The sequence below is a fragment of the Occultella aeris genome (assembly GCF_902703175.1).
Lineage (GTDB): Bacteria > Actinomycetota > Actinomycetes > Actinomycetales > Beutenbergiaceae > Occultella > Occultella aeris.
This window is the reverse complement of the sequence record NZ_CACRYJ010000059.1, coordinates 1-185,677: the sequence shown is the minus strand read 5'-3', so window position 1 is coordinate 185,677 and position 185,677 is coordinate 1. Positions and strand designations below refer to the sequence as shown.

166 protein-coding genes, 5 tRNA genes, 1 other RNA gene and 1 pseudogene are annotated in these 185,677 nt (G+C 69.0%); 93 read left to right on the top strand and 80 right to left on the bottom strand.

The window, feature by feature from the left end:
• The first annotated feature begins 200 nt into the window (after positions 1-200).
• On the top strand, positions 201-884 hold the full coding sequence (locus tag HALOF300_RS20965) for a hypothetical protein (RefSeq protein ID WP_156742828.1): 684 nt from the start codon (positions 201-203) through the stop codon (positions 882-884).
• Between the two features lie 25 nt (positions 885-909).
• Here HALOF300_RS20965 and HALOF300_RS20960 read toward each other — a convergent pair whose 3' ends face one another.
• On the bottom strand, positions 910-1,620 hold the full coding sequence (locus HALOF300_RS20960) for an ASCH domain-containing protein (RefSeq protein WP_156742827.1): 711 nt from the start codon (positions 1,618-1,620) through the stop codon (positions 910-912).
• A gap of 132 nt (positions 1,621-1,752) precedes the next feature.
• Positions 1,753-4,497 carry a pyruvate dehydrogenase (acetyl-transferring), homodimeric type gene (gene aceE / locus HALOF300_RS20955; protein WP_156742826.1) on the bottom strand — a complete coding sequence of 915 codons (2,745 nt, stop codon included), beginning with the start codon at positions 4,495-4,497 and terminating at the stop codon, positions 1,753-1,755.
• A 269-nt stretch (positions 4,498-4,766) separates the two neighbouring features.
• On the opposite strand from aceE, the gene HALOF300_RS20950 reads away from it, so the two are divergent.
• The 7 genes from HALOF300_RS20950 to HALOF300_RS20920 all read left to right on the top strand — a co-directional run bounded on the left by HALOF300_RS20950 (position 4,767) and on the right by HALOF300_RS20920 (position 8,662).
• Positions 4,767-5,210: a DUF3052 domain-containing protein gene (locus tag HALOF300_RS20950; protein WP_231955660.1), complete on the top strand. Its 444-nt coding sequence runs from the start codon at positions 4,767-4,769 to the stop codon at positions 5,208-5,210.
• Positions 5,207-5,674 carry a peroxiredoxin gene (locus tag HALOF300_RS20945; RefSeq protein WP_408636986.1) on the top strand — a complete coding sequence of 156 codons (468 nt, stop codon included), beginning with the start codon at positions 5,207-5,209 and terminating at the stop codon, positions 5,672-5,674. Before HALOF300_RS20950 ends, HALOF300_RS20945 begins: the two co-directional genes overlap by 4 nt.
• The gene (locus tag HALOF300_RS20940) at positions 5,671-6,477 is read left to right on the top strand and encodes a glycerophosphodiester phosphodiesterase family protein (protein ID WP_197522725.1); all 807 of its coding nucleotides are present in this window, start codon (positions 5,671-5,673) and stop codon (positions 6,475-6,477) included. The genes HALOF300_RS20945 and HALOF300_RS20940 overlap by 4 nt, the downstream gene beginning before the upstream one ends.
• A gap of 41 nt (positions 6,478-6,518) precedes the next feature.
• Positions 6,519-6,592 (top strand) — tRNA-Val (locus tag HALOF300_RS20935).
• Between the two features lie 120 nt (positions 6,593-6,712).
• Positions 6,713-7,234, top strand: coding sequence for a suppressor of fused domain protein (locus HALOF300_RS20930; RefSeq protein ID WP_197522724.1), 522 nt, complete (start codon positions 6,713-6,715; stop codon positions 7,232-7,234).
• A gap of 10 nt (positions 7,235-7,244) precedes the next feature.
• A complete protein-coding gene (locus HALOF300_RS20925; protein WP_156742824.1) occupies positions 7,245-8,054 on the top strand; it encodes an NAD-dependent epimerase/dehydratase family protein in 810 nt (269 codons plus the stop codon).
• Between the two features lie 77 nt (positions 8,055-8,131).
• Complete coding sequence (locus HALOF300_RS20920) at positions 8,132-8,662, top strand: GNAT family N-acetyltransferase (protein WP_156742823.1); 531 nt, start codon at positions 8,132-8,134, stop codon at positions 8,660-8,662.
• A gap of 23 nt (positions 8,663-8,685) precedes the next feature.
• Here HALOF300_RS20920 and HALOF300_RS20915 read toward each other — a convergent pair whose 3' ends face one another.
• The gene (locus HALOF300_RS20915) at positions 8,686-9,285 is read right to left on the bottom strand and encodes a dihydrofolate reductase family protein (protein WP_156742822.1); all 600 of its coding nucleotides are present in this window, start codon (positions 9,283-9,285) and stop codon (positions 8,686-8,688) included.
• Positions 9,286-9,482: 197 nt separating this feature from the next.
• Between HALOF300_RS20915 and trpD the strand changes: the two genes are divergently transcribed.
• Both trpD and HALOF300_RS20905 read left to right on the top strand, forming a co-directional pair.
• Positions 9,483-10,538, top strand: a complete 1,056-nt coding sequence (trpD, locus tag HALOF300_RS20910; protein ID WP_156742821.1) for an anthranilate phosphoribosyltransferase — start codon at positions 9,483-9,485, stop codon at positions 10,536-10,538.
• A 341-nt stretch (positions 10,539-10,879) separates the two neighbouring features.
• A complete protein-coding gene (locus tag HALOF300_RS20905) occupies positions 10,880-11,305 on the top strand; it encodes a VOC family protein (RefSeq protein ID WP_156742820.1) in 426 nt (141 codons plus the stop codon).
• Positions 11,306-11,312: 7 nt separating this feature from the next.
• Here HALOF300_RS20905 and HALOF300_RS20900 read toward each other — a convergent pair whose 3' ends face one another.
• Entirely contained in the window at positions 11,313-13,355 is a 2,043-nt protein-coding gene (locus HALOF300_RS20900) for a glycoside hydrolase family 13 protein (protein WP_156742819.1), read from the bottom strand.
• Positions 13,342-14,805 carry a glycoside-pentoside-hexuronide (GPH):cation symporter gene (locus HALOF300_RS20895; RefSeq protein ID WP_197522723.1) on the bottom strand — a complete coding sequence of 488 codons (1,464 nt, stop codon included), beginning with the start codon at positions 14,803-14,805 and terminating at the stop codon, positions 13,342-13,344. The genes HALOF300_RS20900 and HALOF300_RS20895 overlap by 14 nt, the downstream gene beginning before the upstream one ends.
• Positions 14,806-14,939: 134 nt before the next feature.
• Here HALOF300_RS20895 and HALOF300_RS20890 point away from each other — a divergent pair, with 134 nt between their 5' ends.
• A complete protein-coding gene (locus HALOF300_RS20890; protein ID WP_231955659.1) occupies positions 14,940-15,890 on the top strand; it encodes a DUF1214 domain-containing protein in 951 nt (316 codons plus the stop codon).
• 78 nt (positions 15,891-15,968) lie between these two features.
• Positions 15,969-16,499 (top strand): DinB family protein, encoded by a 531-nt coding sequence (locus HALOF300_RS20885; protein ID WP_197522722.1) that lies wholly within the window; start codon positions 15,969-15,971, stop codon positions 16,497-16,499.
• Positions 16,500-16,502: 3 nt separating this feature from the next.
• On the opposite strand, the gene HALOF300_RS20880 is transcribed toward HALOF300_RS20885, so the two are convergent.
• From HALOF300_RS20880 to HALOF300_RS20870, 3 genes are read right to left on the bottom strand one after another with little or no spacing between them, the layout of a single operon-like run.
• Positions 16,503-17,783 (bottom strand): RNA polymerase sigma factor, encoded by a 1,281-nt coding sequence (locus tag HALOF300_RS20880; protein ID WP_156742817.1) that lies wholly within the window; start codon positions 17,781-17,783, stop codon positions 16,503-16,505.
• Positions 17,780-18,151 (bottom strand): YciI family protein, encoded by a 372-nt coding sequence (locus tag HALOF300_RS20875; RefSeq protein WP_156742816.1) that lies wholly within the window; start codon positions 18,149-18,151, stop codon positions 17,780-17,782. The genes HALOF300_RS20880 and HALOF300_RS20875 overlap by 4 nt, the downstream gene beginning before the upstream one ends.
• A gap of 48 nt (positions 18,152-18,199) precedes the next feature.
• Positions 18,200-18,868, bottom strand: coding sequence for a DUF998 domain-containing protein (locus HALOF300_RS20870; RefSeq protein WP_156742815.1), 669 nt, complete (start codon positions 18,866-18,868; stop codon positions 18,200-18,202).
• 200 nt (positions 18,869-19,068) lie between these two features.
• On the opposite strand from HALOF300_RS20870, the gene HALOF300_RS20865 reads away from it, so the two are divergent.
• Both HALOF300_RS20865 and HALOF300_RS20860 read left to right on the top strand, forming a co-directional pair.
• Positions 19,069-19,542: a hypothetical protein gene (locus HALOF300_RS20865; RefSeq protein ID WP_197522721.1), complete on the top strand. Its 474-nt coding sequence runs from the start codon at positions 19,069-19,071 to the stop codon at positions 19,540-19,542.
• 125 nt (positions 19,543-19,667) lie between these two features.
• Complete coding sequence (locus tag HALOF300_RS20860) at positions 19,668-20,288, top strand: GyrI-like domain-containing protein (protein ID WP_156742814.1); 621 nt, start codon at positions 19,668-19,670, stop codon at positions 20,286-20,288.
• A gap of 6 nt (positions 20,289-20,294) precedes the next feature.
• Here HALOF300_RS20860 and HALOF300_RS20855 read toward each other — a convergent pair whose 3' ends face one another.
• On the bottom strand, positions 20,295-20,972 hold the full coding sequence (locus tag HALOF300_RS20855) for a TetR/AcrR family transcriptional regulator (protein ID WP_156742813.1): 678 nt from the start codon (positions 20,970-20,972) through the stop codon (positions 20,295-20,297).
• 102 nt (positions 20,973-21,074) lie between these two features.
• On the opposite strand from HALOF300_RS20855, the gene HALOF300_RS20850 reads away from it, so the two are divergent.
• Positions 21,075-21,533, top strand: coding sequence for a nitroreductase/quinone reductase family protein (locus HALOF300_RS20850; protein ID WP_156742812.1), 459 nt, complete (start codon positions 21,075-21,077; stop codon positions 21,531-21,533).
• 4 nt (positions 21,534-21,537) lie between these two features.
• On the opposite strand, the gene HALOF300_RS20845 is transcribed toward HALOF300_RS20850, so the two are convergent.
• The 5 genes from HALOF300_RS20845 to HALOF300_RS20825 form a co-directional block, all read right to left on the bottom strand.
• A complete protein-coding gene (locus HALOF300_RS20845) occupies positions 21,538-21,837 on the bottom strand; it encodes a transcriptional regulator (RefSeq protein WP_156742811.1) in 300 nt (99 codons plus the stop codon).
• A gap of 4 nt (positions 21,838-21,841) precedes the next feature.
• A complete protein-coding gene (locus HALOF300_RS20840) occupies positions 21,842-22,297 on the bottom strand; it encodes a hypothetical protein (protein ID WP_156742810.1) in 456 nt (151 codons plus the stop codon).
• Between the two features lie 79 nt (positions 22,298-22,376).
• Positions 22,377-23,432 carry a Fic family protein gene (locus HALOF300_RS20835; protein WP_156742809.1) on the bottom strand — a complete coding sequence of 352 codons (1,056 nt, stop codon included), beginning with the start codon at positions 23,430-23,432 and terminating at the stop codon, positions 22,377-22,379.
• A 95-nt stretch (positions 23,433-23,527) separates the two neighbouring features.
• Positions 23,528-24,199, bottom strand: a complete 672-nt coding sequence (locus HALOF300_RS20830; RefSeq protein ID WP_156742808.1) for a response regulator — start codon at positions 24,197-24,199, stop codon at positions 23,528-23,530.
• Positions 24,196-25,068, bottom strand: coding sequence for a sensor histidine kinase (locus HALOF300_RS20825; RefSeq protein ID WP_197522720.1), 873 nt, complete (start codon positions 25,066-25,068; stop codon positions 24,196-24,198). The genes HALOF300_RS20830 and HALOF300_RS20825 overlap by 4 nt, the downstream gene beginning before the upstream one ends.
• A gap of 133 nt (positions 25,069-25,201) precedes the next feature.
• On the opposite strand from HALOF300_RS20825, the gene HALOF300_RS20820 reads away from it, so the two are divergent.
• From HALOF300_RS20820 to HALOF300_RS20795, 6 genes are all read left to right on the top strand, one after another.
• Positions 25,202-25,915 (top strand): ABC transporter ATP-binding protein, encoded by a 714-nt coding sequence (locus HALOF300_RS20820; protein WP_156742807.1) that lies wholly within the window; start codon positions 25,202-25,204, stop codon positions 25,913-25,915.
• Complete coding sequence (locus tag HALOF300_RS20815) at positions 25,912-26,700, top strand: ABC transporter permease (RefSeq protein WP_156742806.1); 789 nt, start codon at positions 25,912-25,914, stop codon at positions 26,698-26,700. The genes HALOF300_RS20820 and HALOF300_RS20815 overlap by 4 nt, the downstream gene beginning before the upstream one ends.
• The gene (locus HALOF300_RS20810) at positions 26,700-27,419 is read left to right on the top strand and encodes an ABC transporter permease (protein WP_156742805.1); all 720 of its coding nucleotides are present in this window, start codon (positions 26,700-26,702) and stop codon (positions 27,417-27,419) included. Before HALOF300_RS20815 ends, HALOF300_RS20810 begins: the two co-directional genes overlap by 1 nt.
• A gap of 88 nt (positions 27,420-27,507) precedes the next feature.
• Positions 27,508-28,392, top strand: coding sequence for an MOSC domain-containing protein (locus HALOF300_RS20805; RefSeq protein ID WP_156742804.1), 885 nt, complete (start codon positions 27,508-27,510; stop codon positions 28,390-28,392).
• The gene (locus HALOF300_RS20800) at positions 28,389-28,688 is read left to right on the top strand and encodes a hypothetical protein (RefSeq protein WP_156742803.1); all 300 of its coding nucleotides are present in this window, start codon (positions 28,389-28,391) and stop codon (positions 28,686-28,688) included. Before HALOF300_RS20805 ends, HALOF300_RS20800 begins: the two co-directional genes overlap by 4 nt.
• Entirely contained in the window at positions 28,685-29,020 is a 336-nt protein-coding gene (locus HALOF300_RS20795; RefSeq protein ID WP_231955658.1) for a TfoX/Sxy family protein, read from the top strand. The genes HALOF300_RS20800 and HALOF300_RS20795 overlap by 4 nt, the downstream gene beginning before the upstream one ends.
• Before the next feature lie 57 nt (positions 29,021-29,077).
• Here HALOF300_RS20795 and HALOF300_RS20790 read toward each other — a convergent pair whose 3' ends face one another.
• The 7 genes from HALOF300_RS20790 to HALOF300_RS20760 form a co-directional block, all read right to left on the bottom strand.
• The gene (locus tag HALOF300_RS20790; protein WP_156742802.1) at positions 29,078-29,542 is read right to left on the bottom strand and encodes a hypothetical protein; all 465 of its coding nucleotides are present in this window, start codon (positions 29,540-29,542) and stop codon (positions 29,078-29,080) included.
• Between the two features lies 1 nt (position 29,543).
• Positions 29,544-30,245: a hypothetical protein gene (locus HALOF300_RS20785; protein ID WP_156742801.1), complete on the bottom strand. Its 702-nt coding sequence runs from the start codon at positions 30,243-30,245 to the stop codon at positions 29,544-29,546.
• A 48-nt stretch (positions 30,246-30,293) separates the two neighbouring features.
• Positions 30,294-30,605: a hypothetical protein gene (locus HALOF300_RS20780; protein WP_156742800.1), complete on the bottom strand. Its 312-nt coding sequence runs from the start codon at positions 30,603-30,605 to the stop codon at positions 30,294-30,296.
• A 13-nt stretch (positions 30,606-30,618) separates the two neighbouring features.
• Complete coding sequence (locus tag HALOF300_RS20775) at positions 30,619-31,377, bottom strand: YbaB/EbfC family nucleoid-associated protein (RefSeq protein ID WP_156742799.1); 759 nt, start codon at positions 31,375-31,377, stop codon at positions 30,619-30,621.
• A gap of 100 nt (positions 31,378-31,477) precedes the next feature.
• Entirely contained in the window at positions 31,478-32,335 is an 858-nt protein-coding gene (locus HALOF300_RS20770) for an amino acid ABC transporter permease (RefSeq protein WP_156742798.1), read from the bottom strand.
• A complete protein-coding gene (locus HALOF300_RS20765) occupies positions 32,332-32,979 on the bottom strand; it encodes an amino acid ABC transporter permease (protein ID WP_156742797.1) in 648 nt (215 codons plus the stop codon). The genes HALOF300_RS20770 and HALOF300_RS20765 overlap by 4 nt, the downstream gene beginning before the upstream one ends.
• A gap of 69 nt (positions 32,980-33,048) precedes the next feature.
• A complete protein-coding gene (locus HALOF300_RS20760; protein WP_156742796.1) occupies positions 33,049-33,993 on the bottom strand; it encodes a transporter substrate-binding domain-containing protein in 945 nt (314 codons plus the stop codon).
• 147 nt (positions 33,994-34,140) lie between these two features.
• Here HALOF300_RS20760 and HALOF300_RS20755 point away from each other — a divergent pair, with 147 nt between their 5' ends.
• The 4 genes from HALOF300_RS20755 to HALOF300_RS20740 are packed head-to-tail and all read left to right on the top strand — an operon-like array spanning position 34,141 to position 37,309.
• Positions 34,141-35,304, top strand: coding sequence for a Nif3-like dinuclear metal center hexameric protein (locus tag HALOF300_RS20755; protein ID WP_156742795.1), 1,164 nt, complete (start codon positions 34,141-34,143; stop codon positions 35,302-35,304).
• A gap of 32 nt (positions 35,305-35,336) precedes the next feature.
• Entirely contained in the window at positions 35,337-35,855 is a 519-nt protein-coding gene (locus HALOF300_RS20750; protein WP_156742794.1) for a SixA phosphatase family protein, read from the top strand.
• Between the two features lie 33 nt (positions 35,856-35,888).
• A complete protein-coding gene (locus HALOF300_RS20745; protein ID WP_156742793.1) occupies positions 35,889-36,632 on the top strand; it encodes a zinc ribbon domain-containing protein in 744 nt (247 codons plus the stop codon).
• The gene (locus HALOF300_RS20740; protein ID WP_156742792.1) at positions 36,629-37,309 is read left to right on the top strand and encodes a histidine phosphatase family protein; all 681 of its coding nucleotides are present in this window, start codon (positions 36,629-36,631) and stop codon (positions 37,307-37,309) included. The genes HALOF300_RS20745 and HALOF300_RS20740 overlap by 4 nt, the downstream gene beginning before the upstream one ends.
• 41 nt (positions 37,310-37,350) lie before the next feature.
• Here the strand turns inward: HALOF300_RS20740 and HALOF300_RS20735 are convergent, their stop codons facing one another.
• Genes HALOF300_RS20735 through HALOF300_RS20725 form a run of 3 tightly spaced genes read right to left on the bottom strand, consistent with a single transcriptional unit; the run spans position 37,351 to position 42,820 of the window.
• Complete coding sequence (locus HALOF300_RS20735; RefSeq protein WP_156742791.1) at positions 37,351-38,805, bottom strand: basic amino acid/polyamine antiporter; 1,455 nt, start codon at positions 38,803-38,805, stop codon at positions 37,351-37,353.
• Positions 38,802-42,179 carry a bifunctional lysylphosphatidylglycerol synthetase/lysine--tRNA ligase LysX gene (gene lysX, locus HALOF300_RS20730; protein WP_156742790.1) on the bottom strand — a complete coding sequence of 1,126 codons (3,378 nt, stop codon included), beginning with the start codon at positions 42,177-42,179 and terminating at the stop codon, positions 38,802-38,804. The genes HALOF300_RS20735 and lysX overlap by 4 nt, the downstream gene beginning before the upstream one ends.
• Positions 42,173-42,820 (bottom strand): DUF998 domain-containing protein, encoded by a 648-nt coding sequence (locus HALOF300_RS20725; protein ID WP_197522719.1) that lies wholly within the window; start codon positions 42,818-42,820, stop codon positions 42,173-42,175. The genes lysX and HALOF300_RS20725 overlap by 7 nt, the downstream gene beginning before the upstream one ends.
• A gap of 163 nt (positions 42,821-42,983) precedes the next feature.
• Between HALOF300_RS20725 and HALOF300_RS20720 the strand changes: the two genes are divergently transcribed.
• Positions 42,984-43,814 (top strand): hypothetical protein, encoded by an 831-nt coding sequence (locus HALOF300_RS20720; RefSeq protein WP_156742788.1) that lies wholly within the window; start codon positions 42,984-42,986, stop codon positions 43,812-43,814.
• 82 nt (positions 43,815-43,896) lie between these two features.
• On the opposite strand, the gene HALOF300_RS20715 is transcribed toward HALOF300_RS20720, so the two are convergent.
• Both HALOF300_RS20715 and HALOF300_RS20710 read right to left on the bottom strand, forming a co-directional pair.
• Positions 43,897-44,424 (bottom strand): RDD family protein, encoded by a 528-nt coding sequence (locus tag HALOF300_RS20715; protein WP_197522718.1) that lies wholly within the window; start codon positions 44,422-44,424, stop codon positions 43,897-43,899.
• A gap of 89 nt (positions 44,425-44,513) precedes the next feature.
• Positions 44,514-45,146 carry a TetR/AcrR family transcriptional regulator gene (locus HALOF300_RS20710; protein ID WP_156742786.1) on the bottom strand — a complete coding sequence of 211 codons (633 nt, stop codon included), beginning with the start codon at positions 45,144-45,146 and terminating at the stop codon, positions 44,514-44,516.
• A 108-nt stretch (positions 45,147-45,254) separates the two neighbouring features.
• Between HALOF300_RS20710 and HALOF300_RS20705 the strand changes: the two genes are divergently transcribed.
• Positions 45,255-45,812: a dihydrofolate reductase family protein gene (locus tag HALOF300_RS20705; RefSeq protein WP_156742785.1), complete on the top strand. Its 558-nt coding sequence runs from the start codon at positions 45,255-45,257 to the stop codon at positions 45,810-45,812.
• A gap of 26 nt (positions 45,813-45,838) precedes the next feature.
• On the opposite strand, the gene HALOF300_RS20700 is transcribed toward HALOF300_RS20705, so the two are convergent.
• Complete coding sequence (locus tag HALOF300_RS20700; RefSeq protein WP_156742784.1) at positions 45,839-46,615, bottom strand: YaaA family protein; 777 nt, start codon at positions 46,613-46,615, stop codon at positions 45,839-45,841.
• A gap of 42 nt (positions 46,616-46,657) precedes the next feature.
• On the opposite strand from HALOF300_RS20700, the gene rnpB reads away from it, so the two are divergent.
• Positions 46,658-47,030: RNase P RNA component class A (gene rnpB, locus HALOF300_RS20695), an RNA gene on the top strand.
• A 45-nt stretch (positions 47,031-47,075) separates the two neighbouring features.
• On the opposite strand, the gene HALOF300_RS20690 is transcribed toward rnpB, so the two are convergent.
• The 3 genes from HALOF300_RS20690 to HALOF300_RS20680 are packed head-to-tail and all read right to left on the bottom strand — an operon-like array spanning position 47,076 to position 49,508.
• Complete coding sequence (locus HALOF300_RS20690) at positions 47,076-47,861, bottom strand: amino acid ABC transporter ATP-binding protein (protein ID WP_156742783.1); 786 nt, start codon at positions 47,859-47,861, stop codon at positions 47,076-47,078.
• A complete protein-coding gene (locus tag HALOF300_RS20685) occupies positions 47,858-48,643 on the bottom strand; it encodes an amino acid ABC transporter permease (protein WP_197522727.1) in 786 nt (261 codons plus the stop codon). Before HALOF300_RS20685 ends, HALOF300_RS20690 begins: the two co-directional genes overlap by 4 nt.
• 31 nt (positions 48,644-48,674) lie before the next feature.
• Positions 48,675-49,508: a transporter substrate-binding domain-containing protein gene (locus tag HALOF300_RS20680; RefSeq protein ID WP_156742781.1), complete on the bottom strand. Its 834-nt coding sequence runs from the start codon at positions 49,506-49,508 to the stop codon at positions 48,675-48,677.
• An 887-nt stretch (positions 49,509-50,395) separates the two neighbouring features.
• Between HALOF300_RS20680 and HALOF300_RS20675 the strand changes: the two genes are divergently transcribed.
• From HALOF300_RS20675 to HALOF300_RS20660, 4 genes are all read left to right on the top strand, one after another.
• A tRNA-Arg gene (locus HALOF300_RS20675) sits at positions 50,396-50,468 on the top strand.
• 14 nt (positions 50,469-50,482) lie between these two features.
• Positions 50,483-50,558: transfer RNA gene (locus HALOF300_RS20670), tRNA-Pro, on the top strand.
• Positions 50,559-50,607: 49 nt separating this feature from the next.
• A tRNA-Leu gene (locus tag HALOF300_RS20665) sits at positions 50,608-50,691 on the top strand.
• 109 nt (positions 50,692-50,800) lie between these two features.
• A tRNA-Arg gene (locus HALOF300_RS20660) sits at positions 50,801-50,876 on the top strand.
• Between the two features lie 46 nt (positions 50,877-50,922).
• Here the strand turns inward: HALOF300_RS20660 and HALOF300_RS20655 are convergent.
• Entirely contained in the window at positions 50,923-51,261 is a 339-nt protein-coding gene (locus HALOF300_RS20655) for a TraR/DksA family transcriptional regulator (RefSeq protein ID WP_156742780.1), read from the bottom strand.
• Positions 51,262-51,358: 97 nt separating this feature from the next.
• Between HALOF300_RS20655 and HALOF300_RS20650 the strand changes: the two genes are divergently transcribed.
• The gene (locus HALOF300_RS20650) at positions 51,359-52,582 is read left to right on the top strand and encodes an RtcB family protein (protein WP_156742779.1); all 1,224 of its coding nucleotides are present in this window, start codon (positions 51,359-51,361) and stop codon (positions 52,580-52,582) included.
• 89 nt (positions 52,583-52,671) lie between these two features.
• Positions 52,672-53,007, top strand: coding sequence for a hypothetical protein (locus HALOF300_RS20645; protein ID WP_156742778.1), 336 nt, complete (start codon positions 52,672-52,674; stop codon positions 53,005-53,007).
• A 138-nt stretch (positions 53,008-53,145) separates the two neighbouring features.
• Here HALOF300_RS20645 and HALOF300_RS27110 read toward each other — a convergent pair whose 3' ends face one another.
• The 5 genes from HALOF300_RS27110 to HALOF300_RS20615 all read right to left on the bottom strand — a co-directional run bounded on the left by HALOF300_RS27110 (position 53,146) and on the right by HALOF300_RS20615 (position 58,264).
• Entirely contained in the window at positions 53,146-55,044 is a 1,899-nt protein-coding gene (locus HALOF300_RS27110; RefSeq protein WP_197522717.1) for a DUF6357 family protein, read from the bottom strand.
• 165 nt (positions 55,045-55,209) lie between these two features.
• Positions 55,210-55,905 carry a GOLPH3/VPS74 family protein gene (locus tag HALOF300_RS20630; protein ID WP_156742777.1) on the bottom strand — a complete coding sequence of 232 codons (696 nt, stop codon included), beginning with the start codon at positions 55,903-55,905 and terminating at the stop codon, positions 55,210-55,212.
• Complete coding sequence (locus HALOF300_RS20625; protein ID WP_156742776.1) at positions 55,902-56,423, bottom strand: small multidrug efflux protein; 522 nt, start codon at positions 56,421-56,423, stop codon at positions 55,902-55,904. Before HALOF300_RS20625 ends, HALOF300_RS20630 begins: the two co-directional genes overlap by 4 nt.
• A gap of 101 nt (positions 56,424-56,524) precedes the next feature.
• Positions 56,525-57,277 carry a MerR family transcriptional regulator gene (locus HALOF300_RS20620; protein WP_156742775.1) on the bottom strand — a complete coding sequence of 251 codons (753 nt, stop codon included), beginning with the start codon at positions 57,275-57,277 and terminating at the stop codon, positions 56,525-56,527.
• A 150-nt stretch (positions 57,278-57,427) separates the two neighbouring features.
• Positions 57,428-58,264: a phosphatidylinositol-specific phospholipase C/glycerophosphodiester phosphodiesterase family protein gene (locus HALOF300_RS20615; protein WP_156742774.1), complete on the bottom strand. Its 837-nt coding sequence runs from the start codon at positions 58,262-58,264 to the stop codon at positions 57,428-57,430.
• Positions 58,265-58,418: 154 nt separating this feature from the next.
• Between HALOF300_RS20615 and HALOF300_RS20610 the strand changes: the two genes are divergently transcribed.
• The 8 genes from HALOF300_RS20610 to HALOF300_RS20575 all read left to right on the top strand — a co-directional run bounded on the left by HALOF300_RS20610 (position 58,419) and on the right by HALOF300_RS20575 (position 68,415).
• A complete protein-coding gene (locus tag HALOF300_RS20610) occupies positions 58,419-58,766 on the top strand; it encodes an ArsR/SmtB family transcription factor (protein ID WP_156742773.1) in 348 nt (115 codons plus the stop codon).
• 14 nt (positions 58,767-58,780) lie between these two features.
• The gene (locus tag HALOF300_RS20605) at positions 58,781-60,487 is read left to right on the top strand and encodes a SulP family inorganic anion transporter (RefSeq protein WP_156742772.1); all 1,707 of its coding nucleotides are present in this window, start codon (positions 58,781-58,783) and stop codon (positions 60,485-60,487) included.
• A gap of 268 nt (positions 60,488-60,755) precedes the next feature.
• The gene (kdpF, locus tag HALOF300_RS20600; RefSeq protein ID WP_156742771.1) at positions 60,756-60,845 is read left to right on the top strand and encodes a K(+)-transporting ATPase subunit F; all 90 of its coding nucleotides are present in this window, start codon (positions 60,756-60,758) and stop codon (positions 60,843-60,845) included.
• Complete coding sequence (gene kdpA, locus HALOF300_RS20595; protein ID WP_156742770.1) at positions 60,845-62,509, top strand: potassium-transporting ATPase subunit KdpA; 1,665 nt, start codon at positions 60,845-60,847, stop codon at positions 62,507-62,509. The genes kdpF and kdpA overlap by 1 nt, the downstream gene beginning before the upstream one ends.
• A gap of 5 nt (positions 62,510-62,514) precedes the next feature.
• Positions 62,515-64,599, top strand: coding sequence for a potassium-transporting ATPase subunit KdpB (gene kdpB, locus HALOF300_RS20590; protein WP_156742841.1), 2,085 nt, complete (start codon positions 62,515-62,517; stop codon positions 64,597-64,599).
• Positions 64,600-64,624: 25 nt separating this feature from the next.
• Positions 64,625-65,203, top strand: coding sequence for a potassium-transporting ATPase subunit KdpC (gene kdpC, locus HALOF300_RS20585; RefSeq protein ID WP_156742769.1), 579 nt, complete (start codon positions 64,625-64,627; stop codon positions 65,201-65,203).
• Between the two features lie 12 nt (positions 65,204-65,215).
• Complete coding sequence (locus HALOF300_RS20580; RefSeq protein WP_231955657.1) at positions 65,216-67,741, top strand: ATP-binding protein; 2,526 nt, start codon at positions 65,216-65,218, stop codon at positions 67,739-67,741.
• A complete protein-coding gene (locus HALOF300_RS20575) occupies positions 67,738-68,415 on the top strand; it encodes a response regulator (protein ID WP_156742768.1) in 678 nt (225 codons plus the stop codon). Before HALOF300_RS20580 ends, HALOF300_RS20575 begins: the two co-directional genes overlap by 4 nt.
• Positions 68,416-68,439: 24 nt before the next feature.
• On the opposite strand, the gene HALOF300_RS20570 is transcribed toward HALOF300_RS20575, so the two are convergent.
• The 4 genes and pseudogenes from HALOF300_RS20570 to HALOF300_RS20560 all read right to left on the bottom strand — a co-directional run bounded on the left by HALOF300_RS20570 (position 68,440) and on the right by HALOF300_RS20560 (position 70,446).
• Positions 68,440-69,192: an ABC transporter permease gene (locus tag HALOF300_RS20570; protein ID WP_156742767.1), complete on the bottom strand. Its 753-nt coding sequence runs from the start codon at positions 69,190-69,192 to the stop codon at positions 68,440-68,442.
• The gene (locus tag HALOF300_RS27775; protein ID WP_408636988.1) at positions 69,189-69,683 is read right to left on the bottom strand and encodes an ATP-binding cassette domain-containing protein; all 495 of its coding nucleotides are present in this window, start codon (positions 69,681-69,683) and stop codon (positions 69,189-69,191) included. The genes HALOF300_RS20570 and HALOF300_RS27775 overlap by 4 nt, the downstream gene beginning before the upstream one ends.
• Positions 69,653-69,901, bottom strand: a pseudogene (locus HALOF300_RS27770) (ATP-binding cassette domain-containing protein); the annotation flags it as partial. The gene HALOF300_RS27775 and the pseudogene HALOF300_RS27770, both read right to left, overlap by 31 nt.
• Positions 69,901-70,446, bottom strand: coding sequence for a TetR/AcrR family transcriptional regulator (locus HALOF300_RS20560; protein WP_231955656.1), 546 nt, complete (start codon positions 70,444-70,446; stop codon positions 69,901-69,903). The gene HALOF300_RS20560 and the pseudogene HALOF300_RS27770, both read right to left, overlap by 1 nt.
• A gap of 170 nt (positions 70,447-70,616) precedes the next feature.
• Between HALOF300_RS20560 and HALOF300_RS20555 the strand changes: the two genes are divergently transcribed.
• Complete coding sequence (locus HALOF300_RS20555; RefSeq protein WP_156742766.1) at positions 70,617-71,246, top strand: hypothetical protein; 630 nt, start codon at positions 70,617-70,619, stop codon at positions 71,244-71,246.
• Here HALOF300_RS20555 and ppgK read toward each other — a convergent pair.
• The gene (gene ppgK, locus HALOF300_RS20550) at positions 71,243-72,037 is read right to left on the bottom strand and encodes a polyphosphate--glucose phosphotransferase (RefSeq protein WP_154794566.1); all 795 of its coding nucleotides are present in this window, start codon (positions 72,035-72,037) and stop codon (positions 71,243-71,245) included. The two genes, HALOF300_RS20555 and ppgK, sit on opposite strands and share 4 nt — an antisense overlap.
• Before the next feature lie 140 nt (positions 72,038-72,177).
• Here ppgK and HALOF300_RS20545 point away from each other — a divergent pair, with 140 nt between their 5' ends.
• The 5 genes from HALOF300_RS20545 (at position 72,178) to HALOF300_RS20525 (ending at position 75,524) form a co-directional block, all read left to right on the top strand.
• Positions 72,178-72,405: an SPOR domain-containing protein gene (locus tag HALOF300_RS20545; protein WP_156742765.1), complete on the top strand. Its 228-nt coding sequence runs from the start codon at positions 72,178-72,180 to the stop codon at positions 72,403-72,405.
• Positions 72,406-72,516: 111 nt separating this feature from the next.
• Positions 72,517-73,362, top strand: coding sequence for an N-acetylmuramoyl-L-alanine amidase (locus HALOF300_RS20540; protein ID WP_156742764.1), 846 nt, complete (start codon positions 72,517-72,519; stop codon positions 73,360-73,362).
• 30 nt (positions 73,363-73,392) lie between these two features.
• Positions 73,393-73,977, top strand: a complete 585-nt coding sequence (locus tag HALOF300_RS20535) for a VanZ family protein (RefSeq protein ID WP_156742763.1) — start codon at positions 73,393-73,395, stop codon at positions 73,975-73,977.
• Between the two features lie 279 nt (positions 73,978-74,256).
• The gene (locus HALOF300_RS20530) at positions 74,257-74,841 is read left to right on the top strand and encodes a hypothetical protein (RefSeq protein WP_156742762.1); all 585 of its coding nucleotides are present in this window, start codon (positions 74,257-74,259) and stop codon (positions 74,839-74,841) included.
• The gene (locus tag HALOF300_RS20525; protein ID WP_156742761.1) at positions 74,838-75,524 is read left to right on the top strand and encodes a DUF4386 domain-containing protein; all 687 of its coding nucleotides are present in this window, start codon (positions 74,838-74,840) and stop codon (positions 75,522-75,524) included. Before HALOF300_RS20530 ends, HALOF300_RS20525 begins: the two co-directional genes overlap by 4 nt.
• A 70-nt stretch (positions 75,525-75,594) precedes the next feature.
• On the opposite strand, the gene HALOF300_RS20520 is transcribed toward HALOF300_RS20525, so the two are convergent.
• Entirely contained in the window at positions 75,595-76,566 is a 972-nt protein-coding gene (locus HALOF300_RS20520; RefSeq protein WP_156742760.1) for a helix-turn-helix transcriptional regulator, read from the bottom strand.
• Positions 76,567-76,668: 102 nt separating this feature from the next.
• Between HALOF300_RS20520 and HALOF300_RS20515 the strand changes: the two genes are divergently transcribed.
• The 4 genes from HALOF300_RS20515 to HALOF300_RS20500 all read left to right on the top strand — a co-directional run bounded on the left by HALOF300_RS20515 (position 76,669) and on the right by HALOF300_RS20500 (position 78,791).
• Positions 76,669-77,064 carry a RidA family protein gene (locus HALOF300_RS20515; RefSeq protein ID WP_156742838.1) on the top strand — a complete coding sequence of 132 codons (396 nt, stop codon included), beginning with the start codon at positions 76,669-76,671 and terminating at the stop codon, positions 77,062-77,064.
• 167 nt (positions 77,065-77,231) lie between these two features.
• Positions 77,232-78,119, top strand: a complete 888-nt coding sequence (locus HALOF300_RS20510) for a TolB family protein (RefSeq protein ID WP_156742759.1) — start codon at positions 77,232-77,234, stop codon at positions 78,117-78,119.
• A 55-nt stretch (positions 78,120-78,174) separates the two neighbouring features.
• Positions 78,175-78,378, top strand: a complete 204-nt coding sequence (locus HALOF300_RS20505) for a type II toxin-antitoxin system VapB family antitoxin (protein WP_156742758.1) — start codon at positions 78,175-78,177, stop codon at positions 78,376-78,378.
• Positions 78,378-78,791 (top strand): PIN domain-containing protein, encoded by a 414-nt coding sequence (locus HALOF300_RS20500; protein ID WP_156742757.1) that lies wholly within the window; start codon positions 78,378-78,380, stop codon positions 78,789-78,791. Before HALOF300_RS20505 ends, HALOF300_RS20500 begins: the two co-directional genes overlap by 1 nt.
• Before the next feature lie 47 nt (positions 78,792-78,838).
• On the opposite strand, the gene HALOF300_RS20495 is transcribed toward HALOF300_RS20500, so the two are convergent.
• The 8 genes from HALOF300_RS20495 to HALOF300_RS20460 all read right to left on the bottom strand — a co-directional run bounded on the left by HALOF300_RS20495 (position 78,839) and on the right by HALOF300_RS20460 (position 88,837).
• Positions 78,839-80,575: a glycoside hydrolase family 13 protein gene (locus tag HALOF300_RS20495; RefSeq protein WP_156742756.1), complete on the bottom strand. Its 1,737-nt coding sequence runs from the start codon at positions 80,573-80,575 to the stop codon at positions 78,839-78,841.
• Positions 80,572-82,860, bottom strand: coding sequence for a glycoside hydrolase family 31 protein (locus HALOF300_RS20490; protein WP_197522714.1), 2,289 nt, complete (start codon positions 82,858-82,860; stop codon positions 80,572-80,574). The genes HALOF300_RS20495 and HALOF300_RS20490 overlap by 4 nt, the downstream gene beginning before the upstream one ends.
• Before the next feature lie 30 nt (positions 82,861-82,890).
• The gene (locus HALOF300_RS20485) at positions 82,891-84,165 is read right to left on the bottom strand and encodes an ABC transporter substrate-binding protein (RefSeq protein ID WP_156742755.1); all 1,275 of its coding nucleotides are present in this window, start codon (positions 84,163-84,165) and stop codon (positions 82,891-82,893) included.
• A gap of 44 nt (positions 84,166-84,209) precedes the next feature.
• Positions 84,210-85,070 carry a carbohydrate ABC transporter permease gene (locus HALOF300_RS20480; RefSeq protein ID WP_156742754.1) on the bottom strand — a complete coding sequence of 287 codons (861 nt, stop codon included), beginning with the start codon at positions 85,068-85,070 and terminating at the stop codon, positions 84,210-84,212.
• On the bottom strand, positions 85,063-86,016 hold the full coding sequence (locus HALOF300_RS20475; RefSeq protein ID WP_156742753.1) for a carbohydrate ABC transporter permease: 954 nt from the start codon (positions 86,014-86,016) through the stop codon (positions 85,063-85,065). The genes HALOF300_RS20480 and HALOF300_RS20475 overlap by 8 nt, the downstream gene beginning before the upstream one ends.
• On the bottom strand, positions 86,013-87,236 hold the full coding sequence (locus HALOF300_RS20470) for an ROK family transcriptional regulator (protein WP_156742752.1): 1,224 nt from the start codon (positions 87,234-87,236) through the stop codon (positions 86,013-86,015). The genes HALOF300_RS20475 and HALOF300_RS20470 overlap by 4 nt, the downstream gene beginning before the upstream one ends.
• A gap of 93 nt (positions 87,237-87,329) precedes the next feature.
• Positions 87,330-88,280 (bottom strand): nucleotidyl transferase AbiEii/AbiGii toxin family protein, encoded by a 951-nt coding sequence (locus HALOF300_RS20465; RefSeq protein ID WP_231955655.1) that lies wholly within the window; start codon positions 88,278-88,280, stop codon positions 87,330-87,332.
• Entirely contained in the window at positions 88,277-88,837 is a 561-nt protein-coding gene (locus tag HALOF300_RS20460) for a type IV toxin-antitoxin system AbiEi family antitoxin domain-containing protein (protein WP_156742751.1), read from the bottom strand. The genes HALOF300_RS20465 and HALOF300_RS20460 overlap by 4 nt, the downstream gene beginning before the upstream one ends.
• 502 nt (positions 88,838-89,339) lie before the next feature.
• On the opposite strand from HALOF300_RS20460, the gene HALOF300_RS20455 reads away from it, so the two are divergent.
• The 4 genes from HALOF300_RS20455 to HALOF300_RS20440 all read left to right on the top strand — a co-directional run bounded on the left by HALOF300_RS20455 (position 89,340) and on the right by HALOF300_RS20440 (position 92,575).
• Positions 89,340-89,669 carry a type II toxin-antitoxin system Phd/YefM family antitoxin gene (locus tag HALOF300_RS20455; RefSeq protein WP_156742750.1) on the top strand — a complete coding sequence of 110 codons (330 nt, stop codon included), beginning with the start codon at positions 89,340-89,342 and terminating at the stop codon, positions 89,667-89,669.
• Between the two features lie 130 nt (positions 89,670-89,799).
• On the top strand, positions 89,800-90,873 hold the full coding sequence (locus HALOF300_RS20450; protein ID WP_197522726.1) for a phosphotransferase: 1,074 nt from the start codon (positions 89,800-89,802) through the stop codon (positions 90,871-90,873).
• 119 nt (positions 90,874-90,992) lie between these two features.
• The gene (ku, locus tag HALOF300_RS20445) at positions 90,993-91,988 is read left to right on the top strand and encodes a non-homologous end joining protein Ku (RefSeq protein WP_156742749.1); all 996 of its coding nucleotides are present in this window, start codon (positions 90,993-90,995) and stop codon (positions 91,986-91,988) included.
• 344 nt (positions 91,989-92,332) lie between these two features.
• Positions 92,333-92,575, top strand: a complete 243-nt coding sequence (locus tag HALOF300_RS20440) for a DUF2188 domain-containing protein (protein WP_156742748.1) — start codon at positions 92,333-92,335, stop codon at positions 92,573-92,575.
• A gap of 116 nt (positions 92,576-92,691) precedes the next feature.
• Here HALOF300_RS20440 and HALOF300_RS20435 read toward each other — a convergent pair whose 3' ends face one another.
• On the bottom strand, positions 92,692-93,330 hold the full coding sequence (locus tag HALOF300_RS20435; RefSeq protein WP_156742747.1) for a TetR/AcrR family transcriptional regulator: 639 nt from the start codon (positions 93,328-93,330) through the stop codon (positions 92,692-92,694).
• A gap of 194 nt (positions 93,331-93,524) precedes the next feature.
• On the opposite strand from HALOF300_RS20435, the gene HALOF300_RS20430 reads away from it, so the two are divergent.
• Together HALOF300_RS20430 and HALOF300_RS20425 are read left to right on the top strand one after the other, a co-directional pair.
• On the top strand, positions 93,525-94,259 hold the full coding sequence (locus tag HALOF300_RS20430) for an SDR family NAD(P)-dependent oxidoreductase (protein ID WP_156742746.1): 735 nt from the start codon (positions 93,525-93,527) through the stop codon (positions 94,257-94,259).
• A gap of 82 nt (positions 94,260-94,341) precedes the next feature.
• On the top strand, positions 94,342-94,965 hold the full coding sequence (locus tag HALOF300_RS20425; protein ID WP_156742745.1) for an NADPH-dependent F420 reductase: 624 nt from the start codon (positions 94,342-94,344) through the stop codon (positions 94,963-94,965).
• Positions 94,966-95,039: 74 nt separating this feature from the next.
• Here the strand turns inward: HALOF300_RS20425 and panB are convergent, their stop codons facing one another.
• Positions 95,040-95,900, bottom strand: a complete 861-nt coding sequence (gene panB, locus HALOF300_RS20420; RefSeq protein ID WP_156742744.1) for a 3-methyl-2-oxobutanoate hydroxymethyltransferase — start codon at positions 95,898-95,900, stop codon at positions 95,040-95,042.
• Between the two features lie 10 nt (positions 95,901-95,910).
• A complete protein-coding gene (locus tag HALOF300_RS20415; protein WP_156742743.1) occupies positions 95,911-97,560 on the bottom strand; it encodes an NAD+ synthase in 1,650 nt (549 codons plus the stop codon).
• A gap of 77 nt (positions 97,561-97,637) precedes the next feature.
• Here HALOF300_RS20415 and glnA point away from each other — a divergent pair, with 77 nt between their 5' ends.
• The 3 genes from glnA to HALOF300_RS20400 all read left to right on the top strand — a co-directional run bounded on the left by glnA (position 97,638) and on the right by HALOF300_RS20400 (position 103,225).
• The gene (gene glnA / locus HALOF300_RS20410) at positions 97,638-98,972 is read left to right on the top strand and encodes a type I glutamate--ammonia ligase (protein WP_156742742.1); all 1,335 of its coding nucleotides are present in this window, start codon (positions 97,638-97,640) and stop codon (positions 98,970-98,972) included.
• Between the two features lie 22 nt (positions 98,973-98,994).
• Positions 98,995-102,117, top strand: a complete 3,123-nt coding sequence (locus HALOF300_RS20405; protein ID WP_156742741.1) for a bifunctional [glutamine synthetase] adenylyltransferase/[glutamine synthetase]-adenylyl-L-tyrosine phosphorylase — start codon at positions 98,995-98,997, stop codon at positions 102,115-102,117.
• 97 nt (positions 102,118-102,214) lie between these two features.
• A complete protein-coding gene (locus HALOF300_RS20400) occupies positions 102,215-103,225 on the top strand; it encodes a hypothetical protein (RefSeq protein ID WP_156742740.1) in 1,011 nt (336 codons plus the stop codon).
• A gap of 205 nt (positions 103,226-103,430) precedes the next feature.
• On the opposite strand, the gene HALOF300_RS27765 is transcribed toward HALOF300_RS20400, so the two are convergent.
• Positions 103,431-103,871 carry an NYN domain-containing protein gene (locus HALOF300_RS27765; protein WP_197522713.1) on the bottom strand — a complete coding sequence of 147 codons (441 nt, stop codon included), beginning with the start codon at positions 103,869-103,871 and terminating at the stop codon, positions 103,431-103,433.
• A 383-nt stretch (positions 103,872-104,254) separates the two neighbouring features.
• Between HALOF300_RS27765 and HALOF300_RS20390 the strand changes: the two genes are divergently transcribed.
• Positions 104,255-106,012, top strand: coding sequence for an ATP-dependent nuclease (locus tag HALOF300_RS20390; protein ID WP_156742739.1), 1,758 nt, complete (start codon positions 104,255-104,257; stop codon positions 106,010-106,012).
• A gap of 538 nt (positions 106,013-106,550) precedes the next feature.
• Here the strand turns inward: HALOF300_RS20390 and HALOF300_RS20385 are convergent.
• The 4 genes from HALOF300_RS20385 to HALOF300_RS20370 are packed head-to-tail and all read right to left on the bottom strand — an operon-like array spanning position 106,551 to position 122,717.
• Entirely contained in the window at positions 106,551-108,746 is a 2,196-nt protein-coding gene (locus HALOF300_RS20385; RefSeq protein ID WP_156742738.1) for a UvrD-helicase domain-containing protein, read from the bottom strand.
• Entirely contained in the window at positions 108,746-115,111 is a 6,366-nt protein-coding gene (locus tag HALOF300_RS20380; RefSeq protein WP_156742737.1) for a DEAD/DEAH box helicase, read from the bottom strand. The genes HALOF300_RS20385 and HALOF300_RS20380 overlap by 1 nt, the downstream gene beginning before the upstream one ends.
• Positions 115,108-119,844, bottom strand: a complete 4,737-nt coding sequence (locus tag HALOF300_RS20375) for a DNA methyltransferase family protein (RefSeq protein WP_156742736.1) — start codon at positions 119,842-119,844, stop codon at positions 115,108-115,110. The genes HALOF300_RS20380 and HALOF300_RS20375 overlap by 4 nt, the downstream gene beginning before the upstream one ends.
• Positions 119,841-122,717, bottom strand: coding sequence for a helicase-related protein (locus HALOF300_RS20370; RefSeq protein ID WP_156742735.1), 2,877 nt, complete (start codon positions 122,715-122,717; stop codon positions 119,841-119,843). The genes HALOF300_RS20375 and HALOF300_RS20370 overlap by 4 nt, the downstream gene beginning before the upstream one ends.
• Positions 122,718-123,144: 427 nt before the next feature.
• On the opposite strand from HALOF300_RS20370, the gene HALOF300_RS20365 reads away from it, so the two are divergent.
• From HALOF300_RS20365 to HALOF300_RS20340, 6 genes are all read left to right on the top strand, one after another.
• Positions 123,145-124,644 (top strand): ATP-binding protein, encoded by a 1,500-nt coding sequence (locus HALOF300_RS20365; protein ID WP_156742734.1) that lies wholly within the window; start codon positions 123,145-123,147, stop codon positions 124,642-124,644.
• Between the two features lie 26 nt (positions 124,645-124,670).
• The gene (locus HALOF300_RS20360) at positions 124,671-124,958 is read left to right on the top strand and encodes a hypothetical protein (protein ID WP_156742733.1); all 288 of its coding nucleotides are present in this window, start codon (positions 124,671-124,673) and stop codon (positions 124,956-124,958) included.
• Between the two features lie 212 nt (positions 124,959-125,170).
• Positions 125,171-125,422 (top strand): nuclear transport factor 2 family protein, encoded by a 252-nt coding sequence (locus HALOF300_RS20355; RefSeq protein WP_197522712.1) that lies wholly within the window; start codon positions 125,171-125,173, stop codon positions 125,420-125,422.
• Positions 125,422-126,195, top strand: coding sequence for an ABC transporter permease (locus HALOF300_RS20350; protein ID WP_156742731.1), 774 nt, complete (start codon positions 125,422-125,424; stop codon positions 126,193-126,195). The genes HALOF300_RS20355 and HALOF300_RS20350 overlap by 1 nt, the downstream gene beginning before the upstream one ends.
• On the top strand, positions 126,192-126,674 hold the full coding sequence (locus HALOF300_RS20345) for a hypothetical protein (protein ID WP_156742730.1): 483 nt from the start codon (positions 126,192-126,194) through the stop codon (positions 126,672-126,674). The genes HALOF300_RS20350 and HALOF300_RS20345 overlap by 4 nt, the downstream gene beginning before the upstream one ends.
• Positions 126,675-127,070: 396 nt before the next feature.
• Positions 127,071-127,775, top strand: coding sequence for a hypothetical protein (locus HALOF300_RS20340; RefSeq protein WP_156742729.1), 705 nt, complete (start codon positions 127,071-127,073; stop codon positions 127,773-127,775).
• A 392-nt stretch (positions 127,776-128,167) separates the two neighbouring features.
• Here the strand turns inward: HALOF300_RS20340 and HALOF300_RS20335 are convergent, their stop codons facing one another.
• Positions 128,168-129,016 (bottom strand): hypothetical protein, encoded by an 849-nt coding sequence (locus HALOF300_RS20335; RefSeq protein WP_156742728.1) that lies wholly within the window; start codon positions 129,014-129,016, stop codon positions 128,168-128,170.
• 293 nt (positions 129,017-129,309) lie between these two features.
• On the opposite strand from HALOF300_RS20335, the gene HALOF300_RS20330 reads away from it, so the two are divergent.
• A complete protein-coding gene (locus HALOF300_RS20330) occupies positions 129,310-131,325 on the top strand; it encodes a hypothetical protein (RefSeq protein ID WP_156742727.1) in 2,016 nt (671 codons plus the stop codon).
• A gap of 412 nt (positions 131,326-131,737) precedes the next feature.
• On the opposite strand, the gene HALOF300_RS20325 is transcribed toward HALOF300_RS20330, so the two are convergent.
• The gene (locus tag HALOF300_RS20325) at positions 131,738-133,057 is read right to left on the bottom strand and encodes a hypothetical protein (protein ID WP_231955653.1); all 1,320 of its coding nucleotides are present in this window, start codon (positions 133,055-133,057) and stop codon (positions 131,738-131,740) included.
• 381 nt (positions 133,058-133,438) lie between these two features.
• Between HALOF300_RS20325 and HALOF300_RS20320 the strand changes: the two genes are divergently transcribed.
• Positions 133,439-134,233 (top strand): DUF6994 family protein, encoded by a 795-nt coding sequence (locus HALOF300_RS20320; RefSeq protein ID WP_197522711.1) that lies wholly within the window; start codon positions 133,439-133,441, stop codon positions 134,231-134,233.
• 170 nt (positions 134,234-134,403) lie between these two features.
• On the opposite strand, the gene HALOF300_RS20315 is transcribed toward HALOF300_RS20320, so the two are convergent.
• Together HALOF300_RS20315 and HALOF300_RS20310 are read right to left on the bottom strand one after the other, a co-directional pair.
• Positions 134,404-138,069 (bottom strand): heparinase II/III domain-containing protein, encoded by a 3,666-nt coding sequence (locus tag HALOF300_RS20315; protein ID WP_156742725.1) that lies wholly within the window; start codon positions 138,067-138,069, stop codon positions 134,404-134,406.
• A 219-nt stretch (positions 138,070-138,288) separates the two neighbouring features.
• Complete coding sequence (locus tag HALOF300_RS20310; RefSeq protein ID WP_197522710.1) at positions 138,289-139,296, bottom strand: LacI family DNA-binding transcriptional regulator; 1,008 nt, start codon at positions 139,294-139,296, stop codon at positions 138,289-138,291.
• Between the two features lie 243 nt (positions 139,297-139,539).
• On the opposite strand from HALOF300_RS20310, the gene HALOF300_RS20305 reads away from it, so the two are divergent.
• The 18 genes from HALOF300_RS20305 (at position 139,540) to HALOF300_RS20220 (ending at position 157,107) form a co-directional block, all read left to right on the top strand.
• Positions 139,540-140,502, top strand: coding sequence for a sugar phosphate isomerase/epimerase family protein (locus HALOF300_RS20305; RefSeq protein WP_156742723.1), 963 nt, complete (start codon positions 139,540-139,542; stop codon positions 140,500-140,502).
• 1 nt (position 140,503) lies between these two features.
• On the top strand, positions 140,504-141,328 hold the full coding sequence (locus HALOF300_RS20300; RefSeq protein WP_156742722.1) for a sugar phosphate isomerase/epimerase family protein: 825 nt from the start codon (positions 140,504-140,506) through the stop codon (positions 141,326-141,328).
• Complete coding sequence (locus HALOF300_RS20295) at positions 141,262-142,032, top strand: GntR family transcriptional regulator (RefSeq protein WP_197522709.1); 771 nt, start codon at positions 141,262-141,264, stop codon at positions 142,030-142,032. Before HALOF300_RS20300 ends, HALOF300_RS20295 begins: the two co-directional genes overlap by 67 nt.
• Positions 142,033-142,065: 33 nt before the next feature.
• Positions 142,066-143,667: an apiosidase-like domain-containing protein gene (locus HALOF300_RS20290; protein ID WP_156742720.1), complete on the top strand. Its 1,602-nt coding sequence runs from the start codon at positions 142,066-142,068 to the stop codon at positions 143,665-143,667.
• Between the two features lie 30 nt (positions 143,668-143,697).
• On the top strand, positions 143,698-145,008 hold the full coding sequence (locus tag HALOF300_RS20285; protein ID WP_156742719.1) for an ABC transporter substrate-binding protein: 1,311 nt from the start codon (positions 143,698-143,700) through the stop codon (positions 145,006-145,008).
• Positions 145,005-145,964: a carbohydrate ABC transporter permease gene (locus HALOF300_RS20280; protein WP_408636979.1), complete on the top strand. Its 960-nt coding sequence runs from the start codon at positions 145,005-145,007 to the stop codon at positions 145,962-145,964. Before HALOF300_RS20285 ends, HALOF300_RS20280 begins: the two co-directional genes overlap by 4 nt.
• On the top strand, positions 145,961-146,863 hold the full coding sequence (locus tag HALOF300_RS20275) for a carbohydrate ABC transporter permease (RefSeq protein WP_408636978.1): 903 nt from the start codon (positions 145,961-145,963) through the stop codon (positions 146,861-146,863). Before HALOF300_RS20280 ends, HALOF300_RS20275 begins: the two co-directional genes overlap by 4 nt.
• A gap of 4 nt (positions 146,864-146,867) precedes the next feature.
• Positions 146,868-147,488, top strand: a complete 621-nt coding sequence (locus HALOF300_RS20270; protein WP_156742718.1) for a DUF624 domain-containing protein — start codon at positions 146,868-146,870, stop codon at positions 147,486-147,488.
• Positions 147,489-147,727: 239 nt separating this feature from the next.
• On the top strand, positions 147,728-148,261 hold the full coding sequence (locus tag HALOF300_RS20265) for an NADPH-dependent FMN reductase (protein ID WP_197522708.1): 534 nt from the start codon (positions 147,728-147,730) through the stop codon (positions 148,259-148,261).
• Between the two features lie 21 nt (positions 148,262-148,282).
• Positions 148,283-148,807 carry a flavin reductase family protein gene (locus HALOF300_RS20260; protein WP_231955650.1) on the top strand — a complete coding sequence of 175 codons (525 nt, stop codon included), beginning with the start codon at positions 148,283-148,285 and terminating at the stop codon, positions 148,805-148,807.
• Positions 148,808-149,050: 243 nt separating this feature from the next.
• On the top strand, positions 149,051-150,364 hold the full coding sequence (locus tag HALOF300_RS20255; protein WP_197522707.1) for an NtaA/DmoA family FMN-dependent monooxygenase: 1,314 nt from the start codon (positions 149,051-149,053) through the stop codon (positions 150,362-150,364).
• Positions 150,365-150,366: 2 nt separating this feature from the next.
• Complete coding sequence (locus HALOF300_RS20250; protein WP_156742716.1) at positions 150,367-151,218, top strand: ABC transporter ATP-binding protein; 852 nt, start codon at positions 150,367-150,369, stop codon at positions 151,216-151,218.
• Entirely contained in the window at positions 151,215-151,997 is a 783-nt protein-coding gene (locus HALOF300_RS20245) for an ABC transporter ATP-binding protein (protein ID WP_197522706.1), read from the top strand. The genes HALOF300_RS20250 and HALOF300_RS20245 overlap by 4 nt, the downstream gene beginning before the upstream one ends.
• Entirely contained in the window at positions 151,994-153,046 is a 1,053-nt protein-coding gene (locus HALOF300_RS20240) for an ABC transporter permease (protein WP_156742715.1), read from the top strand. The genes HALOF300_RS20245 and HALOF300_RS20240 overlap by 4 nt, the downstream gene beginning before the upstream one ends.
• Complete coding sequence (locus tag HALOF300_RS20235; protein WP_156742714.1) at positions 153,043-153,903, top strand: ABC transporter permease; 861 nt, start codon at positions 153,043-153,045, stop codon at positions 153,901-153,903. The genes HALOF300_RS20240 and HALOF300_RS20235 overlap by 4 nt, the downstream gene beginning before the upstream one ends.
• Before the next feature lie 83 nt (positions 153,904-153,986).
• Positions 153,987-155,633 carry an ABC transporter substrate-binding protein gene (locus tag HALOF300_RS20230; protein WP_156742713.1) on the top strand — a complete coding sequence of 549 codons (1,647 nt, stop codon included), beginning with the start codon at positions 153,987-153,989 and terminating at the stop codon, positions 155,631-155,633.
• A 66-nt stretch (positions 155,634-155,699) separates the two neighbouring features.
• Entirely contained in the window at positions 155,700-156,422 is a 723-nt protein-coding gene (locus HALOF300_RS20225; protein ID WP_156742712.1) for a DUF1028 domain-containing protein, read from the top strand.
• A gap of 76 nt (positions 156,423-156,498) precedes the next feature.
• A complete protein-coding gene (locus HALOF300_RS20220) occupies positions 156,499-157,107 on the top strand; it encodes a helix-turn-helix domain-containing protein (RefSeq protein WP_156742711.1) in 609 nt (202 codons plus the stop codon).
• A gap of 15 nt (positions 157,108-157,122) precedes the next feature.
• On the opposite strand, the gene HALOF300_RS20215 is transcribed toward HALOF300_RS20220, so the two are convergent.
• The 6 genes from HALOF300_RS20215 to HALOF300_RS20190 all read right to left on the bottom strand — a co-directional run bounded on the left by HALOF300_RS20215 (position 157,123) and on the right by HALOF300_RS20190 (position 163,629).
• Positions 157,123-158,043 carry a ketose-bisphosphate aldolase gene (locus HALOF300_RS20215; protein ID WP_156742710.1) on the bottom strand — a complete coding sequence of 307 codons (921 nt, stop codon included), beginning with the start codon at positions 158,041-158,043 and terminating at the stop codon, positions 157,123-157,125.
• A gap of 29 nt (positions 158,044-158,072) precedes the next feature.
• Positions 158,073-158,924, bottom strand: coding sequence for a carbohydrate ABC transporter permease (locus tag HALOF300_RS20210; protein ID WP_156742709.1), 852 nt, complete (start codon positions 158,922-158,924; stop codon positions 158,073-158,075).
• Between the two features lie 7 nt (positions 158,925-158,931).
• Positions 158,932-159,771 carry a carbohydrate ABC transporter permease gene (locus tag HALOF300_RS20205; RefSeq protein ID WP_197522705.1) on the bottom strand — a complete coding sequence of 280 codons (840 nt, stop codon included), beginning with the start codon at positions 159,769-159,771 and terminating at the stop codon, positions 158,932-158,934.
• 194 nt (positions 159,772-159,965) lie between these two features.
• Positions 159,966-161,222: an ABC transporter substrate-binding protein gene (locus tag HALOF300_RS20200; RefSeq protein ID WP_156742708.1), complete on the bottom strand. Its 1,257-nt coding sequence runs from the start codon at positions 161,220-161,222 to the stop codon at positions 159,966-159,968.
• A gap of 194 nt (positions 161,223-161,416) precedes the next feature.
• On the bottom strand, positions 161,417-162,172 hold the full coding sequence (locus HALOF300_RS20195) for a DeoR/GlpR family DNA-binding transcription regulator (protein ID WP_156742707.1): 756 nt from the start codon (positions 162,170-162,172) through the stop codon (positions 161,417-161,419).
• Between the two features lie 68 nt (positions 162,173-162,240).
• Positions 162,241-163,629: an FGGY family carbohydrate kinase gene (locus HALOF300_RS20190; RefSeq protein ID WP_156742706.1), complete on the bottom strand. Its 1,389-nt coding sequence runs from the start codon at positions 163,627-163,629 to the stop codon at positions 162,241-162,243.
• 126 nt (positions 163,630-163,755) lie between these two features.
• On the opposite strand from HALOF300_RS20190, the gene HALOF300_RS20185 reads away from it, so the two are divergent.
• The gene (locus HALOF300_RS20185) at positions 163,756-164,760 is read left to right on the top strand and encodes a ketose-bisphosphate aldolase (protein WP_156742705.1); all 1,005 of its coding nucleotides are present in this window, start codon (positions 163,756-163,758) and stop codon (positions 164,758-164,760) included.
• Positions 164,761-164,786: 26 nt separating this feature from the next.
• Here HALOF300_RS20185 and HALOF300_RS20180 read toward each other — a convergent pair whose 3' ends face one another.
• The 3 genes from HALOF300_RS20180 to HALOF300_RS20170 form a co-directional block, all read right to left on the bottom strand.
• Positions 164,787-167,000 carry an alpha-L-rhamnosidase gene (locus HALOF300_RS20180; protein ID WP_156742704.1) on the bottom strand — a complete coding sequence of 738 codons (2,214 nt, stop codon included), beginning with the start codon at positions 166,998-167,000 and terminating at the stop codon, positions 164,787-164,789.
• 86 nt (positions 167,001-167,086) lie between these two features.
• Complete coding sequence (locus HALOF300_RS20175; RefSeq protein ID WP_197522704.1) at positions 167,087-168,082, bottom strand: LacI family DNA-binding transcriptional regulator; 996 nt, start codon at positions 168,080-168,082, stop codon at positions 167,087-167,089.
• Positions 168,083-168,091: 9 nt separating this feature from the next.
• Positions 168,092-170,410, bottom strand: coding sequence for a DUF4838 domain-containing protein (locus HALOF300_RS20170; RefSeq protein WP_231955649.1), 2,319 nt, complete (start codon positions 170,408-170,410; stop codon positions 168,092-168,094).
• Positions 170,411-170,703: 293 nt separating this feature from the next.
• On the opposite strand from HALOF300_RS20170, the gene HALOF300_RS20165 reads away from it, so the two are divergent.
• The 3 genes from HALOF300_RS20165 to HALOF300_RS20155 are packed head-to-tail and all read left to right on the top strand — an operon-like array spanning position 170,704 to position 174,040.
• Positions 170,704-172,110 carry a rhamnulokinase gene (locus HALOF300_RS20165; protein ID WP_156742701.1) on the top strand — a complete coding sequence of 469 codons (1,407 nt, stop codon included), beginning with the start codon at positions 170,704-170,706 and terminating at the stop codon, positions 172,108-172,110.
• Positions 172,107-173,285 carry an L-rhamnose isomerase gene (gene rhaI, locus HALOF300_RS20160; RefSeq protein WP_156742700.1) on the top strand — a complete coding sequence of 393 codons (1,179 nt, stop codon included), beginning with the start codon at positions 172,107-172,109 and terminating at the stop codon, positions 173,283-173,285. Before HALOF300_RS20165 ends, rhaI begins: the two co-directional genes overlap by 4 nt.
• Positions 173,282-174,040: a class II aldolase/adducin family protein gene (locus HALOF300_RS20155; RefSeq protein WP_197522703.1), complete on the top strand. Its 759-nt coding sequence runs from the start codon at positions 173,282-173,284 to the stop codon at positions 174,038-174,040. Before rhaI ends, HALOF300_RS20155 begins: the two co-directional genes overlap by 4 nt.
• Before the next feature lie 75 nt (positions 174,041-174,115).
• On the opposite strand, the gene HALOF300_RS20150 is transcribed toward HALOF300_RS20155, so the two are convergent.
• Entirely contained in the window at positions 174,116-175,000 is an 885-nt protein-coding gene (locus HALOF300_RS20150; protein WP_156742698.1) for an aldo/keto reductase, read from the bottom strand.
• Between the two features lie 84 nt (positions 175,001-175,084).
• On the bottom strand, positions 175,085-176,716 hold the full coding sequence (locus tag HALOF300_RS20145; RefSeq protein ID WP_156742830.1) for a type 2 periplasmic-binding domain-containing protein: 1,632 nt from the start codon (positions 176,714-176,716) through the stop codon (positions 175,085-175,087).
• A 103-nt stretch (positions 176,717-176,819) separates the two neighbouring features.
• Here HALOF300_RS20145 and HALOF300_RS20140 point away from each other — a divergent pair, with 103 nt between their 5' ends.
• Positions 176,820-177,833, top strand: coding sequence for a LacI family DNA-binding transcriptional regulator (locus HALOF300_RS20140; RefSeq protein WP_197522702.1), 1,014 nt, complete (start codon positions 176,820-176,822; stop codon positions 177,831-177,833).
• Positions 177,834-177,839: 6 nt separating this feature from the next.
• Here the strand turns inward: HALOF300_RS20140 and HALOF300_RS20135 are convergent, their stop codons facing one another.
• The 7 genes from HALOF300_RS20135 to HALOF300_RS20105 all read right to left on the bottom strand — a co-directional run bounded on the left by HALOF300_RS20135 (position 177,840) and on the right by HALOF300_RS20105 (position 185,659).
• Positions 177,840-179,468, bottom strand: coding sequence for an arylsulfatase (locus tag HALOF300_RS20135; RefSeq protein WP_156742697.1), 1,629 nt, complete (start codon positions 179,466-179,468; stop codon positions 177,840-177,842).
• A gap of 213 nt (positions 179,469-179,681) precedes the next feature.
• Positions 179,682-180,704, bottom strand: coding sequence for a Gfo/Idh/MocA family protein (locus tag HALOF300_RS20130; RefSeq protein ID WP_156742696.1), 1,023 nt, complete (start codon positions 180,702-180,704; stop codon positions 179,682-179,684).
• Positions 180,701-181,579 (bottom strand): NAD(P)-dependent oxidoreductase, encoded by an 879-nt coding sequence (locus HALOF300_RS20125; protein WP_156742695.1) that lies wholly within the window; start codon positions 181,577-181,579, stop codon positions 180,701-180,703. Before HALOF300_RS20125 ends, HALOF300_RS20130 begins: the two co-directional genes overlap by 4 nt.
• On the bottom strand, positions 181,576-182,370 hold the full coding sequence (locus tag HALOF300_RS20120; protein WP_156742694.1) for an SDR family NAD(P)-dependent oxidoreductase: 795 nt from the start codon (positions 182,368-182,370) through the stop codon (positions 181,576-181,578). The genes HALOF300_RS20125 and HALOF300_RS20120 overlap by 4 nt, the downstream gene beginning before the upstream one ends.
• Positions 182,367-183,239 carry a carbohydrate ABC transporter permease gene (locus HALOF300_RS20115; protein WP_156742693.1) on the bottom strand — a complete coding sequence of 291 codons (873 nt, stop codon included), beginning with the start codon at positions 183,237-183,239 and terminating at the stop codon, positions 182,367-182,369. The genes HALOF300_RS20120 and HALOF300_RS20115 overlap by 4 nt, the downstream gene beginning before the upstream one ends.
• Positions 183,236-184,237, bottom strand: coding sequence for a carbohydrate ABC transporter permease (locus HALOF300_RS20110; RefSeq protein ID WP_156742692.1), 1,002 nt, complete (start codon positions 184,235-184,237; stop codon positions 183,236-183,238). The genes HALOF300_RS20115 and HALOF300_RS20110 overlap by 4 nt, the downstream gene beginning before the upstream one ends.
• A 66-nt stretch (positions 184,238-184,303) precedes the next feature.
• Complete coding sequence (locus tag HALOF300_RS20105; protein ID WP_156742691.1) at positions 184,304-185,659, bottom strand: ABC transporter substrate-binding protein; 1,356 nt, start codon at positions 185,657-185,659, stop codon at positions 184,304-184,306.
• Positions 185,660-185,677 lie beyond the last annotated feature (18 nt).

The following is a 185,677-nucleotide window of genomic DNA, read 5'->3' as shown; positions in this document are numbered from 1 at the left end:
CGGCCCAGAGTCTGCCCGCGTCGATGGGTGGGTGGGTCGGTGGGGTCGCGTTCTGCTGGGTCATGGCAGGTTCCTCCCGATCGATGCTGGTGCTGCGTTCCGCCGCCGGCGTCCCGCCGGATCGTTCAGCCCGGGTGGGCATCCGGGCCGTCGTAGCGTCTCGCCGGGTCAGTGGAGCGCCCGGACGATATCCTCGCGGTATGTCATTCCTCACGCGACTCAGGGAGCTCTTCGCCCGGCCGGCTCCGGCTCCGACGCCGGGGGCGCGGCGTCCCAGCCACGCGCCACTGCCTGCCGACGCCGGCCAGGAGGACCGCCTGCGTGAGCAGCTCGCCGCGGATCCCAACGACGTCGTCGCGTTCAACGAACTGGCTGAACTCGTGCGGCTCCGGGCCAGCGAAGTTGAGCAGCCGGACCCCCTCAGCGCGGACACCGGGCCGATCGAAGCCTCCTCGGCGGACACCGCACACTGGGCCCTCGCCGAGGAGTTGGCCGGCCGGCCGCGCGCCTGGTATCCGCTCATCGAACTCGCCCGGCTGTCCCTGCTCGATGACAAGGAGGGGGCGATGCGCCGCCTCGGTGCCGCCTGCGAGCGTGACCCCAGTGGGAAGGCGCTCGCGTCCGGGATCAGCATGCTCCGGGCGGCGCACATGCCCGCGGACGCGCTCGGCCTCGGCGTGGGCCACTGGTCCCCGGCCGATCAGGACGCCGAGGCCGGCCGCCAGGTGATCGGGGCCGCGCTGGACGCCGGCCGGCCGGCCGAGGCCCGCCAGCACCTGCGCGCCCTCGCCGAGTACGGGGCCGACCGGCCGGGCACGGCGGGCGTGGTCGCCGAGCTCGAACCGTTCGTCGCCGCGGCCGAGGCGCGTCCGAAGACCTCCTGAGCGGCCGCCGTCGGCGGCTTCGAACTCAGCCGGCCCGGACGCCGAACCGGACCACCTCGACCGTCGCGGTCGGCGTCAGGTCGGGGTAGTGCCCACGGAGCCCGTCCCGCAGGCGCTCCAGCGCCTCGGGGGAGTCGAGCCCGGCCTGCTCCGGCCGGATGAGATCGAGTCGGTAGGACGCTACCGAGTGCACCTCGCCCGGCAATGTCCGTGGCGGGTCGTCCTCGAAGACGAGGAGCGCCGGCCCGACGGCGATCGGGTCGTCGTGTCGGACGGTGACGGTCTTGCGGCCGGTCACCACGTCGTCGTAGTAGCGCTTGTTGAAGCGCACCAGGCGGGCGGGGCGGGCGTCCCGATGGTTGTAGGTCTCCGGCAACAGCGCGTGGAGGGTGCGTAACGGCGGCCCGTCTGCGCCGGGCACAGCCACCAGGATGTCCGGGTGCAGCTCGACGAGGACCTGCCGGCAGCGACCGCACGGCTCGATCACGCCCCGACCGCCGTCACCCGCCGCGGCGATGGTCAGCAGCGGCCCGGCGTCCGCCGCGGCCGCCACCCCGAGCGCGACCAGTTCGGCGCACGGGCCACCGGTGAAGTGATAGACGTTCACACCGGTGTGGATTCGCCCCTTGGTGTCCATCACGGCGGCCGCGACGGTGTGGTTCGGATCGGCGCCGAGCCGCCCGGCCAGGGCCACGGCCGCATCCACCACTCGGCGCTCGGTGTCGAGGAGGTCCATGCGACCATCCTGCCGCACCGAGCCTGCTGCCCCCGTTCGGCGGAGCACCGTAGACCGACGTGCCGCCGACGACGAACGCCGACCCCCGCCGTCGTGCGGCAGGAATCGGCGTTCGGACGGACGGTCAGGCGATCAGGAGTCGCCCCCGGCGGTGCCGGTGGTGCCGGCGTTGACATCCAGGAGCCGGTAGCGCTCCACGGCCTGGGCCGGCGCGGAGGCGTCGATCTCGCCGCGCTTGGCCAGGGCCTGCAAGGCCCGGGCCACGATCGAGTGCGTGTCGATCAGGAAGTGACGACGCACCGCGGGCCGGGTGTCGGAGAAGCCGAAGCCGTCCGCACCGAGCGTCCAGTAGTCGCCCGGCACCCAAGCCCGGATCTGGTCCGGGAGCTGGAAGTCGTAGTCCGTCGAGGCGATGTACGGGCCCCCGGCGTCCTTCAGTTTCGCGGTCACGTAGGGCTCGCGCTGCTCCCCGGTCGGGTCGATGAACGCCTGCCGGTCCGCGGCGAGACCGTCGCGGCGCAGTTCGGTCCAGCTGGTCACCGACCAGACGTCCGCCTGCACGCCCCACTCGTTCGCGAGGATCTCCTTGGCCTCCAGCGCCCACGGCACCGAGACCCCGGAGGCGAGCAACTGGGCCCGGGGGCCCTCGCCGTCGGCCGTGGCGATCTTGTGGATCCCGCGCAGGATGCCCTCGACGTCCACGTCCTCCGGCTCGGCCGGCTGGATCATCGGCTCGTTGTACACCGTGAGGTAGTACATGACGTTCGGGTCGCGGTGATCGCCCTCGCCGTACATCCGCTGCAGACCGTCCTTGACGATGTGCCGGATCTCGTACCCGTAGGCCGGGTCGTAGGAGACCACCGCGGTGTTCGTCGAGGCGAGGATCGGGGAGTGCCCGTCCGCGTGCTGCAGGCCCTCACCGGTCAGCGTGGTCCGGCCGGCGGTGGCGGCGATCAGGAAGCCACGGGTGAGCTGGTCCCCGGCGGCCCAGAACTGGTCGCCGGTGCGCTGGAACCCGAACATCGAGTAGTAGAAGTAGAACGGCACCAGCACCTCGCCGTGGGTGGCGTAGGACGTCCCCACGGACTGGAACGCGGACGCCGAACCGGCCTCGTTGATCCCGGTGTGCAGCAGGCCGCCGGCCTCGGACTCCTTGTAGGACAGGAGCAGGTCGCGGTCGACGGACAGGTAGTGCTGACCGTTGGTGTTGAAGATCTTCAGCGAGGGGAAGATCGCGTCGAGGCCGAACGTGCGGGCCTCATCGGGGATGATCGGCACGATCCGCTTGCCGAAGTCCTTGTCCCGCAGCAGGTCCTTGAACAGCTGGACGAGCGCCATCGTGGTGGCGACCTCCTGCTGCCCGGAGCCCTTCGCGAGCCTCTCGTAGGACTTGTCCGCGGGCAGCGTCACCGCGGTGTACTTGCTGCGCCGCTCGGGCAGGAACCCGCCGAGCTGACGGCGCCGGTCGATCATGTACTCGATCTCCGGAGCGTCCGCGCCCGGGTGGTAGTACGGCGGCAGGTAGGGGTCTTCCTCGATCTGGGCGTCCGTGATCGGGATCCGCAGCGAGTCGCGCAGGAGCTTGAGGTCGTTCTCCTTGAGCTTCTTCATCTGGTGCGTGGCGTTGCGCGCCGCGAACGAGGAGCCCAGGCCGTAGCCCTTGATGGTGTGCGCCAGGATGACGGTCGGTTGACCGGTGTGGTTCACCGCCGCGTTGTAGGCCGCGTAGAGCTTGCGGTAGTCGTGACCGCCACGCTTGAGCGCCCAGATGTCGTCGTCCGTCATCTTGGACACCAGGGCCTTGGTGCGCGGGTCGCGCCCGAAGAAGTGCTCCCGGATGAACGCGCCGTTCTCGGCGCGGTAGGTCTGGTAGTCGCCGTCGGGGGTGTTGTTCATCAGGTTCACCAGAGCGCGGTCCTTGTCCGCCTCCAGCAGCGGGTCCCACTCCCGGCCCCAGATGGTCTTGATGACGTTCCAGCCGGCGCCCCGGAAGAAGCCCTCGAGCTCCTGGATGATCTTGCCGTTGCCGCGCACCGGGCCGTCGAGGCGCTGCAGGTTGCAGTTGATGACGAAGGTGAGGTTGTCCAGGTTCTGCTGCGCGGCGAGCTGCAACATGCCGCGGGACTCCGGCTCGTCCATCTCGCCGTCGCCGAGGAACGCCCAGACGTGCTGCTGCGAGGTGTCCTTGATGCCGCGGTACTGCATGAACCGGTTGACCCACGCCTGGTAGATCGCCGACGCCGGGCCGAGGCCCATCGAGACGGTCGGGAACTCCCAGAAGTCGGGCATGTTCCGCGGGTGCGGGTAGGAGGAGAGGCCGCCACCGTCGTGCGAGAGCTCCTGGCGGAACCCGTCGAGCTGGTGCTCGGACAGGCGCCCCTCGAGGAACGCGCGGGCGTACATGCCGGGGGCCGCGTGGCCCTGGAAGTAGATCTGGTCGCCGCCGCCGGGGTGGTCCTTGCCGCGGAAGAAGTGGTTCAGGCCGACCTCGTACAGGGTGGCCACGGAGGCGTAGGAGGAGATGTGACCGCCGACGGCGATGCCCGGCCGCTGCGCCCGCGTCACCATCACCGCGGAGTTCCACCGCAGGTAGGAGCGGTAACGGCGCTCGACGGCCTCGTCACCGGGGAAGTAGGGCTCGTCGTGCACGCCGATCGTGTTCACGTACGGGGTGGTGATCGAGGACGGGACGGTCACGTCCCGCTCCCGCGCCCGCTTGAGCATGTTCAGCAGCACGTAGCGCGCCCGCGGGCCACCGCGCTCGTCGATGAGTCCGTCGAGGGACTCCAACCACTCGTCGGTCTCCTCGGGGTCGATGTCGGGGACCTGGCTGAGTAGGCCGTTGATCAGCGGTCCGGCCTCGTTGCGTGACGTCACGACTCTCTTCTCTCCGGCGCCTGGGTCGGCGCCACAGTTACATCTGCCCGGTCTCAGGCGCGGGCACGTGTGGTGCGGTACTGACGATCCTATGGGCCGCACTTGGCTAAGTGGAGTCTGAACCAACAGATGTGACGCGACCGACAGTGATCCCGCCATAGGATCGGGTCACCGCCCGGCCTTGCGCCGAGACCTACTGTGCGGTGGGGTAGGACATCAACCCCGCAGCGGCGGGACAGACCAGCAGTCGATAGCAAGGAGTAACAGACGTGGAAGCGACCGCGGGTTCCGTGGCCAGTCCGTCCGGCGACCAGCCCACATCGCGGTTCGGGGTGGGCAGTGGGCAGGTCATCCAGGAGTTCGGCTACGACGACGACGTCGACGAGGAACTCCGGGCAGAACTCGAGAAGGCCGCCGGGCAGGAACTGGTGGACGAGTACTACGACGACGTGACCGACGCGGCCATCCTGTGGTGGCGCGAGGACGACGGCGACGTCCAGGACCTCACCGACGTCATGGTCGACGCCCAGGAGATGCTCGAAGACGGTGGCCTGATCTGGGTGTTCACGCCGAAGTCCGGTCGCGACGGGCACGTGCGGCCCGCCGATTTCGAGGAGGCCGCCAGCACCGCGGGCCTGCACGCCACCAGCGCCATCTCGGCGGCGCAGCACTGGTCCGGGATCCGCCTGACCGCACGCGGTCGCGGCAAGTGAGCGTGCTGCCGGCGCCGGGGGAACCCGCGCCGGACTTCACCGCCGAGGACACCCACGGCACCCCGGTGACGCTCTCCGCGCTACGCGGCACGCCCGTGGCGCTGGTGTTCTTCCCGTTCGCGTTCTCCGGGATCTGCACGGGCGAGTTCTGCGAGCTCCGGGACAACCTGGGTGCGTTCGAGCGCGCCGGGGTGCGCCTGCTCGGCATCAGCTGCGACTCGAAGTTCGCCCTGCGGGTCTGGGGTGAGCAGGAGCAGCTCGGCTTCGACCTGCTCAGCGACTTCTGGCCGCACGGGCAGGTCGCCCGCTCCTACGGCGTGTTCGACTCCGAGTCCGGCCTCGCCCTGCGCGGCAGCCTGCTGCTCGACGCGGACGGCGTGGTGCGCTGGTCGGTGCTGAACCCCCGCGGGCAGGCGAGGCCGCTGGACGGCTATCTGCGCGCCCTCGACGCCCTGGTCGTGTGAGCACCCGGCGGCAGCGACAGGTCGCCGCCGGTGCGGGTGGGGCGTACCTGCACCCCGGGCCGCTGGCGTTGGCGCACCGGGGCGGCGCGGGATACGCGCTGAACGAGGGGATCGAGAACTCCCTGCGCGCGGTGCGAAACGCCGTCGACCTGGGCTTCACGTACGTCGAGACCGACGTACGCGCAAGCGCCGACGGCGTCCCTTTCGTCTTCCACGACCCCGACCTGTCCCGGGTGGTGGGTTCCGCCGTCGACGTGCATGCGCTGACGGCCGCCGACCTGCGGGCGGCCACTCTCGCCGGTGGCGAGTCCATCCCGACGCTCGCGGAGCTGCTCGAGGAGTTCGGCGGCACCCGGTTCAACATCGACGTGAAGTCGGACGACGTGGTCGCGCCCGCGCTCGCCGTGATCGAGGCGCAGCGCGCGTTCGACCGGGTCCTGATCGCCGCGTTCGACCACCGCCGGCTGCAGCGCGTCCGGCGCGCGCACCCGGAGGCTGCCACCTCCGGCTCGCCGCTGGAGACGGCGTCCCTGCGGTGGGGCGTGGGCGCCGCCCGGTCGCTGGCCGCTCGCAACGGCGTGGTGTGCCTGCAGGTGCCGACGACGTTCCGGGGCCGGGCGCTGGTGACCGGGCCGTTCGTGGCGACCGCGCACCGGTACGGTCTCCAGGTGCACGTGTGGACCATCGACGACGCGGACACGATGAACGCTCTGTTCGACCTCGGTGTGGACGGCATCGTCGCCGACCGCATCGACGTGCTCCGGGACGTGCTGATCGCCCGGGGCGCCTGGCCGCAGCCGTGACCGGCGCAGCCGGGTGCGCTTGCTAGTCTTGGTACCCGCCAGGGCCTATAGCTCAGTTGGTTAGAGCGTCGCGTTTACACCGCGGATGTCGGGGGTTCGAGTCCCTCTGGGCCCACTGTTCAGACGTAGGAGAACTGCACATCAGCGGAAGTGATCCCGGGACGAGATGATTGATTCCTACGAGGTAGTGTCACGAGTCGCTGCCGGGCTGGGCGTGACCGGGGTGCCCACGCCCATGACGCGTGCGACCGGGGACGGCGCCAAGAAGGTCGGCATGGTCGAGGTACCCGACTGCCCACAGCCAGGGGTGACCTCCTGGGCGACCGTCGCCGCGAGTTTCTTCCCGTCCGGGTACCGGACGCGCGATGGACGACCGATCGGTGTCGAGTTCGTCGCCGGCATCGATTCACGATGGACGCTCATCGGCGACGCCGTGGCCGCGTGTGCGTTCCAGATCGGCGAACCGAACGAAGTGCGGCCTGGGACCGTGTACCGGAGCGCGATCGGCAACTGCTACCCCCAGGCGAGCACCCCGCACCTGATGTCGGTGCCGCCGTTCCTCTGGAACTCGTTCGAGTCCTACAGCGACGCCGACGTCCACGTCACCTGGCTGCAGCTCGTGCCGGTCACGGAGGACGAGGCAGCGTACTGCCTGGCGTACGGGTTCGACGCGCTCGGCGACGCGTTCGCACGGGAACAGCCGGACCTCTACTCCATCGAGCGGCAGAGCGTCCGACTTACCACCAGACCTCATTGAAGGGCTCCCAGTGCGCATCTTCCTCGCCGGCGGCACCGGCGTCGTCGGAAGCAGACTGATACCGGCCCTGCAGGCTGCGGGTCATGACGTCACCGCAACGACCCGACGCGCGGAGGGTCTCGACCTCGTGCGTGACCGCGGTGCGCGGGGCGTCGTCGTCGACGTCTTCGACGCCCCGCGTCTGGCGGAGGCCGTGGCGGCAGCCGAACCGGAACTCGTCATGCACCAGCTGACCGACCTGGGCGAGTACGACACCGCCGCCAACGCCCGTCTGCGCCGGGACGGGACGGCGAACCTCGTGGCCGCCGCCGAGAACGCCGGAGTCGACCGCATGATCTTCGCGTACGCCCCGGGCGACACCACGGCAACGGAGGACGACCCCCTCGAGCCGGGCTCCGCCGTCGGGATCCTCGAAGCCGTGGTCCACCGGCTACCCCGCGCCACGGTCCTGCGCTATGGGATGTTCTACGGCGACGGCACCTGGTACGCGCCCGGCGGTCGGATCGGCGGCACGGTGGTCGCCGGGCAGCTGCCGGCCACGCCTGCGATCACGCCGTTCGTCCATATCGACGACGTGGTCTCGGCCACCGTGCAGGCGCTCAGCTGGCCCGACGGGACGTACAACATCGTCGACGACGAGCCGGCAGCCGGAACCGTGTGGCTCCCGGTGTACGCGGCCGGGCTCGGTGCGCCGGTGCCGAGGGTCGCCGGGCTGCCCGACGGCACGCCGCGGCGCCGGGCCGTCTCCAACGCCAGGGCGCGGGCAGCCGGCTGGCGGCCTCGATACCCGTCCTGGCGGGACGGATTCCCGACGCTTTGAGACGGACCCGAGACATCGCTGTCTTCCTCGGTTGATAATCTTCCCGTCACGGTAGGAGATGGCGGAGAGGCCAGACGATGACGGCGCCACGACAGGGTGAGCCGGGAAGCGAGCGATCACGCGGGCCGCTGGATGTCGACATGCGGCCGGCGGTGCCCGCCGATGTAGGAGACATCACCCGCATCTGGCGCCAGGGGTGGGCCGACGCCCACCTCGGTCATGTCCCCGCCGCGCTGGTCGCGGCCCGGACCGCGGCCTCGTTCGCGGAACGTGCGCGCGAACAGGTTGCCGACACGATCGTCGCGGCGCGGGGCGAGGAGGTCCTCGGATTCGCCATGATCGACGGCGACCAGGTGGATCAGCTGTACCTGGACCGCGCTGCGCGCGGCGGCGGCATCGGGGCGGCGCTGCTCAAGGCAGCAGCGGAAGCCGTGATGGCGGCGGGCCACCAGCGGGCCTGGCTGGTGGTCGCGACGGGGAACGTGGCCGCCCGTCGGTTCTACGAACGCCAAGGATGGGTCGACGGCGGCCCGATCGTCCACCGGGCGCCCGTCCCTGGCGGGTCGGTCGCCGTCGACGGTCACCGGTTCGTCAGCCCTGGCAGGTAGCCGGCGACCCGCAAGCCTCGTGTTCAGTGCGAACGGCCGACCGCGTAGCGCAGGTGCAGTGCGACGCCCTGCCGTACCTGGACGAGGTCCAGGTCGATCGGTGCGCCCCCGGGCAGGTCGAAGAGCCGGCGGCCGTCGCGCAGGAGCAGCGGGACCACGTGCAGCTGGATCTCGTCCAGGAGCCCGGCCGTGAGGGCGGCCTGGCCGGTCCCGGCTCCCTGGACGACCACGTCGGCGTCGCCGGCGGCCTCCTTCGCCGCACCGATCGCCTCCTCGATGGTCTGGATGTAGGTGAACTTCGGCCAGCGCAGCTCGCCGGGCGCCGGCGGTCGGCGCGCATAGATGAACACCGGAGGTCCGCCGTAGGCCTCGCCGCCCCAGCCGCCGGCCGGGTCGACGGTGCCGCGGCCGCAGACCGATGCGCCCACCGACTCGTAGGCGGCCATCATCTCGGCGTCGACGTCGCCGAGTCCGCCCTCCAGGTAGGCGCCGGTGGCGTCCCGAGGCATCCCCCAGTCGTGGAGGCGCTGGCCGCCGTCCCCGAGGCCGTGGTCGACCGTCTCATGCGGTCCGGCGATGAATCCGTCGAGGGAGATGGACATGTCGAGGATCGTCCTGGACATCGGTGCTCCTTTGCGGTTGCGGGTGGGCGTCCGGCCTCAATCCTGAACAGAATCGTACGGAGTGCTGCTGGACGCGCCCGGCGAGGGAACATCCGGCTTCGGGTGGGGGTCGAGGTGCTCCTGAGCGAGGAGGTCCACGAGGGCACACCATGACGGCGTCCCGGCCCGGCCGCGGGACCGTTCGATAGGATCCGGCAATGCCCGAGACCCCCACGTGGCCCTACCTGCTCGAGACCCTCGTCGAGGGCTCCGACCTCTCGGTGGGCGAGGCCACCTGGGCGATGCGTGAGGTGGTGACGGGTCAGGCCGCGCCCACGCAGATCGCGGCGTTGCTGACCGCGCTGCGGATCAAGGGGGAGTCGGTCGACGAGATCGTCGGCTTCCGGGATGCGGCGCTGGAGGCGGCCCTCCCGCTCGAGGTCGATCCGATGGCGCTCGACATCGTCGGCACCGGCGGCGACCCGTACGGCGCGGTGTTCAACATCTCCTCGGTCGCGTCGATCATCTGCGCCGCAACCGGGGTGCCTGTGATCAAGCACGGCAACCGCGGCGCGTCCTCGAGGTCGGGTGCCTCGGACGTGCTGACGAGCCTTGGCGTCGACATCACCATCGCCCCCGAGCGCGTGGCCGAGGTACTCAACGAGGTCGGCATCAGTTTCGCGTTCGCGGGCCTGTTCCACCCAGGCTTCCGTCATGCGGGCCCGGTGCGCGCCGAGCTCGGCATCTCGACGCTCTTCAACATCCTCGGCCCGCTCTGCAACCCCGCCCGCCCGGAGGCGTCCGCGGTCGGGGTCTCGTCGCTGCCGCGCGTGCCGCTGCTGGTCGGCGTGTTCCGCACCCGCGGTGCGACGGCGCTCGTCTACCGCGGCGACGACGGCATCGACAAGCTGACGACGACCGGGCACAGCCACATCTGGGAGGTCTCACGCGGCGCTGTGACCGAACATGACCTCGACCCGCGCGACCTCGGTATCCCGCGGGCGCGCATCGAGGACCTGCTGGGCGGCGAGCCCGACGAGAACGCCGCCGTGATCCGGGGGGTGCTCGCGGGCGACGCTGGTCCGCTTCGCGACATCGTGCTTCTCAATGCGGCAGCCGGCCTCGTGTCCTTCGAGCTCGCGGGTGACTCCGCCCGGATCTCGACGCCGATCGTGGAGCGGCTGGGCGACAAGCTCGACGTCGCCGCCGGTGCCGTGGACTCGGGTGCGGCGGCCGCGAAGCTCGAGCAGTGGGCGGCCGCGACCCACGCGTGAGTGCCCGGTGCCCGATGGGTCCGCCTGCACGCCGTCGCGCCCACCTCTGCTCGGTTCCGCTGACGCAAGGTGTCGATGGGTGCGCCCGTCACCCTCAGTTCGGGTCAGTGGAGCGGACGCCCGCTCAGTTCCGCTGACGCGAAGTGTTGATAGGCGCGGGTGTGACTCGCGTTTCGGGTCAGTGGAGCATGCGCGCGGCTCCGCTGGCGCGAAGTGTCGATGGTTGCGGGTGTGACCCGCGTTTCGGGTCAGTGGAGCGGGCGCCCGGTTCCGGTTGTGGAACCGGCTCGGGACGAGGAACATGTGCCTCCTCTGATCGGAACCGCAGGAAGAGGTGTGCCATGGCCCGGCTGAACCCGTACCTCAACTTCTCCGACAACGCCCGTGCGGCGCTGGAGTTCTACCACTCGGTGTTCGGCGGTGAACTGACGACGAACACGTTCGCCGAGTTCGGCGCGGCCGAGGATCCGGCCGACGCCGAGAAGATCATGCACGGTCAGCTCGAGGGGGAGGGCGGCATCCTGCTGATGGCCGCGGACACCCCGAGTTCGCTCGAGTTCCCCGGCACGAACAGCAACATCTCGGTCTCCCTGTCCGGCGGACCCGAGGACGACGCGACCCTGCGTGACTACTGGGACAAGATCTCCGGGAGCGGGACGGTCACGGAGCCGCTCGCAGTGGCGCCGTGGGGTGACGCGTTCGGGATGTGCGTGGACGGGTTCGGCATCAGGTGGCTGTTCAACATCTCCGGCAACCAGCAGGCTTGAGGCTGCCTCACGGCCCGGGTGACACCCGCGAGATGACGCACTCGTAGGGCGCCATCGTCGCACTCCGCTCCATCCCCGTGGAGCCCAGCACCACCTGCGCACGCGGCAGGGCGCGCGGGCGCCTGATGGTGCGGTCGGTGAGATTGACCTCGATGAGCCAGTCCGATCCGCTGCCGGGTGCCGTCCGCAGCCACCCGAAGTACGTGCGGGAGCGGGAGGCCAGGGCGCGGAACCCGCCGTCCGTGAGCGCCGGCTCGGCGCGTCGTAGCCCGATCAGGTCCCGGTGGAAGTTCAGCACCGAGCCCGGGTCCGCGGCCTGTTCGGCGACCGTGAAGCCGGTCGAGTCCTCCCGGCCGGCCTGCCAGGGGGTGCCGGTGCTGAACCCCGTGCTCGGACCCGGTTCCCAGCGCATCGGCACCCTGGCGTGATCGCGCGCCCCGGGCAGTATCCGGGCCAGCGCGTCGGCCTCGGTCGAGCCTTCCGCACGCAATTCGGCGAACCGGTTCAGGGACTCGACGTCGCGCAGGTCGGCCACCGAGGTGAAGTCCTGGTCGACTGCGGCGATCTCCTGGCCCTGGAACAGGAACGGGGTGCCGGGCAGCGTCAGTTGGATCGTCGCCAGCGCCTTGGCCAGCGCGGTTCGCAGGACCGGGTCGCCGGCGCGTGCGCCGAGGACCTTGGAGAGCATCCGGGGGTTGTCGTGGTTGTCGAAGAACAGCGCGAGGGCGTCGTCCGGTCCCACCCGGGCCAGATAGCCCAGATAGAACCGCTTGAGGTAGCTGAGGTCGTACCGGTAGTCGTCCCAGCGGACCTTCCCGGGGCCCTCGAGCACGTCGAAGTTGAACACCAGGTCGAGTTCGCCGCGGCGGCTCCCGCTGAGCAGCCGGGACATCTCCACGCCGACGCCGGGTGTCTCGCCGACCATGATTGCGACCGGGTCCGGGGGAGCGGGGTCGCCGAGAGTGCCGTCCGGGCGACGGGTGCGGACCGTCGAGGGCGGCGCCGGCTCGCCGGGGGACCGGGTGAAACCTGCCGTGCGCAGCTCACGCAGGTAGGAGTGCAGCCGTGGCCCGAAGAAGTAGTGCTCGATTCCGGGGAAGCCCATCAGGGCTCCGATGGCCTCGTTGCCGTCGGGCAGGCCGCCGCGCTTGGAGATGTAGTTGATGACGTCGAGCCGGAACCCGTCGACGCCACGTGCGCGCCACCAGCGCACGATCTCGGCGACCTCTGCCCGCACGCGCGGGTTGTCCCAGTTGAGGTCCATCTGCCCGGGCGCGAACAGGTGCAGTGCCCAGCGCTGCGCCTGCGGGATCCAGCGCCAGGCGCTGCCCCCGAAGAACGAGGCCCAGTTGTTCGGGGGTGGCCCGCTGCCGTCCTCGCCCGGGGCGCCGGGGCGCAGGTGGTAGTAGTCGCCGTAGGGTCCGTCCGGGTCCGCGATGGCAGCCCGGAACCATGGGTGCTCCGCCGAGGTGTGATTGACGACGAGGTCCAGGATGATCCGCATCCCGCGCTCGTGGGCGCCGGCGATGAGCGCGTCGAGGTCGGCCAGGGTGCCCATCTCGGCCATGATCGCCCGGTAGTCGCGCACGTCGTAGCCCATGTCCTCGTTCGGGGAGTCGAAGATCGGGGACAGCCACACGCAGTCGACGCCGAGGTCGGCGAGGTGATCGAGGCGGGAGGTGACGCCGCGCAGATCACCGATGCCGTCGCCGTCGGAGTCCGCGAACGAGCGCGGGTAGACCTGGTAGAACACCGCGCGGCGCCACCAGGGCGGCTGCGCGGCTCCATGACCCGACGGCGCAGGGTCGGGTGTGGGGTCGTCGTCCGGTCCGTGGTCGGCCAGCACCGTGACGAGCGACTGCGCGAACGCCTCGCCCAGGACGGGCCGGGCGAGCCGCGCGACGGTGTCGAGGCGCAGGTTCGCCACGACCGGGTTGCGGACCCACCGGCTCGAGCGGCCCAGCTGCAGCAGCACCTTGTCGATGGCGTCCCGCCCGACCGGGTGGCCGTAGATCTCCTTCAGCCGGGTGCGCGCCTCAACGTGCGTCATCGGTGCCTCCGGCGGCTGCGATGGGCCCGGTGGACGGGTCGATGCCGGCGTCGGAAACCAGCGCCTCCTCACGGTCCGAGAGGTCGGTCACGATCCCGGCGTAGGTCGCCTCGTCGAGGCGGTAGCGGCGGGAGAGCACCAGCCAGCTGACGGTCACGAGCAGCATCGGCAGGCCCATCATCGCGATCTTGAACAGGGCCGTGCCGCCCGCGGTGACGTCGGCCGGCGTGTCGGCCTCGTTCACCCCGGAGAGGATGAGGGTGAGCCCCACGGCACCGGCCCCGAGTGCGCTGGAGGCCTTGTAGATGAACGGCTGCAGGGAGAATGTGACCGACTCGTTGCGCCGTCCCAGCTTCCACTGCCCGTACTCCACGGAATCCGCGATGAACATCATCATGAGCAGCTGGATGAACGCCTGCCCACCGAACAGCAGCACCCCGGCGATGCCGATCCCCGCCATCGTGGAGTCCGCGAGCAGGAACACGGCATAGCCCGAAACGCAGAGCGCGGTGGCCAACAGATGTACCCGGCGCCGCGACAGTCGCGCCGAGACCAGCGGGAAGACGAGGAGCCCGACGATCTGCGTGACGCCGAGGATCGCCGCGAACACCGAGTACATCCCCGCGTCGCCGAAGATGTAGGTGAAGTAATACAGCCCCAGGCTCGTGGTGACCGTGTACCCGGTCATGAAGATCACCATCGCCAGCGTGACCCAGAGGAGCTGGTCGTTGCGGACGATCACCCCGAGCAGGTCGCGCAGCGGGGTGGGGGCGGCCGTCTCGACGGCGACCCGCTGGCGGGTCACGAGGAGCGTGATCGCCTGGAACGCGAGCATGATGACGACCAGGACCACGGCGAGGGTGAACCAGGCGCGCTGCGCCGAGCCGAGCGCATCTTCGAGGGCGTCGGTCACCGGCACCAGCGCCACCACGAGGGCGAACAGGCCGATGTTCGCGCAGACCCGGGCCACGACGCCGATCCGCTCACGTTCGCCCTGGTCCCGGGACAGGGACGGCAACATGCCGTAGTAGGAGATGTCGTTGACGGTGTAGGCGACCTCCCAGACGAGGTAGACGCCCACGAACACGATGACGAATGCGGCACCGTCGACGCCCCAGTCGGAGAACATCAGCACGGTTGCCGCCGCCCAGGCCAGCGCCCCGACGCCGATCCACGGCTTGAACTTGCCCCACCGGGACCGCGTGTTGTCGACGACGAACCCCATCACCGGGTCGTTGACGGCGTCGAACAGGCGCATCAGCACGAGCACCACGGTGATGGCGCCCAAGGTCTGGTTCGAGACTTCGACGACCTCGGTGAGGTAGACGAGCAGGAACAGCGTCACCATCGCGGCGACCATGTCCCGCCCGAGGGTGCCAAGGCCGAAGCCCCAGACGTTGCGCCGGCTCAGGGGCTCCGGTGCGGCCGCCTCGCCGGGGGAGTTGCTCACGCGAGAAGTGTGCCAGCACCGCCGGTCAGTCGTTGCTCAGGTCACCCCCGGATCGTGCGACCGTCGGTTCTGAGCCGAACGTCGGAGCCCGCCCGGCTCTGGCGCCACCGCTGCTCGCGTGCCACCATCAGCGCGTGACGATACGTGTGAACTCCGACAACTTCGCCCGTGCCGAGACGGACCGCATGTTCCATGACCTGCAGGAGAGCGCGGGTGGGATCGGCCGATTCGTGCACAACCGGGTGCCGGCGGCGATCGACCACCAGACCGTGATCCGGCTCAACCGTGACACGCTCTACAGTTTCGCCGTCGTCGACGCCGCAGCCGGAGCGTCGCTCACCCTGCCCGAGGCCGGAGGCCGGTATCTCTCCGCCATGGTCGTGAACGAGGACCACTACGTCGACGCGATCTTCCACGACCCGGGTGAGTACGAGATCACGGCAGAGCGGTTCGGCACGCCGTATGTCGTGGTTGCGGTGCGGACGCTCGTGGACCCGGCCGACCCAGCCGACCTCGTGGCGGTCGCGGCGATCCAGGATCAGATCACCCTGACCAACAGCGCCGCGACCACCTTCGAGTACCCGGACTACGACCCGACATCGTTCGACGAGACCCGCGACGCGCTGCTGTCGTTGGCCCGCAAGCTCACCGGGTTCGACCGGATGTTCGGCGCCAAGGGCGAGGTCGACCCGGTGCGGCACCTGATCGGTAGCGCAGCCGGTTGGGGCGGCCTTCCGAGCAGCGAAGCCTCCTACATCGGCGTCGAACCCCGCCTTCCGGTCGGCAACTACGAACTCACCGTGGCGGATGTCCCGGTGGACGGGTTCTGGTCGATCTCGGTGTACAACGCGAAGGGCTACTTCGAACCGAACGAGCGTGGCGCCTACACCGTGAACGACATCACCGGCGTACGCAATCCCGACGGCACCACGACCGTCAGGTTCGGCGACTACCCACCCGATGTGCCCAACGCGATCCCGATCACCGAAGGCTGGAACTACCTCGTGCGGCTCTACCGACCCCGCACCGAAATCCTCGACGGCACCTGGATCTTCCCCGCCCTGACCCACGGGAAGCCCGACTAGGCTCGCGCGCCGGCACTGCCGGCGCTCGGAGCACGGGTCGGCATGTCGAAAGCCTCAACTCTGCTCCGACCTATGGTCATGACACACGAACAGCTCCCAGACCCCGTCACCATCGAACTGCTCGACTGGATCCAGCACACCACCGAGCACATCCGCGGCTCCGCGCAGGGGCTCACGGAAACCCAGGTGCGCATACCGGTGGCCCCGTCCGGCTGGAGCGTCGCCGGCCTGGTCGGACACGTGCGCGACTCGACCAGCTTCTGGCTCCACAACGTCGTCGCCGGGCATCCCATGGACTTCCAGGAGGACACTGCGTGGGACAACGACCCGGACGTACCCTTCGCGACGCTGCTGGAGGACCTGCGCCGGACCACCGGCGCCGAGGCGCGTGCCGCCGTCGAGCACATCGCCAGCGAGTCCGCGCCGCTCTGGTGGCCGGAGGGCGCCTGGGGCGGTTACCGGCAGAGCACCGTCAGGGGCGTGCTCCTGCATCTGTTCAACGACAACGCGGCCCACACCGGACAGCTCGACATCGCCCGTGAGCACATCGACGGCGGTGTCTGGGACTTCGGACTCAACGGCGTTCGCGTAGCCGGGAGCCAGACCTGAGCGTCACGGCTCGGCTCCGTCTGCGCGGCGCAGGAGGTAGCGGCGTTCGATGTCGTTCGTGGTCAGGTTCGCTGCGGCACGGAACTCCGCCCGGGCGCGCTGGACCTCGCCGAGCTGTTCGAGCAGGTGCGCCCGTACTGCGTGGACCCGGTGGGTCACGAGCGGGTCGTCGCTGAGCGCTTGCTCCCGGTCGAGTTCGTCGAGCAGTGCGAGGCCGCGGCGCGGCCCGAACGCCTGCCCGACGGCGACCGCTCGACTCAGGCGCACGGGTGCGGTGGGTTGGAGGTGCTCGAGCCAGAGGTAGAGCGCGGCGATCTGGGGCCAGTCGGTCTCGGTGGCCCTGGGTGACTGCACGTGCACGGCCGCGATCGCAGCCTGCAACTGGTACGGACCGATCTGACGCCGCGCCCAGGCGCCCTCGATCAGGTCCCGTCCTTCGGCGATCTGCCCGTTGTTCCACCGGGAGCGGTCCTGGTCGGAGAGCACGACGAGTTCGGCCTCGGGGCCGGTCCGCGCCTCCCGGCGGGCCTCGGTCAGGAGCATCAGCGCGAGGAGCCCGGTCGCCTCGGGATCGGCGGGCAGGAGGGTGCACAGCATCCGGGCCAGCCGGATCGCCTCCGAGCTCAGATCGGTGCGGGTCAGGCTCTCACCGGACGTCGCCGTGTAGCCCTCGTTGTAGATCAGGTAGAGCACCCGCATCACGGCCGTGATCCGGGCCGCAGCGTCGTCGCCGTCGCGGATCTCGAAGCGGGCACCGGCCCGCCGTAGGCTCTGCTTCGCGCGGCTGATCCGGGTGCCCATCGTGGTCTCGGTGGTGCCGTAGGCACGCGCGATCTCGGCGGTCGTCAGGCCGCCGACGGCGCGGAGGGTGAGGGCGACCTGGGAGGCCTCGCTGAGGGTGGGGTGGCAGCACAGCAGCAGCAGGTCGAGGCTGTCGTCGTGCTCGACCACGGCGGGCCCGGGCTGGGTGGGGTCGACCAGCACCGGGTCGGCACGGGCCGAATCGGCCTCCCGGCGCCGCGCGGCCTGCTCGGAGCGGAGCTGGTCGATCATCCTGCGGTAGCCGACCCGGATGAGCCAGCTGCGGGGCTCGTCCGGGATCCGGTCCTGCGCCCAGCGTCGGTGCGCGACCAGGAGCGCCTCCTGGACGGCGTCCTCGGCGAGCTCGAAACGGCCGAACCGTCGCACCAACGCACCGAGCACGTGCGGCGTCTCGGTGCGCAGCACGTGCTCGATGCTCGGGCGCTCGGAGCCCCGGTCGGCAGGGTCGGCGTCGTCGATCATCGGGCGAAGTCGTCACCCATGATCGGCCGGATCTCGATCGGCTCGCCGAGGACGCTGACGATGCGGGCAGCGATGTCGCGGGCACGTTCAAGACTGGAGCACTCGATGACCGCGAAGCTGGCGAGGACCTCCTTCAGCTCGGCGAACGGTCCGTCGGTCGCGATCACGCCGGCGTCGGTCTTGCGGACGGTGGTGGTGACGGCGGGATGGCCAAGACCCTCGGTGTGCAGGAGCTCTCCGGACTCGCGCAGCTCCGCCTCGAACGAGGTGTAGGCGGCGAACGCGTCGAGCGCCTCCTCGCTCGGGGTGTCGGCGGTCTCGGCGTCCCACGACTCGGCGGGCGTGTAGCCCAGCAGCAGGAACTTCATCGTCGTCCTCCCGGAACGCTCGGCAGATCTGGCAGATCTGGCATCGTGTCACACGCCCTTGCGCAGGCGCAGGGCGGTCAGGCTCACCCAGGTGAACGCGATCATGCTCGTGATGACAAGTTGCACGGTCCACCAGGTCGGGTCCGCGGGCAGGAGCAGCGTGAGCGCGACGAGACCGTGACCGATCGAGGCCAGGGAGCGGCGGTGCCGGATGGATCGGACGAGCGCGGCGATGCAGGCACCGGCGAGGGCCGTGAAGGACACCGCGGCCGCCGTCGAGTGCACGATCGAGTGCCACGACATCGTCACCGGGCCGTCCGGCGCCCCGATCGGGAAGGCGTTCTGGGGATCCATCGGGAACAGACCCGCCGCCACGAACGCGCCGGCGAACACGGCGAGGAACACCGGGATGATCCGTGACCCGGCCCCCGTTGTGACCAACCGCCGGTGGGCGACGGCCAGGCCTCCGGCGGCCAGGCCGGTCAGGACGAACGTGGCCAGCTGGATCCACCCGAGATCGCCGGTGGCGAGCTGGCTGAGCGGGTGGACCCGGATGTCGAAGCCGTCCCGCGCCAGTGCCTGAAGGGCCGATGACGCGAAGAAGAAGGGGCCGGCGAGAGCCGCCGTGGTGGTCAGGGCGTGAGTCGATACGTGAACGGCCGCCCGAGGCCTGCCGTCCCGCCCGGACCGGGCCGGCGCTGCGGTGTTGGTGCTCATGATGTCCTCCAGTTTCGGATCGTGGCCGCCCGGTCGGGCGACCCACACCGCAACCACGGAGCCGGACACGCGGTCTCGACATCCGCCGTCGGAAATCGCGGCACGGATTTTCTCGCAGACGTGTCGAGAAGCGCGCCGCCGCTCCGAGGTACCGGACGAGGGCGGCCACCGAGGACGCTCCGGACGCGAAGGAACACATCATGAACACCGACATGAACGACCAGGTGACGGGCACCGAGGCGTACGAGCAGGAGGCGCCGCCACAGCCGAGCGAGGCCGTCCGCGCGCTCGACCGGCTCGTCGGCACGTGGGCTGTGACCGGTGGGGCCGAGGGCACCGTCCGCTACGAGTGGATGCTCGGCGGACACTTCCTCATCCAGCACGTCGAACTGGAGCAGTACGGGCAGTCGGTCACCGGCTACGAGGTGATCGGACATCTGCACCCGTTCGGGGAGCCGGTCGGCGAGAACGTGTCCTCCCGGTTCTACGACTCGATGGGGAACACCTTCGACTATGTGTACGACCTGACCAGCGACACCCTGACCATCTGGGCGGGCGCCAAGGGCAGCCCTGCCTACTTCCGGGGCACGTTCACGGCGGGCGACTCGGTGATGGTCGGCGACTGGGTCTACCCCGGGGGCGGCGGCTACCAGAGCACCATGACGCGGAAGTAGTCCACGGACTCGTCGGCGTGGCGCCGGTCCGGCGGACTGGCGCCACACGGCGAGCCGGCCATCTCCTACAATCGCGGACAGCCGAGGAGGAAGGTCCAGGCCCACCCCTGGGCCGTGGTGCGCCGATGACGGAGAAGACCGACTTCAAGAAGACCCTCGACGCCTACCGGGCCAAGCGCGGGCAGTTCCGGATCCTCGACGTGCCGGACCTGCAGTACCTGATGATCGACGGTCACGGGGACCCGAACACCTCACCGCAGTTCGCCGGCGCACTGGAGGCGTTGTACCCGGTGGCCTACAAGCTCAAGTTCGCGAGCAAGACCGGCCTCGGCCGGGACTACGTCGTGATGCCGCTGGAAGGGCTCTGGTGGGCACGTGACATGGACGCGTTCACGGCCGCCCGGGACAAGTCACAGTGGGACTGGACGCTCATGATCATGGTCCCGGACTGGATCGACGCGGACATGTTCGCGGCCGCCGTCGAGCAGGCGGGCAGGAAGGGGCCGCCGGCGCGGCTCGGGGAGGTGCGGCTGGAGGCGCTCGCCGAGGGCCGGTGCGTGCAGACCCTGCATCTCGGCCCCTTCGACGACGAGGCCGCCGTGCTACGGCAGCTGCACCACGAGTTCATCCCCGCGAGCGGGCTGCGCATGGCCGGCACCCACCACGAGATCTACCTCACCGACAGCCGCCGGACACCGCCGCAGAAGCAGCGCACGATACTGCGCCAGCCGGTCGCCGACGCGTAGGCGGCCTCAGGCGAGACCCTGCCGCCGGCGCTCCAGGCCGGCGAGCATCAGGTCGATCGAGAACGCGAACTCCTCGTCGTCGTCGCAGCCGCCGAGACCACCCTCGTGCGTGGCCGCGACGGCCAGCTCAGCGAGCCGCGGCAGGTCCCGCGTGAAGAACGCCAGCTGCGCCGCGACGGCCTCCGGTGCCGGTTGCTCTGCCGCGGCGTCGTCGAACAGATCGTCGCTGAAGCCCAGCACCCGGCTGCCCAGGACGTGCAGCGCGTGGTGGGTCAGGGCCAGATCCAGGCCACCGGTGCGCAGGATCTCGAGCAGCGCGTTCAGGTGGCGCAGGGTCGCGGGGGTGGGTTCGCGCCGGTCCTTGATCGCGGCGGCGGTCCACGGGTGGGCGAGCATGGTGCCTCGCGCGGAGAGCATCAGTTCGCGCGCGTCCGCGACCCAGTCGCCAGACGGCGTCGCCACGGGTTCGATGTCGCTCACCACGGCGTCGGTCATCAGGTCGAGGAGCCCGTCCTTGGTGCCGACGTGCCGGTAGAGCGACATCGGGTCCACCCCGAGTTCCTGCGCGACCCGGCGCATGCTCACGGCTGCCAGTCCGCCGGCGTCCGCGACGGCGATGGCCACGGTGACGATGCCCTCCGGGGTGAGTCCGGCCGGGGTGGTCCGGGGCTGGTGAGTGGTCATTGCGGGACAGTCTAGGTCAGGAGCGTTGACGCCACTACACCGTAGGTCTACGCTGTAGACCTACGGTGTAGATGGTACGAATTACAGTGAGAAGGCGATGACATGTCGATCCAGAACCCGGCACCTCCGCTGCCGCCACGATGGTTCATCCGGTCCGCGTGGGCCGGGCACAGGTTCCTGTACCGGACCACGCGCCTCGGCCTGGCCCGCCCCGTGCCGGGACGCAAGGCCGGCATCCTACGACTGCGCACCGTCGGTCGCCGCACCGGTGAGCCGCGCGCCGTCATGCTCTGCTACTTCCTCGACGGCGAGGACCTCGTCAGCCTCGCGATGAACGGCTGGGCCCCGAGCCACCCGGCGTGGTGGCTGAACCTGCAGGCACGGCCCGACGTCGAGGTGGACACCGCGGACGGCGCCGTGAGCTTGCGGGGCCGGGAGGCCACCGGGGGCGAGCGGGACCGGCTCCTGGCCCGGTTCGACGACTACCGCGGTTGGGGCGACGTCCGCACCTACGCCGCGGCGCGACCGCACACTCCCGTCGTCGTCCTCACGCGCACCTGACGTCTCAGTCGGGGTCGCCGGCGTGGCTCGCCAGGGCGGTCAGAGCGGCGACGTGATTGCGGAACGCCCGCCTGCCGGTCGGCGTGAGTTGCACCCAGACGCGGCTCCGCCCGCCCCGGGCAGCCCGGCGCTGGGAGGCGTAGCCGGCCTCCGTGAGGGCTGAGAGCTGCTTGCTGAGAGCCGAGTCGCTCGTCTCGAGCAGATCGCGGAGCGCGGCGAACTCCTCCTCCGTGACCGGGTCGAGCAGCGCGCAGATCCGCAGTCGCTGGATCGGGTGGATCACCGGGTCGAGGGCAGGCGGCACGGCGTCATTCCTCGCCGTGGCTCGCTCGGCGCGCCCAGGAGCGATCCAGGCGTGGCCCCGCTGTGGCGACGAAGGCGAACAGGAGTGCCGCCGCGACCAGCGGTGCCCACCACCACCCCTGCTCGAGGTAGACCCCTCGGCTGATCGCGACCGCGACGCCCGCGAGGATCGCGAACCCGAGGAGCTGGAGCACCATCCGCCCGGACATCCGGAGCTTGCGCACCGCCGTCGGCTGCTTCCGCCCGAGGGCGACCGCGATGAGCGCGATGAGTGCCGGCGGAACGAGGATCTGCAGCAGTGGGGGCCAGCCGGCCGTGTACGGCAGGAGCGCGAACACGGAGAGCATCAGCCCCAGCATGATCCAGTACCGCTTCGGGCGCCGGAGCCGCTCCGCGTTGAGCTCTCTCGTCGCGCTCACGGCATCGAGCGCTTCGCGTGTGGCGGCGGCGTCACTTTCCATGGAGGAAACTCTAGCGTCGACTTTCCTCATGGGAAAGTCGCTTAGCGCCGGTGTCTCTGGCGGCGTGGTGCGTCCGTGGCTACAACCCGACGAGGCGGCGCCACCTCGCGCCGCGCCCCGTTCCCTCGGACCTGATCCTGCCCTCGGTCCTGAGTGAGTCGAGGGAGAGTCGGATGGTCGGGTCACTGATCCCGGGAAGTGCGCTGCGGACGTCGGCGATCGTGAAGAACTCCGGGGCGTGGGCAAGCACATACTCGCGGACCCGATCCTGCTTGGTTCCCGCCGACCGGTCGGAGGCAGCGCCTTGTTCGAAGCGGTCGTACGCGGCGGCCAGCCGGGCGACGAAGTACCTCAGCCACGGCCACGGATCGTGCTCGTTCGTGTGCCACCCGTGGGTCGAGGCGAGCAGGCTGTCGTAGTAGCCATCCGCGGACTCGGCGATGAGTTGCTCCAGCGAGACGTAGCGTGCGACGCCGTACCCGGCGTCAGTCAGGAGGGCGTTGGTCAGGACTCGCACCACACGCCCGTTGCCGTCGTCGAACGGGTGGATGGTCAGTAGGTCGAGTACGAACAGCCCGACCAGGAGGACCGGGTGGGACGTGCCGTCACGGACGGCGGTGTTGTAGCGCTCGATGAGCTCGGCGGTGAAGTGTTCGGTCTGTGCGGCCGCAACCGGCTTGAAGCGGACTGTGCGGGTGCCGTCCGGTGACCTGTCGACGACCAGGTTGTCGCTGCTCTTGAAGGCGCCGTCGTGCCCGGGGGTCTCGTGGAACAGCAGGCGGTGCAGGTGGAGGAGGAGGCCGAGGTTCAGCGGACGCCAGTCCCCGGTGAACAGGTAGTCCAGGGCGCCCCGGTACCCGGCCAGCTCCTGCTCGCTCCTGGTGCGCAGCCCTCTCGCGGAGCCGGCGATGATCTTCGCTGCCCGGCCCCGGTCGGACACCACGACGCCTTCGAGGGCGGAGGATGCCGTGATGGACTCCACCCGTGCGCGGGCGGCAAGCTCGGTCAGCAGCTCAGGGAGTTGGTTGGCGTAGAGTTCTTCGCGCCCTCGGCCGATGTCGATCCGGCTGAGCTGCCGGACCAGGGATCCGGGCACAGTTCCCAGGGTCCGCTCAAGCGGCATGAACGACTGCATCGGAACCTCCCAACCAATCCCCTAAACATGCTAACAACGGACCATACTATGTCGTTTAGGGGATGGAAACACGCTGCCAGGGGCACTCGTCGCAGTCAGCGCGGCGATCGCGCGCCGGCGCCGACCAGGCCGTGCTCGTACGCAGCGATGACGAGTTGGGCGCGGTCTCGGGCGTGCAGCTTGGACAGCAGGCTGCCGATGTGGGTCTTCACCGTGCCCATCGAGATCGTGAGGGCCTGGGTGATCTCGTCGTTGGACAGCCCGCGGCCGACGAGGGTGAGCACCTGCGCCTCCCGGTCGGTGAGTGATGCCGGCGCGCTCGCGGGTGCGGACCGGCTCAGGTAGTTCTCGACGAGCCGGGCCAGGACGCTCGGAGCGAAGAGTGACTCGCCGGCGTGGGTGCGCCGGATCGCGTCGGTGAGCCGGGCCGGTTCGGCGTCCTTGAGGAGGAACCCGCTCGCCCCGGCGCCCAGGGCCGCGTGGACGTACTCGTCGAGCTCGAACATGGTCAGCACCAGCACCCGGGTGCGGGCGAGCGCGGGGTCGGCGGCGATGCGGCGGGTCGCCTCGATGCCGTCGCCGCCGGGCATCCGGAGGTCCATGAGCACGATGTCCGGCCGCAACTCGCGAGCCCGCTCGAGCGCACTCCCGCCGGTGTCCGCCTCGCCGACGACGGCCAGGTCCGGCGCGCCGTCCACGATGAGCCGCAGGCTGTGCCGGATCAAAGGCTGGTCGTCGACGACGAGAACCCGCACCGACCCGGTCACGGCGTGCCCGCCGGTCCGACGGGCTCGGGCAGCCGGGCGGTGAGCCGGTAGCCGCCACCAACGCGCTCACCGAGCAGCGTGCCACCGAGGGCGTCGACGCGCTCGCGCAGCCCCGCGATCCCCGCACCCGCGCCGGGGTGCGGCGCCCACCCGGGGGCCGGGCCGTCATCGGTGACCGTGGCGAGCACCGTCTCGCCCGCGCGCGAGACCAGGACGCGGGCCGCCGTCGGGCCGGCGTGCCGCGCGGTGTTCGTCAGGCCCTCGCGCACGATCGCGCACAAGGCCAGCTGGGTTCCGGCGGAGACCTCGCCGAGGTCGGCGATCTCGAGCGCGGCCTCGACCCCGCCGGCACGGGCGTCGGCCACGATCCGCGGCAGGTCGGCGAGCGTCTCCGCGGGCCGCAGCGGTGCTCCCTCTCCGGGCGTGCGCAGCACCGAGAGCATCCGGCGTAGCTCGGTCGTGGCACCCCGGGCGGTCCGTTCGATGTCCGCCAGGGCGGTGGCCCGTTCGGTCGCCGCGGCCGGACCGGCGACCGTGCGGGCCGCGGCAGCGCGGACGGTGATCAGGCCGAGCCCATGCGAGGCCAGGTCGTGCAGGTCACGGGCGATCCGCAGGCGCTCGGCCTGGGCCGCGCGCTCGGCGGCCCATGCGGTCAGTTCGTCCTCGAAGGCGCGTCGCTCCTGCCGGGCTCGCCACAGAGCCCAGGCGAGCACGGCGGTGGCGAACACGGCGGCGCCCAGCAGGACCGCCATCGCACCGAACGGCGGATCGACGCCGACCGTCGAGAGCACGAGCACCAGCGCCACGATCACGCCACCGGCCACCAGCCAGACGCGCGAGTGCAGCACGGGACGGTCGGTCTGGGGCACCTGCCCGAGTGTAGATACCCCGGCCCGGCCGCACATCGGACCTGGGTCTGACGGACCCGGGTCCGAGGCCCGCCGGTCACGTCCGGACCCCGGGCCGATGCCGGCCGGGCGCGCCCGCGATCGGATGGTGGGCATGCTCCTCATCGATCAACTCGTCAAACGTCACGGCACCAGGACCGTGCTCGATCACGTCGGCTTCGAGGCCCGCCCGGGCCGCGTGACCGCGTTCCTCGGCGCCAACGGCGCCGGCAAGTCCTCCACGCTGCGGATCCTGCTCGGGCTCGACCGGCCCGACGGCGGAACCGCCCTGGTCGGCGGCCGTCCGTACCGGACCCTGCGCGACCCGCTCCGCACGGTCGGGTCGATGCTCGACGGCTCCGGCGCGCACCGCGCCCGGACGGCGCGTGACCATCTGGCCTGGCTGGCTCGCAGCAATGGCATCGCCCGAAGCCGCGTCGGCGAGGCGCTGGACCAGGTCGGGCTCGCGTCCTCCGCCGGGGTCCGGGTCGGGCGGTTCTCGCTGGGCATGGGACAGCGACTCGGGCTCGCGGCGGCGCTGCTCGGCGAACCGCAGGCACTCGTCCTGGACGAACCGGTCAACGGGCTGGACCCGGAGGGCATCCGTTGGATGCGCGGCCTCCTGCGTGACCAGGCCGCCGCGGGCGGGACCGTGCTGCTGTCCAGCCACCTGATGGCCGAGGTCGCCGACGTCGCGGACGACCTCGTGGTTATCGCGGGCGGGCGGATCGTGGCGACCGGGACCCTCGCCGAGCTCACCACCGGGTACGACCGGCTCGAGGACGCGTTCTTCGCCCTCACCGGCGGCGACGCGGGAGCGCACCGATGAGGGTAGCCGGCCCGCTCGTGGCGGAACTGCGCAAGACCCTGACCCTGCCCGCAGCCTGGGCAGGCATCGCGGTCGTGGTGCTCGGCTCGATCGCGATCACGGTGCTCAACGCCGTGACGACCCGCTCCGCGATCGACGCCGGCACGCCCGAGCGGGTTGCGAACACGTCGGCGTTCGAGGCTGCGTTCGCCGCGATGCCGCTCGGCACCGTCGGTGCGGTCGTCCTCGGCGTCGTCATGATCAGCAGCGAGTACGCCGCGAACAGCACGGACGCCGGCGGCGGGCGGCAGATCACGGCCACCCTGACCGCGATGCCACGCCGGGTGAGCCTGCTCGCCGCGAAGGCGACCGTTCTCGTCGTGCTCGTGATCGCCGTCGCCGCCATCACCCTGCCCATCACCGCGGGGATCGCGACGGCGGTCATCGGCGGCGCCGGCACGGAGACGGTGACGCCGGCGCAGGCGCTGATGCGCGGCCTCGGCGGTGCCCTCTACTGGACGCTCACCGGGCTCATCGCCACCGCGGTCACCCTGCTGACCCGCAGCGGGCTGATCGCGCCGATCGTGCTGATCGCGAACAGTTCGGTGGTGTCGGTCTCCTTGCTGCTGACCAACCTCACCCCACTGGCGCACTGGTTGCCCGACCTCGCCGGCCGCCGGCTGTTCACCGGTGTGGACACAGTCGACGGTGGGTTGGCCGCCGGCCCCGGTGCCCTCGTCATGGCCGGGTGGACCGTGCTGCTCCTGGCCGTGGCCGCGGTGGTCTTCCGCCGCCGGGACGCGTGATGGGCACGCGGGTCCTGGCCGCGGAGCTGGACAAGCTCCGGACGCTGCCGGTCATCGGGTTCACGATGGTCGGCACCGTCCTGACCGGGGTCGTCATCGCCGCCGCGCTCGCCGCGTCCGCGGCGGCCCAGGGGACGCCGTCGACAGTCGTCGAGCTCGTCCTGGCCGCGGTCCCGTTCGTGCAGGTCGGGATCATCCTGCTCGGTGTGCTGCCGGCCGGCCACGAGTACGACGGGCGCCAGATCGCCACGACGCTCGTCGCGGTACCCGACCGGGCGCGCGCCCTGGCGGGCAAGACCATGGCCACTGTCGCCGTCGTGGGCGCCGGCGCCGCGCTGAGCATCGGCGCGGCGCACGCGAGCGCCGCGATCGCGGCAGGCGTCACCGAGGTGACGCTGACGGCGGATCGCGCCCCGTGGCGCCTGGCCGGTGCGATCGCCTATCTCGCCGTGATCGGCCTGCTCGCCCACGCCGTCGCCGTGGCGGTGCGGCACCTCGTGCCCGCGCTGGTCGCGATGCTCGGCCTGATGGTGATCATCTCGCCCGTGGCGGCCGGCCTCACCGAGCACGCACGCTGGCTCCCGGACCGGGCCGCGTCACAGCTGTACGCCGACACCGATGCGCTGCTGACGGGGGCGAGCGGCGCCCTCGTGGCCGTCGCCTGGCTCGCCGCGATCGGGACGCTCGCGGCCTTCAGGTTCATCCGTCTGGACCCCTGACCCGCCGGACGGGTCAGCGGCGCAGCGCTGCGTGGGACAACCGGCGCGACCGTGGCCATCGGTGCGATGGATGGGGGAGGATCGGCGCATGCAGGTCACCCAGTTGCGCGTCTATCCGGTGAAGTCCCTCGGCGGCCAGAAGGTGTCCGAGGCCCGGGTCGAGCCGTGGGGTCTGGCGGGGGACCGGCGCTGGGGCATCGTCGACGAGGCCGGGAAGAAGGTCACGGCCCGCGAGGTGCGCGCCCTGCTCGGACTGCGCGCCGAGGTGATCGGGGTGGACGCGATCCGGCTGCACGCGGACTCCGGGAGCATCGTCGTCCAGAGCCCACGCGGCGTCGCTCCGGTGCCGGTCAGCCACGCCAGGCAGGGACTCGCCGTACCGGCGCAGGCCTGCGCGAGCGACTGGATCAGTGCCCGGGTGGGCCGGCCGGTGCGACTCGTCTGGCAGGACGACCCGACGGTGCGCTCGATCGACGACGAACACGGCGGGCGCCCCGGGGACTCGCTCACCCTGGCCGATGCCGGCCCGCTGCTGCTGACGTCGGAGGCCTCGCTGGCCCAGCTGCAGGACTGGATCGATGCCGAGGCCGGGGAGCCGGATCCCGCCGGACTCGATCCGAACGACCTCAGCGGTCCGGGGGTCGCCGGTCAGGCCATGCGTTCGGTCGTCGCGCCGCTGAGCATGCTGCGGTTCCGGCCGAACGTCGTCATCGACGGCGAGGAGCCGTTCGCCGAGGACAACTGGCCGACCGTGCGTATCGGTGACGTCGAGTTCCGGACCTCCGAGATCTGCGACCGGTGCGTGATGACGACGATCGACCCGGTGACCCTCGCCGGTGGCAAGGAGCCGATCCGGACCCTGGCCCGGCACCGCCGGTGGGACCGTGCGACCTGGTTCGGCACCCGGCTGGTCCCGCTCGGCGGCGGGCAGTTGCGCGTGGGGGACACCGTGGTGGGGGAGCCGGCCCGATGACCAGGGTGGAACTCACGGAGGGCGCGGCCACGCCTGGGCAGCGGCGCCTGGTCGCGATCGGCACCGCACTGCTGCACCGGGTGTGGCCCGGGATCGCGTTGCGGACGTTCACGTTGACCGATGATGACGCCGTGCTGCTGGTCCAGCCCGTGCGCGGTGGGGTCTCGCTGTTCGTAGCCGCCGACGAATCGGTCATGTTCTATGCGTCGTCGGTCGAGCCGGGTGCCGCCCTGGAACTGTTCCGCTCCGGTGAGCGCACCGACCCGGCGAGGTTCGACCCGGAGGAGGAAGCGTGAGCACTTCGCCCCAGTCAGAGCTGATCGACCGCCTCCGCGACCTGCTCGCGGGCGAGCCGTCGACCCGGGAGGTCTCGATGTTCGGGGGCCGGTCGTTCATGGTGAACGACAAGATGGTCGTCAGCGCCCGCAAGCCCGGTGACCTGCTGGTCCGCGTCCCCGCGGAGCGGCACGACGAGCTGCTCGCCAGGCCGGGCGCCGAGGAGGCCGAGATGGGCGCCGGACGCACGATGGGACCGGGCTGGATCTCGGTCTCCGCGGCGCACCTCGACACCGAGGCCGCGCTCTCCGAGTGGCTCGACGTCGCCCTCGCACACAACCGGGCCCGGTGACGGCGAGGCGTGCGTCCCGACGGCGGGTTCGATGCCCGACGGCGAGGCGTGGGTTGGTCAGCCGCGTGGGCCGGGCGGTGGCTGCTGCCGGGGCGGTCCGGGCTGCTGGGTGAGGGCCATCGCCCGACGGTTGCGACCCATCTGCCCACGTGTCGCGAGCACGGTCGCCAGGATGCTGCCGGCGTTCATGACGATCGCGATCACGCCGATCCCGGTCGCCGTGGCGCCCTGCATGAAGGCGAACACGAGCAGGATCACGCAGACCAGCGTCACCGCCCCGTGGGTTCCGGCCACCAGGATGACGACGCCGCTGTTGCTCGGCTTGGCCCCGGCACCGAGGACCAGCAACAGCACCACCGCGGCCACCGCCGCCGAGACGGCGATGACCGCGATGATGATGCTGATGAGCAGGTCCGCGTCGCTGCTTCGCGGGGTGGGGAAGGTGCGCAGCCAGAGTGACGCGGCCGCGAGCGCCAGCGCGAGGACGGCGTAGGCGATCCCGGCCGCACGGAGCGAGATCACGTCAGACCACGAACTCCGGCCAACTGGTCACCTTGGCGCTCGTGATCGCCGAGCGCATCTCGCTGGCCCGCTGATCGGCGGTGCCGCTGAAGACCATGCCGGCCACGACGATCGCACCGATCGCGATGGCACCGGCCCCGATGATGATCACGATCCCGGCGGGGATACCGACGATCGTCGCCGACGAGGCGAGGCCGCCGATGATCGCACCGATCAGTGCGAGGATCGCCGCGATCAGGGCGCCGTAGAACACGAACATCGCGAGCTTCATGCCGTCCAGCGCGGCGACCACCTTCGTCGCCACCTCGTCACGGATCGCGGAGATCGTGGCCTGCTGCTCTCCGGCCCGGGTGCGGTACTTGGTGGCGGCGTCGCCCGACCAGGCGTCGTCATCCGCGGAGAGCTGTCCGGTGGTCACCGTTGCGGCGACCTCGCCGGCCGGCTGCGAGACCATGCTGGTCCAGCTCGCGCTGGCCGTGGCGACCGCACCCGGGTCACCGAACCGGCTCAGGAAGTCGCTCACGCCCTCCCAGAAGTCGTTCCACATCTGCACGACCTGCTCCCACAACCGGTTGACGCTGTCGATCACCCATTGGAGGAACACCGGCACGGAGGAGAGGGCGCCGTTGACCAGGTTGACGAAGCGTTGCCAGGTGTTCTGGATCTCCTGGACCAGCCGCAGGATTTCATCGATGAGATTCATGGGGAGTGCCTTTCTGAAGTGTGCGGAGTCACTGCGGGTGCGGTCGGGTCAGCCGTCGTAGGTCCACATGCCGTTGTACCTTGCGGTTGCGGCCGCCTCGTTGTCCGCGTAGTCGGCGTGGATCTTGCGCAACGTGCTCACCGTGTCGTTCAGTTCGGTCCCGCCGGTGGAGGTGAGGCTCTCCATGTGTGCCCGAACCTCCTCGTACGCCACCCCCGCCGCGTAGCCCCTGCCGGTGAAGACGAACTCACCGAGGGTGAGGCCAGCCAGCGAGGAGGACATCGTGGTGATCGTGTCCGCTGCCGACGCCCACGTGTCCGTGTCCGCGGCGAGGTTCTCCAGTGCGACCTCGAGAGTCATGGTTCGTGCTCCTTCAGCTGTAGGTGTCGGGCTTGAGGATGGCTGCCATGCCCCGCGGGTCGTTGAGCTTGGCGACCATGGCGTTGAGATCGTCGACCGGCGCCAGGGCCACGGCCGACTGCGCGGCGGACGCGGCGAGGGCGTTCTTGATCGCCTCCGTGACCGCTCGGGAGATGTTGAAGGCGTGCGAGTCCTCCGCGAAGTCCGGATCGATGTTCACCTCGGCGATGCCGCCGGCGCCATCGACGACGACCTCGACCCGGCGTTGGCCGTCGTGGCCGACGATCCGCTCCTGGTTCCGCGCCTCGATCGCGTTCACCGCGGAGTCCAGGATGCCCTGGAACTCCTGGAGGTGGGCGATCAGACCCCGGGTGGCCGCGGTGGCGTCGATGTCGGACTCGCCGCCGACGAGCTCGTCGAGCTGGGCGGCGAGTTCCTCGTGCCGCGGCCGCATCGGCCGGGTCCGTGGCTCCGGTTGTTCGTCCTGTTCGTCGATCCCGGTGGACCACTGCTCGATCCGTGCCAGCGTGGCGGCCACATAGGCGGAGACGACCGCGGCACCCAGCTGGTCGGCCTCGTACTCGTCCGACCAGGCCTCGAGCACGGCCACGTCGACGAACATTCCGTCGTCGTTCAGGCGGACCGTGACGACACCGGCCTGGTCCTGACCCCGAGAGGCTCCGAGGTCACCCTGCGTCGCCTCGATCCGTTGACTCATCCGATCCATCGAGTCGCGCAGATCCGCGAGTCGATCCAGGTCCTCATTGGGCATTCGGTTGGCTCCCCTGTTCCAGCGGCGGCGGGCGTGACGTCATAGAGGCTACGAGAATGCCCGACCCGGCGCTATGGGGCGACCTCCCCATCGGCACCCGCTACTGGATCGCGGACCGCCCGGGGATCAGCGCGGTGAACCGGCGCCCGCCACTGGCGCGCTTGCGGGCCAGCACGCTGTCGAGTCGCTGGGCGAGCCGGGAGATGATGATGTTCACGATGACGTAGATGACCGTGATCACCAGGTACGTCTGGATCAGGTCACCGGTGTTCGCGACCAGCACCCGCCCGCTCTGCATCAGCTCGCTGTAGCTGACCACGTACCCGAAAGCGGTGTCCTTGACGACGATCACAGCCTGGGCCACCAGGGCCGGGATGACCACCCGCAGCGCCTGCGGGAAGATCACCAGCCGGAACGCCTGCGGCCCGGTCATCCCGACGGCGGCCGCGGCCTCGCCCTGCCCCCTCGGCAGCGCGAGCACGCCGGCCCGGAACACCTCGGCGAGGGTGGCCGCCGCGCACAGCCCGATCGGGATCACGAGCTTCCAGTACACGTCCGGGTTGATGCCGTACTGCGGCAGGGCGAACATGAAGATGTAGATGATGAGCAGCACGGGCACGGCCCGGAACGCCTCGATCACCGCGGTCGCCGGCCAGCGGAACCACGCTCGGTGGGAGAGCCGCCCGACGGCGAGGAGCAGCCCGAGCGGCAGCCCGATGGCGGCCGCACCCAGGGCGGCCAGGCCGGTGTTGCCCAGGGCCCGGGCGAGGTAGCGCATCGTGGACGGCTGCGTGAGCTCACGCCACTTCGACGGCGCCAGCTGGCCGCTGGCATAGAACTGGTAGTAGGCGAGGCCGAGCAGGCCCGCGATGGCGATCAGGGAGATCACTGTGACGATGGCGACCCGGCGGCGCGCCCTCGGCCCGACCGTGTCGAACAGGGCGTGTTGCATGCTCATCGCAGCACCCGCAACCGCGTCTCCATGCGGGCACCGAACGCCGCCGCGCCCAGGGAGATGGCCGCGTACAGCACGGCCGCCACGAGGAACGTGGTGATCCCCAGCGCCTCCCTGTTGTTGATGTAGGAGACGGTGCCGGTCAGGTCACGCACGCCCACCACGGTGGCGAGCGACGAGCTGAGCATGATCCCGATGAACAGGGTGACGGTCGGCCCGATCACGGTGCGGGTGGCCTGCGGCAGGATCAGCTCGCGGACGATGCCGCCGAACGTCAGCCCGATCGAGCGAGCCGCCTCGATCTGCCCGGCGCCGATCGCGTTGATGCCGGTGCGGAACGTCTCGCACGCGAACGCGGTGCCGACCAGCGTCATCGCAATGATCACCCCGGGCACGAAACCGGGGTTCAGGTTGATCTCCGGCAGCCCGTAGACGACCACGATCAGCAGGCTGACGAGCGGCACATTGCGGAAGATCTCCACGTACACCGCGCCCGCCACCCGCAGCGGCGGGATCGGGCTGATCCGGAACGTCGCCATGAGCAGCCCGAGTACCACGGAGGCGACGAACGCGACCACGGTGAGCACCGCCGTCGTCCCCAGACCACGCAACAGCGTGCCCAGGTACTCGGTCAGGATGATCTGCACCCGCGCCTCCTCGCTGAAAACCCGGCCGGCGCCCGCTCGCCGGGCGCCGGCCGAGCCAGTTGTGGGTGGTCAGGAACCCTCGACGGAACCGATCACCGGGGGCTCGGGAGCGGTGTCGATGTCGGCGCGGTCACCGATGGTGATCTGCCACAGCTCGGCCCAGGTGCCGTCGTCGATCACCTGCTGCAGCCATTCGTTGACGAACTCCTGCGCGTCGGAGTCCTTCGGCAGGCCGATGCCGTAGTTGTCGCCCGGACCGAACGGCTCTCCGACGATCTGCACGTCGTCGTTGGTGACGACCGCGTTGAGCAGCAGGCTCTGGTCGATCACGTAGGCGTCGGCGTTGCCCTGCTGGACGGCGGCGAGCGCCTGGGCGTGGTCGGGCAGTTCCAGGATGGTCGCGCCGGGCGCGAACTCCTCGAGCACGGTCACGCCGGTGGAGGCTGCCTGCGTGGCGACAGTGGCGCCGTCGAGGTCGTCCAGGCCGGTGATGTCGGAGTCGATCGGGACCAGGATGCCGCTCTGCGAGGAGTAGTACGGGCCGGCGAACGCGACCCGTTCGGCGCGCTCGGGGGTGATCGAGTACGTCGCGATGACGGTGTCCACCGCGCCGGTCTCGAGCAGGTCCTCGCGCGTGTCCACGGTGACCTGCTGCAGGTCGGTGTTCACCTCGCCGAGGATGTACCGGGACAGCAGCTGGGACAGGGCGGCGTCGAAGCCCCGGGCCACGCCGGTGGTCGGGTCGAGCAGCGAGAACAGTTCCGAGGTCTCGGTGCCGCCCACGGTCAGCACGCCGGCCTCGCGCACACCGCTGGCCCACTCGTTGGCCTCGACGGTCGCGTCGTCGGCGACGATGCCGCCATCCAGCAGGTCCTGGTAGGCGGACGACTCGTCGCCGGAGCCCTCGCCGTCGGTGCCTTCGTCCTCCGGGCTGCAGGCGACGAGGGCGACGGCGGCCAGGGAGAGTGCGGCGACGGCGGTCAGGCCCCGTCGGGTGGTCGTGCGGGTTCTCATGATGCCTCCGGAGAAGGGGTACGCCACGGATCTGCGTAGGAAGGCTACACAGGGCGCCCGCGCCAGCATCCCACCGGTCCGGGCCCCGGGCGAGCGGCAGAACGATGCCGCCCAACCGGTGAGACGTCGCCCGGGTAGGTTCGGGGCATGGATCTCGCACTTGTCGACGTGGTCGCGACCCTGGAGCGGCGCTACCCACCGGGGACCGCGGAGGACTGGGACGCCGTCGGTCTGGTTGTCGGCGAGCCCGATGCCCGGGTGGCGCAGGTGCTGTTCGCGATTGACCCGGTCGAGGCAGTGGTGGACGAGGCGATCGAGCGCGGCGTGGACCTGCTCGTCACCCACCACCCGCTGTACCTGCGCGGCGTCACCTCCGTGGCCGCGACCGGCGCCAAGGGTCGCCTGGTACATCGGCTGATCCGGGCCGGGATCGCCCTGTACGTGGCGCACACGAATGCCGACATCGCCGCCGGTGGGGTCAACGACGCGCTCGCCGCGGCCCTCGGGCTGACCGGCACCCGCCCGCTCGTGCCGGCCCCCGCTCCCGCCCTTGACCTGCTCGTCACGTACACGCCGGAGGCCTCGGCGGAGCAGGTCCGGCGCGCGCTCGCAGCCGCCGGCGCAGGCGCGATCGGCGATTATGAGGGCTGCGCCTGGACGGTGACCGGCACGGGTGAGTTCACGCCGAAGCCCGGGGCGAGCCCCGCCGTCGGGCAGGTCGGCGCCCACGAACGACTGGCCGAGACCCGCCTCGAGATAGTGGTGCCAACCGGCGTGCGCGAGCACGTGCTGGCCGCGCTACGGGCGGCGCACCCCTACGAGGAGCCGGCGTTCTCCTTCGTGCCCACGCGTGCGCCGTCGGGCCCCACCGGCAGCGGCCGGATCGGTGACCTCGCCGAGCCGATCACGCTCGCGGACTTCGCGCAGGCGGTCGCCCGGGCACTGCCGGCGACGGCCCACGGCGTCCGGGTGGCCGGCGCACCTGGGGCGGTGGTGCGGACGGTCGCCGTCAGCGGCGGCAGCGGCGACGCCTACCTCGATGCGGCCGCCGCAGCCGGGGCCGACGTGTACGTGACCGCGGACCTGCGCCACCATCGCGCGAGCGAGGCGCTCGCCGAGCCGGGCGCGCTCGCCCTGATCGACGTGGCGCACTGGGCCAGCGAGTGGCCGTGGCTGCCGGTCGCGGCCGCGGACCTGGCCGCCGACACCGGCCTGTCGACGCAGGTCAGCACGCGCGTCACCGACCCTTGGACCGACCGGCTCGCCTCCGCTGGCGACACTGATGGACGCACGGGCGCCACGGGTGTTTGATGGCCCCACCTGTCGATGAGGAGAGGTGAGCGATGACCGAGCGGACCCTGATCGTCCTGCGGCACGCGAAGTCCGCGTGGGACACCGGCGAGCCGGACCACCTGCGCCCGCTGGCGCCGCGGGGCCTGCGTGACGGCGTCGCCGCCGGCCGGGTGCTGGCAGGTCACAACCTCGACGTGGTGCTCTGCTCGACGGCCACGCGCGCCCGGATGACCTGGCTGCGGGCCGAACGCGGCGGTGCCCGGTGCACTGACGTGCGCTTCGACGGCGCCCTGTACGCCGCGGACCCCGCCGACGTGATCCGGCTCGTGCGCGAGCTGCCGGCCACCGCGCGCACCGCCCTGGTGATCGGGCACGAGCCCACCCTCGCCGAGTTCATCCTCGATGTCGCGCAGCCGTCCGAGGTCACCGAACACATCGCCGAGAAGTTCCCGACGGCGGCCCTTGCGGTGCTGCGGTTCGGCGGCGGTTGGGGGCAGGTCACCTCCCGCGACGTCCGGCTGGAGAAATTCGAGGTTCCCCGTGGTCACGCCGGCACGGACGACGATTAGGCTGAGCGTCACTCGATACACCGGAGGACATCTGTGAGCACTGCCCCCGTCGCCGATCAGCAACGCCTGCTGGACGTGCAGGCCATCGACACCCGCCTGGCCCAGCTGGCCCACCAGCGCCGGTCCCACCCGAGCCTGGCGACGCTCGCCGAGTTCTCCAAGCGCGCCCAGGACCTGGAACGGGTCCGGGCGGAGACGGCCGTGCTGGTCAGCGACACCCGCCGTGAGCTGGCCAAGGCCGAGACCGACGTGGAGCAGGTCGCCAACCGGGCCGCCCGCGACCAGCAGCGCCTCGACAGCGGCGCCGGGTCGGCGAAGGACCTGCAGGCCATGACGCACGAACTCGAGTCCCTCGGCCGCCGCAAGGCGGCGCTGGAGGAGGTCGAGCTGGAGGTGATGGAGCGGCTCGAGGCCGCCGAGGGCGAGGTCACGGCGGTCACCGCGCAGGCGGAGGCGCTGCGGGCTGACACCGAGCGGCTCGAGGCCGAGCGCGACGCCGCGTTCGCCCAGCTCGACGAGGCCATCGCGAAGGCGCAGGCGGAACGGGCCGCCACCGTCGAGGGGATCGACGAGAAGCTGGTCGCGCTCTACGAGCGGGTCCGGACCCAGACCGGCGGGCTCGCGGCCGTGGCGCTGCGCGGCGAGAGCACCGAGAGCGTGAACCTCAGCCTCACCGAGCGCGCGGCCATCCGGGACGCGCAGCCGGAGGAGGTCATCCAGTCCGAGGAGTACGGCTACATCCTGGTGCGGGTTCCGGCGACGGAGGGTCGACCATGAGTCTGCACGCGGATGTCGCCGGCCGGGGCGTCACGGGGGTGGGGGAGCCTGTCACGGTGGCGCTGGTCCGCCACGGCGAGACACCGATGACGCCCACCGGCGCCTACTCCGGGTCCGGGGTACCCGGCCCGCCGCTGAGCGAGGCGGGCCGCGTGGAGGCGCAACGGGCCGCCACGATCCTGGGCCGGCTCGGGTCCGACCTGTTCGATGACGTTCCCCCGCCGACCACGCTGATCACGTCACCGATGGTGCGCACCCGGGAGACCGCGGACGTCATCGCGGCCCACTTCGGGCTCTCCGCGCTCGTGGACGACCGCGCGAAGGAGTGTAATTTCGGCGAGTGGGAGGGCCTCAAGGAGGACGAGATCGACGAGCGCTGGCCCGGGGAGCTGGACGCCTGGCACACCACCGGTACCACCGTTCCGCCCGGCGGGGAGTCGATCGCCCAGGTCGGCGAGCGCACCCACGCGTTGCTGCTGGACCTCGTGGCCGAGCACGCCGGATCAACCGTGGTGGTGGTCGCACACGCCGTGTCGATCCGCAGCGTGATCGGACAGTGCCTGCTCGCGCCGCCCGGCGGCTGGTGGCGGCTGCGGCTGCAGTCGGGCTCGGTGAGCGTGATCCAGGTGTATCCGGACGGGATGGCGAAGGTCCTGGTTGCGGGTCTGCTGGACTGAGACGGCCCCCGGACGACATCGCGCCGGGAGGTACTGCCGGATCAGGCGGTGATGTCGATACCGCCGGTGACCAGGAGGAACACGCCGAGGCCGGCTGCGGCGACGAGGACGACTGCGGCGACCGCTTCCGCCGGCGTGAAGACACGTTGCCGGCGCTCACGTCGCGAAAGCACGTACAGTCCGATGCCCGGGGCGTAGATCAGGCACCCGAGCAGAAGGAACTCGGGTCCGGCCGCGTAGATCAGGAACAGTGAGTAGAGCACGGCGATGACGCCGATCGTCAGGTGCTTGCGGCGTTCACCCTCGGCACCGGGCGGGTATGTCTCCCGGGTGAGGCAGAGCTTGACCGCGAAGCCTGCAGCGAGCAGGTACGGCACCAGCGTCAGTGCCACGTCGAGCGACAGCATGAAGTCCAGCGCGTCATTGACGACGAGGACGAGCAGGAGGAACACCTGGACCGCGACGTTCGTCGTGACCAGGGCCGCAACGGGCACCCCCCGGGAGTTCTCAACCTTGAGGAACCGCGGCATGATCTCGGTCCGGGCCGGCATGAACATGACCTCCGCGTTCAGCAGGGTCCAGGCCAGGTAGGCGCCGAACACGGAGACCACGAGACCAACGTCGATCAGGGTGGCTCCCCAGGGACCGACGGCCGCCTCGAGTACGGCACCCATCGACGGCGCTTCGGCCGAGGCCAGGTCCTTCTGCGGCAGGACGCCGTAGGAGACGAGCGTGACGGAGGAGAAGAGAGCCAAGGTGCTGAGCAGGCCGAGTACGGTCGCTCGGCCGATGTCCTCGCGTCGCGCCGCCAGTCGTGAGTAGACCGACGCACCCTCGATGCCCAGGAAGACGAACGCCGTGATCACCATCGTGTCGGAGACCTGGGTGAACAGGCTCGGGCCGGAGCCATCCGTGGTGCCGGAGATGTTCTCGGCGAACACACCGGCGTCGAAGGACACCGCGCACAACACGATGAACATCAGGATCGGGATGAGCTTGGCGGCGGTGACGATCCGGTTGATGCCGGTCGCCGTCCGGATGCCGCGCAGGATCAGCACATGGAAGACCCAGATCAGCGCGGAGGAGCAGACCACCGCGAGCACGGTGGTGCCACGGCTCAGACCGGGCACGAACGCGCCGATTCCTGCCATCGCAAAGGTGAGGTAGAAGACGTTTCCGACGACATTGCTGGCCCAGTAGCCCCACGCGGCGTTGAACCCGGCGAAGTTGCCGAATCCGGCCTGGGCGTAGATGTAGATGCCGCTGTCGAGGTCGGGTCGACGTATTGCCAGCGACTGGAAGACGAGCGCGAGAGTGAGCATGCCCGCTCCAGCGATCGTCCAGGCCACGAGGGAGCCGAGCACCCCGCTCGCACTGCCGAATTCGCCCGGCAGCGTGAACACGCCGCCGCCCACCATCGAGCCGACGACCATCGCCGCCAGCGTGAGAAGTGTGACCTTCTGGGTGGTCCCCACCGCGCGGGTGGTGTCACTCATCGTGGCTGTCGCCGGTTCGGCTTCACGAGAGGGAACAGGATCGTGTCGCGGATGTTCAGCCCGGTCAGGTTCATCACTAGCCTGTCGATGCCCAGACCCATGCCTCCAGTCGGAGGCATCCCGAACTCGAGCGCCTCCAGGAAGTCCTCGTCGACCTGCATCGCCTCCGGATCGCCTGCCGCCGCCAGCAGCGACTGCGAGACAAGCCGTTCACGTTGGTCGACGGGGTCGATCAACTCGCTGTAGGCCGTGCCCTGCTCGGCGCCGAAGATCACGAGGTCCCACTTCTCGGCCAGCCGAGGATCGTCGCGGTGGGTGCGCGTCAGCGGCGAGTTCTCCTTCGGGAAGTCGGTGTAGAACACGGGCGTCGTGGTCTGCCCCTCGCACAACTCCTCGTAGATCTCCTCGAGTACGTAGCCCCAGGAGCGGTCGGGTTCGATCTCCAGGCCGATGCGTTCGCCGTGACGGCGAAGCTCGGCCAACGGGGTGTCCGCGCTGATCTCCTCGCCGAGCGCCTCCGACACCGCTTGGCAGATCGTCTTCACCGGCCATTGGCCGGCCAGATCGTACTCGACGATCCTTCCGTCCGGGCCGGACCGCCGGGCGACCGGCTCGCCGTAGATCGCGATGGCGGCCTCCTGGATGATCTCCTGGGTCAGCCGGCGCATCGTGCTGTAGTCGCCGTACGTCTCATAGACCTCCAAGGAGGTGAACTCCGGGTTGTGTTTGAAGTCGACGCCCTCGTTGCGGAACTGCCGGCCGATCTCGAAGACCTTCTCCATGCCGCCCACGAGCAGCCGTTTGAGGTGCAACTCGGTGGCGATGCGTAGATACAGGTCGAGGTCGTAGGCGTTGATATGGGTCTCGAACGGGCGCGCGTTCGCCCCACCGTGAATGGTCTGCAGGATCGGCGTCTCCACCTCGATGAAGCCGCGTGCCTGCAACGAGTCGCGGACGCTCCGGACGACGGCGGAGCGCTGGTAGGCAACGGTGCGTGCCTCGGGTCGGACGATCAGGTCGACGTAGCGCTGGCGCACGCGAGTGTCGGGGTCGGTCATGCCGGCATGCTTGTCCGGCAGCGGACGCAGTGACTTGCTCGTGAGCATTACCGAAGTGGCGCGGATGCTCAGCTCGCCCTTCTTCGTCGTCACGACTGCGCCGCTGACGCTGACCTGGTCCCCGAGGTCGATCTGGTGCTCCCAGAAGGACAACTGGGCCTCGCCGAGGTGCCCGACGTCCACCATGACCTGCAGGTCGCCCGTGCCGTCACGCAAGGTGGCGAAGCCGAGCCGCCCCATGTCCCGCTTGAGCAGGACCCGGCCCGCAACCGAGACGACCATGCTCGTCTCGGTGTCGGCCGGGAGATCGCCGGCCTGCTCGCGGACCTGGGCCAGCGTGTGGGTGCGGGGCGCGACGGCGGGGTAGGGATCGATGCCCTGCTCACGCAACCGATCGAGCTTGCGCCGGCGGACGCGAACCTGCTCAGGCAGATGGTCGACGGCGAGGGCCTCGGCCACGACGTCGGGGGCCGCCGGGACCAGCGCAAGGACAGCCGCGGCACGCGCCTGCCCGCCCGTCTCCAGCGGCTCACCGGCCCCGCCTCGGCCGTGGAACAGGGACACGGACGGCGCCTTGAGGAAGCCCTCGGCACTGCCTGCCGCCAGGCCGACCCGCGGCAGATCGGACGTGAACTCGAAACCCACATAGCGCGGCTGCCACTGCGGCAGGTACTTCGCGTTGGACCGGTAGAGCGACTCGAGCTGCCAGTTCTTGCTCGCGACCAGCAACGCATGTCGCCAGAGGCGGGCCACCGGGCCCGCGCCGACCTCGGAACCACGCTCGAAGGCCTCGCGGAACATCGCGAAGTTCAACGAGACCTGGCCGATCCCGACCGTCGCGGACCGTCCGGACAGCGCCGTGACCATGAGTTCCACCAGGCCGTTGTCTGCCGACGGATCACGGCGCATCAGGTCGAGCGAGAGACCCGCTCGTCCCCACGGGACGAAGCTGAGGAACCCGCGAAGGATTCCCTCGGCGTCATGGGCCTCGACCAGGACGCAGTCGCCGTCCAGCGGGTCGCCGAGCCGGCCCAGGGCCATCGAGAAGCCTCGCTCGTCCCCGCCGTCGCCGCGCCACTTGCTCGCGGCGTCGGCGAGCCGGGCGAAGTCGTCTTCGTCCAGCCGGGAGTGCCGGACCACCCGAGTCGTGTAGCCGCGCCTTTCGAGGGCGTGCACCGAGTGGCGGACCGACTTCATGCCAGGACCGGTGAGTGAGAACGCACCCATGTCGACGACCGCCTCGTCGCCGAGCTCCAGCATCCTCAATCCCGCCTCGGTGTACGCGCGGGCGCCCTCGTGCCCGGCACCGATCACGGCCAATGACAGACCGGTCTCCCGCGCGTGTTCCTTCCACCTGGCGATGGCGACCTGCCAGCGCCGCGGGTCGCCGACCGGGTTGCCGCTCGCGAGCGCCACCGAGCCGATCACGCCATAGGAGACCCCGGCCCGAGCGATCGTGGCGTCCCCGGTGTCCCAGACCACGGTCTTGTCGCGTCTCGTCGCGAAATAGCCGAGCGAGTCGTGGTCGCCGAAGTCCCGCAGCAGCCCGCGAACTCTCGCCTCGTCGGCCACGCCGAGCGTGCGATCGCCTTGGTTCGGCCGGAACAACACGGTGGCGGCACCGAGCACCACGCCGGCTCCGGCCAGCCCGACGAGCGACCGCACCCACAACGGTGCGGTCGCGTCGGACTCGTATCCGACCCGACCCACATCGGCGAGCATCGCGTCGAATACGTACCACGCGGCATCGGCGAAGTTCTGGGCGGTCCCGAACCAGAGCACCAACGCACTCCCGGCGAGCAGGATGACTGCACCACCCAGGAGGAACAGCGCCATCGCCAGGGTCACGCTCCCCGGCACCCTGCGGGCCCGGAACTGCGCGCGGCCGCGCAACGCCAGCAGCAACAGTGCCGCCGAGACGAGCAATCCCAGCACGCTCAACACGTCGAACTGGCCATCGGCAATCGCGACGACCCGACCCACCGTGGGCAGGGCCAGCACCCAGATGACCATGATCCACCAGGCCGCCCGGAGACGACGGCGTAGTCCGACTCCGAGGGTGAGCAGCAACGCCGCGTAGATGAGGCTGGGCACGACCGGCACGAGAACCAAGGACACGACGTCGTCCGGCCGCGCGAAGTAGCGGAACCACGGCGGCACGACGGCGACGATCGCGATGAAGAGTGCGTAGCAGACGAAGCCGTTCGCGAAGACGTCCGGCCAGCGGTCGTCCATCGGCTGCGCGGTCCGCCGTCGGCCGCCCTCGTCGATAGGTGTGTTCGGGTCGAGCTCGTGCTCGCGCTGGTCAGTCACCATGGCTCCTCCTCTGCGCACAGTGGCGCGGCTCGACTCGCGTGGATCCCTATGCACAGGATCCAGGCGCTGACGCTGAGAATGTGAAGGCGCTGGACGTAGCCGGCGAGCCCTTCCGCCGTCGGCGAGTCCGAGACCTCGAGGTACCACCCGAACAGCAGGTTGAGGGCCACCCCGCCCACCCAGAATGTCCCCCAGGCGGCGCGGCGGAACCAGTTCGGACCGGTCGATCGCATCGCGAACCACGTGGCCGCAGCGGACACGAACAGGCTGACCTCGGAGAGAATACTGGCCGCGTCGTGAATGGGTTCGTCGAGGCGATCGGACGTGGAGGCACACAGGTGCTCGGGGCCGCACGGAGCTGGAACGATCACCGCCGCGACCACCCCGAGCGCGAAGGCGACCATCGTCCAGGCGACGACCTTGCGCGTGGGCCCGGGTGGCAGCGCGGCGAAGAAGGCCGGCAGGAGCAGTAGGACGAGCACGGCGCACACGACATCGGTGACCCGTAGGACGGCCGCGTTCGGCTGGCCCGGCGATGCCAGGAGGCTGACGACGATGTCCAGGCCGTGGAATCCGCGCAGTACCCAGTCGATGAGGAAGTTGGAGTACAGGAACGCCGCCGCTACGGCGACTGGAACCAACGCTCGACGGGGCAGGACACCGATACGAGCGGTCGCTTGTCGCTCGCGGCCTTCGCTCACATCAGTTCCCCCTGCTCAGGCCAGCGGTAGCACCGACGCTATCGTGAAGCCACCGTGCGTCACCACTTCGCCGCGCCGACTGCTGGCCCGTAGGGTTCAGGCTGTGATCCTCGGTCTCGCCACCGCCTTCGGCGCAGCCCTCTGCTATGGAGTCGGGGCGGTCCTGCAGGCGATCGCCGCACGGTCCACGGCGACCGTGGAGGGCCTGGACCCTCGCCTGATCGTGCGCCTGTTGAAGTCGTGGCGCTACCTGCTCGGGCTGGGTCTCGACGGGCTCGGCTTCCTGCTCAGCCTCGTCGCGGTGCGCACGCTTCCGCTGTTCGTCGTGCAGGCGGTGGTGGCGAGCTTCCTGGCGATCACTGCCATCCTCGGCGCCCTGTTCCTCGCGATGCCGCTCACCCGCCGCGATCGGGTTGGGCTGGCGGTGGTGGTGGCCGGCCTGGTGCTGGTGGGACTGTCCGCGGCAGAGGACTCCGCCGTGGACGTCACTGCGGTCGAGAGGTGGGTGGTGCTCGGTTGTGCGGTGGTCCTCGCGGTCGTGGCGGTGCCGCTCGGACGCCTGAAGGGCGCCGCCGGTGCAGCGGCGCTGGGCGCGGTCGCCGGCCTGGCGTACGCGGTCACTGCCGTCGCCGCGAGGATGCTGCCCGATGGCATAGGCCCGACGTTGTCCAGTCCGGCGCTGTGGGCGCTGCTGCTCGGTGGAGGGCTCGCGATCTTCACGTACTCGCTGGCACTCCAACGGGGGAGCGTGACGCAGGCGACGGCCCCGCTGGTGGTCGCAGAGACGGTTGTGCCGGCCGTCGTGGGTCTCGCGTTGCTGGGTGATCACGCCCGCCCCGGTTGGGGCCTCGTGGCCGTGGTGGGCTTTCTTCTAGCGGTGGCTGGGGCGGTCAGCCTCGCTCGCCACGGCGAGGTCAAGGCGGAGTCGGCCTGAACGTCGACGCCGAGGATTGAGACCGGTGGAGGCGTCGACCCGTGGGACGTCTCAGCCGGCAGTCATCAGCGTCTGCTCCCGCCTAGCGGGCCGGTTCGAGGCGTTCGGCAGGAGCGGCCTCAACGGCCGTGCCGGCCACACGGTCGTACACCGTCCGCCCCCTGCCGATCAGCACACCGGCCACCATGACACCGATCAGCGGATAGGTCAGGAACGTCGCGGCGAGCGTCACCGGATCACCGTCGGAGTAGCCGCCGAACGCCGCGCCGATCGCGACGGCGTGCCCGAGCTGCCAGGGGATCGCGATCTTGAGCGTGTTGCGCAGCAGCGCCCGGCCGAACTGGAGGTCTGCGCCGCCCGTGTCCTGGACGCGCAGGCCGAAGCGGCGCTTTCCCCAGGTCGCGCCGTTGGGTCCGGACTCCCGGCGGGCTGCGAGCAGCGTCGCCAGGACCGGCGGCACGGCGCTCGCGACGAAGACGAACGCACGGTGCTCACCCCAGCCGGCGTTCCGGGCGATCAGGCCGACCGGCACGGTGGCGGCGGCGATGCCCAGGTAGCCCACGCAGTCCAGGATGTAGGCCTTGCCGCGTCTGCCCGCCAGTGGGTTCATGACAGCCCACGGTAACAAGGGCGCGTCGTGGGTCCGGCTCATCCGGAAGGACGATTCCCGCCGCCGGGGGGTCCTACACCGGTGGCGACCTACAGACTCACCCGCGCGCCGTAGCGGGCCACCATCGTCCGAGCCGCTTCGTCCACCACGTGGAGGGTCTCCTCGTCGGTGCGCGACCAGTTGCCGTGGACCAGGCGGGGCCAGAAGACGACGGTCGAGATCATCCCGAGGAACTGCGGTGCCGCCACCTCCGGGTCATCGACGTGGGCGTCTCCCGCCTCGGTCTCCGCTCGTAGGTAGCGCTTGAGTGCCGCGAGTACGGGCAGCGTGCCGAAGTCGAAGGTCCGCGCGCGCAGGTCCGGGAACCTCGGTGCCTCGGCGATCAAGGTCCGCATCAAGTCCTCCACCCGAGGGCGGGACAGCAGTTCCGCGTATGCGAGGCCCAGGGCGACCAGACCCGCGTGGAAGTCTCCGGGCGGCGGGTCCGCGAGTTCGTGCTCGGGCGTGCCGCCCGCCGCGAGCACCGTCGCTTCGAAGAGTTCAGCCTTGGTCGGGAACTGTTTGAACAGTGTCGCCTTGGAGACCCCGGCACTCTCGGCGACGCGCGCCAGCGGAGTCCGGTCGTAGCCGAGTTCGAGGAACAGGTCTGCGGCCGCGTCAAGGATCGCGACACGGTTGGTTGCCGCGACCTGTCGATGGTAGGCGGAGAGCTCACGGGGCATGCTCCCAGTATGCCAGGAAGGTGAGTTGCTTGACTCACCTCTGCGTGAGAAGGTACTTTCGCCTGTGGTGGTGAGTCACTCGACTCACCACAACCTTAGGGAGTGGACATGGCCAAGCTCATCTACTCGATGATCACCTCGCTCGACGGCTATGCCGAGGCGGCGGAGGGCACCCTCGGCACCGGGGCCGAGGACGAGGAGGTGCACACCTTCATCGGCGACACCTTCCGCAACGTGGGTACGTTCCTCTACGGCCGGCGGATGTACGAGACGATGGTCTTCTGGGAGACGGCGCACGACCTGCCCGAGGTGCCGCCGCACATCCTGCAGTACGCCCGCGACTGGCAGGCCGCGGAGAAGGTCGTGTACTCCACGACCCTGGAGTCGGTGTCCAGCGAGAAGACCAGGATCGAGCGGAACTTCGATGCGGACGCGGTGCGCACGCTCAAGGCCGAGTCCGATCACGACCTCAGCGTCGACGGTCCGAACCTCGCGGCCCAGGCGATCGCGGCGGGCCTGGTGGATGAGTACCACCTGTTCATCACCACGAGCGTGGTCGGCGGCGGCAAGCGGTTCTTCCCCGACGGCGTGCGACTTGATCTCGACCTGGTCGAGCAGCGTGCCTTCGCCAGCGGGCTGATCTACGCGCACTACCGGACCCGCTGACCTGCCTGTCCACGATCGACGGCGGGTCAGGCCAGGACGAGCTCGAGCGTGTCCGGGCCGGTCCGGCCGGCGCGGGGGAGCAGGCTCGCGTCGCGCAGCACGGTCGGGATCAGTTCCTGCGCCGCGGCGAGCACCTGCGCCGGGGTGCGCGGCGGGGCGCCGGGCCGGGTGAGCAGGTGGTGGGTGAGCACGCCGCGGGTGTGCTTGGCGAAGTGGGAGACGACGGACGGCTTGCCGTCGCGGATCTGCACCACCCGCACCGTGAGCCACGGCAGGCCCGACGGCGGGCGCCAGGTGGGCAGGTAGCTGGAGGACCGGGCGTCGATCACCACGCCCCAGTCCTCGCCGAGGGTCTGCTTGAGTGCCGGCGCCCAGTACTGCGTCAGCTCGCCGATGCCGGGCAGCTTCGCGCAGATGGAGGTGCGGTAGGCCGGGATCCGGTCCGTCGGCGCCAGCACCCCCCACAGTCCGGACACGATCCGTACGGAACGGTTCGCCCGCCGTCGGGCGGTCCCGGTGAGGGCGTCCAGACCGGCGGCCGCATAGAGAACGCCCGTGTAGACCTTCGCCGCGGGCGCCGCCGGCGCCGACCGCAGGGTCGTGTTGTGCTCGATCTCCGCGGTCAGGGTCGGCGGGATGTCGAGGACCCGGGCCGCGTCCGGGCGCGCGCTGGCATCGATCACCAGGTCGAGCAGCCGCTCGCGGTGGTCGGACAGCTCGGGGTGGCTGAGGGACTCGAGATCCACGGGAGCGCCGCGTGCGGGTGAGGTCTTGCCCTCGGACGGGGGAAGCAGGATGAGCACGAACCCAGGGTAGGCGCGTCGCGGGCTACACTCGGCCACGGATGAGTCGGCCAGGCGGTCGCGTCACGGAGCGATCCGTGCCGAGGAACGTCCGGGCTCCACAGGGCAGGGTGGTGGGTAACGCCCACCCGGGGTGACCCGCGGGACAGTGCCACAGAAAGTAGACCGCCGCCCCGGTTCGCCGGAGCGGTAAGGGTGAAACGGTGGTGTAAGAGACCACCAGCGCATCGGGTGACCGAAGCGGCTAGGTAAACCCCACCCGGAGCAAGACCAGACAGGAAGCGTTCGAGGGCTGCTCGCCCGAGCTTCCGGGTAGGTCGCTGGAGGCGTGCGGCAACGTACGTCGTAGATGGATGGCCGCCCCCGGATCGCACGCGGTCCGGGACAGAACCCGGCGTATCGGCCGGCTCATCCACCACCCGGGCCGGTGCCGACCTGACGCTCCACGGGTATCGGGCCGTCAGAGGACCTTCGACAGGAAGGCCTGGGTACGCGGCTCGCGCGGGTTGGTGAGCACCTCGCGGGGGTCGCCCTCCTCGACGATCATGCCGTCGTCCATGAAGATCAGTCGGTTGCCGACCTCGCGGGCGAAGCCCATCTCGTGGGTAACGACCATCATCGTCATGCCCTCGTCCGCCAGCGTCCGCATCACCGCGAGCACGTCACCGACCAGTTCGGGGTCCAGCGCCGAGGTCGGCTCGTCGAAGAGCATCATGTCCGGGTTCATCGACAGCGATCGCGCGATCGCGACCCGCTGCTGCTGACCGCCGGACAGGTGCGCCGGGTAGGCATCCTCGCGGTCGGCGAGGCCGACCTTCGCGAGGTTCTCACGCGCAACCGATTCGGCCTCGGCCCGCTTGCGACCGAGCACCCGCTGCTGGGCCAGGCACAGGTTGCCGAGCACCGTCATGTGCGGGAACAGGTTGAACTGCTGGAACACCATCCCGATCCGGGTGCGGACCCTGTCGACGTCGACCTCGGGATCGAGGATGGCGATGCCCTCGATGAGGATCTGCCCGCCCGTGGGCGTCTCGAGCAGGTTGACCGACCGCAGCAGCGTGGACTTCCCGGACCCCGATGGTCCGATCACGCAGACGACCTCGCCCGGTCGGACCGTCAGCGAGATGCCCTTGAGCACCTCGTGGTCGCCGAAGGACTTGTGCAGGTCGATGATCTCGATCGCCGGTGCGTCGAACCGCACCGGCAGGTCCGGTTCGCTGCCCGACGGCGTGACTGGGCCGGTCATCGTGCCCTCGCCATCCGTCGCTCGAGGTAGGCGACGACCCGGGTCAGCGGGATCGTCACCAGCAGGTAGAGCATGGCTGCCATCACCAGCACCGTGCCGTTGCTGTTGGTCGTGGTGGCATCGCGCGCGAACGTGGTCAACTCCTTCGTGAAGATCGTGGAGCCCGCGATGAACAACAGCGACGTGTCCTTCAGCAGCAGCACGAACTCGTTGGTCAGCGGCGGGATGATGATCCGCAACCCTTGCGGCAGGATCACGAAGAATGTCGTCTTCAGCGGGGACATGCCCAGCGAGCGCGACGCCTCGGTCTGCCCCTTCGGCACCGCCTGGATGCCCGCCCGGATCACCTCGGCCATGTAGGCACCCGCCACGACGATCAGACCGAGCAGGCCGGCGCCGACCGGTGCGAACGGCAGTTTGACACCGAACGCGATCGGCAGCATGTACGCGAACGCGAAGATCGTCAACAGTGCCGGCAGCCCACGGAACAACTCGATGTAGGCCGTCGCGAACCAGCGGTAGGGGCGGATGCTCGACAGTTTCATCAGCGCCATCAGGGTGCCCACGAGCAGCCCCCCGACGAACGACACGACCGTGAACACGAGCGTGTTCTTGAGGGCGATCGTGATGATTTCGGGAAACTGTTCCCGCGCGATGTCCCACTGGAGGAAGTACTGCGCGAACCGTTGCCAGTCCGCCGCGAGAACGACCACGATGACGGCGGCGACGAACGCTGCGTACAGGACGCCGCGCACCAACGTGCGGCGGGTGGTGCGACGCATCGTCACGGGAGGCCTCCTGCCGGGCCTCGGCTCAGCCCTCGGTGGAGAAGTAGCGGTCGTAGATCGTGTCGTAGGTGCCGTCGTCGCGCATGGCCTGCAGTTGCTCGTTGACGGCGGCCAGCAGGTTCGGCCGCTCGCCCTTGGCGAACGCGAAGCCGTAGCTCTCGTCGGTCTGGAACTCCTCGACGACGACGTAGCTGGAGTCGGTCCGGACGTGTTCGACGTTGACCGGGAGGTCCTGCAGGATGCCCTGGATCGTGTCGCCCTGCAGTGCCGGCCACAGTTCGCCGTCGGAGGGGAACTCGACGAGTTGGACACCGTCGGGGGCGTTCTCCTCGGCGAACGCCTGCCCGGTTGTGCCCTGCTGCACGCCCAGGGCGCCGGTGAAGGTCGCGAGGCTGGTGACGCCGCTGTCGCCAGGCACCAGCAGGGACTGCAGCGAGTCGTAGTAGGGGTCTGAGAAGTCGAGGTTCTCGGCTCGCTCCGGGGTGATCGTCATCGCCGACGCGCCGAGGTCGCACTGACCGGCCCCGAGCACCGCACCGGACTGCAGCGCGTCGAACGAGACGTCCTGGACGCTCAGGGTGAGCTCGAGCCGGTTGGCGATCTCCTGCATGATGTCCATGTCGAAGCCGCTGTAGCCGCTCTCGGCCGAGGCGTCCTCGACCTCGAACGGGGGATAGGGGATGTCGGAGCACACGGTCAGCGTGCCCTCGGTGACGAGTTCGAGACCGGCCGCCTCGCCGCCCGTCTCCTCCTCCCCTCCGGAGCCGCCGCAGGCTGCGAGCAGGGCTGTCGTCGCCGCCAGTGCAACGATCGAGGCAAGCCTGCCGGACCAGGGGGTGCGGGTCGTCCTGCGGTTCATGGCGTTCCTCCTGGTGCAGGTGGTGCGCGCCCGGACGACGTGTGCCGGGACGAGGAAATCGTATGGCGATTCGTCGGCGCGCACCCCTCGGATCGGCCGACCGAGACCGGGTTGTGACCTGCGACCAGGCACCCGGTCCGGGACAGGACGTGGCGTATCGGCCGACGCATGCACTCATCGCGGCCGCACCCGCCGTGCCCTGCTCGGAGGCTGACCGCGACACGCCGTCGAAGCCGCGCCGCGCCGCCGTTCGCGTAAAGTCCTTGGCCCTGGGAGGAACCGACCCGTAGCGTTCGTAGGACAGAACGACTTCCACCCCGCCAAGGAGCATCATGTCTGCGCGCCTCACCACGACCACGAGGGCCATCGCCTTCGACGTCGTCGTGCTGCCCGGACTCGGCTCGGCGAGTGTGCCGGCGGCGGAACGACTGCGACCGACCCGATCCATGCGGGCTCGGTCGAAGCAGTCTGACTCCGAGCCCAACGGCCACCACTACCTGTGGCCAAGCCCCGTGGGGACAGCGAGCCTGGCTCGCGCCACCCGATGAGGACGCCGGCCCACCCGAGCAGCGGATAACCGCGGCAGGGTCGGGCAAGGGGTCCGAACCTCCACGGGGTCACCAGTCAGGTGGCCCCGTTTCCGTTGTGCGGTGAGACGACCTGCGGATCGCTGCGCACGGGCCGGCGAGCAATGGGCACACCCACGGGTGGCGCCCTCGAGCCCTCAGGGGCACCTTGAAACCTCAACAGTGGACAGCAACACCGGGCGGGCACCATCCCCGCCCGAGTTCGGGCGACCCCTCGCCGAGACGTCGCACCCATCGGTCAGAGACAGGACCAGCGGTGGAGGAGGCGGCAAGGCGAGGGGTGGCTGCCGGACTTCATCCGCCCTCGTAGCTCAATGGACAGAGCACCTGACTACGAATCAGGAGGTTGCAGGTTCGAGTCCTGCCGAAGGCACGGGAGTATCCCCACGGTGTGTGGCGCAGGTGGTAGCGCGCCGCGTTCGGGACGCGGAGGCCGCAGGTTCGAGTCCTGCCACACCGACCAACCGTGCCGGTCGCGCACGGTGAGCACCCTCGGGTGCAGCGACCACCTCGGCCTCCTGGCGGAACTGGTAGACGCGCACGGCTCAGACCCGTGTGTCCGCAAGGACGTAAGGGTTCAACTCCCTTGGAGGCCACGACGGCGGCCCGTCCGGTCCGCCCGTCCGAAGGGCCCGTAACTCAGGTGGCCGGAGCATCTGCCGCTTGAGCGGAACGTGGCCGGGCCGAGACCGGCCGTGGTCGCAAGCCTTCGTAGCGCAGTGGACAGCGCGTCCGCCTCCGAAGCGGAAGGTCGCCGGTTCGAGTCCGGCCGAAGGCACCACCGCGCCGCGGCCGAGCGATCTGCGGGCCGGCAGTCGGCCAGACACTCAGGAGTGCTCCAGGCACCGGGACGCGATCGGACGTGCTGCGAGACGCTCCGCACCGATGGGCTCCCGGCACACCTCGCAGGTCCCGTAGCTGCCGGCGGCGAGGCGGTGCAGGGCCGCGTCGGCATCGGCGATCCGTGCTCGCGCGCTTGCTGCCAGCGCCTCCAGCAGCGCACGTTCGTAGGCGATGGTCGAACCCTCGGGGTCGTGCTCGTCGTCGATGTTGGCGCCCTGTGAGGCCTGGACGACGTCGTCGCGGCTGATGCCGAGGTCCGCCAGCCGCGTCAGCGCCTCCTCGCGCACCGCCAGAAGTGCTTCTCGCGCGGCGTGCTCATCCATCCCCGAAGTCGACCACGCCGAAGCGCGGTACACAACGCCGGCCCGTCCCGGTGCCCCGTTACCCGTACCCCACAACACCTCCCGGAAGGAGGCCAGCATGAACACCCAGTACCCCGTTCCGCTCAGCGGTGCCATGGCACCCACCCTCATGTGGGCGCATGAGGACGAGATCGAGGCGCAGGCGCTCCAGCAGCTCCGCAACATCGCCGCCCTGCCCTGGGTCGCCGGGGTTCGCGTGATGCCGGACGTCCACCTCGGCAAGGGCGCGACCGTCGGATCGGTCATCGCGATGCGGGACGCGGTCTCCCCGAACGCCGTGGGCGTGGACATCGGCTGCGGGATGATCGGCGTCAAGACGTCGCTGACCGCGTCCGACCTGCCGGACGACCTGTCCGGCCTGCGCGCGGCGATCGAGGCGACCATTCCGGTCGGGTTCCACTCCCACGACGAGCAGGTGGACCTGCGCCGGATCCGGCCGATCACCGGCACCGGGGGAGCGGACCGGTTGCGCGGCGAAGGGGCGTTCTGGGACCGCTTCGGCGGGCTGCACGACGACGTCCAGCGGCTTGAGGGTCGAGCGCGCAAGCAGCTCGGCACTCTCGGCGGTGGGAACCACTTCCTCGAGCTGTGCGTCGACACCGACGGTGCCGTCTGGCTCCAACTGCACTCCGGCTCCCGGAACATCGGCAAGGAGCTGGCGGAGCGTCACGTCTCGATCGCCAAGGACCTGGACCACAACCAGGGTCTGGTGGACCGTGACCTCGCGGTGTTCCTCATGGGCACCCCGCAGATGGACGCCTACCTGCGCGACCTGCACTGGGCACAGGAGTACGCCGCCCGGTCCCGTGCGGTGATGATGACCCTGATGGTCGACGTCGTGCGCAGGCACTTCACCGACCGGGACGTCAGTTTCACCGAGGTCGCGAACGTGCACCACAACTACGTGGCACACGAGCAGATCGACGGCGAGGACCTGGTCGTGACCCGCAAGGGGGCGATCCGGGCCGGATCCGGTGAACTCGGCCTGATCCCGGGATCGATGGGCACCGGGTCGTACATCGTGCGCGGCCTGGGCAACCCGGAGTCGTTCTACTCCGCATCCCACGGGGCAGGGCGACGCATGTCCCGGAACCAGGCGAGGAAGACGTTCACCGTCGACGATCTGGCCGTCCAGACCGCCGGCGTCGAGTGCCGCAAGGACGCCGGTGTGGTCGACGAGATCCCCGGCGCCTACAAGGACCTCGAGTCCGTGATCGCGGCGCAGTCGGACCTGGTCGAGGTGGTTGCCCGCCTTCGCACGGTCCTGTGCGTGAAGGGCTGACCGCCCCAGATGGCCCGGCCGGCGAGCATCTGCTCGTTGGCCGGGCCCCAACCTGCCTCAACCAACCATGCTCGAGAAGGGAGCACACGATGTCGAACACCAACATGACCCGAGAGATCGCTGTGGCCGTGCTGCCTGGCCAGCTCGCCACGACGAACTCGGCCCGCCTGCTCGTCGCGGCCACGCTGCGCCGAGCCGGAGCGCGGCGCCCGGACACCCTCGTGCTGCACGGGGGACCGGAGTCGAACGCCACGCCGGCCGCCGTCTCGGCTCTGGTGACCTCCGCCGGCAACGCCGGGGTGACCCGGCTTGTCGCGGTGAACGTCACGGACCGGCTGCACCGGACCCTTGGCGCCATCACCCGGGACGCCGACCTGGCCTACGAGCGGCGCGAGGTGCCCGAGGACGCCCTGCTCCGCGCGTGAGTTCGTGTTGCTGTCCACTGCTGAGCCAGGTCCACCGCCCCTAGGCACCCCGCTGATGGTCCGACGAATGAGGTGTCTTCGCCCTCCGCACGGAGGAACGGGCAAGACTCGTTGCGAAGCTCGCGCTGCGAACGAGCGTCACGCCCACTTCTCGAACTCGACGTCGAGGCGCGGGTCCGTACGCACCCAGACCTCACCGTCAGCGGCTTCGGCTGGGGCGTGGACGCGTTCGAGGCCGAGGAGCTCGATTAACGTGAGCAGTTCGGCTCGTTCCGCCTGGTCGTCGTCGAGGCTGTGCGAGTCGAAGAAGACGTAGTACTGATCGGTCGGGTCCACGATGCCCGAATCGCCCCAGATCCGAGCGACCTCGTGGATGGCCATGGACTCGGTCGTGATGGTCTCGGCTCGGGCGGCTCCGCGCTCCTCGGGCGTCGCGTCGACGTCGCCGAGGCTGGGCAGCCACTGGCCGTAGTGGCTGAGCCCGGAGAATCCGTTCTCGAAGAACAGCATCGCTGCAGGCAGGTACGCGTTGGCGTGACCGACCTTGAGGAACTCGGTCCGAGGTCTCTCCGCTCCCGCCGCGCGGGAGATCACTCCCTTCCTGGGCATGAGCACCACGCTCTGACCCGACTCCTGGTCCTCGATGGTGAAGACGCCCGCGTCTCGACCCTTGAAGAACGAGGAGAACGCGACGTACGCCTCCTGTGGGCGGTGGACCAACACCACTTGCTCGCTGCCGGCATCGTCGCGGAACACGTATCCCTTGGCGGGCGAGGCGTGCTCGCCGGGGGAGTCGCGCCGCCGACGCGCTTCCTCGAACTCGGAGTGGTCAGACATCCAGACCGCCAGCCCATCCAGGGCGTCGAACCCCCCGGAGACGTAGCCGCGCACGATGGCCCGATAGTGGGCGAGGTCGTCGATGAGGCCGTACTCGACCCGGTACTTCGTCTCCGCTTCGCCACCGTCATCCGAGACCGTCGCGATCCGGGCGAGGGACGACGCGTAGAAATGAAGTTGGATCCCTTCGCCCAACGCCTCGTCCTCGAGCGTGAACACCTCGTTGCGGGAGCCGATCCGGTCAGCCACGAACTCCCAGAACGCCTCGACAGCACGTCGGTCGTCGCCCGGATTCCACTTCTCCTCGACTTCCCTGTCGTCGGTGAAGGTCAGCGTGCGCACGCGTGGCTGCGTCTGTGCCTCGTCGTCTGCTGCGTCGACGTCGAACGGCTGCGTTCGAGCGCGACGAGCTGCCTCGGAGCACATCAAGAAGCTCACCGTCGTCACCGCATCGGCGGCGAGCTCCGGATACGCACCTCGTACAGCCGCCTCGACCGCTGCCTCCATCAACTTCCAGTCCTGCTTGTCCGTGCCAGTCTTCCCGCGGCGGGCATCGCGGTCGATCCTCAAGCCGGTACACGCGCGCTCCGCGGTATCGATCACCCGCAGCACCTCAGGCAGCAGCGCGGGATCGACGGCCTCGGGGTCGCGACGCGGAATTGTCGAGCCGTGAAGGTACTGCCCGGTGAACCTGAGGATCGCGGCGTCGAGCGGGGAGAGCGTCACACCGCGCTGTGCACGGTGCCGGTCCGCGTCGTACTCCTGTGCCCTCTGCCAGTCCGGCCGCTCCGTCGCCGCGCTCATGGACTCGACGACGCGACCGCTCTCGAGCAGGTCTACGTCGGCACCGTAGGCGACGAGCTGAGTCCGATCCCAGTCCGTGTGCTTGAGGAGTGCATCCACCTCCTCGGGGCGCCCGAGAAGAATCGGAGCCAACAGCCCGACGGCCGCATCGTCGTCCAGCGGGTCGCTGATACCGGCAGCGAAGCACAGCGGCCCCAGTGCGCTCCACAGGATCACATGTCGCGCCAGGTCCTCGCGGAGCACGACGAGGTGCTCTTCCTCGATCGGAACACTGAACGTCCGCGGATCATGCTGAGCATCAGCTCCGCCGGCGAACTCGAGCCGCAGCGCCTCGCCCGCGCTGACCACCTTCGGCAACCAGTAGTTCTTGCGGTCGAACACGACCACACGGCTCATGGGATCTCCTCTGTCGATGCGCTCACGCTAGCTGGTCGCGCTCCGGTACCCAGCCACCCAGCCGGCCAGACGCTGACGCATGGCGTTGGCCCAGGTAGGCCCTGTTCCAGGTGATCATCGCCGGTGACCTCGACGCCGTCGGGGAGCGGCTCGCGAGGACCATGACTAGGGCTTGGGCAGCACGGCCGCCGCGATGACCACGTTGTTGACGATCACTGCGGTGACGGTGCGGGCCACGGCCTCCGCGGCTGCTTCGGCTCCCCAGTTGCCCTGCTCGAGCTCCTTGGCCCTGGTGATCACGGGGGAGGTCCAGGGGATGTCCCGGTGGAACTGCGGAAGCGTCCCGCTGCCCGAGATCAGTGCGGCGAGCGCGGCGACCCGGGGCTGCGGCTGCACGCCGTCGACGAGGACCGCACGCACGTCCGCGAGGAGGGCGGCCCGGCGCTCGCCGCCGGTGCCCTCCAGGACCTTCGTGTCGAACAGGCCGAGCGTCCTGCGGGTGCCCCGCTGGATGTCGCCGCGCTCGATCAGGCGGTCCAGCACCGGTTCGCGCAGTCTCGGCCCGACCGCCGCGAGGACCGTCTGGATGCCGCGGGGCTTATCGGCGACGTAGTCCCACACCGAGCGCAGGATCTCGTCGGCGGGCGGGTTGTTCTCGACCGCCTCCACGAGCGTCCCCCCGAACCGGCCGGTGGCGGTGCGCACGTGCTCGCCGAGGCCGAGATCGGCGAGCACGGCGCCGGCGAGGACGTAGAACAGGGTGTTCTCCCCGGCGATGGAGCCGGTGCGCTGGAAGCCGGAGTTCGGCTGGAACAACAGGAGCAGGAGGTCCTCGGCGAGGTTGGGTCGCGCGGTGGTCACATGATCACCGTGTTCAGCCCGACCCAGATCAGCGTCGTGGTCAGGGTGGTCCACAGCACGATCGCCACGGCCTGCCAGAGCAGGACCCAGCCGCGCGGCGCCCCCGAGGCGACGAACATGGCCGCGGTGAAGTGCGTCGGGATCGCGACCGGCGCGAGCAGGCTCGCCCCGGGAACACCGAACCGGACCAGCCACCTCTGGACGCGTTGGCGTCCCTTCGACTGGGGCTTGGGTTCCTCGAGGGTCTGGACCCCTCCGCCCGAGCGGCTGGCGACGACCGCAGTGCGGGCTCGCGAACTGACGAACACGACGGCGGTGACGGCCAGGAAGTTCCCGGTCGCCGCGGCCACTCCGGCCACGATCGGGTTGATGCCGCCCAGCACGCCGATGATGCCGCCGGCGTCCCCCTCGATGAACGGGACCATGCCGCCGAGCAGGACGATGAACGGTTGCAGGAACTCCGGGACCTGGGCGACCAGTTCCTGGAAGGTGCGGATCAGATCCGCGATGGGATTCACGGTAGGACTCCTCGTGTCAGGGATTCCGAGCCCGCTCTGGGCCAGGACCGCCAGTAGAGTCCGTGTTCTAGGAACAGGGTCAAGCCGGTGTGACGCGACTCTCAGTCCGCGTCGCCGCCCGCCTCCCGCTCGGCGCTCAGCAGTTCCTGCGCGAGGAGGCCTGCGCGGCCGAGGACGTCGCGCTGCGCGGGGTTGTAGAGCTCGACGATCGCCTCGATGAACGTCTGCTGCGTGACCCGCGTGCTCTTCGACAGGTGGCCCACCGGATCGCTCAGCCAGGGGTAGTCCCGCAGGTTCTGCGCGAGGGTCTGTGCGAGCGAGGTCGCTAGCCGCTGCCGGGTCGCCTCGTCCGCGTCCGCAGGCAGCGAGTTGATCTCGTCGCCGAGGTCCTCGGGGTCGGCCTCGACCATGCGGCGCAGGTCCGCCATCGCGCCCGCGTCGAAGAGCTTGCCGTAGATGTGCAGGATCGAGCTGTCGGCCTCGGACAGCCGGGCCGCGACGGACTCGAAACCCGGGGGAACGTCGGCCGGTGCCTGGTCGCGCAGGATGGCCGCGATGTCCGCCCGGGCCTGATGCAGCCGTTCGATCTGCGCCGCGAGCTGGGTGTCGACCTCGCGCAATGCCTCCGGGGTGGCGTCGCCGGCGGCCGCGACGTCGCCGATCTGCGACAGCGGCACGCCGAGCTCGGTGAGGCGCCGGATCCGCAGCAGGCGGACCAGGTCGGGCACCGTGTACTGCTTGTACCCGTTGTAGCCGCGCTCGGGCTCGTCGATCAGGCCGAGCCGGTGGTAGTGCCGCACCGTGTTCACGGTCGTCCCCGCGAGGTCGGCCAGCTCACGCGTACTCCACGCCATGGCGCGCTCCCTAGGTGCGGTGGTGGGTCGGCTCACTCACGTGCCGAACATACCCCGGCACTGAGGTCGGACCTCGGCCGCGGGGTTGCGCCCGCCGCACGCCGCGCAGAGGCGGACCCGGCAGACCGGGCCCGCCTCCGCCGTCGGGCGCTATTCGGAGAGGAACGCCTCCAGGGCGCTGAGATCGTCGGTGTTGATGTGATCGACCCCCGCGGCGACCAGTTCGGCCCAGACGGCGTCGCGCTCGGGACCCGCCACGTCCGGCGTGGCCCAGAACCGGACCCGGTAGCCGGCCGCGTGCGCGGTCTCGACGTACGCGTGCAGTTCGGCCCGCTCGTCCGCCGGCATCTCGCCGACCCCGCCCCAGGAGAACAACTGGGTCCAGTTGTGGCTGACCAACGGCATCAGGGCTGCAGGCAGGCCCGACGTGAGGTCGGTGGCCCGGCCGTCGTAGAAGCTGAACCGGTGCTCGGCCGCGGCCATCGTCTCCAGCGGCCGGTTCCCGCTGATCACCGCGGTGACCGGGCCGGGCAGGACCCGACCGCGCACGTACCGGGTCACGAGCTGTCGGTGCTCGGCGAGTTCGGCCTCGATGGCGGCCCAGGTGGACTCCGACTCGGACTTGATGTCGATCAGCAGCTGCAGGCTGCCGTCCCAGCCCGGGTAGACCGACCGGCCCTGGCCGCTGCGGATCAGGTCCGTGAGCGGGTCGAGGTAGAGGCTCTCCAGCGTGCGGTCGGAGTCGACGTCCGCCAGGTCGTGGGCGACGAGCAGCTCACCGTCGACCAACCACACGTCCGCCTCGACGCTGGTGAAGCCGTGGGAGAGTGCGTCGAACAGCGGCCGCTCGTGCTCGTAGTCGTTGTGCGCGTGGGCGGCGTCCAGCGGGTCGCCCAGGTCCACCTGCGCGGGCGGCGCGGCGGCGGCGGTAGTTGCGCCGATGAGGCTGATCGTTGCGAGCAGGACGGTGGCGATCGTGCGCTTCACGGTTCCTCCAGGGTGGGTGGGCACTAGCCAACGGCGATGGTGCAGCGCCGGCAACCGGAGGCAGGCGAACAGCGCGTCAACGGCCAGTGAACGAGTCCACCGGATGATTTGATAGATTCATCAAGTCATCATCCCGTCCCGTTGAAGGGTGGCCATGCCCACCACCACGCAGACCCCCATCTATGTCGCGAAGGCAGACCTGTTCAAGGCCCTGGCGCATCCCGTGCGGATCCGGGTCCTGGAGCTCCTGGTCGATGGTGACAAGCAGGTCAGCGAGCTTCTTGCCGAACTCGAGATCGAGGCCTCGCACCTTTCCCAGCACCTCGGCGTGCTGCGGCGCAAGGGTGTGGTCAGTGCGACCCGGGCGGGCAACGCCGTGCAGTACACGCTCGCCACGCCCGTGGTCGCGGAGCTGCTGCTGGCGGCGCGCACCTTCCTGGTGCAGACGCTCGCGCCGAGCCGGGACCTGCTCGACGACCTGGAGAGCGAAGGCGCCGAGTGAGCCACGCGCCGACCATGACCGTGAAGGGAGTGGCGGGTTGGCTCGGCCACCTGATGATCCCGCGCCGCGCTGACTACGCGGGGCTGCGCACGAGCTGGCGCCGGGACCTCCTCGCCGGCCTCACGGTCGGCATCGTCGCCCTCCCGCTGGCCCTCGGCTTCGGCGTCGCCTCCGGCGTCGGCGCCGGCGCGGGCCTGGTGACGGCGATCGTGGCCGGCGCCGTCGCGGCGGTGTTCGGCGGCTCCCACCTGCAGGTGTCCGGACCGACCGGCGCGATGACGGTGGTGCTGGTGCCGGTCGTGGCCCGGTTCGGGGTGGACGCGGTGGGCCTGATCGCGGTGCTGGCCGGCGTGATCATCGTGATCATGGGTGTCCTGGGCATGGGCCGCCTGGTGTCGTTGATCCCGTGGCCGGTGGTCGAGGGGTTCACGATCGGGATCGGCATCGTGATCGCGCTGCAGCAGGTGCCGCTCGCCCTGGACCTGCCCAAGCCCGACGGCGAGAACTCGCTTCTCGTCGCGATCGACGCCGTGCGCGTGGTCGACTGGGCGGCCGCGGCGCAGCCGCTCGCCCTGGTCGCTCTGGTGATCGCGATCATGGTCGTCACGACCCGGTTGCGCAGGAGCCTGCCGGCATCGCTGATCGCCGTGGCCGCCGCCACCGTTGCTTCGCTCGTGTTCTCGATGGACGTGGACCGGATCGGCGCGCTGCCGTCCATCTTCGCGACACCCTCGCTGCCGGCGGTGGAACTGGCGGACCTGCGCACCCTGCTCTCGGCCGCGCTCGCGGTCGCGGCTCTCGGTGCCCTGGAGAGCCTGCTCTCGGCGCGGGTGGCGGACGGCATGGCCGATGACATCGGCCGGACCCAGGGCAGCCGGGAACTGGTGGGGCAAGGGCTGGCGAACGTCGCGTCCGGGCTGCTCGGCGGGATGCCCGCCACCGGCGCGATCGCCCGGACCGCGGTGGCCGTGCGGGCCGGTGCCCGCACCCGGGTCTCCGCGCTGACGCACGCGGTACTGCTCGCCGTCGTCGTGCTCGTTGCCGCGCCGCTGGTGGCGCACATCCCGCTCAGCGCCCTCGCCGGGGTGCTCATCGTCACCGCCGCCCGGATGGTGAACATCCGCACCGCCCGGTCGATCCTGCGCAGCACCCGGCGCGACGGAGCTGCCCTGCTCGTCACCGTGTTGGTGACGGTCGCGTTCGACCTGATCCTCGCCGTCGAGGTCGGGGTGGCGGTCGCCGCCGTTCTCGCGCTGCGCTCGGTGTCCAAGGTGAGCGGGCTGCGACGCGAGGAGCTGCCCGCCGAGATCGGCGCGGAGCAGGAGCACGAGCTGCTGCACGAGCACATCGCGGTCTACCGGTTCGACGGCGCCCTGTTCTTCGGTGTCACCCGCCGGTTCCTCGAGGAGCTCGCGGCCGCGGTGGATGTGCGGGTGATCATCCTGCGGCTGTCGAGCGTCCGGCTGATGGACGCCAGCGGAGCGAACGCCCTCGCCGAGTTCATCGTCGACAAGCAGGCGCACGGCGTCACGGTCCTGCTCAAGGGGATCCCGGCGGACCAGAGACGTCTGCTGGAGTCCGTCGGGGTGTTCGACACCCTCCGGACCCGCAAGCACGTCTTCACGACGATGCCCGAGGCGATCGAGCATGCCCGCTCGCACGTGCGCCGTGAGCTGGGCGGAGAGCCACCGATCCTGCCCCTCGGCCGCAGGTCCCACTGAGAGGTCCCGGCCGCGACACCTGATCCGAGCATCGGCGTCAGGGAGGTGTCCGGATCCGCGTGCTGGGCGTCCGGGTTCCGTCAGGAAAAGCCCGCCGGGCCGATTTCCGGGTGCTGAATGGATGACGGCGGTCGTCCGGACCGCTCGACGTGCCTGCCGGTATGTCGCATTCCGACCTGGAGTTCGCTGTGGCTGATCTCGCCTTCGTGGCCCTGACCTGTGCGGGGTTCCTCCTGCTGGCGTTGCTGGCGCGGGGGGTGTCGAAGCCGTGAGCGTGGAGTCTGCCGTCGCACTGGTGCTTGCACTCGCGCTCGCCGGCTACCTGGTGTGGGCCCTGCTGCACCCGGAGAAGTTCTGATGCCCGTCGCACTGGCCGCCGTGCTGCAGGTCGGGTTCCTCGTCCTGCTCCTCGCCGCGGTCCACGTGCCGCTCGGCAACTACATGGCGGGCGTCTACTCGGGAAAGCGTCACCTGCGGGCCGAGCGGGCCGTCTACCGGATCGGCGGGATCGACCCTGACTCCGACCAGCACTGGTCGGTCTACGCCCGGTCGCTGCTCGCGTTCTCCGCCGTCAGCATCCTCGTGCTCTACCTGCTCCTGCGCCTGCAGGCGTACCTGCCGCTCTCGCTCGGCATGACCGGCCTCGCCCCGGACGGAGCCTGGAACACCGCCGTCTCGTTCGTCACGAACACCAACTGGCAGTGGTATTCCGGCGAGTCCACCATGGGCCACCTCGCCCAGATGGGTGGCCTGGCCGTGCAGAACTTCCTCTCCGCCGCAGTCGGGATCGCCGTCGCCATTGCGCTGGTCCGTGGCTTCGCCCGGCAGGGCACCGACCGCATCGGGAACTTCTGGGTCGATCTGGTCCGGGGCACCGTGCGGATCCTGTTGCCGATCGCCTTCCTCGCCGCGATCGTGCTCGTCATCGGCGGCGCCGTCCAGAACTTCGACGGCGCCCGCGAGGTCACCACGATCACCGGAGAGCCGCAGAGCATCGTCGGCGGCCCGATCGCGTCCCAGGAGGCGATCAAGAACCTCGGCACCAACGGTGGCGGGTTCTTCAACGCCAACAGTGCGCACCCGTTCGAGAACCCGACGGCGTGGACCAACCTGGTCGAGATCTTCCTGCTGCTGGTCATCCCGTTCAGCCTTCCGCGCACCTTCGGGCGGATGGTCGGCAACCACCGGCAGGGCACGGCGATCGTCTCCGTGATGGCCACGCTCTGGCTCGCCGCCGTCACCATCACCACGTGGGCGGAGATGCGCGGGTTCGGCACCGTGCCCGGCGCCGCCGGCGGCGCCATGGAGGGCAAGGAACTCCGGTTCGGGCCTGCGGCGTCCGCGCTGTTCGGCGCTTCGACGACCGGGACCTCGACCGGATCGGTGAACAGCTTCCACGACTCCTACACCGGCCTCGGCGGCGGCGTCACGCTGCTGAACATGATGCTCGGCGAGGTGGCGCCCGGCGGGGTCGGCGCCGGCCTGTACGGGATGCTCGTGATGGCCGTGCTCGCGGTGTTCCTGGCCGGACTGATGGTCGGCCGCACGCCCGAGTACCTCGGCAAGAAGATCGGGCGGAAGCAGGTCACCCTGGTGGCCCTCTACATCCTCACGATGCCGACGCTGCTGCTCGCCGGCGCCGCCATCACCGCCGCCAGCCCTGCTCTCGTCGACGCCTCCGTGCAGGAGAGCGGACCGCACGGGCTCACCGAGATCCTCTACGCCTACGCCTCGACCGTGAACAACAACGGCTCGGCGTTCGCCGGCTTCGGTGCCAACACGCCGTACCAGAACACCGCACTCGGACTGGCCATGCTGTTCGGCCGGTTCGTCCCGATCGCCCTGGTGCTCGCCCTGGCCGGATCGCTCGCCAGCCAGCGGAAAGTCTCCGAGACCACCGGCACCCTGCCCACCCACGGGCCCGTCTTCGTCGGTCTGCTCGGTTTCGTGGTGCTGATCGTCGCCGGACTGACCTTCTTCCCCGCTCTCGCTCTCGCTCCTCTTTCGGAGGCCCTGCTGTGACCACCATGACCAACGCCACCCCCGAGACCGATCACGCCCCCGCCGCACGGGTCCGGGCCGGTGCGTTCCGCCCGCGGCAGCTGCTGCGGTCCCTTCCGGACGCCCTGCGCAAGCTCGATCCGCGGCACCAGATCCGCTATCCGGTGATGTTCGTCGTCTGGGTCGGCGCGCTGGCCACGACCGTCCTGGCCATCGCGCACCCGTCCCTGTTCGCCTGGTCGATCACCGTGTGGCTCTGGGCCACGGTCGTGTTCGCCAACCTCGCCGAGTCCGTCGCCGAGGGCCGCGGCAAGGCCCAGGCCGACTCGCTGCGCAAGGCGCGCACAACCGCGATGGCCCGCCGCCTGCACGGTGACGACACCGAGGAGTCCGTGCCGGGCACGGCACTCGAGGTCGGGGACCTCGTCGTCGTCGAGGCCGGCGAGGTGATCCCCAGCGACGGAGACGTGGTCGACGGCGTCGCTTCCGTCGACGAGTCGGCCGTCACCGGGGAGTCGGCGCCCGTCATCCGGGAGTCGGGCGGTGACCGCTCGTCGGTCACCGGCGGCACCCGGATCCTCTCGGACCGCATCGTGGTTCGCATCACCGCGAAGGCCGGCGAGACCTTCCTGGACCGGATGATCTCGCTGGTCGAGGGCTCGGCCCGGCAGAAGACACCCAACGAGATCGCGCTGAACCTGCTGCTGGCCAGCCTCACGCTGATCTTCCTGCTCGCCGTGGTGACCCTGCAGCCGTTCGCCGTCTACTCCGGGCAGGCCCAGCCCCTGATCGTGCTGGTCGCCCTGCTCGTCTGCCTGATCCCGACCACGATCGGAGCGCTGCTGTCCGCGATCGGCATCGCGGGCATGGACCGGCTCATCCAGCGCAACGTGATGGCGCTGTCCGGCCGCGCCGTCGAGGCCGCCGGCGACGTCGACGTGCTGCTGCTGGACAAGACCGGCACCATCACCCTAGGCAACCGGCAGGCCGTGGAGGTCGTCCCCGCCGGGCAGGTGACCGAGGTCGAGCTCGCCGAGGCCGCGCAGATGTCCAGCCTCGCGGACGAGACCCCCGAGGGGCGCTCCGTCGTGGTGCTCGCCAAGGAGCGCTACGGCATGCGGCTGCTGTTCCACGATCAGCTCCCCACCGCGACGTTCGTCCCGTTCACGGCCCAGACCCGGATGAGCGGGGTGGACGTGCAGACCCACTCAGGGCTCCGGCAGATCCGCAAGGGCGCCGCGTCGGCCGTGATGGCCTGGGTGCGCGAGAACGGCGGTCACCCGACCGCCGACGTCGGCGAGGCCGTCGACTCGATCAGCGCATCGGGCGGGACCCCGCTGGTGGTGGCCGAGCAGCGCGGTGACGGCCCGGCCAGGGCGCTCGGTGTGATCCACCTGAAGGACGTCGTCAAGTCCGGCCTGCGGGAGCGGTTCGACGAACTCCGCAGGATGGGGATCCGCACGGTGATGATCACCGGGGACAACGCGCTCACCGCGCGCGCCATCGCGGCCGAGGCCGGCGTCGACGACTACCTCGCCGAGGCCAAACCCGAGGACAAGATGGCGCTGATCAAGGCCGAGCAGGCCGCCGGGCGGATGGTCGCGATGACCGGCGACGGCACCAACGACGCCCCGGCCCTGGCCCAGGCGGACGTCGGCGTCGCGATGAACACCGGAACCTCGGCCGCGAAGGAGGCCGGGAACATGGTCGACCTGGACTCCAACCCCACGAAACTCATCGAGGTCGTGGCGATCGGCAAGCAGCTGCTGATCACCCGCGGCGCGCTCACCACGTTCTCGATCGCGAACGACGTCGCGAAGTACTTCGCCATCATTCCGGCCATGTTCGCCGGCCTGTACCCGCAGCTCGACCGCCTCAACCTGATGGGGCTGTCCTCACCGGAGTCGGCGATGCTCTCCGCGGTCATCTTCAACGCCCTCATCATCGTCGCCCTCATCCCGGTCGCGCTGCGCGGCGTGCGGTACCGGCCCCGCGGCGCCTCCGCGATGCTGCGCGGCAACCTGCTCGTCTACGGCGTCGGGGGACTGATCGCCCCGTTCGTCGGCATCAAGCTCATCGACCTCGTCGTCTCCCTGCTACCGGGCTTCTGAGCCCCTCCGACTGGAGCACTGCACCATGTCCGCATTCCTCAAGCAGTCCCTCGCCGGCCTGCGGGTCCTGCTCGTCATGACCGTCATCCTCGGACTCGGCTACCCCCTCGCCGTCTACGGCGTCGGCGCCCTGATGCCCGCCCGGGCGAACGGCTCACCGGTCGTCGTCGACGGCGAGACCGTCGGGTCGAGCCTCATCGGCCAGACCTTCGACGGCGACGAGTGGTTCCGGACCCGGCCGTCGGTCGCCGGGGACGGGTACGACCCGCTCGCCTCCGGGGCCTCGAACCTCGGCCCGGAGAACCCCGACCTGCTCGCCACCGTGCAGGCGCGCCGCGCCGAGGTCGCCGAGCGCGAGGACGTCGACCCCGATCGGGTCCCCGTCGACGCCGTCACCGCCTCGGGCTCCGGCCTGGACCCGCACATCTCACCCGAGTACGCCGACCTTCAGGTCGAAAGGGTGGCCCGGGTACGCGGCCTGAGTGACGCCGTCGTCGCCGATCTGGTCGCGCAGGCGACCACCTCGCCTGAGCTCGGCTTCCTCGGCGCCCCACGCGTGAACGTCGTCGAGCTGAACGCGGCGCTCCTTGCGCTGGAGGAGTGACAGGCTGAGCGCATGACGGAGCACGAGATGCCCGACGGCGCCGGTCACCGTGGGCGCCTGCGGGTCTACCTCGGCGCCTCGGCGGGTGTCGGGAAGACCTACGCGATGCTCGACGAGGGACGCCGCCGGATCGGCCGCGGCGTCGACGTCGTCGTCGGGCTCGTCGAGACGCACGGCCGGGCCCACACGGCAGCGCTCCTGGAAGGTCTCGAGATCGTCCCGCGGCGCGAGCTGGGGCACCGCGGCGCCGGCTTCACCGAGATGGACCTGGACGCCGTGCTGGCCCGGGCGCCGCAGGTCGCGCTGGTCGACGAGCTCGCCCACACCAATGTCCCGGGCAGCCGCAACGCCAAGCGCTGGCAGGACGTCGAGGAACTGCTCGACGCCGGCATCGACGTCGTCACGACCGTCAACATCCAGCACCTGGAGAGCCTGAACGACGTCGTCGCGTCAATCACCGGGGTCAGGCAGCAGGAGACCATCCCGGACGAGATCGTCCGGCGAGCCGACCAGATCGAACTCGTCGACATGAGCCCGGAGTCGCTGCGCCGCCGGCTCTCCCACGGCAACGTCTACCCGGCCGAGAAGATCGACGCCGCCATGTCGAACTACTTCCGGGTCGGGAACCTGACCGCGCTGCGTGAGCTCGCGCTGCTGTGGACCGCGGACCGCGTGGACGAGGCGCTGGAGGCCTACCGCAAGGACCACGATATCGCCGAGCCGTGGCCGGCCCGGGAGCGGCTGGTCGTGGCCGTCACCGGCGGAACCGAGACCGAGACCCTCGTGCGGCGGGCCGCCCGGATCGCCCAGCGCGGCAGCCGCGCCGAGTTCCTCGCCATCCACGTGCTCCGCAGCGACGGGCTCACCGGGGTGGCGCCGGACTCGCTCGGCAAGCACCGCACCCTGGTCGAGTCGCTCGGCGGCAGCTGGCACACCGTGCTCAGCGACGACGTCCCCGGCGCCGTCCTGGACTTCGCCCGCGGCGTCAACGCCAACCAGATCCTGCTCGGCGTCACCCGCAGGGGTCGCGTCGCCGGCGCCCTCGCCCCCGGGGTGGCCGCGCGGGTGATCGATGGATCCGGTGACATCGACGTGCTCGTGGTTCCGCACGAGGGGGCCAGGGGTGGCACCCGTCGGCGTCCGCCACGGGGTGTGCTGACCCGGCGGCGCACCGTCCTGGCCTGGTCCATGGCGCTGGCCGGCCCACCGGTGCTGTCCTGGATCTGCACCGTGGCGGGTGATCTGGACTCCCTCCCGACGGCCCTGATGCTGTTCCTCAGCCTCACCGTGGGGGTTGCGCTGGTCGGCGGCCTGCTCCCGGCGCTGTTCAGCGCGGTGCTCGGCGGCCTGCTCAGCAACTTCCTGTTCGCGCCACCGGTGCGGACCTTGACGATCGCGCAGCCCCAGCACGCGCTCGCCATCGGGATCCTGCTGGCGGTGGCGGTGGGCGTCTCGGCGGTCGTCGACCTCGCCGCCCGCCGCACCCTCGAGGCCGCGAGGGCCCGGGCCGAGGCGGATGCGTTGACCTCGATCGCCGGTGCCGTGGTCCGGGCCACCGACGCCGTGCCCGCCGTGCTCGAGCAGCTGCGGGAGACTCTTGGCGTTGGCGGGGTGGCGCTGGTCCGCAAGGGCGTCGGGGCGGTGTGGCAGATCCTGGACACCTCGTCCGGCGAGCCGCCGAGCACGCCGGAGCAGGCGTCCTCGACCATCCAGATCGACGAGGACCTCTCACTCGCAATGCGGGGCGGCACCCTCTCGCCCGGTCAGGTCCGGTTCGTGGGCGCCGTCGGGCAGTACCTGAACTCGCTGCTGGAGCGCGAGCACCTGCGGGCCCAGGCGCGTGCGGCCCGCGTCGCGCGCGAACGCGACGCGACCCGCACCGCGCTGCTCGCCGCCGTCTCGCACGACCTGCGCACGCCACTGACCTCGATCAAGGCGGCGATCACCGCGCTGCGCTCGTCGGCGCAGATCGCGCCCGAGGACCGGCGGACGCTCCTGGCCGACGTCGAGGAACAGACCGACCGGCTGCAGTCCCTGATCGACAACCTCCTCGACATGAGCCGCATCGACGCCGGCGTGGTGACACCTCACCTGGACCCCGTGGCACTCGATGAGGTCGTGCCCCTCGCGGCCGGCGCGGTCGGAGTCTCAGCGATCGAGATCGATGTACCGGAGGACCTGCCGCTGCTCCGCGCGGACGCAGGCCTGCTCGAGCGTGCGCTCGCGAACGTCATCGAGAACGCGGTCCGTCACACCGCGGCGGGCACGCGGGTCCGGGTGGTCGCGGAGCAGGTCGGCGGCTCGCTGATGGTTCGCGTGGTCGACCGCGGTCCAGGAGTGCCGGACGAGCGCAAGGAGCAGATGTTCGCGGCGTTCCAACGCCTCGGCGACGTGCCGCAGGGACACGGCCTCGGGCTCGGTCTCGCCGTCGCGCGGGGTTTCATCGAGGCCAACGGCGGCACCCTGGAGGCCGAGGACACCCCGGGCGGCGGCCTTACGATGATCGCGACCCTGCCCCTGCCAGCGGATGCACAATGACGCGCGTACTGATCGTCGACGACGAGCCCGCCCTGGCCCGGGCGCTCGCCGTCGTGTTCCGGGCGAACCGGTACGAGGCCCAGGTCGCCACCACCGGCGCGGCGGCCGTCCAGGCGGTCACCGACTGGCACCCGGACGCCGTCGTCCTCGACCTGGGCCTGCCGGACCTGGACGGCATGGACGTGCTGCGCGCGATCCGCAGCTGGTCGAGCCTTCCGATCGTGGTGCTCTCCGCGCGCCAGACCAGCGACGACAAGGTCGAGGCACTGGACGCCGGTGCGGACGACTACGTGACGAAGCCGTTCGGGACGGACGAGCTGCTCGCCCGGATCAGGGCCGCCGTCCGGCGCCGCCCCGCGGAGGAGGACCCGCCCGTGGTGCGCGCCGAGGCGTTCACGGTCGACCTGGCCCTTCGGCGTGTGACGCTCGCGTCGGGGGAGACCGTGCGGCTGACACCGACCGAATGGCACCTGCTCGAGCTGCTCACCCGCAACGTCGGCAAGATCGTCGGGCGGCGCGAGCTGCTGCAGGAGCTGCGCGGCCCGAACCTGGACGCCGAGACGCACTACCTGAGGGTGTACATGGCGCAGTTGCGTCGGAAGCTCGAGCCCGATCCCGCGCGGCCCCGCCACCTGATCACCGAGGCGGGCGTCGGTTACCGCCTGCAACCGTGAGCCCGCGGCTCGGAGCATGCCGGTTCACCGGTTCAGTTGCAGCCGGGCCCAGCTCGCCCAGGTGAGCGCGACGAACGCTGCGGCGCAGACGAGGGCGACGGCGAGCTGGCCGACGCTGACCTCGGTGCCGCGGCTCATCGCCCAGAGGGCGGGCGCGGCCGGCGGCATCGCGCCGCCGGCGCCGGCGAGGACGGCGACCTGGGTGAGGACGACGACTCCGATCACGGCGCCGACGCCCGCCAGCAGGGAGCGGGTGAGGGTCACGACCCAGGCGACCGGCATCGCGATCGCCCCCGTGAGGGCGCCCAGTGCCCATTGCCGGCCGAGCCCGGCCCAGACCTCGGCGTCGGGCCGGCCGTAGCCGAACGCGCCGCCCAGGACTAGCAGCGCCAGGCCCAGCAGCAGGCTGACGGCGACCACCCAGATCAGGTACACGGCGATCTTGGCGAGGGCGATCCGGCCCCGGCCCACGGGCAACGCGAAGAGGGCGCTGACGGTGCGGTCCGCGAACTCCCGGCCGAACATCCAGGCCAGGACCGTCCCGAATCCGAGCAGCCCGCCGGCCGAGGTGATCTGCGCCGCGGCGGAGAGCAGACCGGCCCAGTCGCGGGTGGCGGCCGGCCCCATCTTGGCGACGAGGTCGGATTGACCGTTGGTCAGTGCCACGGTGATACCGCAGAGCAGGGCCACGGTGCCGAGCAACAGGGCGAGCGTCCCGATCACGCCGACCGGGGAACGTGAGAGTTTCAGCGCCTCGACGCGGATCGGTGCGTTCATGGCGTCCGCCGACGAGTCTCGTCGTCCGCAAGGAGGCGTGCGAAGAAGGCGCGCTCGAGGTCCGGCGTCGAAGGGTCGAGGCCGCCGATCAGCCGGCCGGCGTTCATCACCAGGATGCGGTCGGCGATCCTCGCCACCTCGTCGAGGTGATGACTGCTGACCAGGATCGCAGCGCCGTCATGCGCACGTTCGGAGAGGTGTTCACGCAGCACGATCACCGATGCCGGGTCGAGCGCGTTGCTGGGCTCGTCGAGCACGACCAGTCGTGGTTCGTGCTGCAGTGCGGCGGCCAGGCCGACCCGCTGCTGGTTGCCGAGGGACAGGTGCCGGAAGCGGCGGTCCAGGACGGGGGTGAGCTGCCATCGGGCGATGGCCGCGTCGACAGCCGTGGGTCGGTGCCGCGCAGCAGCCGCGCGACGGAGAGATTCTGCCGGACGGTGAGCTCCGGGTAGGCCAGCGGCGCATCGACCAGCGCACCAACCTCGCGCCATCGCGGCGCGGGCAGGTCGGCCAGGTGCGATCCGTGCACCGTCACCGTGCCGTCCTGGGCCCTCAGCATCCCCAGGGCGAGGCGCATCAGGGTCGTCTTGCCGGCGCCGTTCAGGCCCACCAGCGCCACGATCTCGCCCGCGGCGACGGCGAAGGTGAGGCCCTGGACCCCCGCGCCGCCTCGGAACCGCAGACCGACGTTCTCGAACTCGAGCACCATCAGCCGCCGCCAAGGGTGTCCAGCGCCCGTCCGAGGGCAGCACCGAGGTCGTCCCGGTCGGACCGGGCCCAGTCCAGTAGCGCCGTGCTCAGGCCGGCGATGACGGCGGTCGCCGCCACCCGCGCCGCCGAGGCGGTGGCGCCACGGGTGATGAGCGCATCGGTCAGGGCCGCGACCGTGGCTTCGCTGTTGCGTTCCAGTGCCCCGCGCAAAGTGGTCGCCTCGGCGACGATTCGTAGCCGGGCGCGCAGTTGCGCGGCGTCACCCGGGTCGACGGCGCGCCACGCCGACCGGATCCCCTCCACCACCGCACGCATCGGCCGCTCATCGACTGGGCGCCCCGCCACCTCCTGCGCGATCTGCGGGTCGTAGGGGTCGTGCAGCAGCAGCGTTTCCTTCGAGGAGAAGTGCCGGAACAGGGTCATCTCGCTGACGCCCGCGGCGCGCGCCACCGCCGCGGTCGGCGTCGCGTCGTAGCCGCGGGCCAGGAACAGGTCGAGCGCGGCCCGCTGCAACGCTTCCCTCGTGTCGGCTCTGGTTCTCACCCAGGCGATGTTAGTCACTAACAGGCCCACGTGGGTAGGCTTGGCCTCCCTCGTCCGGGGGAGTTCGTAGGCTCGTGCGGGGGAGGAGCCGTCGCTGCGGCCGCGGCACCATGGGTGCAGGCCTCGTCCCTCGGCGGGCCATTGCCCTGATCGGCAGGAGACCGGTGACGATGCAGACCCCGCCCATCCTCGACACGGCCGCAGACGTCGCCGGCCCGGCTGCCTCGCAGGCCCGGCTCGCCGGCCCGGCGATGATGGCCGGCGCGGTCGTGTTCGCCGCCGCCGGGTACTTCGCCGGTGAGCCGTCCGGCACGGCCGCCTACACGGTTTCGAACGTGGCGGGCCTGATCGCCGTCGCATTCGTCCTGGTCGGGTTCGGCGTGTTCAACCGCCGTTACCGGGCGGCCCTGGGCCGGCTGGGCGGCTGGGGCATCGGCCTGGTGCGCTTCGGCCTCCTGGCCACCGTGCTCGGCTACCTGGTGAACTTGGTCGGCCCGCTGCTGCCCGGCCAGGCTGCGGCGGCGGTGGCCGTGGTCGGCATCCCGGCATGGTCGCTGGCGCACCTGATGTATGTGGGTGCGACGGTGCTCGGCATCGCCTGCCTGCGGTCCGGCGCGGTGCCGCGCCTGGTCGCGGTGCCGCTGGTCTGCGGCCTGCCGCTGCTACTGGCCGGGGTCGGGCTCGGCTTGGCTGTGGGCGGGACGGCCGCGACCGTCATCACCTGGATCGCCACCGAGGGCCAGGCCGGGCTCGCCTGGTTCCTGGTCGGCCTGCACCTGCGCGGCCGGACCGCGAGCTAACGGTCCCGCGCCGCCAGTGCTGCGGCGCCCACGATGCCCGCAGTGTTGCGCAGCTTCGCGGGCACGATCGGGGCCCGCAACTCCAGCAGCGGCAGGAACTTCTCGTGGTCCTTGGACACCCCGCCGCCGACGATGAACAGGTCGGGGGAGAACAGGAACTCCACGTGCGCGAAGTAGCGCTGCAGCCGCTCGGCCCACTTGGCGTAGCTCAGGCCCTCCTTGTCCTTGACGGAGGACGCGGCGCGGGTCTCGGCGTCGTGGCCGTCCAGCTCGAGGTGACCGAGCTCGAGGTTGGGCACCAGGACGCCGTCGTGGATGAGGGCGCTGCCGATGCCGGTGCCGAGCGTCATCACTAGCACCGTGCCGTCCTGACCGAGCCCGGCGCCGTAGCGGGCCTCGGCGTAGCCGGCGGCGTCGGCGTCGTTGACCACGTGCGCGTCGTGACCGGTGAACCGGCGGGCCACCTCGCCGACGTCGGTGCCGATCCAGCGCTTGTCCATGTTCGCCGAGGTGATGGTCACGTCGTTGAGGATCACGCCCGGGAAGGTCAGCCCCACCGGGGTCGAGTCCGGCAGGTCCCCGAAGTGCGCGACCACCTTGCCGAGCACCTCGCCGACGGCCTCCGGGCTGGACTCCTCGGGGGTGTCCAGCCGGAACCGTTTGCCCAGGAGCTCGCCGGTGCGCAGGTGCACCGGGGCCGCCTTGATGCCGGAGCCGCCGATGTCGATGCCGAACCCGACGTCGTTCTCGTGCACGTCGGCGAGGGTCAGATCACTCACGTTCTTGGCCATGGCTGTCGGAATCTCCGCTTCGAGGTGGTTCGGCGCCTGGCCCCGCGCGTGCGGAGCGACGGCATCGGGAAGAGTCTAGAGGCCGACACCGCGCCCGGTGCGACGTGCCACAATCGAGGAGTCAGCGAAAGGAACCGACAATGTCCGAGACCTCCCCGCAGCCAAAGTCCTTCTACTACAATCTCGAAACCGGAGCGGTCGAGGAAGGTCTCGTCAGCGACTGGACGTCCCGGATGGGCCCCTACGCCACCCGCGAGGAAGCTGCGAAGGCGTTGGAGACGGCGCGGAACCGGAACGCGAAGTGGGAGGACGAGGATCGGGCCTGGAACGAGAGCGACGATCCCGGCACCCGCAACGACGAGGACTGAGTAGGCACCACAGCAGAACAGACGAAACGAGTAGGACTGGTTGGGCAGGCCGGTCCGCGACGTCGGCCGCGCGCAAGCGCGGCGGCAACACCACACATCGGAAGAGGCGAGATGGCCAAGCGATCACCCCGACGACGGGGGACCCTGGTCGGTGCCGCCCTGGTGACGGCCCTCGCCCTGGTGATCCCCGCCGTCGGCCCCGCGGCCGCAGGCCCCTCCCCAACATCCGCCGTCCCTCGCGACGACGAGGACGACGTCCCCGCCAAGGTCAAGGCGCACACCACGAGCCAGCCACTGGTCGGTTGGACGATCGGCCTCGATCCCGGTCACAACGGCGGCAACGCCGCCAACGTGAGCGTTATCAACGAGCAGGTCGCGGACGGCCGTGGGGGCTGGAAGCAGTGCAACACCACCGGCACCACGGCGCTCAACGGCTACCCGGAGCACGAGTTCACCCTGGACGTCTCGCTGCGCACCCGGGAGGCCCTCGAGGCCCTCGGTGCCACCGTGGTGATGACCCGCGAGGACAACGAGGGCGTCGGCCCGTGCGTGGACGAGCGCGGCACGTTCGCCGAGGACAGCGACGTGGACCTGATGCTCTCCATCCACGCGAACGGCTCCACCGACCCCGCGATCGCCGGCTTCTTCGCGATCATCGCGGACCCGCCGCTCTCGGAGTCCCAGGGGCTGCCGAGCCTCGAGCTCGCCGAGACGATGATCACCGCGCTCACCGACGGCGGGTTCACGCCGAGCACGATCTACGAGGAGGCGCTGTCCCAGCGCGCCGACCTCGCCACCCTGAACTTCTCCCGCCGGCCCACGGTGATGCTGGAGCTGGGGGAGATGCGCAACCCGGCCGAGTCCGAACTGATGAGCAGTGAGGCGGGCCGCCAGCAGTACGCTGACGCGCTCGTCGACGGCGTGCTCGACTGGTCCGGGCCGCACAGCCCGCGGTAGGTCGCGATCACCGGGACCGGGCGGCCCGCCGTGGGGGAGCACTCGCCTCAAGGGGGCGGGCGCGCCCTGACGGCTCTGTTGTTCGCCGTCTACCTGCTCCTGCTCGTCTGGCTCGTGCTGTGGAAGTTCGAGGTCCCGTGGGTCGGCGGAGGTGTGCTGCGGCAGGTCAAGCTCGTCCCGTTCCTGCCCAGCGGCGACGCCGATGCCAACACGGCTCGCGAGATCGTCGCGAACGCCGCCTTCTTCGTCCCGTTCGGTATCTATGTCGCCCTGCTCGCGCCGGCGTGGCGCTGGTGGAAGGGCGTCGCAGTCGCCGCCGGGGCGAGCCTGGCACTGGAGGTCGCCCAGTACGTCCTGGCCGTCGGGAGTTCGGACGTCACCGACCTGATCGCCAACTCCGCCGGAGCACTGGCCGGAATCGGCGTGGTCGCCCTGGCGCGGCGCAGGCTCCAGGCGCGGACCGAGGTGGTGATGGCCCGGGTCTGCCTGATCGGGACCGTCCTCGCCGTGCTCGCGACCGCGCTGTTCGTCGTGTCTCCGCTGCGCTACGCCCCACCGCAGGACGGCGCAGCCACGCCGGGGTATTCCGCGACGGTGGAACGCGGCCCGTTGTAAGGCGACAAGGCCTGACGGCGGGTGTGCTTCGGCCGTCGCTGGCTCGTGCTCCCGCGGAAGCGTTGAGTAACGATGTGCGGCGCACGAACCGATCAACGCTCAGGAGGAGAGTCCGTGTAGCGCGTGGCAACGCCCGCGGTGCGTTGTGGTCGGGGTCCGTTGACGGCAGGCGTCTGCCGGAGGATCGTGAGCCGAGTCGGCGTATGCGCCTGCCGCCGGACGATGCGCTCAGGTCCCGGGGGCTGGGCTGCATGCCGGCACTACGGGAGGCGCGCGATCGTGGAACCTCAGGGTGTCTGGCCCACTGTGCGCCGGATCTGGCTGTGGCCGGTGGCGATTCTGGTCGGCTTCCCGATCGGCGGGTTCGTCGCCGACCTGGTCGTGGGCGGAGTCGACTCCGTGGGAGCGGCACTCGCCGAGGGCGTCGTCGCGGGCGCGATCATCGGCGCGGCACAGTGGTTCGCCCTGCGGAAATGGGTCTCGTGGCTCTGGATCCCGGCAACCTGTGTGGGACTGGCGCTCGGCTTGACGGCCGGGGCAGCCCTGGCCGATTACGGACTCGAGCGAGGCGACATCGTGCTCATGGCAGCCGTCACCGGCATTGGTGTAGGAGCGCTGCAGGCGCTGGTCCTCGCGCGACACGCGATCCCCGGCGCGCTGTGGTGGGCGATCGCGAACCCGCTTGCCTGGGCGCTCGGCTGGTTCATCACCTCCTACGTGATCACGAGGAACATCGATGAGCGGTACCCGGTCTTCGGCGCGTCCGGAGCACTCGCCTTCGGCCTGCTCACCTGGCTGCTCCTTGCGGCCTTGCTCCGTCGGGCGGTCAAAATTCCGGGCGTGGCGGGCGCGGACGTCCCGTGAGTACGGCACGCGTTGCGGGCGCCCTCCTCATAGTTCTGCCCCTGCCGTTCAACCTCTGCGTCTTCTTGCTCGCGCGGAGCTTCGACTACCCGGACATCCTGCGACGCCCCACGTCGGAGGTGCTCGCCCGCTTCCGTGCCGGCGGTCCCCGGCTCCTGCTGCTCTGGTGGGCCTTCGCGCTGACCGCGGTGCTGCTTGTGCCGTTGGCTGTCCTGCTTGCGGACGCCCTCGTCGGCGCCAACCGGGCCGTCGTGGCGGTCGCTGCCACGACGGGCGTGCTGGCTGGGGTGGTGCAGTTCCTCGGACTGGTCCGCTGGCCGTTCCTGGTGCCCTATCTCGCGCGTGCGGATGCTGAGGCCGGACCGGCGCGCCGCGAAGCCATCGACATCGTGTTCCAGTCGTTCAACCGCTATCTCGGAGTCGCCGTCGGTGAGCATCTCGGCTACCTGTTCACGGGCGGCTGGAGCGTCCTGTCCGGAATCGCTCTGATTCAAGCCACGAACACGCCGTGGTGGCTCGGCGTGGCCGGGATCGTGGTCGGCGCCCTACTGATGATGTGTTCGCTGGAGTTCGTCGGGACGTTCGAGCAGGAAGGCTGGAAGCTGGCCGCGACGTTGACCCCGATCGCCTATGTCGCCTGGTCCGTCTGGCTGATCGCCGTTGGAGTCGCCCTGATCCTGTAGCTGTCGTGAACGGGCTGAAAGCGGCCGCTGCCGGAGCGCTTCCGCGGAAGCGCCTGAGGCCTCCCAACGATCAGGAGGACTCGGCGTAGCGCGAGGCAACGGCTGCGGCGCGCTCGCGCAGTGACGTGCGCAACGACTGCGGGGCAAGGGCTTCCGCGTCCGTGCCGAGCTGCCACAGCGCCCATTCCGCGTGCCACGGGTCCTGGTAGGTGACCTCCAGCCGCAGCCAGCCGTCCGGCTCGGGTTCCTCGGCGCGGACGGCGACGGCGGTGTTCAGCAGTTCCTCCCGCCGGGCCGGGCTCACCCGTACCTGCACGCTGAGGTGGCCGTCGGAGAGGAAGTGCGCGCAGCGCTCGCGCCAGATCTGGTCGAGATCGACCTCAGTCTGTCGCTGTGCCGGCTCGGGGAGTGCTTCCGCACCCAGCATCCGTGACAGCCGGTAGGTGCGTTCCGCGCCCGATCTGGTGGCCAGCAGGTAGGCCCGGTCGCGCACCGTGACCAGACCGACCGGGTCCACCGTGCGCCACGTGGGGGCCTGGCGCGTGGCCGCGTAGTGGATGCGGAGCTTGTGCCCGGCGAGCACGGCCCGCCGGACCTCGCTCATCGTGGTGTGGGGCACGTCCTCGGTGACCTGCCGCCGGGAGAGCAGGTCCGTCTCCGGCTCGACGAGGAATCGCTGGGTCGCGTCGCTCACGGTGGCCCGATGGCCCTCGGGCAGCGCGTCGACCACCTTGCGCATGGCCGAGGCGAGCGCCGAGCCGAGGCCGAAGACCTGCTCGCCGTGACCCGTCCCGGCGGTCAGCAACGCCAGTGCCTCGTCGTGGTTCAGCCCGGTGAGCTCGGTGCGGAACCCGGGCAGCAGCGCGAACCCGCCGTGCCGGCCGCGTTCGGCGTAGACCGGGACGCCGGCCGCGGACAGTGCCTCGATGTCCCGCAGCACGGTGCGGGTGGAGACTTCCAGCTCGCGGGCGAGCGTCTGCGCCGTCAGCCGCCCGCGCTGGCGCAGCAGCAGCACCAGCGAGACCAACCGGTCGGCGCGCATGCGTGAACCGTATCCGAATACATGACCAAGGATGTCGTGATTTGTCGCCAGGCTCGTCATGCGAACGCACGCACCCCAACAATCGATGGAGCAGACATGGCAATGGAACGAACGGCAGTCAACCCGGTGACCTGGTCGCTGGAGCTGGGATTCAACCAGGGCGAGGTCGTCTCCGGGCAGACCCGGACCCTGTACATCTCGGGGCAGACGGCGATGAGTGCCGACGGCCGACCGCAGCACGAGGGTGACGTCGCGGCGCAACTGGCGCTGAGCCTCGACAACCTCGAGGCCGTGCTCGGCGAGGCCGGCATGACCCTCGCGAACCTCGTCCGGCTCAACGTCTACACCACCGACGTCGACGCGCTGTTCCCGCACTACGGCGTGCTGGCGGCACGGCTGGGTGCCGCCCGGGTGGCGCCCACCACGACCATGCTGGGCGTCAGCCGGCTGGCGATCCCCGGCCAGCTGGTCGAGCTCGAGGGGACCGCCGTCGGCTAGCGAACCGGCCGCCTGGTACTCGTGCCATGGTCCGGGACGAGTGCCAGGTCCTCGGGTACGTTCTAGGGGCGGGAGGTCTTCGTTGGCGCCTCGCAAGCACATGCCCGACGGCGGGGCTGCTTCGGGCGGGCACCGTCGCCCCTCAGTGACCAGGAGTGATCACCCAGATGCCAAGTCCCACCCGAGGTCTCACGCCGGGGCAGCGTGCCGAGCTGTACATCGCGGATGTCGACACCGGCGAGCTGACGCTCGTGCACGCGAGTTCCACGCAGCTGTTCGAGGCACCGAACTGGACCCCCGACGGCGAGTACCTGCTCGTCAACGCAGACGGTCTCCTGTACCGGATCCCGGTTGGCGGCGGCGACCTCGTGGAGGTCCCGCTCGGCGGCATCCCGGCGATCAACAACGACCACGTCCTCAGCCCCGATGGCGAGACCGTGTACGTCTCGGCCAACGACGGCCACCTCTATGCGATCCCGTTCGCGACCGCTCGGCCCCGCCGGGTCTCCAACGACCACGGCGCCGACTTCCGGCACTACCTGCACGGGGTGTCCCCGGACGGCTCGACCCTCGCCTACATCGGCATGCTCATCGGAGAAGACGGCGCCGTCACCACGAACGTGTTCACGCTGCCGGCCGCGGGCGGCGAGGACACCCAGCTCACCGACGACCCGTTCCCCAACGACGGGTCCGAGTACAGCCCGGACGGTCAGTGGATCTACTTCAACTCCGAGCGTGCCTCGGCCACGCCGGGGCACGCGCAGCTGTTCCGGATGGCGACCGACGGCACCGGCGTCGAGCAGCTGAGCCACGATGAACGGGTCAACTGGTTCCCGCATGTATCTCCGGACGGCGCGCGGGTCGTGTACGTCAGCTTCCCGGCCGGCACGATCGGTCATCCGGCCGATCGTGACGTCATCATTCGTGTCATCGAGCCGGATGGCGCCGTGCGAGACCTCGTGTCGCTGTTCGGCGGCCAAGGGACGATGAATGTCTCGAGCTGGGCACCCGACAGCAAGCGGGTCGCATTCGTCGCCTACCCTCTGCAGTCCTGACGCCATTCAGGCTCGACCGCGTATATAATCAGTTGTATAGCGGGAGGAGTTCACCATGGCAGTCACAAGTGTCGACCTTGACCCACAGTTGATCGAACGTGCCAAAGCGCTCACCGGCGAGAGGTCGAACCGCGCCGTCCTCGATCTCGCACTACGACGGCTCATCGCCTCGAAACAGAAGGGCGCGATGGTCGACGGCATCGCCGCGTTGACGGACCTCGAGGCGGAACTCGGCGCCCCGGTCGTGCCTTCGCCCTGATGACCGACTATCTCGTCGACAACTCCGTCTGGGCCAGATTGGCGTCCGGCGACGCCAGCATCACCGCGCGACTGCGACGGATCGAACGTGGGCCGTCGGACCTCTTCGTGACCTGCCCGCCGCAGGTGCTGGAGTTCTGCCACAGCGCTCGGACACCTCAGGAGCACACGCGCTACCGGGAACGGATTGGGCTCGGATTCCCTCTGGAGCGCGCACCCGACGAATCACTGGTGCTCGATATCCAGAGCGCGATGTGGGGCGCGGGCCTCGTCCGCGCGGCGGGGTCGCTCGACATTCTCATCGCGGCGTACGCCATCGTGAACGACGCAACCGTGCTGGCCGCGGACCATGACTTCGGACACATCGCCGCGGTCACCGACCTGAGCCACGAGTTCATCGCGCCGACCGTTTGACTTCGGGGAGGTGCTCGCGTCAGCGGCTGCTGCACGCCAACGAGGAATCAGGCCGACAGGATGACCCGAGATTCCCAGGGGCGCAGCACCACGTCCGCCGACTCGTCGGGGAGCGGCGGGTGGGTCGCCAGCAGCACCGGCGCGTCGGCGATCCCGAGGCCGGCCACAGCCAAAGACACGGGCGCACTCGACATGTTCGCGACCACCGTCAGCACCTGCGTGCCGAGGGTGCGGCGGTAGGCCATCAGTTGCTCGTGCTCGGGCAGGAGGAGGTCGAAGTCCCCGTCGACCACCACGGGGAGGGTGTGACGCAGCTCGATGAGACGTCGGTAGTGGTGCAGCACCGAGCCGGGGTCGGCCCACGCGGCGGCGGCGTTCAGTTCCGGGTAGGCGGGGTTGGCGGGGAGCCAGGGCGTACCGGCGGTGAAGCCGCCGTGCGGGGCGTCCGCCCACGGCATCGGGGTGCGGGCGTTGTCCCGGCCCATCGCGGACACCGCGGCGAGGACGTCGGCCGGGTCCGCCCCGGCCCGGACCGCCTCCCGGTAGTGGTTCAGGGTCTCGACGTCCCGGTAGTCCTCGATGCTGGACCACGAGACGTTCGTGAGTCCGAGCTCCTCGCCCTGGTAGACGAACGGCGTGCCGCGCATCAGGTGCAGCACGGTGCCGAGGGTCTTCGCGGACGTGACCCGGTGCTCCGGTGAGTCGTCGCCCCACCGGGAGACGATCCGCGGCTGGTCGTGGTTGTTCCAGTACAGCGCGTTCCACCCGTCACCGAGGCCCCTCTGCCAGGCGGCCAGGTTCGCCTTGAGCGCGGGCAGGGCCAGCGGGCGTGGATCCCACTTGCCGCCGGGTCCGTGGTCGAGCGAGACGTGCTCGAACGTGAACACCATGTCGAGCTCGGGTGTGGCCGGGTCCGTGATCGAGCGTGCCAGCGGGAGCGTGACGCCGGGCATCTCCCCGACCGTGACCAGCACGTCGCCACGTTTCGCACGGCCCGCGAACACCTCGCGGTGCAGCTCGCCGAGGAACTCCTCCAGCCGCGGACCGTTCGTGTAGTGCGCGGAGCCGTCCGCGAGCCCGGTGCCCGCGAGGGCGGGGGAGTCCGCGCCGTCGGGCAGGGACCCGTCGGGGCGCACCGCCTTCGAGATCAGGTTGATCACGTCGAGCCGGAAGCCGTCCACGCCCCGGTCGACCCACCAGCGCAGCATCTCGTAGACGGCGGCCCGCACCTGCGGGTTCTCCCAGTTCAGGTCCGGCTGCTTGGCCGAGAACAGGTGCAGGTAGTACTCGCCGGACGCCTCGTCCCACTCCCACACCGGCCCCGAGAAGAAGCCGTGCCAGTCCGTCGGCTCCGCGCCGGGCTCCCCGCCGACGTGCCCGGGGCGCGGTGGCCGCCACCAGTACCAGTCCCGTTTCGCCGACTCGCGCGAGGCCCGCGACTGCGCGAACCAGGGGTGCTCGTCGGAGGTGTGGTTGACCACGACGTCGAGCATCAGCCGCATCCCGCGCGCGTGGACTGCCTCGATCAGTTCGTCGAGGTCGGCGAGGGTGCCGAACACCGGATCCACGTCCCGGTAGTCCGAGATGTCATAGCCGTTGTCGTCCTGGGGCGAGGGATAGACCGGCGAGAGCCACAGCACGTCGACGCCGAGCCGTTCGAGGTGGTCCAGGCGGCCGATGAGACCGCGCAGGTCCCCGACGCCGTCGCCGTCGGAGTCCGCGAACGACCGCGGATACACCTGGTACACCACGGCCGAGCGCCACCACGGCGCCGGCGCGGTCACGGCGCCGCCCTGTCGAACACGGGCGCGAGGCCGGGCCACGCGTTCGCGCGCACGTAGACCGGCACGACGGCGGGGGGAACCTCGCGCGTGATGGTCGCCCTGCCGTGGTGTGCTTCGCCCGTCCACGCGTCGACCCAGTCGCCCGCAGGCAGGTACGTCTGCCACGTGGTGGCGCCCGGTTCGGTGACCGGGTGCACGAGCAGGTCGTCGCCGAGCCCGAACTGCAGCGGCCACCGCCAGATCTCCGGGTCGTCGGCGTGGTCGAAGAACAGCCCGCGCATCAGCGGCCGGCCGGTCTCGATCGCGACGCGGGCCTGGGCGGTCAGGTAGGGCACGAGGCGCTCGCGCAGGCGTGCGACCTCCCGGAACTGCGCCACCAGGTCGGGGTCGTCGTTCACCTCGGCCACATACCAGGGCGTGCGGTCGCGCAGCGGCCGGCGATGGTGGTTGAACTCCGAGTGGTACTGCATGATCGGCATGAACGCCGACGCGGCGGCGGCCCGCAGGTACAGCTCACTGTCCGGCGGGGGACCGGAGAAGCCGGCCAGGTCCCAGCCCCAGTAGACGATCCCGCAGGCCGAGGCCGTGATCCCGGCCGTGACCGACGCCCGGAACGCCTCCCAGGTGGAGTCCTCGTCGCCGGCCCAGTGGATGCCGTGCGCCTGGGAGCCGGTGAACCCGGCGCGCGAGAACGTCACCGGTGCCTTGCCGTGCCGGCGCAGCAGATCGCCGAACGCCCGGGCGTAGTGCACCGGGTAGCGGTTGTTCCCCTCGTCGCCGCGGCTGCCGTCGCCGTAGCGCAGGTCGTGGCCCCAGGCGTGCTCGCCGCCGTCGGTCTTGAAGCCGTCGACGTCGAGGTCGGCGAGCAGGTAGTCGCGCTTGGCGGTCCACGCCTCCCGGGTGCGCTGCGTGGACAGGTCCGGCATGAGCGACTGCGGGAACCACCAGCCCCGGTTGTGGTACGGCGTGCCGTCCGCCTCCAGGACGGCGTGGCCGCCGTCGATCAGGGCGCGCCCGTCCGCGTACACCTGGGCGTCCTCGGGCACGTCCGGGCCGAGGTCATGGCTCGTCTTCAGCAGCGGGATCTGCCACAGGATCACCTTGATACCGCGCTCGTGGAGCTCGGCGACCATGGCCTTCGGGTCCGGCCAGGCGCCGCCGGCGGGGTAGGTGATCTCGGCGCCGTTGTGCGGGGCGCCGTCGGGGTGCAGCGGGTACTCGGCGTCGCGGAACAGCATGATGCCCTGCTCGTCGCTCCACGCCTCGATCACCACGGCCCCCACCGGGATGTCGAGGTCCGCGTGGGTGTCCATCCGGTCCATCACGAGGTCCTGCGTGTTCCACTCGTTCCCGGACGCCCAGAGCCGGAACACCCACTCGGGCAGTTCCTCGGCGCGCCCAACCTCGGCGGTGAACGCGGCGACGACGGCGGCCGGGTCACCGGTGTAGACGCCCACGTCGAGGTGCTCGTGCGGCCCGCCGCCCAGGGCCACCTCGATCACGAGCCGGTCCGCCGTGGACGCGCCCACGTCGAACCACGACCGGCGCGAGGTGCGCAGGTGCAAGCCCCACGAGGTGGACGGCGAGACCACGTGCGCGAACGGCATCGGCAGGTAGGTGCGCCCGGCCGCGGCCTGGCCCTTGTACTGCTCGAACACGACGGCGTCCAGGGTGCGGCCGCGCTGGTCGACGGCGTCGAACCGCTCCCCGAACCCGACCACGTGCTCGTCCGGGGCGAGGGCCAGGGCGAACCGCACCCGGTGCACGCCGGTGTCGTCACGCAGCCACTCGACCGACCCCGGCACGAGCCGGTCGGCGCCGCCCGGGTCGGCGGTCCCGCCCGAGTGAGCGGCGCCGTCGAACGTGAGCTCGCCGGCGTCGGCCACCCAAGCGACCGGCCGCAGATCGAACCACTCGGTCTCGGCGGAAGCGCCGCCGTCGCCCTCCGCCCGGAACCGGTACCGGACGCCTACGGTGACCGGCGGGCTCACCACCGCCCACGCACCGTCGTCGGCGAGCGCCGCCGCCTGCGCGGCGGCCAGGTGCCCCTCGCCACCGGCGAGGGCGGCGGCGTCCGCGGCGTCCACCACCACGGGGGTGAGGGACAGGGAGACCGGTGCTCCGCCGTCGGGCATCCACTCGCAGTAGACGGCCCGCACCTCGGGCGAGGCGATCACGCCGAGGCGTACCGCCTCGCCCACCTCGGGCCGGACCGGGACGCGCTGGTCGGCCGAGGTGGCGTACGGGTGCTCGATGCCGAAGGGCCGGTGGATCAGCAGGGTCATGACTCTCCTGTGCTGGGGCGGGTTGGGGGCTCAGAGCAGCGCGGTGACGCGTTCCTGGGCGCTGGTGAGCGCCTCCTCGACCGTCTTGCGGCCCGCGGCGGCCTCGGTGAGTTCCTCGGTGACGATGTCCTGCATCTCCGTCTGGCTCTCGATCGCCGGGGGCAGCACGATCGCGTCGAGGGAGTCGAACACGGCCTGCCGGTTCGTCGGGGGCGTCTGCTCGAGGTACGGGGCGAGCAGGGACTCGTCGGCGACCGGCGGGAGCTCCCACCCGGTGTCCAGGCGCATCTGGACCATCGCGTCGGAGGAGGTGAGGTACTCGGCCCACGCCTGCGCCGCCTCGGTGTTGGCCGAGCGGGCCGAGACCACCGCGGTGTTGGAGAACATCGCCGAGGCGTTCTCGGTGTTGCCCGGCTCGACCGCGATGTCCCAGGCGAAGTCGACGTCGGCGAGGGGGCCGAACATCCAGATGCCGGTGTGCCACATGGCGAGCTGGCCGGAGGTGAACAGGTTCGTGTCGAAGTCGGGGGTCCCGGCGCCGTCGGCGGTCGTCGGCATCACGGTGCCGGACTTCTCGACGAGCCACTGCGCGGCCTCGATGCCCTCGGGCGAGGCGAACGTGGCCTCGGTGCGGTCCTCGTTGAGGAACTCGCCACCGTTCTGGGCGAGGACCTTGTAGAACTCGTGGAAGGAGATCGGCTGGTAGTCGCCCCAGGTGCCGGCGGCGGTGTCGGTCAGCGCCTGCGCGGCGGCACTCTCGTCCTCCCAGGTCCAGTCCGCCGTCGGCGGCTCCACCCCGGCGGCCTCGAACAGGTCGGCGTTGTAGAACAGCACCACGTTCGAGAACGACTCCGGCAGCCCGAACTGGGTGCCGTCCACCTGGAACGCCTCGAGCAGCGACGGCTTGTACGCCGCCTCGTCGACGCCCTCGAGCGGCGCGAGCGAGCCGTTCAGGGCGTAGGTGACGAAGTTCTCGTAGTTCAGCTCGAACACGTCCGCCTCGGTGCCACCGGCGACGGCGGTCTGCAGCACGGTGAAGTAGTCGTCGTAGGGGAAGGTCTCGACGTCGACCGTGATGCCGGGGTTGTCCGCCTCGAAGGCGTCGACCACGAGCGCGAGGTTCTCCTCGTTGCCGCCGTTGGAGGAGAAGTTCATGTAGGTGATGGTCGTCTGCGCGTCCCCGGAGCCCTCGGCCTCGGTGGGGTCGTCGTTGCTGGCGGAGCCCTGTGAGCAGGCGGTCGCGGCGAGGGCGACCACGGCGCTCGTGGCCAGGAGCCGGGCGGCTCGGCGGCGGTGCTGAGTCATGATGGGCCTTTCGTGGGGGCGGCGACGTCGCCGCGATGGGTGGGTTACTTGAGCCCGCTGTGGGCGAAGCCGGCGATGATGTATCGCTGGGCGAAGATGTAGACGATCGCGATGGGCAGGACAGAGACCACCGAGCCCGCCATCACGACGTTCCACTGGGTGGTGAACTGGCCCTGGAGCGTGGCCAGGCCGAGCGGGAGCGTCATCAGCTCGGGGGAGCGGATGACCACGAGCGGCCACAGGTAGCTGTTCCAGCTCCCCATGAACGCGAACACCGCCACCGTGGCCAGGGCCGGCCGGGTGAGGGGAAGTACGACCTGCGCGAAGATGCGCAGGTGATGGGCGCCGTCGAGCGTGGCGGCTTCGTCCAGCTCGCGTGGCACACCCTCCATCGCCTGCTTCAGCAGGAAGATGCCGAAAGCCGACGCGATCGACGGCGCGAGCAGGGCGAAGTAGGTGTCGGAGAGTTGGGCCCGGGTCATCTGGATGAACAACGGCACCACGAGCACCTGCAGCGGCACCATCAGCGTGGCCAGGTACACCGCGAACACCGCCTGCCGGCCCGGGAACGCGATCCGGGTGAACGCGTACGCGGCCATCGCGCCGGTGATCAGCTGGAACAGGGTCGAGGCGATCGCGATCCAGAACGAGTTGGCCACGATGCGCCACATCGGCATCGCGTCGAACAGCTGCCGGTAGGCGTCCAGGGTGGGGTCCTCGACGAGCAGCGTGGGGCCTGAGGCGAGGGTCCCGTCCGGGGTGATCGACGTGATGACCGTCCACAGGAACGGGAACAGCATGACGGCGGCGCCGAGCGTGAGGGCGAGCGCCCAGAACAGGTTCGGCAAACGGCCCCGACGGCGGCCGGTTGCGTTCTCGGCGCGGGTGGCGGTGAGCTCAGGCATAGGTCACCCACCGGCGCTGGCCGCGGATCTGGATCGCGGTGATGACGAGCACGAGGGCGAACAGCAGCCAGGACAGGGCGGAGGCGTCACCCGCGCGCCCATAGCGGAACGTGAGGTCGTAGATCTGCCCGACCACCACCTGGGTCGCGCCGGCCGGGCCGCCGTCGGTCATGACGTTCACCTGGTCGAAGACCTGGAACCCGTTGATGAGGGAGATCACCACCACGAAGAACGTCGAGGGGGATAGGAGCGGGAGTGTGATGTGCCAGAACCGGCGCCAGGCGCCGGCGCCGTCGACCCGGGCGGCCTCGAGCACCTCCTGCGGGAGGGCCTGCAGTCCCGCGAGCAGGATGACCATGACGAAGCCGAGATCCTTCCAGACCGAGGCCAGGATGATCGACGGCATCGCCCACGCGGGGTCGGTCCACCACCCGGGTTCCGGCATCCCGATGGCGCCGAGCACGGTGTTGACCAGGCCGTTGGACGGGCTCAGCAGCCACTGCCAGACGAGGGCAACCACCACCCAGCTCGTCACCACCGGCAGGAAGTACGCGCCGCGCAGGAACGCGATGCCGGCCATCGCCCGGTTCAGCGCGAGCGCCAGGCCGAGGCCGCCGATGTAGACCAGCGGGAGGTAGCCGAGGATGTACGTCGCGGTGTTGGCGAAGACGTCGCGGGTGCGCGGGTCCGCGAGCAGTTCGCGGTAGTTCTCCAGGCCGACCCACTCCATCGGGGAGATGAGGTTCCAGTCGTGCAGGCTGACCCAGGCGGAGGAGATCATCGGTACGAGGGTGAACGCGGTGAGCGGGATCGCGCTGGGGAGCAGGAACAGCAGTGCCCAGCCGAGGGTGCGCAGCCCGCGCCGGCGCGGCTTGGCGCGCTTCGTGCTCGCGCTCGTGGCGTCCACGACACGGGGGCTGACGGCGGGCGCCGGTGCGGTGCTCATCGCATCGCCGCCGCACTGCCGGTGTGCAGCCGGGCCCTGATGAGCCGCCCCTGGTCACCGCTCGCACCGGCCGCGTCGAACGGGGTGTGCAGCACAAGGGCCGCGGCGCCGGCCGCCCAGCGTTCGTCCGACCAGGACTCGACGGCGAACGGGAGGCTGCGGCGGCCCGGCAGCAGGTGCCGCCGGAACGCCCGCTCGAACGACTCCTCCCAGTGCGGCCAGCAGTCCGTGCCCTCACCGAGGACCACCACGATCTCGGGTGCGACGGTGTGCACCACCCCGGCGAGCGTTCGCCCGAGCAGCGCGCCCGCGTCGGCGAACACGCTCCGGGCGGCCGCGTCGCCGGCGTCGGCGGCACGGCGCAGCGCGACCTTGCCGCTGCGAGGCCCGATGGCGCCGGCCTCGCGCGCCGTGCGCACGAGTGCCTCGTCCCCGATGAAGGCCTCGAGGCAGCCAGTGTTACCGCAGCCGCAGACCGGGCCGTCCGCCGCGACCGGGAAGTGGCCGATCTCGCCGGCGCCACCGTCGGCACCGCGGTGCAGGTTCCCGTCCACCACGATGCCGCAGCCGATGCCCCGGCCGATCGTCACGATGAGCGCGGAGTCATGCGAACCCGCGGTGCCGTAGAGGCGCTCGGCCACGGCGAGGGTGTTCACGTCGTTGTCGACGAGCACCGGCAGATCGAGCTCGCGGCGCAGGAACGTGCCGACCGGGACCTCGCGCCACCCCAGCGTCGGTGCCTGCACCACCCCGCTGGCCTGATCGTCCACGGTGCCGGGCACGCCGACGCCGATGCCCAGGAGCAAGCCGTCGTAGCGGGCGATCGCCGCGGCGAGCAGCCGGGCCAGCACGTCCAGTGCGTCCGGACTGGAGGGGTCGAACGGTTCGTGGAGGATGTCGCGGACTGCGCCGTCGAGACCGACCTGGACCATCGTGACGTGGTCCGCGGTGACCTTCGCGCCGATCGCCCCGACCCCGGCGCCGTCCACGAGGCCGAGCAGCTGCGCCGGGCGCCCGCCGCCGGAGGACACCACGTCGAGCTCGGTGATCACGCCGAGACTCAGGAGGGACTTGGTGACCTGGGTGATGGTCGCGGGGCTGACCCGCAGGGCGCGGGCGAGCTGGGCGCGGGACATCGGTCCCTTGGCGCCCAGCGCGGCGATGACGCTCGCGGGCCCGAGCTCGCCCCGGTCCGGCAGTGACGTCCGTGTCCCAGTCATGACACCTCTTCGTTCGTGACTTAATTTAGACACATATTAAGAGGATGGATCTGGCCAAGTCAACGGTCATCTGTTCGGCGGCGAACAGACGTCTCATCGCGCGGTGTCTGCGGGCCAGTCGGGGCCTGGGTCGCTCGCCTCACCGACGTATTGGTGGCGCTTCCGCGGAAGCGCCCTGGGTGGGCGGACGAATCTACGCAGGTCCCTGTGCAAAGACCGGATCGAGATAGGCGGCCACCAGCGCGATTTGCGCATCGAGCCGCTCTTCACACACCGCCTCGAGGCGTTCCTTGCGGCGCCATGCTGCCCACTTGGTCTGCCCGACCTCGCCGTACCCCGCCAGGAGAGGCGCGATGGGGTGGATTCGACGCCGCGGTGGAGCGCCACCGCCCGTGCGGAGGCGAGCAGTTCGTCGGGGTCGAAACCCTGCCGGGCGAGCTGGACGATGTCGACATAATCGCGCCAGCGAGTACTCGCGATGCCGCGCTCGAGAATGGTCACCGACTTTTCGGCGATCGTGGTCTCGGGCGCGTAGCCGAGAAGCACGATCGGCTCGCCGAGGACCCGGTCGATCGTGACCATGCGCGGCGGGGGAACGATCGGATCGCCTGTCGACACATCCCACACGACGGTGCCACTCCACGGTCCGATGGCTACCTTGATTCGTAGGCGGAGGCCCGGATATTCGGCTCGCTCGCGAATCTCGTGCACAGTGATGGACTGCAAGTCGAAACTCACTCCGTCCTCTACTTCGACTGCAGCGATGTCGTGAACCACGCTGGCGACGTGCGCCGCCGTGACATCAGCTCCGACCGCATTGGCATCGGCGTCCTTGGTGGGTCGGCGCACGCCGTAGGCGGCGAGGAGGATGCCGCCCTTGAGGATGAAGCCCTCGGCGTGCTCCGTTCGCGCCAGGCGGTCGAGGAACGACTCCAGCGAGTGTCGGATCAGATACTCCTGCGTCGGCGACGCACCCCCGGTCTTCGCCGCATTCGAACGTGCCGCGGCTTGGATCCTGCGGAACGTCTCACTCCCGGCACTCATCCGAGAGCATCCAATGCCTGCTGGATCGGGCCCTGGGCACGCGGGAGCCGAGAAGCGATCCCGATGAGCTCGGGCGGCTTGCCACCACGGCGCAGCCACTCCTTCAACGCGTCTCGCGGGAGTTCGTAGCCGATCTCGCCGCGGAGTCGGTACGCGTCGACGATCGAGCGTGCCTGCGAGTAGATGCCGATCGCAAGATCGGTGCCGGGAATGGCGATCTCGTCCCGCCCGATCTCGAAAGTGGCCCGATCGAACTGGTGCCAGGCGATCGACGGGCCACAGGCAGGAGTGCGGGAGCCGCGGGGTATCGCGATGTCCAGCGCTGCAGGAATCGTGTCGATCAGATCATGGTGCGCCAACGCGGACGTCAGGCAGATGGTCGCGTCCGCGCGCCGGGTCGTGGCCTCGACCCAGTCCCAGTCCGTCGCGTCCGCATCTGTAGATAGGTAGATGCCGCGGGCTATCCGCTGATAGCGACCTTGCTGCGTAGCGCGGTAGAGGGCGCTCCGAGATAGACCCTCATGCTTTGCGGTGCTTGGCGTCAGTGCCCTCGCCATGCGAGGCCTCCCTCCGAGTACAAAACGTCTACAGATAATCATACGTGATGACGTTTGGTACCGCGCGAGTGCGCCGGTAGTCCGATGACAGGGGGAAGCTCCAACCGGGGACGTCGGAGACGTCCGTGCGCGGCTCTGGGTCGGCGTGCACGGCAGTGACGTGGAATCGCCTTCCGGTGACCGTCTCGACCTTCACACGGTGAAGTAGATCGGCACGTCCAACGCTCGCCGACGATCGGCAGTCAGGCGCGGCCGGGACGGGACGCACGGCCGCGCAGCGTGGATCCTCGAGGCGGGTGGCCCCAACGATCGTGGCTGCCTCTTCGGCCGTAACGGCAGTCGACTCAGTCTCACGACCGGGATCGTGCCCGAACCCGCCGACACCGAAGGCCGTCGGCGCTTCCGCGGAAGCGCCACTCACTCGCAGTGCGCGTCCTCCCGCGCCGGAAATACGATCGAACCCAGCCAAGTAATCTGTGCCGGAATCTGTTTGGATTAGGTCGTGAGCACCCCAGCGGCCGTCCCCCATGTCGTCTCCGCCACCGAAGCCGCGACCCGCGGCGTGCCCAGGCTCGTGCGGGCAGCCGAGCAGGGCCAAGACGTCGTCGTGGAGCGTCACGGGAAGCCCGTGGCAGCCATGATCAGCATGCAACACCTCAACGAGATCCAGCGACTGGAGCGCGACCTGCAGGAGAGTGTTCTCCTCCTCGACCGGCTCGTCACCGATGACGGAACCCGCACCGAACTGGGTGAGGCAATCAACGCGCTCGGCTTCGACCGTTCCGACCTGGAAGCAGAACTCGACGCTGACGTCGCAGCCGGACGCGATTGAGCAACCCACCCAACAGTCGGCGCCTGACAGGCCGCCGCCCACAAGTTGAGGCCGTGGTCGTCCGCCTGACCGGGCCCGCAATGTCCGACCCTTCGCCTCCTCGGCCCTTAAAGGACCTTGCGCCTTGAGCATGACGTCCTCCGCAGGAGCGGCCCTCAATCCTGGCGCGGTCCACGGCACCGATGCGTGCGAGGCTCTGTACGTGTGCGACCAATTAACATCGTTCGTCGGCGAGCCGGCTACCGATCCGGCGCTGCTGAGGACGCTGGCGGCCGCTGGCCTGGCAGCGACCGGGCACGTTCTTCCCAAGGCCGGCTGGGTCAGCCGCGTGTGGGTCGGCGACGAATACGTCGTACGACTGAACACCAACGGACAGTTCCGCGACGCGTATCGCCACGAGGCCGCCGTCGTCAGCCTGCTGACCGGCAGCGAGGTTCCACACGCCCGCATGCTCGCCCACGGCGACGGCCCGGACGGGCCGTGGTACGTCTCCGAACGACTGCCCGGCCAAACCCTGTCCGAGGCGTGGCCGGCGGCGGACTCGGCGACGCGCCAAGCCATGATCGAGAGCCTCGGGGTTGCGTTGCGCGCCCTGCACGGCGTTCCCGTCCCGGCCGACCTGCTGCCGCCGTGGCTGGCCGGCGCGCTCGCCGGCAATCCGTGGCCCGCGTACCACCCACCCGTCGTGAGTGCGGCGCTCCAGCAGGTCGAGGCCGCCCGGCGACGGCCCGGTCATGACTCGCGACTGCTCGCGGACGTCGCTGATTGGCTCCAGGAGCGGCTGGGGTTGTTCGCCGCCGACGAACCCGTGCTCGTCCACGGTGATCTACATGGATCCAACGTGATGGTCGATCAAGGACGCGTCACCGGTCTGATCGACTTCGCGGAGGCGTTGGCTCAGCCGGCGGACGCGGAGCTCGATACCATCCTGCGCTGGTGCGCGAGAGCGCGGGAGTACCCACCCACACCCGAGGAACAAGGGCTCGACGAGACCACCCTCACCGAGGTCCCCGGGTGGCTGCGCGGCGCGTATCCGGAGCTGTTCGAGCGCGAGCACCTGCGCGAGCGGCTGACCTTCTATGACATGTACATGGAGCTCGCGCTCTACGCACACCATCCCCAGCCTGACGTCCGCGAAGTGGCGCAGGACCGCATCGCTCGCCTGCTCTCCGGCCATAGCCATCTGGATGGACTCGTCTGGTAGGTCCTCGTCCTAGGGCCTCCACGGCGCCAGGCTGCGCGCTCTCCGGTGGCCAACGCCGTCCCGTGCCGCCACAGTGGCACTCATAGGCCAGGACCCTCGAGGTGATGCGGAGGTGCGTGATGGCGCGGTCGATCTGGACCGGTGCGTTGGCGTTCGGGTTGGTGAACGTGCCCGTGGGCCTGTACTCGGCCACCGAGGACAAGACGATCCACTTCCGCCAGTTCGCGAAGGGCACGTCCTCGCGGATCCGGTACAAGCGGGTCAACGAGGACACCGGCAGGGAGGTCGACTACGACGACATCGTCAAGGGCTATGAGCTGGACAGCGGCGAGTACGTACTCCTCGATCCGGACGAGCTCGACGAGATCGCACCGGGCCGCTCGCGCACGATCGACATCACCGACTTCGTCGATGCCGAGGACATCGACCCCATCCACTACCAGAAGACCTACTACCTGGCCCCGGCGAACGAGGCGGCCGAGCGGGCCTACCGGCTGCTGACCGCCGCCATGGAGAAGACCGGCCGGATCGCGATCGCGAACTTCGTGATGCGCTCCAAGCAGTACCTGGCCGCCGTGCGCCCGCACAACGGGGTGCTGACGCTGGAGACGATGTTCTTCGCCGACGAGATCCGCGACCCCAAGTCCGAGCTGCCGAGCGTGCCGGCGGCGCGCAAGCCCGGCGACAAGGACCTGAAGATGGCGACGTCGCTGATCGATTCCATGACCTCGAAGTGGGACCCCGCGAACTACGTCGACACCTACCGGGAGAAGGTCCTCGACCTAGTGCAGGCCAAGGCCAAGGGTGAGGGCATCGTCACCGCGAGCGACGACGAGGACGACGAGGGCGGCGGCGTCATCGACCTGATGGAGGCGCTGCGCAAGTCCGTCGAGGCCTCCCGCCAGCACAAGGCCGGCAACCGCCACCAGGCCGGCGGGCTCGAACGCAAGAAGACCGAGTCCGCCGACGCGCCGGACGTGTCGGCGAAGTCGAAGAAGCAGCTGTACGACCTCGCGAAGGACTACGGCGTCGAGGGCCGCTCCCAGATGACCAAGGACGAGCTCGCCGACGCGATCACCGAGGCGGCCAAGACCCAGAAGAAGAAGGCCTCATGACAGCCCCCACCACCACGGCCGCTCGCCCCTGTTGCGGGTCGGCGCACCTGCGTCACTGCCACGACACCTGGATCGTGCACATCGACGAGACCCAGGCGTGTTCGGATCCCGGGTGTGACACACCCGGTGAGGGCCACGCGCTCATCATGGTCTGCGCGGATCTGGAGCCGGCGTGCCGATGCCTGCCCCCGGCCGAGTCCGGACCGCGGGCCCCTTGAGCGCCGGCGCCCTCGGGCGCTCGGCGCGCGCACCAGCGGCGTTGCTGGCAGCCTCGGTACAGAGCCGGACGGCCCGCCGAGGCACTCCCAGGTGCCCGCCGCCGGCAGGTGAGGGAGGTCGGTCCGATGCCACGCGGAGACGTCGAGACGTTCCACGACGACGGGCAATGGAAGAACCGCCGCGAAGGAACCGAGAAGGCGTTCAGCACGCACGAGGACAGGGACGAGGCCGTTGCGGTCGGTCGTGAGGAAGCACGCACCGGTGGCGTCGACCACATCATCAGAGACCTCGACGGCACGATCGGCGAACGTTCCAGCTACGGACCCGATCCCCGCGACGGCCAGGTTCCCCGCGACATCCGGGGCTGACTGGCGAGGTCTTGATGCTCGACCAGACTCGCCGACGCCATCACGAGGGCGACCAAGACCCGGCTCGCGGAGCTACCTCGCAGGTCGCCGGCGGGTGAGGGCGATCGGTCGAGCCGTCACAGCGCTCCCACCGGGACGGGAGCAGACCCGGTCCCGTCGCCATCGCTGGGCTGCCGGGGCGATGCCGCGGGGATGGCGTTGTCGATGAGGACGGCGGCGATGGCGGCGGCGGTGGGGAAGGAGGCGCTGTCGAGGACCCGGGTGCGGACCGAGGCGCCGTCGATCAGCAGTGCCAGCTGTTCGCCGAGCTGTTCGGGGTTGGAGGCACCGGCCTGGCGGGCCGTCTCGGTGAGCCGCGCCGCGATCGCAGTCTTGTACTCGCGGGCGTACTGGGACGCGGGGTGCTGCGGGTCGTGGAGTTCGACGGCGGCCCCGATGTATGGGCACAGGGGTGTGGACTCGGGCATCTCGAATGCGGCGAGGAGCCGCTCGCGCGGGGTGAGATCGGTGCGGTCGAACACTCCGGGCATCACGTCGGGATCGAACCGGCGCAGATACTCGGCGACGAGTTCGTCCTTGCTCGTGAAGTGCTGGTAGGCCGTGCGCTTGGACACCTGGGCCACGGCACAGAGCTGGTCCATGCCGGTGCGGTTGACGCCCTGATCACGGAACAGCTGCTGTGACGCGCTGAGGATCCGCTCGCGTGCGCCCCGGCCGCGGCGCCGGCCCGTGGGGCCCTTCTCCAAGTCCGCCATGCCCCGAGCATAGACCGCGCGGTACAGGTCGGTCTACATAAGCCGCCTGCGCGCGGTGCGACGAGTGCGGCCACGGTACCGATCGGTGTACTTACCCTTGCGCTCCGGAGCGGCGCAGGTCTACGTTACGTACACAGTTCGGTGTAGGTAAGCGTCGCGCTGTTTCGGATATCGACCTATTCAAGGGAGTGATCGTGGGAAAGCTCGACGGCAAGGTAGCGGTGATCACCGGCGGATCGACCGGCATGGCACTGGCGGGCGCCAGACTGTTCGTGGACGAGGGAGCACACGTCTTCATCCAGGCCCGGCGGCAGGACGCACTGGACGACGCCGTCAGGCTGATCGGCCGGAACGTCACCGCCGTCCAGGGTGACGCGGCCGAACTGGGCGACCTGGACCGCTTGTTCGACACCGTCGAGCGGGAGAAGGGCTCGATCGATGTGCTGTGGGCCAGCGCCGGGATGGGCGAACCCGCCGTCCTCGGCGAGATCACCGAGGAGCAGTTCCACCGCGCCTTCTGGCTCAACGCTCGCGGCACCCTGTTCACCGTGCAGAAGGCGCTGCCGCTGATCAACGACAACGGCTCGATCTTCATGACCGGATCCAACGCCTCCCTTGGTGCGTTCCCCGGCTGGAGCCTCTACGCGGGAAGCAAGGCCGTGCAGCAGGCATGGGCTCGCGTCTGGCTCAACGAACTGCGCGACCGCAACATCCGGGTGAACGTCCTGACCCCTGGCCAGGTCGCCACGGCAAAGCAGGAGGAACTGTTCGACGAGGCAACGAGGGCCGCGTTCGAGTCCCTCATCCCTCGGGGAAAGATGGGCCGCCCCGAAGAGATCGCCACCGCCGCCCTGTTCCTCGCCTCAGACGACTCCAGCTATGTCAACGGTCTGGAACTGGTCACCGACGGTGGCACGACTGCCATCTGAACCACCACCGGAAGCGCGGCAAGCGCCTGACTCGGCACGAACCAGACAGAACGACACCCAGAGCAGGAAGAGAGCACACCTCATGAGCAGCATCACCCTTATCGGCACGGGAAACATGGCCCGCACCATCGGCACGCGCGCGGTGGCGGGCGGCAACACCGTCGAGGTCATGGGACGCGATCAGTCCAAGGCCGAAGCCCTGGCCACGGCTCTTGGCGGCGGCGCGACTACGGGCAAGTGGGGCGCCGTCCCGGCCGGGGACATCGTCATCGCGGCGCTGTTGTACGACGGCGTGGTCCCGGTCGTCACCGAGTACGCCGACGCCCTCGCGGGCAAGGTCATCGTCGACATCAGCAACCCCTTCAACGCCACGTTCGACGGGCTGGCCCACAGCGAGGAGACCTCGATCGCTCAGGAGGTCGCGAAGGTGGCTCCGGCAGGTGCGAGTGTGGTGAAGGCGTTCAACACCATCTTCCGAGACGTCCTGGAGAAGGGCCGGCCGAACGTTTTCATCGCCGGCGACAGTGCGCAGGCCAAGGCGGGCGTGGCGGCATTCATCGAGAGCCTCGGGCTGCGCCCGCTGGACGTCGGCGGCCTGAAGATGGCGCACTGGCTGGAAGGGGTGGGCGTGGTCACCGTGGGCCTCGCGGCCAATGGGGTGGGCCACTGGGACTTCGCCCTCGGCGTCGACGAGCTTGCCGGCTGAGCACTACGACGAGATCGCGATCCCCCGTCACCCGTGCTGACCCGGCTGCGCGGTGAGGCGTTGCGAGTGGCCCTTCACTCCCAGTACGCGTGCTCCCGCCCCGGGAACGACCCGGCCCGCACCTCGGCCGCGTAGTCCGAAGCGGCCTTCTCCAGCTCCGCCCCGATCTGCGCGAACTGCTTCGCGAACCGCGGCGCCCAGCCGCCCATGCCGGCCATGTCCAGCCACACCAGCACCTGCCCGTCGCAGGACGCGCCGGCGCCGATCCCGATGGTCGGGATCGCCAGGATCTCGGTGGCCCGGGCCGCGACGGGCGCGGGCACCATCTCCAGCACCACGGCGAACGCACCCGCCTCCTGCAGGGCCAGGGCGTCCTCGCAGAGCAGTTCGGCGGCGTCCTCGCCGCGGCCCTGCACGCGCTTGCCGCCGAGGACGTTCTCCGACTGCGGGGTGAAGCCCAGGTGGCCCATCACCGGGATCCCGGCGGAGGTGAGCAGCCGCACGTGCTCGGCGACCCGGGCGCCGCCCTCGAACTTCACGGCCTGCGCCCCGGTCTCCTTCATCATCCGCACCGCGGACGCGTGCGCCTGCGCGGGGCTGGCCTCGTAGGACCCGAACGGCAGGTCCGCCACCACCATCGCGCGCTTGGTTGCCCGGGTCACCGCGCGCGCCGCGGGGATGAGCTCGTCCATCGTCACCGGGATGGTGTTCGCGTGCCCGAGCATGTTGTCGCCCATGGAGTCGCCGACGAGCAGCATGTCGATCCCGGCGGCGTCGAAGATCCGTGCGGTCGGGGCGTCGTAGGCGGTCAGCATAGTCAGCCGTTCACCGGCCTCCTTCGCGGCCTGCACGTGTTGCACGCGCACCCGTCTGGGCTTGTCCCCTCCCACCGGGGGTAGCACGGACTTGGGCGGGGCAGGGGTCTCCTGTGACATGTCGGCCAGCCTAGTCCGCGCCGGACTCCCGGAATGCGTTCGTGATCGGCAGCCGACGGTCGCGCCCGAACGCCATCGCGGTCACCTTCGGCCCGATCGGGTACTGGCGCCGCTTCCACTCGGCCCGGTCCACCAGGCTGACCACGGTCTCCACCACCTCAGGGGCGAACCCGGAGGCCAGCAGGTCGTCACGGCCGAGCGCGTTCTCCACGTACGCGTCGAGGACGTTGTCCAGCAGTTCGTAGTCCGGCAGCGACTGGTCGTCGCGCTGCCCGGGCCGCAGCTCCGCCGACGGCGGCTTCGTGATCGAGTTCTCCGGGATCGGCTCCACCCCGCCGGCGTCCAGCGCCCGGGCGTTGCGGAACCGCGCCAGCTCCCACACCCGCGTCTTGGAGACGTCCTTCAGCGGCGCATACCCCCCGACGGCGTCCCCGTAGATCGTGGAGTAGCCCACCGCCAGCTCGCTCTTGTTCCCGGTCGCCAGCACCAGGTGCCCCTCGGCGTTGGACAGCGCCATCAGGATCACCCCGCGCATCCGCGCCTGCAGGTTCTCCTCGGCCGTCCCCGAAAGCCCCAGCGCGCCCTGGAACGCATCCACCATCGACGCGATCTCCTGCACGCGGTAGTCCAGCCCGATCCGCTGCGCCGAGTCCTCGGCGTCGGTCCGGGAGTGGGCCGAGGAGTACACCGACGGCATCGACACCCCCACCACGTTCTCCGCCCCGACGGCGTCGGCCGCGATCGCCGCCACCAGCGCCGAGTCGATCCCGCCGGAGAGCCCGAGGATCACGGACCGGAACCCGTTCTTGGCGGCGTAGTCGCGCAAGCCCAGCACCACCGCGTCATACATCTGCTCGGTGTCGTCGGCGCGCCGCGCGAACGCGGCATCGCGCACCACGGTCTGCCCGGGCGCGTCGACGTCCAGCACCAGCAGGTGCTCGACGAACGTCGGCCCCGACGCGAGCAACTCGCCGTCAACATCCACAACGAAAGATCCGCCGTCGAACACCAGATCGTCCTGGCCACCGATCAGGTTCACGTACGCGACCGGGGCGCCCACCTCCCGGGCCCGTTGCGCGCCCAGGCGCACCCGCAGCGGCGCCTTGCCCCGCTCGTAGGGGGAGCCGTTGATGACCAGCAGCAGGTCGAGGGAGTCGTCGGTGAGCTGCTCCACGGTGCCGCCGTCCTGCCAGATGTCCTCGCAGATCGCCAGGCCCACCCGCGAACCGGCGACGTCCACCACGACGGGCTCGTTCCCGGAGGCGAAGATCCGGAACTCGTCGAACACCCCGTAGTTGGGCAGGTGGTGCTTCGTGTAGCGCGTCACGATCCGCCCCTGGTGCAGCACCACCGCGGTGTTCGTCGGCCGCCCGTCCGCCGCTGTCCCAAGCGCACCGACCACCACGACGGCATCGCCCGCCCCCGCCGAGACCAGATCACCCGCCAGCGCGGAAAGCCGCGCGGCCGCGGCCCGCTGGAACGACCCCCGCACCGCGAGGTCCTCGATCGGGTACCCGGTCAGCACCATCTCCCCGAACGCGATCAGGTCCGCGCCCTCGGCCGCGGCGGCGGACGCGACCCGCAACACCGTGGCGGCGTTGCCGTCCAGATCGCCCACCGTCGAATTCGTCTGCGCGAGTGCCACGCGAATGCTCGTCATGGCACGGAAGCCTACGACTCACCTGACATGATGGTCCCGGCACCGGCGAGCACCGGAAACGATGACGGGAGCAGTGCATGGACAGGCAGCAGGAGTACGTGCTTCGAGCGATCGAGGAGCGTGACGTCCGGTTCATCCGACTGTGGTTCACCGACGTGCTCGGCGTGCTGAAGTCGGTGGCGATCGCCCCGGCCGAACTCGAGGGCGCGTTCAGCGAGGGCATCGGCTTCGACGGCTCATCCATCGAGGGCCTGGCCCGCGTCTCCGAGTCCGATCTGGTCGCGAAGCCGGACCCGTCCACGTTCCAGGTGCTGCCCTGGCGCGGCGGCAAGCACGGCACCGCCCGGATGTTCTGCGACATCCTCACGCCGGATGGTGAGCCCGCCGCCGCGGACCCGCGCAACGTGCTCAAGCGCGCCCTGGCCAGGGCCGCGGACGCCGGGTTCACCTTCTACACCCACCCGGAGATCGAGTTCTACCTGTTCAAGCCGCAGGAGAACGAGACGGACCCGCTGGTCCCGATCGACAATGCCGGCTACTTCGACCACGTCGCCCGCGGCCAGGGTCACGACTTCCGCCGCGCCGCGATCACCCTGCTGGAGTCGATGGGCATCTCGGTGGAGTTCTCCCACCACGAGGCCGGCCCCGGGCAGAACGAGATCGACCTGCGCTACGCCGACGCCCTGTCCACCGCGGACAACATCATGACGTTCCGCTCGGTGGTCAAGGAGGTCTCGATCGAGCAGGGCTTCGTCGCCTCGTTCATGCCGAAGCCGATGGCCGGCCAGCCCGGCTCGGGCATGCACACGCACCTGTCCCTGTTCGAGGGGGACACCAACGTCTTCCACGCCCCCGGCTCCAAGTACGGGCTGTCCACCACGGCCCGCCAGTTCATGGCCGGGCTGCTGGTGCACTCCGGTGAGATCACCGCCGTCGCCAATCAGTTCGTGAACTCCTACAAGCGCCTGTGGGGCGGGCAGGAGGCCCCGAGCTACAAGACCTGGGGTCACAACAACCGGTCCGCGCTGCTGCGGGTGCCGATGTACAAGCCGAGCAAGGGCCAGTCCGCGCGGATCGAGTACCGCGGCATGGACTCCGCCGCGAACCCCTACCTCGCCCTCGCGGTGCTGCTGCGGGCCGGGCTGAAGGGCATCGAGGAGGGTTACGAGCTGCCCGAGGAGGCCGAGGACGTCGTCTGGGAGCTCTCCGACGGCGAGCGTCGAGCGCTGGGCATCGAGCCGCTGCCGGGCAGCCTGGAGCAGGCCGTGGAGACCATGGAGCACTCCGAGCTCGTGGCGGACACGCTCGGGGAGAACGTGTTCAACTTCTTCCTCGCGAACAAGCGGCAGGAGTGGACCGACTACCGGGCGCAGGTCACCCCCTACGAGCTGGCCCGCGTCGGCCTGATCTGAGCATGGCCGCTTCTGCAAGCCCATGCCCGACGGCGCAGGTGGCGGCCGCGTGAGCCGCGCACCGTCGCTGCGGGCCCGGTTGGCGCGCACCGGCTTCGCCGATGCCTCCCGCGCGGCGGACCTGTGGGAGTCCGGCTTCCTGGCCGGGGTGCTCGCCGCGTGCGAGGCCGCCGAACTCGACGGCGGCGGTCCCGACGGCGGATTGGGTGAGGCGTCGACCGCGCTGATCGCCGACGTCGCCCGTGCCGCCGACCCCGACCTCGCGCTGCTCGCCCTGGCCCGCCTCGGTGAGGCCGACCCCGACCGGGCCGAGCGCCTGACCGAGATTCTCGCCGACCCGGCCGGCGCCCGGGCGAACCTGATCGCCGTGCTCGGGGCGTCGGTGGCCACGGGGGACTGGCTGGTGGCCCACCCCGGCGACGTGGAACTCGTGCTGCGCCCCCGCAACGGCGTGGCCGCGGACCCCGCGAACGTGCGCACCCAACTGCTGGAGTCGGTCGGCGCCGACCCCGACGCGGCGATGCCGGTCGCCTCGGTCCGGGCGAGCGACGGCGCCCTGGACGAGATGCGCCGCGCCTACCGCCGGGCGCTGCTGACCATCGCCACGGAGGACTTCACCGCCACCGACCCCGAGGCGTTCCTGCCCGAGGTCGGCGCCGCCCTGGCCAACCTCGCCGCCGCCGCCCTTGAGGCGGCCCTGGCCCTGGCCCGCGCGGAACTGTCCGACCACGGCAAGGACGTGCGCCTCGCCGTCCTCGGCATGGGCAAGACCGGCGGCCGCGAACTCAACTACATCTCCGACGTCGACGTCATCTACGTCGCCGAACCGGTCGACGGCCTGTCTGACGCTGCCGAGGCGTCCGCACTCCGCACCGGCACGAAACTCGCCGCCACCCTGGCCCGGATGTGCTCGATGCCCGCCCGCGAGCCCGCGCTGTGGGAGGTGGACGCCGCGCTGCGCCCGGAGGGCAAGAACGGGCCGCTGGTGCGCACCCTCGCCTCGCACGTGTCCTACTACGAGCGGTGGGCCAAGACCTGGGAGTTCCAGGCCCTGCTCAAGGCCCGGCACGTCGCCGGGGACGCGGACCTGTCCGCCGAATACCTGGACGCGACCCGCCCGATGGTGTGGGAGGCCGCCGGCCGGGAGAACTTCGTCGAGGACTCCCAGGCGATGCGCCGCCGGGTGGAGGACAACGTCCCGCCCGCGGAGGCGGACCGGCAGATCAAGCTCGGCCGCGGCGGCCTGCGTGACGTCGAGTTCACCGTGCAGCTGCTGCAGCTCGTGCACGGCCGCACCGACCCCTCGATCCGGTCCGCCAATACCCTCCGGGCGCTGCAGTCCCTGGCCGCGGGAGGTTACGTCGGCCGCGATCACGCCGCCGAACTGGGCGCCTGCTACCGGTTCCTGCGGGTGCTCGAGCACCGCGTCCAGCTGTACCGGATGCGCCGCACCCACCTGCTGCCGACGGCCGACGACGACCTGCGCCGCCTGGCCCGCTCGATCGGCCGCACGCCCGAGGGTGAGGTGGCCGGCGCCAAGGACCTGGTGGCGCGCTGGCAGGCGACCCGCCGCCGGGTGCGCCAGTTGCACGAGGAGCTGTACTACCGCCCGCTGCTGCCGGCCATGGCGCGGTTGTCCGCGGATGACGTCTCCCTCGATCCCGAGGCCGCGAAGGCCCGGCTGCAGGCCATCGGCTACCGGGACCCGGCCGGTGCCCTGCGGCACATCAAGATCCTCACCGAGGGCATCTCCCGCCGCGCCGCCATCCAGCGCCAGCTGCTGCCGGTGATGCTCGGTTGGTTCGCCGAGGGCCCGGACCCCGACGGCGGCCTGCTCGCCTTCCGCAAGCTGTCCGAGGAGCTCGGCGGCACCCATTGGTACCTGAAGATGCTCCGGGACTCCGGCGCCGCCGCCGAACGCCTGGCCACCCTGCTGTCCTCGAGCAAGTACGTGGCCGACTCGCTGATGCGCACCCCCGAGGCCGTCGCCTGGCTCGGCGACGACCGCGAACTCACCCCGCGCACCCCCGAGGCCCTCGCCGCCGCGATGAACGCCATGCTGCTGCGCCGCGACGATGCCACTGACGCCGCCCAGGCGGTCCGGTTCCTGCGCCGCCGCGAACTCACCCGCGGCGCCATCGGCGACGTCCTCTCCGACGTGCCGGTGACCACCTGCGCTGAGGTGATCTCCCCGGCCGCGGACATGGCCCTGGCCGGCGCCGTGCGGATCGCCACGCAGACGGCGACGGCGGAACTGGGCCTGGGAGCGGACCCATCGGCGTTCCTCGTGGTCGCCATGGGCCGCCTCGGCGGCGCCGAGATCGGCTACGCCTCCGACGCCGACGTGCTGTTCGTGCACGACCCGCACGAGGGCGCCGAGGCGAAGCAGGCCCAGGACTGGGCGGTCCTGGTCGCCACCACGATCGCGTCCCTGCTCGGCAAGACCGGCCCAGAGCCCGTGCTGCCCGTGGACTCCCAGTTACGCCCCGAGGGCCGGCAGGGTCCGGTGGTGCGCACCATCGACTCCTACGCCGAGTACTACCAGCGGTGGGCCCAGGGCTGGGAGCGCCAGGCGCTGCTGCGGGCCCGGTCGGTCGCGGGCGATAACGACCTGGGGGAGCGGTTCACCGCCCTGATCGACCCGCTGCGCTACCCGTCCGATGGCATCGACCTGGTCGAGATCCGCGAGCTGCGCCGGATCAAGGCACGGGTGGAGTCCGAGCGGCTGCCTCGTGGCGTGCCGGCGACCCATCACCTGAAGCTCGGGCGCGGCGGCCTGAGCGACGTGGAGTGGACGGCCCAGTACCTGCAGTTGTGTCACGCGGGCAAGACCGAGACCCTGCGGACCACGTCGACACTGGGTGCCCTGGCCGCAGCGCGGGATGCGAACCTCATCTCAGAGTCCGACGCCGAACAGCTCACCGCCGCGTGGGAACTCGCCACCCGGCTGCGGAACGCGATCGTGCTCAGCACCGGGCGCGTCAGCGGGCAGAAGGTGGACGTGCTGCCCTCGGAGCGAGGTGAACTCGCCGGGGTGTCGAGGCTGCTCGGCTACCACGCCGGGCACGCAAGGGACCTGGAGGAGGACTGGCTGCGGACGGCGCGGCAGGCGCGGGTGGTCATGGAGCGGGTGTTCTTCGGGTGAGGCTCGCGGGAGCACGTTCTCGCGCATTCGGACCGACCCCGCTCCAAGTTGGCGAAACGTGCGCCCCGGTCGGTCCAGAGCGCCTACGGTAGGGCCCATGGCACCCCGGGTGACGGACGAACTCTCCATACCGATCGAGGCAACCGACTTCCCGGCAAGCTCGGGTCTCAACGGTGTCAATCAGTTGGATGTTCGGTGGGGTGACTTGATTCATGCGTCGATAACGGTAGGCAAGTCCAAATCCGACTGGTTTCGCTTCGGGTCGCATTCGCACGCGGAGATCCTCCATCGGGTGGCCATGCTGGACGCCTACTATGACATCGACAAATCGAAGCGTCTGACAACCACGCCTGCCCACAGGCACCTCGACCCGACGGAGAAGGCTGTCACGTCATTCTATCTAGGAATGGCACTTGCGAAGTTGTATGCGGACAAGAGTCTCGGGATTCCGTGGATGATGCATATCGGACGGTACGGAGCCACGTGGGCGGTGAACTACGGAGCCAGCACTAGCCGTCCAGACCTCTTTGGCTGCAACGCATCGGGGGAGTGGGCCGTCGCCGAGGCTAAGGGTCGAGAACGTGTGACGACCAAGCTGGTGACCAAGATGCGGAAGCAGAAGAGTGCGGTCGCGTCGATTCAAGGAGTAGCACCCTCGTACTCGTACGGATCAGCAACGAAGTTTCCCGGGGCTCAGTTGGCGTTGCGCGTGGTCGACCCTCCTGTGTCGCATCAAGCGCAGGAGATACCGATCGATGCAGGTGCTTGGCTGTTGGATTACTACGGTCCCATCGTGGATCTGCTGGAAGATGGTAACGCGCGATTTGACGGGGATGCCTTCATAGGAGTGTTGCCTGGTGCGGAATTCGAGATCGAAGTGCCTGGCACCATTGTCGAAGTGGTCCGCTCATTCAGGGGCTTCGATCTCCCTCGGCCGGGACCGCGCGCCGCCGAGGAGGCACTGGCAGAGGAAGCCAGACGGCCACTCGCCGATCAGACGCAGGACGACTTGCGGAATGTTGTTACCAGCATAGTAGAAGCCGCCCGAGTGTTTAGAGAGTTTGGAGCAATGGGTGACGGACTTGTGATCGGGCCGCGGTTCTCGTAGCGCCCTAGAGCATCAGGGCATTTCGCCGTCCGCCTGTGCCCAGAAGCGGTCTCGCATTCGGAACCGAACGGGATCGCTCAGGTCGTACACGTCCAGAGCTGCGGACATATCGGTCAGCAACGCACGGTCAACATCGCGGGGGATCGACGGCTTACCGTGCACCAATCGGCGAGACCCTGTGCGGACGCGCTCTTCCTATAGGTGGTCAAGACGTTGCTGACGACGGCATCGATCCTCTCGTCAAGCCCTTCCTCATCGTAGGCGGGCTGCACCGGCGACGGCGTGCCGGTCGAACCTGTGTACGCCGGAACAACCGATTGGTACTGCGCCGCAGGCGCGCTCTCAGAGCTACGTCTTTCGGGCTTGGAGCGGTCGAAGGTACGGCCTCGCTGCCCTTTCCCGGCGACAGATTCGGATCGATTTCCTGGGGTGTCGAGATCGTCGGGCGCCGGATCAGGTCAACCTTCGTGACCGACGCGTCGATGCCTTCGGCCGCGAGTTGAGTGAGTTCGTCGGTAGCCCTGACCAAGTATCGACTGACTCCGTGCGGGTTGCCAGCTGAATTGGGCACGGCCATGACGGCGACCTGGGCGCCATGGACCTGTGCCTCTTCGACTGCCTCGGTCAGGTCGTCGTCGCCCGACACCAGGACGAAAACGCCTGCGCCCCGTTGCGAGCATGCGCGGCGAGGTCCAGGCCGACGCGTGGCCGGAGGACCGCCTCAAAATGCGTGGCCGACTCGTTGATTCGCACCTCAGCGGAGTTTGCCTGGAGTGGACGGCGCGGTACCTGCAGTTTGTCACAGGCGCAGCGACACATCTACATCGTTCAGGCAGGTGAACAGGGTCGGCCAACAGACAACGGCAGGTCGCACCAGAGCAGTCGAATATTCCACAACGGGACTTGGCGGTCTCCGATACGGTAGTTGGAAGACCTTCGTGGACAGTCAGGGGTGGTGCCGGACTCAGCTTACATTGAACCATCAACGGTAGTCAGTGCAAGAGTACGGTTACGAAGGGCGGCGTTGGAATGGCAAATAAGGTCCTTGATTTGGAAATCAATTCCTTGACGTTTCGATCTGGGCTGGAAATCGCGATCGAAGAGGGTGTGACCGTCATCGTTGGACCCAACAATTCCGGGAAAAGCACACTACTTCGCGACATGGTCAACCTTCTTAGCGCCGATCCAAATCAGCCACCCATTCCGGGCGTGGTCGTCGAACGCGTCAATCTGACGTGGAGCGGTGATGTGCAGGACCAATTGGAGAAACTCAAGGAGTCTCTTCGCTATTACCCGGCAGGCACGTCCGAGGCGTTGTCCGGCTACTACGAGTCCGTGTTTAAGTTTCCAAACGACAATGTGATTCATGAATCGGTAGTCAACTCTATCCTCAAGTCATCGACTACACTCGGCCAATTGGCCGAGGTATACCTACTTCATTTCGCCGCCGAGAGTCGAACTGGAATGGTTGGACCGGATGCATCGTTCGATGCGATAAACGGCATGCCGTCGACGCCTCTCCAGACGATGTGGGTGAACCGTGAACTTGAGATCGAGTTATCGCGAGCGGTAGAGGAATCCTTCGGGCAGGGTATCACCGTGAACCGCTATGCTGGGATGAATATCCCGCTCCACTACGGCAAGACGTCTGCGAGAGAAACGGCACCTCCACTGGGCGAGGAATACAAAGAAGAACTGCGCGGACTTCCGCTGGTGAATGAACAGGGTGATGGGTTGCGTTCTTTCATCGGACTGGTCCTCAACATTCTTGCCGGTAGCCACCGACTAGTGCTGCTTGACGAGCCAGAGGCGTTCCTTCACCCGCCACAGGCACGAAACCTGGGTCGGTTGTTGGTTCGCCTTTGTCAAACTGGTTCACGCATCATCGTGGCTACACACAGTGACGACATCGTACAAGGGATCGCTTCGAGTGCGCATGAATCCGCCCCTGTCGCGATCCATAGAATTACAAGGTCCAGTAGTCAGAACCACGTTTCGTCCATTCCGACTGATGCGGTTCGTGACCTCTATGCAGATCCATTCATGAGGTATTCGTCGGTCCTAGACGGATTGTTCTACCACGGCGTCGCGGTGTGCGAGTCGTTCGGCGATTGTACTTACTATCGAGCAGTTCTGGATTCTTTGGCTCGGACGAGCCCTCACGTTGACATCCATTTTACTCAAACTGGCGGGAAGCAGCGGATCGCGAGTGCAGTTCGCTCGCTCCGAAGCGCGGCGGTGCCCGTCGCCTCAGTTGTCGACATCGATATGCTCTCCAACAGGACGGAACTAAAGCAGTTGATCGACGCTCACGGGGGTGACATCGCAGGCTTCGACTCACGATTGAGGAGTGTTCAGGCAGCGGTAGTGTCGAAGGGTGAGACTGTCCCACGCGAGCGCCTACGCTCGAGAGTTGGACCACTCCTTGAACTCGCACCGAAGGACTTGAGCCCGGAGGAAATTGCGAATGTTAGGCAAGTTCTACAAGCGCGGTCTGGGTGGAAGCAGATGAAGATCTCCGGCGTCGCGTTATTGAATGGAGATGCGCGAGCGGCCATCGAGTCAATTATTGACGATCTAGGCGCGCTAGGGATCTTTATTGTGCCATTGGGCGAGTTGGAGAGCTTTCACCCGGCGATTGGGTCACGGGACAAGATGGCTTGGTTGAAGCAGGTCATGGACGAACGGCTGCACGAGAATGAGGGCGTACACAGTTCCTTCGTAGAGCAGATACGTGAATACATCGCCGCCAAGCAACTCACTCCGCCCAGTTCTCCGATTCCCTAAGGGGGCAAGGTATTACTAGACCTTTCGCGATGCAGCGTCGGGGCTGGCTCGACGCTGACCTTGTTGGCACGGTAATTGCGCGCCGGGGCGCCTCGTTGCTCCTTCGTGTCGAACCAATCCCTTGTTGACAAGGTGTATCGACCGTTCTGGGTTTCGGCCCGGGCTCTATGCGCGGGCCTAGACGCTTGGTTCCGATGGCGGGCAGTTCCGCACACTTCATATGCGGTGTCGGCGGACAAAGTGACCTGCGGTTTCGCAAGGCCATCGTGGTCGTTGACGACCTCGATCGAGCACGTATATTCCGCATCTGAGGCGAGCCTGAGGGCATCGACGCGCGCCGTCTGTCGAGTTGGACACCTTCATGCTCCTCCCCTTCGTCGTCTGGCTGACGATAGAAGGCAGCACCGACACTTGGGGCGTGCATGATAGTCGGGCCGAGCACTGGCTGGTATTGCCGAGCATTGAGGTTTACTGAATTGCTTCAGCGGCTGATGTGCCTTGGAAGGAGTTCACCCTGCGAATTAGGGCGCGATGACACTCAGGTGCGCTGGAGCACCACCAGTTCGTCCCGCGCCCTCGTGGCAGCCACGTACACGAGCGAACGCCTCCGCAGGCCGGTGTCCGCACGGTCCGTCTCATCCATCGCGGCCAGTCGAGTCTTCTCAGCCGCGCTCTGGTGCCCGACGTCCGTCAGAATGACCCTGCTGAACTCCATGCCCTTGGCCCGGTGCATCGTCATCACGGCGATCCGATCGGAACCTGGTCGCTCGCGGTCGACCGCGCGTGCCGGGATGCTCCGTTCGGTGAGCGCGCTGACGACCCGGTCGCGCTGGAACTGGTCCTGTACGAGCACCGCGATCGTCTCGGGAGCCGCGCCGGCGTCTATCCAGGCGGACGTGTGCTTGGCGACCAGGTCAAGTTCCGCCCCGAGCGTCGCGGCTTCACGTACCACGGGAACCGGGCCGGATCGTGCCGAGCGGTATCCCGTAGCCTCCGCCCCCTCCTCGAGGTCAACATATTCGCCGCCCTCAAGCACCGTCATGGCATACCGCAGGTTCTGCGCAGTGGTGCGGTAGTTCAGCGTCAACCGTTGCGAGCGTCCGACGATCTTGATGCCGTACCGGCCGAGGACAGTCCGCGGCCCGTAGATCCGTTGGTGGGAGTCCTCGGCGATGAACAGGTCGTCCGGCCCGGGCGCGACGAGCGCGCGAAGGAGTTGCCAATGCGCGGGGGAGAGGTCCTGGCCCTCATCGACCAGCACGTGGTCGGCCGGCGCGTCGCCCGTGAGTTCCAAGTGTGCGGCCGCGATGGCGGCGGCCTCACCGAAGTCGGCCGTGCCGCTGATCCGGTTCTGCACCCGGTAGGCGGCGACCAGCGCCCACACGGCGACCCGCTTGGCGCGATCGAGCGCCACGCCGCGGCCGGGCCGACGGACGCGCAGGTACTCGGCCTCGGTGTGGATCCGGTGGGGCAGGACGATCAGTGCATACTCGGCACTCAGGAATGTCTCGTTGGCGATCTCGGGCGGCAGGTCGGTCGACGTGGTGTCGAGCACGGCCCGCCACCGATCGCCGGGCGTCCGGCCGTTGACCGCGCTGCGGTCCTCGCCGAGCACGGTTTGGACGGCCTCGTTGATGTGGATCCCGGCCGAGCGGTTCACGGCAGCAGCAATGGCGTCGATTCCGCTCACGTGAACACCAGGCTGACCCAATTGGGCGGCCAGCCTGATCGCGGGGTCCAACTGCGCGAGACTGTCACGCATCCCATCGGCGAGATTGGTGGTGAACGTGGTCATGAGAACCCGGGCGGCAGGGTCCCTCCGCGCGAGTGCTCGCGCTCGGTGCACGAGCACAACCGTCTTGCCCGTGCCGGCCCCGCCCGAGAGCCGGAACGGGCCGCCGTAGGTCTTCCGGACGTACTTGCGCTGCTCGGGGTGGAGAAAGACGCGCCACGCACCGAAGTCGCCCGCTTCGATGACCCGTCGCAACTCATCCTGGTCGTCGATGAACGCGAACTGGGTCTGCGCGGCGGGTTGGCGTAGCGAGGTGATCAGGTCCGCGTCCTCGTTGCCCGTCGGTTCCGAGACCTCGATCTCGAGCTTCTCGAGGATCTCCTGCACAGAGTCGCCGGTGGCAAGATCGACCAGGACGATGCCGAGCCACCCCTCGTGCTGTCCGGCGAGCTCCAGGATGGCGTCGTCGTCCGCCGCCGCCATCGCAGCATCGGCGACGTCTTCCGGAACACCAAGTCTCTTGACGAGTTCCTCCCGCGTTCGGCCGAGTGCGAGGAGCCGGGGCTGATCCGGCACGACGGCGGCAGGCGCCTCGTCACCTGTCGTCGCCTTCGTATCGGGTTCCGGACTGGGCGGGGTCTCGTCGTTCGATGAGTCCGGACTCGCGGCCAGCTCGGGAGTGGCTTCGATCTGTGGGAGACCGTTGATCGGATTGACCTTGAGACGGACGCGCTTCGCGACGTCGATCGCGTCGTCGTGCGGCCACACGCCATGGATCACGTAGTGGGTCTCGCCATCACTGTCGAGCCGGAACATGACCGCTCGCCAGAACTGGTCCACCCGCCCGGTTCGGACACGCGAGTCTGCGGACTGCTGAATGGGCTCGACGTGCAGGCCGGGCGTGGTGTCGTCAGCCGAGAGCTTTTGCAGGAACGCCATGGCCTTGCCGCGGGTGGACCCATCCAGTTTGACGGGCCACTTGGTCATGATGATCGTCGGCATCAGGCTTCCTCAGCGATCGACGGGTCGGTCAGTGCACGTCGGATGGCGTCTACGTCGGGAGGCACGAGGTGCCAGCCGGCCGCCTGCAGTTCGGTGCGGTCCTCATCCGAAAGCTCGGTCGTCGCGACTGCCAGCAGGTGGTGGGGCCAGCTCATCGGGACCGGGATACCGGCGGGCGTCTCGTGCCCCAACTCCGGCGGTGTGAGTTCGGCGCCGGCGATGGAAAGGGCTCGGATGAGGTCCTGTTCCTCACCGGGCATGGCCAGGCTGTATGCCTCTTCCCATCCTGAGGAGATCGGTGACTCGGGGAGGGGTTCGCTGGTGGGAGTCGTACCGACGGCCGCGGCGCCCGACGTCGTGGTGATGACGGTTGGCCAGTCTCGAAGGTTCAGCGCGTTGGAGAGCTGCAGCCACTCACGCCATGCCTGGGCGTGAGCCTCGTCGAGTATCTCGGGACGATCATCGAGTACCAAGGCGACATCGAAGACTCTGTCCCGGATCCCGATGGCAGCGGCTAGCGGCCCATGCCGCCACAGCCTCACCAATTTCGACCCCGGGTCGACGGGTTGATCGACCAGGGCTCCGGTGGCCGCCTCGGCGAGGGTGACCGCCTCCGATACCTGGATCGGTTTCGCCAGGGTGGAGGTCGCCAGCAGCATCGGAACGGCGCGGCCCACGATCTTGGTCGGCCCCGCGGAAGGCGTGGTGATCCAGCGCATGAGCCAGCCGATGGGGCCGTGCTGGAGCGCCTCGTAGGCACCCGGTTCCGTCATCAACTGCTGCTGTTGCATCAACGTCGCGATCACGTCGTGTGAGTACCAGGAGGGAACGGGGACGTTGCCGGTCTCGGCTTCCGCGACGTCCTGGCTCGTGATGGCCAACACGACGTGGCCCAACTCCCGAAGGATGGCCCGCTTGTCGGCGTCGTCGGCGAGCCGGTTGTGTGCCGCGGTGGCGTGGTAGGCCCGCCCATCGGTGAAGATCGCGACCGCTGGAACTGAGGTGTCGTTCGACTCGAGCACGAAGTCCGGCTTGGAGTGCGCCAGGTTGATCTGCGGCGTGAGTGTCCACTGCCGTGTGCCTCCCGGGAGTGTGAACCTCACCGTGTTGCCCCAAGCTCCAGGAACCTGGGTCACGTTCGCGCCGAGGGTCTCCAAGCGCGTGACGAAGAGCTTGCGGAAACGCTGCTCGAGGTGTGACTCCGGGTCCTCGGCGGGCGGAATCTCGGTGACGGTCCAGGACGAGCCGTCTGCAGATTCGGCGTCGGCGGCGAGCCCAAGCAGGGTGCGTAGATGCCGGTCCGCTGATGCCCGCGAGACGCGGCGCACGGAGGCGGACCGCGTGAATGGCAGCAGGCAGCGGTGGCAGGCCAGCCGTTCCTCGTGCTGGCACTCGCACTCGCGCACCACGTCCCATGCGCGCACGAGTAGGTCGCGCAGACGCTCAGGTGACGCGAGCTCGGCCAGGTAGCCGGTGCCGCCGGGAACCACATCATGCATGAGGATCGCGTCGTGGTTGTCGCTGCCGTCGCTGAGGGTGGGATCGATGACGCGCTCGACCTGGATGTGGTCCGGGTGGCCCCCGACCTGCTCGCGCAGCCCGAGCAGCAGCGCGGCGGCCAGGCTCGGTACCGCGAAGTCGTCGCCGATCGTGACGGAGTGGGGAAGCCGGATCAGGAGCCCCTGGGTGCGCAGCGTCCGGGACAGCGCCACCGTGCGGGTGTGTTCGTCGGCGGCCGTGCGGTGGGGGCACCAGGGTCGATGCTCGTGCGGGCGGTTCCGGCCGGAGTCGGTGTCGAGTTTTCCGCAGCCGGCGCAGACCCGGAACAGGGCTCCGGGGCGTTCCTCCCCGCTCATCACCCGGGTGACGCCGTGCCCGGGTGGGCCGACGTTGATCCAGCGCACGTCCATTGACCGGGCGTAGGTGCACCCGATCCCGGTGCCTTCGGCGAACCACTGGCTCGAGATTAACTTTGGATCGACATCCGCTGCGGTGACGATCTGGAACGGTGTGCGGGCTCGGTCGTCCCGGTGGTCGGAGATCATCACCTCGTCGCGGCGGACCTCGCTGGTGACATGGGTGAGTTCGACGACGTCGAGCAGTTGCCCCGTGTCGGCAATCCCAGCCGAGCCGCACCTGGGGCAAGTGGCGTAGCGCTGCTCCTTGCCCTCCAAGGCGACGTCCGCCGCGAAGCCACAGGCAGGGCAGAACGCCCACGGTCGGATCGACTCGCCGTCCATCCCGAGATCCACCGCATCGATCGCGATCTCCCAGCCGCGGGCGTAGAACGTCGCGCCCGGCGCGAAGTCGCGGATGGCGTTGGCGGATCCCCGTTGGAACTGAGCGTGAGAACTCTCGAAGGTGTTGGTGTCCGGATCCACCCAACTCAGGCCGACGTCGAGGGTCACGGTGTCGTCGAGCAGGGTGTAGTTGGGCAGGATCCCGTACTCCTCGAGGACACCGATCCAGTACTCGCTGGTGAGGTGCCCGCGCTGCCCCAGCGTGAGTTTGCGCGCAGCCTGCGCGGACCGAAGCGCCCGCCGGTCATCGTCGGTGGCCGCGGGTGACTGCTCCTTGGCGATCAGTTCCGGCAGCAGTGCGTCGATGGCGTCGATGCGATGGTTGAGCGTCTCGATGGTTCGCTGCCAACGTCCGCTCGCGGCATGCAAATGTGCCGCGAAGCCGCTGGTGCCTGGTCCGTGGACCGGCGTGACCCATTCACGCAGGTCTCGCGTGACATCGTCCGGCAGGGCGTCGAAGGTTCCGAGGAAGCGGTCCACGTGTGCCTGGGCTTCGGCCTCGGCGTGGACGATGAGGTCGCCCAGGAATGTGCCGGCATCGGATGAGCCGATTGCCCCGGTAGCCTTCCGCGGGTGAGGACGCCCCGCATCACGGGCGAGCTCGTCCACCAGGTGCGCAGTGTACTGGCGCCGCAGGATCTCCTCGGCCTGCAGGTAGGTGGCGGGGGGCCGCACCTCGCCGTTGATCACGGAGAGCGGGTCGCCTAGCTTCGGCAGCTGCTCACCCCGACCGGTGACGAACGCGAGGCTGAGCGCATTCCCGGTCAGGCGACCGGCGCGCCCGACCCGTTGCAGGTACGAGGCGACGGTACGGGGGAGGGAGGAGAGGAACACGGCGGACAGGTCGCCGATGTCGATGCCCATCTCGAGCGTGGGTGTGGCGACGAGGACGTTCGGCGCCTGCGGATCCACAGCGGCCGATTTGAAGCCGTTCTCGTACGCGACGCGCGTCTCGTCATCGAGCAGACTGGTGTGCTCGCGGGCCACGATGCGCCGCATGTCGGGTGAGGAGTAGAGGCGTCGATAGAAGCCGTCCGCCACGGTGGCGCGGTGAAGCCGCCCGCCACATCGAGCGAGCAGGCAGGGCCCATCCACCAGTTGATCCACGGTGGTGGCGCTGCCCGGTGTCACGTCCCGGCACACGTCGCAGGTCAGCAGGTGCCGTCCGTCGCTGAGGTCCTCCGGCGTCGTTGGAAGGATTACGACGGCGGAGGGTGGGATGGCATAGGTCGTCGCCCCGGATTTGGTGCCCGTCGTCGTCAGGGTCCCGTCGTGCGCGAGGCGCTCGAGAAGGAACCTGGCGAGTCGGCCACCGTCGCTCGGGCTCACTCCGAGGACCTTCGAGGTCCAGCGCGCGTACCAGGATTGCGGGGACGTGACGGCGTCCAGTCCGCTCTCGGAGCCGGTGCCCCCGATCCGGGGGAAGCCGGGAGCGGGGCGCCCCGGTGGGAAGGCGGGCATACCTTCGCCACGGGGACGGCCGCCCCAGATGGGCCAGCGATGCCCGTCGTCGTGCTGGTACTTGACGAACCACGGGTGATCGATGGCACCCTGCGCGCGCATCCGGTCAAGCACACCGCGAACCCAGCGGACGAGCGCGTCGTCGTCGGGCTCGCCCGCTCCGTCGAGGGCGTCCTGCCATGGCTGTCCCTGGAGTACCGTCCGGGCGGCGCCCGCCAGTTTGGCAGGGTGGCCGGCGTCAACCTCGGCGGCGACGGCACCGGTGAGTTCGAGGGTGCGACCGGTCCGGGAGTTCAGACCGAACTCCAGGGCAACGTCGAGTGCGAGGCGCCGACGTACCCGGGACCGGACGGATGCGGGGACCGATCGCAGCGTCGGGTTCGTCCAGAATGCCGTGAAGGATTCCCGGTCGGCGCATTCCGGGGCAAGGACCCGGTACCTGGCGAAGGTGTCATCGCCGGCCTGCTGGATCACCTCGTCGACGAGTGCGTCGAGGGTGAGAGAGCCTGCGGCGACGGCTTCTCTGAGGACCGCACGCAGGGTGAAGGTGTGTGACCGGGCCTGCACGAATCCGGCGCGATGCGCCGCATCCTGCACGGCGTCGGTGAACACGAGTGCCTTCTTCTCGGCGGGATCGAGGTCAGCCGAGCCGAACACGGTGGTCAGAGCCACGGACAGGAGCGTCGCGATGGCGCTGCCGAGGAACCTGATCGCATCCATCTGGCCGCACGAGGGACAGGTGTCCTTCTTGGCTGCCTCGTCGGCATCCGGGCCTGTGATGGTCAGCACGGGAAGGATCCAGCCCTCGCGGAGCTCCGGATCATCGTCGTCGGGAACAGTCGTGAGCAGATGCCGTCCGCGGACGGAGAACCAGGCGAGGCCCTCGACCGTGTTGCCGGCCAGCACGGCAGAGTCGGCTTCCCGGGGCGCGTACAGGAGGGCGCGGGCGCGCCCCTCGCCGGTGGCGTGTTCGCGGCGGATCGTCGAGTCGTCGGTGGCGAGGCTGTCACCGACGGGTGCGAGACCGACCATCCAGCCGGACCGGCCGCAATGACGGCAGAAGACCGCTGGGAACGATGGACGTACGTCCTCGGCGCCGAGGACGGCGATGGGTTGACCATCGTCGCTCCAGCGGAACTGTGCGCCGGCGTCAGCCGCACGATCGATCCGGTTGAGTTCACGCACCCAGAGGTGCACGTCGACGGAGAGTGCGTCGCGGCCGACCAGTGCCCGTACATGTCCGAGCATCGCGACGACGCGGGAGAGGAACGTCCCCCATCCGTCCCGTGCTGCGGGCGCGGTGAGCGAGGAAGCGAGCGTGCCCTCCACGACTCGTCTGACAAGGTCTCCGAGTTCGACTGCGTCTGTGCACACGCGAGCGAGAGCCTGGATCAGTGGGTGGGCGCGCGTGGCCTCGAGAAGGAGTCGATGGTTGTTCAACAACGGCGCGGTGTCGCCGGAGTACAGGTGGGTGAGCACCGTCGCCGCGACATCCGCCGCTGTGGGATCGGAGCCCAGCGAGTCGAGCGCCGCGTTCGCTGCCTCGAGGTCGAGGTCAGCAAGCTGGACGGGTTCGAGGCCCGCAGTGGTGATCGCGGCGTCGGCGCCCGCGGTCCACTCGTCGAGGTTGAGCCGGGACTCGGTGACGACGGATCCGTCGTCGAACGCCTCACCGAAGACGGTGCGTGCGAAGTCCAGCATGACGGCGGGATCACCCTTGTCCCCAAGGGTCGCCGAGGTTGCGACCGGAGTGATCCGACCGAGGGGCCGGGAACGATCGGACTCGGTGAGGTCGGGGTCGGACTCGCTCCAGTGACTCTTCAGGGTGAGGCCCAGCCTCCGGAGCAGCATGGCGACGTCGGTGCCTTGGGCGCCGTCGTAGGTATGGAACTCGTCCAGCACGAGGTATTGCAGGCTGGTGGCCGACTTGCGCCAGATCTCCTGGTCCGTGTCCCGCAAGAGGAGTTGGTCGAGCATCTTGTAATTGGTGAGCAGAATGTCCGGCGGGTCGTCGCGGATGATGGCGCGGTCGGTGATCAGGCCGTCCGCGGACACACGAGTTCGGGCCGGGCCGTCCTGGCCGGTGTAGAGCGCAGCGGTGACCGTGGCCAGTTCCGGGATCGACGAGAGCATCCGGGTGAGTCGCTGGGCCTGATCGTTGGCGAGAGCGTTCATCGGGTAGAGGATGAGCGCCTTGGTGCCGGTGATGCCGTCGCGGCGGGCACGCAGCACGTGATCCAGGATCGGGTAGAGGAATGCCTCGGTCTTTCCCGAGCCTGTGCCGGTCGTGACGAGCGTGGGTTGCGGCCGGCGGCGCTGACCGCCGACCATCGATGAGAGGCGCTCGAACGCCGCGGCCTGGTGCCCGTACGGCTCGAACCCGCCCGACCACTCCAGCGAGTCCTGCCACCCCGGCTCTGCGGCCCGGAATGGCAAACGGAGCCGGACGTAAGGCCCTTTGAACATCCCGGTTGCTGGGTCAGAGAGGAACCGGTCGAGCCCGTCCCGGGCATCGTCATCGGCTAGCGCGAACGTCGTGGTCAGGTAGTCGACCAGACCATCGCGGATGCTCCGTGCTTGCAGTGTGGGCAGTAGTTCACTCACGAGCACTCCCGGAGAAGTTGCTCGAAGTGTGCGTACGCCTGGCGCATGTCCGCTTCACGGTCCAGGGTCACAAAAGGAAACTCGTAGGTGTAGGTGTTGCCTGTCTGGTTGGTGGCGGTGCGTTCCTCCTCGGCGATCCGGTCACCTTTGGCGCGCCAGACCCTGAGGACCTCGTTCGGTACCAGACGTCCATTCACGTCGTAGAAATACACGTCGCGGTCGTATCCATAAAGCACGGCGAACTGCGTTCGGTAGATCGTGCAGAGTTCATCGGCCGTCAGGTCGAGCATGAGGGCGACGAGGGCATCGATTTCCAGCATGGCCTGCCGTCGGTCGATCGCAATCCGAAGGGGGGTGCGGGCCGACCAAGTCCGCAAGACGTCACCAAGATTTGAGTTCCCTCGCCTTTCCGGGGAAGACCAGGAGTCGATCCGGAAGGACGGCAAGTAGCAGGAGTCCCAGAACTCTGCGTAGGCCGATGTGAGGCATGTGAGTCGCAGGTACCGGAGGAGTAAATGTCCTCCAAGCGCGTGCCCTCGCACGTAGGGGAGCCGGCCAATCGTGCCGAACAGAATCTCTGATTTTGGAGCCGTGCGAACGCTGAAGTCTAGGATCAAAGAACTTGCGAAAGCGCCGATTTGCGCGAGTTCGGGCAAACTGTTGGAGGCCACGGCCATGGAAAGGACTGGATTCACATGTGAAGCCCCCGGAGGGATTGGGGCCGCGATGAGAGTGCGGACACCGGTGTTCGCAGCCATGCGGCGCCACGCGATGCGGTAGTAGTCGCGCGCGGGCTTGGGGTCGTCGTCGGTGCCCCACTCGGTGTAGCCGACGTCGTACCGGTAGCGGTCGCCGATGGGCTTGTACGCGGTGACCGGGATGGCGTCGGGCGTGAGGGTCTCGAAGTCGGTGGCGGACCAGTCCAGGTTGTGGAGCATGGTCTTGTTCGGGGTCTTGTAGAGGGGCGTGGCAACGTAGAGGTGGGGACCTTGCAGGATGACGTCGTCCCAGGACTCCGGTGCTCCCCAGGCAGACTCGAAGTACCCCTTCGTTCGGTCGTTCTTCTCGTGCCATCCAGCAGAGAACTCGAGACCGAGTTCTCCGATTCTGGGCGCCCGCGACAACTTGTCGAGCACGTCGGCGACCGACCGGTTCACCGCGTAGACCATCCGCGTGCGTCGGACCGGCACGGTGGGGGTTTCGAGGACCGCGTGCCAAGTCGCGAGCGTCTGATCGGTCACGGTTATGATGCGACTCGCATGGGGCCGTAGATCCCAGTTCCCGTCGGGGTCCTTCAGACCTGGCTCGGCGCCGGACCCGTCGTGATCGTACGAGCGGATGATGGTGTCCGGGTGATAGAGCGAGGTTGCCATCTGGAACTTGGCGACTGACTTCTGCTCGCCATAAACATGAATGCCATAACTAACGTGGTGATCGATCTCAAAGAGTTGGAGTTCGTTGACGAACTGCCAGTGCCGTCGCAGCCGTGTGTAGGTCGCCTCTCGGAGGAGCCCGGCCTTTTCGTCCGTAAAGTGGGTCTCGGGATGGATCAAACCCACGGCACCACGGCTGGAGGCGTGTCGCCACGTCTGCTCCATGAAGCAGCGGTAGAGGTCGGGCTGCAGGCCCTTGAGGTGCGGGTACTGGGGCACTGCACCTACGAAGGCCGCCGTTCCCGCGACGTCGGTGGTGCCGGCAACGACCAGCTCGGTCACGCCTGGTAGTTCCATGGTGGTGAGTCGCATCGTGGCGCGCAACGACTCTGATGGCTTCGTGGCGAGTTGCCACCACGGGTCGCCCTCGGCGAGCAGTGCGTCGACGTCGGCTCGGGGGCGGACCCAGGGCGGGTTCCCAACCTGTAGGTCGAACCCACCGCGCGCGGACACGGCGGCGAAGTCGAGATCCCAGTGGAAGAAGCCCTGCTGTTCGGCGACGCGGTCACACACCACCAGCCAGGGGTGGTCGGCCACGACCCTTTCGATCGGTTGTGTGCCGGCGAGCGTGATCTCGAGTTCTTCGGCATCGGCGAGTTCGTCCCACGAGATCGACGAGGCCAGGGTCTCCTGGTTCCGGTCGTTCTTCTTGCGTAGTTCAGGGCTGCGACCGAGCAGGCGCTGGAGGGCATCGATCCACTGCGCGAGCGTCGGCGGCTGCGCCTGCGTGGTGCCGTCGGGTGTCTGTACGGTGGTGGAATCCTTGGTGAGTGGCCAGAACCAAAGAGCGGTCCAGGCGTCCATGACCCGGCGTAGCCGGCGGTACGCGCCGTTCGCGTCGGCCAGGGCGGCTTCGATCTGCTCGCGTTGCACGGCGCCGCCCTCGGGCAGCTCGCCCGCCTCCCAGACGGGCACCGAACGGCGGATCTCGCGCTCGGCGATCTCCAGGCGTCGGTAGGCGAACTGCCAGAGCACCTCGACCCGGTGAGCCAGCTCGGCGAGGGCGTCGACCTGCTGCTTGGTCGGCTTCGCTTTGATGGAGCCACGCCAGCGCTTCAACGTTGCGGTCGCGTCCGGGGCGAGGGTGGCCGCCTCCTTGGCGTCAGCGGCGGCGCCCCAGCCGTCGGCCGGGAGCAGGAAGTGGTGGATGCCGCCGCCGAGGTCACCGCCGACACTTCCGGCCCGGAGGTCCTCCACGAGGGTGTTGAGCGCGGAGTCCCGTGGCACGCTCTTGAGCCAGGACTTGTCGTTGACCTGGTCGCGTCGGTATACCGCGCGGCGGGCGCCGATGAGGGAGTTGCCTCGCCTGAGGTGCAGGCCGAACCACGGCGCGGCCAGGCCCGAGACCATGGTGTCGAGCCAGAGGGAGATCTCGGCGAGTTCGACGGCCGTGGCGTTGAGGTCCACGCCGTAGACGTTGTGCAGTGCGAGATAGGCCTTGACCCGCTGGAGTTCCTGCGGGTACTCGTCGGGGTCGATTCGGCGTCCGACCTCCTCCTGCCGCCGGTCGAGATACCTCTCGGCGAGCTGGCGCACGGCCTCGATCGCGAACGCCCCTGATCCGAGTGCCGGCTCGCAGACGGTCATCTCGAGGATCTGCGACGCGGGCGTGGGTCCGTCCTGGTCGAGCAGTTCCTCGAGGGCCTGCCCGACGGTGAAACGGGTGAGGACCTCAGGCGTGTAGTAGGACGCCGACTGCTGCCGCTCCCGGCCGGCGAGCCGGAACACGAACGACCCCGCGTCGTGCTTCACCGGCACCTGCTCCGCGGTTCGCGGATCCTCGTGACGCACGAAGTCCTTGCTGTCGATGCCCTCGGCACGGTCGATCGGGACGACCCAGGATCCTTTGCTGGAGTCGCCGCCCTTCGCCACCTCGTACAGGTCGGTCTCCGCGAAGAACCCGGTGTAGGACATGAGGCCCTCATAGACCGCGCCGAGTTGGTTGATTCCGAGTTCGGCGTAGGAGATGAAGCCGCGATCGCGTCCGCGCTTCTCCTTGCTGAGCAGCAGACGCGTCAGCACGTCCTGCAGGGCGCGGTTCCCGAGACCGACCTCGTCGATGTGCGCCGTCGCCTCGGGGCGGAACAGGTCCGCGCGCAGCGCGTTGAACGTGAGTCCGGGCGCGAAAGCGGAACCGTCCTCTACTACTGCGGCGCCGCCGTCGGCCACGTGCGGCTCTGCCGCAGGTTGGTGACCGGAGTCGACGAGCCGGAACAGCGCCCCGAGCGACTCGTAGAGGTGCGTGCCTTCGAGTGCGCGTGCCGACGTGAGTTCGACCTGAACGAGTTCGCGAAGGCGGTCGAGGGAGTAGCCGTCGCCGTACTCCTGGGTGCCCACCGGGAGCACGCCGAGTTGCGGGGAGGCCTCCGCGTACAGCAGGAACAGGATCCGGTACAGGAAGCGCAACGCCTGCTTGGCGAGCGGCTGGGCTTCCGCCGCCGGCAACGGCGGAAGATCACGCGCTGCGCGCCGCGTGACCACCTCGTTGGCGATGATCTCGATCGAGGCGCGGACACCGTCTCGAAGGTCTTGGGAGACGCCGACCGTGTGCTTCACCGAGTCATCGAAGACACCGTGCCACCAGAGGTTGCCGTCGGAGTCCGGGGCGATTGACTCGGCGGACAGGCAGGTGAGGGCACGGTCGACCTCACCGCCCCGCTTGGTCTCGTTGCGTTCGCACACGAGTTGGAGGTCGATGGCGAGGTAACGGCCCTCCGCCCAGCGTTCCTTCTCCGCGAGCACGATCCACCGGCCGGCGAGGATCAGGATGAGGTCAGGCCCGTCGTCGGCGACGAAGAGCGCGGACGCGAGGCGAGCCGCCGACATGAACTCGGCCTCCTCACCGTCCAGGGCCACGGGAACGGGCAGACTCGACGCGTCCTTGGCGAGGATCTCCTCGACCGATGCGGCCGGCTTGGCGTGGATCACCGAGAGTGGTGCGTTCTCGGTGATCCCGGGCGAGGAGACTCGAATGAGTGGGCCGGTGGCCTCGGTGACCAGTCCGTGCCGGGTGAGGCCGAGGACGTCGAGAACGCGCCCATAGATCGACTCGACCGACTCCCACAATGGCGAGCCTTCGCCGTCGGGCATCTCCTCAAGACCGGCGAGGTCGACTTCGAGACTCTGACGGGTCGCGGTGAACCGCGAGAGAGGGGTGAAGCGACCTTCCTTCGCCTCGGCGTCCCAGGCCTTGCGGCGCTCGAGGACCCGTGCCTGGAACGACTGGGAGGTCGCATCGGTGGTGAAGTAGTGCTCGGAGATCCAGTCCTCACCGACGAGGATTGCGTCGGAGGTGCTCATGCGTGGGTTTCCACTTGCGGGACGACGACCAGGAGCGGGCGGACCAACTGGCGATCGGGGTTCATGGCCGTGACGATCTCTCGTTCCTGCTGGACGCTGACGCGACGTTGCCTGAGCTCCCTGCGTTGGAGGAGTGCGTCCGCCTCGGTGTCCCAAGCGTCGAGGCGCCGGACCCATTGCTCGACGCGCCTGGCCACGTCTGCGCCGGCTGCGGCGAAGACCTCCCGCATCTGGGCCCGGGCATGTCGGACGGCGACGGGGATGAGGCGCTGCAGCCGGTCGAGGTCACCGACGGCGCCAGGGTTGGCGCGCGTGGTCCCCCAGCCGAGGGCTTGGAGCGCCTCATGGGCGGAGGCGTACGGGCTGACGAGGGTGAAGTCCGGGTCCTCTAGGGCAGGGAACTCGGCGGTCAACCAACTGGTCGAGACCACCTGACCGCGCCGGTTGGTGAGCGTGCCGAGCAGGAGCACCGTGGGGGAGTCCACGTCGCCGCGCACCGCGAAGACCTCGTTGCGGTTGAGGTGAGCCAGAGCCTTGTCCGAGGCCCAGTCGAGGACCGGGTGCAACGGGCTCAGGAAGTGGGCGTCCGGCCAGGATGACGAGGTCTCGTCGCGGCGTGCCGCCTCGAGCCGATCCTTGCCGCGGAGACTGGTCGTGGCGAGAACGAACTCGTCCGTGACGCGACGATCGGCAAGGTAGGACTGGGGGAGGACTGCGAGGCGCTGGGTCAGGTCCTTCGGCGGAACCATCTGCGCCGTGCCGAACTTGGGGTTCCGGCGCCAGGCGACGCCGTTGTTGCCTGGCGGCGCAGTCGGGTCGATGAACGCGGCCCGGAGCGCCTCGTCGAGGTAGGAGATCTCGTCCGGGTAGAGGCCGGAGCCCGCTCGTCCGTCTGGCTCCCTCGGGGTGACTTGGTCCGGTGACGTGACCGCGGGGGCGTCGAAGAGCCGGTAGAAGAGGCCGGTGAGGTCATCGCTCGCGGCCACCTCGTCGACGGTGCGGACGACGTCATCCAGCGCTTTGGCGCCGGCGAGGACGGCCTTGATCTGTTCCTCCTCGCCGTCGACGTCGTACTTGCCCATCAGCGAGGCGACGTCCCCGAGTGCGGTGTGGGCCTCGTTCTCCTTCGTCACGAGGCTCGCGAGCACGCGGATGTCTCCCGCAAACCGCTCGCTGGTGGGCTCGAGGAGCAGGGCCGTGATGCGGGGCGGTGTCTTCTGCCCGTACCGGTCAATGCGGCCGTTGCGCTGTTCGATCCTGATCAGACTCCACGGGATGTCGAAGTGGATGAGCTCATGGCATTGCGCGTGGAGGTTGACGCCCTCGGAGGCGACGTCACCTGTGACGAGGACCCGGATCGGGGCCTGCTCCTGCTTGAACGCCTCGACGATGCGCTGCTGCTCGTCGTCGGCTAGTCCTCCATGCATGATCTCGACGGCTTCTCTCGGGAGGCCGAGGTCCTTCGGTAGGTGTTCCTGGAGCCAGCGGAGGGTGGCGATACGCTCGGCGAACACCACGGCGCGCTCCGACGCGCCCTTCTTGACGCCGATGCGGCGGAGTTCGTCCAGGAGCGCGTGGTACTTCGCGGGCTTGTGCGGAACGGCGGCGCTGGCGAGGTCGAGGAGGCGCTTGAGTGCCTTCCGCTCGGTGTCGGCGGCAGGGCCGGCACCGAGTCGCTTGATCCGCTCGACCACGGTGTCGCGCAGCGCTGCCGGGGAGGACAGGAACGCCTTCGCCAGCGTCCACGGGAACAGGCTGCTGTTCTGACCGGAGTGCGGGCTCACGCCACCGACCGGGTGAAGCCAGGTCTCGTCCAACTCTCGGGCGATCGCGTTCTCGGGCTCCGAGGCCTGGACCAGGCGGTTGACCGGCTCCTGCCGCTCGGCCCAGTCCGCACCCACCGCACCGGCCACCTCGGGGCTGTGCCGGTGGCGACGGATGACCAGGCGCTCGACCTCCTCGGGGGAGGCGACGCCGTCGGGCGGTACGGCGGACGGGTCGAGGAGCCGGAGCAGTTCGGCGAACGACTCCTTGCGCCCGTTGTGCGGCGTCGCGGAGGCGAGGATGAGTGCCTCCGCATTACGGGAGAGGAGACGGGCGAGCTGGTTGTTGAGCGTGGCGACGTTGGCGAGGTTGTGCGACTCGTCGATGACGACCGCGTCCCAGCGCTGCTTCTTCAGGTGGGCGATGTAGCGCTCCGACTTGAGCGTGTCGATCGAGATGATGACGCGCTTGTAGAAGCTGAACGGGCTCCGGGTGGCGGGCATGCGCTGACGGACCCGTTGGATGCCGGCCGAGTCCAACCGGACAAACGGCAACGCGAAGCGTGACCACATCTCGTGCTGCATCTGCTCAAGCACGTGCCTCGGCGTGACGATGAGGATCCGTTCGCCCCGGCCCCGGCGGACCAGCTCGGACAGGATCATGCCGATCTCGAGCGTCTTACCCAGGCCGACCGCGTCCGCGAGGAGGATCCGGGGGCGGAGGTTCGCGGGATCGAGCGCCTTGCGCACGGCCGTCTGCTGGTAGGTGAGCGCGTCTGCGAGAGCCCGTGTGGAGACCGTCAGGTTCGAGTCGCCGAGGGGCACCGGGGTCTTGCGGTAGGTGGACTCCAGCCACAGGCGCGCGGTGCGGTAGTGCGGCGAAGAGTCCGCGACGACGCGGGCGGCGGCGGGGTCGAGGGGCTCGATGCGGTCGAGGCTCGCGTAGAAGCTCGCGGTGCTGTCCCGGACGAGCTCACCGAGGCCCTGGACGTGGACGAGGAGTCCGTCCGCGGTGTCCTCGGTGGAGGTGACGAGCCATTCCTCGTCGCGGATGACGACCACGGAGCCTGGAGCCAGGTCCGCATGAGTCTCGGCTAGCGCCGTCGTCATATTCAGTACTCCTTCTTCACCCCGAGCGTGGCGGCCCCGCGCACGCTCTTGGATGCTATCGGTGGGATCGTCCGCTCTGGTCCGGGTTGGCGCCCAACTCGGTGCCGGTAGTCCTGATCGGCAGTCAGGGATCAGTGGTAAGGCGACCGGGTTGTCGCTCGGAGCCTGACCTGAGGCGCAGGCTCACACGTCCGTTTCGATGTAGCCGCGTTTGCGCAGGGCACCAGTCGGCGGAGGGCCTCCTACGACACATGCCCGGCGGAGTGACGCACTTCGGGTTGCATTGCATTCTGGCAAGGGGCGGGTACGTTGCCTCCACCACATCGCGCCGACGTTGCTGAGGTCACGTGTCCAGTTCGTGCGGCAGACCCGAAGGTCCTGCGTGGTTCCGGGTCGTTTGTCGGAAGGTCGACGTAGGGTCTGGCACATGGAGACGCGTACCCTCACGGCTGATGAGGCCCTTGACCTACTCGCCCGTGGTGAGTCGCACTTCTGGGACTTCAAGAGTTCCATGAGCAGCGGCAAAGTCATCCAGAAGATCGGGTGTGCGCTCGCCAATGCCGACGGCGGCGAGTTCCTCGTTGGTGTGGAAGACGTCAAGACGGGCTCCGCGCTCGACCGTTGGAAGGGGTTCGCGTCTGTCGAGGACGGCAACCACATCATGCAGTCGCTGAGCTCCGACGTCTCACCGTCCGTGCCGTACCTGGCAGAGTGGCTACAGGTGAATGGTCATGAGTCAGCAGGATTCGCCTGCCTACTCTCGATCCGCAAGAGCCCGGTGGTCCACGAAATCTCCGACGGCACGGTGTACGTGCGGCGTAACGCATCGAACGCGAAGATCGACGCTGCCGAGCGCGTGAACTTGGCGCTGTCGAAGGGGGCCGAGACATACGAGAATCAGGAACTTGGCGACTACACGGCTGACGAACTGGCTCAGGAAGACGAACTTGCCAACTTTCTCGGCACGCTGAGCCCCAAGACGGCGCCTGCGGACTTCGTGCGAAAGCAGCGCCTCGCCAACGTGGAGACCGGCAAGGCCCGCCTGTCGGGAGCGATCCTCTTTGCGGAGTCGCCGTCAGCGGTTGCGACGAAGCGATGCGCCGTGAAGGTGGCTCGCTATGAGACGAAGGTGGAGAAGCCTGACCGTAAGCACTTGAGTGGAGTTCCGGTCACGATCGAAGCCCCGGCCTACAGACTGATCGAGCAGACCATCGCCGAGGTTCAGCGGCTCATCGAGGCCGTGTCAGTGCTGAAGCCCACCGGCGAATTCGAGCAACTTTCCTACCCACCAGAGGCATTGAAGGAGGTCATCGTTAACGCGGTGATCCACAGGGATTATAATATCTCCGATGACATCGTCATCAGGGTGTTCGACAACCGTGTTGAGGTTAAGAGCCCCGGTCGCCTGCCTGGGCACATGACGCTGGATAATCTGCTGACTGACCGCTTCTCTCGCAACCCGACCATCAACCGACTCATCAATAAGTACCCGGACCCGCCGAACAAGGATATAGGCGAGGGTCTGAAGACGACCATGCGGAGTATGGCTCACGCGAAGCTCAAGCCTCCGCGGTTCGCTCAAGAAGACAACTACTTCGTTGTCACGATCGAGCACACGCCTCTCGCGCGACCCCAGGAGATCGTGCTGCAGTACCTGGCTAGCCACGACGAGGTCACGAACGCCATCGCGCGCGAGCTGACCGGCATCAACTCCGAGAACACGATGAAGGAGGTCTTCTACGACCTCCGGGACACGGGCGTCATCGAACGTGTGCCTGGGAAGGGCGGCAATAGGTCCGCCTGGAGGCTCGTGCAGTCGACGACTTCGGCGGACACACCAGAGGCGACCGATGCCGGATCGGGCCGTCGGCGACAGCGTGTCCAGCCAAGGCGCCTGTCCCGGTCCAAGCGGCGAGGCAAGAAATAGTCCACAAGTTCGACGGCCGGCTCGGCTTGAGCTCCCGCAACCCACACTGGGCGGAAATCTCCACCGAGTACACGAACAAGCCCCGGCTGAAGGCGAATCCCCTCGATGACGTGCTCGCCGAGATGTCGCTGACCCTGGACATTGACGCCTGCAACGAACTCGCCGGGCAGGCCCAGCAGACCATCATCGACTCGGGCTATGACGTCCGTCTGGTGGAGCAGTTCCAGGTGTTCGCGTTCAGTTCCGACGTGCAGTGCATCACCCTCGAAGCGTCCACCCGCCTCGGGTTCTACGACCCGTGGCTGGAGAACTGAGATGACGCTTCCCTGCAGGAGATCTCCGACCGTATCGAGATCACCGACACCATCACCCGGTACTCTTACGGCCTGGACTAGCGCATCTGGCCGGAGTGGGACCGCATCTTCACCCCGGCCGAGGTACTGGACTTCAGCGCCGTCGGGATGCCCGAGCACAGCCGGCCGAACGGTGCGCCATCCTCACCCAGGGTGACGCGACCCGGATCCCGGTGGGCCAGCACCTGCTGCACAACACGGCGATCGAGGTGGACGGCGACCGCGCCACGGCCCGCTCGGAGTACACCATGACCACGCACGCGCGCACCGAGACCGAGGGCAAGGCCCGCCGCGTCCAGGGCGGCGGCTGGTACTCCGACGAGATGCTCCGTACCGACGCCGGCTGGCGGATCACCCGCCGTACCGCCAACGCCAAGTGGATCGACGTGGTCGAGGTGGACTGGGCCGCACCGATACCCGACTGATGGGCTTCTACCTGGTGCGCCGCCTCGGGCAGGCGGCGGTGGTGCTCTGGGCGGCGTTCACGGTCAGCTTCGTGATCTTGTACATGCTGCCCGGGGACCCGGTCGCGATCATGCTGAACCCGGGCGGCCAGGCCACCTACGTCGACCCCGAGGCGGAGGCGGCGCTGCGCGCGGAACTGGGCTTCGACAAGCCGCTCATCGAGCAGTACTTCACCCGGCTGGTCGCGGCCGTGCAGGGGGACTTCGGCACCTCGATCCGCACCGGTGAGCCGGTCCTGAACTCCCTCGGCGGCGCGCTGCCGGAGACCCTGAAACTCGCCGGGGCGAGCCTGCTGCTCGCGATCACCCTCGGCATGACGCTGGCCCTGACCGCCACGTTCATGCGGGCCCGGTGGCTGCGCGAGGCATTGCTGCCGCCGCCGCCGCTGGCGATCTCGCTGCCGGGGTTCTGGGTCGGTCTGATGTTGCTGCAGGTGTTCTCGTTCGGGTTGGGCTGGTTCCCGGCGCTCGGGAACGACGGCGTCGCCTCGCTTGTGCTGCCGGCAATCACCCTCGGTGTGCCGGCGGGGGCCGTTGGGGCGCAGGTGCTCGCGAACTCGCTCGGCGCAGTCTCGCGGCAACCGTTCGGGGAGGCGGCCCGCGCCAAGGGCGTCAGCCGGCTGCGCACCCATCTGGTGCACGTGCTGCGCAACGCGGCCATCCCGTCGCTGACCATCGTCGGGCTGATCGTGGGCAGCTCCCTCGCCGGTGCGGTGGTGGTGGAGGCTGTGTGATCCGAGGATCACTACCCGACGGCGGGTGGGCGCGTGCGACATCGTCACCGTCTCCGCGGCGGAAGAAGGACCTCGGCGCCTCCGGCGCTGCAGGCGCCGAACCAACGCGCGTCCCCGGCGGCCGCAGCGGTACTCGGGAACCCAGGCTTCGCCGTCGGGCCGGGTCTGGCGCCGTTACGGCGTTCCTGCGCCCCGGACTGATCCTGTCCGTCCTGGTCATCCTCGTGGTGATCGGGTGGGCGCTGGTGCCGACCTGGTTCACCAGCGTCGACCCGATCACCGGCGTGCCCGCGGAGAAGTTCACCTCGCCCGGCGCGGCGCACCGGTTCGGCACCGACGTGACCGGCCGGGACCTGTACGCCCGCACCGTGCACGGGGCCGGGCTGTCCCTGCAGGCCACCGTGATCGCCGTCGCCATCGCGATGTTCGTGGGCACCACGATCGGGAGGTTGAGCTCCGCGCCTCCTCGGCATCTTTGATGGCACGCAACTACTCGCCAATGTAGATGTGCACGCTGGTCTGCCGCCGCCTGCCTGGCACGCCTTGGACCCTCGAACCAGGATCTGCGGCCCGAACAGCACGACAACATCGTCTCGTTCCTGGCGCGAGCCGGGCCTGGACGCAACGGATGACTACGCGGGCAAGGTGGTCCCCTGAATGGGGCGTGACTGCGTGGTATTCCGTGAGGTGTCTGCACGTGGCCGCTAGGTCGCATGAGACGGAGGCAAGCCGACACTCGGCGATTCCGAGCCGTGAGGCACAGTCCTGATCGTGAGGAACGGACTTGGCCCGGCGGCTATCCCGAAGTGCTTACCTTTGCGCACGTGCCTCAAGGATCATCCACGATCGTCCGCTCGGCGTGCCAGGATCGGCCCATGACACGATCCCGCGAAGACTCCGAAGCCGAACTCGCTCAAGTCGTCGAGGGAATCAAGGTCGACCTCGGCCCAGAAGCTTCGTGGCCCTCGCCTGTCCTCTTGAACGGTCTGGCTTTGTGTGTCATGAACTCGATCTACAGCACGGGCAACCGCTCCGAGCGCGTGGTACGCGTGCTCGACCGCTACCGGCGACGTCGGCGGGATGCAGGATTTGACCCCGCCTTGGACGGACCCAAAGACCTCCTGGCCGAGATCGACGAATGCGGTGGTCCCGAGGGCTTCGCGAACGCTCTGGAGAATCACTGGCGTGCGTGGAGCAGCAAGACAGCGCCATACAAGGCGGAGGTGATCTATCAAGCGGCGAAGCTGTTGGACACAGCGTCGGTGAACACCCGTGAACAACTTGAGGAAGGGCTTCGGGACTCGGTAGCGCACGAACATCTGAAGCGGGGTTGGCAGGGTCTGCCTGGACAGGGTAGCGGGCTCACTTGGCGATACTTCCTGATGAACGCCGGGATGCCCGGCATCAAGGCGGACCGGATGATCATCGGCTGGACGGTGCGAACGCTCGGACGAACAACCACCCCTGTGGAGGCGGAGCGGCTTCTGACCGACTCTGCGAGCCAGCTGGGAGTCGAGACTCGCCGGCTTGACCATGCTCTCTGGGACTACACCCGTCGGACGCGGCGTCAACAGTCCTGACGCCCCAAATGGCGGCGGCTCGACGTAACGAGTAGGACGCGACGACTGCGGCAAACATACTGCCTACGACGACTCGCCTTGAGCACTGGCCCGGACGACGGGCAAGTCGCGGATCGACCGTGGCGCGCGCTCGTACTGGCAGCAGGACATTGCAGAGGCCCGCTCCTCCGTTCCGCAACTCCTGAGTTGTACGCGTGTGCAACCCTCCTACGCGCCTGTTTGATGCCGGTGCGGCGCGGACCAGTGAGGCCCGTCTTCCCATCGGAATTGCCCCTGACCCGCGCGGATGCTGTGCTGCCTGGTTGTGAGGACTCCGCACGGCAGCCCTCTGAAGGCCCGATCACCGTGCTGGCGCTGGCCGAACGCGGATTGCGGACCCAGTCGCCATGCCTTCAGTTGCCGAGGAGGTGCCAGTGGTGGCGGCCCCGGTACCAGAGACCGGTGGTCGAGGAGTGCCGGTACTGGCCGAGCCAGCCGATCGGTCGGCAGTAGACGTCGACACGATGGGAGTGCCCGTTCTCGTCGACGCGATCCCTGATTTGGTGCAGGTCCCAGTGCCAGCCGACATACGTCTCGCACACGAGGACGTATTGTCTCCGCTGGTTCGACCCGGTGCCTTCGGATTGGGGTCCGAACAGTACCCCCGGCCCGTCTCGGCCACCGCTCGGGATGAGGTGGCTGGCCAGATGCAACGGATCCCCTCCGCCCCATCGTCGCTGCCACTCGGGCTCGCGGGCACGTCGGGCCCACTGCGGGCCGATCTCGCGTGTTCGGTCGAGCGGTGGCAGCCCGGGGTCCCGGACTTTGGCCGCGGACGCGGAGAGGAGGCCATCTCGCGCGTGCAGGGCGAGCAGGTCAGGGATCTCCGGGCCCCACCAGCGGTCGACGACGCGCAGGATCGGATCGTCGGTGGGGCGTCCCATCTCGTGCCATCGCTCGAGACCGAGGTCCGCCCGGTGCCAGCCCAGCCCGAAGTGGAGCAGGTGCAGCAGAGGTGCCCAGAACGCCGCGGCCGCGCCAAGGCGCTCGTCCTGGAAGGGACCGCTGCTCGTTGGACTTCGCGGAATCGGTTCGGAGAGCGCCGGCTCGGCACACGCACGCCATGCAAACGGAAGGTAGCGGAGCCAGGGCCCGGAATCCCCCAGAAGTCCCTTGAGACTCAGATCATCCGGGGCCCAGTCGGCCGTGCGCACGATCTCGCTGATGTCCGATCGCCGTCCGGGCACCTCCGTCGCTCCCATGGCACGCAGCATGGCAGAACCCATGACTCCGGCGCAGGCATGACACCGCCTCCGGTGTTCTCACGTACCGACGCGGGAGCTTCGCCGATCGATGGACCTCCCTGGGACGCCGCAGGCAGTTCGATCCCGAGATGGCGGCACTGCCCGGTGATCGGGGCTCGGCTCCTGTCCTGAGCGCTGGACTGCGCCGTCGGCAGGCCCACGAGCACGATTCGACTGCCGCTTGGTGAAAGGGCCCGCGTGCGTCGGACCCCTCGGATAGGTTCCATGGCGTGGCCCATGAACCGACCCCTGTGAAGACTTCCGATGTCTACGAGACCGCCAAGATCGTGGCCTCGATCGGTGATCGGCTCTCGTTCGAGCAGGCGTTCGCGCTCTGCAATCTTGTGCTCCTTCTGGATGGCGGGCCGGTGGCACGCAAGGGCAAGCGGGCTCCGATCCGGGCGCCGATCGTCGCGGCCCTCGAGCGGCGGGGCTATGTGGAACGAGGAGGTGCCCAGCACGGTCGCAGGTTCCGGGTCACATCGGTCGCCGACCTCAGAGCCGGCGTGCCGTCATGGACTACCTCGGCACGGGTCAGCGACCCCGGCCGCCTGACGGCTGAGATCAGCGCATCCGACGAGGCCTTCGATCTGGTCGCCCAGGCCTGGAGCCGACGAGAGCGCAAGCCGCGGAAGCCGACTCCCGTACCGCGTCCGACGGCGGCACCGAGCCCACGACCGGCCGCCAGCGACGGCACGGACCCCGCCGACTCGTTCGAGGTTCCTCAAGTGGACGCCAGCCAGACCGCGCACGAAGCACCCCAGGAGGAGAGTTCCACGAGCGACTTCCTACCGCCGTGGCCACTGTTGGCACCGCTGAACTTCGATGCCTTCGTCGACGGTGCCCTTCCTGTCACTGCGACGCTGCCTGCTTTCGACGAGTCGGGCCGCTCCGTCGTTCCGCCTGCCGACCACGTTCTCGACGCGATCGTGCGTCAATGGGGAAGCTCTGACGAGGAGGATCTGCTCTACTCACCGGCACCATTCACCGTGGCCATCACGCCCGAGATGCCGACATGCGACGTTCAGATGTGCCAGATGGCGGCACGTTTCGACATGCGGGTCCGGGCAGGGGACGGGCAAGGTTGGGCGAACCTGTGCCCGTGGCACGCCCGCAGACACCACCTCACCGAACTGGGTACAGGCAGCGGCGCCTACCTCCTGCACCCAGACGAGATCCGCGACGACGACCTCAAGGCCGCCATCCAGGAACTCGGCCTCGACGAAGTCCTGGTCCGGTCCTCCGAGCCCGAACCCCGCTGGTCGCACACCTACAGGGCGCTCGGGTTCGCCCGTGACCCCTATGGATCGAGGTTGGTGCGCCGAGCCGACCAGACCACGATGGTCGCAGAACGGCTCGCGACTGGTGGGATCGGGCTCAACGTCCGAGAGACGGGCAACTACTACTTCGACGACGGGCGACTCTCGTTCGACCGTGTCGTACCCGAGGATTGGGCGGATGATCGAGTACGCGAAGTCCTGTTCAACGTGCTGCGCCACCGTGGTCGGCGCGGCAGGGACGAGGACAGTCTGCGGATGACGCTCGAGGAGGCAACGGCGACCGTCCTACGAGGGCTCGACGACGGCGAGACGCGCCGCTACCTCCGTGACTACATAGAGGAGTCCGAACGTTCACTCTTCGCGGTGGGTGCCGACGAATCACCATTTCGACACGCGAGCAAGATCGTGGCGCAGACCTCCGCCGATCTGGACGTACTGCGACGAGTCTTCAAGCAGCATCCGCACCACGACATTCGAGCTGAGGTCGTGGCACGCGAGGACTGCCCACCAGACATCCTCCTTGAGGCGGTCCAAACGGCGGACACCAGAACCACGCTTCTCCGGGGCCCAACTCTGCCGCCCGAGGTCGTCAATCCCTTGTTCACCACGATTGCACTGAGCTCGGCAACCGTCGAGGGTCACGGGCAGATGCTCCTCGCGGCGACCCATTTCGCGACACCACTCGGGCTCATCGAAGGGCTCCTTGAGAAGGCACTTTTCGAAGCTGACGCTCGCGACTCGGTCCTGGATCGTGCGGAGGCACTCGACGCCGAACGCGCCGCGATCCTCCGGCGCATCGTCCTTCGCAAGACTCACCGGGGACGGGTCCAGGACGACTTGATGCACAGACTCCTCGGCGACGCAGGCCTCACCAACTGGGAGGTCATCGACTGGATCGAGACACTCGATGACCGGGTATCCCGGGATAGGGCGCTGGCGTGGATCCGCACTCATTCCGACGACAAGCGCGATGTACTCGAGCAGTGAATTTCGGAGTTGGACGACGACTCAGATCTTCTCCTGAGACGACTCCATAGTGGATGTCCATGGCAGGCTAGCCCCGACACAATGACTCGCAGAGGATGGCGAGCGTGTGGTGACCTGCCTGGCATTCCCTCACTCTCGTGGCTTGCAGACGCGCAACGCGGCAATCGATGGTTTGGAGCCCTCGGGGCGGTGGTCGTCGACGACAAACGCGTTCGGGGACGATGTACCGGTCCCATTGTCCGAGCGCCGGTTCTCGGGCACGTTCAACATCCGCATCGGCGAGAGAGTCTGCACTGATCGCTGGCGATGCACGCGGATGCGGCGCGTGATCCTGAATCATAATGTGGCCCAGAAACTCACCGCCGGTTGACACACCGTTGCGATGCGCTGATGGAAGGGTGACTGCTGCGCGTCAGGGCGACTCGGTTTTGCGCTCCTCGTCGTCCCCCTGTCGACGTCGCGTCCGCTCTGAGATCTCGCTGGAGAGCCGACCGGTCATCGTCTTGGCTCGGTCGAGCGTGCCGTGGCCGAGGCGCTTCGCGGCATCGACGCCGTCGGCCCCGGTCCCGAGCACGTTGTCTCTCACGTCGGCGGCTGCGTCCACCCATCGCTTGGCTTCGACCGACTCCTGGTCGCCAAGGATCCCGAGCCGATCGTGGAAGTCAACGACCGCGACGCAGACGTGGTTGCTTGAGTGCACCACGGCTCTGGCGGGCACTGGCTGCAACAGGACCTTCTTGTTGGCGGCACCGGCCGCGGTATTCATGCGTGAGATCAGGCGCTCGGTGCTGCGCGAGATCACGTCCAGGCGCTTGCGCCGTGCTGCCTTGAGTGCGATGCGGTGCTGGTCCAGGTCCTCGGGGGATCCGTCCAGCACACGGTCGAGCTCCAGTACGCCGATCGCCTCTTGCAGTTGGAAGCAACGAGCCAGAATCGTCAGCCACTCCTGAACCTTGGCCTCGGCTTCTCTGGTCGCCTTCGCGAGATCCCCGAGTTTCGTCTTTCGCTCAAGCTTCTCCGCGATCGCATCGAGCTGACGCAACGCATATGCCTGTGTACGCGCGATCGTCACCGAGGTGGACTGCACCTTCGACCACGTGACCTCGGAGACCTTGCCCACCTGGTCCCGGATGACCATGGCCTCATCGATCACGAGGTCCACTCCGATCATATCGGCGAGCACTGCGTCCTTCTGTGCACGTAGTAAGTCCTCGACCTTCTCGTCGATCGCGGCGAGGTAGTCGGCAATGTTGTCCATGGTCTGCTGCATGGCGAGTTGCGACATGAGAGCGCCGGCGCTCGCCAGACTTGCCGGGTTGAGCAAGGTCGCACCCTTCACGATCTCGAGGATCTTGGTCGTCTGTCCGTTTTCTACGAGGACAGCACGGCCGACGCCGAAGGTCGAGCCCTTCATGAGTTGGCCGGCTTTGAGTGCCCTGGCGGAGTCCTCGGTCAACTTCACCCAGCGCCCCGAGTTGGCTGCGAACTCAGATCCTGCGTGCAGGGCGCCCGAGCCGGCGCTGAGTCTAGGTCCGAGTCGGTGCAGTCCGAGTTCCCGTGACGCCAGCCCTTGGGAGGAGAGGAACCGGTCGATGACCGCCGGGTCGCCGAGGATCGCCACGCCATCGCCGTCGCTGATCAGTTCAACTTCATTGTTCAACGTCGGCTCCTGGGTAGTGGCAGAACTGGCACTCTTCGCATCAACGGTGGACCGACGAGCCTGCGGCCCCACGCTACCTTCGACGCTACGGCCTTTACCGGGCTTTCCCGCCCCGATCGGTTCACCGTGACCACCTAGTACGGCCCGACCATGACCCCGCTGCGGATCACGAGACCCCGGTGCAGGCGACCTGGAGCGCCGTCTACGGCAGCGGCACACTGGCCGGTCGCACCTACGCCACGCGCGATGGTGGAGCCGAACTCACGCGCCGGGGATCTGAACGGGCTGTGCGAGTGTGGGGAGTGCCTGCTCCCGTGAGGGGCAGGTCGGCGGTGGACCTCCCGTGACCGGTGTGGGTGGCGCCGTACCGGCCAAGGCGACGGGAAGTCGTTCGACACGTGGGTCGTGCGACGGAGCCGTTGCGTTCTTGCGGACGTGGGGAAGGATGGCTTCATGACGGCGGCGGCGATCGACACCACTTTCGACTTCAGGACCGATGCGGGTGGCAAGGATCCCGACAGTCACAGTCCGACGCTGCGTCGGTACCACCGAATGCTGTGGAGCAAGCCACTGCCGAGCGGAGCCGTGTTCGACCTGGTCGAGACGACGCCGCACGTCTACCTCCATCACCGCTCCAGCCTCGGCGAGTTCTTCCTCTCGAGCGATTCGGTCATGCAGACGTTCACGAGATGGATCGCGCTGAAGCACATCACGACGCAACTCCCCGAGGAGCAGAACGAGTACTTCCGGACGATCGGTTACACCATCGGCGCCATGATGCTCTTTCCCGGGAACAGGGTCGATGGGAAGCAGACGATCAATGGTGCCCGCGGGTTTAACCGCAAGATCGCCGACCGGATGGATCTGACCCTGGAGTGCATCCGCCGGCACTACCGCACCGAGCCGAGCCCGCTCGCCGAGACACTGCACCGCTACGACGACTTCTTCGCGTTGTTCGAAGATTTCCGAGGGTACGTGGACTTCTTCCTGCTGCAGGACCTCGTCACAGACGACTGCGCCGACGTGACATTCTTCATGCCGTTCGACGACTTCCTGCCACCGTCTGTACCGACGGACCTCGCGACTTATCTGGAGTTCCGGCGCCGCAGCGTCGACTTCATCACGCGCCGAAACGACCGTATTGAGTCGGTCGGGGCCGCCCGTGCGGGGTGGAGTCAGCACAAGATCGCGGCGGACCTTGGGACGCAGCAAGCCCGAGGTCGGCCTGCTCCACACGACGGTGGATGACCTGCGATCCGCCGCCCACGCGAGTTCGCAATACGTGCCGAGTGGTGACGAAACCACCGCGTTCACCTTGGCGGTCCAGTACGCCGTCAGCTGCAGTCACTTCGGGACTGCCCCACAATTCCGCGGCGCCGCAGCGCGGTCTCAGGCCGCGGTGGCCAGCGGCATTCGTGTCACTCCAGCAGACGCCACGGCCCGTGCGCTGTCCCCGGCACCTCGTTCCGCGTCCACCACGTCGCCTCGTAGCGGTGCCCTTGGTGCTCCACCACATCCCCGGCGATGAAGATCCTCGTCGGCGTCCAGAGCGCGGTGCGGTCGTCCGCCGTGGCAACCTCCTGCCATGGGCCGTACGCGTCGCCCGGCTCCTGGTTCTGAGTCCACCAGGACGTCACCCACGTGCTGTCGCCGTGGGCGACCAGGTCGCCCTGCGCGTAGCGGGTCCCGGCATCCCAGGCCGGCGGCGCCGGCACGGCATCGGAGACGGCTGAGTCGCAGGACTGCTCGACGGTGACGTTCTCGAAACTGCTCGCCGTGGAGGCGTGCAACCCGACCCCGCCGCTGCGGACCACGGTGTCCCGAGCTTCCGCGACCTCGACACCGTTCAGGGTCGCGACGATGTGATCACCCTGGATCGTTGCCCCCAGTTCGACGGGCCCGGTCAAGGGATCGCTGATGGGTACTGAGGCGAGGGTGACCGGACCGGACCTCTGCGCCTCGCGAATGATGCCGAGGTACCGGGATCCAGTGCTCGTTCTGCCAATGTGGATCCGGTACCCGTAGGTATCGGACGTGTCTCTCAGCGAGATGCCCGCGTTTCCGACGCCATTGATCGTGACGGTCGCCGTCGCGGCGTAGTCGCATTGCAGTGAGAAGCGCGGGGGCAGCGTCGAGGCGGCCAGCACGTGCGCCCAGCCATCGACGGGAGTGAGGTTCAACTGGCCGGAGCTCACGGACACCTCGCCCGCGAGTCCCTGCCAGTTGGCTTGATCGAGCCCTTCGCTGATCGTGATGTTGTCGAAGGTGGCGGCCCGCCGGTGGGTGTAGGCGGCGGCGCCGCCTGTCGGAAGCTGGGAATCGGTCGCGGAGATCGTCGTGTCGCCTACGGTGGCGACCAGGTGGCGTCCGATGGCGGACACGGTCATCGTGTACGGGTCTGCGGAACCGAGCGGCAGGTCGGACTCCGCGAGCGTTGTGGATGTCCCGTTGTAGACCTTGACGAGCTGGAGGGTCACGCCGGCCGATGAGGTGAGGACGTTGGCCCGGTAGTAGTTGCTGGCGTCGTGGTAGCGGAAGGTGACACCGGTCCGGGTGGTTCGCTGACCACTCGTCCCTGGGGTGATCTCGGCCGTGATGATCGCGTCATTCGGGACGTCCTGCTGGGCCGCGAAGGACTGCATGTCCGCAGTTGAGGACTGTGTCAGCGCGCCGGACTGCGCCGCCCAGGTGCCCTCGACCGGCGTCCAGCCCTCGAGGGAGTCGTCGAAGGCATAGGTGGTGCTGTCGAGACTGGCGTCGGCGAACTCCTCCGTCAGGACCGGGTTCAGGGCTGAGGTCTCCTCGGTCGTGACGGTGACCTGGTCGCCGTCCCGAGAGAATGCGGCCGGGCTGCCGTTGACCATCACCACGTTCGCGTCCGGGGCGTTGATCGTGATCGTGCCCGTGAACGGGTCGCCGATCGAGACCTCCGCGGTGGCACCGAGCAGGTCCACGCTCACGTCGGAGACCACCCCCGAGGCGCTGAGAACCGGCTCACCGTCGTCGAGCAGTTCGGACCCCCGGGTCAGCGAGTACCGGGTGAGCCCGCCGTCCTGGGAGCGCTCGAGATAGGCCGTCTTGGCGTCGGTCTCGGCCTCACCGAAGACTCGCTGTGAGGGCACGTCCTCGCGTGAGAGGTAGAAGCGCCCGACGGCGTCCGGTAGGTCGATCTGCATGGCGGTAGCCGTCGAGTGGGTCACGCCGGGCAGATCGATGCGGGTCGCCGTCGTCGCGGGCGCCGGACCGGCCGCACCGGGGACCACGACGGTGTCGAGCCCGGTGTCGCCGCTGGTGGACCAGTCGTAGGAGAGGAAGTCGACGTCCGTGAGCACGTCCTCACCCACGCGCACGGCGCCGTCGTCGTGAACGGTCGGGGCGAGTTCGACGCCCTCGGGCGTCACCGGCACGAGTTGCACGCCGGACACGGGCTCGGCACCCGGCACGGTGTCGAAGCCGATCGTGGCGACGTTCGTGCTCGGGTCGACGGAGACTGGGTCGCCGGGGAAGTGCCAGAGCTGCCGATAGTCATGCGCGGCGGTATCACCGGTCAGGCTGTCGGAGACCACCCAGAACCCGGGCTTGACGAAGTAGACGACCCGATCGTGGACGACCGGCTGGTAGCCGAACGCCTGGCCCTGGTAGATGTCGAGGCCTTCGTTCGTGCGCCACAGCGACATCCTGCGGGTGACGCCGGGGGCTTGCGGGGCGCCGTCGACCTCGACCGTGTTGTGCGCCTCTGTCGTGTATCGCATCCATTGGTTCGTCGGCGTCGGGCTGTAGTCGCCGACTCCTGGATCCACGATCAGCGGACGACCGTATGCCGCCATCACCAGGCTGAGGTCATCCGGATGCCGGTGTGAGGCGGTGTAGCTGGAGTTCTGGTTGTTGATCAGCATGTACTGGGCGTCGGCGTCCCATCCGGAGCGCTGGACCGCGAAGCTGATCGGGAACAGCGTGGACGGCAGCGTCGGGACGGTCCCCTCGGTCCGACCGGAGGCGACCCAGGCGAAGTCGGACCAGGAGTTGCGCTCGGCGGCCCTTCGGATCGTGCCGACACCCGCGTCGATGTTCGGGGAGTCACCGATCAGGGCGGGCTCGAGATTCGGCTGCCGGGTCGCGAACAGGGAGTCCGCGATCCAGTCCGACCACCTCGGGATCGGATCCGGGAGCGTTCGCCCGTTGGCGTTCGCGACCTCGAGCAGGGTGTTGAGCAGGTCCGCGACGTACGCCTGATAGTTGAATGCCGGTTCCCGGTATACGCCGTCGCCCTTGATGTAGGCGCGCATGAACCGTTCGACGGAGCGTACGGCGAACCACTCCCACGAATACGATGCCGAGAACTCGGGAAGATAGATCGCCGTCAGGTAGATGGAGCGGGCCATCGACAGGTACCAGTTGTTTCCGACATGGCGCTGCAGTGCGTCCACGAGATGATCCGTGGTCGCGTGCACACCGAGGAGGTACGCGGTGAGGTCGCTCGCCTCGATGGTCGGCTCCGCCCGGAACACCGCGAATGCCGCGACGAGCTGTGAGAGCCGCTTCGCGCCCGAGAGGTTGCGGTTCGTCGCCCAGGTCGGATTGTCGGCGAAGAAGTCCAGTGAGATGTCCATCCAGGCCGCCGCATACGTCGACCGGAGCTGCGGGTCGTCCTCGTTCTGGTAGGCGCGGGTCAGCTTCCCCATGAACGAGAGATCGCTCATCAGGACCTGCGCGCCACCGGGGGAGTCCTGCGTCCCACCCCAGAGGTCCTGCCAGTCGACGTCGATCCGCAGCTCCGCGTCGTTGTAGAAGTCCCGGGTCTCGGCACCGAACCGGAAGATCCCCGCCGCGAGTTCGTCGGCAGTTGCGTCGCCGATTCCCGACCCCGAGACCGGAAGCTCGATGCCGGTGCGGTTCGCAAAGTGCACCTGGAGCTCATCGGCAGCCCCTGCCTCATCCCCGGCGGCGAGGCGTGCCGCCACCGGTGCGAGTTCCGGGCGGGCAAGGTCGAGCAGTCCGCCCAGATCCGACATCTCGTCCGCGGCGGCCGGCGCCGACGGTAGGCCCGTCACGACGAGAGCCAGCGCGAGTGCCCCAGCAACCATCGAGGGGAGCCGACGGGGCGCGGTCCTTGAGTTGGCACTTCGTCGGTCCGTTCGGCCGTAGGTGGAGGTCAACGGTGATCCTTCCGGTCTGCGACGGGCGGCGTAGCCCTCCGTCAACCATGACGTGTCGTTGCGTCAACCTAGCGACGGTGCCGCCGCGGGTCAAGGCCCGAGGCCTTTCGATGTGCTCCGCGCCGGCGTGGTCGGAGGTTCGGCGGGTCAGCGCGAGGGCGGCGCGGTGGATGCGCGGACGATGAGCTCGGGCCGCTCCTCCGTGATGACGCCGAGGGTCGTGGACGCGCCCTCGAGCAGCGCCGAGACCTGCTGGACCGCACGGATGCCCAGCGCCCGCATCGGCAGTCGCACCGTCGTCAGCCGCGGCCTGACGATGTCGGCGATCTCGGCGTCGTGGATGCCCACCACCGAGAGTTGCCTCGGCACGTCCACCCCGTCGTCCGCCGCCGCCGCCAGCAGACCCGCGGCGGACATCACGTTGTTGACGACGACCCCAGTGGGCAGCTTGCCACCGGATCGGAGCGCACTGAAGCCGAGAGTCCCCGCCTCCACGCCGAACCCGGTGAAACAGCCCACTCGAGGTCGACGCCGGGCGTGCTTCATCGCCGTGACGTAGCCTTCGTACCGCGCGTTCGAGGTCCGGCTCTCGTCGAAGCCGCCCACGAATCGCACGTCGGTGTGACCGGCCTGAAGAAGGAACTCGGTCGCCATTCGGCCGGCCATCAGATCATCGACGGCGACCCAGGGGTAGTGCAGGTCGGACTGCTGTTCCAGCAGCATCACGGGGGTCGGCCGTGCGCGCAGGTGTCCGAGCACTTCCTCGTCGATCAGGCCCTCATGGCGCAGCAGGATCGCGTCGATCGATCCCTGGCCGAGCAACCGCGCGAGGAAGTGGCTGCCGGAGCGCATCCAGGCCGTGTCACCGAGTACCACGGCCCAGCCGTGTGCTTCGGCCGCCTCGTAGATGCCGAGGAGCAACTCCTTGTAGACAGGGTTCTCCAGCCCCTCGACGACCACCGCGATCGTGCCCGCCTGCTGCCGACGTAACGCCCGCGCCGCATCATTGGGCACGTACCCGACCTCGGCGATGACCGCCTCGATACGTTCACGCGTCCGAGCGCTCACCCGGGTGTGTGTGGTCCCGTTGACCACAGCGGACACCGCAGAGGCCGAGACCCCAGCCCGGCGTGCGATCTCCTTCAGCGTGGCCATCCGGCTGATGATAGGGGGCCCTACGCCCGGTCGGGCCAATCGATGCCCGTTTCGGGTGGCCACTTGGGCGGCGAGCATCGTGACGCAGGCTGACGTCGCGTCGGGTATCTCGGGCGGCCCCACGGCGGGGCAGGTGTGGAAATCGCAGGGAACGCGCTGCTGCGAGAAGGGCTCTTGACAGGCGCCAGCGGCACTGCCTACGCTTCCTGCATCCCAAAGTGGATCCAGAAAGGTATCCAAACAATGAAGTTACGTCACTCGATCATGGTCGGCATCCTTGACCGATACTCCGACCGGTTCACTGAGTTCCAGCCGGCTGTCCCGCTCGAGACCCGAATGAAGCAGGCTGCCGGCATCCCGGGCGCGCAGGGGGTGGAACTCGTCTATCCCGCCGACCTGGGCGACCGCGAGTACGCGCGCTCGTTGGTCGATGCCTCTGGGCTCGCAGTCTCGGCGGTCAACCTCAACATCAAGTCCGACCCGATCTGGCGTAACGGTTCCTTCACGAACCCGGACGCCGAGGTGCGAGCCAAGGCGGTCGAGTGGCTCACCAACGCCATGGACCTGGCGGCTGACCTCGGCACCGAGATGGTCACGGTCTGCCCGCTCATGGACGGTTGGGACTACAGCTTCCAGGTCGACTACGCGGACCAGTGGCGCTGGCTGATCGACTCCTTCAAGCGAGCGACGGACCACCGTGACGATGTGCGTGTCAGCATCGAGTACAAGGCCTTCGAGTCCCGCACGAAGATCGCCGTGCCCGACGTCGGCACCACCCTTCACCTGTGCGACCGAGTGGGCAGCGCGAACCTCGGAGTCACGATGGACGTAGGTCACGCGCTCATCGCCGGCGAGACACCCGCGATGAGCGCCGCGATGGCGCACGACGCCGGCCGCCTCTTCTACGTCCACTTCAACGACAACAACCGTGGCTGGGACTGGGACATCGTTCCCGGCGCCGTCAACCTGTGGGAGATGGTCGAGACACTCTTCTACCTCGACCGCTTCGGCTGGGACGGGTGGCTCGCGTACGACGTCTTCACCAAGCACGGTGACCCGGTCGAGGCCTTCGCCGCGACCATCCGCGCGATGGAGGCCCTCGAGAAGCTCGTCGACAAGCTTGGTCGCGACCGCCTCCAAGATCTCATCGACAACGCTTCGCCGGCCGAAGCGACTGCCGCCCTCGTCACGGCGCTGGTGGACTGAGATGCAGATCGGGATCGGGAGCTACGCCTTCCGGTGGGCACTCGGGACGCCGTCGTTCCACCCGCCCGCGCCGGTGGGCCTGGAAGCGATGGTCCGCGAGGCGGCGACCCTCGGCTGCGCCGTGCTCCAGGTCGCCGACAACGCCGAGCTGGACGCTGCAGACGACAAGCGGCTGGAGCGCCTGCGAGAACTCGCGGACGACGAGGGCGTGCGCTGGCAGATCGGGCTCACTGGCGCAACACCCGCTCGACTCCAGCACTACCTCGGCGCGGCGGAGCGCCTCGGCGCCGACGTGGTTCGTCTCGTTGTCGAGGATGCGGCCCCCGGGTCCGCCGAGGTCGGTGCGATCCGCGATGCCGCGGCGTCGTTCGAGGCGGCCGGAGTGCGACTCGGAATCGAGAACCACTTCACGATGACCAGCCCGGACCTCGTGGCGCTCGTTCGCGGCGTGGACAATCCAGCCGTCGGCGTGGTGCTCGACGTCGCGAACTCGATCCTGTGCGGCGAGTGGCCGACTCAGACCATCGACCTGTTGGCGCCGCTGGCCGTGTGTGTGCACCTCAAGGACTACCGTCTCGTCCCGGACGTCGACGGCGTCGGTGGGCACATCGAGGGCGCGCCCCTCGGGAGCGGGCTCACGGACGTCGAGCACGTCGTGTCTGCGGTACAGGACGTCGACGACGGCACGCTCGCGGTCGTCCTGGAGCAGTGGGCACCGCGCCTCGACAGCGTCGATGCGACCATCGAGAACGAGCGCGCATGGCGAAGGTCGTCCGTGGCTGCCGCGGCACGCCTGCTGCCGATCGCGGCAGGAGCCGTACGGTGACGCCGCGCGAGGCGGCTTCAGTGGCCGATCAGACCTACGGAGCATTGCGCGAGGCGATACTCCGTGGTCGGTACGCACAGGGCGAGCGGCTCACCAGCGTGCGGCTCGCCGAGGAGCTCGGTGTGAGCCGCACACCGATCCGGGCCGCGCTCGCCCGCCTCAAGTCGGAGGGCCTCGTCGAGTTCACCGACGGCCGCGCCGCGTGGATCCCACCGCTGACCGTAGAGGCAGTCGAAGAGGCGTACGAGATCTCCGAGGCCCTCGAGCCGTTGCTTGTGGCGCGTGTCGCGACGACCGCGACCGACGAGCAGATCGAGGAGATCGCGGATGCGGTCAGCCACATGGAAGACGCCGCCCGGGCCGCTGACCAGTACGCATGGGCTGAGGCTGACGAGCGTTTCCACACCCTCGTGCACACCTATGCAGGGCGAGAGACAACAGCCGAGATGCTCGGTCGCGTCGGCACCGTGATCGACCGAATCCGGTTCCTCTCGCTCAACTTGCACCCCGAGGGCGCCGCTCTCTCGGCGCAGGAGCACCGCGGCGTCGTCGATGCCCTGGCAGCGCGTGATGCCGAGCAGGCGCGGACCCGGCACGCGGCTCACCTGCGCCGGGTCGGCGAACAGAACGTCACCTTTCTGCGCCAGAGTTTTCCACTCTTCGGCAGCCCGCCGATGACGCACGGTGCCACACGGACGACCTGACCGCTTGCCCGACCCATACAAGGAAAGCCGACAATGACGACGACACCTACCAGTGCCATGACCGCAGTCCCGCCTACGATCGACTCCGGCGGCGTCACCCGTCTGGGACGCCACGACGTCGTCGATCTCGTGGTCACGAGAGAGCCCGGAGAGGGCAATCCCTTCGACGCCGACGCCCGGGTGACTCTGCGCGGACCGGACGCTGCGATGATCAGCGTCCCCACCTTCTGGGACCCGCCGCGTGGGCACGTCGCGCGGATCAGCTTCCCTCGCGATGGCTCGTGGTGGATCGAGGCCGATCGCCGCGGGTTGCTCGACGCGGACGGGGCAGCGTTCCGGTTCGAGGTGACAGCGCCCACGCGGAACGCTGAGCACGGGCCGCTCGGCGTCGACCCGGAGTACCCGCGTCACTTCGTGCACGCGGACGGGACACGGCATTTCGTCCGCGGCTACGAGGTCGACTGGCTGCTCATGATCGATCAGGACGACGAGTCGCTGGGACGTGTCCAGGAGTTCCTCGACTCGATCCAGGGCGCTGGTTTCACGATGGTGACCACGAACGTCTATGCCCGGTCGTTCCGGCGTCACGTGCCTGTCGAGCTGGAGCGTGACTCGCGGTGGGTCGTTCCGTCGATCGCACCGTGGGTCGGAGGCAACGAGACGCCCGACTACACCCAGCTCGACCCGGCGTTCTTCGCCCACATGGACCGCGTCGTCGCCGAGCTGCACCGTCGCGGCGTCCTCACCCACCTGATGATCCACGTCTACAACAAGGACGTGAACTGGCCGGAGCTCGGGTCCGCCGACGACGACCGGTTCTGGCGCTATGTCCTCGCCCGGTACCAGGCCTTCAGCACGGTCATGTGGGACACGGCGAAGGAGTCGTACCACCAGGGCGCGGACTACATCTGGACACGGCTCGGGCTCATTCGTCGGTACGACGGGTACCGGCGGCTGCTCACCGCTCACGATGTGAACCCACCGGCCGGGCACGACTGGGGCGAGACCGGCAGGCGCTACACGCACCCGGACAAGGAACTGCTCGACGCGCTCACCGACGTCATCTCCGACCAGGTGCTCCTCGGCATCTACGACGATGCCCTCGAGCGAACGACGCGGTTCGCCAAGCCCTACATCAACATCGAGTTCGCTTACGAGTCCGGGTTGGATGACCTGCCCTCGGACGCGGAGGACCACGATCAGGACTGGCGGGAGGTCACCCGTCGTCACTGGCAGGTCGTGATGGGCGGCGCCTACCCCAACTACTACTACCGCAACACGGCGTGGAGCCTCTTCGTACCGCAGCCCGAGCCGCCCGGCTACGCCGCGATCCGCGTGCTCGCAGACTTCTGGGACCAGGTTCGGTACTGGGAGTTCACGCCCGCCGCACATCTCGTCACGGCGGCGGTCGACGACGTGTACGCCCGCTCGCTCGATGGCGTCGAGTACGTCGTGTACAGCCAGTCCGGCGCGCCGTTCGAGCTCGAGGTGAGCACCTGCTCGGGTCGAGCGCGCGCCGTCTGGCTTGATCCCTACACCGGTGCCACGGCGCCGATCGGCGACCTCACAGCCGGGCGCCAGCCATTCACCCCGCCCTGGGGGGCGTCCGCAGCCGTCCTCCACGTCACGACCTGAGCGTCGTCGACACACATCGAAGGAGATGTCATGAATCGTAGGAACTTCCTGTCCCTGGGCGCCATCACGGTTGGCGGCGCTGCTGCGGGCACCTTGGCCGCGTGCGGTACGGGCGCAGGCGGGTCGACCGCCGACGGCGGCGAGTTGCGTGTGGCGCAGTACGGCTCCGCCCACCGGATGGAGCTGTTCGAGCAACTCTTCACCGCGTACTCGCAGAAGAACCCCGACTGGTCGCTGGCGCTGGACGCGGCGAGCAACGATGCCTACCTCGACAAGCTCGCGACGCAGGTGAGCGGTGGCAACGCTCCCGCGGTCATGGGCCTGTTCCACAATGCCGTCGCACAGTTCGCGCGGCAGAACGCCCTCGTCGAGCTGGACCCCTACCTGGGTGACGCGCTCGACACGTCGACCTTCACCGACGGGATTGTGGAACTCGGTCGCATCGACGGCCAGGTCCGCGGGCTGAGTTACGGCGACAACGCGCACGGGGTGATGTACGACGTCGACCGCCTCGAGAGCCTCGGGCTGACGCTGCCCGAACCCGGCTACACGTGGGAGGACTTCCTCACCTTCAGCGCCGACATCACGCGTGCGGTCGACGAGGACTTCTACGGCACGGAGGATCGGTCGTCCCAGCTCGACCAGGTATTCAAGGTCTGGCTCCTGCAGCGCGGCAAGTACGCCTACACGGAGTCCGGCGAGCTGGGCTTCAACCAGACCGACCTCACGGATTGGCTGGAGCTCTGGCAGATGCTGCGGGACGAAGGAGCGGCACCGCCCGCCGACATCACGGCGGAAGCGGGCGGCACGTTCGATTCCTCGGCGCTCATCCGAGGCTATGCCGCGAACCACCTGACGTACGCGAACGCCCTTGCCTCGATGCAGGCGTTGACGCCGGCGACGCTCCGGCTCACGACGAACCCGATCGACCCGGGCGGCCAGGGCTCCGGGCACTTCATCCGGGGCTCGAACTGGGTCGGCGTCTACTCCCGCACGGAGCATGCCGACGCGGCCGTCGACTTCCTCGACTTCGTGCTCAACGACCCGGACGGCGTAGCCATCCTCGGGGCCGAGCTCGGCGCGCCGCCGAACCGTGAGCTGCGTGCAGAACTCGAATACAGCGAACCGGAGCAGGACTTCATCGACTATATCGATCTCGTCACGGACGAGATCGGTGAGTCTGCGATCCCGCTCGCGCAGGAGTTCCCGCCATCGTGGTCCGACGTGAACACGGCGTTCACGGCGGCAGTCGAGGACCACAGGTTCGGGCGGTCGACCGTCGAAGAGTCCGTCGACCGGTTCTTCGCGACCGCCGAGAGCGCGATCCAGGCCTCGGCGTGACCACCGTCGTGCCCACTTCGGAGCGAGCGCCGGAGACGGTCGGTGGCGTACAGGGACGCGGCCGGCGTTCCGGCCCGCAGAACGTGTGGGCGTACGTCTTCCTATCTCCGTGGTTCGTCGGCCTGCTGGTCCTGACCGCCGGTCCGATGCTCGTCTCGCTGTACTACTCGTTCACCGATTTCGCTCTTCTCAGCGAGCCGAACTGGATCGGGACGGCGAACTACGAGCGGATGTTCTTCCAGGACGCGCGGTTCTGGGCGGCCCTCGGCGTCACGATGCGCTACGTGCTCATCTCGGTGCCGCTGCAACTCGCGTTCGCGCTGCTCGTGGCCGTGATGCTCAACCGCGGGCTGCGCGGCTTGTCCGTGTATCGCGCGCTGTACTACCTGCCGAGCCTGCTCGCCGGGAGCGTGGCGATCGCGGTGCTCTGGCGGCAGGTGTTCGGCCGCGAGGGCATCGTCAACGTCGTCCTGCAGGCGATCGGCTGGGCGGATCCGCCGAGCTGGATTGCGGACCCTGACACTGCGCTCTACACGCTGATCCTGTTGCGGGTGTGGGAGTTCGGTTCGCCTATGGTGATCTTCCTCGCTGGGCTACGGCAGATCCCTCGTGAGTATTACGAGGCATCGTCGATCGACGGCGCAGGAAAGGTCAGGCAGTTCTTCCGAATCACGATGCCGCTCCTGACACCGGTCATCTTCCTCAACGTGATCCTGCAACTCATCGGGGCATTCCAGGCGTTCAATTCGGCGTTCATCATCAGCAACGGCACCGGCGGCCCGCTCGACTCGACCCTCTTCTACACGCTCTACCTCTACCAAGAGGGTTTCACGAACTTCAGGATGGGGTATGCCTCGGCGCTCGCCTGGGTACTCCTCGTGATCATCGGAATATTCACGGCGGCGAACTTCCTCGTCGGCCGGTACTGGGTGCACTACGAGGACAGTGATCGATGATGACGACGACCGTGACACGCCCAGCGCCCGAAGCATCCGTCCGCGGAAGCCGTGCCGTGCGTCCGGCACGCAGACGACCCGGGCGGGTGGCCCTGTACGTGGCGATCACCCTTGGCGCCGCCGCGATGGTCTATCCCATCGCGTGGATGTTCTCGGCGTCGCTCAAGCCGGACGAGGAGATCTTCACGAACATCGGGCTGATCCCGAGTACGTTCGACCTCTCGAACTACGTCGAGGGGTGGTTCGGCCTCAGTCAGCCGTTCAGCACGTTCTTCCTGAACTCGTTCCTGCTGGGCGCGGCGGCAGTGGTGGGAAACCTCGTGTCATGCTCGCTCGCGGCATACGCCTTCGCCCGCCTGAACTTCTTCGCGCGAGGGTTCTGGTTCGCCATCATGATGGGCACGATCATGTTGCCCTACCACGTGACACTGATCCCGCAGTACACCTTGTTCTTCGAACTGGGGTGGGTGAATACCTACCTGCCGCTCATCGTTCCCAAGCTGCTCGCGACCGATGCCTTCTTCATCTTCCTATTCATCCAGTTCATCCGGGGGATTCCGCGGGAACTGGACCAGGCAGCGATGATCGACGGTGCGGGTCCCGTCCGGATCTTCGGCTGGATCGTGCTGCCGCTGCTTCGGCCGGCGCTGGTGACCGGGGCGATCTTCACGTTCATGTGGACGTACAACGACTTCCTCTCGCAGCTCATCTACCTCTCGGACCAGCGACTCTTCACCGTCCCGCTTGCTCTTCGTGCCTTCCTCGACACGACTGGGCAGTCGTCATGGGGCCCAATGTTCGCGATGAGCGCCCTGTCCCTCGTGCCGCTGATCGTGATCTTCGCGCTCTTCCAGCGACAGATCGTCGAGGGGCTCGCCACGTCCGGGCTCAAGGGGTGACCCGGTGCGCATCTTGATGCGGTGGTGCAGCGTAGGCATCGATCTGCTCTGGCTGAGCGTGCTCTGGCTCCTCGGATGCGCGACGATCGTCGGAGCGCCGGCGGCAACGGTGGCGCTGGCGGAGACGGTCCGTCTCATCCAGGCCGGCCGGGAGCCAGTGATCGCGCGCACGTTCTGGAACGCGGTGCGCGAGCATGGGGGGATCGCCACCCGAGTTGGCTGGCTGTGGCTCGCCCTCGGAAGCGTGGTCGTCGTCGACCTGCTCATCGTGCTGCGGCTCGGGCCGGAATGGGCGGCGGCCGGTTCGGTGCTCGGACTCCTACTGCTTGCCTTCCTCGCGGCCTCGGTGTTCTTGCCGTGCGTGGTGCTCGCGCGAGCTGGTCACGACACTCGGCAGTTGCTCCGGTTGGGAGTGGTCGTTGCCGTGGTCCGACTCGGCGCGACCTTGCAGGCCATGCTGGTCGTATCGGTCGCGGCGTTCCTCGCTGTCGTCTCTCCGCTCCTACTCGTGCTGCTACCCGCGCTCTGCGCGCACTCGCTGGTCTTCATGTGGCGGATGCGGATCGCCCCTGTGCTGGGCGCGCGCGAGGTACGCACGGTCGCGGCAGTTGACTCGCGGGCGTGAGTCGGTGATCCAGCTCGACCTGCCGGCGTGATCACTCCCTGGCAGTTGTCGGCGCCGTGGCGTGTGGCCCTTAACCCACGCGAAACACGGTCCTGTCATGCTGCTTTCGCAGCGTGAGCCGTTGCAGGCACCCAGGGGCCACAAGATCTCCGGGTGTATGGAGAGCGGGTTGCTCCCCTCTGCGGCGCCTGCAACCTGCTTCTCCGAATTTCTGGCACTCGGCAGACAGAGAGAAGCGGATGTCCCTGAAAATCACAGTCGTCGTCGGCAACCCCAAGCCGCGCTCACGCACCCGACGCGTGGCTGAGCTGCTCGCAGAGCAACTCATCCCCTCGGATCGGCAGATCGAGGTCATCGATCTCGCCGATCACATCAATGAGGTCTTCGCCTGGCCGTCCGAGCGGATGGCGCACCTCAATGCGACGGTCGCAGCCTCGGATCTGGCGATCTTCGCCTCACCCACCTACAAGGCCACCTACACCGGGCTGCTGAAGGCGTTCCTGGATCGCTACCCGGCCAACGGGCTCGCGGGGGTGACCGCCATCCCGGTCCACACCGGCGCCGACTTCGGTCATGCCATGGGACCGACCGTCAACCTGGCGCCGCTGCTGGCAGAGCTCGGCGCGATCGTTCCGGGACGTGGCTTCTACGTGGCGCTCAGCCAGATGGATCAGCTGACGGAGGTCGTCGCTGACGCTGCGGCAACCTACGCCGCGAATCTCGCGCGTCTGGCTCGGCTCGCCGAGCACACGTCATCACTGGCTGCCCGCTGATCCGCGACCCGAGGATTCCTGATGCGACCCATCGATATGACAACCGATACCCTCGGCACGCGCCGGTTCCGCGATGCGCTCGGCCACTACGCCTCCGGCATCACCGTGGTGACCGGGCACGACAGCCGGGAACCGCTGGGGTTCACCTGCCAGTCCTTCTCCAGCGTCTCGCTCGACCCGCCACTGGTCTCGTTCAGCGTGATGAAGACCTCGACCACCTATCCGCGTATCGCACCGACCGGACGGTTCGCCGTCAACGTCCTCGCGCGCGACCAGATGGACCTCTCCGCGCAGTTCGCACGCAGCGCGACGGACAAGTGGGCCGGCGTCGAATGGAGGCCGTCCGCGGCGGGGGATCCGCTGCTGGGCGGCGCGCTGCTGTGGATCGACTGCGAGCTCTGGGCCGAGCACGACGCCGGCGATCACCTCATCGTGCTCGGACGAGTGGTTGAGCTCGTCGAGCACGAGGGCCCCGCGCAGGAGCCGCTCGTGTTCTTCCGTGGCCGGTACCGGCACCTCGGGAACGCCGCAGACCGGGCGAGCTGACCGCGTCAGCGCGGCGATCGGCCTTGGTGACGGACCGGCGCTGCGAGGGCGACCGACCCGGGTCGGCTCCACCGCGGGCGTTGGTCGCCCTCGCCCGTACCCACGTGCCGAAGTCGTAACAGCGCGGTAATCCGCGGTCACAACGGCGAAACGGCGGGTCATTACTGTCCACTGGCAGTGGACGATTGTCCACTGACAGTGGACAACAGATTCGATTCAGTGTTGCGACACGAGAGGTCTACCGTGAGTTCCTACTCCTTCCACCTCGGCTGGTTCCAGGCCGGCTTCCGCGCACCGGCGTGGAATCGCGAGTGGTCCGGCCACTCGACGCGTGACTGGGCCACAGGGGGCTTCTTCGTCGACCTCGCTCGTGACCTCGAGCGCGGATGCTTCGACTTCATGCTCATCGAGGACTCGAACTACATCCCCGACGACTACGGCAACTCCTACGCCAGCCCGCTCAAGCACGGGCACCGGGCACCGAAGCACGACCCGCTCGCGCTCGCGGCGGTGCTGAGCCAGCACACCTCCAGGCTCGGCATCATCCCCACGGTCGCGACCACGGAGATCAGTCCGTTCCGGCTGGCGCGTGCGATGAGCACGCTCGACCACCTGTCGGCGGGCCGGATCGGCTGGAACATCGTGACCGGCAGCAACGATCGCGCCGCCCAGAACTTCGGCTTCGACGCGCAGCCGGCCCATGACCAACGCTACGAACGAGCGGACGAGTTCGTCGCCGTCGTGCGCTCGTTGTGGCAGTCCTGGGAGCCCGACGCCGTGCTGCTGGACCAGGACACCGGCGTCTACGTCGATGCCGCGAAGGTGCACACGGTCAATCACCAGGGCACCTACTTCAAGAGCCGCGGACCGCTCAACACGTTGCCGAGCCCGCAGTACGAGCCCGTGCTGGCGCAGGCAGGAAACTCGCCACGTGGACAGCTCTTCGCCGCCCAGCACGCCGAGGTCGTGCTCGCCGGCGGTTCCGACCACGCCAAGATGAGGGCCCTCCGCGACAACGTCCGATCCCAGGCCGAACGGCTCGGGCGGGACCCGGAAGGCGTGAAGGTCTTCTTCCTGATCGATCCCGTCCTCGGCGAGACGGACAACGAGGCCAAGGAGAAGGCCAAGCGCATCCGCGATGCGAATGCGAACGATCTCGAGTACGTGCTGTCCAACTGGTCCTCAACCACGACCACGGACCTGTCGCAGTTCGACCCCGACCAGCCACTGCCCGAGGATCTGAAGACCAACGGTCACCAGAGCCAACTCGACGGGATGGTCAGTTCCGGCAAGACCCTTCGGCAGCTCGTTCGGGACTCCTACGCGCACGAGGAGAACGGTTTCGTCGGGCGCCCGGACACGGTGGCGGCCCGCATGCAGGACGCGGCCGCCGAGATCGGCGCCGACGGCTTCCTGCTCTCCACGCGGATGCCGACGCGGCGCTATCTGAGCGAGGTCGTCGACGGCCTGGTGCCGGCGCTGCAACGGCGCGGTGCCGTCCGAACCAGCTATCGGCACGAGACGTTCCGCGCGAACCTGCTCGACGGGGCCAGCTGACCATGCCGGGCGACGTCGGACCGAGGGCCGCGAACGCCGTCGAGGTCGAGGACCTCAGCGTGCGTTACCGCACCGCGGACGGGTGGTTCACCGCGGTGTCGGACTTCTCGCTGACGGTGTCATCCGGTCAGCGGGTGGCCATCGTCGGCGAGTCCGGATCGGGCAAGAGCAGCGTGTGCATGGCGCTGGCCGGCCTGCTCCCGCTCGGAGCCGCCGTCGAGGCGACCACGGCCCGCATCATCGAGACCGACCTGACGGCGCGGCCGACGCGCGCGATCCCGTACCAGGTGCCCGGGGTGAGCGTCGTCTTCCAGAACGCGATGAACGCGCTCGACCCGGTCTGGACGGTCGGGAGCCAGCTCGGCACCGCCATCCGCGGGCGGGGCGCCACGTCCAGGGCGCGCGCCCGGGTGCTCGCCGGGGAGTGGTTGGAGCGGGTCGGGATCCGTGACCCCGCACGGGTGTTGCGTGCCCGGCCGTACGAGCTCTCCGGCGGGATGCGGCAGCGAGTGATGATCGCCATCGCGCTGTGCTCCCAGCCCGAACTGTTGATCGCTGACGAGCCCACCAGCGCCCTGGACGTCACGCTGTCCGTCGACCTCCTGGAACTGATCACCTCGCTGACGGCCGACCTCGGCACGACCCTGCTGATGATCACCCATGACATCGGGCTGTGCCGGGCCTACTCGGACCGGGTGGTCGTCATGCATCGCGGCCGGGTAGTCGAGCAGGGGGACACCGAGCAGGTCCTCGCGGCCCCGAGCGCGGACTACACCGCGGCGCTGCTCGCCTGCGCACCGTCGCTGGCGCAACTCAACGACCACCGGCTCACGACGATGGTCGGAGTCTCGTGATCACCGCGAAGGCGGCCGCCAAGCAGTACCGCGGCCGCGACAACACCGTCGTGCACGCCCTCAACCCACTGGACCTGGTGATCGAGCCCGGCGACCGGGTCGGCATCATCGGCGAGTCCGGGTCGGGCAAGTCGACCCTCGTGCGGCTTCTGCTCGGGCTCGAGACGCCGTCGGCCGGCTCCATCCGCTACCAGGACGGCGAGGTGTCACAGCTGAGCGGCGACCGGCTGCGGCAGTTCCGGCGGGACGTGCAACTCGTGGGGCAGGACACGACCTCCTCGTTCGATCCGCTGCGTAGCCTGCGTGACGCCGTCCGGCGCCCGGCGCTGGAGATCCTCGGCCTCACCGTCGCCGAGGCGGACGCGGCGGTCGACGAGGTGCTCGCCTCGCTGGCCGTCGACCCGGAGCTCGCATCGCGTCGGCCGTCCCAGGTGTCCGGTGGACAGCGCCAACGGTTCGCGATCGCGCGAGCGCTGATCGTCTCGCCGCGCATCCTCATCTGCGACGAATCGGTCTCCGCCCTGGATGTCTCGGTGCAGGGCGCCGTGCTCAACGAGTTCAAGGACTTCGCCGAGCGATCGGGCGCCGGGATCGTGTTCGTCTCCCACGGAGTACCGGCAACGGCGTTCATCAGCGATCGTCTCGTTGTCATGCACGGCGGCGACGTCGTCGAGCAGGGCGAGGTCAGCCAGGTTGTCAACCGGCCCAAGCATCCGTACACGGCGCGGCTGATGGGCGCCTACCGCAAGCTCTCCGCCGACGAATCGAGCGCCGCATGATCGCGCGGCTGTGGCGTTCCCAGCGCTGGTGGATCCAGCGTGTGGCGCTCCTGCCGGTCCACCTGTTCCTGTTCGCGATCGCGGTGTTCTTCCTGGTCCGGCTGATCCCGGGGGACCCCGTCCTGATCATCGCGGGCAGCGACGACCTGTCCGCGGACCAGTACGAACGCATCGAGGTGCTGCTCGGCCTCAGCGGCTCGCTGTGGCACCAACTGATGGTGTTCCTGGGCCGGGTGGTCACGCTCGACCTCGGCCGTTCCCTCATCGACGGCCAGGATGTGCAGGAGCAGATCGCGTGGCGGCTGCCCGCCACAATCGAGATCGCCCTCATCGCCATGGTCATCGCCATCGCAGTCACACTCCTGCTGTGCATCTTCGCGATGCTCCACCCCCATAACCCCGTCGCGAGATTCGCTGCCTTCTACGCGCGCTCGGCCGGAGCGATCCCGGACTTCGTCCTCGGGGTGGCCGGCATCCTGGTCTTCTACACCGTCCTCGGGTGGGCCGCGGCACCGACCGGACGCTACGACGCGGGGCTGCGGCCGGCGCCCCGGACCACCGGGTTCCCGTTCCTGGATGCACTGCTGTCCTCGGACACGGTGCTGCTCAGTTCGATGCTGGCGCACCTGTGGTTGCCTGTGCTGGTCCTGGTGGTCGGCAGCGCGCCCACGATCATGAAGGTCCTGCAGCGCTCGATCGAACACGCTGTCGATGACGAGGCCACCCTGTTCCGCATCGCGTCCGGAGTGCCGCGGCACGTCGTCATCGTCAGCGTCCTGCGCCGGGCCAGCCCCACCATGGTGACGATGTGCGGGCAGCTGTTCGGCTTCCTCCTCGGCGGCGCCGTCATCATCGAACAGCTCTTCGCGATCCCAGGCATGGGGCAGTACGCCGTCCAGGCGGTGGGCCGAGCAGACTTCCTGGCCCTGCAGGCATTCCTGCTCACGGTGGCAGCGTGCGTGCTGGTGGTGTTCCTGATTGTCGACCTCGTCAACATGACCTTGGATCCGCGCCGTCGACCCGGCGTGATGGTGGAGGGAAACTCATGAGCACTGCCACAACGCCCCCCACCGCGGCGCCGGCAACACGCCGGAGGTTGCCCGGGTCTGCCTCGATGGTGCCCGTCGTCGCGCCACTGGTCCTCCTCCTGCTGGTCGCCGCGCTCGGGCCCTTGCTGGTGCCCTACAGCCCGATCGACGTCGTGGCTGCCCCCGATCAGCCGCCGTCGGCGCAGCACTGGTTCGGGACCGACATCTACGGACTGGACGTCTTCTCGCGGGTCATCGCGGCCACGCGCAACGACCTGGTGGTCGGCCTCGTCGCGGCCCTGCTCGCGACGGTCATCGGCGTCGGTGTGGGACTGTTCACCGGAACGAACGAGTCACGGGGTGGCGTCCCAGGCAGCGTGGCCCGCGGTCTGACCCGCGGCCTCGACCTGTTCGACGCGCTCCCGCAGATCGTGGTCGGGCTGGTGCTGCTCGCCTTCTTCGGCCGAAACCTGCTCACCCTCTCGGTGGTGTGCGGCCTGCTCATGGTGCCCACCCAGGCACGCGTGGTCCGGACAGAGGTGCTCCGGGTGCGTCGCGAGGCGTACCTGGAGTCGGCGCGTCTGTCGGGCGAGTCCGAGCGCGGGCTGCTGCTGCGGCACATGCTGCCGAACTCGACGTGGCCGGCTCTGGAGAACGCCTCCTACATCTTCGGCGTCGCCGTCACGGTCGCAGCGGGCCTGGGGTTCCTCGGCGTCGGTCTGCCGCCGCCGACCCCCGAGTGGGGAGCCATGATCGCCGACGGCGCAACGGCGGCGTCAGCCGGGCGCTGGTGGTCCTCGCTGTTTCCCTGTCTCGCGTTGGCCGTGACCGTGATCGCGTTCAGCAATCTCGCCCACCAGTACCTGCGACGGCGCTGACCGGCGCCAGAGCACGCCCTGATCTGCCCACCCCCGGTCTGCCCACCCTCACCGGGTTTACCCACCCCTCGAAAGGAAGACTCGTGTCTCGAGATCGCTCCATGGTTCGCCGTCTGGCGAAGCCACTGGCTGTCGCCGTTGCGGCAGCGTTACTCGTCTCCGCGTGTGCGGAGTCGGCGAACACCGCCGACGCGGCCACCGAAGAGGAGACCAGCGTCACCATCCTGCAGGCCGACATCGGGATGGGCCTGATCAAGGAGGCCGGCGCCAACAACACCGAGTTCCTCGGCGCAACCCAGGCCACCCTCGTCCGCAAGCCCTACGTCGAAACCACCCAGGACGGCGTCTTCGAGCAGGACCCGTTCACCTATGAGGGCTACCTTGCCGAGAGCTACGAGGTCTCCGATGACGGCCTCGTCTACACCTTCCACCTCTCCGACGCCGTGAGCGCGGCCGGGAACGAGCTCGCTGCGGACGACGTGCTGTGGTCCTTCGAACTCAAGTTCGGAGCCGACACCTCGACGGCGCCGGGGGCGATGTCCCCGGTGATCACCGACCCGGCCACCCAGTTCACGAAGATCGACGACAAGACGGTCAGCATCACGATCGCGAGCCCGGGCCTGGGCACCACGCTGCTGTCCATGCTGGCGGACGCGCTCGCGTTCGTCTACGACAGCACCGAGATGCAAGCCAACGTGAGCGCCGACGATCCCTACGCGATCGCCTGGGCGCAGGAGAACCCGAACTACGGCTTCGGACCCTATGAGATCACCGACTGGGAGGTGGGCTCCTACGCCCGCTTCGAGGCACGGGACAACTGGATCCTCGGCACCCCGGAGGTCGACGTCGTCAACGTCCAGGTCGTTCCCGACGCCGGAAGTCGCGCGAGCACCATCCGAGCCGGCGACGCGGACATCGTCGAGGGGCTCTCGCCCACCGATGCGGCCGACCTGGCCACCGTCGACACGCTGATCGTGCCCACCGTCAGCTCACCTAACACCTCCCAGGTGCTCTCGCTGGTGACGAACAAGGCACCCTTCGACAACCTGCTGGTGCGTCAGGCCATCTCTCACGCGATCCCGTTCGAGGACATCATCTCCAACGTCTACCAGGACCGTGCGGTGCGTACCGGCTCGGGCATCGTCTTCACCAACACCCCCGGCTACGACGCGACCGGCCTGCCGGAGTACGAGTACGACCCGGAGACCGCCAGGGCACTGCTCGCCGAGGCCGGCTACCCCGACGGGCTGAGCTTCACCCTCACGGTGAGCGCCGCCGACGCCGAGTCCCAGGCCACAGCCGTGCAGATCCAGACGGCGGCACGCCCGGCAGGCTTCGACGTCCAGATCGAGACGGTTCCCGGGGCGGACTTCCACACCGGCCGCTACGCCAAGATCTGGCAGGCGCTCCTGTCGGTGCAGGCCCCGTGGGCACTCACGCCGATCTACACCCTCAACCTGCTGACCGGGGTCGACTCGCAGAACAACATGTCGGACTGGGAGGACCCGGAGTTCTACGAGGCGCTGGCCGCCAGCGCCGAGGTGATCGACCAGAGCTCGGCCGAGGCCGGCGCCGCATGGAACATCGCCGAGACCCGGCTGCTGGAGGAGGTTCCGTTCATCCAGATCGCGCAGGTGCAGCCCGGGATCGCGATCTCGGACCGGATCGCCGGGTACGCGTGGCGCACCGACAACACGGTCGACTACGCGCACCTGTCCATCAACGAATGACACCGCGGCCGGCGCGGAGCTCCTGTCGCGCTCCGCGCCGGCCCACCCCACCCAAGGAGAAACACCATGACGTTCAGCATCGTCGCCACCGATCCCACCACGAAGGCGGTCGGAGTCTGCCAGGGCACCGGCTCGATCGCACTCGCCTCCCGTTGCCCGCAGGTGGCGGGCGGTGTCGCCGTCACCAGCCAGTGGCACAGCGACTGGCGACTGGGACTGCGCGCCCTCGATCTGGCCACCAGCGGACTGGATCCACAGGTGGTGCTCGCGGCCCTGGAACTGACCGACCCATTGTTCGCCTACCGTCAGGTCGGCATCGTGACCGATGACGGCCGGGTCGGCGCCCACACCGGTTCCTTCTCCGGCGGACGGTCCTTCTCCGGGCACCACACCGGTGCCGGCTACGCGGTCCTCGGAAACGGAGTCGTGGGACCGGAGGTGCTCACGGCGGTCGCGCAGACGTTCGAAGCCGGTTCCGAGCTCGCCTTCGAAGAGCGCCTGCTCCGCAGCCTCGAGGCCGGGTTGGAGGCCGGCGGCGAGGGCCGCCGTCACCTGTCGTCCTCGCTCATCACCACGCTGCGCGGCGAGCGACGCCCACGCCTGGACCTCCGGGTCGACATAGCCCCCGACGGTGCGGATTCCATCCGCGAGCTGCGCCGGATCTTCAACGAGTACGGCCCGCTGATCGACTACTACGGTGACTACTGGCTCGATCACCCCGAGGTGCTCGGTGAGGAGTGGCTGGGCCTGGGACAGCCCCGCACCGAGAACCGCCAGCGCGTCAGTTGACGGTCCGTGCGAGCGTGGCGTGCCACCTAGGATCGCAACGAGGCCCATCACAGAGGGGCCCGAGGGGAGGCGGCAGGTGAGCAAGGGTGAACAACGGACCGTGACCGAGCGGGAGAACCTCGGTCGCCGGGTCCGCACCTTCCGCAAGAGCCGCGGCATGTCGATCCGGGACCTGGCCGCGGCCACGGGCAGGAGCCCCAGCTACATCCACCAGATCGAGAGCGGGTCGGCGAACGCCGCCTTCGCGGTACTGCGCAGCCTCGCCGATGCCCTGTCCATCAAACTGATCGACCTCTTCGAGGAACCGGGAGCCTCGGGCAAGGTCCTGCGCAGACGTGAGCGGCCCTCGATCCTGCACGGCGACGGGGTCCGCACGTTCGCGATAACCCCGCCGCCGCTGCTGGACGTCGAAGTGACCTCTACCGAATACCCACCGGGCGGGATCGTGGGCGGTCCGGACTACACCCACGGTGACGTCCGGGAGATCTTCATCGTGGTTCGCGGCACGTTCCTGTTCACCCTGGGGGAGAGCAGCTTCGAGTTGGCGGTGGGGGACAGCCTGGACTTCCGGTCCTCGGTGCCGCACCAGATCACCAACGTCGGGAGCGAAGTCGCCGAGGCGATCTGGGTGTCGTCACCGCCAGCGAGCCTTCCCGCGGCGCCGAACGCTGCCGAACACCCCTGACCGGTGTCAATCCGCTCAGTGCTGCACGGTCGCATCCTGGGACCACCGTCGCGCACCGATCCCGGACGGCCGGTAGTCGTAGTGCGCTGCGGCGCCGACGGCGCCCAGCACCTCTGCCTTGTGGCGAACGACCTGCTGCACGACGGCGAGAGCCGGCGGGTAGATGTCGAGCGGTTCGCGCTGGGCCGGGTCGGCAAGGACCTCGCGCAGCTTCGTGAAGTATGCCGTCTTCATGTCGGCTGAGATGTTCATCTTGGCGACGCCCAGCTTGACGGCGGCGGAGACCTGCTCGTCCACTGCGCCGGAGCCGCCGTGCAGCACGAGGGGGATGCCCACGGTCTCGGTGATCGCCGCGATCAGATCGAGCTTGAGTTCCGGCGTGAATCCCGCGGGGTAGACGCCGTGGGCGGTACCGACGGCGACAGCGAGCAGGTCCACCCCGGTCGACTCGACGAACTGCTTCGCCTGGCCGGGCTCGGTGTAGACGAAGTCCCGCATCTCGTCGAGGGACTGCGGGTCGCGTGGGCCGATCGTGCCGATCTCGCCCTCGACCGAGACGCCGACCCGGTGCGCCATCTCCACCGTCGCGCGTGTGATCGCGATGTTCTCCTCGAACGTGAGCAGCGAGCCGTCGATCATGACTGAGGTGAAGCCGTGGCGCAGCGATGCGGCGGCCTGCTCGAGCGAGGCCCCGTGATCCAGCTGGATCGCGACCGGGACGGACGCCGAGGCGGCCAGCGCGAACACCGACGGCAGGAACTGGTCTCCGACGAACTTCCAGTCATCGGGGTGGATCAAGAGGATGACCGGCGAGTCGGCAGCCTCACTGGCGGCGAGCACCGCCGTCAGCATCCCGTAGTCGCTGATGTTGTACGCGGCCACGGCGAACCCGTGCTCGTAGGCGGGCGCGACGATGTCCTTGCCGGTGAACAGCATTGAGTATCTCTCTCTCGTAGGAGGAACGGTCAGCTCTTGACAGCGCCGGCGGTCATACCGCTGACGAACTGCCGCTGGAAGATCAAGAAGAGGACGAGGACCGGCAGGCACCCGAGCACGCTCATCGCCATCATCTCGCTCCACTTGAACGAGTGCTCCCCCATGAGGAGCTGGATGCCCACGGGCACGGTCCGGTTCTCCCTGCTCTGCGTCAGGGTGAGGGCGAACAGGAACTCGTTCCACGCCACCATGAAGGTGTACGCGCCCACTGACACGATGCCTGGCCGTGCGATCGGCACCAGCACCTGCCACAGCGTGCGCATGGTGTTACCGCCGTCGACCTTCACCGCCTCGTCGAGCTCACGCGGAATCGTGTTGAAGTAGCCGGTCATCATGAGGATCGCGTACGGGATCGTGGCGACCATGTAGGTCAGCACCAGCGCCCAGAGCGAGTCGTACAGCTTCAGCCAGACCACGAGCCCGAAGTACGGGATCAGCAACGTGATCGGCGGCACCGCCTGCACGGAGATGACCACCGTGTTGAGCAGGCTCTTGAGGGGGAACTGGAACCGGCTCAACGCATAGCCCGCCATGATCCCGGCGAGCAGCGTCAGCAGCACGACCGCGCCGGCCACGAGGTAGCTGTTGATGAAGAACCGGAGCTTCTCGGGGTTCGTGAGGATGTCGGTGTACGCGCCGATGGTGAAGGTGTCCGGCAGGAAGGTCGGCGGGAACTGGAAGATCTCGGTGTTGGGCTTGAATGAGCTCAGCAGCATCCACAGTGCCGGGAAGCCCGCGAAGATCGCGCCGAGCGTCAGGCCGATCCACAGGGCGACCCGCTGTGCCCCGACCGAGCGGCCGCGTGACCGTGTCGTCGTCATGCTCACGTCAGTCCCTCGCCTTCTGGTGCCGTACGTAGAACAGGGCCACGATCGCCGACACGACGAACAGCACCACGCCGCTGGCCGAGGCCATGGCGAACTCGTGCTTGGAGAACGCCAGGTTGTAGGTGAAGGTCGCGATGGTCTCGGTGGCGTTGAGCGGCCCGCCGCCGGTGGCGAGCCAGATGATGGGGAACTGCTGCAGGTTCCAGATGAAGTCGAGCATCGCCACCGCGAGCAGGATCGGGAACAACTGCGGGATCGTGATGTTGAAGAACCGCGCACGCCAGCCTGCGCCGTCGATCTCCGCTGCTTCGTACAGGTCACCGGGGATACCCTGCAGCCCGGCGAGCAGGCTGATCATGATGAACGGGTACCCCGCCCAGACGTTGATGAAGATGACCGTGCCGAGCGCCAGGCTGGGGTTGGAGAACCACTCGACCTTCGAGTCGATCAGCGAAGCTGCCTCGAGCAGGTAGTTGATGACGCCGTTCGGGTTCAGCAGCAGCTGCCACAGGATCACCACGATCGAGGCGGTGAAGACCCAAGGCAGGATGTAGATCACCCGGAACAGTGCCGCCGCCAGCCGCGGCAGCAGCCCGCTGTTGAGCATCATCGCGAAGCCGAGCCCGATCAGCAGGTGCAGGGTCACCGACGTGACAGTGAAGATGGCGGTCTGCCCGAGCGCTTTGCGGAAGATCTCGTCCCCGAACAGAGTCAGGTAGTTCTCGATGCCCACGAACTCGGGGTCGCGTTCCATCACCACGTTGGAGAGCGTGGAGTACACGAACACCATGGCCACGGGGACGGCCATCATGATCAGCATCACCAGCAGGGTGGGTGACATGTAGCCGTAGGCCGTGAGGGTGGTTCGCCACCATCGGCCGGACCTGGGTCCGGTAGCGCCGGACCTGGGTCCGGTTGGGGCGGACCTGCGACGTGCAGGTGCTGTTGTTGCAGACATCGAGGCCTTCCAGACGCTTCGGTGGTGGGCGGCAGCAGACGGTGGTGCCGGCCGGCAAGCCGGCACCACCGCGTGTGTCAGCCGTCGCTGAGGACGCCGGTCCAGTACTCCTGGAGCGAAGCCTGGGTCTGCTCGACGCTCGCTTCGCCCTGCAGCAGGCGCACGAGGTTCTCGTTGAGGTTGCGGTTGAGGTCGAGCGCCTGCGGCAGGCCCTCGAGCTCGGTCACGAACTCGCTGCTGGAGTACACCTCGAACGCCAGCTCGTACAGCGGGTCGCCGTCCACGAAGCCCGGCACCGAGGACGCGTTGCCCGGGAACCCCGTGGCCTCGGTGGCGAGCTCGGAGTTCACGTCCTCAGACATCAGCCACTCGATCAGCTGCCACGCCTCTTCCTTGTGCTCGCTGTTCTCGGCGATGCCCAGGCCCCAGCTCGCGCCGGCGATGCCGGAGGGCTCGCCGTCCTGAGCGGGCACCGATCCGATCGAGAAGTTGAGGTCGGGGTTCGCTTCCCGGATGCCCTGGACATGGGCGAGCGAGCCGATGAGGAAGGCGTTGCGCCCGGCCGTGAACTCCTCGACCTTCTGCTGCTCCTGCTGCGTGAACGCACCGGGGGTGACGTAACCGCCGTCGTACTGGCCCTGTAGGAAGGTCAGCCAGTCAGCGACCTCAGGGGTCTCGAAGTTGGGCTGCCGGTCATCGAGCATCCGGTTGCCGGACGACCACAGCCAGGACTGTGAGTCGAAACCTGCCGGTGACTGCACGTTGATCGGCAGCGACCATGCATACACGTTGCTGCTGGCGTCGGTCACTGCGGCAGCAGCCTCGTCGAACTCCGCCCAGGTGGTCGGCAGCTCGGTGACCCCGGCGGCGTCGAGCAGGTCGGTGTTGTAGTACATGGGGTAGGCGAAGTTGAGTGCGCGGACCATGTAGGTCACGCCGTCGATCTGGTCGTTGCTGACGAGCTCGGCCGGGTCGAACCCGGCGTCGTCCATCAGCGCGGACAGGTCGGTGATCGCGCCCTGGTCCTGCAGGTCATAGACGCTGGCGCCGTTGATGGCGACGATGTCGGCGAGGGTGCCGGTTGCGGCTGCGGCGGTCTGCAGATCCACGGTCGCGGAGTACGGGTTCGAGATCAGGTTGACCTCGATGCCCGGGTGTTCCTCCTCGAAGCGGTCCATGAGGCCGCGCATGACGCCCTCGCTCAGCTCGACCTCCCACCACTGGCTGAAGTCGAGCGTGACAGTGTCGCCGGAGCCGTCGTCAGACGAGCAGCCGGCGAGAACGAGTGCTGCCGCGGCGCCGGCGGCGGCGATCGCAACGAGTCTGCGGTGCATCGGGGTTTCTCCTCCTCGAGATGGGGCGGGCCACGTCAACCGTGCTGTTCGAAGGGACTTACCCACGGAGGCGGCCGAGCCAGACTGTACCCGACGCGATTCGAAAGTGCCAACCTTTGGTATGGATTCGATTCGATGGTTCCCGACGGCGCGACCCGACTCGCGAGCAAGGCTCGCGTCGGGCGTCGGCCGGCTCAGGCGAGGATGAGCTCGGCACCGCTGTCGCGGATCGCCGCCTGGGTGCTCGCAGGCATCTGTGCATCGGTGACCACCGTGTCGAACTGCGACACGTTGACCACCTTGTGCCGGTCCAACGTGAACCACTTCGTGGAGTCCGCCAGCAGTATCCGGCGGCGGGACGCATTGACCAGCGAGCGTTTGGACTCTGCGATGTCCAGGGAGCCCTCGACCACGTCGTGATCGGCGTCCATGCCGCCGGCGCCGAGGAATGCGACATGGGCGATCTCGCCCTCGAGGCCCTGCTGCCGGGGGGTGCCCACGGTGGCGGCGATGTGCGGGACCAGCCGGCCGCCGAGCAGCCGCACGTGCACCCCGCTCACGTCCATGAGCGCAAGGGCGATGTTGACGCCAGTCGTCAGCACCACAAGGTCGCTGACGCTTGGCAGGTGCCGGGCGAGGGCGAAGATCGTGGTGCCGGAGTCGAGGATGATGGTGGTCCCGTCGGCGACCAGGGCCGCCGCGGCGGCGCCGATGCGCTGCTTGGCGTCGACGTTCTGGTCGGCGCGGGCGTCGTAACCCATCAGCGGCGTCTCCGACATCGTGACACCGCCGTGCACGCGCGCTACCCGGCCCTGCCGTTCGAGCACCTCGAAGTCGGTGCGGATCGTCACCTCGGAGACCCCGAGGGAGTCCGCGAGGTCGCGGGTGCGCGCGGTGCCCTTCTCGAACACCGCCGTCATGATCGCCTCACGGCGCTGGGAAGCGTGCATCACCGGAAGGTTACACGGATGCGCAAGCGAACGAAGGTCCGAGGGCGTCGTTCTGCACTCGGCGCCTCTCACCCATCGAGCGTGCTCGCAACGTGTTCCATCTCGACGGCGGAGCTCACCGGAGTGCGCGCGCCGCCAGGCATCTCCTCGGCACGGGGCCACCAGCCGAGAGCGATGCCTGCGATGGCGGCGCTACCACGGGTGGCTGCCTCGGCCACGGTGGAGACCTCGAGCCGGTCCGGCCCGAGCGCCACCTTGGCCTGCCGCCAGCGCCGTGAACGCAGACCGCCGCCGGTCAGCACGGTGGCGCCGGTCGCGCCCGAGACCGCACGCGCCAGTTCGTCACCCTCGTTCGCCAGCAGCACGTAGGCATCGATGAGCTCGCCCCAGGCGAGCGCGTCGTAGGAGCTCTCCACCCGCCGTCCGGACTGCAGGGTCGATAGATCAGCCCCGGAGAAGGTGACGGACCGGCTCGGAGGTGCTGCGCCGCCGTCGAGCACCGCGCGAGAGTGGCTGCTGTTCTCGAGGAAGGTGCGCATGGCCAGGCCGGGGCGCATGCGTTCCCAGACGGCGAGGAGCGATCCGTCGGCGGGCCAGAACTCGAGACTGAGGTCTGGGTCGCGGTCGAGGTGGGCGGCCAGCTCGGCCGCGGTGAGCGTGTGTCCTGGGGGTAGCGCCGCGATGATCGCCTCGCCGGTGCCCATGGAGTCGGAGACTTCGCCCGCTCGCACGCCCGCGCCGACCGAGGCGACCGGGTGGTCGTGGCCGGCGATGACCACGGCGGCGCCCTCGACCAGGCCGAGCGAGCGCGCCAGGGCGGTGATGGCGGGGTGGCTGTGCGCGGGCGGGCGGACGGGGGCGAGTCCGATGTGGCCGAGGCCGGCGGCGTCCCAGATCTGCGGCACGTACTCGCGGCGGAGCAGGTCGAGTACGCCGCTGGTCGTGGCAAGGCTGGCTTCCTGCCAGGCATGGTCGGTGAGCTGGTGGGCGAGCGCGCCGCACAGGCCGACGAAGAGGCCGGCGGGAACCGGCATGTCGGCGTGGGCGTGCGCGTGGGCCAGTTTCGCCACGGTCGAGGCGAGACGGGTGTGACGTCCGGTGAGGTTGCGCAGGTGGGTGGGGCTCCAGCGCCGCTCGAGGGCGGCGACGATCTCGGCGCCGCGGCTGTCGTACCACGAGGGGAAGTCGAGCGGGGCGAGGCCGGAGTCGGTGACCACGGTGCCGACCTCGCCCATCGAGGTCATGCCGATGCCGGCGACCGGCCCGGCGTGGAGGGCGCCGATCGCATGGTGGGCGGCGGCGAGGAGATCGAGTACGGGGAAGTCGTCGCCGTCGGAGCGGTGCCGCACGGGGGTGTCCACCGCCTCGAGCGCGAGGAGGGCGCCGGAGCGGTCGTACGCCGCGGCCTTGATTCGTGAGCTGCCGAAGTCGACGCCGACGATCACCTGCGAATTCATCTGCTGGACTCCTTCGAACGTAACTAAACCAATGTGATTTGGCTTCGTTCTGTTATGGTAGCGCCCGAGCGGGCCCAATCGAGCGCTCGCACCCTTGCGCCGTCTTCAACCTGAAAGGCCAACACCATGACACTCTGCTCCCTGCGGGAGGTACTCGACCACGCGCGCGCCGGCGGCTACGGGGTCGGCGCGTTCAACGTGACCGACATCGAGCAGGTGGAGGCGGTGCTCGATGCCGCGGCGGCCACGAACTCGCCGGTGATCGTGCAGACGATCGCAGGGGCCTCGGCGTTCGCGTCGGACGAGCTTTACTGGGACCTGCTGCTGCGTACCGTGGACCACTACCCGCAGATCCCGGTCGTGGTGCACCTCGACCACGGGCCGGACTTCGAGACCTGCAAGCGGGCGGTCGATGCCGGGTTCTCGAGCGTGATGATCGACGGCAGCCTCGACCCCGTCACCCACAAGCCCACGAGCTTCGAGGCGAATGTCGAGGTGACGAAGCAGGTGGTGGCGTACGCGCGTGAGCGTGGCGTCTCTATCGAGGCCGAGCTGGGCACGATCGGTGGGTCCAAGGACGGGGCGACGCACGCCGAGATCGTCCTGGCCGACCCCGAGGAGGCGAAGCGGTTCGTCGAGGAGACGGGCGTGGACGCGCTCGCGGTGGCGATCGGCACCTCGCACGGCGCCTACAAGTTCACCAGCCCGCCGGACGGCACGGTGCTGCGCATGGACCTCATCGAGACGATCGCGGCGCTCATCCCGGACACCCATCTGGTGATGCACGGATCGTCCTCTCTGCCCGCGCACCTGCGTGCGGTCATCAACGCCCACGGCGGCGGCCTGCCCGAGTCGTGGGGCGTGCCCGACGAGGAGAAGGCCCGGTCCACGAAGCTCGGCGTCACGAAGATCAACCAGGGCATGGACTCCCACATGGCCTACGCCGCCGCGATGCGGGTGGCGCTCGCCGCCGACCCGCTGGCGGCTGACCCGGCGCCCGCCGCGAAGGCCGGCCGCGCAGCGATGTCGGCGATCATCGCCGAGCGCATGGGCATCTTCGGGCAGGCCGGGCACGCCGGCGACTATGTGGGCACGCCGGTGCGGGAAGCCGCGGCACTGAGCCTCGCCTGAGTCGGGTCTCCCGGCGGCGGGGTGCCTCAGGAAGGCCCCCGCCGTCGGGTTGCCACCTGCTTCCGCTCAGCCAAGGCGCACCCAACGGTGTTCACGGGGCCCGCGACGTCGATCACGGTGCCGTCGGGCAGTTCGACGGTGGCACGAGTTCCTCGAGGTGTCTTGAGGGTCAGTGTGAACTGGGCGCCGTCGAGGCTCCAGTCGGCTGAGACTTCGCCGGCCGGCGTGCGGTGCGATGCCCGGGCCGAGGTCACCCCGGGCACCAGCTGCGGCCGGATCACGAGCTCGCGGTAACCGACCGACCGTGCCGACTGCTGGATGCCGACCAGGTGGGCGAAGAACCAGTGGTCGATGACACCGTTCATGAAGTGGTTCTGGCTGAATCCGAACGTGGGCCCGTCCCAGGTCTCGGTGAGCGACGTGGCGCCGTGGCGGAGTTGGTAGCCATAGCCCGGATGGCGATCCTGGACGGTGATGGCGTGGATCAGGTCATGCTGGCCGGCGTCGGCCAACACCTCGAGCAGCGCCGCCATCGCTACCTCGCCGACGTCCAGGCGCAGGTCGTCGGCGATGATGCGTTGCGCGAGTGTCTGCCGGGCGGCGGGCACGAGGCCCTCCGGAACCACCCCGTTCTGCAGCGCGACCGCCAGCTCGGCGACCGTGCCGTCCCCGACTCGCCCGTCCGGCGCCACGAAGCGCGCGGCCAGCACGGTCCGGAGGTCGTCGGCCTGGGTGTCCCACCGGGCCCGGTCCTCGGCGTCGCCGAGGGCCGCCGCCGTCAGGGCCAGCACCGTGCAGGAACGGGCGAGGGTGGCCGTGGCCACCAGCGGCACGTGTCGTGGCTCGCGGCCGTCCCAGTCGCCAAGGCCGTACCCGATCACGCCGTCGGTGCGGCGGGCGAGGACGTGCTCCACCCAGCGGACCGAGGCCGCGTAGGTGGCCCGGAGGATCCCGTCGTCACCGTAGGCCCGGTAGAGCTGCCAGGGCACGAACACCAGCGCGGCACCGAAGTTGACGTCGCCGCGCCACGGGTCCGGGAACGGGTCCCATTCCGGTACGTAGAGCCCGAGGTGACCCGACTCCGCCTGGGCCTCCCGAGCGATCTGCAGCGTGTTCTCGAGGAGGGCGCCGACGTCGTAGTTCCAGTGGAGCGTGTCGAAGGCCAGGTGCAGCTGCTCCAGGTAGCCGAGCTTCTCGCGCTGCGGACAGTCCGTGAACATCGAGTACATGTTGGAGGTCACGGCACGTTTGATGATGCGGTGGGTCGCGTTGAGCCGCTCGTCGGAGCAGTGGAACTCACCGGCGGGTTCGGCCGCGGCGGCGATCACGATGCCGCGCACGGATTCGGGCGCAGGTGCTTGGTCCAGCCCTTCGATCTCCAGGTAGCGCAGCCCGTTGTACATGTGCTGCGGATGCCAGGTCAGCGCGGACTCGGTGGTCGTGACCCGGTGATAGACGGGCGCCCAGCCCTGGGTTCGCGGGTCGATGGAGCCGTCCGGGTGCAGTAGTTCAGCGGGGCGCAGCGTGACGCTCGTGCGGGCCGGCAGATCGAGTTCGACCCACCCGGCGAAGTTGACGCCGAAGTCGGCCACGTAGACACCGGGCGCGGGCTTGGTCAGCGCGACGGTGGGCAGGTCCTCGACCCGCTCCAGCGGTGGGATCCGTTTGCGGGTCAGCACCAGCCCGCTCGGCATCCTGGCCCCGACGGCGGCCGGCCAGTCCTGCACCATGGTCAGGTCGACGAGGTGGCCGGCGTCGTAGTCCTCGCCACCCACCCAGTTCGCGCGTCGCACCGGTCCGAGGGTCGCGTGCCAGGTCAGGTCGGTGGCCAGGCGGTGGGTGCCGCTCGCATCGCGCCACTCCAGGACGGCGCAGGCGCCGAGGTCGCCGAAGTCGGTGTGGATCTTCGTCCAGCGGTCTCCGGCCGGGGTCGAGCGGTAGCAACCGGGGCCGAGGTCGATACTCAGCACGTTGCGCCCGGCGGTCAGCAGGTCGGTGACGTCATGGGCGACCCATTCGGTGCGGACGCGGTAGTCCGTGTAGCCCGGTTCGAGGAGTGCCGAAGTGACTCTTCTGCCCGCGATGCGTGCGCAGTAGACACCGAGGCCGGCGATGCTCAGGGTGGCGTCGGAGGGTTCGCCCGCCACTTGGAAGGCGCGGGCGAGCACGGGCAGCGGACCGTCCGGGTCCCGTTGCCACGCTGCCGACGTGATCCAGGCACCGTGCTGATCGGGAGGCATGCAGTCGGGAATGATCGTCTCCTTCGGTGATGCGGCGAGCGGTCCGCGGTCGTCAGGACGGGCAGCCCTGGAGCAGCGTGGGGCGGTTACTGGCGGGCGGTCGAGGCGCGGACCACGAGCTCCGGGGCGAACAGCACGGCCTGGTGCTCGTGCTCGTGGACCCTCATCTCCTCGACCAGGAGTTCGAGGGCGGTGCGCGCCATGTCATGCACGGGCTGGCGCACGGTGGTGAGGGGAACGCTCAGGTAGCGAACCATGTCGATGTCGTCGTACCCGCAGATCGCCACGTCCTGGGGGACGACCGTGCCGCGTTCCTGCAGAGCGAAGGACAGGCCCATGGCGATCAGGTCGTTGCCGCAGAGCACGGCGACGGGGGAGTCCCGGTGCTGGAGCCGCTCCGCCGCCTGCCGACCGCTGACGATGTCCTCGTGAGGGACCTCGATCACCTGGACGTCGAGGCGGCGACCCAACGGGCTCTCCTCGAGCGCCGCCCGGAACCCGGCCAGGCGTGCGGCGTGCTGCGTCGTGCGCGCCGGTGTGCCTACGAACGCGAAACTCCGGTAGCCGTAGTCGAGGAAGTGCTGACCCGCCAGCCGGCCGCCGGCCGTGTCATCCATGGCCACCGAACAGATGCCGGACTCTCCGGGTGCGTCGAGCACCACGACCTTCGTGCCGATGCGGCGTAGGCGGCCGAGGGCATCGGCGGGCAGGGCCGAGGGGGTGATCAGGACCCCCGAGGCGCGTTGCTGGATGAGCAGCTCCACGGCCGTCGACTCGCGCACCGGGTCCGCCCCGGTGTTCGTGGTGGAGACGATGTACCGAAGGTTGAGGGCCGCGTCCTCGACGGTGCGGATGATCTCCCCGAAGAACGGGTTCGAGGCGTCGTGGACCACGACGCCGACGAACCGGCCGGGTCCGCCCGCGAGGACGCGGGCGGACTCGTTCGGCACGAATCCCAGGTTCTCCATGGCATCGAGGACGCGCTTGCGCGTCGCTGGGGCGACGATGTGCGGCCGGTTCATGACGTTGCTGACCGTCGAGCGGCCGACGGCGGCCAGCCGTGCCACGTCCTCGATGTTCACCACGAGGTGCTACGCCCTGACAGCGAAGATCCGGTCGACGTACAGGTGGGAGATGGCGGCCGTGCCAGGGGGCTGGACCCAGACCACCTCCGCACTGTCGCTGCGGTAGGTCCCGGGCACCTCGATCGTGTGGAAGGCGCCGTCCGAGAAGTCTCCGACGCGCAGATCGATGTAGTTACCGAACGGCGGGTGGACGCCGATCGACATCGCGCGAGCTGTCGGATCCTCGGACTGGGTGTCGGCACGGACCACAACATAAACCGTCCAGTCGATGTCCGGCGGAAGCAGGCTCAGCTCGAGCTGGATCCCCCAGTCGATCGAACCGCCGGTCATCCGGGCCGCGTATCCGCTGGAGGCGGCCGCGTCCTCGACGACGTCGGCGTTCAGGGGGTAGAGCGTGAAGTCCAGTTCCTGATAGTCGACCCAGTCGCTCGCGGGCAGGCCGGCGACCTCTGCGGGCGGCTGCGCCGGGCTGGGAGTGATGCTGACCAAACGGCGAAGCCAGTCGACGTCGCCCAACGCGGCGCCGGCGAGGATCTCCCGGAAAGCGGTCATTCCCGAGGCGTCGAGTGCGCCGTTGAACCGGGCGATCCGACGGTCGATCTCCAGGTCCCAACGCACGTCGTGCTCCGCCGCGACGCGGGTGAGCTCGTTGCGGCGCAGGAGGACGACCATGTCGAGGCCCATCCGCAGGATGCGGACGTGCTTGAGCAGGGTTTCGTCACGGCGGACGTTCCGCTCCGCGCGGTCGAGGAGCAGGTCCGCCTGCCGCACCGTCTCGAAGGGCAGGTACGCGGGCGCGACCGACGAGATGTAGCAGGGCAGTTCGGCTCCGGTCGAGGTGACCGAGTCGGCCAGCAGTTCCAGGTACTCATAGACCTGAGTGCCACCGGCGCCGTAGTAGTTGTCGACGAACTCCCTGATGAGCTCATCGGGCTCGAGCTCGGGGTCCCAGAGCAGCCGTGCGAGCACCCAGGCACGCAGTTCCGCAGTCTCGGCGCCGCCGCCGTTGTCCCAGGCCGCCTGACCGAAGTACCCCTGGACCGATCTCTCGGCCAGTTGCTTCAGTGATTCGCACATCGTCCACCAGTTCGGGAACGGCAGCAGATAGTTCTCGAAGTTCGTGTTGTAGGTCCATACGACGATCTGGTCGGTGAGTTGTGTCCACCCGTCCAGGTCGGCAGCGGTCTCGGGGTTGCCCTCACCGAACAGGGGATGAGCGAAGTCGGCCCAGATCGGCGCTGCGGTGATGAGCACCCGGTCGCTGACGGCCAGACCGGTCGGTGGGCGGAACGTGAACTGGTACGCAAGGGTGGCCAGCCGGGCCTCCGGGATCACCTGACCGACCTCGTCCGCGACCTCGTTCAGCATGTCGATGATCGGTGCCGACAGTGCCCCGCCATGCGCATCGGCGAACGCGGCGCTGTCCGCGTCCGGCTGCCAGGACCAGTCCATCTGGCTGAACCCGAACGACGGGTCGCGACCCTCCTCGATCTTCGCATCGATCCGCTGGATCAGCTCGGCGCTGGCCTGATCACGGGTCGCCTGTTCCATCGCCAGGAGCTGACCGCCGTGCCACAGGCTCTGGTCGGACACGATCTGGTGGAAGTTGTGTGCCTCGTAGGGCCAGTAGTCGGACCAGGTGTCGAGCTCGGGCGGGGAGGGCCGCTCGCGCAGGTGGTGACTGTTGCCGTTCAGCAGGTTGCGGTGCCGGTACGCCGGGTCCGCACCATCGGCCGCGAACACCTCTCGGAAGCGGAAGCCCGGCACCTTGACGGCGTTCAGGTCCGACTGCCGCAGCGTCAGCACCCGCTGGCGTGGAACGACCGTGTACTCGGGGCCGAACCATCGCACGCCGCACAGGCGATCCAGGAACCAGTAGGCGCCGTAAAGCGTGCCCCGGTCGCCGGCGCCTGCGATGAGGATGCTGGCACGGTCGTCAGCGTCCGCGCCGGTGTCGACCGTGCGGAGGCAGAAGCCGTCATCGGAGACGTCCGCCAACGGCAGATCCGCGGATATGGCCACGGGGTTGTGGCGACCGACGACGATCAGTGGCCCGGATTGCGGCGGTTCGGGCGCGACGACGAGCGGGAACGATGCGTCGGTGATCTCACCGAGGTAGTCGACCAGTTCCTGCGCCGCGTGACGCGCGATGGGGCTCTCGTCGGCTCCGACGTAGACGGTGTAGGACGTTCGACCGCCCCTGGCGAGCGCGAGACGTCGGTGGCCACCCGCCGCAGCGTCGGCATGTGCGGACTGTGCCGTGGCCAGGACGCCGGCCGTGGCGCCGAGCGCGGCGCCGGCGCGAAGGGCCGTGCGCCGGGTCACCGCACCCCGGGGGACGGCGGTAGTCGACCGGGCGGGGGCCTGGGGTGTGTTGGTGTGTCGCATTGTCCACTCTCCGTTGTGGGGACGTTCCAAGATTGGGATTGGAGCGATTCAACTGATGAACCGTGGCAGGGCTACCCGAGCTCTGTCAAGACCTCCTGACCTGTCGGACGCTGCCGAGAGGAAGCAGACCGAACTGTGTGGACGTGCGTCGTCGTGAACTCTTGACGGCGGCCGTATCGCACACCTAAGTTCGCTCGTCAGGGTAATTGGAGCGCTTCAAGGAGTCGCAGATGTACGCAATGGCGATCGACCTGGGCGCAACGAGTGGTCGAGTCGCTCGTGTCCACGTCGACGAGTCCGAGTTGAAGGTGCTGGACCTGGTCAGGTTCGCCACGCCGACCTCGGACAGTCACGGTGCACGCTGGGATTTCGAGAGACTCATGACGCTCCTGCTCGATGCCGCTCGGCAGGTAGCTGATGGCGGGCCGATCGACAGCGTCGGTATCGACGCCTGGGGTGCTGACTACGGACTCCTGGAGCGGAACGGCTCCCTGATCGAGGCACCATTCCGCTACCGGGACGCGCGCACCGTGGGCGTGAGTCGACGCTACGACGAGCTGAGGACGCGAACCATCACAGGCTTGATGCCGCATGACTTCAGCACCGCGTCCCAGTTGCTCACCGAGTCGAAACGGACCCTCACCAGGACCGCCATGCTGCTGTCCATCGGCGATCTTGTCGCGTATCGCCTGACCGGCCACGCAGCGACCGACTGCTCGTGGGCGAGCACCACCCAGTTGTTCGACGTCCACTCACTGAGCTGGTCGACCGACCTGTTGGCCGAGGTGGGCTTGCGCCGGGACGCGATGCCGGACGTGCAGCCGTGCGGCACGGTCCGTGGCGAGCTGCTGCCCCAGGTCTGCGACCAGCTCGGTGTGCCGGGCCGGACCCCGCTCGTGACGGTGGCCGGGCATGACACCGCGTCGGCCATCGTCGCGACCCCGGCCAGCAGCGACGAGTTCATCTACATCTCCTGCGGTACGTGGGCCCTCGTCGGGCTCGAGTCGAACGAGCGCGTTCTCGCCGACCGCGCGCTCGGCACTGGATTCGTCAACGAACTCGGTGTCGACGGAGTCAGCACGATCCACCGCAATGCGGCCGGGCTGTGGCTGCTGAACGAGTGCCTGGGCCGATGGACCGACACCTCTGCGGACACGTTGCTCGCGGCCGCCGCTGTGCTTCCGGCGGGCCAGTTGGTCTTCGACAGTGAGGATCCCCGCCTGTTCGCACCCGAGGACATGCCGACCCTCATCGCCGAGTTGACCTGGGAGAGGTCCGGCCGGGTTCCGGCGAATCGTGCCGAGATGGTGCGAGCCATCATCGACAGCCTGGTCCTGACGTTCGTGCGAGCGATCGAGGACCTCGAGGCGATGCTCGGGCGGCGGGGTGCGGTCATCCATCTCGTGGGCGGAGGTGCTGCCCTGCCGATCCTCGGAGAGGCCCTGGCAGCAGCCGCCGGGCAGACCGTTCTCGCCGGACCGATAGAGGCATCCCTGCTCGGAAACGCCCTGCTCCAGGCGCGCGCCCTGGGCAGCGTCCCGGACACCGCTGCCTGCCGGGCACTCGTCAGGCGCACGCAGACCGTTCACCGATACGAACCCGAACCACAGCCGAACCCACGAGAGGACACCCCATGACACGGGACAATCAGGAAGTCGTCGACAGAATCGTCAAGCTGGCCATCGAGACGCAGTCGTGGGGATACGTCAGCACCGGCACCCGCTTCAAGGTGTTCGACACGCCTGGAACCGCCCGAGACGTCTGGGAGAAGATCGACGACGCTGCCGAGGTTCACCAATTGACCGGTGTCACACCGACCGTGGCCCTGCACATCCCGTGGGATGCCGTTGACGACTACGCTGCGCTCGCCACGTACGCACAACAGCGAGGTGTGCGAATCGGCTCGATCAGCCCGAACCTGTTCCAGGAGGACAACTACAGGCTCGGATCCCTCACCAACGTCGACGCGTCCGTGCGCGCCCAGGCGATCGCACATGTTGCCGAGTGCATCGCGGTCGCGCAGTCCACGGGATCGCGCCAGATCTCACTCTGGTTGGCCGACGGCACCAACTATCCGGGGCAAGGGGACTTCCGGCGCCGACGCCGCTGGCTCGAGGAAGGGCTGGCCGAGATCTACGGTCAGTTGCCGAGCGACATGTCCCTGCTGCTCGAGTACAAGTTCTTCGAACCTGCCTTCTACCACACCGACATCGCCGACTGGGGCCAGTCGCTCCTCCTCTGCGAATCGCTCGGCCCTCGTGCCCGCGTTCTGGTGGACATCGGGCATCATCCCCTGGGAACCAACATCGAACACATCGTCGCGACCCTGCTCGGCCGCGGGCGACTCGGCGGCTTCGACCTGAACAGCAAGAAGTACGGTGACGACGACCTGTTCGTCGGTGCGGTCAACCCCCACGAACTCTTCCTGATCTGCCTGGAGCTGATCAAGGCCGAGGACGATACGGACCCCATGGTCACGGGTGCGGCTCACGAGATCCTCTACAAGATCGACCAGTGCGCGATGGTCGAGGACAAGATGTCAGCCATGCTGCGCAGCATCGATGCGGTCCAGCTGGCGTTCGCCAAGGCGCTCCTGGTCGATCTCGACGAGCTGGAACGCGCCCAGGACGACGGCGACGTGGTCGGGAGCAACCAGATCCTCGACGACGCCTATCAGACCGATGGCCGGCCGCTCGTCCGCCAGGCGCGTCAGCGGCTCGGCGTGCCGGACAACCCATTGGACGCCTACCGTGGGTCCGGCTCGGCACGCACCCGGGAACGCGAGCGTGTGGGTCGTGCGGCGGGATGGTGAACCGCCCCACCGTCGCCGACGCCGAGGAACTGCGGCTGGCGGCCGAGACGGCCAGGGCGGCCGCCGCTCCGGGCAATGAACTCGTGGTTGCGGCCGAAGGCAACATCTCGGTCCTGACGCCGGGCGATCGGCTCCACGTCACGGCCAGCGGCACGCGACTCGGCCGGCTCCAGCCCTCCGACTTCGTCGAGATGAGCCGCAGCCGCCTGCTCGCCGGCATCGAGGAGTGCACGAGCGACGCCGCGTGGAAGGACGTCCTGACCGGCGGAACCGACGCCGGCACCGCCCGTCCGTCTGTGGAGGCCGGCCTGCATGCGGTCCTCGGGGAGCAGCTCGGTGCCGGAGTCATCCTGCACACCCACCCGACGCCCGTGCTCGCCCTGATGGCGGCGGGGCGTGGGGAGGAGTTGGCCCGGGAGCGGATGATCCCCGATCACGTGGTGATGTGCGGGACCCGGTCAGTTCTTCTGGACTATGTCGATCCGGGCCTGGAACTGGCGAAGCAGGCGTTACGTCTGGTCCGGGAGGGAGAGGCCCGCTCGAACGTGTGGCTCCTGGCGGGGCACGGGATGGTCGCGCATGCGCTGACGGCGGAGGCTGCGCTGGACGTCACGCTGATGGTCGTGAAGATGGCACGACTGCTGCTGGCGGCCGGGCCCGACGCGGCGGCACTGCCGTCGTCCGAGGTCCGGCGGATCGCGAGCCGCGAGGATGAGAGGTACCGCCGCGCCCTGCTCCGGGTGGACGCGGGGTGACCCGCCGGGGCCAGGCTGGAAGCGCCGTCGCTGGCCGTCGGACACCAAGAAGTGGCAGGGGCGACGGCGTGCGGGTCATTCACGGTTGAGCAGTGCGAGCTGGTCCGGCGTGAGATCGAGGTCCGCTGCGGCGGCCGAGTCAATGATGGACGAGGGCCTTTTGGCACCGGGGATCGGGATGACGCCCGGCGCCTGCGCCAGTTCCCAGGCCAGCGCGACCTGCTGCGGGCTCACCCCACGCTCGGCGGCTACCTGCGCGAACGCCGGGTGCTTGTCCGCGAGGTCCTTCGCGCTCCCGAGGCCGCCGAGCGGGCTCCATGGCAGGAACGCGAGTTCGAGCTCGTCGCACACGTCGATCTCGGGTTGGCTGGAGCGGAACGCGGGGGAGAACTGGTTCTGGACGCTGACGAGGTGATCGCCGAGCACGGCGTGCGCGGCCCGGATCTGTTGCGGGTTGACGTTCGAGAGACCCACCGCGCGGACCTTGCCCGATTCGGCGATCTCACGAAGCACGCCGATCGTCTCCTCGTAGTCGCGGGTCTCGTCCGGTCGGTGGTGCTGCCACAGCCAGAGCTGGTCGACGCCGAGCCGTCGCAGGCTGGCGTTCACGGCCTCGTGCAGGTGCTCGGGGGAACTGTCCCGTGACCAACCGCCGCCCTCGGTGCGCACGCACCCGCCCTTTGTGGCCAGCCGGACCTGGTCACGTACGCCGAGCTCGTCGAGCAGCGAGGCGATCAGCTTCTCGTTCTCGCCCTGGCAGTCGGCGCCGAGCAGTTCTCCCGGTCCGTAGGCGTCCGCCGTGTCGAAGAGGGTGACCCCGGCGTCGAGGGCCGCCCTGACGGTCTCGGCCAGCTGAGCGCGCGGTTGCGGGCCGGTCTGGTCGAAGGTCATCAGCCCCAGCCCGATCGCTCCGACCTCGTCCGATCCCACGGCTGCGTTCCCGATCGTTCGTGTGCGCATGCGACTCACGGTAGCCAGTCGCCTCGGGCGTCGCCATACCGATACCGCGTGGGGTGCACGTTCGGGGCGGGCGCAACTAGGTGTCTAGCCGGCACTGAGGGCCAGAGCCTCGGCAAACTCGTCCGCGATCTGGTCTCCACCGTCCCGCTTCCATGCCTCGACGGCCGCCGTCCAGTCGGTCACCGGCCGACGTCCCAGCAGGATGTCGTTCTCGACAGAGGCGATGTCACCACCGATCTGACCGCCTTTACGCGACTCCGTCTCGCTGAACAGCGTCAGGCTGGGATTGCGTACCGCAGTCGGGACCGTGGCGCTCTGCGCCTCGAACTGGGACCGCGCGATCTCCGGCGACCCTGCCTGATACGTGACCCATGGCCCCTCGCCGAGATACCGCAGCGCGAGTTGCAGCTCGCTCTTGCCCTGCTCGGTCAGGATCGGGTCACTGCCCTGCAGGGTGTGGTGCACACCAGGCAGACCGTAGTTCTTGAAAAGGTGCTCGGCGGTCCCGAACGGTGCGGCCAGGTAGTCGAGCACCTCCAGCAGCGACTCGGCACGATCCTCGGCACGCTTGCCGACGGCTGTGATGTTGTGCGTCGGCGAACCCAGCCAGATCGGCGCCTGGCCACCCCCGTCTGCGAGCGGCGGCACGATCGCGCCCAGCAGGAAGCCCGCAGGGATCTCGTAGGTATGAAAGCCCGGCCACGCGCTGAAGGTGTCCTCCATCAACAGCACGGTTCCGCTGACGAACCACGTCTTGCGCTGCGGGTTCGGCGCGACCAACGCGTCGGGATGCACGAGTCCGTCGGCCACGAGCGCACGCCCCGCCTCGAGAGCGTCGAGCTGGCGCTCGTGCTCCAAGGCGCTAGTGAAGGCACCTCCCTCCTCGGACCAGCCGTTCGGGATCTCGAACATCTGCCGCAGCACGCGGATGGGCGTCTTGTCCAGCGCCCACCGGTTCCCGCCGCTGAGATCGCGACAGAGGTCGTGGAGCTCGGCGGCAGACGCCACGGTCATGCCGACGCCTTCGTCGCTCAGAACGTCCTCGCGCCCGTAGAGGACGATGCTGCTCTGCGGTCCCCGCGGGATCGGGATTCCGTAGATCTTGCCGCCGTACACCGCGGATCGCCAGCTCTCGGTGGGCACGTTGGCCAAGAACGGGAATCGCGTGACGGCGTCACCGGAGAGCAGCTGGGTCAGATCGACGGCGCGTTCCTGCAGCATTCCCGGGAGCCCGGGCTCCCCCTTCGGGAAGAAGGTGAACAGGTCCGGCAGCTGATCTCCCGCGACAGCGGTCTGGAAGCGGGCGGAGAAGTCCCCCGTGGGCACCAGCGAGACCGACAGCGCGAACCCGAGGCGCTCGTTCAACGCTTGCAGGAACTCGTTGCTCTGGGGCCCAGGAGGGGCGGGGAAGGTCGTCATGGAGAACGCCTCGACGTCCCGTCCATCGCCTGGTTGACGATCCGTCGCCGACACCGGCTCCGCCGGGTAGGCGAAGACCGCGTCGCTGACACCGTCCTGGCCGACGAGATCGGTGGTGACGCCTGACCAAGGCACGTGGGTGGGCAGGGCGACCGCCTCGTCGGCCACCTGTGAGCCTCCGTCCCCGCGGCCTTCGTTGCTGCAACCAGCGAGCCCGCCCACCGCGGCCAGGCCTCCCAGCGCCAGCGTGCCCTGCAACAGACGTCGCCGATCGAGCTGACCGTGCTGCCACCCCATCGAACTCTCCTTCGACATCACTATCGTTTGCGATCCATCATTCATGTTATCGATCACTTTCAACCTAAGTGATCGATAACATCGAGTCAACTAGGATGTGTCGATGGCCTATCCCCGCAAAGCCCCGACGATGAACCAGGTGGCCGTGCTGGCAGGCGTCTCGCAGCAGACCGTGTCGCGGTACCTGCGGGACGAACGCAGCGTGACGCCCGCTACGGGACGACGCGTCGCGGCCGCGGTCGCCAAGCTCGGGTACTCGCCCAACCTCGCAGCGCGTATCATGCGCACCCGCCGGACCGGAACCATCGCGATCGTCCTGCCCGGCTGGACCGGGGTGGCCGAGCAGAGCGTCGCGGCCGCGTGCGACGAAGCCACGCGCCGTGGCTACCGGGTCGAGGTGCTGATCGGGATGGACGAGACGCCCGAGGCCCTCCGCAGGCGCGCCGAGGAGGCGCTCACGAGCGGCGCGGTGGAGGGCGTGCTCGCACTCTCGCCGTTGGCGCCGCCGCGTCGGAACATCGGACCCGTCGTCGAGATGCACGTGTACGACCCCCACCTGCGAGCGGACGCCGCGGCCGCGGACGACTTCGAGACTGCCCGCGCGCTGGTCGCCCAGCTCGCCGCGATGGGCCATCGCGACCTTCTGCACGTGGCCGGACCACGGGAGTGGACGACGGCGCGGGCGCGCCGAGACGGCTACCTCGCCGCCGTCTCCGAGCTGAGCCTGCGCTCGCACGGGGAGATCGAGGGACCCTGGCTCCCGGACTCCGGGGTGCTGGCCGTCCGCGACCTTCCGCTCGACAGCCCGGTCACCGCGGTCGTGGCGTGCAACGACGCCGTGGCCGCAGGCGTGCTGCGCGGAGCCCATGAGCGCGGGTGGTCCGTGCCGGGTCGGCTCAGCGTCACCGGCTGGGGAGACCGCCGCCTCACCCGCTACACCGTGCCGTCTCTGACGACCGTCGTCGTCGACCGGGAGAGTGCCGGGCGCCACGCGCTCGAGCGCCTTGTCGCTGCCATCCGGGAGGAGGACGAACCAACGGCACCGAGCGGGCCGCTGACGCGCATCGAACTCCGTGAGAGCACGGGTCCCGCACCGCACGACGCCGGTCGCGACTGAGCGACGTCAGCGGATCGCGGGCACGCTCGACACGAAGGGCGCGACCAGCCCCCCTGCGCGCCCGGGAGCCGGGCGCCCGGCGACGATCGGAGCCCTGTCGCGCACGCCGCAACGCTGCGCCCAGCGGGCGTACGAGGCGACCAGGTCGGCCAGCCGTTCCGGGTGGCTCGCTGCCAGGTCATGCCTCTCTGTGCGATCGCGCGCGAGGTCGTAGAGCTCCCACGGCTGGCTGTACCGTCGCACCGCTTTCCACGCCCCCTGGCGTATGGCAGCGTTGCCCTCGTGCTCGAAATACAGCACGGGTTCGGGCCCCCGCCCGCCCTCGCCCTTCCACGCCGCAAGCAAGGAACGCCCCTCCGGCGGGGGGATGGCGTGGAGGCCGCGGCGCTCGGGATAGCGGGTCCCCGTCGCCTCGAGAACCGTCGTCATCAGGTCCGGCAGCTGCCCTGGCTCCCGGACCCATCCGTGCGTGAGGCCGCCCGACGGCCACGAGGCGATCAGCGGGGTCGCGATGCCACCTTCGTGCACCCAGTGCTTGTACTCGCGAAACGGTGCGTTCGAGACCTGGGCCCATGGCCGTCCATAGGAGGCGAAGGACTGCGGACCGCCGGGCACGACCGTGGGGTCGTTGCCCCGTCGCACCCGTTCCCCACCGAGCGTGCGTGCAGGCGTGCTGTATGGCACCGGGTCCATCTCGTCCACCCAGCCGGGTGCGATCTCCTCAGCACACCCACCGTTGTCCGACAGGAAGATCACGAGGGTGTCCTCGCGAGTTCCGGTCTCCTCGAGCGCCGCGACGACGCGACCCACCGCGGCGTCCATCAGCTCCACCTGGGCCGCGTACACCTCCATCCGACGCTGCTGCCACTCCTGGTCGGCCACGTCGGCCCAAGGCACCACGGCCGGGTCGCGGTCGGTCAGATCGGTGCCCTCATCGAACATCCCCAGCGCGACCATGCGCCGTAACCGGTCATGTCGCGTCTCGTCCCATCCCGCCGCGTAACGGCCGGCGACCGACTCGATCGCGCTCTCCGGTGCGTGGAGCGGCCAGTGAGGGGCGGTGAACGCCAGGTAGACGAAGAACGGGTCCGCCCCGTCAGCGGCCGATCTCACGAACGACTCCGCCCGGCGACCCAGCTCTTCGGTCAGGTAGAAGTCGGGGTCGTCGATCGAGACCGGGGTCTCGCCGTCCACGAGCGAGGTGCTTTGGAAGTAGCTGCACGAGCCTCCGAGCGGTCCCCACACGTGCTGGAAGCCACGGCGGGACGGCCACGCGGGACCCGGCGTGGAGATGTCGGTGGACAGGTGCCACTTGCCGATGAGCGCAGTGCGGTAGCCAGCATCGCCCAGGACCTCCGCCATCGTCGCGCAGTCAGGTGTGAGCGTCCCCGGATAGCCCTCGGGGAGCGTGCTGCCCGTGAGGATGCCGACTCCGGTCTGGTGCGGGTGCAGCCCCGTCAACAGCGAGGCCCTCGACGGCGAGCATCGAGCCGTGTTGTAGAACGCCGTCATGCGGGCGCCTTGATCACCGAGCGCGTCGAGGTGAGGCGTGCGGATCTCTGACCCGTAGCACCCCAGGTCCGAGAAGCCCAGGTCGTCGGCGAGCACGAGCACGATGTTCGGTCGCCGTGGCACTCAGAACGCCTTTCATCATCAGGAACTCGAGAAGTGAGTTGACAACGACCCTAGCGGCTCTGTGATCGTTCACTCTCTCCGCAATCCGAATGACAGGCGCACGCTGAAACTTGCGGGTCGCAAGCGGCGTACGTGGGGCCGTGCGACATCGCGAACCTGCTGGTCAGCAGATGGCGCGACGTAGGAGGGTCGAGAAGATCGAGACGCGTGCCACTAGTCGAGCTCCACGACGGCGCCGCCCGCTGCCGCGGATCGGTGTGCTGCCTCGAGCACGTCCACGACCACAGCCGCCTCGACCGGGTCCACCGGCGGCGGCCCACCGTCCCGCAGGGCGACGGCGAGCGCCGCGTAGAACTCGTCGCACGCCTGCAGCGGTCGCAGTCCGGTCTCCACCCGGCTGGTGCCATCGGACCGGTCCAGGCGCAGGGTCTGGAAGTCCGGGCAGACGATGGTGCCATCGGTCCCGAAGACCGACCACTTCGGCAGGTCGACGGCGTTCTCGCGGAAGATCTCGATCCGGGCATCGCGCCCGCCGGGGAACCGCAGCCGAAGGTCGAGGTAGTGCTCCACCTCGTCGCCGGGGTAGGTGTGGGTGAGCGCGGCTACGGACTCCGGGCGTGCGCCGTGCAGCACCACCTGGTGGTCGATCAGGTGCGGCGCGATCAGGTACCCCACCCCGCCACCACCGGCCGTGGTGTGCGCCCATTGCGCCAGCGCCGTCCCGGCGTGTGCCCGTTCGGCCGAGACGGTGTACTTCCCGGCGTGCATCCGGCGTTCCTCGACCCGCCAGACGTCACCGATCTCCCCGGCTTCGACGAGGTCGCGGATCAGCCGGAACGTCGGCTCCCAGCGCCGGTTCTGGAAGACCGTCAGGAGCCTTCCAGCACGGTCCGCGGCGGCGATCATCCGTCTCGTCTCGGCGCCCGTGACCGCCATCGGCTTCTCCACGACGACGTCCTTGCCTGCCTCCAGCGCCGCCACCGCGATCGGCTCGTGCAGGTGGTGCGGGGTCGCGACCACCACCAGCCGGACGGCCGGGTCCTCGATCAGCGACTGCCAGCTGCTGTGCCCACGTGCGTCGAAGCGCCGGGCGGCAGCCTCGGTGCGCTCGGTGGTCCGTGCGCTCACCGCTGCGATGGTGTAGTCGGGGCTGTGTTCCAGGCTGCCCTCAGCGTGGTAGAACCAGCCGCTGTTGCCCATGCCGACGATGCCGACACCGATCGGGTCCGAGCTCATCGTGGGTCTCCGTCCGTCGTGTCCTCGTCCTGTGCGAGGAACCACTCGATCAAGGCGGTCTGACCCCAACGCGGGTCGCCGGCGGCCAACGTCTCGCGGAACACCGTCAGGAGTGCCTGCGTGAACGGCATCCGAGCCTCGATCGTCTCGGCGGCCCGCAGGGCGTAGCCCATGTCCTTGGCGTGCAGGGCCATCGTCCCGGCCGAGCCGTATCGTCGCTCTCGCATCGCCGGCATGGTGCGCTCGAGCATGCGGGAGTGCGCGCCGGTCGGGCGCAGCGCCGTTGCCAACGCGTCAAGGTCGGTACCGGCCCTGCTGGCGAACCCGAGCACCTCCGCGATCACGCCCATCTGCACGCCGCTGAGGATGTTCTGGACGAGCTTCGCGTACTGGCCCTGGCCGTGCGCACCAACATGGGTCCATTGGGTCACGACGGCGTCCAGCCACTCCCGCTGGGCGGTCACGTCTGCTGGTGGGCCGCCGACGAAGGCGACGAGCCCCTCCGGTCCGTAGCTCACCGGGGCGTCGAGTACCGTCAGGCCGCGCTCGCGGCCGGTGGCCGCGAGCGCGACGGCGTTCGCCGGCAGATTCGTGGACATGTCGATGAGCGTCCCGCCGGGGCGGAGCGCGTCGAGGGCGCCGTCGGCGAGGACCGCCTCGACCACCTCGGCGTTGGGCAGTGACAGGACCAACGTGGCAGCGCCGTCGACCGCGGCCGCCGCCGACTCGTGGACCACGGCGCCCGCGCGGCCGGCGCGCTCGCGTGCTTCGGGGTCGATGTCGTACACGTGCAGGTCGAGGCCGGCCGCAACGGCGGCCGTGGTGAGATCCGAGCCGACGTTGCCCAGGCCGATGAGGGCGTACTTGGCGCTCATCGGCTACCCGCCCCTCCGCCGTCGACGGCGATCGTGGTGCCGGTGATGAAACTTGCGTCGTCACTGGCGAGGAAGGAGATCGCGGCCGCGATCTCCTCCGGCTCGGCGAGGCGTCCGAGCAGGTTGGAGCCGCCGGCCGCGCGCATCCGGCTTCGCATCGCCTCGGGGTCGGCGTGGTCGAGCAGGTGCATCTCGGTGATCGTGCCGCCCGGCGCGGCCCCTACGACCCGCACCCCCTCGGGTGCCAGTGCTGCCGCCATCGAGCGGGTCACCGAGACCAGGGCTGCCTTCGTCGCGTCGTAGATCCAGCGGCCGGCCCGGGAGCGGTAGGCGGCCTCCGAGGAGACCGTGACGACCACGCCGCGGGCGGCCACCAGTGGGCCTACCAGCTCGTGCACCAACTGAGCCATGCCACGCACGTTCACGCTGAACAGCAGGTCCCATCCGGCGAGACCACGTTCGAGGAACGGGTTCTCCTGGACACCGTCGATGTGCACCACGCCGGCGCATCCGATGAGGCCATGGAGGTGCGGGTGTTCGGCGGCCAGCGCCTGCGCCGTGCGGGACACCGATGCCTCGGAGGCGAGGTCCAACTCGTACGACCGCACCAGCCCGCCGGCCTCCCGGACGGCCTGCTCGGTGGCCCCGAGGCCGTCGAGGTTGCGGTCCAGGAGCACCACCTGGGCGCCCTCGGCGGCGAGGCGGATCGCGGTGGCCCGTCCGATTCCGGAGGCGGCGCCGGTCACCGCCACGGTGCGACCGTCGAATCGTTGTGGGGTTGGGCTGGTCATTTGAGTCCCGTCGTTGAGATTCCGTCGAGGAGGAGTTTCTGGAAGGCGAGGAAGAAGCCGATCACAGGGAGCAGCGAGAGCAGCGACATGGCGAACAGTGCCCCGTAGTTGGACGTGCCCGAGGAGTCCACGAACAGGGACAGCGCCATCGGCACGGTGTAGTTGGACTGGCTGGTCAGATAGATGAGCGGGTGGAGGAAGTCGTTCCAGGACCAGATGAACGAGAACGCCGCCGCGGTGGTCAGCGCGGGAACCGAGAGCGGCAGGATCAGCCGCATGAAGATCCGTGGATGCCCGCAGCCGTCGATCCGGCCGGCCTCGGTGATCTCGCGTGGGATGAGCCGGAAGAACTGCACGAGCAGGAACACGAAGAACGCCTCGGTCGCCAGGAACTTCGGCACGATCAGAGGCAGGAACGTGTCCACCCAACCGAGCGCGTTGAAGAGCAGGTACTGCGGGATCAGCAGCACATGGATCGGCAACATGATCGTGCCGATCATCAGACCGAACCAGAACTTGCGCCCCCGGAACGGCAGCCGGGCGAAGGCGTAGGCGGCCAGCGCGCAGGAGAGCACGTTCCCGATCACCGCCAGTCCCGCCACGATGAAGGAGTTCAGGAAGAACACCCCGAACCCGCTCTGCCCGACGGCGCTCCAGCCCTGGACGAAGTTCTCCAGCGTGGGCTGTGGGACCCAGAGCGAGTCCTCGATCAGGGCTTGTTCGGACGGGCGGAACGCAGTGGCGGTCATCCAGAGCAGGGGATAGACCATCACGAAGGCCGCCGAGACCAGGCCGACGTGGATGAGCGTGCGTTGCGCGATATAGGGCACGGTCCGGTGCCGACGACGCACGAGTGCGGTGGTGGTCATCGTTCGTCTCCGTAGTAGACCCAGTAGCGTCCGCTCGCGAACACCGCCGCGGTGGCGGCCCCGATGATCAGGAGCAGCACCCACGCCATCGCCGAGGCGTAGCCGAAGCGCAGCTCACCGAACGCTCGTTGATAGAGCAGGAGCGTGTAGAAGAGCGTCGATCCCGCCGGCCCGCCGGTCCCACCGCTGACCACGTACACCTGGGTGAAGGCCTGGAAGCCGCCGATCACCGCGAGGATGCCATTGAACAGGATCACCGGTGAGATGGACGGCAGCGTGATGTGCCAGAACCGTTTGCGGCGGCCGGCGCCGTCGAGTGCTGCCGCCTCGTAGAGTTCCGCGGGCACCTGGCGCAGCCCGGCGAGGAAGATGATCATCGGGGAGCCGAACGTCCACACGTTCAGAACCATGATGGTCAGCAGCGCGGTGTCCGGGTGGCCGATCCAGCTGCGACCGACGATGCCGAACAGGTCGAGTACGTTGTTCAGCAGCCCGGTCTCGCCCCAGATGAAGCGCCAGAGGACGGCGATCGCGACGCTGGTGCCGAGCAGGGAGGGCACGTAGAAGATCGTCCGGTAGAGCCCCAGCATGGCGATGCCCTTGTTCAGCAGCGTCGCGACGGTCAGGGCGAAGACCAGCATGATGGGAACGGACACGAGCACGTAGGTGAAGGTCACCCGTACGGACTGCCAGTAGGCGGGGTCGACCGTGAACATCAGCCGGTAGTTCTCGAAACCGATCCACTCGACGGTTCGGAACGAACCGGAGAAGTTGGTGAAGGACAGCACCAGCGAGGCCAGCATCGGCAACAGCGTGACGCCGAAGAAGCCGATCAGCCACGGGGTGAGGAACGCGTAGCCGGCTGCCGTGGTGCGTTGCGACTCGGTCCACGCGGTGCGGGGTGGGCGGTCCCGGCGGCGTGGCGAGGGCCGACCGGCTGCGCCCGAGGGCTCGGGCCGCGCGGACTCTGCCGCCGCGTGCCCATGGGTGTCGATCATCGTCGATCCTTCCTGTCCGGGTGGGGCCTCGGCGCGAGGCCCCACCCGAGGTGCCGCTGGGTCGGGTCAGAACCCGGAGAGGGCGGCGTTCGCCTGGGCGATGAAGTCAGCCGCGGCCGCCTGCGAGCTGGTCTGGCCGAACGCGACCTCCTGGTAGCTGGTGGCGATCTGCGTGACCAGCGCCTGCGCGCCGTCCGGCCAGATGTCCACGGTGGCACCCTGGTCGAGGAGGTCGAAATAGAGCGCGATCCGGTCCTTGATCGCCTGCGATACCTCCGGGTCGTCCTGCAGGCCCTCGAGGACGGAGGTGACCGGGGGCAGACCCGTCTGGGTCTGCAGGATCAAGGCGTTCTCCGGAGTGTTGATGAACGAGGAGATGAAGTCCGCCGAGGCCGCCACGTTCTCGCAGTTGGCGGAGATGGCCCAGCCGTTCGCCCCGACGACCTGCGGTACTCCATCCGTGGGCGAGGCCACGATGCTGACCGTGCCCAGCCCGTTCTGGTCCAGCGCGATCTGGACGTCGGAGATGTTGTTGTCACCGGTGCTGCTCACCAGCACGCTGCCCACGGCCATGAGGGACTGCGTGGTCGGCACGCCCGCGTACTCGGCGTTCACGTCCGGCGGCGGCGCAGCACCCCCCTCGACGGCGCGGGTCCACAGGTCGAACCAGGTGGTGAGCGTCTCCTCGGAGAATCCCACCTCGCCGTCGCCGAAGAGGGCCTCGCCCTCGCCGAGCGCGTAGGCCTGGAACTGGGTGATCTGGTCACCCCGGTCTGCGATCGCCCAGGTGCCCTCGGGCATGCTGGGCTGCGCCTCGATGGCCCAGTCCACGTAGTCGGTCCAGGATCCGGACGGGTCCGGTGCGGTCTGCCCGAACTCCGCCAGTCGCGGCGCGTTGAGGGTGGCGCCCTCGAACCAGATGCCGTACGGGATCACATAGATGTGGCCATCGGCAGCGCGGTGGCTCTCCAGGACGGCCTCGGGGATGCCGGAGACGTCGATGGTGCCGTCCTCGATGAGGCCGTCCAGGGGCAGCAGGTTGCCGCGGTCCTCGTACCGGGCCTGGTAGCGCGACTGCATGGCTGCGACGCAGGCGATGTTGTCCGCGGCGGCCTGTACCGAGACGCGGTCCCAGTAGGAGTCGAAGGTGGTGGGCTGGGTCTCGACCTGGACGTCAGGGTTCTCCGCGGACCAGTTGTCGACCACCTCCTGGACCGCTGCGTTGCGCGCGTCAGAGCCGTACCAGGTAATAGCGATGGGACCTTCGGACGGTACGTCTTCAGCCGCGGGGGGCTCGGCGTCGCCTCCGCTGCAGGCGGTCATGAGCGACAGCGCGGCGACGCCGGCGAGCGCCACGGGCACGCGTGCGGATCGGGAGAGGCGGTGCAGACGGCCGGTGGCATCGTTGCCAACATGCGACATGGGGGAACTCCTTAGAAC

What these genes read in the sequence shown, in the direction of transcription:
- HALOF300_RS20965 (WP_156742828.1), top strand. Translation starts at nt 201, where the DNA reads ATGTCATTCCTCACGCGACTCAGGGAGCTCTTCGCCCGGCCGGCTCCG.
- HALOF300_RS20960 (WP_156742827.1), bottom strand. Translation starts at nt 1,620, where the DNA reads ATGGACCTCCTCGACACCGAGCGCCGAGTGGTGGATGCGGCCGTGGCC.
- HALOF300_RS20930 (WP_197522724.1), top strand. Translation starts at nt 6,713, where the DNA reads ATGACGCGTGCGACCGGGGACGGCGCCAAGAAGGTCGGCATGGTCGAG.
- HALOF300_RS20920 (WP_156742823.1), top strand. Translation starts at nt 8,132, where the DNA reads ATGACGGCGCCACGACAGGGTGAGCCGGGAAGCGAGCGATCACGCGGG.
- HALOF300_RS20915 (WP_156742822.1), bottom strand. Translation starts at nt 9,285, where the DNA reads ATGTCCAGGACGATCCTCGACATGTCCATCTCCCTCGACGGATTCATC.
- trpD (WP_156742821.1), top strand. Translation starts at nt 9,483, where the DNA reads ATGCCCGAGACCCCCACGTGGCCCTACCTGCTCGAGACCCTCGTCGAG.
- HALOF300_RS20905 (WP_156742820.1), top strand. Translation starts at nt 10,880, where the DNA reads ATGGCCCGGCTGAACCCGTACCTCAACTTCTCCGACAACGCCCGTGCG.
- HALOF300_RS20900 (WP_156742819.1), bottom strand. Translation starts at nt 13,355, where the DNA reads ATGACGCACGTTGAGGCGCGCACCCGGCTGAAGGAGATCTACGGCCAC.
- HALOF300_RS20885 (WP_197522722.1), top strand. Translation starts at nt 15,969, where the DNA reads ATGACACACGAACAGCTCCCAGACCCCGTCACCATCGAACTGCTCGAC.
- HALOF300_RS20880 (WP_156742817.1), bottom strand. Translation starts at nt 17,783, where the DNA reads ATGATCGACGACGCCGACCCTGCCGACCGGGGCTCCGAGCGCCCGAGC.
- HALOF300_RS20875 (WP_156742816.1), bottom strand. Translation starts at nt 18,151, where the DNA reads ATGAAGTTCCTGCTGCTGGGCTACACGCCCGCCGAGTCGTGGGACGCC.
- HALOF300_RS20870 (WP_156742815.1), bottom strand. Translation starts at nt 18,868, where the DNA reads ATGAGCACCAACACCGCAGCGCCGGCCCGGTCCGGGCGGGACGGCAGG.
- HALOF300_RS20865 (WP_197522721.1), top strand. Translation starts at nt 19,069, where the DNA reads ATGAACACCGACATGAACGACCAGGTGACGGGCACCGAGGCGTACGAG.
- HALOF300_RS20860 (WP_156742814.1), top strand. Translation starts at nt 19,668, where the DNA reads ATGACGGAGAAGACCGACTTCAAGAAGACCCTCGACGCCTACCGGGCC.
- HALOF300_RS20855 (WP_156742813.1), bottom strand. Translation starts at nt 20,972, where the DNA reads ATGACCACTCACCAGCCCCGGACCACCCCGGCCGGACTCACCCCGGAG.
- HALOF300_RS20850 (WP_156742812.1), top strand. Translation starts at nt 21,075, where the DNA reads ATGTCGATCCAGAACCCGGCACCTCCGCTGCCGCCACGATGGTTCATC.
- HALOF300_RS20840 (WP_156742810.1), bottom strand. Translation starts at nt 22,297, where the DNA reads ATGGAAAGTGACGCCGCCGCCACACGCGAAGCGCTCGATGCCGTGAGC.
- HALOF300_RS20835 (WP_156742809.1), bottom strand. Translation starts at nt 23,432, where the DNA reads ATGCAGTCGTTCATGCCGCTTGAGCGGACCCTGGGAACTGTGCCCGGA.
- HALOF300_RS20820 (WP_156742807.1), top strand. Translation starts at nt 25,202, where the DNA reads ATGCTCCTCATCGATCAACTCGTCAAACGTCACGGCACCAGGACCGTG.
- HALOF300_RS20815 (WP_156742806.1), top strand. Translation starts at nt 25,912, where the DNA reads ATGAGGGTAGCCGGCCCGCTCGTGGCGGAACTGCGCAAGACCCTGACC.
- HALOF300_RS20810 (WP_156742805.1), top strand. Translation starts at nt 26,700, where the DNA reads ATGGGCACGCGGGTCCTGGCCGCGGAGCTGGACAAGCTCCGGACGCTG.
- HALOF300_RS20805 (WP_156742804.1), top strand. Translation starts at nt 27,508, where the DNA reads ATGCAGGTCACCCAGTTGCGCGTCTATCCGGTGAAGTCCCTCGGCGGC.
- HALOF300_RS20800 (WP_156742803.1), top strand. Translation starts at nt 28,389, where the DNA reads ATGACCAGGGTGGAACTCACGGAGGGCGCGGCCACGCCTGGGCAGCGG.
- HALOF300_RS20785 (WP_156742801.1), bottom strand. Translation starts at nt 30,245, where the DNA reads ATGAATCTCATCGATGAAATCCTGCGGCTGGTCCAGGAGATCCAGAAC.
- HALOF300_RS20780 (WP_156742800.1), bottom strand. Translation starts at nt 30,605, where the DNA reads ATGACTCTCGAGGTCGCACTGGAGAACCTCGCCGCGGACACGGACACG.
- HALOF300_RS20775 (WP_156742799.1), bottom strand. Translation starts at nt 31,377, where the DNA reads ATGCCCAATGAGGACCTGGATCGACTCGCGGATCTGCGCGACTCGATG.
- HALOF300_RS20770 (WP_156742798.1), bottom strand. Translation starts at nt 32,335, where the DNA reads ATGAGCATGCAACACGCCCTGTTCGACACGGTCGGGCCGAGGGCGCGC.
- HALOF300_RS20760 (WP_156742796.1), bottom strand. Translation starts at nt 33,993, where the DNA reads ATGAGAACCCGCACGACCACCCGACGGGGCCTGACCGCCGTCGCCGCA.
- HALOF300_RS20755 (WP_156742795.1), top strand. Translation starts at nt 34,141, where the DNA reads ATGGATCTCGCACTTGTCGACGTGGTCGCGACCCTGGAGCGGCGCTAC.
- HALOF300_RS20750 (WP_156742794.1), top strand. Translation starts at nt 35,337, where the DNA reads ATGACCGAGCGGACCCTGATCGTCCTGCGGCACGCGAAGTCCGCGTGG.
- HALOF300_RS20740 (WP_156742792.1), top strand. Translation starts at nt 36,629, where the DNA reads ATGAGTCTGCACGCGGATGTCGCCGGCCGGGGCGTCACGGGGGTGGGG.
- HALOF300_RS20735 (WP_156742791.1), bottom strand. Translation starts at nt 38,805, where the DNA reads ATGAGTGACACCACCCGCGCGGTGGGGACCACCCAGAAGGTCACACTT.
- lysX (WP_156742790.1), bottom strand. Translation starts at nt 42,179, where the DNA reads ATGGTGACTGACCAGCGCGAGCACGAGCTCGACCCGAACACACCTATC.
- HALOF300_RS20715 (WP_197522718.1), bottom strand. Translation starts at nt 44,424, where the DNA reads ATGAACCCACTGGCGGGCAGACGCGGCAAGGCCTACATCCTGGACTGC.
- HALOF300_RS20710 (WP_156742786.1), bottom strand. Translation starts at nt 45,146, where the DNA reads ATGCCCCGTGAGCTCTCCGCCTACCATCGACAGGTCGCGGCAACCAAC.
- HALOF300_RS20705 (WP_156742785.1), top strand. Translation starts at nt 45,255, where the DNA reads ATGGCCAAGCTCATCTACTCGATGATCACCTCGCTCGACGGCTATGCC.
- HALOF300_RS20690 (WP_156742783.1), bottom strand. Translation starts at nt 47,861, where the DNA reads ATGACCGGCCCAGTCACGCCGTCGGGCAGCGAACCGGACCTGCCGGTG.
- HALOF300_RS20685 (WP_197522727.1), bottom strand. Translation starts at nt 48,643, where the DNA reads ATGCGTCGCACCACCCGCCGCACGTTGGTGCGCGGCGTCCTGTACGCA.
- HALOF300_RS20680 (WP_156742781.1), bottom strand. Translation starts at nt 49,508, where the DNA reads ATGAACCGCAGGACGACCCGCACCCCCTGGTCCGGCAGGCTTGCCTCG.
- HALOF300_RS20655 (WP_156742780.1), bottom strand. Translation starts at nt 51,261, where the DNA reads ATGGATGAGCACGCCGCGCGAGAAGCACTTCTGGCGGTGCGCGAGGAG.
- HALOF300_RS20650 (WP_156742779.1), top strand. Translation starts at nt 51,359, where the DNA reads ATGAACACCCAGTACCCCGTTCCGCTCAGCGGTGCCATGGCACCCACC.
- HALOF300_RS20645 (WP_156742778.1), top strand. Translation starts at nt 52,672, where the DNA reads ATGTCGAACACCAACATGACCCGAGAGATCGCTGTGGCCGTGCTGCCT.
- HALOF300_RS27110 (WP_197522717.1), bottom strand. Translation starts at nt 55,044, where the DNA reads ATGAGCCGTGTGGTCGTGTTCGACCGCAAGAACTACTGGTTGCCGAAG.
- HALOF300_RS20620 (WP_156742775.1), bottom strand. Translation starts at nt 57,277, where the DNA reads ATGGCGTGGAGTACGCGTGAGCTGGCCGACCTCGCGGGGACGACCGTG.
- HALOF300_RS20610 (WP_156742773.1), top strand. Translation starts at nt 58,419, where the DNA reads ATGCCCACCACCACGCAGACCCCCATCTATGTCGCGAAGGCAGACCTG.
- HALOF300_RS20605 (WP_156742772.1), top strand. Translation starts at nt 58,781, where the DNA reads ATGACCGTGAAGGGAGTGGCGGGTTGGCTCGGCCACCTGATGATCCCG.
- kdpA (WP_156742770.1), top strand. Translation starts at nt 60,845, where the DNA reads ATGCCCGTCGCACTGGCCGCCGTGCTGCAGGTCGGGTTCCTCGTCCTG.
- kdpB (WP_156742841.1), top strand. Translation starts at nt 62,515, where the DNA reads ATGACCAACGCCACCCCCGAGACCGATCACGCCCCCGCCGCACGGGTC.
- kdpC (WP_156742769.1), top strand. Translation starts at nt 64,625, where the DNA reads ATGTCCGCATTCCTCAAGCAGTCCCTCGCCGGCCTGCGGGTCCTGCTC.
- HALOF300_RS20580 (WP_231955657.1), top strand. Translation starts at nt 65,216, where the DNA reads ATGACGGAGCACGAGATGCCCGACGGCGCCGGTCACCGTGGGCGCCTG.
- HALOF300_RS20575 (WP_156742768.1), top strand. Translation starts at nt 67,738, where the DNA reads ATGACGCGCGTACTGATCGTCGACGACGAGCCCGCCCTGGCCCGGGCG.
- HALOF300_RS20570 (WP_156742767.1), bottom strand. Translation starts at nt 69,192, where the DNA reads ATGAACGCACCGATCCGCGTCGAGGCGCTGAAACTCTCACGTTCCCCG.
- HALOF300_RS27775 (WP_408636988.1), bottom strand. Translation starts at nt 69,683, where the DNA reads ATGGCGCGAGGTTGGTGCGCTGGTCGATGCGCCGCTGGCCTACCCGGA.
- HALOF300_RS20555 (WP_156742766.1), top strand. Translation starts at nt 70,617, where the DNA reads ATGCAGACCCCGCCCATCCTCGACACGGCCGCAGACGTCGCCGGCCCG.
- ppgK (WP_154794566.1), bottom strand. Translation starts at nt 72,037, where the DNA reads ATGGCCAAGAACGTGAGTGATCTGACCCTCGCCGACGTGCACGAGAAC.
- HALOF300_RS20545 (WP_156742765.1), top strand. Translation starts at nt 72,178, where the DNA reads ATGTCCGAGACCTCCCCGCAGCCAAAGTCCTTCTACTACAATCTCGAA.
- HALOF300_RS20540 (WP_156742764.1), top strand. Translation starts at nt 72,517, where the DNA reads ATGGCCAAGCGATCACCCCGACGACGGGGGACCCTGGTCGGTGCCGCC.
- HALOF300_RS20520 (WP_156742760.1), bottom strand. Translation starts at nt 76,566, where the DNA reads ATGCGCGCCGACCGGTTGGTCTCGCTGGTGCTGCTGCTGCGCCAGCGC.
- HALOF300_RS20515 (WP_156742838.1), top strand. Translation starts at nt 76,669, where the DNA reads ATGGAACGAACGGCAGTCAACCCGGTGACCTGGTCGCTGGAGCTGGGA.
- HALOF300_RS20510 (WP_156742759.1), top strand. Translation starts at nt 77,232, where the DNA reads ATGCCAAGTCCCACCCGAGGTCTCACGCCGGGGCAGCGTGCCGAGCTG.
- HALOF300_RS20505 (WP_156742758.1), top strand. Translation starts at nt 78,175, where the DNA reads ATGGCAGTCACAAGTGTCGACCTTGACCCACAGTTGATCGAACGTGCC.
- HALOF300_RS20500 (WP_156742757.1), top strand. Translation starts at nt 78,378, where the DNA reads ATGACCGACTATCTCGTCGACAACTCCGTCTGGGCCAGATTGGCGTCC.
- HALOF300_RS20490 (WP_197522714.1), bottom strand. Translation starts at nt 82,860, where the DNA reads ATGACCCTGCTGATCCACCGGCCCTTCGGCATCGAGCACCCGTACGCC.
- HALOF300_RS20485 (WP_156742755.1), bottom strand. Translation starts at nt 84,165, where the DNA reads ATGACTCAGCACCGCCGCCGAGCCGCCCGGCTCCTGGCCACGAGCGCC.
- HALOF300_RS20480 (WP_156742754.1), bottom strand. Translation starts at nt 85,070, where the DNA reads ATGCCTGAGCTCACCGCCACCCGCGCCGAGAACGCAACCGGCCGCCGT.
- HALOF300_RS20475 (WP_156742753.1), bottom strand. Translation starts at nt 86,016, where the DNA reads ATGAGCACCGCACCGGCGCCCGCCGTCAGCCCCCGTGTCGTGGACGCC.
- HALOF300_RS20470 (WP_156742752.1), bottom strand. Translation starts at nt 87,236, where the DNA reads ATGACTGGGACACGGACGTCACTGCCGGACCGGGGCGAGCTCGGGCCC.
- HALOF300_RS20465 (WP_231955655.1), bottom strand. Translation starts at nt 88,280, where the DNA reads ATGAGTGCCGGGAGTGAGACGTTCCGCAGGATCCAAGCCGCGGCACGT.
- HALOF300_RS20460 (WP_156742751.1), bottom strand. Translation starts at nt 88,837, where the DNA reads ATGGCGAGGGCACTGACGCCAAGCACCGCAAAGCATGAGGGTCTATCT.
- HALOF300_RS20450 (WP_197522726.1), top strand. Translation starts at nt 89,800, where the DNA reads ATGACGTCCTCCGCAGGAGCGGCCCTCAATCCTGGCGCGGTCCACGGC.
- ku (WP_156742749.1), top strand. Translation starts at nt 90,993, where the DNA reads ATGGCGCGGTCGATCTGGACCGGTGCGTTGGCGTTCGGGTTGGTGAAC.
- HALOF300_RS20440 (WP_156742748.1), top strand. Translation starts at nt 92,333, where the DNA reads ATGCCACGCGGAGACGTCGAGACGTTCCACGACGACGGGCAATGGAAG.
- HALOF300_RS20435 (WP_156742747.1), bottom strand. Translation starts at nt 93,330, where the DNA reads ATGGCGGACTTGGAGAAGGGCCCCACGGGCCGGCGCCGCGGCCGGGGC.
- HALOF300_RS20425 (WP_156742745.1), top strand. Translation starts at nt 94,342, where the DNA reads ATGAGCAGCATCACCCTTATCGGCACGGGAAACATGGCCCGCACCATC.
- panB (WP_156742744.1), bottom strand. Translation starts at nt 95,900, where the DNA reads ATGTCACAGGAGACCCCTGCCCCGCCCAAGTCCGTGCTACCCCCGGTG.
- HALOF300_RS20415 (WP_156742743.1), bottom strand. Translation starts at nt 97,560, where the DNA reads ATGACGAGCATTCGCGTGGCACTCGCGCAGACGAATTCGACGGTGGGC.
- glnA (WP_156742742.1), top strand. Translation starts at nt 97,638, where the DNA reads ATGGACAGGCAGCAGGAGTACGTGCTTCGAGCGATCGAGGAGCGTGAC.
- HALOF300_RS20405 (WP_156742741.1), top strand. Translation starts at nt 98,995, where the DNA reads ATGCCCGACGGCGCAGGTGGCGGCCGCGTGAGCCGCGCACCGTCGCTG.
- HALOF300_RS20400 (WP_156742740.1), top strand. Translation starts at nt 102,215, where the DNA reads ATGGCACCCCGGGTGACGGACGAACTCTCCATACCGATCGAGGCAACC.
- HALOF300_RS20390 (WP_156742739.1), top strand. Translation starts at nt 104,255, where the DNA reads ATGGCAAATAAGGTCCTTGATTTGGAAATCAATTCCTTGACGTTTCGA.
- HALOF300_RS20385 (WP_156742738.1), bottom strand. Translation starts at nt 108,746, where the DNA reads ATGCCGACGATCATCATGACCAAGTGGCCCGTCAAACTGGATGGGTCC.
- HALOF300_RS20375 (WP_156742736.1), bottom strand. Translation starts at nt 119,844, where the DNA reads ATGAGCACCTCCGACGCAATCCTCGTCGGTGAGGACTGGATCTCCGAG.
- HALOF300_RS20370 (WP_156742735.1), bottom strand. Translation starts at nt 122,717, where the DNA reads ATGACGACGGCGCTAGCCGAGACTCATGCGGACCTGGCTCCAGGCTCC.
- HALOF300_RS20365 (WP_156742734.1), top strand. Translation starts at nt 123,145, where the DNA reads ATGGAGACGCGTACCCTCACGGCTGATGAGGCCCTTGACCTACTCGCC.
- HALOF300_RS20350 (WP_156742731.1), top strand. Translation starts at nt 125,422, where the DNA reads ATGGGCTTCTACCTGGTGCGCCGCCTCGGGCAGGCGGCGGTGGTGCTC.
- HALOF300_RS20340 (WP_156742729.1), top strand. Translation starts at nt 127,071, where the DNA reads ATGACACGATCCCGCGAAGACTCCGAAGCCGAACTCGCTCAAGTCGTC.
- HALOF300_RS20335 (WP_156742728.1), bottom strand. Translation starts at nt 129,016, where the DNA reads ATGGGAGCGACGGAGGTGCCCGGACGGCGATCGGACATCAGCGAGATC.
- HALOF300_RS20320 (WP_197522711.1), top strand. Translation starts at nt 133,439, where the DNA reads ATGACGGCGGCGGCGATCGACACCACTTTCGACTTCAGGACCGATGCG.
- HALOF300_RS20315 (WP_156742725.1), bottom strand. Translation starts at nt 138,069, where the DNA reads ATGGTTGCTGGGGCACTCGCGCTGGCTCTCGTCGTGACGGGCCTACCG.
- HALOF300_RS20310 (WP_197522710.1), bottom strand. Translation starts at nt 139,296, where the DNA reads ATGGCCACGCTGAAGGAGATCGCACGCCGGGCTGGGGTCTCGGCCTCT.
- HALOF300_RS20305 (WP_156742723.1), top strand. Translation starts at nt 139,540, where the DNA reads ATGAAGTTACGTCACTCGATCATGGTCGGCATCCTTGACCGATACTCC.
- HALOF300_RS20300 (WP_156742722.1), top strand. Translation starts at nt 140,504, where the DNA reads ATGCAGATCGGGATCGGGAGCTACGCCTTCCGGTGGGCACTCGGGACG.
- HALOF300_RS20295 (WP_197522709.1), top strand. Translation starts at nt 141,262, where the DNA reads ATGGCGAAGGTCGTCCGTGGCTGCCGCGGCACGCCTGCTGCCGATCGC.
- HALOF300_RS20290 (WP_156742720.1), top strand. Translation starts at nt 142,066, where the DNA reads ATGACGACGACACCTACCAGTGCCATGACCGCAGTCCCGCCTACGATC.
- HALOF300_RS20285 (WP_156742719.1), top strand. Translation starts at nt 143,698, where the DNA reads ATGAATCGTAGGAACTTCCTGTCCCTGGGCGCCATCACGGTTGGCGGC.
- HALOF300_RS20275 (WP_408636978.1), top strand. Translation starts at nt 145,961, where the DNA reads ATGATGACGACGACCGTGACACGCCCAGCGCCCGAAGCATCCGTCCGC.
- HALOF300_RS20265 (WP_197522708.1), top strand. Translation starts at nt 147,728, where the DNA reads ATGTCCCTGAAAATCACAGTCGTCGTCGGCAACCCCAAGCCGCGCTCA.
- HALOF300_RS20260 (WP_231955650.1), top strand. Translation starts at nt 148,283, where the DNA reads ATGCGACCCATCGATATGACAACCGATACCCTCGGCACGCGCCGGTTC.
- HALOF300_RS20250 (WP_156742716.1), top strand. Translation starts at nt 150,367, where the DNA reads ATGCCGGGCGACGTCGGACCGAGGGCCGCGAACGCCGTCGAGGTCGAG.
- HALOF300_RS20240 (WP_156742715.1), top strand. Translation starts at nt 151,994, where the DNA reads ATGATCGCGCGGCTGTGGCGTTCCCAGCGCTGGTGGATCCAGCGTGTG.
- HALOF300_RS20235 (WP_156742714.1), top strand. Translation starts at nt 153,043, where the DNA reads ATGAGCACTGCCACAACGCCCCCCACCGCGGCGCCGGCAACACGCCGG.
- HALOF300_RS20225 (WP_156742712.1), top strand. Translation starts at nt 155,700, where the DNA reads ATGACGTTCAGCATCGTCGCCACCGATCCCACCACGAAGGCGGTCGGA.
- HALOF300_RS20215 (WP_156742710.1), bottom strand. Translation starts at nt 158,043, where the DNA reads ATGCTGTTCACCGGCAAGGACATCGTCGCGCCCGCCTACGAGCACGGG.
- HALOF300_RS20210 (WP_156742709.1), bottom strand. Translation starts at nt 158,924, where the DNA reads ATGACGACGACACGGTCACGCGGCCGCTCGGTCGGGGCACAGCGGGTC.
- HALOF300_RS20205 (WP_197522705.1), bottom strand. Translation starts at nt 159,771, where the DNA reads ATGTCACCCACCCTGCTGGTGATGCTGATCATGATGGCCGTCCCCGTG.
- HALOF300_RS20200 (WP_156742708.1), bottom strand. Translation starts at nt 161,222, where the DNA reads ATGCACCGCAGACTCGTTGCGATCGCCGCCGCCGGCGCCGCGGCAGCA.
- HALOF300_RS20195 (WP_156742707.1), bottom strand. Translation starts at nt 162,172, where the DNA reads ATGCACGCTTCCCAGCGCCGTGAGGCGATCATGACGGCGGTGTTCGAG.
- HALOF300_RS20190 (WP_156742706.1), bottom strand. Translation starts at nt 163,629, where the DNA reads ATGAATTCGCAGGTGATCGTCGGCGTCGACTTCGGCAGCTCACGAATC.
- HALOF300_RS20185 (WP_156742705.1), top strand. Translation starts at nt 163,756, where the DNA reads ATGACACTCTGCTCCCTGCGGGAGGTACTCGACCACGCGCGCGCCGGC.
- HALOF300_RS20180 (WP_156742704.1), bottom strand. Translation starts at nt 167,000, where the DNA reads ATGCCTCCCGATCAGCACGGTGCCTGGATCACGTCGGCAGCGTGGCAA.
- HALOF300_RS20165 (WP_156742701.1), top strand. Translation starts at nt 170,704, where the DNA reads ATGTACGCAATGGCGATCGACCTGGGCGCAACGAGTGGTCGAGTCGCT.
- rhaI (WP_156742700.1), top strand. Translation starts at nt 172,107, where the DNA reads ATGACACGGGACAATCAGGAAGTCGTCGACAGAATCGTCAAGCTGGCC.
- HALOF300_RS20150 (WP_156742698.1), bottom strand. Translation starts at nt 175,000, where the DNA reads ATGCGCACACGAACGATCGGGAACGCAGCCGTGGGATCGGACGAGGTC.
- HALOF300_RS20145 (WP_156742830.1), bottom strand. Translation starts at nt 176,716, where the DNA reads ATGGGGTGGCAGCACGGTCAGCTCGATCGGCGACGTCTGTTGCAGGGC.
- HALOF300_RS20140 (WP_197522702.1), top strand. Translation starts at nt 176,820, where the DNA reads ATGGCCTATCCCCGCAAAGCCCCGACGATGAACCAGGTGGCCGTGCTG.
- HALOF300_RS20130 (WP_156742696.1), bottom strand. Translation starts at nt 180,704, where the DNA reads ATGAGCTCGGACCCGATCGGTGTCGGCATCGTCGGCATGGGCAACAGC.
- HALOF300_RS20125 (WP_156742695.1), bottom strand. Translation starts at nt 181,579, where the DNA reads ATGAGCGCCAAGTACGCCCTCATCGGCCTGGGCAACGTCGGCTCGGAT.
- HALOF300_RS20120 (WP_156742694.1), bottom strand. Translation starts at nt 182,370, where the DNA reads ATGACCAGCCCAACCCCACAACGATTCGACGGTCGCACCGTGGCGGTG.
- HALOF300_RS20115 (WP_156742693.1), bottom strand. Translation starts at nt 183,239, where the DNA reads ATGACCACCACCGCACTCGTGCGTCGTCGGCACCGGACCGTGCCCTAT.
- HALOF300_RS20110 (WP_156742692.1), bottom strand. Translation starts at nt 184,237, where the DNA reads ATGATCGACACCCATGGGCACGCGGCGGCAGAGTCCGCGCGGCCCGAG.
- HALOF300_RS20105 (WP_156742691.1), bottom strand. Translation starts at nt 185,659, where the DNA reads ATGTCGCATGTTGGCAACGATGCCACCGGCCGTCTGCACCGCCTCTCC.